This window comes from Pseudomonas rhizosphaerae (genome assembly GCF_000761155.1).
In the GTDB taxonomy this organism is placed as follows: Bacteria; Pseudomonadota; Gammaproteobacteria; order Pseudomonadales; family Pseudomonadaceae; genus Aquipseudomonas; species Aquipseudomonas rhizosphaerae.
Genome location: NZ_CP009533.1, coordinates 4,258,356 through 4,484,767 on the forward strand (window position 1 = coordinate 4,258,356; position 226,412 = coordinate 4,484,767).

Annotated in this window: 210 protein-coding genes and 6 tRNA genes (2 of these 216 cut by a window edge); 118 read left to right on the forward strand and 98 right to left on the reverse strand. The window is 62.2% G+C overall.

From position 1 onward, the window contains the following. From LT40_RS18850 to leuS, 4 genes are all read right to left on the reverse strand, one after another. Positions 1 to 874 carry the 5' portion of a lytic murein transglycosylase gene (locus LT40_RS18850; RefSeq protein WP_043192669.1) on the reverse strand. The gene continues 446 nt to the left of window position 1, outside the view, so only the first 874 of its 1,320 coding nucleotides appear in the window; the start codon lies at positions 872 to 874; its stop codon lies beyond the left edge, outside the window. 286 nt (positions 875 to 1,160) lie between these two features. Beyond that, the gene (gene holA, locus LT40_RS18855) at positions 1,161 to 2,198 is read right to left on the reverse strand and encodes a DNA polymerase III subunit delta (RefSeq protein WP_043192671.1); all 1,038 of its coding nucleotides are present in this window, start codon (positions 2,196 to 2,198) and stop codon (positions 1,161 to 1,163) included. A 74-nt stretch (positions 2,199 to 2,272) separates the two neighbouring features. Then, entirely contained in the window at positions 2,273 to 2,878 is a 606-nt protein-coding gene (locus LT40_RS18860) for an LPS-assembly lipoprotein LptE (protein WP_043192673.1), read from the reverse strand. Positions 2,879 to 2,950: 72 nt separating this feature from the next. After that, positions 2,951 to 5,557: a leucine--tRNA ligase gene (gene leuS, locus LT40_RS18865; protein ID WP_043192675.1), complete on the reverse strand. Its 2,607-nt coding sequence runs from the start codon at positions 5,555 to 5,557 to the stop codon at positions 2,951 to 2,953. 252 nt (positions 5,558 to 5,809) lie between these two features. Here leuS and LT40_RS18870 point away from each other — a divergent pair, with 252 nt between their 5' ends. After that, complete coding sequence (locus LT40_RS18870) at positions 5,810 to 6,136, forward strand: hypothetical protein (protein WP_052393477.1); 327 nt, start codon at positions 5,810 to 5,812, stop codon at positions 6,134 to 6,136. Between the two features lie 59 nt (positions 6,137 to 6,195). Beyond that, on the forward strand, positions 6,196 to 6,960 hold the full coding sequence (locus LT40_RS18875) for a YdcF family protein (RefSeq protein WP_043192677.1): 765 nt from the start codon (positions 6,196 to 6,198) through the stop codon (positions 6,958 to 6,960). Between the two features lie 90 nt (positions 6,961 to 7,050). On the opposite strand, the gene lnt is transcribed toward LT40_RS18875, so the two are convergent. The 5 genes from lnt to miaB form a co-directional block, all read right to left on the reverse strand. Then, a complete protein-coding gene (gene lnt, locus LT40_RS18880; protein WP_043192679.1) occupies positions 7,051 to 8,556 on the reverse strand; it encodes an apolipoprotein N-acyltransferase in 1,506 nt (501 codons plus the stop codon). A gap of 33 nt (positions 8,557 to 8,589) precedes the next feature. Continuing rightward, positions 8,590 to 9,429 (reverse strand): HlyC/CorC family transporter, encoded by an 840-nt coding sequence (locus LT40_RS18885; protein WP_043192681.1) that lies wholly within the window; start codon positions 9,427 to 9,429, stop codon positions 8,590 to 8,592. A gap of 6 nt (positions 9,430 to 9,435) precedes the next feature. Beyond that, positions 9,436 to 9,936, reverse strand: a complete 501-nt coding sequence (ybeY, locus tag LT40_RS18890; protein WP_043192683.1) for an rRNA maturation RNase YbeY — start codon at positions 9,934 to 9,936, stop codon at positions 9,436 to 9,438. Next, positions 9,929 to 10,936, reverse strand: a complete 1,008-nt coding sequence (locus LT40_RS18895; RefSeq protein ID WP_043192684.1) for a PhoH family protein — start codon at positions 10,934 to 10,936, stop codon at positions 9,929 to 9,931. The genes ybeY and LT40_RS18895 overlap by 8 nt, the downstream gene beginning before the upstream one ends. Positions 10,937 to 11,189: 253 nt before the next feature. Beyond that, complete coding sequence (miaB, locus tag LT40_RS18900) at positions 11,190 to 12,518, reverse strand: tRNA (N6-isopentenyl adenosine(37)-C2)-methylthiotransferase MiaB (protein WP_043192685.1); 1,329 nt, start codon at positions 12,516 to 12,518, stop codon at positions 11,190 to 11,192. 133 nt (positions 12,519 to 12,651) lie between these two features. Between miaB and LT40_RS18905 the strand changes: the two genes are divergently transcribed. Next, a complete protein-coding gene (locus tag LT40_RS18905; RefSeq protein ID WP_043192686.1) occupies positions 12,652 to 12,978 on the forward strand; it encodes a DUF1820 family protein in 327 nt (108 codons plus the stop codon). A gap of 24 nt (positions 12,979 to 13,002) precedes the next feature. On the opposite strand, the gene LT40_RS18910 is transcribed toward LT40_RS18905, so the two are convergent. From LT40_RS18910 to LT40_RS18925, 4 genes are all read right to left on the reverse strand, one after another. Beyond that, positions 13,003 to 13,557, reverse strand: a complete 555-nt coding sequence (locus LT40_RS18910) for a tetratricopeptide repeat protein (RefSeq protein ID WP_043192687.1) — start codon at positions 13,555 to 13,557, stop codon at positions 13,003 to 13,005. A gap of 315 nt (positions 13,558 to 13,872) precedes the next feature. Further along, positions 13,873 to 15,156 carry a glutamate-1-semialdehyde 2,1-aminomutase gene (gene hemL / locus LT40_RS18915; RefSeq protein ID WP_043192688.1) on the reverse strand — a complete coding sequence of 428 codons (1,284 nt, stop codon included), beginning with the start codon at positions 15,154 to 15,156 and terminating at the stop codon, positions 13,873 to 13,875. Positions 15,157 to 15,173: 17 nt separating this feature from the next. Next, entirely contained in the window at positions 15,174 to 15,800 is a 627-nt protein-coding gene (thiE, locus tag LT40_RS18920) for a thiamine phosphate synthase (protein ID WP_043192689.1), read from the reverse strand. 34 nt (positions 15,801 to 15,834) lie between these two features. Beyond that, positions 15,835 to 16,632: a hydroxymethylpyrimidine/phosphomethylpyrimidine kinase gene (locus LT40_RS18925; RefSeq protein ID WP_043192690.1), complete on the reverse strand. Its 798-nt coding sequence runs from the start codon at positions 16,630 to 16,632 to the stop codon at positions 15,835 to 15,837. 324 nt (positions 16,633 to 16,956) lie between these two features. Between LT40_RS18925 and LT40_RS18930 the strand changes: the two genes are divergently transcribed. The 3 genes from LT40_RS18930 (at position 16,957) to LT40_RS18940 (ending at position 21,618) form a co-directional block, all read left to right on the forward strand. Continuing rightward, positions 16,957 to 19,383: a hybrid sensor histidine kinase/response regulator gene (locus tag LT40_RS18930; RefSeq protein WP_043192691.1), complete on the forward strand. Its 2,427-nt coding sequence runs from the start codon at positions 16,957 to 16,959 to the stop codon at positions 19,381 to 19,383. 80 nt (positions 19,384 to 19,463) lie between these two features. Further along, complete coding sequence (gene amn, locus LT40_RS18935; RefSeq protein ID WP_043192692.1) at positions 19,464 to 20,933, forward strand: AMP nucleosidase; 1,470 nt, start codon at positions 19,464 to 19,466, stop codon at positions 20,931 to 20,933. A gap of 118 nt (positions 20,934 to 21,051) precedes the next feature. Further along, positions 21,052 to 21,618: a pseudouridine synthase gene (locus tag LT40_RS18940; RefSeq protein ID WP_162473373.1), complete on the forward strand. Its 567-nt coding sequence runs from the start codon at positions 21,052 to 21,054 to the stop codon at positions 21,616 to 21,618. Positions 21,619 to 21,742: 124 nt separating this feature from the next. On the opposite strand, the gene LT40_RS18945 is transcribed toward LT40_RS18940, so the two are convergent. Next, entirely contained in the window at positions 21,743 to 22,222 is a 480-nt protein-coding gene (locus LT40_RS18945) for an Lrp/AsnC family transcriptional regulator (RefSeq protein WP_043192694.1), read from the reverse strand. 474 nt (positions 22,223 to 22,696) lie between these two features. On the opposite strand from LT40_RS18945, the gene LT40_RS18950 reads away from it, so the two are divergent. Further along, entirely contained in the window at positions 22,697 to 23,707 is a 1,011-nt protein-coding gene (locus LT40_RS18950) for a DUF6515 family protein (protein WP_043192695.1), read from the forward strand. Positions 23,708 to 23,899: 192 nt separating this feature from the next. On the opposite strand, the gene LT40_RS18955 is transcribed toward LT40_RS18950, so the two are convergent. Together LT40_RS18955 and LT40_RS18960 are read right to left on the reverse strand one after the other, a co-directional pair. Then, the gene (locus LT40_RS18955; protein ID WP_043192696.1) at positions 23,900 to 24,769 is read right to left on the reverse strand and encodes a cation diffusion facilitator family transporter; all 870 of its coding nucleotides are present in this window, start codon (positions 24,767 to 24,769) and stop codon (positions 23,900 to 23,902) included. Between the two features lie 8 nt (positions 24,770 to 24,777). After that, complete coding sequence (locus LT40_RS18960; protein WP_043192697.1) at positions 24,778 to 25,197, reverse strand: hypothetical protein; 420 nt, start codon at positions 25,195 to 25,197, stop codon at positions 24,778 to 24,780. 283 nt (positions 25,198 to 25,480) lie between these two features. Between LT40_RS18960 and LT40_RS18965 the strand changes: the two genes are divergently transcribed. From LT40_RS18965 to LT40_RS19000, 8 genes are all read left to right on the forward strand, one after another. Next, positions 25,481 to 25,918 carry a YqaA family protein gene (locus LT40_RS18965; protein WP_043192698.1) on the forward strand — a complete coding sequence of 146 codons (438 nt, stop codon included), beginning with the start codon at positions 25,481 to 25,483 and terminating at the stop codon, positions 25,916 to 25,918. A 78-nt stretch (positions 25,919 to 25,996) separates the two neighbouring features. Beyond that, complete coding sequence (hrpB, locus tag LT40_RS18970; protein WP_043192699.1) at positions 25,997 to 28,519, forward strand: ATP-dependent helicase HrpB; 2,523 nt, start codon at positions 25,997 to 25,999, stop codon at positions 28,517 to 28,519. Positions 28,520 to 28,687: 168 nt separating this feature from the next. Then, positions 28,688 to 29,551 carry a LysR family transcriptional regulator gene (locus LT40_RS18975; RefSeq protein WP_043192700.1) on the forward strand — a complete coding sequence of 288 codons (864 nt, stop codon included), beginning with the start codon at positions 28,688 to 28,690 and terminating at the stop codon, positions 29,549 to 29,551. A gap of 144 nt (positions 29,552 to 29,695) precedes the next feature. Further along, positions 29,696 to 30,772 (forward strand): putative 2-aminoethylphosphonate ABC transporter ATP-binding protein, encoded by a 1,077-nt coding sequence (locus tag LT40_RS18980; RefSeq protein WP_043192701.1) that lies wholly within the window; start codon positions 29,696 to 29,698, stop codon positions 30,770 to 30,772. After that, entirely contained in the window at positions 30,772 to 32,496 is a 1,725-nt protein-coding gene (locus LT40_RS18985; protein ID WP_052393478.1) for a putative 2-aminoethylphosphonate ABC transporter permease subunit, read from the forward strand. The genes LT40_RS18980 and LT40_RS18985 overlap by 1 nt, the downstream gene beginning before the upstream one ends. Positions 32,497 to 32,511: 15 nt before the next feature. After that, a complete protein-coding gene (gene phnX / locus LT40_RS18990; RefSeq protein ID WP_043192702.1) occupies positions 32,512 to 33,339 on the forward strand; it encodes a phosphonoacetaldehyde hydrolase in 828 nt (275 codons plus the stop codon). A gap of 55 nt (positions 33,340 to 33,394) precedes the next feature. Beyond that, on the forward strand, positions 33,395 to 34,405 hold the full coding sequence (locus LT40_RS18995) for a putative 2-aminoethylphosphonate ABC transporter substrate-binding protein (RefSeq protein ID WP_043192703.1): 1,011 nt from the start codon (positions 33,395 to 33,397) through the stop codon (positions 34,403 to 34,405). 15 nt (positions 34,406 to 34,420) lie between these two features. Continuing rightward, positions 34,421 to 35,560: a TIGR03364 family FAD-dependent oxidoreductase gene (locus tag LT40_RS19000; protein ID WP_043192704.1), complete on the forward strand. Its 1,140-nt coding sequence runs from the start codon at positions 34,421 to 34,423 to the stop codon at positions 35,558 to 35,560. A 227-nt stretch (positions 35,561 to 35,787) separates the two neighbouring features. Here the strand turns inward: LT40_RS19000 and LT40_RS19005 are convergent, their stop codons facing one another. The 4 genes from LT40_RS19005 to LT40_RS19020 all read right to left on the reverse strand — a co-directional run bounded on the left by LT40_RS19005 (position 35,788) and on the right by LT40_RS19020 (position 40,376). Further along, the gene (locus LT40_RS19005; RefSeq protein ID WP_043192705.1) at positions 35,788 to 36,318 is read right to left on the reverse strand and encodes a GNAT family N-acetyltransferase; all 531 of its coding nucleotides are present in this window, start codon (positions 36,316 to 36,318) and stop codon (positions 35,788 to 35,790) included. A 301-nt stretch (positions 36,319 to 36,619) separates the two neighbouring features. Continuing rightward, positions 36,620 to 37,810 (reverse strand): OprD family porin, encoded by a 1,191-nt coding sequence (locus tag LT40_RS19010; RefSeq protein ID WP_237749335.1) that lies wholly within the window; start codon positions 37,808 to 37,810, stop codon positions 36,620 to 36,622. A 101-nt stretch (positions 37,811 to 37,911) separates the two neighbouring features. Beyond that, a complete protein-coding gene (locus tag LT40_RS19015) occupies positions 37,912 to 39,216 on the reverse strand; it encodes a CitMHS family transporter (RefSeq protein WP_043192708.1) in 1,305 nt (434 codons plus the stop codon). 77 nt (positions 39,217 to 39,293) lie between these two features. Further along, entirely contained in the window at positions 39,294 to 40,376 is a 1,083-nt protein-coding gene (locus LT40_RS19020; RefSeq protein ID WP_043192709.1) for a 4-oxalomesaconate tautomerase, read from the reverse strand. A 157-nt stretch (positions 40,377 to 40,533) separates the two neighbouring features. On the opposite strand from LT40_RS19020, the gene LT40_RS19025 reads away from it, so the two are divergent. Then, positions 40,534 to 41,424 (forward strand): LysR family transcriptional regulator, encoded by an 891-nt coding sequence (locus LT40_RS19025; RefSeq protein ID WP_043192710.1) that lies wholly within the window; start codon positions 40,534 to 40,536, stop codon positions 41,422 to 41,424. Positions 41,425 to 41,485: 61 nt separating this feature from the next. On the opposite strand, the gene LT40_RS19030 is transcribed toward LT40_RS19025, so the two are convergent. The 8 genes from LT40_RS19030 to rutR all read right to left on the reverse strand — a co-directional run bounded on the left by LT40_RS19030 (position 41,486) and on the right by rutR (position 49,838). Next, on the reverse strand, positions 41,486 to 42,262 hold the full coding sequence (locus LT40_RS19030) for a substrate-binding domain-containing protein (protein WP_043192711.1): 777 nt from the start codon (positions 42,260 to 42,262) through the stop codon (positions 41,486 to 41,488). A gap of 234 nt (positions 42,263 to 42,496) precedes the next feature. Next, positions 42,497 to 43,288: an outer membrane protein OmpK gene (locus LT40_RS19035; RefSeq protein ID WP_043192712.1), complete on the reverse strand. Its 792-nt coding sequence runs from the start codon at positions 43,286 to 43,288 to the stop codon at positions 42,497 to 42,499. Between the two features lie 179 nt (positions 43,289 to 43,467). Beyond that, entirely contained in the window at positions 43,468 to 44,226 is a 759-nt protein-coding gene (locus tag LT40_RS19040) for an SDR family NAD(P)-dependent oxidoreductase (protein ID WP_043192713.1), read from the reverse strand. A 43-nt stretch (positions 44,227 to 44,269) separates the two neighbouring features. Further along, positions 44,270 to 45,196: an ABC transporter permease gene (locus LT40_RS19045; protein ID WP_043192714.1), complete on the reverse strand. Its 927-nt coding sequence runs from the start codon at positions 45,194 to 45,196 to the stop codon at positions 44,270 to 44,272. Further along, positions 45,196 to 46,308 (reverse strand): ABC transporter permease, encoded by a 1,113-nt coding sequence (locus tag LT40_RS19050; RefSeq protein WP_043192715.1) that lies wholly within the window; start codon positions 46,306 to 46,308, stop codon positions 45,196 to 45,198. The genes LT40_RS19045 and LT40_RS19050 overlap by 1 nt, the downstream gene beginning before the upstream one ends. Continuing rightward, positions 46,301 to 47,815 (reverse strand): ABC transporter ATP-binding protein, encoded by a 1,515-nt coding sequence (locus tag LT40_RS19055; protein WP_043192717.1) that lies wholly within the window; start codon positions 47,813 to 47,815, stop codon positions 46,301 to 46,303. The genes LT40_RS19050 and LT40_RS19055 overlap by 8 nt, the downstream gene beginning before the upstream one ends. After that, on the reverse strand, positions 47,812 to 48,903 hold the full coding sequence (locus LT40_RS19060) for a BMP family ABC transporter substrate-binding protein (protein WP_043192719.1): 1,092 nt from the start codon (positions 48,901 to 48,903) through the stop codon (positions 47,812 to 47,814). Before LT40_RS19060 ends, LT40_RS19055 begins: the two co-directional genes overlap by 4 nt. Before the next feature lie 212 nt (positions 48,904 to 49,115). Beyond that, the gene (gene rutR, locus LT40_RS19065) at positions 49,116 to 49,838 is read right to left on the reverse strand and encodes an HTH-type transcriptional regulator RutR (RefSeq protein ID WP_043192721.1); all 723 of its coding nucleotides are present in this window, start codon (positions 49,836 to 49,838) and stop codon (positions 49,116 to 49,118) included. A 279-nt stretch (positions 49,839 to 50,117) separates the two neighbouring features. On the opposite strand from rutR, the gene rutA reads away from it, so the two are divergent. The 5 genes from rutA to rutF are packed head-to-tail and all read left to right on the forward strand — an operon-like array spanning position 50,118 to position 53,649. Then, complete coding sequence (gene rutA / locus LT40_RS19070; protein ID WP_043192722.1) at positions 50,118 to 51,200, forward strand: pyrimidine utilization protein A; 1,083 nt, start codon at positions 50,118 to 50,120, stop codon at positions 51,198 to 51,200. Then, on the forward strand, positions 51,200 to 51,940 hold the full coding sequence (gene rutB / locus LT40_RS19075) for a pyrimidine utilization protein B (RefSeq protein WP_043192723.1): 741 nt from the start codon (positions 51,200 to 51,202) through the stop codon (positions 51,938 to 51,940). Before rutA ends, rutB begins: the two co-directional genes overlap by 1 nt. 10 nt (positions 51,941 to 51,950) lie before the next feature. Continuing rightward, entirely contained in the window at positions 51,951 to 52,334 is a 384-nt protein-coding gene (rutC, locus tag LT40_RS19080; protein WP_043192724.1) for a pyrimidine utilization protein C, read from the forward strand. Positions 52,335 to 52,354: 20 nt separating this feature from the next. Continuing rightward, positions 52,355 to 53,137: a pyrimidine utilization protein D gene (gene rutD / locus LT40_RS19085; RefSeq protein WP_043192725.1), complete on the forward strand. Its 783-nt coding sequence runs from the start codon at positions 52,355 to 52,357 to the stop codon at positions 53,135 to 53,137. Beyond that, entirely contained in the window at positions 53,134 to 53,649 is a 516-nt protein-coding gene (gene rutF, locus LT40_RS19090) for an NADH-dependent FMN reductase RutF (RefSeq protein ID WP_043192726.1), read from the forward strand. The genes rutD and rutF overlap by 4 nt, the downstream gene beginning before the upstream one ends. 13 nt (positions 53,650 to 53,662) lie before the next feature. Here the strand turns inward: rutF and LT40_RS19095 are convergent, their stop codons facing one another. After that, positions 53,663 to 54,316 carry a YciC family protein gene (locus tag LT40_RS19095; RefSeq protein ID WP_043192728.1) on the reverse strand — a complete coding sequence of 218 codons (654 nt, stop codon included), beginning with the start codon at positions 54,314 to 54,316 and terminating at the stop codon, positions 53,663 to 53,665. 221 nt (positions 54,317 to 54,537) lie between these two features. Here LT40_RS19095 and LT40_RS19100 point away from each other — a divergent pair, with 221 nt between their 5' ends. The 5 genes from LT40_RS19100 (at position 54,538) to LT40_RS19120 (ending at position 59,095) form a co-directional block, all read left to right on the forward strand. Continuing rightward, a complete protein-coding gene (locus LT40_RS19100) occupies positions 54,538 to 55,254 on the forward strand; it encodes a DUF2076 domain-containing protein (RefSeq protein WP_043192731.1) in 717 nt (238 codons plus the stop codon). 373 nt (positions 55,255 to 55,627) lie between these two features. Next, a complete protein-coding gene (locus tag LT40_RS19105) occupies positions 55,628 to 56,107 on the forward strand; it encodes a LabA-like NYN domain-containing protein (RefSeq protein WP_043192734.1) in 480 nt (159 codons plus the stop codon). Positions 56,108 to 56,119: 12 nt separating this feature from the next. After that, positions 56,120 to 56,731: a 3'-5' exonuclease gene (locus tag LT40_RS19110; RefSeq protein ID WP_043192736.1), complete on the forward strand. Its 612-nt coding sequence runs from the start codon at positions 56,120 to 56,122 to the stop codon at positions 56,729 to 56,731. A gap of 90 nt (positions 56,732 to 56,821) precedes the next feature. Beyond that, the gene (gene yedA, locus LT40_RS19115; RefSeq protein WP_043192738.1) at positions 56,822 to 57,709 is read left to right on the forward strand and encodes a drug/metabolite exporter YedA; all 888 of its coding nucleotides are present in this window, start codon (positions 56,822 to 56,824) and stop codon (positions 57,707 to 57,709) included. A 51-nt stretch (positions 57,710 to 57,760) separates the two neighbouring features. Then, a complete protein-coding gene (locus LT40_RS19120; RefSeq protein WP_043192739.1) occupies positions 57,761 to 59,095 on the forward strand; it encodes an RNA helicase RhlE1 in 1,335 nt (444 codons plus the stop codon). A gap of 123 nt (positions 59,096 to 59,218) precedes the next feature. Here the strand turns inward: LT40_RS19120 and LT40_RS19125 are convergent, their stop codons facing one another. The 7 genes from LT40_RS19125 to LT40_RS19155 all read right to left on the reverse strand — a co-directional run bounded on the left by LT40_RS19125 (position 59,219) and on the right by LT40_RS19155 (position 68,050). After that, positions 59,219 to 60,445 carry a TIGR03862 family flavoprotein gene (locus tag LT40_RS19125; protein WP_043192741.1) on the reverse strand — a complete coding sequence of 409 codons (1,227 nt, stop codon included), beginning with the start codon at positions 60,443 to 60,445 and terminating at the stop codon, positions 59,219 to 59,221. Positions 60,446 to 60,783: 338 nt separating this feature from the next. Continuing rightward, positions 60,784 to 61,698 (reverse strand): LysO family transporter, encoded by a 915-nt coding sequence (locus LT40_RS19130; protein ID WP_043192743.1) that lies wholly within the window; start codon positions 61,696 to 61,698, stop codon positions 60,784 to 60,786. A 154-nt stretch (positions 61,699 to 61,852) separates the two neighbouring features. Beyond that, positions 61,853 to 63,592 (reverse strand): acetyl/propionyl/methylcrotonyl-CoA carboxylase subunit alpha, encoded by a 1,740-nt coding sequence (locus LT40_RS19135; protein WP_043192744.1) that lies wholly within the window; start codon positions 63,590 to 63,592, stop codon positions 61,853 to 61,855. Continuing rightward, on the reverse strand, positions 63,589 to 65,208 hold the full coding sequence (locus LT40_RS19140; protein WP_043192746.1) for a 5-oxoprolinase subunit B/C family protein: 1,620 nt from the start codon (positions 65,206 to 65,208) through the stop codon (positions 63,589 to 63,591). Before LT40_RS19140 ends, LT40_RS19135 begins: the two co-directional genes overlap by 4 nt. A gap of 9 nt (positions 65,209 to 65,217) precedes the next feature. Then, positions 65,218 to 66,024 (reverse strand): putative hydro-lyase, encoded by an 807-nt coding sequence (locus LT40_RS19145; RefSeq protein ID WP_043192748.1) that lies wholly within the window; start codon positions 66,022 to 66,024, stop codon positions 65,218 to 65,220. Further along, on the reverse strand, positions 66,021 to 66,791 hold the full coding sequence (locus tag LT40_RS19150; protein ID WP_043192749.1) for a LamB/YcsF family protein: 771 nt from the start codon (positions 66,789 to 66,791) through the stop codon (positions 66,021 to 66,023). The genes LT40_RS19145 and LT40_RS19150 overlap by 4 nt, the downstream gene beginning before the upstream one ends. Before the next feature lie 26 nt (positions 66,792 to 66,817). Then, entirely contained in the window at positions 66,818 to 68,050 is a 1,233-nt protein-coding gene (locus LT40_RS19155; RefSeq protein WP_043193840.1) for an NRAMP family divalent metal transporter, read from the reverse strand. A 269-nt stretch (positions 68,051 to 68,319) separates the two neighbouring features. Here LT40_RS19155 and LT40_RS19160 point away from each other — a divergent pair, with 269 nt between their 5' ends. The 4 genes from LT40_RS19160 (at position 68,320) to LT40_RS19175 (ending at position 71,297) form a co-directional block, all read left to right on the forward strand. After that, complete coding sequence (locus LT40_RS19160) at positions 68,320 to 68,985, forward strand: GntR family transcriptional regulator (RefSeq protein WP_043192750.1); 666 nt, start codon at positions 68,320 to 68,322, stop codon at positions 68,983 to 68,985. 170 nt (positions 68,986 to 69,155) lie between these two features. Beyond that, positions 69,156 to 69,716 (forward strand): GNAT family N-acetyltransferase, encoded by a 561-nt coding sequence (locus LT40_RS19165; protein ID WP_043192751.1) that lies wholly within the window; start codon positions 69,156 to 69,158, stop codon positions 69,714 to 69,716. Between the two features lie 127 nt (positions 69,717 to 69,843). Further along, on the forward strand, positions 69,844 to 70,713 hold the full coding sequence (gene tesB / locus LT40_RS19170; RefSeq protein WP_043192752.1) for an acyl-CoA thioesterase II: 870 nt from the start codon (positions 69,844 to 69,846) through the stop codon (positions 70,711 to 70,713). Beyond that, a complete protein-coding gene (locus LT40_RS19175) occupies positions 70,710 to 71,297 on the forward strand; it encodes an HAD family hydrolase (protein WP_043192753.1) in 588 nt (195 codons plus the stop codon). The genes tesB and LT40_RS19175 overlap by 4 nt, the downstream gene beginning before the upstream one ends. A gap of 58 nt (positions 71,298 to 71,355) precedes the next feature. Here the strand turns inward: LT40_RS19175 and ypfJ are convergent, their stop codons facing one another. Then, on the reverse strand, positions 71,356 to 72,243 hold the full coding sequence (gene ypfJ, locus LT40_RS19180; RefSeq protein ID WP_043192754.1) for a KPN_02809 family neutral zinc metallopeptidase: 888 nt from the start codon (positions 72,241 to 72,243) through the stop codon (positions 71,356 to 71,358). A 140-nt stretch (positions 72,244 to 72,383) separates the two neighbouring features. Between ypfJ and pcaH the strand changes: the two genes are divergently transcribed. After that, positions 72,384 to 73,103 (forward strand): protocatechuate 3,4-dioxygenase subunit beta, encoded by a 720-nt coding sequence (pcaH, locus tag LT40_RS19185; protein WP_043192756.1) that lies wholly within the window; start codon positions 72,384 to 72,386, stop codon positions 73,101 to 73,103. Between the two features lie 10 nt (positions 73,104 to 73,113). Beyond that, positions 73,114 to 73,719, forward strand: coding sequence for a protocatechuate 3,4-dioxygenase subunit alpha (gene pcaG / locus LT40_RS19190; protein ID WP_043192757.1), 606 nt, complete (start codon positions 73,114 to 73,116; stop codon positions 73,717 to 73,719). Positions 73,720 to 73,828: 109 nt separating this feature from the next. On the opposite strand, the gene LT40_RS19195 is transcribed toward pcaG, so the two are convergent. After that, positions 73,829 to 74,653, reverse strand: coding sequence for an aldo/keto reductase (locus LT40_RS19195; protein ID WP_043192758.1), 825 nt, complete (start codon positions 74,651 to 74,653; stop codon positions 73,829 to 73,831). A 24-nt stretch (positions 74,654 to 74,677) separates the two neighbouring features. Further along, positions 74,678 to 76,399: an FAD-dependent oxidoreductase gene (locus tag LT40_RS19200; protein WP_043192759.1), complete on the reverse strand. Its 1,722-nt coding sequence runs from the start codon at positions 76,397 to 76,399 to the stop codon at positions 74,678 to 74,680. Positions 76,400 to 76,539: 140 nt separating this feature from the next. Between LT40_RS19200 and LT40_RS19205 the strand changes: the two genes are divergently transcribed. From LT40_RS19205 to LT40_RS19215, 3 genes are all read left to right on the forward strand, one after another. Continuing rightward, the gene (locus tag LT40_RS19205; RefSeq protein ID WP_043192760.1) at positions 76,540 to 77,316 is read left to right on the forward strand and encodes an IclR family transcriptional regulator; all 777 of its coding nucleotides are present in this window, start codon (positions 76,540 to 76,542) and stop codon (positions 77,314 to 77,316) included. A 128-nt stretch (positions 77,317 to 77,444) separates the two neighbouring features. Beyond that, positions 77,445 to 78,497: a Gfo/Idh/MocA family protein gene (locus tag LT40_RS19210; protein WP_043192761.1), complete on the forward strand. Its 1,053-nt coding sequence runs from the start codon at positions 77,445 to 77,447 to the stop codon at positions 78,495 to 78,497. 63 nt (positions 78,498 to 78,560) lie between these two features. Then, positions 78,561 to 79,376: a sugar phosphate isomerase/epimerase family protein gene (locus LT40_RS19215; protein ID WP_043192762.1), complete on the forward strand. Its 816-nt coding sequence runs from the start codon at positions 78,561 to 78,563 to the stop codon at positions 79,374 to 79,376. Positions 79,377 to 79,513: 137 nt separating this feature from the next. On the opposite strand, the gene LT40_RS19220 is transcribed toward LT40_RS19215, so the two are convergent. Further along, positions 79,514 to 80,854 carry an MFS transporter gene (locus LT40_RS19220; protein ID WP_052393479.1) on the reverse strand — a complete coding sequence of 447 codons (1,341 nt, stop codon included), beginning with the start codon at positions 80,852 to 80,854 and terminating at the stop codon, positions 79,514 to 79,516. Between the two features lie 556 nt (positions 80,855 to 81,410). Here LT40_RS19220 and quiC point away from each other — a divergent pair. Together quiC and LT40_RS19230 are read left to right on the forward strand one after the other, a co-directional pair. Beyond that, positions 81,411 to 83,321, forward strand: a complete 1,911-nt coding sequence (gene quiC, locus LT40_RS19225; RefSeq protein WP_043192763.1) for a 3-dehydroshikimate dehydratase QuiC — start codon at positions 81,411 to 81,413, stop codon at positions 83,319 to 83,321. A 94-nt stretch (positions 83,322 to 83,415) separates the two neighbouring features. Continuing rightward, positions 83,416 to 84,087 (forward strand): TetR/AcrR family transcriptional regulator, encoded by a 672-nt coding sequence (locus LT40_RS19230; protein ID WP_043192764.1) that lies wholly within the window; start codon positions 83,416 to 83,418, stop codon positions 84,085 to 84,087. A gap of 246 nt (positions 84,088 to 84,333) precedes the next feature. On the opposite strand, the gene LT40_RS19235 is transcribed toward LT40_RS19230, so the two are convergent. The 3 genes from LT40_RS19235 to LT40_RS19245 form a co-directional block, all read right to left on the reverse strand. Further along, a complete protein-coding gene (locus LT40_RS19235; RefSeq protein ID WP_043192766.1) occupies positions 84,334 to 85,185 on the reverse strand; it encodes a shikimate dehydrogenase in 852 nt (283 codons plus the stop codon). Positions 85,186 to 85,279: 94 nt separating this feature from the next. Then, positions 85,280 to 86,365 (reverse strand): tRNA (uridine(54)-C5)-methyltransferase TrmA, encoded by a 1,086-nt coding sequence (trmA, locus tag LT40_RS19240; RefSeq protein WP_043192767.1) that lies wholly within the window; start codon positions 86,363 to 86,365, stop codon positions 85,280 to 85,282. Further along, on the reverse strand, positions 86,362 to 87,654 hold the full coding sequence (locus LT40_RS19245) for an NCS2 family permease (protein ID WP_043192768.1): 1,293 nt from the start codon (positions 87,652 to 87,654) through the stop codon (positions 86,362 to 86,364). Before LT40_RS19245 ends, trmA begins: the two co-directional genes overlap by 4 nt. A gap of 237 nt (positions 87,655 to 87,891) precedes the next feature. Here LT40_RS19245 and LT40_RS19250 point away from each other — a divergent pair, with 237 nt between their 5' ends. The 10 genes from LT40_RS19250 (at position 87,892) to LT40_RS21460 (ending at position 98,089) form a co-directional block, all read left to right on the forward strand. Then, positions 87,892 to 88,410 (forward strand): (2Fe-2S)-binding protein, encoded by a 519-nt coding sequence (locus tag LT40_RS19250; protein WP_043192769.1) that lies wholly within the window; start codon positions 87,892 to 87,894, stop codon positions 88,408 to 88,410. After that, positions 88,407 to 89,396: an FAD binding domain-containing protein gene (locus LT40_RS19255; protein WP_043192770.1), complete on the forward strand. Its 990-nt coding sequence runs from the start codon at positions 88,407 to 88,409 to the stop codon at positions 89,394 to 89,396. The genes LT40_RS19250 and LT40_RS19255 overlap by 4 nt, the downstream gene beginning before the upstream one ends. Further along, positions 89,393 to 91,582, forward strand: a complete 2,190-nt coding sequence (locus LT40_RS19260) for a xanthine dehydrogenase family protein molybdopterin-binding subunit (RefSeq protein ID WP_043192773.1) — start codon at positions 89,393 to 89,395, stop codon at positions 91,580 to 91,582. Before LT40_RS19255 ends, LT40_RS19260 begins: the two co-directional genes overlap by 4 nt. Positions 91,583 to 92,020: 438 nt before the next feature. Next, on the forward strand, positions 92,021 to 92,611 hold the full coding sequence (locus LT40_RS19265) for a hypothetical protein (RefSeq protein ID WP_043192775.1): 591 nt from the start codon (positions 92,021 to 92,023) through the stop codon (positions 92,609 to 92,611). 31 nt (positions 92,612 to 92,642) lie between these two features. Beyond that, positions 92,643 to 93,146 (forward strand): hypothetical protein, encoded by a 504-nt coding sequence (locus LT40_RS19270; protein ID WP_148308587.1) that lies wholly within the window; start codon positions 92,643 to 92,645, stop codon positions 93,144 to 93,146. Between the two features lie 60 nt (positions 93,147 to 93,206). Beyond that, positions 93,207 to 94,463, forward strand: coding sequence for a transporter (locus LT40_RS19275; protein ID WP_052393481.1), 1,257 nt, complete (start codon positions 93,207 to 93,209; stop codon positions 94,461 to 94,463). Beyond that, positions 94,463 to 95,095 carry a C39 family peptidase gene (locus LT40_RS19280; RefSeq protein WP_043192776.1) on the forward strand — a complete coding sequence of 211 codons (633 nt, stop codon included), beginning with the start codon at positions 94,463 to 94,465 and terminating at the stop codon, positions 95,093 to 95,095. Before LT40_RS19275 ends, LT40_RS19280 begins: the two co-directional genes overlap by 1 nt. Positions 95,096 to 95,428: 333 nt before the next feature. Further along, positions 95,429 to 96,865 carry a cytochrome ubiquinol oxidase subunit I gene (locus LT40_RS19285; RefSeq protein WP_043192777.1) on the forward strand — a complete coding sequence of 479 codons (1,437 nt, stop codon included), beginning with the start codon at positions 95,429 to 95,431 and terminating at the stop codon, positions 96,863 to 96,865. 2 nt (positions 96,866 to 96,867) lie between these two features. Then, positions 96,868 to 97,875, forward strand: coding sequence for a cytochrome d ubiquinol oxidase subunit II (gene cydB, locus LT40_RS19290; RefSeq protein ID WP_043192778.1), 1,008 nt, complete (start codon positions 96,868 to 96,870; stop codon positions 97,873 to 97,875). A gap of 52 nt (positions 97,876 to 97,927) precedes the next feature. After that, on the forward strand, positions 97,928 to 98,089 hold the full coding sequence (locus LT40_RS21460) for a DUF2474 domain-containing protein (RefSeq protein WP_084139847.1): 162 nt from the start codon (positions 97,928 to 97,930) through the stop codon (positions 98,087 to 98,089). Positions 98,090 to 98,178: 89 nt separating this feature from the next. On the opposite strand, the gene LT40_RS19295 is transcribed toward LT40_RS21460, so the two are convergent. Further along, complete coding sequence (locus LT40_RS19295) at positions 98,179 to 99,303, reverse strand: methyltransferase (RefSeq protein WP_043192779.1); 1,125 nt, start codon at positions 99,301 to 99,303, stop codon at positions 98,179 to 98,181. 235 nt (positions 99,304 to 99,538) lie between these two features. On the opposite strand from LT40_RS19295, the gene LT40_RS19300 reads away from it, so the two are divergent. Next, a complete protein-coding gene (locus tag LT40_RS19300) occupies positions 99,539 to 100,315 on the forward strand; it encodes a ferredoxin--NADP reductase (RefSeq protein WP_043192780.1) in 777 nt (258 codons plus the stop codon). Between the two features lie 414 nt (positions 100,316 to 100,729). Here the strand turns inward: LT40_RS19300 and mscL are convergent, their stop codons facing one another. Further along, the gene (mscL, locus tag LT40_RS19305; RefSeq protein ID WP_052393482.1) at positions 100,730 to 101,182 is read right to left on the reverse strand and encodes a large-conductance mechanosensitive channel protein MscL; all 453 of its coding nucleotides are present in this window, start codon (positions 101,180 to 101,182) and stop codon (positions 100,730 to 100,732) included. 211 nt (positions 101,183 to 101,393) lie between these two features. Here mscL and radA point away from each other — a divergent pair, with 211 nt between their 5' ends. The 3 genes from radA to LT40_RS19320 all read left to right on the forward strand — a co-directional run bounded on the left by radA (position 101,394) and on the right by LT40_RS19320 (position 104,947). After that, on the forward strand, positions 101,394 to 102,761 hold the full coding sequence (gene radA / locus LT40_RS19310) for a DNA repair protein RadA (protein WP_043192781.1): 1,368 nt from the start codon (positions 101,394 to 101,396) through the stop codon (positions 102,759 to 102,761). A 151-nt stretch (positions 102,762 to 102,912) separates the two neighbouring features. Continuing rightward, positions 102,913 to 104,148, forward strand: a complete 1,236-nt coding sequence (locus LT40_RS19315) for a M20/M25/M40 family metallo-hydrolase (RefSeq protein ID WP_043192782.1) — start codon at positions 102,913 to 102,915, stop codon at positions 104,146 to 104,148. Positions 104,149 to 104,254: 106 nt separating this feature from the next. Beyond that, positions 104,255 to 104,947: an HAD-IA family hydrolase gene (locus LT40_RS19320; protein WP_043192783.1), complete on the forward strand. Its 693-nt coding sequence runs from the start codon at positions 104,255 to 104,257 to the stop codon at positions 104,945 to 104,947. A gap of 177 nt (positions 104,948 to 105,124) precedes the next feature. Here LT40_RS19320 and LT40_RS19325 read toward each other — a convergent pair whose 3' ends face one another. After that, on the reverse strand, positions 105,125 to 105,493 hold the full coding sequence (locus tag LT40_RS19325; protein ID WP_043192784.1) for a PilZ domain-containing protein: 369 nt from the start codon (positions 105,491 to 105,493) through the stop codon (positions 105,125 to 105,127). A gap of 172 nt (positions 105,494 to 105,665) precedes the next feature. Between LT40_RS19325 and LT40_RS19330 the strand changes: the two genes are divergently transcribed. The 3 genes from LT40_RS19330 (at position 105,666) to yjiA (ending at position 109,054) form a co-directional block, all read left to right on the forward strand. Beyond that, positions 105,666 to 107,732 (forward strand): carbon starvation CstA family protein, encoded by a 2,067-nt coding sequence (locus LT40_RS19330; protein ID WP_043192785.1) that lies wholly within the window; start codon positions 105,666 to 105,668, stop codon positions 107,730 to 107,732. Positions 107,733 to 107,750: 18 nt separating this feature from the next. After that, positions 107,751 to 107,948 carry a YbdD/YjiX family protein gene (locus LT40_RS19335; RefSeq protein WP_043192786.1) on the forward strand — a complete coding sequence of 66 codons (198 nt, stop codon included), beginning with the start codon at positions 107,751 to 107,753 and terminating at the stop codon, positions 107,946 to 107,948. Positions 107,949 to 108,094: 146 nt separating this feature from the next. Beyond that, the gene (yjiA, locus tag LT40_RS19340) at positions 108,095 to 109,054 is read left to right on the forward strand and encodes a GTPase (protein ID WP_237749271.1); all 960 of its coding nucleotides are present in this window, start codon (positions 108,095 to 108,097) and stop codon (positions 109,052 to 109,054) included. Positions 109,055 to 109,342: 288 nt separating this feature from the next. On the opposite strand, the gene glyA is transcribed toward yjiA, so the two are convergent. Together glyA and LT40_RS19350 are read right to left on the reverse strand one after the other, a co-directional pair. Further along, positions 109,343 to 110,596: a serine hydroxymethyltransferase gene (glyA, locus tag LT40_RS19345; RefSeq protein ID WP_043192788.1), complete on the reverse strand. Its 1,254-nt coding sequence runs from the start codon at positions 110,594 to 110,596 to the stop codon at positions 109,343 to 109,345. Between the two features lie 228 nt (positions 110,597 to 110,824). Then, on the reverse strand, positions 110,825 to 114,274 hold the full coding sequence (locus LT40_RS19350; RefSeq protein ID WP_043192789.1) for a sensor domain-containing protein: 3,450 nt from the start codon (positions 114,272 to 114,274) through the stop codon (positions 110,825 to 110,827). A 390-nt stretch (positions 114,275 to 114,664) separates the two neighbouring features. On the opposite strand from LT40_RS19350, the gene ettA reads away from it, so the two are divergent. After that, entirely contained in the window at positions 114,665 to 116,329 is a 1,665-nt protein-coding gene (gene ettA, locus LT40_RS19355) for an energy-dependent translational throttle protein EttA (protein ID WP_043192790.1), read from the forward strand. Between the two features lie 63 nt (positions 116,330 to 116,392). On the opposite strand, the gene LT40_RS19360 is transcribed toward ettA, so the two are convergent. From LT40_RS19360 to LT40_RS19370, 3 genes are all read right to left on the reverse strand, one after another. Beyond that, positions 116,393 to 116,890, reverse strand: a complete 498-nt coding sequence (locus LT40_RS19360) for a GreA/GreB family elongation factor (protein ID WP_043192791.1) — start codon at positions 116,888 to 116,890, stop codon at positions 116,393 to 116,395. A 226-nt stretch (positions 116,891 to 117,116) separates the two neighbouring features. Continuing rightward, entirely contained in the window at positions 117,117 to 118,970 is a 1,854-nt protein-coding gene (locus LT40_RS19365) for an Lnb N-terminal periplasmic domain-containing protein (protein ID WP_043192792.1), read from the reverse strand. Positions 118,971 to 119,037: 67 nt separating this feature from the next. After that, on the reverse strand, positions 119,038 to 119,526 hold the full coding sequence (locus tag LT40_RS19370) for a DUF3015 domain-containing protein (protein WP_043192793.1): 489 nt from the start codon (positions 119,524 to 119,526) through the stop codon (positions 119,038 to 119,040). Between the two features lie 225 nt (positions 119,527 to 119,751). Between LT40_RS19370 and LT40_RS19375 the strand changes: the two genes are divergently transcribed. The 4 genes from LT40_RS19375 to LT40_RS19390 all read left to right on the forward strand — a co-directional run bounded on the left by LT40_RS19375 (position 119,752) and on the right by LT40_RS19390 (position 124,040). Continuing rightward, on the forward strand, positions 119,752 to 122,193 hold the full coding sequence (locus LT40_RS19375) for a Lon protease family protein (RefSeq protein ID WP_043192794.1): 2,442 nt from the start codon (positions 119,752 to 119,754) through the stop codon (positions 122,191 to 122,193). A 159-nt stretch (positions 122,194 to 122,352) separates the two neighbouring features. Beyond that, a complete protein-coding gene (locus LT40_RS19380; RefSeq protein ID WP_043192795.1) occupies positions 122,353 to 122,691 on the forward strand; it encodes a PA4575 family protein in 339 nt (112 codons plus the stop codon). 101 nt (positions 122,692 to 122,792) lie between these two features. Next, complete coding sequence (locus tag LT40_RS19385; RefSeq protein WP_043192796.1) at positions 122,793 to 123,281, forward strand: TIGR00645 family protein; 489 nt, start codon at positions 122,793 to 122,795, stop codon at positions 123,279 to 123,281. 141 nt (positions 123,282 to 123,422) lie between these two features. Further along, complete coding sequence (locus LT40_RS19390) at positions 123,423 to 124,040, forward strand: BamJ family beta-barrel-assembly machinery protein (RefSeq protein WP_043192797.1); 618 nt, start codon at positions 123,423 to 123,425, stop codon at positions 124,038 to 124,040. Between the two features lie 196 nt (positions 124,041 to 124,236). Here LT40_RS19390 and LT40_RS19395 read toward each other — a convergent pair whose 3' ends face one another. The 3 genes from LT40_RS19395 to LT40_RS19405 form a co-directional block, all read right to left on the reverse strand. Continuing rightward, entirely contained in the window at positions 124,237 to 124,479 is a 243-nt protein-coding gene (locus tag LT40_RS19395) for a PA4570 family protein (RefSeq protein WP_043192798.1), read from the reverse strand. Positions 124,480 to 124,622: 143 nt separating this feature from the next. Beyond that, a complete protein-coding gene (locus LT40_RS19400; protein WP_043192799.1) occupies positions 124,623 to 124,964 on the reverse strand; it encodes a zinc ribbon domain-containing protein YjdM in 342 nt (113 codons plus the stop codon). 149 nt (positions 124,965 to 125,113) lie between these two features. Beyond that, positions 125,114 to 126,082, reverse strand: coding sequence for a polyprenyl synthetase family protein (locus tag LT40_RS19405; RefSeq protein ID WP_043192801.1), 969 nt, complete (start codon positions 126,080 to 126,082; stop codon positions 125,114 to 125,116). A gap of 331 nt (positions 126,083 to 126,413) precedes the next feature. Here LT40_RS19405 and rplU point away from each other — a divergent pair, with 331 nt between their 5' ends. The 5 genes from rplU (at position 126,414) to LT40_RS19430 (ending at position 130,219) form a co-directional block, all read left to right on the forward strand. Beyond that, entirely contained in the window at positions 126,414 to 126,728 is a 315-nt protein-coding gene (gene rplU / locus LT40_RS19410) for a 50S ribosomal protein L21 (protein WP_003176051.1), read from the forward strand. A gap of 34 nt (positions 126,729 to 126,762) precedes the next feature. Further along, the gene (gene rpmA, locus LT40_RS19415; RefSeq protein WP_008371588.1) at positions 126,763 to 127,020 is read left to right on the forward strand and encodes a 50S ribosomal protein L27; all 258 of its coding nucleotides are present in this window, start codon (positions 126,763 to 126,765) and stop codon (positions 127,018 to 127,020) included. A 185-nt stretch (positions 127,021 to 127,205) separates the two neighbouring features. Beyond that, entirely contained in the window at positions 127,206 to 128,426 is a 1,221-nt protein-coding gene (gene cgtA / locus LT40_RS19420) for an Obg family GTPase CgtA (RefSeq protein ID WP_043192803.1), read from the forward strand. Between the two features lie 193 nt (positions 128,427 to 128,619). Then, positions 128,620 to 129,738, forward strand: coding sequence for a glutamate 5-kinase (proB, locus tag LT40_RS19425; RefSeq protein WP_043193848.1), 1,119 nt, complete (start codon positions 128,620 to 128,622; stop codon positions 129,736 to 129,738). Positions 129,739 to 129,757: 19 nt separating this feature from the next. Next, positions 129,758 to 130,219 carry a CreA family protein gene (locus LT40_RS19430; protein ID WP_043192804.1) on the forward strand — a complete coding sequence of 154 codons (462 nt, stop codon included), beginning with the start codon at positions 129,758 to 129,760 and terminating at the stop codon, positions 130,217 to 130,219. A 164-nt stretch (positions 130,220 to 130,383) separates the two neighbouring features. Here the strand turns inward: LT40_RS19430 and rpsT are convergent, their stop codons facing one another. After that, the gene (gene rpsT, locus LT40_RS19435) at positions 130,384 to 130,662 is read right to left on the reverse strand and encodes a 30S ribosomal protein S20 (protein WP_043192805.1); all 279 of its coding nucleotides are present in this window, start codon (positions 130,660 to 130,662) and stop codon (positions 130,384 to 130,386) included. Between the two features lie 252 nt (positions 130,663 to 130,914). Between rpsT and murJ the strand changes: the two genes are divergently transcribed. The 6 genes from murJ to ispH all read left to right on the forward strand — a co-directional run bounded on the left by murJ (position 130,915) and on the right by ispH (position 138,274). Continuing rightward, on the forward strand, positions 130,915 to 132,453 hold the full coding sequence (murJ, locus tag LT40_RS19440; protein WP_043193849.1) for a murein biosynthesis integral membrane protein MurJ: 1,539 nt from the start codon (positions 130,915 to 130,917) through the stop codon (positions 132,451 to 132,453). Positions 132,454 to 132,583: 130 nt separating this feature from the next. Beyond that, on the forward strand, positions 132,584 to 133,519 hold the full coding sequence (ribF, locus tag LT40_RS19445; RefSeq protein ID WP_043192806.1) for a bifunctional riboflavin kinase/FAD synthetase: 936 nt from the start codon (positions 132,584 to 132,586) through the stop codon (positions 133,517 to 133,519). Between the two features lie 15 nt (positions 133,520 to 133,534). Next, positions 133,535 to 136,366 (forward strand): isoleucine--tRNA ligase, encoded by a 2,832-nt coding sequence (ileS, locus tag LT40_RS19450; protein WP_043192807.1) that lies wholly within the window; start codon positions 133,535 to 133,537, stop codon positions 136,364 to 136,366. After that, a complete protein-coding gene (lspA, locus tag LT40_RS19455) occupies positions 136,359 to 136,880 on the forward strand; it encodes a signal peptidase II (protein WP_043192808.1) in 522 nt (173 codons plus the stop codon). Before ileS ends, lspA begins: the two co-directional genes overlap by 8 nt. After that, the gene (locus LT40_RS19460; protein ID WP_043192809.1) at positions 136,873 to 137,310 is read left to right on the forward strand and encodes an FKBP-type peptidyl-prolyl cis-trans isomerase; all 438 of its coding nucleotides are present in this window, start codon (positions 136,873 to 136,875) and stop codon (positions 137,308 to 137,310) included. Before lspA ends, LT40_RS19460 begins: the two co-directional genes overlap by 8 nt. Positions 137,311 to 137,326: 16 nt before the next feature. After that, positions 137,327 to 138,274: a 4-hydroxy-3-methylbut-2-enyl diphosphate reductase gene (ispH, locus tag LT40_RS19465; RefSeq protein ID WP_043192810.1), complete on the forward strand. Its 948-nt coding sequence runs from the start codon at positions 137,327 to 137,329 to the stop codon at positions 138,272 to 138,274. 1 nt (position 138,275) lies between these two features. On the opposite strand, the gene LT40_RS19470 is transcribed toward ispH, so the two are convergent. Further along, the gene (locus tag LT40_RS19470) at positions 138,276 to 138,794 is read right to left on the reverse strand and encodes a GspH/FimT family pseudopilin (RefSeq protein ID WP_043192812.1); all 519 of its coding nucleotides are present in this window, start codon (positions 138,792 to 138,794) and stop codon (positions 138,276 to 138,278) included. A gap of 123 nt (positions 138,795 to 138,917) precedes the next feature. On the opposite strand from LT40_RS19470, the gene LT40_RS19475 reads away from it, so the two are divergent. From LT40_RS19475 to thiO, 7 genes are read left to right on the forward strand one after another with little or no spacing between them, the layout of a single operon-like run. Then, positions 138,918 to 139,391 carry a GspH/FimT family pseudopilin gene (locus LT40_RS19475; protein ID WP_043192813.1) on the forward strand — a complete coding sequence of 158 codons (474 nt, stop codon included), beginning with the start codon at positions 138,918 to 138,920 and terminating at the stop codon, positions 139,389 to 139,391. Next, on the forward strand, positions 139,388 to 139,864 hold the full coding sequence (gene pilV, locus LT40_RS19480; protein WP_043192814.1) for a type IV pilus modification protein PilV: 477 nt from the start codon (positions 139,388 to 139,390) through the stop codon (positions 139,862 to 139,864). The genes LT40_RS19475 and pilV overlap by 4 nt, the downstream gene beginning before the upstream one ends. Beyond that, positions 139,861 to 140,595 (forward strand): PilW family protein, encoded by a 735-nt coding sequence (locus LT40_RS19485; protein ID WP_043192815.1) that lies wholly within the window; start codon positions 139,861 to 139,863, stop codon positions 140,593 to 140,595. The genes pilV and LT40_RS19485 overlap by 4 nt, the downstream gene beginning before the upstream one ends. Positions 140,596 to 140,650: 55 nt before the next feature. Beyond that, a complete protein-coding gene (locus LT40_RS19490; RefSeq protein WP_043192816.1) occupies positions 140,651 to 141,115 on the forward strand; it encodes a pilus assembly PilX family protein in 465 nt (154 codons plus the stop codon). Further along, positions 141,099 to 144,182 (forward strand): pilus assembly protein, encoded by a 3,084-nt coding sequence (locus LT40_RS19495; protein ID WP_043192817.1) that lies wholly within the window; start codon positions 141,099 to 141,101, stop codon positions 144,180 to 144,182. Before LT40_RS19490 ends, LT40_RS19495 begins: the two co-directional genes overlap by 17 nt. Before the next feature lie 8 nt (positions 144,183 to 144,190). Continuing rightward, complete coding sequence (locus LT40_RS19500) at positions 144,191 to 144,586, forward strand: type IV pilin protein (RefSeq protein ID WP_043192818.1); 396 nt, start codon at positions 144,191 to 144,193, stop codon at positions 144,584 to 144,586. Positions 144,587 to 144,606: 20 nt separating this feature from the next. Continuing rightward, a complete protein-coding gene (thiO, locus tag LT40_RS19505; RefSeq protein ID WP_043192819.1) occupies positions 144,607 to 145,707 on the forward strand; it encodes a glycine oxidase ThiO in 1,101 nt (366 codons plus the stop codon). Between the two features lie 316 nt (positions 145,708 to 146,023). Here the strand turns inward: thiO and LT40_RS19510 are convergent, their stop codons facing one another. The 4 genes from LT40_RS19510 to LT40_RS19525 form a co-directional block, all read right to left on the reverse strand. Continuing rightward, a complete protein-coding gene (locus LT40_RS19510; RefSeq protein WP_043192820.1) occupies positions 146,024 to 147,370 on the reverse strand; it encodes a sigma-54-dependent transcriptional regulator in 1,347 nt (448 codons plus the stop codon). Between the two features lie 2 nt (positions 147,371 to 147,372). Beyond that, positions 147,373 to 148,968, reverse strand: a complete 1,596-nt coding sequence (locus LT40_RS19515) for a sensor histidine kinase (RefSeq protein WP_043192821.1) — start codon at positions 148,966 to 148,968, stop codon at positions 147,373 to 147,375. Beyond that, the gene (locus LT40_RS19520) at positions 148,958 to 149,191 is read right to left on the reverse strand and encodes a PP0621 family protein (protein ID WP_043192822.1); all 234 of its coding nucleotides are present in this window, start codon (positions 149,189 to 149,191) and stop codon (positions 148,958 to 148,960) included. The genes LT40_RS19515 and LT40_RS19520 overlap by 11 nt, the downstream gene beginning before the upstream one ends. A gap of 373 nt (positions 149,192 to 149,564) precedes the next feature. After that, positions 149,565 to 150,587: an outer membrane protein assembly factor BamD gene (locus tag LT40_RS19525; RefSeq protein ID WP_043192824.1), complete on the reverse strand. Its 1,023-nt coding sequence runs from the start codon at positions 150,585 to 150,587 to the stop codon at positions 149,565 to 149,567. Between the two features lie 150 nt (positions 150,588 to 150,737). Between LT40_RS19525 and rluD the strand changes: the two genes are divergently transcribed. The 7 genes from rluD to LT40_RS19560 all read left to right on the forward strand — a co-directional run bounded on the left by rluD (position 150,738) and on the right by LT40_RS19560 (position 155,967). Next, positions 150,738 to 151,700 carry a 23S rRNA pseudouridine(1911/1915/1917) synthase RluD gene (gene rluD / locus LT40_RS19530; protein ID WP_043192826.1) on the forward strand — a complete coding sequence of 321 codons (963 nt, stop codon included), beginning with the start codon at positions 150,738 to 150,740 and terminating at the stop codon, positions 151,698 to 151,700. Continuing rightward, positions 151,697 to 152,434 (forward strand): peptidoglycan editing factor PgeF, encoded by a 738-nt coding sequence (gene pgeF, locus LT40_RS19535; protein ID WP_043192827.1) that lies wholly within the window; start codon positions 151,697 to 151,699, stop codon positions 152,432 to 152,434. Before rluD ends, pgeF begins: the two co-directional genes overlap by 4 nt. 145 nt (positions 152,435 to 152,579) lie before the next feature. After that, a complete protein-coding gene (gene clpB, locus LT40_RS19540) occupies positions 152,580 to 155,144 on the forward strand; it encodes an ATP-dependent chaperone ClpB (RefSeq protein WP_043192828.1) in 2,565 nt (854 codons plus the stop codon). Positions 155,145 to 155,548: 404 nt separating this feature from the next. Beyond that, positions 155,549 to 155,624, forward strand: a tRNA-Asn gene (locus LT40_RS19545). A 10-nt stretch (positions 155,625 to 155,634) separates the two neighbouring features. Beyond that, positions 155,635 to 155,711, forward strand: a tRNA-Pro gene (locus LT40_RS19550). Positions 155,712 to 155,716: 5 nt separating this feature from the next. Beyond that, positions 155,717 to 155,792, forward strand: a tRNA-Lys gene (locus tag LT40_RS19555). A gap of 98 nt (positions 155,793 to 155,890) precedes the next feature. Next, positions 155,891 to 155,967, forward strand: a tRNA-Pro gene (locus tag LT40_RS19560). A 298-nt stretch (positions 155,968 to 156,265) separates the two neighbouring features. On the opposite strand, the gene LT40_RS19565 is transcribed toward LT40_RS19560, so the two are convergent. Together LT40_RS19565 and LT40_RS19570 are read right to left on the reverse strand one after the other, a co-directional pair. Then, on the reverse strand, positions 156,266 to 157,567 hold the full coding sequence (locus LT40_RS19565; RefSeq protein ID WP_043192829.1) for an NAD(P)/FAD-dependent oxidoreductase: 1,302 nt from the start codon (positions 157,565 to 157,567) through the stop codon (positions 156,266 to 156,268). Between the two features lie 328 nt (positions 157,568 to 157,895). Then, on the reverse strand, positions 157,896 to 158,525 hold the full coding sequence (locus tag LT40_RS19570) for a DUF1780 domain-containing protein (RefSeq protein ID WP_043192830.1): 630 nt from the start codon (positions 158,523 to 158,525) through the stop codon (positions 157,896 to 157,898). A 100-nt stretch (positions 158,526 to 158,625) separates the two neighbouring features. On the opposite strand from LT40_RS19570, the gene LT40_RS19575 reads away from it, so the two are divergent. Beyond that, the gene (locus tag LT40_RS19575) at positions 158,626 to 159,051 is read left to right on the forward strand and encodes a DUF3830 family protein (protein WP_043192831.1); all 426 of its coding nucleotides are present in this window, start codon (positions 158,626 to 158,628) and stop codon (positions 159,049 to 159,051) included. 387 nt (positions 159,052 to 159,438) lie between these two features. Here LT40_RS19575 and yacG read toward each other — a convergent pair whose 3' ends face one another. From yacG to pilB, 5 genes are read right to left on the reverse strand one after another with little or no spacing between them, the layout of a single operon-like run. Next, positions 159,439 to 159,642 (reverse strand): DNA gyrase inhibitor YacG, encoded by a 204-nt coding sequence (gene yacG, locus LT40_RS21465; RefSeq protein ID WP_084139849.1) that lies wholly within the window; start codon positions 159,640 to 159,642, stop codon positions 159,439 to 159,441. Next, entirely contained in the window at positions 159,639 to 160,262 is a 624-nt protein-coding gene (coaE, locus tag LT40_RS19580; protein ID WP_043192832.1) for a dephospho-CoA kinase, read from the reverse strand. The genes yacG and coaE overlap by 4 nt, the downstream gene beginning before the upstream one ends. Continuing rightward, a complete protein-coding gene (locus tag LT40_RS19585; RefSeq protein WP_043192835.1) occupies positions 160,259 to 161,128 on the reverse strand; it encodes a prepilin peptidase in 870 nt (289 codons plus the stop codon). The genes coaE and LT40_RS19585 overlap by 4 nt, the downstream gene beginning before the upstream one ends. 1 nt (position 161,129) lies before the next feature. Continuing rightward, on the reverse strand, positions 161,130 to 162,344 hold the full coding sequence (locus LT40_RS19590; RefSeq protein WP_043192836.1) for a type II secretion system F family protein: 1,215 nt from the start codon (positions 162,342 to 162,344) through the stop codon (positions 161,130 to 161,132). A 3-nt stretch (positions 162,345 to 162,347) separates the two neighbouring features. Next, positions 162,348 to 164,048: a type IV-A pilus assembly ATPase PilB gene (pilB, locus tag LT40_RS19595; RefSeq protein ID WP_043192837.1), complete on the reverse strand. Its 1,701-nt coding sequence runs from the start codon at positions 164,046 to 164,048 to the stop codon at positions 162,348 to 162,350. A gap of 360 nt (positions 164,049 to 164,408) precedes the next feature. Here pilB and LT40_RS21935 point away from each other — a divergent pair, with 360 nt between their 5' ends. Together LT40_RS21935 and LT40_RS19605 are read left to right on the forward strand one after the other, a co-directional pair. After that, positions 164,409 to 164,807 (forward strand): pilin, encoded by a 399-nt coding sequence (locus tag LT40_RS21935; RefSeq protein ID WP_084139850.1) that lies wholly within the window; start codon positions 164,409 to 164,411, stop codon positions 164,805 to 164,807. A gap of 74 nt (positions 164,808 to 164,881) precedes the next feature. Further along, positions 164,882 to 164,957, forward strand: a tRNA-Thr gene (locus tag LT40_RS19605). Between the two features lie 76 nt (positions 164,958 to 165,033). Here LT40_RS19605 and LT40_RS19610 read toward each other — a convergent pair. Next, a complete protein-coding gene (locus tag LT40_RS19610) occupies positions 165,034 to 165,339 on the reverse strand; it encodes a DUF1484 family protein (protein WP_052393484.1) in 306 nt (101 codons plus the stop codon). Between the two features lie 426 nt (positions 165,340 to 165,765). On the opposite strand from LT40_RS19610, the gene LT40_RS19615 reads away from it, so the two are divergent. Then, positions 165,766 to 166,167, forward strand: a complete 402-nt coding sequence (locus tag LT40_RS19615; protein ID WP_043192838.1) for a VOC family protein — start codon at positions 165,766 to 165,768, stop codon at positions 166,165 to 166,167. Positions 166,168 to 166,210: 43 nt separating this feature from the next. Here the strand turns inward: LT40_RS19615 and LT40_RS19620 are convergent, their stop codons facing one another. After that, on the reverse strand, positions 166,211 to 166,975 hold the full coding sequence (locus LT40_RS19620; RefSeq protein WP_043192840.1) for a hypothetical protein: 765 nt from the start codon (positions 166,973 to 166,975) through the stop codon (positions 166,211 to 166,213). An 83-nt stretch (positions 166,976 to 167,058) separates the two neighbouring features. On the opposite strand from LT40_RS19620, the gene LT40_RS19625 reads away from it, so the two are divergent. Beyond that, entirely contained in the window at positions 167,059 to 167,304 is a 246-nt protein-coding gene (locus LT40_RS19625) for a hypothetical protein (RefSeq protein WP_043192842.1), read from the forward strand. Between the two features lie 55 nt (positions 167,305 to 167,359). On the opposite strand, the gene LT40_RS19630 is transcribed toward LT40_RS19625, so the two are convergent. Continuing rightward, the gene (locus tag LT40_RS19630) at positions 167,360 to 167,539 is read right to left on the reverse strand and encodes a hypothetical protein (protein WP_043192844.1); all 180 of its coding nucleotides are present in this window, start codon (positions 167,537 to 167,539) and stop codon (positions 167,360 to 167,362) included. Between the two features lie 124 nt (positions 167,540 to 167,663). Between LT40_RS19630 and LT40_RS19635 the strand changes: the two genes are divergently transcribed. The 5 genes from LT40_RS19635 to LT40_RS19655 all read left to right on the forward strand — a co-directional run bounded on the left by LT40_RS19635 (position 167,664) and on the right by LT40_RS19655 (position 171,006). After that, the gene (locus LT40_RS19635) at positions 167,664 to 167,882 is read left to right on the forward strand and encodes a hypothetical protein (protein WP_043192846.1); all 219 of its coding nucleotides are present in this window, start codon (positions 167,664 to 167,666) and stop codon (positions 167,880 to 167,882) included. A 260-nt stretch (positions 167,883 to 168,142) separates the two neighbouring features. Beyond that, the gene (locus LT40_RS19640) at positions 168,143 to 168,742 is read left to right on the forward strand and encodes a LemA family protein (RefSeq protein WP_043192848.1); all 600 of its coding nucleotides are present in this window, start codon (positions 168,143 to 168,145) and stop codon (positions 168,740 to 168,742) included. After that, a complete protein-coding gene (locus LT40_RS19645) occupies positions 168,739 to 169,506 on the forward strand; it encodes a TPM domain-containing protein (RefSeq protein ID WP_043192850.1) in 768 nt (255 codons plus the stop codon). Before LT40_RS19640 ends, LT40_RS19645 begins: the two co-directional genes overlap by 4 nt. Before the next feature lie 18 nt (positions 169,507 to 169,524). Beyond that, the gene (locus LT40_RS19650; RefSeq protein WP_043192853.1) at positions 169,525 to 170,142 is read left to right on the forward strand and encodes a TPM domain-containing protein; all 618 of its coding nucleotides are present in this window, start codon (positions 169,525 to 169,527) and stop codon (positions 170,140 to 170,142) included. A 90-nt stretch (positions 170,143 to 170,232) separates the two neighbouring features. Further along, entirely contained in the window at positions 170,233 to 171,006 is a 774-nt protein-coding gene (locus LT40_RS19655; RefSeq protein WP_043192855.1) for an EAL domain-containing protein, read from the forward strand. Positions 171,007 to 171,024: 18 nt separating this feature from the next. Here LT40_RS19655 and LT40_RS19660 read toward each other — a convergent pair whose 3' ends face one another. The 5 genes from LT40_RS19660 to nadC all read right to left on the reverse strand — a co-directional run bounded on the left by LT40_RS19660 (position 171,025) and on the right by nadC (position 173,799). After that, the gene (locus tag LT40_RS19660; RefSeq protein WP_043192857.1) at positions 171,025 to 171,381 is read right to left on the reverse strand and encodes a type II toxin-antitoxin system HicB family antitoxin; all 357 of its coding nucleotides are present in this window, start codon (positions 171,379 to 171,381) and stop codon (positions 171,025 to 171,027) included. Further along, the gene (locus tag LT40_RS19665) at positions 171,378 to 171,629 is read right to left on the reverse strand and encodes a type II toxin-antitoxin system HicA family toxin (RefSeq protein WP_043192859.1); all 252 of its coding nucleotides are present in this window, start codon (positions 171,627 to 171,629) and stop codon (positions 171,378 to 171,380) included. The genes LT40_RS19660 and LT40_RS19665 overlap by 4 nt, the downstream gene beginning before the upstream one ends. Positions 171,630 to 171,839: 210 nt before the next feature. Next, a complete protein-coding gene (locus tag LT40_RS19670) occupies positions 171,840 to 172,424 on the reverse strand; it encodes an SMI1/KNR4 family protein (RefSeq protein ID WP_043192861.1) in 585 nt (194 codons plus the stop codon). A 227-nt stretch (positions 172,425 to 172,651) separates the two neighbouring features. Beyond that, positions 172,652 to 172,906, reverse strand: a complete 255-nt coding sequence (locus LT40_RS19675) for a hypothetical protein (protein ID WP_043192863.1) — start codon at positions 172,904 to 172,906, stop codon at positions 172,652 to 172,654. 44 nt (positions 172,907 to 172,950) lie between these two features. Continuing rightward, positions 172,951 to 173,799, reverse strand: coding sequence for a carboxylating nicotinate-nucleotide diphosphorylase (gene nadC / locus LT40_RS19680; RefSeq protein ID WP_043192866.1), 849 nt, complete (start codon positions 173,797 to 173,799; stop codon positions 172,951 to 172,953). Positions 173,800 to 174,076: 277 nt separating this feature from the next. On the opposite strand from nadC, the gene LT40_RS19685 reads away from it, so the two are divergent. The 5 genes from LT40_RS19685 (at position 174,077) to LT40_RS21650 (ending at position 180,650) form a co-directional block, all read left to right on the forward strand. After that, a complete protein-coding gene (locus LT40_RS19685; protein WP_043193853.1) occupies positions 174,077 to 176,299 on the forward strand; it encodes a DUF1631 domain-containing protein in 2,223 nt (740 codons plus the stop codon). An 81-nt stretch (positions 176,300 to 176,380) separates the two neighbouring features. Beyond that, positions 176,381 to 176,944, forward strand: coding sequence for a 1,6-anhydro-N-acetylmuramyl-L-alanine amidase AmpD (ampD, locus tag LT40_RS19690; RefSeq protein WP_043192868.1), 564 nt, complete (start codon positions 176,381 to 176,383; stop codon positions 176,942 to 176,944). Then, positions 176,941 to 177,777 (forward strand): regulatory signaling modulator protein AmpE, encoded by an 837-nt coding sequence (gene ampE, locus LT40_RS19695; protein WP_043192870.1) that lies wholly within the window; start codon positions 176,941 to 176,943, stop codon positions 177,775 to 177,777. The genes ampD and ampE overlap by 4 nt, the downstream gene beginning before the upstream one ends. A 506-nt stretch (positions 177,778 to 178,283) precedes the next feature. Beyond that, positions 178,284 to 178,997, forward strand: a complete 714-nt coding sequence (locus tag LT40_RS21000; protein ID WP_052393485.1) for a hypothetical protein — start codon at positions 178,284 to 178,286, stop codon at positions 178,995 to 178,997. A 15-nt stretch (positions 178,998 to 179,012) separates the two neighbouring features. Further along, positions 179,013 to 180,650 carry a hypothetical protein gene (locus LT40_RS21650; protein ID WP_148308589.1) on the forward strand — a complete coding sequence of 546 codons (1,638 nt, stop codon included), beginning with the start codon at positions 179,013 to 179,015 and terminating at the stop codon, positions 180,648 to 180,650. 154 nt (positions 180,651 to 180,804) lie between these two features. On the opposite strand, the gene LT40_RS19715 is transcribed toward LT40_RS21650, so the two are convergent. Further along, positions 180,805 to 181,593: a TatD family hydrolase gene (locus LT40_RS19715; protein ID WP_043192876.1), complete on the reverse strand. Its 789-nt coding sequence runs from the start codon at positions 181,591 to 181,593 to the stop codon at positions 180,805 to 180,807. 2 nt (positions 181,594 to 181,595) lie between these two features. Further along, positions 181,596 to 182,591 (reverse strand): catabolite repressor/activator, encoded by a 996-nt coding sequence (gene cra / locus LT40_RS19720; RefSeq protein ID WP_043192878.1) that lies wholly within the window; start codon positions 182,589 to 182,591, stop codon positions 181,596 to 181,598. Between the two features lie 334 nt (positions 182,592 to 182,925). On the opposite strand from cra, the gene ptsP reads away from it, so the two are divergent. From ptsP to LT40_RS19735, 3 genes are read left to right on the forward strand one after another with little or no spacing between them, the layout of a single operon-like run. Continuing rightward, complete coding sequence (gene ptsP / locus LT40_RS19725; protein WP_043192881.1) at positions 182,926 to 185,799, forward strand: phosphoenolpyruvate--protein phosphotransferase; 2,874 nt, start codon at positions 182,926 to 182,928, stop codon at positions 185,797 to 185,799. Continuing rightward, positions 185,799 to 186,740 (forward strand): 1-phosphofructokinase, encoded by a 942-nt coding sequence (pfkB, locus tag LT40_RS19730; protein WP_043192883.1) that lies wholly within the window; start codon positions 185,799 to 185,801, stop codon positions 186,738 to 186,740. Before ptsP ends, pfkB begins: the two co-directional genes overlap by 1 nt. A gap of 11 nt (positions 186,741 to 186,751) precedes the next feature. Next, complete coding sequence (locus LT40_RS19735; RefSeq protein ID WP_043192885.1) at positions 186,752 to 188,482, forward strand: PTS fructose-like transporter subunit IIB; 1,731 nt, start codon at positions 186,752 to 186,754, stop codon at positions 188,480 to 188,482. Between the two features lie 289 nt (positions 188,483 to 188,771). On the opposite strand, the gene LT40_RS19740 is transcribed toward LT40_RS19735, so the two are convergent. After that, the gene (locus LT40_RS19740; protein WP_043192887.1) at positions 188,772 to 191,294 is read right to left on the reverse strand and encodes a PepSY domain-containing protein; all 2,523 of its coding nucleotides are present in this window, start codon (positions 191,292 to 191,294) and stop codon (positions 188,772 to 188,774) included. A gap of 159 nt (positions 191,295 to 191,453) precedes the next feature. Beyond that, positions 191,454 to 193,763, reverse strand: a complete 2,310-nt coding sequence (locus tag LT40_RS19745) for a TonB-dependent receptor (RefSeq protein ID WP_043192888.1) — start codon at positions 193,761 to 193,763, stop codon at positions 191,454 to 191,456. A gap of 207 nt (positions 193,764 to 193,970) precedes the next feature. Here LT40_RS19745 and LT40_RS19750 point away from each other — a divergent pair, with 207 nt between their 5' ends. After that, positions 193,971 to 194,651: a Fe2+-dependent dioxygenase gene (locus tag LT40_RS19750; protein WP_043192890.1), complete on the forward strand. Its 681-nt coding sequence runs from the start codon at positions 193,971 to 193,973 to the stop codon at positions 194,649 to 194,651. Next, the gene (locus tag LT40_RS19755) at positions 194,648 to 195,406 is read left to right on the forward strand and encodes a tetratricopeptide repeat protein (RefSeq protein WP_043192891.1); all 759 of its coding nucleotides are present in this window, start codon (positions 194,648 to 194,650) and stop codon (positions 195,404 to 195,406) included. Before LT40_RS19750 ends, LT40_RS19755 begins: the two co-directional genes overlap by 4 nt. 41 nt (positions 195,407 to 195,447) lie before the next feature. On the opposite strand, the gene LT40_RS19760 is transcribed toward LT40_RS19755, so the two are convergent. Next, entirely contained in the window at positions 195,448 to 196,611 is a 1,164-nt protein-coding gene (locus LT40_RS19760) for a type III PLP-dependent enzyme (RefSeq protein WP_043192892.1), read from the reverse strand. Between the two features lie 348 nt (positions 196,612 to 196,959). Then, positions 196,960 to 197,829, reverse strand: coding sequence for an isocitrate lyase/PEP mutase family protein (locus tag LT40_RS19765; RefSeq protein ID WP_043192893.1), 870 nt, complete (start codon positions 197,827 to 197,829; stop codon positions 196,960 to 196,962). A gap of 229 nt (positions 197,830 to 198,058) precedes the next feature. On the opposite strand from LT40_RS19765, the gene LT40_RS19770 reads away from it, so the two are divergent. Beyond that, positions 198,059 to 199,276, forward strand: coding sequence for an MFS transporter (locus LT40_RS19770; RefSeq protein WP_043192894.1), 1,218 nt, complete (start codon positions 198,059 to 198,061; stop codon positions 199,274 to 199,276). Here the strand turns inward: LT40_RS19770 and LT40_RS19775 are convergent. Beyond that, positions 199,273 to 201,345 (reverse strand): putative bifunctional diguanylate cyclase/phosphodiesterase, encoded by a 2,073-nt coding sequence (locus LT40_RS19775; protein WP_043192896.1) that lies wholly within the window; start codon positions 201,343 to 201,345, stop codon positions 199,273 to 199,275. The genes LT40_RS19770 and LT40_RS19775 overlap by 4 nt on opposite strands. A gap of 237 nt (positions 201,346 to 201,582) precedes the next feature. On the opposite strand from LT40_RS19775, the gene vapB reads away from it, so the two are divergent. Together vapB and vapC are read left to right on the forward strand one after the other, a co-directional pair. Then, positions 201,583 to 201,813 carry a type II toxin-antitoxin system VapB family antitoxin gene (gene vapB, locus LT40_RS19780; protein ID WP_043192898.1) on the forward strand — a complete coding sequence of 77 codons (231 nt, stop codon included), beginning with the start codon at positions 201,583 to 201,585 and terminating at the stop codon, positions 201,811 to 201,813. Next, positions 201,813 to 202,223 carry a type II toxin-antitoxin system tRNA(fMet)-specific endonuclease VapC gene (vapC, locus tag LT40_RS19785; protein WP_043192900.1) on the forward strand — a complete coding sequence of 137 codons (411 nt, stop codon included), beginning with the start codon at positions 201,813 to 201,815 and terminating at the stop codon, positions 202,221 to 202,223. Before vapB ends, vapC begins: the two co-directional genes overlap by 1 nt. Before the next feature lie 72 nt (positions 202,224 to 202,295). Here the strand turns inward: vapC and ychF are convergent, their stop codons facing one another. From ychF to LT40_RS19825, 8 genes are all read right to left on the reverse strand, one after another. Further along, entirely contained in the window at positions 202,296 to 203,396 is a 1,101-nt protein-coding gene (gene ychF, locus LT40_RS19790) for a redox-regulated ATPase YchF (RefSeq protein WP_043192902.1), read from the reverse strand. A gap of 21 nt (positions 203,397 to 203,417) precedes the next feature. Then, positions 203,418 to 204,002 carry an aminoacyl-tRNA hydrolase gene (gene pth, locus LT40_RS19795; RefSeq protein WP_043192904.1) on the reverse strand — a complete coding sequence of 195 codons (585 nt, stop codon included), beginning with the start codon at positions 204,000 to 204,002 and terminating at the stop codon, positions 203,418 to 203,420. A 73-nt stretch (positions 204,003 to 204,075) separates the two neighbouring features. Then, a complete protein-coding gene (locus tag LT40_RS19800; RefSeq protein ID WP_043192906.1) occupies positions 204,076 to 204,681 on the reverse strand; it encodes a 50S ribosomal protein L25/general stress protein Ctc in 606 nt (201 codons plus the stop codon). A gap of 138 nt (positions 204,682 to 204,819) precedes the next feature. Next, positions 204,820 to 205,761 (reverse strand): ribose-phosphate pyrophosphokinase, encoded by a 942-nt coding sequence (locus LT40_RS19805; protein WP_043192909.1) that lies wholly within the window; start codon positions 205,759 to 205,761, stop codon positions 204,820 to 204,822. 47 nt (positions 205,762 to 205,808) lie between these two features. Continuing rightward, positions 205,809 to 205,883, reverse strand: a tRNA-Gln gene (locus tag LT40_RS19810). 38 nt (positions 205,884 to 205,921) lie between these two features. After that, entirely contained in the window at positions 205,922 to 206,767 is an 846-nt protein-coding gene (gene ispE, locus LT40_RS19815; RefSeq protein WP_043193855.1) for a 4-(cytidine 5'-diphospho)-2-C-methyl-D-erythritol kinase, read from the reverse strand. A 16-nt stretch (positions 206,768 to 206,783) separates the two neighbouring features. After that, positions 206,784 to 207,419, reverse strand: a complete 636-nt coding sequence (gene lolB, locus LT40_RS19820; protein WP_043192910.1) for a lipoprotein insertase outer membrane protein LolB — start codon at positions 207,417 to 207,419, stop codon at positions 206,784 to 206,786. 3 nt (positions 207,420 to 207,422) lie between these two features. Continuing rightward, positions 207,423 to 209,150 (reverse strand): tetratricopeptide repeat protein, encoded by a 1,728-nt coding sequence (locus tag LT40_RS19825; RefSeq protein ID WP_043192912.1) that lies wholly within the window; start codon positions 209,148 to 209,150, stop codon positions 207,423 to 207,425. A gap of 164 nt (positions 209,151 to 209,314) precedes the next feature. Between LT40_RS19825 and hemA the strand changes: the two genes are divergently transcribed. From hemA to LT40_RS19855, 6 genes are all read left to right on the forward strand, one after another. Beyond that, on the forward strand, positions 209,315 to 210,592 hold the full coding sequence (gene hemA / locus LT40_RS19830) for a glutamyl-tRNA reductase (protein WP_043192914.1): 1,278 nt from the start codon (positions 209,315 to 209,317) through the stop codon (positions 210,590 to 210,592). Continuing rightward, positions 210,589 to 211,671: a peptide chain release factor 1 gene (prfA, locus tag LT40_RS19835; RefSeq protein ID WP_043192916.1), complete on the forward strand. Its 1,083-nt coding sequence runs from the start codon at positions 210,589 to 210,591 to the stop codon at positions 211,669 to 211,671. The genes hemA and prfA overlap by 4 nt, the downstream gene beginning before the upstream one ends. A 3-nt stretch (positions 211,672 to 211,674) precedes the next feature. Next, entirely contained in the window at positions 211,675 to 212,505 is an 831-nt protein-coding gene (gene prmC / locus LT40_RS19840; RefSeq protein ID WP_043192918.1) for a peptide chain release factor N(5)-glutamine methyltransferase, read from the forward strand. Beyond that, complete coding sequence (locus LT40_RS19845; RefSeq protein ID WP_043192920.1) at positions 212,499 to 213,254, forward strand: molybdopterin-synthase adenylyltransferase MoeB; 756 nt, start codon at positions 212,499 to 212,501, stop codon at positions 213,252 to 213,254. The genes prmC and LT40_RS19845 overlap by 7 nt, the downstream gene beginning before the upstream one ends. Then, a complete protein-coding gene (gene murI, locus LT40_RS19850; protein ID WP_043192921.1) occupies positions 213,247 to 214,038 on the forward strand; it encodes a glutamate racemase in 792 nt (263 codons plus the stop codon). The genes LT40_RS19845 and murI overlap by 8 nt, the downstream gene beginning before the upstream one ends. Before the next feature lie 115 nt (positions 214,039 to 214,153). Further along, a complete protein-coding gene (locus tag LT40_RS19855; protein WP_043192923.1) occupies positions 214,154 to 214,672 on the forward strand; it encodes an acyloxyacyl hydrolase in 519 nt (172 codons plus the stop codon). 73 nt (positions 214,673 to 214,745) lie between these two features. Here the strand turns inward: LT40_RS19855 and phrB are convergent, their stop codons facing one another. The 5 genes from phrB to LT40_RS19880 all read right to left on the reverse strand — a co-directional run bounded on the left by phrB (position 214,746) and on the right by LT40_RS19880 (position 219,445). Beyond that, positions 214,746 to 216,167, reverse strand: a complete 1,422-nt coding sequence (gene phrB / locus LT40_RS19860) for a deoxyribodipyrimidine photo-lyase (RefSeq protein ID WP_043192925.1) — start codon at positions 216,165 to 216,167, stop codon at positions 214,746 to 214,748. 20 nt (positions 216,168 to 216,187) lie between these two features. Beyond that, complete coding sequence (locus tag LT40_RS19865) at positions 216,188 to 217,099, reverse strand: MerR family transcriptional regulator (protein WP_043192928.1); 912 nt, start codon at positions 217,097 to 217,099, stop codon at positions 216,188 to 216,190. Next, complete coding sequence (locus LT40_RS19870; protein ID WP_043192930.1) at positions 217,089 to 218,051, reverse strand: YbgA family protein; 963 nt, start codon at positions 218,049 to 218,051, stop codon at positions 217,089 to 217,091. Before LT40_RS19870 ends, LT40_RS19865 begins: the two co-directional genes overlap by 11 nt. A 126-nt stretch (positions 218,052 to 218,177) precedes the next feature. Further along, positions 218,178 to 218,402 carry a TIGR02450 family Trp-rich protein gene (locus tag LT40_RS19875; protein WP_043192931.1) on the reverse strand — a complete coding sequence of 75 codons (225 nt, stop codon included), beginning with the start codon at positions 218,400 to 218,402 and terminating at the stop codon, positions 218,178 to 218,180. Continuing rightward, entirely contained in the window at positions 218,399 to 219,445 is a 1,047-nt protein-coding gene (locus LT40_RS19880) for an NAD(P)/FAD-dependent oxidoreductase (protein ID WP_084139851.1), read from the reverse strand. Before LT40_RS19880 ends, LT40_RS19875 begins: the two co-directional genes overlap by 4 nt. A gap of 204 nt (positions 219,446 to 219,649) precedes the next feature. Here LT40_RS19880 and LT40_RS19885 point away from each other — a divergent pair, with 204 nt between their 5' ends. Further along, positions 219,650 to 220,552, forward strand: coding sequence for a TIGR01777 family oxidoreductase (locus LT40_RS19885; protein ID WP_043192932.1), 903 nt, complete (start codon positions 219,650 to 219,652; stop codon positions 220,550 to 220,552). 34 nt (positions 220,553 to 220,586) lie between these two features. Beyond that, complete coding sequence (hemH, locus tag LT40_RS19890) at positions 220,587 to 221,612, forward strand: ferrochelatase (protein WP_043192933.1); 1,026 nt, start codon at positions 220,587 to 220,589, stop codon at positions 221,610 to 221,612. Between the two features lie 48 nt (positions 221,613 to 221,660). Here hemH and LT40_RS19895 read toward each other — a convergent pair whose 3' ends face one another. Beyond that, positions 221,661 to 222,923, reverse strand: a complete 1,263-nt coding sequence (locus LT40_RS19895) for a uracil-xanthine permease family protein (RefSeq protein WP_043192935.1) — start codon at positions 222,921 to 222,923, stop codon at positions 221,661 to 221,663. 3 nt (positions 222,924 to 222,926) lie between these two features. Further along, positions 222,927 to 223,565, reverse strand: a complete 639-nt coding sequence (upp, locus tag LT40_RS19900; RefSeq protein ID WP_043192936.1) for a uracil phosphoribosyltransferase — start codon at positions 223,563 to 223,565, stop codon at positions 222,927 to 222,929. A gap of 173 nt (positions 223,566 to 223,738) precedes the next feature. Here upp and LT40_RS19905 point away from each other — a divergent pair, with 173 nt between their 5' ends. The 3 genes from LT40_RS19905 (at position 223,739) to LT40_RS19915 (ending at position 225,289) form a co-directional block, all read left to right on the forward strand. Then, positions 223,739 to 224,296, forward strand: coding sequence for a hypoxanthine-guanine phosphoribosyltransferase (locus tag LT40_RS19905; protein ID WP_043192937.1), 558 nt, complete (start codon positions 223,739 to 223,741; stop codon positions 224,294 to 224,296). 158 nt (positions 224,297 to 224,454) lie between these two features. Next, on the forward strand, positions 224,455 to 224,934 hold the full coding sequence (locus LT40_RS19910) for a hypothetical protein (RefSeq protein WP_043192938.1): 480 nt from the start codon (positions 224,455 to 224,457) through the stop codon (positions 224,932 to 224,934). A gap of 67 nt (positions 224,935 to 225,001) precedes the next feature. Further along, positions 225,002 to 225,289 carry a PA4642 family protein gene (locus LT40_RS19915; RefSeq protein WP_043192939.1) on the forward strand — a complete coding sequence of 96 codons (288 nt, stop codon included), beginning with the start codon at positions 225,002 to 225,004 and terminating at the stop codon, positions 225,287 to 225,289. A 75-nt stretch (positions 225,290 to 225,364) separates the two neighbouring features. On the opposite strand, the gene mqo is transcribed toward LT40_RS19915, so the two are convergent. Continuing rightward, a protein-coding gene (gene mqo, locus LT40_RS19920; RefSeq protein ID WP_043192940.1) for a malate dehydrogenase (quinone) crosses the window boundary here: on the reverse strand, positions 225,365 to 226,412 show its 3' portion. It continues 464 nt past the right edge of the window; only the last 1,048 of its 1,512 coding nucleotides appear in the window; the start codon falls outside the window, past its right edge; the stop codon is at positions 225,365 to 225,367.

The following is a 226,412-nucleotide window of genomic DNA, read 5'->3' on the forward strand; positions in this document are numbered from 1 at the left end:
TGCGGCTGCTGCCGTCGGCCAGGGCGTAGTCGAAGCCGTCGGGCAGGCGCACTTCCATCCCCCAGGTCTGGCCGCTCTGCCAGCCCGAGCTCTGTAGATAGTGGGCAGTGGAGGCCAGGGCGTCGGCGGCGCTGTTCCAGATGTCGCGACGGCCATCGCCGTCGAAGTCCACGGCATGGGAATTGTAGGTGGTGGGGATGAACTGGGTCTGGCCCATGGCACCGGCCCAGGAGCCCAGCATGCGCTCAGGCTGGATGTCGCCGTTCTGCAGGATCTGCAACGCAGCCAGCAGTTGGCTTTGCGCGAACTCCGGGCGGCGGCCTTCGTAAGCCAGAGTCGCCAACGAGCGAATCACCGATTTGTCGCCCTGGATCTGGCCGAAGCTGCTTTCCATGCCCCACACGGCAACCAGCACCTGGCGCTCGACGCCGTAGCGCTGTTCGATGCTCGACAGCACGTCGGCATACTGCTCGAGCATGGCCTGGCCACGGCGCACGCGGGTCGGAGAGATAGCGCCGTCGAGGTATTCCCATACCGGGCGGCTGAATTCGGGTTGGCTGCGATCGGCCTTGATCACGCTCATGTCGGGCGTGACGCCCTCGAAGGCGCGGTCGAACAGTTGCGCGTCGACGCCACTGCGCAAAGCTTGCTGGCGAAAGCCCTGTTGCCATTCGGCGAATGTCTGGGTCGGCAGCACCGGCGTGTCGACGCTGCTCGGCGCAGGCGCCATGGGCACCGGCAGCGAAGGCTGGACGATCGGCGCGGGCAGGGTGTCGGCGACGGTAGGTTTTTCCGCGCAGGCAACCAGCAAGGCCAGGCAGATAGTCACGGCGAACTGGCGCATGGGCCAGCCAGAGGTACGACGAGAAGACATTCACAAGTCCAGGGCTTTCGGGGCAGAGGCAAACCTTAACATGCCAGCGGAACCTGTAGCATGGGTTTAGCCTTGTAAGCGCTTACCCTGACACACGCGATACCGCCTTTTCAGGCACACCTGGATCCTCTGTGGGAGCGGTCATCGGCCGCGAAAAAGGCATTGCGTTGTGTCTGGAGTACTGCGGTGCGGTTTTCGCGGCCGCAGACCGCTCCCACTGACATATGCAAGTTCAGTGTGTCGGCGGGTTGCTATGGAAACGGGTCTTGACCGGGCAGAGGCAACGTTATTCGGCAGGAAGGGCCAGGCGCTGGCCCGCCATCAACAACGACAGGCGCGACAACCCCACCCACACCGAACCCGGCGCCTGGCCCTTGATCTGCGCGTCGATGCGTTGTGCATCCTGCAGCAGTTGTGCCCAGCGCAGCGCCGAATGCCGTTGCAGGGCTTTGCTCATCAGCGGCTTGCGCTTGTCCCACACCGGCGGACGGGCCTGGCTGAAGGCCTTGTCCAGTGGCACACCCTGGCTGTATTGCTGCGACAGGCTGGCCAGCAGGCGCAGCTCACGGGCCAGCGCCCAAAGGATGACCGGAGGCTCGACACCTTCGCCGCGCAAGCCTTCGAGCATGCGCAGCGCATGTTCGGCCTGGCCATTGAGGATCGCATCGATCAGCCCGAACACGTCGAAGCGGGCACTGTCGGCCACCGCCGATTGCACCGTTTCCAGGGTGATCTGATTACCCTCGGCCAGCAGCTTGAGCTTCTCGATTTCCTGGGCTGCAGCCAGCAGATTACCTTCCACCCGCGCGGCGATCAGTTCGACCGCGTCCGGCGGTGCGGCCAGCCCGGCCTGGGCCAGGCGCTGACGGATCCATTGCGGCAACTGCTGCGCATCCACCGGCCAGATCTGCACGAACTGCGTGTGCGCGCCGTCGACCAGGGCCTTGCCCCATTTGGTTTTCTGCGCACTGCCGTCCAGCTTGGGCAGGCTGATCAACAGCAGGGTGTCTTCGGCCGGCCGCGAGCAATATTCGATCAACGCGGCGGCGCCCTTGTCGCCCGGCTTGCCCGACGGCAAGCGCAGTTCCAGCAGGCGTCGCTCGGCGAACAGCGACAGGCTGGCGCCTGCTTGCAGCAGGGTGCCCCAGTCGAAGTTGTTGTCGGCGCTAAACACCTGGCGCTCGTCGAAGCCCTGTTGACGCGCCGCCGCGCGAATGGCGTCGGCCGCTTCCTGACAAAGCAGCGGATCGTCGCCGCTGACCACGTAGACGGGCGCTAGCGGGCCTTGCAGGTGTTTGCCGAGCTGGGCGGGGCTGATCTTCATGGACGCATCGACAGGGTGGGAATCTTCACAGGCGCAATGACAGCGAAAAGGGCGCCTGAGCGCCCTTGTCTGCCTTACTGGTTGGGGATCTGGATCGGCGACTGCTGTGGCGTCGCATCCATCACACGCTGGGCTTCGGCAGCGGCGTCGGCCTCAGCCTTGGCACGGGCGTTGGCGTCCACTTGCAGCTTCTGCAACTGGGCAGGCGTGATCTGCTGCAGACGCAGCATCATGCGCTGAACCAGTTCGTTGCGCATTTCACGACGCACCTGGCTGGCTTCCTGGTCCGAGCCGGTCAGGTTGTTGCCGTCGTGCACGTAGACTTTCTGCACCTCGATCTTGTCGTTGAGCAGGGTCAGGTTGTTCTGCCCGCGAATCTCGTACTGCAGCGTGTTGCTCAGCTCGTACTCGGACGAACGCGCCGAACCGCTGTAGCTGGCCGTGCGCTGGTTACCACGCTCGTCCACCAGGTCCAGGGTGTACGGTGCGCCACTGGCCACGTTGACCCCGCTGCCCTGCAGCGCCTTGCGCAGTTGCACCACGGTCTGGCCGTAGGCGTCGCGAGCGGTCAGGTTGAGTTCCTTGATGGCCATCTCGTTGGTACCGGTACCGCGGAGCTGGAAACCACAGGCGCTCAGCAGGACAGCCAGGCCCATCACCAGCAGATTGCGTTTGATCATCTTGTTGCTCCCTAGAAACCTTGTTGGCTGTGGCGTGCTTGACGGGCGCCCGGCACAGCGGGCGCCGGTCGGTCAGCTGGCGACGATGTTGACCAGTTTACCCGGTACGACGATGACCTTGCGGATGGTCAGGCCGTCGGTGAAACGCAGCACGTTCTCGTTGACCCGTGCGGCGGCTTCGATCTCTTCGCGGCTGGCGCTGGCGGGCATGTCGATCTGCCCGCGCAGCTTGCCGTTGACCTGGATGACCAGCTGCAGGCTGTCCTGCACCAGGGCCGATTCGTCCAGCGTCGGCCAGGCGGCGTCGATCACCGCGTCGGCGTGACCCAGCTGCTGCCAGAGCTCGTGGCTGATGTGCGGCGTGATCGGCGCCAGCAGCAGAGTCACGGTTTCCAGGCCTTCGTGCAGCAAGGCACGATCCTGGGCCGTGGCCTGCGGGGCCTTCTCCAGCACGTTCATCAGCGTCATCACCTGGGCGATGGCGGTGTTGAACTTGTGATTCTGGCCCACGTCCTGACTGGCCTGCTTGATCGCCAGGTGAATCGCGCGGCGAACGGCTTTCTGCTCGTCGTCCAGGGTCGCGACATCGAGCGGGGCATGCGAACCCTGGCCAACATGTGCCTGCGCCAGGCGCCACACGCGCTTGAGGAAGCGATGCGAGCCTTCGACGCCGGAATCGGACCACTCAAGGCTCATGTCGGGCGGCGAGGCGAACATCATGAACAGGCGGCAGGTGTCGGCACCGTACTGGTCGATCATCGATTGCGGATCGACGCCGTTGTTCTTCGACTTGGCCATCTTCTCGGTCCCGCCGATTTCCACCGGCAGGCCGTCGCTGATGAGCTTGGCCGAGACAATCTTGGCCTTGGCATCGCGGACCAGCTCGACGTCGGCCGGGTTGTACCAGGTCTTGCTGCCATTGGCTTCGAGACGGTAATAGGTTTCAGCGATGACCATGCCCTGGGTGAGCAGATTCTTGAACGGCTCGTTGGAGCTGACCAGGCCTTCGTCGCGCATCAGCTTGTGGAAGAAGCGCGCGTACAGCAGGTGCAGAATCGCGTGCTCGATACCGCCGATGTACTGGTCCACGGGCAGCCAGTGGTTGGCAGCGGCCGGATCGACCATGCCGCCTTCATAGTGCGGCGAAGCGTAGCGGGCGAAGTACCAGGACGATTCCACGAAGGTGTCCATGGTGTCGGTTTCGCGCTTGGCCGGCGCGCCGCATGTCGGGCAGCTGCACTCGTAGAATTCGGGCATGCGCGCCAGTGGCGAACCGGCGCCATCGGGGACGACGTCTTCGGGGAGCACGACCGGCAGTTGGTCCTCCGGGACCGGTACGTCGCCGCAGGTATCGCAGTGCACGATCGGGATCGGGCAGCCCCAGTAGCGCTGGCGGCTGATACCCCAATCACGCAGGCGGAACTGGGTACGCGACTTGCCCAGGTCTTTCTTGATCAAGGCCACTTCGATGGCGTCGAACGCGCCTTCGAAGTCGAGCCCGTCGAATTCGCCGGAATTGATCAGCGGACCGTGCTCGTTATAGGCCGCGACCCAAGGCGCAGGCGTGAGGTCGCCGGCACTGGTGCGCACCACCGGCTTGATCGGCAGGTCGTACTTCAAGGCGAATTCGAAATCGCGCTCGTCGTGGGCCGGAACGGCCATGACCGCGCCGTCACCGTAGTGCATCAACACGTAGTTGGCGACCCAGACCGGCAGCTTCTCGCCGGTCAGCGGGTGCTCGACGAACAGCGCGGTCGGCATGCCGCGCTTTTCCTGGGTGGCGACGTCGGCCTCGGCCACGCTGCCGCTCTTGCACTCATCGATGAAGGCTTGCAGGGCAGTATCGGAACGTGCGGCCAGGGTCGCCAGCGGATGTTCTGCGGCGACGGCAACGTAGGTGGCGCCCATCAACGTGTCGGGACGGGTGGTGAACACCTTCAGCGTGCCGGCTTCGCCGATCGAAGCCTGGTGATACGGGAACTGCACCTCCATGCCCTTGGACTTGCCGATCCAGTTGCGCTGCATGGTCTTGACCTGTTCCGGCCAGCCTGGCAGTTCGTCGAGGCTCTCCAGCAGCTCGTCGGCGTAGGCAGTGATCTTGAAGTAGTACATCGGGATTTCGCGCTTCTCGATGAGCGCGCCCGAACGCCAGCCACGACCGTCGATGACCTGTTCGTTGGCCAGCACCGTCTGGTCGACCGGGTCCCAGTTCACCGTGCCGTTCTTGCGGTAGATCACGCCTTTGTCGAACAGACGAGTGAACAGCCACTGTTCCCAGCGATAGTAGTCGGGCTTGCAGGTGGTGACTTCGCGCGACCAGTCGATGGCCAGGCCCAGGCTCTTGAGCTGGGTCTTCATGTAGGCGATGTTTTCGTACGTCCACTTGGCCGGCGCGACGTTGTTCTTCATGGCCGCGTTTTCCGCCGGCATGCCGAAGGCGTCCCAACCCATGGGCTGCAGGACGTTCTTGCCCTGCATGCGCTGGTAGCGCGCGATCACATCGCCGATGGTGTAGTTGCGCACGTGCCCCATGTGCAGTTTGCCGCTGGGGTAGGGGAACATCGACAGGCAGTAGTACGTGTCCTTGCCTGGCTGTTCACTCACTTCAAAAGACTTCTTCGCGTCCCAGAACGACTGGGCGGCGGCTTCGATTTCGCGGGGCTGATAGAGTTCGTGCATGGCTACTTTGCGCTGAGAAATGGGTGACCTTATCCGGCAGCTGCTAAAGAGGCTGAGCCTGTTGGCAAGGTACGATGATATTAAACGCCGTAGCATACATGACCCCCGTCTATCGAGGGAAACCCAGATTGCAGCCGCCTTGGCTGCGGCAGGCACTTGACGCATTCCGTTGGTCGCTGCAACCGGCTGATTTTCCAGCCGGCGCTAAGCTCATGGAGGATAGAACGATTTTTTCTCGAGTGAGGTGAGCCAATGGTAGAGCCGCATATAAAGGGCATGCAGCCTGACGTTTACGAACGACTCATCGACCGTCTGGGACTGGCCCTGGATGTGGCCCGGACCGCAGTTCGACTGCGCGACGAAAAGCCGGCGGAACTGGAGTTGCGTGGTTTGAGCCGAGCGGAGTACGAGTTGATCGACGCCTACCTGAATGTGTGTGGCGAGCGTGCCTGCGTCGAGCCGCCAGCTCCGGCTGCTCCTGTGAGCAAAGCGTCGGCCAAGGTGTACTGGCTGCATGAGCGCGACCGACGCCGATCGCCGATCGGCAAGCGCGGTCATGGGTACCCTGCAAAGTCGTGACGGCAGTTGTTCGTCAGCGTAGCAACCCTTAGGCTTCGGGCATTTTCTGGAGATGCCCGATGTTTTCACGTTATGTCCTCAAACAACTTTTATTGCCTCCGGGTGTGTTTTTCGTCCTGTTGCTGGCGGCCTGGTGGCTGCGTCGTCGCTGGCCGCGTCTGGCGGGGGCGTGTTTCGTTGCCGGATTGGGCGGGTTGTGGCTGATGAGTCTGCCAGTGGTCGTGCAGAGCGCGGCCAACTGGCTGGAAAGTGAACCTGCGCTGCCGGTGCAGGCATGGAGCACCCTGGCACAGCACGCCGACGCCATCGTCATTCTGGGGGCCGGTCGCGAGCGGGGTGATCCGGCCTGGGACGGCGTCGACCAACCCACCGGTGTCGCGCTCGAACGGGTCCGCTATGCAGCGAGGCTGGCCAAAGCTTCGGGGTTGCCGGTGCTGACGTCCGGTGGCCTGCACTATGGCACGCCGCCTAGCGAAGCGTGGATCATGGCGCAGTCGCTGCGCGACGACTTCGGTACCTCGGCACGCTGGATGGAAGAGCGCAGTCGCACGACCTGGGAGAACGCCCAATTCAGCGCCCAGTTGCTCGCCGAACATGGCATCAAGCGAGTGGTGGTGGTGACTCAGGCCTGGCACATGCAGCGCTCGCGCTGGAGCTTCGAGCAGAGCGGACTGGAAGTGGTGCCGGCGCCGGTGGGGTTCCTGGGCATCGATAACGCGCGGCCGCTGGGAGGGTGGTTGCCTGAAAGCAAGGCCATCTGGCAGAACGGCCAGCTGCTCAATGAGGCGGTGGGATTGGTGGGGTACAAGATGTTTTATCGATGATCTTGAGGGCCTCTTCGCGGGCAGAGCCCGCTCCCACAGGGGGAATTGTGGGAGCGGGCTCTGCCCGCGAAGAGGCCGGTACAGGCACCATCAAACCCTTCTACGCAACAACGCCCACCCCAGCAACAACACGCACACCACCGTCATCGGCCACGACCGCAGTTGCAGATAAGGCGTCAAACCCCGCATGGGCGTCACCTCGCCATACATCACGGCTTCCTCGAATTGCGGCACCTGAGTGGTGATGTGGCCGAACGGATCGATCAACGCAGTCACGCCATTGTTGGTAGCGCGGATCATCCAGCGTCCGGCCTCCAGCGCGCGCATCTGCGCCATCTGCAAGTGTTGCAGCGGGCCTATCGAGGTGCCGAACCAAGTGTCGTTGCTGATCGTCAGCAGCAGGTCGCTGCGCGCGGCCATGCTTGCGGCCAGCTCTGGATACACCACTTCGTAGCAAATAAACGGTGCGATCTGGTAGCCCTTGGCCTGCAGCAGCGGCTGGTCGGCGGGGCCGCGGGCGAAGTCGGACATGGGCAGGTCGAAGAAGGCGATCAGGCCGCGCAGCAGATCCTGCAAGGGCACGTATTCACCGAAGGGCACCAGCTTCTGCTTGCGATACAAGCCTTCGCCGTCACCTACCACAGTGATGCCGTTGTAGAACCGGCGCTGACCGTCTTCCACCTGGCGAATGGGCACGCCGGTGATCAGCGCCGAATGGCGGTCGCTGGCAAATCGACCCATCACCGACAGGTAGCCTTGGGCCGAGTCCATCAGCACCGGCACTGCCGTTTCCGGCCAGACAATAAGGTCTACTGGCTTGGACACGAACGTCTTGTCGCGATACAGCTGCAACTGGTGATCGACCGCTTCGGGATTCCACTTGATGCTCTGGGCAATGTTGCCCTGCACCGCCGCTACCGAGAGCGGCTCGCCCGCTGGAGTCGTCCATGCGTGGCCCTTGAACGCCAGGCCCAAGACCCACGGCGCCAGCAACAACACCACAGCGCCCGCCAGCACGGGCTTGCGTTCGCGCAGGTGCGGCAGGTTGCACAGCAGTGCTGCGCTGAGTGCCAGAGCGAATGACACCAGCCACATGCCGCCCAGCGGGGCCAGGCCGGCGAGCGGGCCCTGCAGCTGGCTGTAGCCGCTGTACAGCCAAGGGAAACCGGTCAGGAACCAACCGCGGAAGGCTTCCTGGCCCAGCCACAGCGCGGCGAAGGCCAGGGCGTCGGCCAATGGCGCATCGTTACGCCTGAGCCAGCGCGCCCAGACCCAGGCGGGCAGGGCGAAGAACAACGCCACCGCCGCGACGAAGCCGAGCATCAGCAACGCCGCAAGCACGACCGACGCGCCGCCATAGGTGTGGATGCTGACGTAGATCCAGCTGGTGCCGGCGCCGAACAGGCCGAAACCGTAGCACCAGCCACGGCCCAGCGCCTGGCGCGGCTTCAGCTCGCGCAGGCCGAGGTAGAACAGCGCCAGCGAAAGCAGGGCCAGCGGCCAGAGATCGAAGGGGGCCAGGAACAGCGGGGTCAACCCGCCGGCCGCCATGGCCAGCAGGTTACCGGGCCAGCCGGGGCGGGTGATCCAGCGCATTATTTTCCTTAACGAGGAGTCTGGGCAGGTGCCTCAGCGGGCGATTGGCGTAAGGCGCAACAAGTGGATGCGGCGGCTGTCGGCATTGAGGATACGAAAGCGGTAGGCACCGATCTCGGTCGTCTCGTTGCGCTTGGGCAGGTGGCCGAACGCGCTCATCACCAGGCCGCCGACAGTGTCGAACTCATCGTCGGAGAACTGGCTTTCGAAGAACTCGTTGAAGTTCTCGATCGGGGTCAACGCCTTGATCAGGAAGTCGCCGCTGGGCAGCGGCTTGATGTAGCTGTCTTCCTCGACGTCGTGTTCGTCCTCGATGTCGCCGACGATCTGTTCCAGCACGTCTTCGATGGTCACCAGGCCCGCCACACCGCCGTATTCGTCGATCACGATGGCCATGTGGTTATGATTGGCGCGGAACTCGCGCAGCAACACGTTCAGACGCTTGGACTCCGGCACGAAAGTGGCCGGGCGCAGCAGGTCCTTGATGTTGAAGTTCGTGTGGTCGTTCTGCAGGATCAGCGGCAGCAGGTCCTTGGCCAGCAGCACGCCGATCACGTCGTCGTGATTCTCGCCAACCACCGGGTAGCGCGAATGCGCGGCGTCGATGACCGCCGGCAGGAATTCCTGCAGGGTCTGCGTGGACTTGATGCTGATCAGCTGCGAGCGCGGCACCATGATGTCGCGCACTTGCAGGTCGGCGACCTGGATGGCGCCTTCCACGATGGTCAAAGCTTCGCTGTCCAGGAGCTTGTTCTGGTGCGCTTCACGCAGCAGTTCCAGCAGTTCCTGGCGGTTCTTGGGCTCATGGGCAAAGGCTTGGGTCAGTTTGCCCAACCATGACTTCTGCCCGTTGCTCGATCGATCTTCGCTCATAGCCCTTTACTCGTGATCCTTGCCAATTGCTTTGGTGGGGGTGTCGTCGACGTCTTCGTCGGCGGCATAGGGGTCCGGATGACCCAATTCTGCTAGCAACTCTCGTTCCAGCGTTTCCATTTCCTCGGCCTCATCGTCGTCGATGTGGTCGTAGCCCAGCAGGTGCAGGCAGCCGTGCATCACCAGGTGCGCCCAATGGGCGTCCAGGGCCTTGCCCTGTTCGGCGGCTTCGCGCTCGACCACCGGCACGCAGATGACCAGATCGCCCAGCAGCGGGATGTCGAGCAGGTCGTCAGGCACGTCCGCAGGAAATGAAAGCACGTTGGTTGCGTAATCTTTGTGACGATAGGTGAGATTCAGCTCGCGGCCTTCGGTTTCATCGACCAGGCGGATGGTCATCTCCGAATCGGCGCTGCGCTGGCGCAACGCCAATTCGCACCAGCGGCGGAACTCGGCGTCGCTCGGGCCAGGCGCGGTGCTGGCCCGTTGCAGGTCAAGCTCAAGCATCGCGGCGTTTGTCCCCGGCCTCGTTGACGGTGGTGGGCTGGGCGTCGAAGCGCTCGTAGGCCTCGACGATGCGCTGCACCAGCGGGTGACGTACGACGTCCTTGGGCATGAAATGGGTGAAACTGATGCCAGGCACACCCTTGAGCACTTCGATGACCTGGTTCAGGCCCGACTTGGTGCCCTTGGGCAGGTCGACCTGGGTGATGTCGCCGGTGATCACCGCCGTCGAGCCGAAGCCGATGCGGGTCAGGAACATTTTCATCTGTTCCACGGTGGTGTTCTGGCTTTCATCGAGGATGATGAAGCTGTTGTTCAAGGTGCGTCCGCGCATGTAGGCCAGTGGCGCGATCTCGATGACCTGTTTTTCGATCAGCTTGGCGACGTGTTCAAAGCCGAGCATTTCGTACAGGGCGTCGTACAGCGGACGCAGGTACGGGTCGATTTTCTGTGCCAGGTCGCCGGGCAGGAAGCCAAGCTTTTCGCCCGCTTCCACGGCAGGGCGCACCAGAAGAATGCGCCGCACCTGCTCGCGCTCGAGCGCATCGACGGCAGCGGCCACGGCCAGGTACGTCTTGCCGGTACCGGCCGGGCCAATGCCGAAGTTGATGTCGTTGCTCAGGATTTCCTTGACGTAGCGCTGCTGGTTCAAGCCGCGGGGCTTGATCATGCCCTTGCGGGTACGCAGCGCGACCGGAACTTCACCGGAGGCCGGGTCGTCGAGTTCCTGCACGGCAGACTCCTGCAGAAACAGGTGGACGGTGTCAGGGGACAGCTCGGTGGCCTTGGTTTCCCGGTAGAGACGACGCAGCAGGTTTTCGGCTGAGCGAGTGTGCTGGGCGTCGCCGATCAGTTCGAACTGATTGCCACGGTTGCGGATTTCGATTTCCAGGCGCTGTTCGATCAAGCGCAGATGCTCGTCGAATTGCCCGCACAGGTTGGCGAAGCGGCGAGCCTCGAAAGGCTCGAGCAGGAAGCGGTGTGGTTCGATAGGTGCGTTCAAGGTCGTTTTCGGCCGCCCGACGGCAATTGAAATGAGCCCAAGGATAACCCCTGTCAGGGGCGGGGCGAAAGGGGGCGGCGGCGAATGGCGCTCGACGCCTCCTCGTAGGAGCGGTCATCGGCCGCGAAGGGCCTGTCGCGTCGAGCCTGACACACTGCGTTGATGCCTTCGCGGCCACGGACCGCTCCCACGGGGTAGTGTGTACTCCTGCGGGAGCGGTCATCGGCCGCGAAGGCCTTTTGTGGTGCGGCCGTCAGGCCAGCAGTTCGCCGCGCAGAGAGTGGGGGCGGGCTTCGGCGATGTGGATGTCGACGAACTGGCCGATCAGCCGCGCATCCGAGCAGGTGAAGTTGACGATGCGGTTGTTCTCGGTACGCCCCTGCAACTGGCCAGGGTCCTTTCGCGAATAATCGGTGACGAGAATGCGCTGGGTGGTCCCGACCATCTGCCGGCTGATCTCGAAACCCTGCTGGTTCAGCCGATGCTGCAACGCATCCAGACGCTGTTTCTTCACCGCCTCCGGGGTATCGTCGGCCAGGTCCGCCGCCGGTGTGCCGGGGCGCTGGCTATAGATGAAGGAATACGAGAAATCCATGCCCACGTCGGCGACCAGTTTCATGGTCTGCTCGAAGTCCTTCTCGGTCTCGCCGGGGAAACCGATGATGAAGTCCGAACTGATGCAGATGTCCGGCACTGCTGCCTTGAGCTTGCGCAATTTGGACTTGTATTCCAGCACCGTGTGCCCGCGCTTCATCGCGGCCAGCACGCGGTCCGAACCGGACTGCACCGGCAGGTGCAGGTGTTTCACCAATTGCGGCACTTCGGCGTGGGCCAGGATCAGGCTGTCGGAAAACTCCAGCGGGTGCGAGGTGGTGTAGCGGATGCGCTCGATCCCGTCGATCTGGGCGACCACGCGGATCAGCTCGGCCAGGTCGGCCAGGCGGCCATCGTGGGTCTGGCCACGGTAGCCATTGACGTTCTGGCCCAGCAGGGTGACTTCGCGCACGCCGTTGTCGGCCAGGTGCATGACTTCGGCCAGAACGTCGTCGAAAGGTCGGCTGACTTCTTCGCCACGGGTATAGGGCACCACGCAGAACGTGCAGTATTTGCTGCAGCCCTCCATCACCGACACGTAGGCGGTCGGCCCGTCGATGCGCGGTTCGGGCAGGTGGTCGAACTTCTCGATTTCGGGGAAGGAAATATCGACCTGCGGCAGGCGGGTGATCCGCGCCGCATCGATCATTTCGGGCAGGCGGTGCAGGGTCTGCGGGCCGAACACCACGTCGACGTAGGGCGCGCGGTCGCGGATGGCTTCACCTTCCTGGCTAGCCACGCAGCCGCCAACGGCGATGACCATCTCCGGCTTGGCCAGCTTCAGTTCGCGCCAGCGACCCAACTGCGAGTAGACGCGGTCCTGGGCACGCTCGCGAATCGAGCAGGTATTGAGCAGGATCACATCGGCGTCTTCGGCGCGGGCCGTGACTTCCAGGGCTTGATGTTCACCCAGCAGGTCGACCATGCGCGAGCTGTCATACTCGTTCATCTGGCAGCCGTGGGTTTCGATATAAAGCTTCTTGGCCATTAGGTGATCATCAAGTGGTTCAAAGAACCGCGCATTATAGTGCCCGTGGTCGGTGGTTCCTAGCCTTGCCTGTCGGGCGGCTATGCTATAGTTTTCGCCCTCTTTCAAGCTCACGACCTTATATCTGCCGACGATGACCAAACGCGAAGCTCCAATCTACAAAGTGATTTTCCTCAATCAGGGCCAGGTATTCGAGATGTACGCCAAGCAGATCTACCAGAGCGATCTGTGGGGTTTTCTGGAGGTCGAGGAATTCGTCTTTGGCGAGCGCACTACCGTGGTCGTCGACCCTAGCGAAGAAAAACTCAAGGCGCAGTTCGAAGGCGTGACGCGCAGCTTCGTGCCGATGCACTCGATCGTGCGGATCGATGAAGTGGAGCGCTTGGGTACACCGAAGATCAGCGAGGCACGCATGACCGGCAACGTCATGCCGTTCCCGATGCCGATGCCTGACAAGTAATCACCCGCCAGGCAGTTGTCGGGCTCAGGGCAGCGGTGCGAAAGGCGAGCGACTGCCGCCGTCGGCCGTTTGCAATTCGAGCAGGTACTTGCGGAAGATCTGCCCCAGCACCTGGGTGGCCACTTCGAGGTCTTCGCGGCGCATTTGCCTGGACACCTCGTCGGCGACGTCCAGCGCATCTTCGGCGCCGTTGACCGCCGCCATCTTCAGCACGATGTAGGCCTGGATATTGTTGGCCGCCACGCCTTCCCCCTTGAAGAACATGGTCCCCAAGTGGTACTGCGCCTCGGCGTGGCCTTGCAGGGAGGCCTGCTCGAAATAACTCAGGGCCTGATTGAGGTCGCGCTCGGTACGCGTGCCGTCGTAGTAGAACTGACCGAGCTCGAATTGCGCCTGCGCGTCGCCGTCCTTGGCCGCCTGCTGACAGGCAGCCAGCGCTGCGGGCAACGCCTGGGCAGAAGTATTGAGGGTGCAGCGACCCACCGCCGGGATCAACAACGAATTGCCGCCTGCGGTAGCCATTAGCGGCTGAAGAAGCAACAGGCAGCCCAATGCAAGGGCGCGGCCGGTGCGGTTCATGGGGATCGACTTACCTCTGCGGAATGCGGGCGGACCCGACGTGGAAACGTTGCCGGTGCTTCATTATGAAATAAGCGGGGGGGCGGTTACAAAGTCTTTACTCGTTTTTCTGCGATATCGTCCAGATGGTCAGACTTCAGAGGGACGAGCGGCCGTTGGCAGGCGCGATCATGTGAACGACTGGAAGGGGTGGCAAGGCTATCTGTGGGAGCGGTCAGTGGCCGCGAAAGCTCATGCGCGGCAAATCTGACACTGCGCGGTGAATTCTTCGCGGGCACTGACCGCTCCTACAGGATGGCTATTCCCGGTTTGGACTTACTTCAGCGCGGCGAACGCTTTCTCGGCGGCATCCAGGGTGATCTTCAGTTCCGCATCGCCGTGGGCGATGGAGGTGAAGCCCGCCTCGAACGCACTGGGCGCCAGGTACACGCCGCCGTCGAGCATCAGGTGGAAGAAGCGCTTGAAACGGTCGGCGTCGCTGCTCATGACGTCTTCGAAGGTGACGATGTCGTCGGCGCCGCTGAAGTACAGGCCGAACATGCCGCCCGCCTGGGTGGTCACGAACGGAATGCCGGCGGCATCGGCGCGCTGCTGCAGGCCGTCGAGCAAGCGAGTGGTGTAGTCGCTCAGCTCGTCATGAAAGCCGGGACGGCTGATCAGGTTCAGGGTGGTCAAGCCGGCAGCCATGGCCAGGGGATTGCCCGACAGGGTACCGGCCTGGTAGACCGGGCCCAGAGGGGCAATGTGCGACATGATCTCGCGCTTGCCGCCGAAGCAGCCGACGGGCATGCCGCCACCGATGATCTTGCCGAACGTGCTCAGGTCCGGCGTCACGCCGTAGTACGCCTGGGCGCCGCCGAGGGCCACGCGAAAACCGGTCATCACTTCGTCGAAAATCAGCACCACGCCGTACTGGTCGCACAGGCGACGCAGGCCTTCCAGAAAACCGGGCGCGGGCGGTACGCAGTTCATGTTGCCCGCCACCGGTTCGACAATGATGCAGGCCACTTCATCGGCCACCTCGGCCAGCATCTGCTCCACGGCGGCGATGTCGTTGAACGGCAGGGTCAGGGTGTGTTTGGCGAACGCTGCCGGCACGCCGGGCGAGCTGGGCACGCCGAGGGTGAGGGCGCCGGAACCGGCCTTGACCAGCAGGCTGTCGGAGTGGCCGTGGTAGCAGCCTTCGAACTTGATGATGCTGTCGCGCCCGGTAAAACCACGGGCCAGACGAATGGCGCTCATGGTCGCCTCGGTGCCCGAGCTGACCATGCGCACCATTTCCATGGACGGCACGATGGCGCAGACCAGGTCGGCCATCTGCGTTTCCATTTCGGTCGGCGCGCCGTACGACAGGCCATGCTCGAGCTGCTTGCGCACGGCATCGAGCACGTCGGGATGGCTATGGCCCAGGATCATCGGACCCCAGGAGCCGACGTAGTCGACATAGCGCTTGTCGTCTTCGTCGGTGACATAGGCGCCAGCGGCATGCTTGAAGAACAGCGGCGTGCCGCCCACGCTCTTGAAGGCACGCACGGGCGAGTTGACGCCGCCGGGGATGTGCTTCTGGGCATTGGCGAACAGCATTTCGGAACGGGACATAAATAAGCTCTCTTGCATCAGGCGGTTTCGAACAGCGCGTTCAGGGCGCGGGCGCGACGGGTGACTTCCTGGGCCGTGTCGGCGCCGAACAGTGCATGCACCACGGCCAGCAGGTCGGCACCCTGGGCCACCAACGGCGCAGCGTTGTCCAGGGTGATGCCGCCAATGACGGCGATCGGCAATTTCAATTCGGCCCGCGCCTGGCTCAACAGTTCAATGCTGGCAGGTGACGCGCCGGGCTTGGTCTGGGAGGCGAAGAAGCGCCCGAAGGCAACGTAGCTCGCGCCTTCGCGGGCGGCCTGGCGGGCCAGGTCGAGGCTGGCATGGCAGGTGCTGCCGATGATCGCCTTGCGCCCCAGCAGGGCACGGGCCGGGGTCAGCGGGCCATCGGTCTGGCCCAGGTGTACGCCGACGTTGAGCCGCGCGGCCAGTTCGGCGTCATCGTTGATGATCAGGTGCGCTTTGTAGGGCTCGCACAGCTGTCGCAGTTTTTCCGCCTCGCGCAGGCGGCGAGCTTCGTCGTTGCTCTTGTCGCGGTACTGCAGCAGGGTGATGCCGCCATCCAGCGCGGCTTGGACGTACTTGAGGAACTTGCCGGCCAACAGTTGGCTGTCGGTGATGGCGTAGACGCCACGTAGTTTCATCGCTCAGGCCTCGGGCAGGGGGCGGGGACTCGGCTCAAGAGCAGAAATCCAGAGGCAGGCGCCGCGGCACGAATTGCCCCTGGCCCAACTGCTCGGCGTCGCGCAGGGTCCGCCAGGTGTAGTCGAGCGCCGACTGCACCGCGCTTTCCAGGCCTTCACCCAGGGCCAGACGGCCAGCCAGGGCGCTGGCCAGGGTGCAGCCGGAGCCATGGTAGCTGCCGGGCAGACGCTGGCAGGTGAAGGTGCGCCGGCTGCCGTCGCGGCTGTACAGGCGATTGTGCACCTCGTGCTCGTCGCCGTGGCCGCCGGTGATCAACAGGTGTTTGCAGAACGGCAGCAGCTTTTCCGCACACTCGTCGGCGCTGCCGTCGGGCAGGTCGGCAAGGATGCGCGCCTCGGGCAGGTTCGGCGTGGCGATGGTGGCCAGCGGCAGCAGCCGTTCGCGCATCGCATAGCCGACCTCGTCCTTGCCCAGGCTGCCACCGCCGCCGGCGCGCAACACCGGGTCGCAGACCATCGGCAGATGAGGGTGGGCCGACAACAGCTCGACCACGGTCGCGACCATGTCCACCGAACCGAGCATGCCCAGCTTGACCGCCGCCACCGGCGAGTCGCTGAGCACGGCATTGGCCTGGGCCAGGATCCACTCGCGGTCGAGCACGCGGAAGTCGCTGACATTGACGGTGTTCTGCACGGTCAGTGCGGTCACCGTCGGTGCGGCATGGCAACCCTGCGCGAGCAAGGCTTCGATATCTGCCTGCAGGCCGGCGCCGCCACTGGGGTCGTGGCCGGAGAGACAGAGGACAACGGGGCGGGAGCTATAGATATTCATGGTGCGCGAGCTTATCACGGCGCACGGCGTTGTAGCAGCGTCGCAAGCGGCGCCGAGCCCTGCCGCAGGTACTGGACCGCAGCTAGCGGAAGGTGAATGGCATTCGCGCTTTCTACAGGGCCTCTGTATCATATTGCCATTACCCTTTGACCTGCTCCAAAGGCAGCGGCCCAGAGCCCGCTGGCGGAGCATTGCGGGCGGCCCGCGATGCACGCGGACGCCGTGCTCGAGTCATTCAATACCGAAAACAGGCCGTACCGACTGCGTCGAACCCAAGGGAATTGGGGCCTCCCGATGCGATCAGGTATGCCACGCCGGGGCTGTATGCGCTATTTGCTTATTCTGATGTTGGCCTTGCTGCCCATGCTGGCCGGTGCAGTCGACTTCGACGAGACCACGCGCAGCCTTGCGCTTGGGCGCACGATGCAGGTCTATGAAGATGTGTCCGGTCAGGCCACCATCGAGCAGATCACTACCGAGCTGGCCCCCGCTTTCCATCAGCACCACGACGAGGTGCTCAACGCTGGCTATTCGAAGTCGGTGTTCTGGCTGCGCATCGATCTGCGCTACGTGCCGCGCACCGACCGAGCGCGGCACAGCTGGCTGCTGGAGCTGGCGTATCCGCCGATGGATCACCTGGAACTGTACCTGGCCGATGCCGCCGGCCAGTATCGCCTGGCGCAGCGCACCGGTGACGCCTTGCCGTATGCCAGCCGCCAGATCAAACAGAACAACTACCTGTTCGACATACCCTTCCAGCCCGACGAAGCCAAGACCGTGTACCTGCGCCTGCACAGCCAGGGCTCGGTCCAGGCGCCGGTCAGCCTGTGGTCGGCCAATGCGTACCTGGAGGCGCAACCTTCGCGCCTGTACGTGCTCGGGCTGATCTACGGTGTGCTCCTGGGCATGCTGGTGTACAACCTGTTCATCTTCCTCAGCGTGCGTGACCGCAGCTACCTGTACTACATTTTCTATATCGCCTCCTTCGGTCTGTACCAGGTGTCGGTGAACGGTGCCGGGGTCGAGTATTTCTGGCCCGACAACCCGTGGTGGGCCAACGCCGCCACGCCGTTCTTCATCGGCGCCGCCGGTTTTTTCGGTTGCCAGTTCTCGCGCAGCTTCCTGCAGACCGCCAGCCACAGCCGCTGGATGGATCGGCTGCTGATCGGCCTGATGGCGTACGGCGGCGTGGTCATGGTCCTGTCGCTGTCGACCAGCTACGCCCTGGCGTTGCGCCTGGCGACGCTGCTGGCGCTGTGTTTCACCGTGGTGATCTTCACCGCCGGCATCCTCGCCTGGTGGCGCGGCATGCGGCTGGCGCGCTACTTCATCATTGCCTGGACCGCGTTCCTGCTGGGCGGCATCGTCAACACGCTGATGGTGCTGGGCCATCTGCCCAATGTGTTCATCACCATGTACGCCAGCCAGCTCGGTTCGGCGCTCGAGGTCGGCCTGCTTTCGCTGGCGCTGGCCGACCGCATCAACGTGCTGCGCGACAAGCAGGCGCAGACCTTGAAGCAAGCCGGGCTGAAGCTTGAGCAGGCGAACCTGGAACTGGCGGCCAGCAATCGGCTCAAGGACGAGTTCCTGGCCACCGTCACCCATGAGCTGCGCACCCCCATGAATGGCGTGATCGGCTCGCTGGAACTGATGCAGACCGTGCCCATGGGGCTGGAGCTGACGCAGTACCAACACACCGCGGCGGGCTCGGCGCGGAACATGATGCGCATGGTCGACGACATCCTGATCCTCACCGAGCTGCAAGCCGGACGGCTGTATCCGCGCAACGAGCCGTTCAGCCTGCAGGCGTTGCTCGACAGCCTGCAGATGCAGCTCAGCGGCCAGGCCCATGACAAGGGCCTGGCGTTCGCCGTGGAACGCGCCGCCGGGCTGCCCGACCGCCTGCAGGGCGACTCGAAGAAGCTCGCCCTGTGCCTGGGCTGCCTGATCGACAACGGCATCAAGTTCACCCGTGAAGGCAGCGTCAAGGTGCGGGTCAGTGGCGGCGAGTCCGTAGACGGTCGCCTGCAGATCACCTTCAAGGTCAGCGACAGCGGCATCGGTTTCAGTCATCGCGACGAAGAAACGCTCTATCAGCGCTTCTACCAGCTCGATGGCTCGATCACCCGCGAGTACGGTGGGCTGGGCATCGGTCTGGCGATCTGTCGGCAGCTGGCCGAACTGGTGGGGGGGCAGTTGCATCATCAGTCCGAACCCGGGCGCGGCAGCTGTTTCGAACTGAGCGTGCGCCTGGGGGTGGTCGAAGCCCATCCGGGCCAGGCCTCGAGCACTCGCGTTGGCACCTTCGGTACCCAGCGCGGCGCCCACGAGTGCACCCTGTTGCTGGTGGACGACAACAGCGTCGACCAGTTGCTCATCCGCGGCATGCTGCTCAAGCTTGGCTACCGTGTGCGCACGGCCGAGGACGGCCCAGGTGCGTTGGCCCTGCTGGCGCGCGAGCGCTTCGATGCGGTATTGATGGAATGCAGCCTGCCGACCCAGAGCGCCTTGCACACCACCGGCCTGCTGCGCAGCCTGCCGGGTTGCGAGGGTTTGCCGGTGCTGGCGATCACCGATCTCGGCCAGCCGGGCGTGCGCGAGCGTTGCCTGGCTGCCGGTGTGTCGGTCTGCCTGGCGCGCCCGGTGCGCTTCGAGGAGTTGCAGGCGGTGTTGCATGGCTGCATCCTCGCCCAGCCCCGGCATCTGTCGGCAGCGGTTGCGCACGCGACGTCCGGAGCGGCTCCGGCATAAGCTCAAGCGTGCCACGGGGGTGCCTTTCGTCGGCATTGCAGGCAAGATGCAAGCCTGCCAGATCAGCCAGGACATGCCCCATGAGTAATGCCCCAGATTTCGTAGTTGTGGAAACCGCCGAACAAGCCGTGGATCGCCTGGCGGAGCTGCACGAGCGGGCCACCCGCGCCCTGAGTCAGGCACTCAAGCGCTATCTCAAGGATCGCAGCGAGCCGGATGCGGCCGAGCGTGACCTGTTTCGCTACCCCGAGCTGCGCCTGACCTACGCCTACGGTGGCGAGCTGCCTGCCATTACCCGTGCCTACGCCAAGGTCAACCTGCCCGGCGTCTACTCGGTGACCGTGACCCAGCCCGCAGCCTTCCGCGGCTACCTGCTGGACCAGCTGCGGCCCTTGATGCGTGACTTCGCGGTGACCATCGAAGTCGGTGTCAGCGAGCAGAACATCCCTTACCCCTACGTCGTCGACCAAGGCGACGAGCTGGCGGGCAGTGGTGTGACCGCAGCAGCCCTGGCGCGGGTGTTCCCCAGCACCGACCTGTCCGCCGCCACCGACGGTATCGCCGACGGCCTGTACGATTGGGCGACCGCCGATCCGCTACCGCTGGCGCTGTTCGATGCCGCGCGGGTGGATTTCTCCCTGCGCCGCCTGATCCACTACACCGGCAGCGACTGGAAGCACGTGCAGCCGTGGATCCTGCTGACCAACTATCACCGCTACGTCGACCAGTTCGTCACCCACGGCCTGGAGCAGCTGCGCAACGACCCACGCTTCGTGCGCCTGGTGATGCCGGGCAACGTGGTCATCGAAAAGAGCATGGACAACGGCGAGGCCCAGGCGCTGGTGGCCAGCGTGGTATGGCACCGCTATCAGATGCCGGCCTACCACCTGATTGCCGAAGACGGCGACGGCGTGACCCTGGTGAACATCGGCGTCGGCCCGTCGAACGCCAAGAACATCACCGACCACCTGGCCGTGCTGCGCCCGCATTGCTGGTTGATGATCGGCCACTGCGGCGGTCTGCGGCAGTCGCAGACCATCGGCGACTACGTGCTGGCCCACGCTTACATGCGCCAGGACGGGATTCTCGATCGGGTCCTGCCGCCCAATATTCCTATTCCAGCCCTGGCCGAAGTGCAACTGGCCTTGCAGGAAGCGGCGGCGCAGGTCACCGGCGAGCGCGGCGACGACCTCAAGAAGCGCTTGCGCACCGGCACCGTACTGACCTACGACGACCGCAACTGGGAACTACGCTGGGCCCAGGAACGGCCGCTGATCAACCTGTCGCGCGCCGTGGCGGTGGACATGGAAAGCGGTACCATCGCCGCCCAGGGCTACCGCCTGCGGGTGCCCTACGGCACCTTGCTGTGCGTGTCGGATAAACCGCTGCACAGCGAGATCAAGCTGCCGGGCTCGGCCAACGCCTTCTATAACCGTGCGGTCAGCCAGCATCTGAACATCGGCATCACGGCCTTGAACCTGCTGCGCAACCAGCTCAATGCGCTGCACTCGCGCAAACTGCGCAGCTTCGACGAGCCGCCGTTCCGCTGACAGGTTTGCCGTGGCAGGCAAGGGCCTCTAGCATGGGCGCCCTTGCCAGCCCGAAAACGTTCTTGTCATGCCCTTGCCACCTCGCTTCAACAAACGTCCAGCCGCCGCCAGCCGTCGCGTGGCCAAGGCGCCGCCTGCCCAGCCGCGGCTGCTGCTGTTCAACAAACCGTTCGATGTGCTGACCCAGTTCAGCGACGGTGAGGGGCGGGCGACGCTGAAGGATTTCATCGACATCGCCGGGGTCTACCCGGCCGGCCGCCTGGATCGCGACAGCGAAGGGCTGCTGTTGCTGACCAATGACGGCCAACTGCAAGCGCGTATCGCCGATCCGAAGCACAAGCTGGCCAAGACCTATTGGGTACAGGTCGAGGGCGTGCCCGATGAAGAGCAGTTGCAGCGTTTGCGCAGCGGAGTCGAGCTCAACGACGGCATGACCTTGCCCGCCGAAGCGCGGTTGCTGGATGAGCCGGACCTGTGGCCGCGCGATCCGCCCGTGCGCTTTCGCAAGAGCGTGCCGACCCACTGGCTGGAATTAATGATCAAGGAAGGGCGCAACCGTCAGGTGCGGCGCATGACGGCGGCGGTGGGCTTGCCGACCTTGCGCCTGGTACGGGTGCGCATCGGCGACTGGAGCCTCGAAGGCCTGGGGCAGGGCGAGTGGCGCGAGGTGCCCGCCAGCCTGTAGCAGGCCCCGCCCCCTGTGGGAGCGGGCTCTGCCCGCGAAGATCTACCAGCCTGCCTCAAGCCCCGCCCCCTGTAGGAGCGGGTTCTGCCCGCGAAGATCCGTCAGTCTGCCTCCGGCCTCAAGCTCAGCTACGCAGATGAGTCAACGGCAGTTCAGTGCTGGCCATGACCTGGTTGAGCACGAAGCTGGAACGCACGCTGGTCACCCCCTCGATCCGCGTCAGGTGGCCCAGCAGCAGCTTTTGATAGTGGTCCATGTCCGGCACCACCACCTTGAGCTGGTAGTCGGCATCCATCCCGGTCACCAAACTGCACTCGAGCACCTGCGGCAATCCACGGATGGCGGCCTCGAAGGTTTCGAAACGTTCCGGCGTGTGCCGGTCCATGCCGATCAGCACGTAGGCGGTCAGGCTCAGTCCCAGCTTCTTGCGATCCAGTAGAGCAACCTGGCGGGAGATGTAGCCGTCGTCTTCGAGCTGCTTGACGCGCCGTGAGCAGGGCGACGGCGAGAGACCAATGCGTTCGGCCAGTTCCTGGTTGGAAATGCGCGCATCGCGCTGCAATTCCGCCAGGATGCTCAGGTCATAGCGATCAAGTTTGCTCATCAAATCTGCCTTCGTGTTTTGCGTTGCGGCAAATTATCCATCCGAAGGCAAAAATTGCGCAAGTGCTGTGTAATTCAGCAATGTTCGCAATCGGCTGCTGCACCTGGGGCGTTAAAGTTATTCACAGAATCACTGCCCGGACATGAGTCCACTGCGATCCGCTCAATCAGGCGGATTGCGGCCACCGCCCCCACCGGGGTCGCGCTGGCCCCCGGGCTGCACACTGCCCAGAAGGCGGCGTGAGGTGAGCCGACGTCACAAGCGTCGAGCAGGGACAGAGTTCGAGAGAGGAGGCCGACGGGTCTCCTTTTTTTTCGCCTGTGAAATGTATGGAGGCAGGGCCAGGGGCCGATCATGAACAGGCCACGGGTGCCGATAACCTTTGCAGGTGCCTGACAGGATCTTCACAGAACCGCGTTCGGGTTTTTCAGTCTGATGATGGACAGCTCCCCCCCTATTCTTGCGAGGAACCCCATGAAATCGCCCCTCTGGCGTCTGGCCGGTGTCGCTGCGCTCTGCCTGGCCGTGGGCGCACCAGCCTATGCGGAAGGTCCGCAGGACCAACTGCGCGGCAGCTCCAACGGTGGCCAGCGCGGGCCGGGCGGGGGCAATGCCGGGCCTGGTCAGCAGCCGGGCGGTGGCCAGTATCGGCCGCAGCCTGGTGGTAATCAGGGTCAATGGCAGGGGCGACCTGTGCAGGGTAATCAGGGGAACCAAGGTCAGTGGCAAGGTCGGCCAGGCGCTGGCAGCCAGAACCAGTGGCAAAGCAACCGGCCGGAGCAGGGTCGCCCCGAAGGTGGTCAGCAGGACAATCGGCCGCCGATCATCGGCAAGCCCGACGCAGTGCGCCAGACCCAGGCGCCGCTGCGAGGCAGTTATCCGGACCTGCGTCGCGACAACGATCGGCGCTGGGAGGGCGGTCGAGACCGCTGGCCCGGTGAGCACGGTGGCGGCTGGGGCCCCGGCCCGCAATACCGTCCGGGCCAGGTGATCGATCGCTTCCCCGGCCAGAATTATCGCGTGCCGTATCGGGGGCAGGATTATTACTATTCAGGCGGGTACTGGTATCGACCGCAGGGCCCGCGGTACGTGGTAATCGAGCCACCGCGCGGCGTTCGAGTGCGCGTGCTGCCCGATTACGCGCAGCGCATGTGGATCGGCAGTTCGGTGTTCTTCGTGGCGGCGGGAACGTACTACCAGTGGGTCGACAATACCCAGGAATACGTGGTAGTGAATCCGCCGGTGAATGCCAGCATTCCACAGCCGGCGCCGACCTTAACCAATTATGACGTCGCGGCCTACCCGGCTCAGGGCCAGAGTCCGCAGCAGATTGCCCAGGATCAATACGAGTGCAAACGCTGGGCCGTGGAACAAAGCCGCTTCGACCCTGCCAGCGCCACCTATGCGCCTTCGCCTGAAGTGGTCAGCGTGTATCGGCAGAGCCTTGCCAATTGCTTTGCGTCCCGTGGGTATACGGTGAATTGACCGACCGCCGACGCGGCTCGCAGCGCAGCCACAAGGCACCGCGTTCTGCCTGACACACCGCATCGACCGCCGACGCGGCTCGCGCCGCTGCTACAGGGGGGGGGCGCGTTGACGGGGCGCCGCAATCCCCTGTAGCAGCGGCGCAAGCCGCGTCCGGGGGCACTGCGGTCTTGCAGGCTACCCGCATTTCTTTCAAACGGGATCGGCGTGCACCAGGACTTCGGCGCGTGGGTACTGGCTTTCGATGGCGGCTTCTACGTCTTCGCAAATGCCATGGGCTTGCGACAGCGACAACTGCCCCGGCAACTCCAGGTGCAGCTGCACGAACCAATGGTTGCCCGACATGCGCGTGCGCAGATCATGGGCGCCCAGCACGCCTGGGACGTTGCAGGCCAACGCCAGCATCTGCTCGCTGACATCCAGCGGCAGCTCCTGGTCCATCAGGATCGCCGTGCTTTCACGGGCAATGTGTACCGCGCTCCACAGGATGTACAACGCAATGCCCAAGCCAAAGAAGGCATCCAGCTGCGGCCAGCCATAGCTGGCCAGGACCAGTGCCACCAGGATGCTGCCGTTGAGCAGCAGATCCGAACGGTAATGCAGCGAGTCCGCACGCACGGCCGTCGATCCAGTTTCGCGGATCACTTTGTATTGCAGAGCCAGCAGCGCCACGGTCAGCGCCAGCGAAAGGATCATCACCGCGATGCCCACCCCCGCAGCGCCCAGCGGCTGCGGATCTTGGGCCTGCTTCCATGCCTGGTAACCGATCAGCACGGCGCTCGACCCAATGAACAACGCCTGGGCCATCCCCGCCAAGGCCTCGGCCTTGCCGTGTCCATAGCGGTGATCGTCATCGGCCGGGCGCAGCGCATAATGCACCGCCAGCAGGTTGAGAAACGACGCCGCACCGTCGAGCACCGAATCGGTCAGCCCCGCCAGCAGGCTCACCGAACCACTGAGCCACCAGGCCACGGCCTTGGCCACGATGAGAATGCTGGCCACCGCCAGCGACGCCCGTGTCGCGAGGCGCAGCAGGCGTGCATGTTCCTTGCTGGTTGGCATCGCAATCCTTAAGCGGCGGGTTTCAAACCATACATGGCCAGCTGTTCGACACTGCCCTTGTGCTGGATCAGGCGTGGATCGTCGAGCGGCAGGCTGCGGCCCAGTTCGCTCTCAAGGATGGCCTGCAGTTTCAGGTTGTCCACCTTGCCATCGCGACCGACCGCAGGCTGCAGTTTTTCCGGCGAGACCTGAGCGGTCTTGCCGTCGTTGAGGTAGATCGCGCCCGTGGCGAAGTCGACACCGAAGGCGATCAAGCCGGGGATCACATAGAACAGGATACCGATGGCATCCAGCGCCGCCACGACCGGATCAATACGGCCTTCGATCTGCCCGCGCCGATCGGGCCAGAACAGGGTGCCGCAGGCAGTCAGTTGAGTCACCAGGGCAGCGGCGACGGCGCCGCCGATCAAACGTTGGGGAATACGCATGACAATCTCCGCAAAATAAGCCGCAACGATACAAGCAAATGATCTAGCCGAGTAGATGGGGCGTAGGTTCCGGCCATGGCAGCGTAGATCGATACCGGCTTCGAGCGTGGCTGAGCTTCCAGCAGTCCAAGATCTGCAAGGGCTACATTCAGCTGTTGTACTCGACACTCGTCGGTTAATACCTGGACACTGCCAGGCCAATGCTGGAGAGGCAATTACGCCTACCGCTCGACCCATCGGTCTTTACGGCTGGATCGGCCCGAACCTGTGAGGCAAGTCTTTGATGTTTGAACTCACCAGTTACCTGGGTCTTTTCTTGGCAGCGTTCGGTGCCGCCACGTTGCTGCCGATGCAGTCCGAGGCGGTTCTGGTTGGCATGTTGTTGTCCGATCGCTACGTCATTTCGACCCTGTTGGCGGTCGCCATAGTCGGTAACGTACTGGGCTCTGTACTGAACTGGGTGCTGGGCCGCTGCGTTGAGCGATTCCGCCACAAGCGCTGGTTCCCGGTGAGCGAGGCAAAGCTCGCAAAGGCCCAGCAGTCCTATCTGCGCTACGGGCACTGGTCGTTGTTGCTGAGCTGGGTGCCGATCATTGGCGATCCGCTGACCGTCGTTGCCGGCGTCATGCGCGAGCCTTTCTGGCGTTTCCTGCTGATCGTCACCCTGGCCAAAGGCATGCGTTATCTGGTGCTGGCCGCCGTGGCGCTGGGGTGGACATGACGGCTGCGCGTGGGGATCCGAGTACGCCCGTCGGCCTGCCGTAGCTTGTATAATTGCGGCACCACTGCCGGAGAGACCATGACCTCGTTGCCGATTGACGCCGCCTTGCCGGCTCTCCTCAAAGCTCTCCACGATCGCAATGAGGCCGTGCTGCAGGCGCCGCCCGGCGCCGGTAAAACCACACGCGTTCCGCTCGCGCTGCTGGATCAGCCGTGGCTGGCCGGGCAGACCATCGTCATGCTCGAACCCCGTCGACTGGCCGCTCGCGCAGCGGCAGAACGAATGGCAAAGGAAGTTGGGGAGGCGGTGGGCGAAACCGTCGGCTACCGAATTCGCCTTGAAAGCAAGATAGGCCCGCGAACCCAGATCGAAGTGGTGACTGAAGGTATCCTGGCTCGTCGGCTCCAAGATGACCCTGCACTGGATGGTGTGGGCGTGGTCATCTTCGATGAGTACCACCTTCGAAATCTTGACTCTGATCTTGCACTGGCTCTGTGCCTGAGTGCTCGCGAACTGCTGCGTGATGAGCCCCCGCTGAAGCTGCTCCTGATGTCCGCAACGCTGGAAGGCGCTCGCCTTTCAAAGGTGCTGAACGATGCGCCTGTGGTCACCAGTGAAGGGCGGATGTATCCGGTCTCGACGGTTTGGGGTAACCCATACCAGCCGGGCGAGCGAATCGATGCGCGAGTCACGGACACCTGCTTGGCCGCCATCAATGAACAGTCTGGAAGCGTTCTGGTTTTCCTTCCTGGGCAGGCAGAGATTCGGCGTGTGGCAGAAGACCTCAAGGAGCAGTTGAGCAGCCGTCCAGAGGTGATCGTATGCCCGCTGTACGGTGACCTCGACCTGAACGCTCAGCGTGCTGCTATTGACCCGGCACCCAAAGGCTCCCGGAAGATCGTACTGGCCACGAACATCGCCGAGACCAGCTTGACCATCGAAGGCGTCAGGGTCGTAGTGGACAGCGGTCTTGAGCGAGTACCGAAGTTCGATCCTCGCAGTGGAATGACCCGACTCGACACACAGCGTATCTCGAAGGCCAGCGCTACTCAGCGAGCAGGGCGGGCAGGGCGATTGGAACCAGGTATCTGCTATCGCCTATGGTCGGAATCGCAGCATGAGCAAATGGCCGGCTACAGCACACCTGAGATCCTGCAGGCGGATCTCGCAGCCTTGGCACTCCAGTTGGCCCGGTGGGGAATGAAGCCGGAAGAGATGACCTGGCTCGACCAACCGCCGTCAGCTCCTTTCGGCCAAGCCAGAGACCTGCTGAAACGCCTGGGTGCACTCGACAATGCTGGACAGCTCACAGCCCATGGATCAGCCATGAGCGTGCTCCCGGCACATCCTCGGATCGCTCACATGCTCATCAAAGGCAATGCTATGGGCTTGGATGACCTGGCGTGCAACATCGCGGCGCTGCTGGGTGAAAAGGACATCCTGCGTGGAGCAGGTGCCGACCTTCACACCAGGCTGAGTGCCTTGTCAGGCGAGCAACATGCACGTCGCAGCGGTGGCTCCCTCCAGCGGGTTAAGCAGTCTGCTCGGCAGTACCGATCCTTGCTGCGTGGGAAGCCCTCTAGCCCTGTCAGCGAGCCCGATCACCCAAGATGGGTAGGATGCCTCCTGGCGTTCGCCTATCCTGACCGAATCGGTCTGCAGAGGCGTGCGAGTGTATCCGAATACCGTCTCTCCAACGGTCGTGCTGCGGTGTTCTCAGAGCCCGATGCTCTCACCAAGCACGAGTGGTTGGTGGTGGCCGACCTGGGTAGCCGACAAGGGCAGCGCGAGGAGCGGATCTACCTGGCGAGTGACCTCGATCCGGCTTTGTTCGATGACGAGCTGGCTGACCTTGTGCGGTCTGTGGATGAGGTCGACTGGGACGAGAGGGAAGGAGTGCTCAAGGCAGAGCGGCAGTTGAAGGTTGGGCAACTCATCTTGTCGACGAAACCCTTGCCGAGTCTTGATGAGCAAACTCGTTCATTGGCGTTGGTCAACCTGGTGAGGCGCAAAGGAATTGAACTTCTGCCTTGGAACCCGGAGTTACGCCAATGGCAGGCGCGGGTCGATCTGCTGCGTCAGCTGGATATTCAAAATGGCCAGGCAGAAAGCAAGTGGCCTGATCTCAGCGATACGAACCTCCTGGATTCGCTTGAAGAATGGCTCGCGCCGTACTTGAGCAAAGTCACGAGACTCAGTCACTTCAGCCAGTTGGATTTGGGGTCGATAGTCAGAAACCTCCTGCTTTGGCCGCTTCCGCAGGAGCTGGAGGCTCAAGCGCCTCAGACGATCTTAGTGCCTTCCGGCTCGAATATCCGAATTGACTACTCGCAGCATCCACCCATCCTCGCTGTGCGGCTGCAGGAGCTGTTTGGCCTGGCAGAAACTCCACGCATAGCCCAGGGAAAACAGCCGCTGATTCTGCATCTTCTGTCGCCGGCCCGCAGGCCGGTACAGGTTACCCAGGATCTTGCGAACTTTTGGCGCAGCACCTACCTGGAAGTGAAGAAGGATCTTAAGGGCCGATACCCGAAGCACTATTGGCCCGAAGATCCATTGGTGGCAGAAGCGACTGCGAGAGCCAAGCCCAGGAAGCCTTGATGAGTGAGGCTGTTTTAGGCGTACCCTGCGGGAGCGGCTGTCGTGAATGGAGCGACTTCGTGTCTCGATCCGTGCGGGCTTCCATCCCTGCGTCTGGCGCGGGCGTTATCATGAAAAAAGACCCCTAAACGATCCCCTGCTGACTTAGGTCGAGGAACCTTTCAAATCATGCTGAGTGCAGAGCTCAAGGCTTTCTATACCGTTGCTCGCTTGGGTAGCGTGACTCAAGCCGCCAAGAAACTCGGTCTAAGCCAGCCCACTGTGACCACACAGATTCGCCAGCTCGAAAGCCGATATTCAGTTGAGTTGTTCTATCGGGGAGGACGTCGTTTGACTGTCAGCGATGACGGCGCGCGACTGCTGCCCAAAGTCAAAATACTGCTGCAGCAGGAAGCGGATATCGAGTTCCACTTGCGAAACTGCGGCGAGGCCCGAGGTGCCTTGAGGATCGGGGCCACAGCGCCTTACTACATCCTTGACCTGGTAAAATCGTTTCGCGAGCGGCTTCCACAGATTGAAGTGTCGGTAGAAATCGGTAACTCACAGGATGTTCTTGAAGCACTTGAGGAATACCGGGTAGATCTTGCGGCCTCGTCGCAGTTGGTAAGCGATCCCCGCCTGACACACTTGGTGCTCGGCACTGATCCGCTGGTGCTGGCCGTCCACAAGCAGCATCCATTAGCCCAGCATGACTGCGTGCCGCCCAGTGCGCTGGCCGGTCAATGTCTGCTAATGCGCGAATATGGCTCGACAACCAGAACGCTAACCGAGGAGTTTCTGAGCGCTCACCAGATCAGCCCCGGCATGCAGTTGGAAATCGGGAGCCGCGAATCCATTCGCGAAGCGGTGCTGCGCAATATCGGGGTCAGCATGATCGCTTGCCAAGAGGTACCGGTTAATCCGGATCTGCGGGTTATTGCCATCGAGGGTGCGCCGCAGATCGCAGAATATTTGTACTGCCTCAAGGATCGAAGGCAGGCACGCCTGCCCGCTGCCTTTCTCGAGGTTGCTCGCGACAGCATTGCCCGCTAAGCACATAACAAATATTCCAATGGCACTATCGCGAGCTTTGGGTTAATTGCCACATCGCCTTCGTAATCCATCCCTAGCATTACCTCATCGACACAGGCGCCGCGTTCCACGTGCGGCTCGTGCTCTTATTGATGAGGTGCATCCATGCTGCGTTCCACTCCAACCAAACAAGCCTCTCCGGGCGTGCGAGTACAAGTTGCTGGCATGCACAAAAGCTTTGGCGCGTTCAAGGCGCTGGATGACGTATCGCTGGAAATCTCGCCTGGCGAGCTAGTGTGCCTGCTTGGCCCGTCCGGGTGCGGGAAGACCACCCTGTTGCGTTGCATAGCAGGCCTGGAGCGGCAGAACCATGGGGCCATTTTCATGGGTTCCAGAGATGTCTCTATCCTCGCGCCTCAAGCCAGGGACTACGGCATCGTCTTCCAGTCGTATGCCTTGTTCCCCAACCTTAGCGTCGAGCAGAACATCGGCTACGGCTTGGCAGGCAGCGCGCGGGATATCGTGCGCCGAAGGGTTGCCGACATGCTTGATCTGGTGGGGCTCACCGGCAGCGAGAAAAAGTTTCCCGGCCAGCTTTCCGGCGGCCAACAGCAGCGCGTAGCCCTGGCGCGCGCGCTAGCACCGGCGCCCTCGTTACTGCTGCTGGACGAACCCATGTCAGCCCTCGACGCTCAAGTCCGGGAACATCTGTGCACCGAGTTACGCACCCTACAACAGCGGCTTGGCATAACCACTCTGATGGTCACGCACAATCAGGAAGAAGCCATGCTCATGGCGGATCGGATTGCAGTGATGAACGAGGGCCGAATTGAGCAATACGCCACCCCGCAATCGATCTATGAAAACCCCGAAACGCCTTTTGTCGCCAATTTCGTGGGTCAGGGCAACTGGCTAAGCTTTGAAGCAAATGGCAACAGTCACGCTCAGGTAGGCGCACTGCAGTTGCGCTTGGCAGATACCGTCCCGAATCGTGCAAGCGGGCGACTGTTCTGCCGTCCTGAGTCAATCTGTGTGAATCCCGTGCAGTCTGAGGAAAACCTCTTTGCGGCACAGATGCGGGAAGTAACCTTCCTCGGTAACCGGTGCCGAATGAGTTTTGAATTCGACAACCTGCCAGGGCAGCCACTCACCGCCGAAATCAGCGCACGTCATTTGCCTTCGCTCGGCACGGCCCATATTAAAGTGGCGTTGCCTCCCCACAGCCTTCAGGTCTTTACCTGATGCGCACGTCAAGCCTGTCGATAAGTGGCGTAAACCGGGTGCGAAACGTCTCCCGTGCCGAATGGGGCGACCGGTTGTTTGTGATCGGAGGCAAGGTGCTGCTTTTGATCTCCTTGGCGATCGCATTACTGCTGCCATTGCTGGCGATTTTCTGGCGGGGTTTCAGCGAAGATGCAGGGCAAGGTGGTGGACTGGCTGCTGCCCGCGACCTGCTGAGCAGCGACAATTTTCACTGGCTGCTCGGTAACAGCCTGCGCGTTTCCTTCAGCGTCGCATTCATCGTCGTGCCGCTCGCCTACCTGTTCGCCTATGCACTTCAACGAACCCTGATTCCTGCCAAGGGCTTGTGGCGTGGAATATCTCTGCTACCCCTTCTTGCCCCGTCGATGCTGCCTGCCATCGCACTGATCTATCTTTTTGGCAACCAGGGCCTGCTGCGTAGCCTTCTGACGGACAACATCTACGGGTTCTGGGGAATTGTTATCGGCGAGGTGATTTACACCTTTCCACATGCCCTGATGATTTTGCTTTCTGCGCTTTCCTTGACTGATGCACGTTTGTTCGACGCTGCGTCAAGCATGGGTGCCAGTCCTTGGCGTTCATTTCACAGCATCACCTGGCCAGCCACTCGACAGGCTGTATTCGCCGCGTTCTGCCTGGTATTTACCCTGACCATCACCGACTTCGGTGTGCCCGTGGTCGTCGGTGGGGATTATCAGGTATTGGCCATTGAGGCCTACAAAGCCGTGGTCGGTCAGCAACAGTTTGGCCGAGGCGCCCTGATCGGCATGGTTCTGTTGGTACCAGCGCTCTTGAGCTTCGGGGTCGACGCGTGGTTGCGACGGCGGCAAAGCGCCTCCATGAGTGGTCGCGCGCAGATCTTTCAGCCCGAGCCCTCAAAATGGCGAGATGGCTGTTACCTGTTGGTTGTCATGCTCATCTGCGCTTGCTTGCTGGCGGTGCTGGGGATGGCGGTATTCTCTTCCTTGGTTAAGTTCTGGCCCTACAACCTTTCGTTGTCGCTCAAACACTACCTGTTCAATGAAACGGCAGGCGGTGGATGGCTGGCGTACCGAAACAGCTTGGTGTTGGCGACCTGCAGCGCGGTGATAGGGAGCATTCTGATCTTCACCGGTGCCTACCTTATGGAGAAAACCCGTGGGCAAACCGGACTCAATCTGGCTTTACGGATGCTTACCTTCATACCCATGGCTGTGCCGGGGCTCGTTCTCGGCCTGGGCTACGTGTTTTTCTTCAACCTGCCTGAAAACCCGTTGCACAGTCTGTACGGAAGCATGGCGTTGCTGGTGATTTGCACAGTCGCTCATTACCTGACCACCGCACATATGACTGCTACCACTGCCCTGCGCCAGCTGGACAGTGAATTCGAAGCAGCAGCTCTTTCCCTCAAGGCCCCGCTGTATCGGCACTACCTGCGCGTCACATTGCCAATTTGCTTACCGGCATTGCTGGACATCATCCGCTATTTATTCGTCTCGGCGATGACCACCGTTTCAGCCGCCATCTTCCTTTACTCGCCAGACAGCATCCTCGCCGCAGTGGCCGTACTCAACATGGACGACGCGGGCAATGTGGGCGGCGCAGCCGCCATGTCGACGCTGATCCTGTTCACCTCGGCAGGCGTTTCACTTCTGCTCGCCTGGGTTTCTCGCGGGTTGCTGCGACGTTCACAAGCCTGGCGCCAGACCGCGCCGTCCCACTGATTTCAGGAGACCACCATGCACTATCAATTCCCTACCTGTTTGCAAGCTGCAATCCTTGACTGGGCTGGCACCGTCGTTGATTTCGGCTCCTTTGCGCCCACTAGAATCTTCGTTGAGGCGTTCGCCACTTTCGACATCGAGCTAAGCCTTGATGAAGCCCGAGGCCCTATGGGCATGGGTAAATGGGAGCATATTCGCACCCTGTGCGATCAGCCGGATATCGCGGCGCGCTACAAGCGACGATTTGGCCGACTGCCGACTGATGCCGACGTGACAGCCATCTACGAACAGTTCATGCCGCTGCAGATTGCCAACGTCGGCATGCACAGCGCACTCATTCCCGGCGCGCTGGATGCCATTGAGCAAATGCGTCAAGCCGGACTGAAAATCGGTACGACCTCGGGTTACCCCAAGCAGGTCATGGATCACGTAGTGGCTCTGGCAGCAGTGGCCGGCTACCAACCCGATCACGTAGTGGCGGCTGACGAGCTGCCCACCGGTCGACCTGGCCCTGCTCAAGCGCTAGCCAACGTGATTGCCTTGAGCATCAGTGACGTCGCCGCCTGTGTGAAAGTTGACGACACTTTGCCTGGCATTCTCGAAGGCCGCAGTGCCGGGATGTGGACGGTCGGCTTGCGCTTCTCCGGTAACTTCCTCGGCCTGGATTACCCAGCCTACCAAGCGCTGACGCTACCTCAGCTTGAAGAACACAGGCTGCGCATTGATGCCCTGTTTGCGCCGGCGCGCCCGCACTACCTGATCGACACCATTGCTGATCTCCCCGAGCTCATCCACCAGATTAACGACTGCATGGCCCGTGGCGATAACCCTGCCAGCCGGTGATTTAGGTTTTTTGCCTAACCGACAAAACCTTCTCGAAACTATTCAGGATCAGACCATGTTCAAGCCCCTTGCCCTCGCCGCCGTACTCGCAGGCTTCAGCCTCCACGCCAGCGCCGCTACTGAACTCACTGTGTATACCGCACTGGAAGCAGAGCAACTGCAGACCTATAAAAAAGCTTTTGAGAAGGCCAACCCGGATGTCGAAATAAAATGGGTACGGGATTCAACCGGGATCATCACCGCGAAACTGCTTGCTGAAAAAGCTCGCCCGCAAGCCGATGCGGTATGGGGTCTAGCAGCTTCGAGCCTGGCAATTCTCGATCAGCAGGGCATGCTTGAAGCGTATTCGCCAAAGGATTTGCCGAAGATCGGCGCCAAGTATCGTGACCCGGCTAACCCACCGGCTTGGGTCGGCATGGATGTCTGGGCCGCCACCATTTGCTTCAACACGATTGAAGCCGAAAAGCAGAATCTGCCACGTCCCACCAGTTGGCAAGATCTGACCAACCCGGTTTATCGCGGCAAAATCGTAATGCCAAACCCGGCCTCATCCGGCACAGGTTTTCTCGACGTCAGTGCCTGGCTGCAGACCTTTGGTGAGCCTCAAGGCTGGAAGTACATGGATGATCTGCACCAGAACATTGGTCAGTACGTTCACTCTGGTTCAAAGCCTTGCAAGATGGCCGCAGCGGGTGAGTTCCCAATCGGCATTTCATTCGAGTACCCGGCAGTACAGCTAAAACGTCAGGGCGCCCCGCTAGACATCGTCCTGCCAAAAGAAGGCTTGGGCTGGGAGATTGAAGCGACTGCAGTGATCAAAGGCACCTCTCACCCAGAAGCGGCCAAGCGTCTGGCTGACTTCTCGGCCAGCGCTGCCGGCATGGATCTGTACAAGGAAAACTTTGCAGTGCTGGCCCAGGAAGGCCTGGCAAAACCACCTACCGAACTGCCTGCCGACTACGAGCAGCGCCTGATCAAAAACGATTTCGCTTGGGCTTCGAAAGAACGCGACAACATTTTGGCTGAATGGCGCAAACGCTATGACGGCAAATCGGCCAAGCAGTAAAGGGAGCATCGAACCATGAATCAGTGCGAAAGCGATCTACTGGTTGTAGGTGCAGGCATCCTCGGACTCTCCCATGCCCATGCTGCCGCCAAGCGCGGGCTGAAAGTGCGTGTGTTCGAGCGCTCGGCCAGCCCGATTGGCGCGTCGGTGAGAAATTTCGGTCAAGCCCTTGTAACCGGTCAACCGCCCGGCGTGATGCTCGACCTGGCAAGAGCCAGCCGCAGTATCTGGGCCGACTGGAGCGCTCCGGCAGGCTTCGAACTCAAGCGCAACGGTTCACTACTGTTCGCCCGCACCGAAGCTGAAGAGAATCTGCTGGTAGCGTTCTGTGCAGGACGCGCGCAAGAGCACGATTACCGGGTGGAATTGTTGCGCGGGCAGCAACTGGGCGACCTGTATGGCGGCCAGTTCAGCCACCACCGGGCTGCCCTACACGGCTTTGATGACCAGCAGCTTTACTCGCGCGAAGCCATACCAAAACTGGTCAACTATCTGCAACGCGCGCTAGGCGTCGAGTTTCACTTCTCGACGCTGGTTAACGGTGTCGAACCAGGAAAACTCCAGAGCACTGCCGGTACATTTCGTGGCCAGCAGATTGTGGTTTGCTCCGGCCATGACTACCTGACTCTGCTGGATGAGCCAATGGCTGCGCTAAAACCTCAGGTATGCCGCTTACAGATGCTCCGCGCTCGACCTGAATCGAACTTGAATCTGCAGCACTCCGTGCTCACCGGCCTTAGCTGCGTTCACTACGGAGCGTTCTCGGATCTACCGGAAGCCGCCGCTATCCGCGAAGAGATTCAGCGCGACAATCCGCATCTGGAAGAACACGGTATCCACCTGCTGGTCAGCCCGACACCTTATGGCGAGCTGATCATCGGCGATTCGCATGATTACGGTACCGATGCTTCACCGTTCAATGCGGAACAGGTGGATCAATGGATGCTGGAGCTTGCCGAGAACACTCTGGGCTGCAAAATTCAGATAGTGGAACGTTGGCAAGGCGTATATGGGGCAAAGGGGCCGAACCCTTTTTCACGATTGGATATCGCACCTGGCTTGAGTGCAACGTTGATGCACAGTGGGGTCGGCATGAGCGTGGGGCCCGCATTGGGTGAGCGCGCAGTGGCAGCTATGTTCGGTGAGCCAAGCTGACCAGCAGCATTTTCGCGTAGACGGGAACTTATCCTGCCGCATGTACATAAGTAGACACGCCATAGCCAACCAGGTAAGTCACTGGTTGGTTCTTATCACCGATACTGGCTAGAGCCACCAGATGATTATTTAGACGTTGCCACCTGGAGACGCGAGGAAGGCGGTGGGTCCGTCGGCTGCAAAATGAGATCTTTCAAAACCAAGCTAACGAAGGAAATGCATGTTTCCTAACCCAACCCTTTCCCGAACAACTGGTTCTGGTGCGTCTCGTGTTGAAAAGTATACGAGGGAGACCCAAGGTGTTCATAACCCTGCCGTGGATAGAACGCGAGCGCACGATGGTTTCCAATCCAGACAGTGGCCCAGAGCAGGGATGCGCCGCCAAGGTGGGCACATGTCTCGGCCTCTTCGAGTAATCTGTATCCGACGCCTCGTCCTGTGAATTTCTCCTGTACATAAAGGCGTTGCAACTCGGCCGAACTCTCATGAGAGATCAGATCATGATCGGTGCTCATCGCCACCTGTGCGAACCCGACCAGGTGGTCGTTAACCTCGGCGACGATAATAAAGCTGTCCGATTCAGAGATGATTTTTGACATGTTATCTGGGGAGAAAGAGTCCAAGACTTCTTGTGCGATAGCGTTGCGAATCCCTTCTGTAGCGTAGGTGTCGAGAAACACCTGCATTCCAAGTGCCGCCAGACACAGACTGTCTTGAGCCGTCGCATGGCGAATAACTATCTGTTGCGCTTCAGGCATTCGAATGCCCTCTCTACTGTAGCGTTCGGTATGCGCGAGTGAATGGGGGTCAGGGCCGAGGCCTGGATTAGCGTTTCGCGCTGTCGGCAGGCCCAATTCCCAAGCGATCTTGTGCGTGAACTGCTCGGTTGCTGAGATACCTGGTCGGGGCCGTGTAAAGTCATGCCGTGGACTTTACCAAAGCAAGCCGAGTGGTACCGCTACGATGGAGGGAGCGTAATTAATAGCAAACATTACTGACCGGATGACCTACTGGTGGCTAAGCTGACCGCCCGCATCAAACCCCGCAAGTAAAGCCCACCTACCACACCGCAATGTCATACGTCAGATACAGCCGATTGCTGTCTCTTCCCCGTGCGGTGTCGGAGCGGTAGACGTAGTTGCGCAGTTTCACGCCCAGGCCTTTCAGGGTGCCCGTCGGTACCACGTAGGCGAGTTCGATGTCGCGCTCCCATTCGTTCACGCCGGCAGGTCCGGTTTTTCCGTCCGAGCCGCTGATGTAGCGGGTCATGAAGCTCAGGCCGGGCAACCCGAGGTTCTTGAAGTCGTAGCCGTAGCTGGCCAGCCAGGTCTTTTCATCTTCCTCGATGAACTTGCCGATGCCGACGTTGCTGAACGAGTAGACGGTAGCGCCGTTGATGTAGGGCAGGCCGCCGTCGCCGTTCAAGCGCTGGTAGCCGGCGGCGACCGTATGGCCTGCCACGGCGAAGCTCAGTTGGCCGCTGAACATGCCATTGTCGATCTTTCCGGAATAGTGGTTGCCCTCATCCCGGCTGAAGAAATAGCGCAGGTCGCTGGTCAGTACGCCGGCGCCCAGCGGCAGGGTGTGCAGCAGGCCGAAGAAGTCCTGGCTGTAGAAGTCGTCGAGCTGGCCACGGAAGTAGCTGAGCCGCAGCTGTTTGTTCACCGTGTAGTCGGCGCCTGCGTAGGTGAAGTCGCCACCTTCTCTGCCGGAATAGCCGTCGGGAATGATCGAGCGGCTGTCGGTGGAGTCGCGCAGCTTGAACTGATCGAGCTGGCCGGCGGTGAGCAGCCAGTCATCGAAGTCCTTGCTGACCAGCTGGGTGCCCTGGTAGGTCTGCGGGACCAGGCGCGCGTCGTTGTAGACCAGCACCGGTGTCTTGGGCAGCAGGGTGCCATGCTTGACCACGGTTTGCGCGAAGCGCGCCTTGGCTGTGAGGCCCAGGCTGGTCGACTCATCGGCTGCGCGACCGTCAGCGTGCACAGGCAGCAGCCCGGTACCGCTGCGGCCACGGCCAGAGTCGAGCTTCACGCCCAACAGGCCGAGGGCATCGAACCCCAGGCCGAACGTTCCTTGCGTGTAGCCGGATTGGAAGTCCAGCAGCACGCCCTGTGCCCACTCGGTGCGCTCGCTTTTGGCAGTGGCGGCAGCGCGCGTACTCAGGCCGTTTTCATCACGGAAGTTTTCGTTGAAGTACACGTTGCGAAGTTGCAGCTTCAGGGTGCTGTCATCGATAAAACCTTGGGCCATCGCCGAGCCGTGCAACAAAACGCTCAGGCACGGCAAGGCGAACCCGCCGATCAGGGGTGTACGCATGGATGAACTCTCTTCTTGTTATAGGTAGCGGGAGGTTATGCGAACAGGCTGATCGCACCGGTGAGCAGGGCCAGGGCGGTCACCACCAGGGAGGTCAGTACTGCCCATTTGACGGTCGCCTTCTGAAAGTCGCCGATGTCGCGGTCGACCATGCCGACCAGCAATAATGTCGACGCTACCAGCGGGCTCATCAAGTGCACGGGTTGACCGAGGATCGAGGCGCGGGCGATTTCCACGGGGGAGATGCCATAGGCTGCGGCGGCATTGGCCAGAATCGGCACCACCCCGAAGTAATAGGCGTCGTTGGACAGCACGAAGGTCAACGGCATGCTGGTCACCGCAACCACCAGGGGGAACAGGTGGCCCCAGGAAGGCGGAATCATGTCGACCAGCGACTGTGCCAAGGCGTCGACCATCTTCGTGCCGCTGAAGATGCCGGCGAACACGCCTGCTGCAAACACCAGCAGGACGACCGTCATGGCGTTGCCAGAGTGGGCGAGGATGCGCTCCTTCTGGATGTCGAGTTGTGGGTAGTTGATCATCAGCGCCAGCACGAAGCCGATCAGGAACAGCACTGCCGAGTGGGCCAGGCCCATGACCAGCGCCACCATCACGCCGATTACCAGCAGCAGGTTGACCCAGACCAGTTTCGGCCGCTTGTACGGTGTATCGCCCAGAATCGCCTCGATGTAGCACTCGCCACCACCACTCTGCAGGTGCACGCTGCCGATGCGCTTGCGCTCGGCCCTGCCCAGCAGGTACGCGGTGAACACTACCCAGGCGGCACCGCCGGCCATCGTCGGCAACAGCGGAATGAAATACTCGCTCGCATCGATGCCCAACACGGCAATGGCACGGGTGGCGGGGCCGCCCCAGGGCGACATGCCGCTCATGATGCCCAGCGCCAGCATGGCCACGGTGGCCAGGACCATCGGGTTCATGCCGATGCGCTTGTACAGCGGCAGCATGGCTGCGCAGGTGATCATGTAGGTGGTTGTGCCGTCGCCGTCCAGTGCCACGGTCAGCGACAACAGCGCGGTGCCGATGGCGATCTTCACCGGATCGCCGTTGACCTTCTTGAGGATCTTGCGGATCAAGGGGTCGAACAGGCCGGAGTCGATCATCAAACCGAAGAACAGGATGGCGAACAGCAGCAGTGCAGCGGACGGTGCGACCACTTTCAGGCCATCGAGGATCATCTTGCCGGTGGTTCCGCCGAATCCACCGATGATGGCGAACACGATCGGCACCACGGTCAGTGCGACGATGGGGGACAAGCGTTTGGACATGATCAGGTAGGTGAACACGACCACCATGGCTAAGCCTAACAGCGCCAGCATATGAGTTATCTCTTGTAGTTATTTGGGGAGTTGCGCTGATGCGAAAGCGGGTCACTCAGGGTAGAGCGGATGTGGCCTCAACCGGCCAATCGGTGTGTCGTTGGAACGTGGACAGTGCCTGAGAACAATCGGCGGGCCGTTCTCACGACCGAGGCTCGAACGGTACCGGCGTCGTGGCCGACGTAGGACAGGCTGACTTCGATGGCGCCGCTCGGGTGTTCGATCTTCACGGTGGTCAGGCGCTTCTGGTGGCGCTGGCCCAGCATCCGCTCCAGCACGGTCCCGTCGGTGACACAGGCGGTTGCCAATCCGATCGAGCCGGTAATGGCCAGTGCCTTGTGGCAATTATGCGGCATGAAGTAGCGCACTTGCAGCGTGCCGCCGGCCTGGGGCGGGGCTACCAGCACAGGCTTGGGAATGACCTTGTCGGTTACATCGCCCAGGCCCATCAACAGGCCGGCGCGCAAGCGCAGGGTTTCAAGCTTGCGGAGAAAGTCCTTGTCGGCGTCTAGCTCTGCCGGGGTTTCATTGCCGGTCTTGCCCATTTTCGATGCTTCGACAAGCATCATCGGCATGGCCATGTCGATGCAGGTCACGGGGACATCGCCCAGCCAGTCCACGGTGGCACCGGTGGGAAACAGCTTGCCAGTCTTGCTGCCCGCTGCGTCGAGAAAGGTCAGCCCTACGGGGGCGGCAGTGCCGGGTACGCCATCGATCGCGGTATCGCCTTCGTAGGTGACCTTGCCGTCGGGCGTGCACACATCGGCGCAGATGAACGTGCCGGTATTGAGGTTGCGAATGCGCACCTGAGTCACCCCCGACTGTGCCTGGACAAGGCCCTGATCGATGGCGAAAGGGCCGACTGCGCAGAGCATGTTGCCGCAATTGGGCGCGGTGTCCACGCGTCGTTGCGAAACCATTACCTGGACGAACAGGTAGTCCACGTCCGCGTCCGGGTGATCGGAGCGAGACACGATTGCCACCTTGCTGGTCTGCGGGCTGCCGCCGCCAATGCCATCGATCTCCAGCTCGTGCCCGGAGCCCATTGCGTCCAGCAGCATCTCATCGCGCTCGGCCGATCTTGCTGGTAAATCGGAGGCCAGAAACACCGGCCCTTTGGAGGTCCCGCCACGCATCAGTACGCAAGGAATCAGTTGCATAAGTCACGACTCTGGTAATCAATGGACGTCATTGATGTATTGGAGTGAAGATTTACACAGCTTGAATTGCTAGATCCAATGCAAAGATCGTAGCGATTATTCCATCAAACGAAATAAAGAAATGGCTGGAGCGTTCCGGCAGGGGAGAGCGAAATTCATGCAATATGAGCTGGTCGACATACGATCATTCGTGAAAATCGCCGAAGTTGGCAGCTTTCACGAAGCGGCGGATCAGCTGCACATTTCTCAGCCAGCGCTGACCCGGCGTATCAAGAAGCTCGAAGAAGGGCTGGGCACATCACTGCTCGACCGGACCACTCGCCGCGTCAGCTTGACCAGCGTCGGACGCGACTTCCTGCCCAAGGCACGGCGCCTGCTCGACGATTTCGAAGACTCCATTCTCAACATCAAGGAGTTGGCCGAGCGGCAGGTAGGGCAGGTGACGTTGGCGTGCATTCCCACGGCGGCGTTCTATTTCCTGCCGTCGGTCATTCGTATCTACAACCAGCAATACCCGCAGATTCGCATCAGGCTTCTGGACCTCAGTGCCAACGAGGGGCTGGAGGCCGTTCTGCGTGGCGAGGCGGATTTCGGTATCAACATGATGAGCGGCCAGCATCCGGACATCGAGTTCCATGCCTTGGTCAAGGAGCCGTTCGTGCTTGCCTGCCGACGCGATCATGAGCTGGCGAGTCGCAAGTCGGTGAAGTGGACCGAACTGGCGGGCCATCAGTTGATCGGGGTGGGCAGGCTGAGCGGCAATCGCATGCTGCTCGACAACGCCCTGGCAGGTTTGCCCTGGCGCTTGAAATGGTTCTACGAAGTGCAGCATCTGTCCACGTCGCTGGGCTTGGTGGAGGCTGGTCTGGGTATTTCAGTGATGCCCAGCCTGGCCATGCCGGCCGGGGAGCATCCCACCCTGGTAAGCGTGCCGCTGATCGAGCCAGTCGTGGACCGAACCCTGGGCCTGGTCACGCGACGGGGCAGTTCGCTGTCGCCCGCCGCCGAGAAGTTCGTCGCGATCTTGCTGGAGCAGTGGCCGCAATAGTCACCCGACCTGAGGCGCAGGCGCCGCAGGTCGAACGATCATTGGCCCGCTGCCAGAGCGCTTAGCGTGGAACGGAATCCAGCCCGGTGGCACGTACCGCTTCCTGTGCAGTGGGTGAGGCCAGGTACTGGAGCAGTTGCTTGGCTTCGGCGGGATGCTGGGCGTTTTTCGGAATGCCGGCGGCGTAGCGGGTCACCGATTGTACGTCTTCCGGGATCTTGCCAACGAAGGTGATGCCGGGAACCGGCAGCAGTTCGGCGACTTGCTGGAAGCCCAGCTGGTAGTCGCCCTTGGCAACCACGGAAGCCACGGGAATGCGCTCGATCATCTTGCTCTTGGGCGCGAGTTGATCCTCGATGCCCAGTTTCTTGTACAGCTGTTTCTCGATATAGACGCCACTGGCGCTGTCGGAGTAGGCCACCGACTTCGCCGCCAGCAGGGTCTGCTTGAGTTCGGCGTCGGTGCCGATGGCAGGTTTCGCCGCGCCCGCCTTGACCGCCAGGCCAATGCGCGAATCGGCCAGTTCCACCCGTGAGCTGGCGTCGACTTTGCCCTGCTTGATCAGCTCGTCCAGCGCGTAGCCCACCATGATCACCACGTCGGCGTGTTCGCCACGGTCCAGTCGATTGGGAATGGCTTCCTGGGCCTTGCCCATGGACGGTCCCAGAATGGTGTTCAGGGTGTTGCCAGTGTCTTTGGTGTAGCCGGGAGCCAGGCTTTTGTAGGCGGCAGTGAAGCCACCGGAAGTCATTACGGTCAGTTCTTGGGCTTGGGCGAGAGGACTTAGCGCACAGGCGGCGAGGGCCAGTGCGGGCAGGGTTTTGACGAACGGTTTCATGGTGTCTCCAGCGCTTTCGAGAGTGTTTGTAACTAGGTGTAACAGAACATTCTCGGGCAAACCGGGCGTCAGGGTAATTGTTGATTTCGCATGAATCGATGCATGAACGCGATCAATACGCTATTGAAGTTCGATATCCGCTTGGCAACGGCCGCCGTTCAGGCGCGGAAAATATCGGCGGCTTGGTCAATCCTGCCGTGCCCGGTCAACCACCTGCCGAGCACGGCAATGAAACTAGAACTGATACTTCACCAACAAACTCGCGGTGTCCTGGTCGGTGGTGAAAGAGCCGTCATCCTTGATGCCATATTTGTCGGACCAGTAATCGTATTCCACACCCACATACAGATGCTTGGCTTCATAGCCCAGGCTTTTGCCCAGGTCGTACTTGATCTGCGGGTTGAAGTGCAGGTTGGCGTGGTAGTCGGACTGGTTGTTGCCATGGCCGCTCTTGTTGTTCACCACCCAGTCGATGAAACCGTCGATCAGCAGGTTCGAATTGCCCAGCGGCAGGGTATAGGACCACGCCGGAGTGATCTGCCAGGCGCCGGAAGGCACGCGGTTGCCGTCGGGTTTGCGGTAGTAGAAATTCAGCTGGAAATAGTCGAAGCCCGGAATGGCCAGGTCGAAACCCGGACCTATCAGGTAGGCGTCGACGTCGTCATCGCCGAACTCGTAGGTGGTGGCGAGCAGTACGTCTTTCACAGGCCCGAAAGACAGGTCCTGGCCCAGCAACTTGCCGGCGCTGAAACGGGGGCTGAACTCGCCGTACAGGCTGTAATTGCCGTTACCGGACCGGGCGCCGTTGTACCAACTGTTATCGACGAAAGCGAACAGGTCGCCCCAGGTCCAGGCGCTGGCATGTTCGACGGTGATGGTTTGCTGTATGGCGGGGTCGACCTTGTAATTCTTGCCATACAGGTACGTCACACTTTCGCCATGCCACAACAGTGGTCCTTGCGCATGAGCGCTGCCAGCGCCCAGCAGACCCAACATGCACAGTGATGCTCCCCAAGCGTTTTTCATGTTTTACCCATCAATCAATGTGGTGTTTATGGCGCACCGGCATTGGTCCGACAGACGTCGTGGACCGGGCGTCGAAGTTGTGGGCAGACAGCCGAGTTTGCTTCCCGAACCCGTACGGCGTACGGGCCTGTTGCGTTGGCGTCTTGCTGGCCGAAACGGGCCATACGACGCTTCTTGTTTCAGTCGCGATCGATCGCGAACGGCCCCCAGGCCTGGCGCACGGGGACCATTTCCAGGCGGTTGATGTTGATGTGAGCAGGCAGGGTGGCGACGTGGAAAATCTGTTCGGCGATATCTTCCGCGGTCAGTGGCGTGGTGCCTTGATAGACTTCGCCGGCGGCCTTCTCGTCACCTTGGGTACGTACCAGGGTGAACTCGGTTTCGGCGATACCGGGCGCCACGTCGGTGACCCGGACGCCGGTGCTCAGCAGGTCGCAGCGCAGGTTGTAGGAAAACTGTTTGACGAAGGCCTTGCTCGCACCATAAACGTGGCTGCCGGGGTAGGGGCATTCACCGGCGATCGAGCCGATGTTGATGATGCTGGCCCCGGCACCGGTTGCCAGCAACGCTGGCAGCACCGCGTGGGTAACGTTGACCAGGCCGGTCACATTGGTGTCGATCATGGTGTGCCAGTCAGCGAGATTGGCCTGTTGCGCAGGCACGGGGGCCAAGGCCAGCCCGGCGTTGTTGATCAGCGCCGTCACGCGCTGAAAGGCTGGCGGTAAACCGGCGGCGACCGCCGCGACCGCTGCAGCATCGCGCACATCCAGTGCGGCGACATGCACCGGCACCTGCGCGCCAAGCTCATCCAGCAGGGCATGCAGGCGCTCCAGGCGCCGCCCGGTGAGAATCAGCGACCAGCCGGCCTTGGCAAAACGACGGGCCGTGGCCCGCCCGAAACCGGACGTTGCGCCGGTGATGAAAACAGTACCGCTCATGTGGAAACCTCGACAGCTCAAAAATCGATAGCTCAAAAATCGGTCAACGGCGCTCTTCGCGAACGTAGGGTTCGCCCAGTGCGCCGGGTTGGCTGGCGCCTGCGCGTTTGCTGGCAGCGACCCAGATCATTACCGCCAAGGTCACGGCATACGGGGTCATCAGCATGAAATATTGCGGCAGTTGCACGCCGGCGGCGGCCAGTTGCGGAATCAGTGCCTCGATGCCGCCGAACAGCAGGGCACCGGCGAAGGCGCGCCAGGGCGACCAGCGCGCGAAGATCACTAAAGCGATGGCGATCCAGCCACGGCCACCGGTCATGTCGGCGATCCACATCTTGGTGCTGAGCACGGCAATGAATCCGCCCGCCAGTCCCATCAGTGCGCTGCCGGCCAGGATCGCCGCCAGCCGATAGCGCAGCACTGGCAAGCCGGCGGCATCGGCGGCCTGGGGGTTCTCGCCCACGGCGCGCAGTTTCAGCCCGGTGCGGGTGCGGTTGAGAAACCACACCACCGCAAAGAAGATCACCACGGTGAGGAACACCATCGGGTTCTGCCTGAACAGGCCACCCACCACCGGCAACTCGTTCAGCGGCCACAGCTCGACGGCCGTAAGTCCGCTGACCGGGCGATTGGTCCAGCCCAGCAGGGTGCCCAGCAAGCCGGTCAGGCCCTGACAGAAAAACACCAGGGCCAGCCCGGCAATCACCTGATTGATGCGCAGCACCAGCACCATCAGCGCGAACAACAGTGAGACCACGCTGGCGGCCGCCATAGCCGCGAGCAGGGACAGCCCCGGCAGGCCCAGGGCCAGTTGCATGCCGATCCCGGCCAGGGCGCCCACCAGCATCATGCCTTCGGCGCCCAGCGCCAGCACGCCGGCACGCTCGATGATGATCAAACCCAGCGCGGCGAGGGCGAAGGGCACGGCGAATTCGGGAACGCTGCTCAGCCAGTAAGTCACCAGATCCATCACTGTTCTCCCGCCTGGATGCGCCGCAAACGGTGCCGTATGAAGAAGTCCGAAGAGGCCACGCAGATCACCAGGATGGCCTGGATCAACTGCACCATCGAAAAGGGGATCTGGTAGAACACCTGCAGGTTGCGCCCGGCGACGAACAGCATCGCCACCAGCAAGGCGACGATGGCGGCAGCGAACGGGTTGTTGCGCGCCAGAAACGCGATGAGAATTCCCGAGAAACCGTAGCCTTGGTAGAACGACTGGGTCAGCCGACCTTCCTGGCCTGCGCTGACGATGAAGCCCGCGACACCGGCCAGGGCGCCGGACAGCAGCACGGTGCCGAGGATCATCCGCCGTACCGGTACCCCGACGGCGCTGGCCACGCGCGGGTTGGCATCGACGAAGCGCAGGTACAGGCCGGCGCGCGATACGCTGATGAACCACACGGCCAGGACCATGATGACCACGGCGATGACGATCGCCACGGTGTAGCCGGCGAACAGGTCGGGCAGCCGTTCGAACGGGCGGAAGGCGGGCGAGTAGGGGAAGTTGTCCCGTGGGTCTTTCCAGCTGCCGTAGAGCAGGTGCAGCAGGAAGTTGGCGGCGATGTAGTTGAGCATCAAGGTCGAAATCACTTCGTTGACCTTCAGGCGCAATTTGAGCAGGACCGGTGCCAGGGTCCAGAGCATCGCGCAGACGATGGCCGAGGCCATCATCAACGGCAGGCGCAGGGCCTCGGGGCCGATCTGGAAGATCGAGATGGCCGCCGCGCCGATCCCGCCCCAGATCATCTGGCCTTCCAGGCCCAGGTTCCAGAAACGTGCGCGAAACGCCAGGCAGCCGGCCATGCCGACCAGAATCATCGGCGCCGCCTGGAACAGCACGGCCTTGAAGTTGCCGGCATCGAGCAGCGTCTGGCCGACGAACTCTTCCAACAGTTGGTCGGCCGGCACGCCCGCCGCCACCAGAATGGCCGTGCTCAGGGCCAAGCCGACGAGCACCGCCAGGCCGATCACCAGCGCCTGGCCGCCCCAGCCCATCTGCTGGCGCAGCTCCAGGGTGTAGCGTCGGCCGAGCAGCGGTTCGCGTGAGGTCTTGAGTAGGGGTTGGGAGAGTTCAGTCATGGCTCACCATCGCTTTGCCAATGGCCTGGCGGTCGGCCGGGCAGTCGAATTCGGCGACGATGCGGCCGCCATTCATCACGCCGATGCGATCGGCCAGGGCCAGCACTTCGTCCAGGTCTTCGCTGATCACCAGTACCGCCGCCCCGGCATCGCGCGCGGCGCGCAGGCGTGCGTGCACCGCCTGGGTGGCGCGCACATCCAGGCCGCGGCTGGGGCTGTGCACCAGGATCAGCCGTGGATTGCGGCTGAACTCTCGTGCGATCACCAGTTTCTGGGCATTGCCGCCGGACAGCAGCGCGGCTTTCTGCTGCAGCGAGCGCACACCCTGGACATCGAAGTCGGCCACCGCCTGGGCGGCGTCTTCCAGCAGCCGTTGGCCGCGCAGGCGCAGGAAAGAGCCGTAGCGGCCATCGTGCAGTTGGCCGATGGCGAAGTTCTCCGCCACCGACAGCGAGCCGGCCAGCGCCGCGCCGTACCGGTCGGCGGGGATGGCGGCGATGCGCAAGGTTCGACGTTGCGCGGCGCTGGCCTTGCGCAGGTCACCGAAGGACGCCAGGTGGATGCCGCCCTCGGTGGGTTGTTCGAGGCCCATCAGGGCATTGGCCAATTCGCCCTGGCCGTTGCCACCGACCCCGGCGATGCCATAGATCTGCCCGGCGTGGAGCGTCATGTCGACGCCCTTCAGCCCGCCGGTGCCGGCCACGCTGGTGAGGTTGCTGACCCGCAGCAACGCTTCGCCCGGCGCTGCCGGCAGGGTCGGGCTAAGCGCTGCCGATTCGCCGACGGTGAGGCGCACCAGCTCCTCGACGCTGACGCCCTGCGGGTCGAGGGTTTTGATCGTGCGGCCGCCGCGCATGACCGTGACCCGGTCAGCGTAGCGTTTCACATCGGCCATCTTGTGGGTGACCAGCACCACGGTGGCGCCCTGGCGGGCGAAGGACTGCACCGTGCTCAATAGGCGCTCGGCCTCCTGGTCGGTGAGCACCGCAGTGGGCTCGTCGAGAATCAGGATGCGCGCGCCAGCCAGCAGCACCTTGAGAATCTCCACGCGCTGCTGCTCGGCCACCGACAGGGTTTCCACCACCTGGCGCGGATCGAGGACGAAGCCCAGCTCTAGCGCCTTGCTGGCGATGGTTTGCTCAAGCGCTTTGAGCCGCTTGCGATAGCTGCCTTCACCCGGTTGCTCGGGCAGGCCGAGCAGGATGTTCTGCGCCACGGTGAAGGGGCGCACCAGCTTGAAGTGCTGGTGAACCATGCCGATGCGATACCGGCTGGCATCCTTGGGGCTGTGCAGCCGCACGCTGTTGTCGTCGATCAGCACGCTGCCGGTTTCCGGCGCATACAGGCCGGCGGCAATGTTCATCAGCGACGACTTGCCAGCACCGTTCTCGCCGAGCAGGGCATGCACCTCACCCCAGCGCGCGCTGAAGTCGGCATCGCTGAGCGCCTTGAAGCCGTCGAACGATTTGCTGATACCGGTGAGTTGGAGCGCGTTGGCCTGGCTCATTGCTGGGTCATCACGCCTTTGACGAACCAGTCCATTTTCCACAGCTCCGGATCGCTCATGACCTGGCCTGGAGCAAGCCGCTGCTGGCCATCACGGTCAGCCATGGGCCCGGTATAGAGCGTCTTGGTGCCGGCCAGCAGCTCGGCCCGCGCGGCGTCGATCTTGGCTCGGTTCTCGGGGCTGATCACGGCGTCCTGGGTCAGGCTGATGTCGGTGCCGCCCTGCTGCATCGACAGCAAGGCGCCATTGGCCTGGGGAACCCAGTTGCCGGCCATGATCTTCTTCACTTCAGGGGTGAGGAAACGGTCCCACACCCACATCGACGAGCACACGGTGGCCTTGGGCGCGAACTCGCTCAGGTCCCGGTGGTGACCGGTGCCATGAATGCCGCGCTCCTGGGCGACGATCTGCGGCGTAGGGCTGTCCACGTGCTGGCCAATCACGTCGACGCCGTTGTCGATCAGCGCCATGGTGGCAGCGCGTTCCTTGACCGGGTCGTTCCAGGCGCCGGTGTAGATGACCGTGACCGTGGCCGCAGGGTTGATTTGCTGCGCGCCCAGTTCGTACGCGTTGATGGTCCAGTTGACCTGGCCGAAGGGGTTGGCGGCCACGAAGCCCAGCTTGCCCGACTTCGACGTCGCGCCCGCCGCCATGCCGCACAGGTACTGGCTTTCGTAGGTACGGCCGTAGAAGGACTCGAGGTTCGCGGCGTTGGTGGTGCCCGAACCGTTGAGGAAGGCCACGTCGGGGTATTTCTTCGCCAACGCCAGGAAGGTGTCGGAATAGCCGAACGCCGTGCCGATGATGATGTTGGCGCCGCGAGCGATCAGGCGGTCGACCACCGGCGTGATGGCCGCGGCGTTTTCGGGAACGCTCTCGACGTACTGGATCTTCTGATCCAGGCTCTTTTCCAGCTTGATGCGGGCTTCGTCGAATGCCTGGGTCCAGCCACCGTCGTTGCGCGGGCTGATGTAGACCATGGCGATCTTGGCCGGGCCCTTGAGGGTCAATCCCTCGGCGTAGGCAGCAGTGCCTGTCCCACAGGCCGAAGCGGCAAGCAACATTCCCGGTAGCAGTGTCTTGATCATGAGGCGCCTTCCTGAAATATGAGCGTGGTGCAGCAGGACGCTGCCATGGCCAGGAAACCGCCCTTAGCCGCCCGGAGCTCGAAAGCAGCATCCGTGCCATATCAGGAAAACGCTTGGATAACAGAGTGTTGGGCAATATCAGGTGCTTAATTCAGATCAACTGGTCCGAACTAGAGCACTTGGTTTGTGCGCTCGGCACGATTAGAGGGCATTCACGCAGGTCTCGGCCGCACGCCATCGAGTATCAAACCGCGCAACCCCACCAGGACCTCTTCGAAAAACTGCGGATCGTGCAGGGTCTTGCCGGTCACGGCCTCGACCTGGGTGCGGAAGTCGGCGTAATGCTGGGTGGTTGCCCACAGCGAGAAAATGAAGTGGTGCGGGTTGACCGGCGCCAACTGGCCCGTCGCGATCCAGTGCTCGATCACGGCCACCTTGGTGTCGACGGTTTCGCGCAACGGTTGCTGCAATTCGCTGAGCATCAGCGGCGCACCCTGCATGATCTCCATGCAGAACAGACGCGACTCTGCCGCGTGATCGCGGGACAGTTCGAGCTTGGCCTTGATATAGGCGCCGATCGCTTCGACCGGGTTCTTGTCGGCGGTGAAGTACTGCAAGGGGCTCAGCCAGACTTCCAGCAACTGCCTGAGCACGCTCAGGTAGAGATCGTCCTTGCTGGAAAAGTAGTACAGCAGGTTGGTCTTGGAGACGTCGGCCCGAGTGGCCACCTGGTCGAGGCTGCTGCCGTGCAGGCCATAGCGGGAGAACACATCCAGCGCGGCGCCCAGTATCGCGGTGCGTTTGCTTTCCATCAGTTGCAACCGGCGCTTGAGTGCCGCAGCGCTCGGCTCTCGGGTCGCCTTGACCACAGGCTTGGGCTTGACGTTGCGTGCGCGCTTGGCACGGGGCTTGTCAGCGGGGGGCTGTTCTTTCACGCGACTGGGACCTGCAGCGGGAGGTAGGAGGCCATGATAACGGGCGAATGTCCGCTGACGATACAGGCACGGGGACGTTGTGCATCGTTTTGCACCACGACGCGGAAAATCGCACAAACCAAGTGCTCTACTTCGGACCAGTTGGTCCGACAAATCATGCATGTTGTTTGCAACCTGTTGAAAGTAAAGCGTTAACCAAACATGGCCTGATCCCTGCTAAGTGTCTTTCATGCGCAACCTGTCCGGTGCGTAACGATCATCACTCAGAAAGGGAACCACATGGATATCGGTGTTTTCACTCCTATTGGCAACAACGGCTGGCTGATTTCCGAAAACGCGCCGCAGTACTTGCCCACCTTCGAATTGAACAAGCAGATCGTGCAGAAGGCCGAGCACTACGGCTTCGACTTCGCGCTGTCGATGATCAAGTTGCGTGGCTTCGGCGGCAAGACGGAATTCTGGGAACACAACATGGAATCCTTCACGCTGATGGCCGGCCTTGCCGCCGTCACCAGCAAGATCCAGTTGTTCGCCACGGTCGCCACGCTGACCATTCCACCTGCCATCACCGCGCGCATGGCGGCGACCATCGACTCGATTTCCAACGGCCGCTTCGGGGTCAACCTGGTGACCGGCTGGCAGAAACCGGAGTACGAGCAGATGGGCCTGTGGCCCGGCGATGAATTCTTCGGCACCCGCTATCAGTACCTGGGCGAATACGCGCAGGTACTGCGCGACCTGTGGAGCACCGGGCGCAGCGATTTCAAGGGTGAACATTTCACCATGCAGGACTGCCGTGTCAGCCCGCGTCCGCAGGCCGACATGAAGCTCATCTGCGCCGGCCAGAGCGAGGCGGGCATGGCCTTCTCGGCGCAGTACGCCGACTACAACTTCTGCTTCGGCAAAGGCGTGAACACCCCGACCGCGTTCGCGCCCACGGCCCAGGCGCTGCTCGAAGCCAACAAGAAGACCGGGCGCCACGTGACCTCCTGCGTGCTGTTCATGATCATCGCCGCCGACACCGACGAAGCCGCCCGCGCGCGCTGGGAGCACATCAAGGCCGGCGCCGATCAGGAAGCCATCGCCTGGCTGGGCGAGAAGGGCTCGGCAGACAAGGGCGCAAGCTCCAACCTGCGGCAGATGGCAGACCCTACCTCGGCGGTCAACATCAACATGGGCACCCTGGTCGGTTCCTGGGCCAGCGTGGCGCGCATGCTCGACGAAGTCGCCAGCGTGCCGGGCACCCAGGGCGTGATGCTGACGTTCGATGATTTCGTGCAAGGCATCGAAGACTTCGGCCGCAAGATCCAGCCGCTGATGAGCAGCCGCCAGCACGTGATGCCCACTTTGGAGGCCGTATGATGAATTTGCCCGTGAACGTCGCCGGTGTGTCCCTGCCGCAGGACGCGCACCCCGCCCGTGAACTTCCCGCCCGCCCCGAAGCCCTGCGCATGAAGGCCAGCGAAACCGCGCTGGTGGTGGTCGACATGCAGAACGCGTACGCCACTTTGGGCGGCTACCTGGACCTGGCCGGCTTCGATGTATCGAGCACAGGCCCGGTGATCGCGGCCATCGAGAAAGCCCTCGTGGCAGCGCGCGCGGCAGGTATTTCGGTGATCTTCCTGCAGAACGGCTGGGATGCCGACTACGTCGAGGCGGGCGGGCCCGGCTCCCCCAACTGGCACAAGTCCAATGCCCTGAAAACCATGCGCAAGCGCCCCGAGTTGCAAGGCCAGCTGCTGGCCAAGGGCGGTTGGGACTATGCCCTGGTCGATCAGCTCAAGCCCCAGCCCGGCGATATCGTGGTCCCGAAAACCCGCTACAGCGCGTTCTTCAACTCCACGTTCGACAGCACCCTGCGCGCTCGCGGCATCCGCAACCTGGTGTTCACCGGCATCGCCACCAATGTCTGCGTGGAGTCGACCCTGCGCGACGGTTTCCATCTGGAGTATTTCGGCGTGGTGCTGGCGGACGCCACCCACCAGGCCGGGCCGGCGTTCGCGCAGCAGGCAGCGCTGTTCAACATCGAAACCTTCTTCGGCTGGGTCTCCAGCGTCGACGACTTCTGCACCACCTTCGCCCCTGTCGGGGCTGTTTCCTGAGGATGCACAGATGAGCAAACGATCGATTATCCCAGCCGGCACCGGCAAGCCCCTGGCCCCTTTCGTTCCGGGTTCCATGGCCGATGGCGTGCTGTACGTGTCGGGCACGTTGCCATTCGACAAGGACAACAATGTGGTGCACGTGGGCGACGCGACGGCGCAGACCCGCCATGTGCTGGAGATCATCAAGGGCGTGGTCGAAGCGGCCGGCGGCACCTTGGATGACGTGACCTTCAACATGATCATGATCCGTGACTGGGCCGACTACGCCCAGGTCAACGAGGTGTACGCCGAGTACTTCGCCGGCGAGAAGCCTGCGCGCTATTGCATCCAGTGCGGCTTGGTCAAACCTGACGCGCTGATCGAAATCGCCAGCATTGCGCACATCGGCTGACACTCACTGCGGAGGTTTGCATGTACCACGCCCTACACGGTCGGCTGGATGCCGACGCACCCACCCTGGTACTGAGTTCGGGGCTCGGCGGTTCGGCCGGGTTCTGGGCCGGCGACCTGGCGGCGCTCGGCGAGCATTTTCGCGTCGTGACCTACGATCATGCCGGCACCGGACGCAGCCCTGCGCAATTGCCCGAGGGCTACAGCATCGAGCATATGGCCGAAGAACTGCTGGGGCTACTCGACGAACTCGGGATCGAGCGCTGCCATTTCATGGGCCATGCCCTCGGTGGCCTGGTTGGATTGGCGCTGGCCGCGCTGCAGCCCCAGCGCTTGAGCAGCCTGGTGCTGATCAATGCCTGGAGCAGCCCCAATCCACACAGTGCGCGCTGTTTTGCCGTGCGCAAGAACCTGTTGCGTAACAGTGGCGCCGAGGCCTACGTGCAGGCGCAGGCGTTGTTCCTGTACCCGGCCGACTGGATTGCCAGCAACGGTGCGCGCCTGGCCGCAGACGAGGCCCATGCGCTGGCGCATTTCCCCAGCCATGACAATCTGCTGCGGCGGATCAACGCGCTGGAAACCTTCGACATCGAATCGCGCCTGGCGGGCATCGACACGCCTGCGCTGGTGATCGCCAACCGTGACGACATGCTGGTGCCCTGGCAGCGTTCCCGGCACTTGGCCGAGCACTTGCCCAACGCCAAATTGGTGGTGCTCGAATACGGCGGACACGCCTCGAGCGTCAGCGACCCACAACCCTTTCATCACGCTGTGCTGGACTACTTTCAAGGACTCTCACTATGAACGTGCCCCATTCGATTCCCGTCGAGCGTCAAGCCTTCCGCGATGCCATGGCAGGGCTAGCCGCTGCGGTGAACGTGATCACCACCGACGGCCCCCACGGGCGGGCGGGATTCACCGCCACGGCGGTGTGCAGCGTGACCGATCAGCCACCGACGCTGCTGGTGTGCATCAATCGCGGGGCTTCGGTGTACGAGTCTTTCACAGGCAACGGCATGGTGTGCGTGAACACCCTGGGCAATGGCCAGCAAGCCCTGTCCAACGCCTTCGGCGGCAAGACTGCTCAAGAGGAGCGCTTTGCAACGGGTCACTGGAGCCAGGGGGTGACCGGCGCGCCGATTCTGGAGGGTGCCAAGCTGTCCTTCGATTGCCGGATCACCAGCAGCACCAGCGTCGGCACCCACGACATTCTCATCTGCGAGGTGCTGGACATTCGCCAGCAGAACGAAGCCGATGTGCTGGTCTATTTCGCTCGCCGCTACCACGAACTGGCGGGTACTCAAGCCAGCGTGTGAGTGGCGCGGTCAGTCAGTCAGGCTTGCTCATCAGCATGAACAGGCGGAACAGCACGACGGTGGGCAGCAACTGCAGAAAGCTGTTGACGCTGTCGACCAGCAGCCGCACCGGCGTGGGCTGGGCGTCGCTCCAGGCCATGGCACTGAGGCCGTCGAGCAGCCACAGTGGGATCATGATCGACAGCAGGGTGAACAGGATGGGCCAGAACTTGCCCTTGGTCATGTCGAAGCTTTCGCGCATGGCCTGCAGCGGGGTGAGGTTGCGCAGTACCAGCAGGTATTCGGCGAACGACAGCTTGATCATCAGGTACAGCCCCGGCAACACGAACAACCACATGCCGAACATGATCAGCAGGGTGCTGATGGCCGCCATGAGGGCGAAGCGCGGCCACAGGTGCAGGGCCTGGCTGAGCAGGTGCCGGCCCTGGGGTTCATAGCCATCGGTGCGGGCATCGAGGAACAGGATCAGCGCCGCGGTGTACAACGGATAGAACAGCAGGCCCACGGCGACGTCGTACATGACCGTGACGTCGGCGCTGCTGGCCTGGGTCACCAGTTCGCGTACCAGGGTCTCGCAGACCACCAGTGGCAGGCACAGGCGAATGATCGCCCACAGGTTGATGCGGAAGAAATAGAACGAGTCGCGCAATACGATCAGCGGGTTCATGGGGCCGGGTCACAGGTCAAAAAGCAGGTCGACACTTTAGCCGATGGTGGCGCTTTTCAACACCCGCTCGGCGCGTCGTGGAATGTGGCGGCGGGCACGGGTGAACAAATTTTAATCGCGGCCGGTCATTGAAAGACGGGGCACCAGCCCCATCATTGATGCAGAACCGACGCGTTGTGCGCCGGCATCCCCATTCTTGTGGGCAATCGAACGAGGTCGCCATGAACACTGATGAACAAAGCCTGATCGACGGTCTGTTCACCCGCCTCCAGCAGGCCGAAAAAGAGGGCAGTGCGCGCGATGTGCAGGCCGACGAGCGCATCAAAGGGCATGTCTCCGCCCAGCCCGCCGCGCCCTATTACATGGCCCAGGCGATCCTGGTCCAGGAAGCGGCGATCAAGCGCTTGAGCGAGCAGAACCAGCAGTTGCAGACCGAGTTGCAACAGGCGCGCAGTCAACCTGCTCCAGCGCAGCAGGGCGGTGGTGGTTTTCTGTCGAGCATTTTCGGCGGCGGCAACCGCGACGCGCAGCAACCGGCGCGGGCGCTGCAGCCACAGGGCAACGGCTGGCGCGAACCGGCCCGCCAGGCGCCGGCGTACCAGCCGCCACCACAGCAGAACTATGCTGCCCCGGGTGCTCAGGCGCCAGCAGGTGGCGGCTTCATGCGGGGCGCGTTGCAGACGGCTGCCGGTGTTGCCGGCGGTGTGATGCTGGCGCAGGGCATCAGCAGCCTGTTTCACCACGACAACCCGCAGGAGATCGTCGAGGTGATCAAGGAAGAACCGGCCCAGGCCAGCGACAGCGGTGGCTGGAACGACAGCGGTGACGCCCAGCAGGTGAGCAATGACAGCTGGAACGACCAGGGCGGGTTGGCGGATGCCGGTTATGACAGCAGCGGCGACAGTGGCTTCTTTTCCGACGATGATGATTTTGTGTAAGGCCTGAGGGCCATTCGCGGGCAGAGGGCTCGCCGTCCTGCCTTTACATTGTGCGGTGGAGCTTATGGCCTCTTCGCGGGCAGAGCCCGCTCCCACAAAGGCTGGCATAACTCTGTGGGAGCGGGTCTCTGCCCGCGAAGAAGCCGGCACTGACACCCCTCCTTACAGGACACCACAAATTGTGGGAGCGGGGCGGGCGGCGAGCCCTCTGCCCGCGAAGAGGCCGGCATAGTCACCCCCCTCACACATGGCACAACCCTGTGGGAGCGGGTCTCTGCCCGCGAAGAGGCCGGCACTGACAACCCATCCTCGCCCCAACACTGGCATACTGGCTCTCCAGAAGCTCAGGCGCCCAGCGCGACGAGGAAGTGCGGTGAAGAAGATCGCGGTGTTCGCCGATGTACAGAACCTTTACTACACCGTGCGCCAGGCCTACGGCTGTCATTTCAACTATGCCGCACTGTGGGCCGACATCGGCCAGCGCGGGCAGATCGTCGAGGCCTATGCCTACGCCATCGACCGTGGCGACAGCAAGCAGCAGCAGTTCCAGCAGATCCTGCGCAACCTCGGCTTCACGGTCAAACTCAAGCCCTACATCCAGCGCAGCGACGGCTCGGCCAAGGGCGACTGGGATGTGGGCATCACCATCGATATCATGGACGCCGCCGATCACGTCGACGAGATCGTGCTCGCCTCGGGCGATGGCGACTTCGACCTGCTGCTCGACCGCATCATCGGCAAGCATGGCGTCGAGGCCGTGGCCTATGGAGTGCCCGGCCTGACCGCCAACTCACTGATCCGCGCCGCCACCCGCTACGTGCCCATCGAAGGTGCGTTGCTGCTGAAGAATTGAGGTTTCACCGCTTTGGAACGCATTGCTGTCATCGACTTCGAAACCACCGGCATCTCGCCGAACATGGGTTGCCGCGCCACGGAAATCGCCGTGGTCATGCTTGAGCGCGGCGAAATCGTCGGGCGCTATCAGAGCCTGATGAACGCCGGCCTGCCCGTGCCTGGCTTCGTTGCCAGCCTGACCGGCATCACCACGGCCATGGTGCGCAAGGCGCCGCCGGCGGCCGAGGTCATGGCCGAAGTGGCCGAGTTCGTTGGCAGCACGCCGTTGCTGGCGCACAACGCCTCTTTCGACCAGAAGTTCTGGGATCACGAGCTGAGCCTGCTGCGCCGCGAGCGGGTGCAGAGCTTTGCCTGCTCGATGCTGATGGCCCGGCGCCTGTTCCCCGGCGCACCGAATCACAAGCTGGGCACCTTGACCCAGTGGGCGAAACTGCCGCACACCGGCCAGGCTCACCGGGCCATGGCCGATGCCGAGATGGCCGCCAACCTGACCCAGCACCTGGCGCTGGAGCTGCGCGAACGGCACGGGCTGGCCGAGGTGTCCCACGGGTTGTTCTGCAAGTTGCAGAAAGTGCCAATGGCGAAGATGCGCGAGGCGTTGCAGAAGCATCGGTTGGGGTAGAGCGGGAGGGCCTCTTCGCGAGCAGAGGGCTCGCCGCTTGCCCCGGTTACACCAGGAAAGAATAAAAACACACCATGGACGACCTTTGAAATGCCTGCCCAATCCCGTTTCCCCTTGTTGCTCATCGGCGCCTTTCTGGCCCTGTACTTCGTCTGGGGTTCGACCTACCTGTTCATTCGTATCGGTGTCGAGTCGTGGCCGCCGTTGCTGATGGCCGGGGTGCGCTTTCTCATCGCTGGGACGATTCTCTATGCCTTCCTGCGCCTGCGTGGCGCGCCCAACCCGACCTGGCCGCAGTGGCGCGCGGCCGGGTGCGTGGGGATCCTGTTGCTCAGTTGCGGCAACGGCGGCGTGACGGTCGCCGAACATGCGGGCGTATCGTCTGGCGTCGCGGCGCTGGCTGTGGCCACCGTGCCGTTGTTCACCCTGTTCTTCGGTCTGTTCCGCGGCCAGCGCAACACCCGCCTGGAGTGGGCCGGCATCGTTCTGGGGTTGGTCGGTATCGGCCTGCTCAACCTGGGCTCAAACCTGCAGGCGAGCCCGTTGGGCGCAGCGCTGCTGATCTTCGCCGCGGCCGCCTGGGCCTTCGGCTCGGTCTGGAGCCGCAGCCTGCCCTTGCCCCAGGGCGCCATGGCTGCGGCGGCGGAAATGCTCATCGGCGGCGCGGTGCTGCTGCTGGGCAGCCTGATCTCGGGCGAGCGCATGCAGCAATGGCCCACGCCTGCGGGCTGGGGCGCGCTGGCCTACCTTGTGTGCTTCGGCTCGATCCTGGCCTTCAGTGCCTACATGTACCTGCTCAAGCATGTGCGCCCGGCGGCGGCCACCAGCTATGCCTACGTCAACCCGGCGGTAGCCGTACTGCTGGGCATCCTGTTCGCCGGCGAGCACATCGGCGTCGAGGAATGCGTGGCCATGGCGGTGATCATCGGCGCGGTGGTGTTGATCGGCGTGCCGCAATGGCGCAAGGCGAAAGCCTAGCCAACAAGGTAAACTGCCGGCCATTGCGAAACATCTTCTGACGGTAGACCCATGACATTCGCCACCCTTGGCCTGATCGAACCCCTGCAACGCGCCCTTGAAACGCTTGGCTACCAGACGCCGACCCCGGTGCAGGCGCAGGCCATTCCCGCAGTGCTGGCGGGTCGCGACCTGATGGCCGCCGCCCAGACCGGCACTGGCAAGACCGCCGGTTTTGCCTTGCCGTTGCTGCAGTTGCTGGCCATGGAAGGGCCCAAGGTGGCAAGCAACTCGGTGCGTGCCCTGGTGCTGTGCCCCACGCGCGAGCTGGCCGAGCAGGTTCACGCCAATATCGTCGAGTACGGCGAGCACCTGCCGTTGAGCACCTATGCGGTGTACGGCGGCGTGAGCATCAATCCGCAGATGATGAAACTGCGCAAGGGCGTCGATCTGCTGGTCGCCACACCGGGGCGCCTGCTCGATCTGTACCGACAGAACGCGGTCAAGTTCTCCCAGTTGCAGACCCTGGTGCTGGACGAGGCCGACCGCATGCTCGACCTGGGCTTTTCCGAGGAGCTGCGGGATATCTACGCGGCCCTACCGAAGAAGCGCCAGACCTTGCTGTTCTCGGCGACCTTTTCCGATTCCATCCGCCTGCTTGCCGGGCAGATGCTCAACGACCCGCTGAGCATCGAAGTCAGCCCGCGCAACGTCGCCGCCAGCTCGGTGCAGCAGTGGATCGTCCCGGTGGACAAGAAGCGCAAGGCGGAGCTGTTCTGCCATCTGCTGAAGAAGCAGCGCTGGAAGCAGGTGCTGGTGTTCGCCAAGACTCGTAACGGCGTGGACGCGCTGGTCGAGAAGCTGCAGGGTCTGGGCATCAACGCCGACGGCATCCACGGCGACAAGCCCCAGGCCACGCGCCAGCGTGCGCTGGATCGCTTCAAGGCTTCAGAGGTGCAGATCCTGGTGGCCACCGATGTCGCCGCGCGCGGGCTGGACATCGACGATTTGCCCCTGGTGGTCAACTTCGACCTGCCGATCGTGGCCGAAGACTACATTCATCGCATCGGCCGTACCGGCCGGGCGGGGGCCACGGGGGAAGCGATCTCGCTGGTCTGCGCCGACGAAGTGCAGTTGCTGTCGGCCATTGAGACACTGACCCGGCAGACGTTGAAGCGCGTCGACGAACCGGACTTCGTGCCTGACCACCGAGTGCCGGACACCGATGCCAGCGGTCAGGTGGTGAAGAAGCCGAAAAAACCGAAGAAGCCCAAGGTCAGCGGTAGCAAGAAGAACCTGGGTAAGTGGGTCGACAGCGGTGATTCACCGGTGGATGCGACTCCTGTGGTCAAGCCGGTGCGCAAGGTGCCGGTGTTCAATACAGGGCCGCGCAAGCGTAAGCCTTGAGTATGTGGGGGGCTTGAGGGCCTCTTCGCGGGCAGAGGGCTCGCCGCCCGCCCCGATCCCACAGGGTTGCGCCGGACTATGTGGGAGCGGGCTCTGCCCGCGAAGAGGCCCCTGAGGCAAACACTATTCCCGCGCCAACCACTCCAGAACGCCATGCGCCGCCCGCCGCCCGCTGGCGAAACAGGCCGTCAGCAGATAGCCCCCGGTTGGCGCTTCCCAGTCCAGCATTTCACCCGCACAGAACGTACCCGGCACATCTTTAAGCATCAGTTGCCGATCCAGCCCCTGCAAGTCCACCCCGCCCGCTGTACTGATCGCTTCATCCAGCGGCCTGGCACGAACTAGTGTCAACGGCAACGCCTTGATCGCCAGGGTCAGTGCATCGAGGTCGGCGAAGGTCGGCGCATCGGTCAGTTCACGCAGCAGACCGGCTTTCACGCCTTCCAGGCCCAGTTGCCCCTGCAGGTGCCGGGCCATGGACTTGGATCCCCGTGGTTTGTGCAACGCCGCACGGACTTTATCCACAGGCCGATCCGGCAGCAGGTCGAGATACACGGTCGCTTTTCCCGTGCGGTTGATCGCCTCGCGAATCCCGGCTGACAGTGCATACACCAGGCTGCCTTCCACACCGGTTTCAGTCAGCACGAACTCGCCAGTGCGCAACGGCTCGCCAGCCAGCCCGAGGGCGACGTTCTTCAGCGGTGCACCGGCGAATTTCTCCTGCAACACCGCGCTCCAGCCCGGGACCTCGAAGCCGCAGTTGGAGGGTTGCAGCGGCTTGATCGGTACACCGCGCCCTTGCAGCCACGGCACCCAGGCGCCGTCGGAACCCAGCCGCGCCCAACTGGCACCACCCAACGCCAGCACTGTGGCAGCGGGCTGCACAGCCCATTCGCCTTCCGGACCGCTGATGCGCAAGCTGCCATCATCGTTCCATCCCAGCCAGCGGTGCCGGGTGTGGATAACTACACCGGCCTCACGCAGGCGCTTGAGCCAGGCACGCAGCAGCGGTGCAGCCTTCATGTCGGTGGGAAACACCCGCCCGGAGGTGCCGACGAAAGTCTGGATGCCCAGCCCGTGAATCCATTCGCGCAGCCGTGGGCCATCGAATGGAGCCAGCCATTCCCCCACTGCTTGCGCGCGTTCGGCGTAGCGAGCGACGAAGGCGGGCTGGGGCTCGGAATGGGTGATGTTCATGCCACCGACGCCAGCGAGCAGGAATTTGCGGCCCACCGAGGGCATGCCGTCGTAGACGTCGACAGCCACGCCGGCCAGGCTCAGCACTTCGGCGGCCATCAGGCCCGCCGGGCCGCCGCCGATCACGGCAACGCGAGTGGAAGAAGAGTGCATGGAAACGGATCGACAGAGAAAGAGGGCGAATTCTACACGGCCCGTTCCGGTCCTGTATTCACGCGTGCCACTGATCAAAATTTGATCGACGCTCTGAAAGCCTTGCTGCATGCCGCCTGTAGCCTGTTTTGCGCAGGTTATCCACATGCGGCTGCACAGGGGATGTGAGTAACTCGCGTAATGTGTGCAAAAACGGCCTGCAAAGCTGATCAAAAAATGATCGCATCGCGCAAACCCCCGGCTACGCGGGCCGTCAGCCGCTTATGCGCAGATTATCCACAGGCGGTTGCACAGCCAATGTGTGTAACTTATCCACTGGCTGCCGCGATGTGCATAACTCACACGGTCAGGAAAAACACCATCAGCAAAGGTCCGATCACGGTCAACAGAAACCCGCTGACCAGCGCCACGGGCAGCAATTCGGGCGGGCACTTCTGCTTGACGATCGGCAAAGTCGAATCCAGCGACGTGGCGCCGCCCGCGGCGATGCATTGCAAGGGTCGCCGGGCACCCAGGCTGTACAGCAAACCGATGGCGAGGATCTCGCGAAACAGGTCGGTCAACAGGGCCATGGCGCCGAACGCTTCACCGGCATGATGGCCCACCATCACTCCGGACAGGGTGAACCAGCCGAAGCCACTGGACAGCGCCAGGGAGATAGCCAACGGCTGGCCGGTGGCCCAAGCCGCCAGCAGGCCGCCGAGCAGCGAACCGATCACCACCATGGCGGGAATCTTCAAGGTGCGCAGCGAGTACCACGACGGGTCGGGCCTGACCCCGTAGAGGTCCAGCCCGACCAGCACGATCAGTACATAGAGGAAGTAGCTGGTCGAAGGCCAGCCAAACCCCGAGCCGTCGGCCGCGCCCCACAGGTGATACATGCCAACGCCCAGGGCCAGGGCCAGCAGGGCGATCAGGCATTCCTTGAGCGGCGGGATGATGCCTGCCAGCCCTTGGCGGTCCGACGTCGGGCGTACCACGGTGGCATTGGCACCCCACGACAGCAGCAACCACGGCACGGCGGTCGTGAGCAGGGCGAAGACCAGTGCGGTGAGCGCCGATTCACGCGCCGAGTTCAGGGCGCCCAGGACGTTGCCGAATTCGTAGCCGATGGAGAACAGCAGCAGCCAGATGAACGGGGTGATCAGCTTCACCAGGCGCCGGCGCAGTTCGGGGCTGATGAAGATTGCCAGCACCCAGCCGCCGGCCAGTGCCAGCAGGATGGGCAGGAGTGAAGCTACTATCGAGAGCATTGTCGCAAGCCTTGTCGAAAATCCATGGAGTGCCTGTGTGCCGAAGGCCGGCATTATTCCAGATGCGCGACCCGTCTGGCTGGGCTTTTTCCATGTCGCGGCACCCGGGCCAGGACCCGGTGCCGCCTGCTGCCGTCGGACCGGCAGCCATCGCTCAGTCGTCGGTCTGGATACGCCCGATCAGGGCGCCTGCCTCGAAGTAGTCACCGGCTTGCTGGCCAATCTGCACGCGACCTGCACAGGGCGCCAGCACCGAGGTTTCCATCTTCATCGCTTCCACCACGGCCACCACCTGCCCGCTGGAAACGTCGGCACCGTCTTCCACTACCCAGGTGTGCAGGTTACCCGCCACTGGAGTAAGCAGCGCCTGGGCGTCCACCTCTGCCGCAGCCGAAGCTTGTGCCTGGGCAGCGGGTGCCGCGTCCAGGCTCATGCCACGCAGCAATGCAGCAGGTAGACCAAGCGCGTGGCGCTTGCCGTCGATCTCGACGAAGGTGCGCAGGATGTCCGCGTCGGCCACCGGTTCAGCCCGCGGCGCCAGGGTGATGGATTCGGCGAAGTCGGTTTCGATCCAGCGCGTGTGCACGGCGAAGCGCTCGGGGGCGGTGAAATCCGCGTGATCCATCACGGCGCGATGAAACGGCAGCACCGAGGCGATGCCTTTGATGTGAAACTCGGCCAAGGCGCGTCGGGCGCGGGCAATGGCCTGCTCACGGGTGGCGCCGGTGACGATGAGCTTGGCCATCATCGAGTCGAAGTGGCTGGGCACGCTCGACCCGCTGACCACACCGCTGTCCAGGCGCACGCCGGGGCCGAATGGCGGAAGGAACTCACCGATCTGGCCGGGTGTGGGCAGGAAGCCCTTGCCCGGGTCTTCGGCGTTGATGCGGAATTCGAAGCTGTGGCCTCGCGGCACGGGCGTTTCGGTGAACGACAGCGGCAAGCCGTCGGCGATCCGCAGTTGCTCGATCACCAGGTCCACGCCAGTGGTTTCTTCGGTGACCGGGTGTTCGACCTGCAGGCGCGTGTTCACCTCCAGGAACGACAGGGTGCCATCCTGGCTGAGCAGGAACTCGACCGTACCGGCACCGACGTACCCGGCCTTGGCGCAGATGTCGCGGGCTGCCTGGTGGATACGCTCGCGCTGCTGTTCACTGATGAACGGCGCGGGCGCCTCTTCCACCAGCTTCTGGTTGCGGCGTTGTAGGGAGCAGTCGCGCGTGCCCACGACCACGACCTGGCCGTGCTGGTCGGCCAGGATCTGCGCTTCGATGTGCCGCGGGCGGTCGAGAAACTGTTCGACGTAGCATTCACCGCGGCCGAAGGCGGCCTCGGCCTCGCGTACCGCCGAGGCGAACAGCTCCGTCACTTCGTCCAGACGCCAGGCGACTTTCATGCCGCGTCCGCCACCGCCGAACGCGGCCTTGATGGCGATCGGCAGGCCGTGCTGCTCGGCGAAGGCCAGCACCTCCTCGGCGCTTTCCACCGGCCCCGGCGTACCGGCCACCAGAGGTGCACCCACGGCCTGGGCGATCTTGCGGGCTTCGACCTTGTCGCCCAACACGTCGATGGTCTCGGGGTTGGGGCCGACCCAGATCAGCCCGGCCTCGATGACCGCGCGGGCGAAATCGGCCCGCTCCGAGAGGAAGCCATAGCCGGGGTGCACGGCATCGGCGCCGCTGCGCTTGGCCACGGCCAGCAACTTCTCGATGTTCAGGTAGGTTTCGGCAGGTCGCTGGCCGTCGAGCCCATAGGCTTCGTCGGCGTGGCGCACGTGCAAGGCGTCGATGTCGGCATCGGCATACACCGCCACGCACTGCACGCCGTGGTCGCGGCAGGCACGGGCGATGCGCACGGCGATCTCGCCGCGGTTGGCAATCAGGAGCTTTTTCATGGAAGTCTTTCCACATCGGCAGGTGAAGAGGGGGCTGGCACGGTGGCGTCTATTTCTTCGAAGGGGGCCACCGGGTTGAAGCGAATCCAGGCGTTGACCGGTATCTGTCCTGCCAGATCGAGATGATAGTTGGCGACCACGGCAATCACCGGGTAGCCGCCGGTCAGCGGGTGGTCGGCGAGGAATAGCACGGGCTGGCCGCTGGCGGGCACCTGGATCGCGCCCACGGCGGTGCCTTCGCTGGGCAGTTCCTGGTGATTGCTACGCTCCAGCGGCGTTTCACCGGCCAGGCGAATGCCGACGCGGTTGGACTGTGCGGTGACCTGCCACGGCTGGCTGCTCAGGCGCTCGATGGCGTCGGCGCTGAACCAGTCGCTGCGCGGGCCCATCAACACATCCAGGGTGACGGTGTCGGCGGTTTTCGGCAGAACGAACGCAGGGGCTTCACTGAGCGATACGCTGGTGCCGCCCGTTGGCGGCGTGAACCCCAAGTGGTCGCCGGTGGCCAGGGCGGGCGGGCCGACCTGGGCCAGGGTGTCGGTCGACAGGCTGCCGAGCACCGGCGCCACGTCGAACCCCCCGCGGATCGCCAGGTAGCTGCGCAGCCCGGCGCTGGGCGCGCCCAGGGTGATGGTGTCGCCCGGCGCCAGCTCGATGGGCCGATAGTTGTCCACAGGCCATTGCAGGCCACTGGCGCTGGTGAGGGTGACCGGGGTCTGTGCGCCGGTGACGGCGATCACCGCGTGGCCATGGCAGGTGAAGCGCAGGCCGCCGAGCACGGTTTCCACGCAGGCCATGTCCGAGCGGTTGCCGACTGCGCGGTTGGCGGCGCGCAGGGCGCCCAGGTCCAGCGCGCCGGAGCGGGACACGCCCTGGCCGGTCTGGCCGATGCGCCCAGTGTCCTGCAGTACGCTGTGCAGGCCGGGGCTGAGAATCTTCAGGTACGCACCGCTCGGCGGCAAGGCCGCGGCGGGCACAGCCGGTGCGGGCAGGCCGCTTGCAGGCAGAGGCCCGGCATCGACGAAACGCACCTTGTAACCGGGCCGCAACAGCGCCGGTTCGGCGCGCTCCAGGTCCCACATCTGCAAAGGCGTAACGCCGATGATCTGCCAGCCACCGGGGCTGGCCTTGGGGTAGATGCCACTGAATTCACCTGCCAGCGCCACGGCACCCGCAGGGATGCGCGTGCGCGGTGTCTTCCGGCGCGGCACCTGGAATCCGGCACCGCCGGTCAGGTAGCCGAAGCCAGGGGCGAAGCCACAAAAGGCGACGCTGTAGTCGTGGGCGGTGTGGCGGCCTATCACTTCCTCACGGCTGATCTGCAACAGCGCGGCCACCTCGTCGAGGTCCTCGCCGTTGTAGTGCACCGGGATCTCCACCCGCCGCTGCTCGACGGCACGGCGCTGGCTGGCATCGCGCCGGGCCAGTTGATCGACCAGCGCCTGGCGAGTGATGGCGCTGGGACGGAACTGGATCAGCAGCGTCCGCGCGGCCGGAATGATTTCTTCCACGCCGGCGATCGGTTCGGCGCTCAAGGCATCGAACAGAGCCAGGGTCTGCTCGAGGTCGTCGAGCTCGACCAGCAGGGTGTCCAGGTTGACCGGTAGAAAACGCACGGCAATCTCCTAGACGTGGTACGTGCTGTCTGGCACGTCAGTGATGAACATATGGCCCGGCGAATGGGTGATGGCGAACGGCACTCCCGAGGCCATGACCGCTGCCTGGGGCGTGACACCACAGGCCCAGAACACCGGTACTTCGCCCGGTTCGATGCGCACGGCGTCGCCGAAGTCGGGACGGGCCAGATCGGCGATGCCCAGCAGCGCCGGATCGCCCACGTGCACCGGCGCGCCATGCACCGAGGGATAGCGGGCGGTGATGGTGCAGGCTTCCGCCACCCGGTCGGCGCGGATAGGGCGCATGGACACCACCATGTCACCGCGCAGCCGCCCGGCAGGGCGGCAGGCACGGTTGCTCAGGTACATCGGCACGTTGCTGCCATCGGCGATGTGCCGGACTTCGATGCCCGCTTCCTGCAGCGCGGTTTCGAAGGTGAAGCTGCAACCGATGAGAAAGGTCACCATGTCGTCGTGCTCGGCCCAGGCGTGGCGGGCGTCGCTGACTTCTTCGACCAATTGGCCGTTGCGCCAGACACGGTACAGGGGCAGGTCGGTGCGCAGGTCTGCGCCCTCGGCCAGTACGGTGTGCGGGCTGCCGGCATCGGTGACGTCGAGAATGGGGCAGGCTTTTGGATTGCGCTGGGCGTACAGCAGAAAATCATAGGCCCAGTCGCGGGGCAGGGCGATCAGGTTGGCCTGGGTCATGCCTGGGGCGATGCCGGCGGAAGGCGCCACCCGCCCGCCGCGGTAGTCGGCGCGGGCTGCCCGAGCGGCTTCGATGGCGCTCTTCGCCGCGCGTTCGAGTGCGCTCATGGTCGGCCTCCGGCAAACGGCTGCAGTTGCATGTTCGCCTGCTCCAGCACGCGCCGCAGTTCGCGGGCCATGGCCACGGCGGCCGGGCTGTCGCCGTGCACGCAAATGGAGTCGGCCTGGATGCGGGTGATGCTGCCGTCGATGGCCTCAAGGGTGCCTTCCTCGACCAGGCGCAGCATGCGTTGGCCGATCAGTTGCGGATCGTGCAGCACGGCACCGGGCTCGCGACGCGACACCAAGGTGCCTTCAGGCGTGTAGGCGCGATCGGCGAAGGCTTCGGCGACGCACGTCAGGCCTTCTTCACGGGCCAGTTCGATCAGGCTCGAACCGGCCAGGGCCACCAGTACCAGGCCAGGGTCGACCACGCGGATCGCGGCGATCACGGCCAGCGCCTGGCGGCGATCGTGGGCGATGGTGTTGTACAGGGCGCCATGGGGCTTGACGTAGCTGACGCAGGTGCCCGCGGCCTGGGCCAGACCCTGCAGCGCGCCGATCTGGTAGATAACGTCGGCGGTCAGCTCGTCGCTGGCCACGTCCATGTTGCGCCGACCGAAACCGACCTTGTCCGGGTAGGACACATGGGCGCCGATGCTGACCTGCCTGGCCGCAGCCGCCTTGAGGGTGCGCAGGATGCCGGCCGGATCGCCCGCATGGAAGCCGCAGGCGACATTGGCGCTGGTCACGATGTCGAGCATGGCGTCATCGTCGCCCATGCTCCAGGCGCCGAAGCTTTCACCCAGGTCGCTGTTGATATCTATCGTTGGCATTGCAAGAGCTCCTTTGGCGCGGGGCCTCAAACGATCTTCAGGAAGGCGAAGATCGGCCCGATGGATTTGATTGCCATGTACCAGGTCAGCAAGCAGGTCAGCGCACCCAGCACTAGCAACCAGCGCGGGTAATGGTAGCCGCCCATGAGGTCGGACCGGCGCCAGCCCACATAGATGAAGATGCTCAAACCGATGGGCAGGATCAAACCATTGAAGCCGCCCGCGAACAGCAGCAGCGCAGCAGGGGCGGTGCCCATCAGCACGTAAATGAGCAGCGACACCGCGATGAATACGGTGGTGGCATGGTTGCGCGCTCGCTCGGTGATGTCAGGCGAGAACACTGTGATGAAGGAAATGGACGTATAGGCGGCACCGATCACGCTGGTGATCGCGGCGGCCCAGAGAATCAGACCGAAGATGCGCAGGCCAAACTGTCCGGCGGTTGCCTGGAAGGCCTGCGCCGCAGGGTTGGCACCCTGGCCCGAGGTGTCGATGGCCACGCCGCTGGCGACCACGCCAAGGATGGCGAGAAACAAGATGTAGCGCATCAGGCCGGTGACCATGATGCCGCTCAAGGCTGCCTTGTTCACGGCCTGGAGGTTTTCAATCCCGGTGGTGCCACGGTCCAGAAGGCGGTGCGCCCCGGCATAGGTGATGTAGCCACCCACCGTGCCACCGACGATGGTGGTGATGATGGCGAAATCCACTGTGTCGGGCAGTACGGTCTGGTACAGCGCCTGGCCCAGTGGAGGGTTGGAGGCGAAGGCAACGAACAGGGTCATGCCAATCATCACCAGGCCCAGCACGACGATCATCCGGTCGACCGCCAGGCCAGCACGGCGCGACATGAAGATGCCGATGGCCAGCAGTGCACTCAGGGCACCGCCCCATTTGGGGTCCAGCCCCATCAGCGCATTCAGGCCCAGCCCGGCGCCGGCAATGTTGCCGACGTTGAACACCACGCCGCCGAAAATCACCAGTACCGCCAGCAGGTAGCCGCTGCCGGGGATCGCTTTGTTGGCCACATCCGCCGCGCGCATGCGCGTCAGTGTGACGATCCGCCAGATATTGAGCTGGACCACGAAGTCGATGAGGATCGAAGCCAGGATGCCGAACGCGAACGCCGCGCCCATCTTGGCCGTGAAGGTTGCGGTCTGGGTGATGAAGCCTGGGCCGATGGCCGAGGTGGCCATCATGAAGATCGCGGCAATCAGGGAAGAGCGACGCGCCTTAGTGAAATCCTTGGCGGTCTGTGTCACGGCTGTGTGTGTCACGGCATCGTTCCTGCGATGGGGGATGCAGGTGGTAGAGCAATCAACATGCCAACGCCGGGATAACAGGCCGAGAGTGTTGATCTGCATGGCTTGGATTGTTCAACAATAAATACAGATATGACCCACAATGTGCACCACTTTGTAACGTTTCTGGGTCCCGCTGTTACTTAATGATGCACCGAGGCCGCGTGGGTCTTGCCTGAGACCGGCCTGTGATGGAACATCGCCGGGACTCTTTTCCACCAGGACCGAACATGAACGACACCTCGCTGTGCCCCCCTCGTTCGCTGGGTGAATCCATCACCCAGGAGATTCGCAGAATGCTGGTGGAAGGCGAGTTGGTCCCCGGCCAGCGCTTGTCAGAGGCCGCGCTGGCGGAAACCCTGCAGATCTCGCGCAACACCTTGCGCGAGGCCTTCAGGGGCCTGACCCGTGAAGGTTTGCTCAAGCACGAGCCGAACCGCGGGGTGACCGTGGCGGTGCCGGACATGGCCTCGATCATCGACATCTACCGGGTCCGTCGCTTCATCGAGTGCCAGGCCCTTGCCCAGGGCTATCCGTTGCACCCCGGCACCCTGCGCATGCGCGAAGCGGTCGCCATGGGCCAGCAAGCCAGCGAGGCGAAGGACTGGAAAGCCGTGGGCACGGCCAACATGATGTTCCACAAGGCGGTGGTGGAGTTGGCCGACAGCCCCCGGTTGGAGGCGTTCTACGCGCAGATCTCGGCCGAGTTGCGACTGGCGTTCGGCCTGCTCGATGACCCGCGGTTTCTGCACATGCCCTACCTGGACATGAACGGCTCCATCCTGCACTGCCTGGAAGAGGGGCGTGCCGAGGAGGCCACGCAGTTGCTTGAAGCGTACCTGGTGCGCTCGGAACGCACCGTGCTCGCGGCATACGAGCGCAGCACCCGGCGATAGCCTCAAGGTCGATGATCGCGTCATGGCGATTCCGCTCGCGATGGCTGGATACGCCGTTGGTCTTGCCGTGAAAACTCCCTTGTCACCCCGCGTTCGAAATGATCGGGAAGGCGCTTGCGAGGTGGCAATCGAACCGGGGCAAGCGGGTATCGACAAGGAATCAATCAGCAATGAGTGGCATCCTCCAACTTGAAAGTGCGCGACTGATCCTGCGTCAGTGGCGTGACAGCGATTTGCCCGCGTTCGCCGACCTGTGCGCCGATCCGCGGGTCATGCGTTACTTTCCCGAAACCCTGGGGCGCTTGCAGAGCGCCGAAGTGATCGGTCGCGCACGCGGTCATTTCGCCGAACTGGGCTACGGCCTGTGGGCGCTGGAGCGCAAGGACAGCGGGCAGTTCATTGGCTTCACCGGTTTGGGGCAGGTGGGGTTCGATGCGCCTTTCGCCCCGGCCACCGAGATCGGCTGGCGCCTGGCCTACGAGCACTGGGGCCTGGGTTTCGCCAGCGAAGCGGCCTGGACCTGCCTGGCGTGTGCCTTCGACAGGCTGGGGCTGGAGGAGATCGTGGCGTTCACTGCGGTGGCGAACGTGTCGTCGGAAAAGGTGATGCAATCCATCGGCATGCTGCGCGACCTCGACGGCGACTTCGACCACCCCAACCTGCCAGGGCACGAGTTGCAGCGGCACATGCTGTACCGCATCACCAAGGACCAGTGGCAGCATAACCGGTAGGAGCGGCCAGTGGCCGCGAAGGGCGCGTTGCCTTTTCGCGGCCGATGACCGCTCCTACAGGTGTCCGCTATCATTGCGCCCATTTGGTCCTGCCTATGTGGGTACTGCCTGTGCCGAGGAATTTTGAATGAGCCATGTGTTGGACGATCTGGTCGAGCTGCTGAGCCTGGAACCCATTGAAGAAAACCTGTTCCGCGGTCGCAGCCAGGATCTGGGCTTTCGGCAGCTGTTCGGCGGCCAGGTGCTCGGCCAGTCGTTGTCGGCCGCCAGCCAGACGGTCGAGCCCGATCGCCACGTGCATTCGTTGCATGGCTACTTCCTGCGCCCCGGCGATGCGCAATTACCCGTGGTGTACATGGTCGACAGGGTGCGTGACGGGGGCAGCTTCAGCACCCGCCGGGTTACGGCGGTGCAGAAGGGCCAGCCCATCTTCACCGGCACCACCTCGTTCCAGTATGACGAAGAGGGCTTCGCCCACCAGAGCGCGATGCCCGACGTGGTCGGTCCGGAAAACCTGCCCACCGAGCTTGAGCTGATGCAGCAGGTCGCCCATCTGATCCCTGCGCACATGCGCGACAAACTGCTGTGCGCCAAGCCCATCGAGATGCGTCCGGTGGCCGAGCGTGACCCGTACAACCCGTCACCGACCGACCCGATCAAGTACATCTGGTTTCGCGCCGACGGTGCCTTGGCGCAGACCCCGGCCTTGCACAAATACGTCATGGCCTACGCCTCCGACTTCAACCTGCTGACCACCTCGCTGTTGCCCCATGGCAAATCGGTGTGGCACCCCGACATGCAGATCGCCAGCCTCGACCACTCGCTGTGGTTCCACGGCAACCTGGTGGCTGACGACTGGCTGCTATATGCGCTGGACAGCCCCTGGGCGGGCAATGCGCGGGGCTTTGCCCGCGGCAGCGTGTACAACCGCGCCGGCCAGTTGGTGGCATCCTCGGCCCAGGAAGGTCTGATCCGTCATCGGCAGGACTGGTCATGAGCCTGGCCCATGTTCGTCACTGGGTGTTCGATCTGGACGGCACCCTGACCGTAGCCGTGCACGACTTCGCCGCCATCCGCCGCCATCTGGAGATTCCGCCCGAGGCCGACATCCTCAGCCACCTGGCTGCCTTGCCGGCCCACGAGTCGAAAGCCAAGCACGCCTGGTTGCTCGAACACGAGCGTGCCCTAGCCGTGGCCTCGACGGCGGCGCCTGGAGCGGTGGAGCTGGTGCGTGAACTGGCCGGTCGTGGTCATCGCCTGGGAATTCTCACCCGCAATGCGCGAGAGCTGGCACACATCAGCCTGCAAGCAATCGGCATTGCCGACTGTTTCCAGCCGAACGACGTGCTGGGCCGCGACGAAGCCGCGCACAAGCCCGACCCGGCCGGTCTGCTGCACTTGGCCGGTGCCTGGCACGTGCGCCATCCGGACATGGTCATGGTGGGCGATCATCAAATGGATTTGCAGGCAGGCCGAGCGGCCGGTACCGCCACGGTGCTGGTGAACCAGCCGGAGAACCTCTGGCCGGAGCTGGCGGACTGGCACGCGCCGGATTGCACGGACCTGCGCAAACTGATCTGAATCGCTCGCCACCCGCGTTGGCGGGTGGCGGTCGGCAATACGTTCAGAGGCTCTGAAATCAGAGGCTCTTGGCGCCGAACGTATCGCACTGGTCGATCTGGCCCTGGGCAAACCCTGCCTTGAACCAGCGCACGCGCTGCGCCGAGGTGCCGTGGGTGAACGAATCCGGCACCACACGGCCCTGACCCTGCTGTTGCAGGCGGTCGTCACCGATGGCGTTGGCCGCGTTCAGGGCTTCTTCAATGTCCCCCGGCTCCAGCCAGTTCAGGCGCTTCTGCCCGTTGAACGCCCAAACCCCGGCGAAGCAGTCGGCCTGCAGTTCCTGACGCACCAGCAAGCCATTGGCGCCTTCCATGCGCTGGCCACTCTGGCGCGCTTTCTGGACCTGGTCCGACACGCCCAACAGGGTCTGTACGTGGTGGCCTACTTCGTGAGCGATCACATAGGCCTGGGCGAAATCACCTGCGGCGCCGAAACGCTGCGACATTTCACGGAAGAACGCCATGTCCAGGTACACCTGCTGGTCGGCCGGGCAGTAGAACGGTCCGCTGGCCGCCGTGGCGTGGCCGCAGGCCGACTGCACCTGGCCGCTGAACAGCACCAGTTTCGGCTCCTTGTAGGTCTGCCCGCCTTGCTGGAAGATCTGCTTCCAGGTGTCCTCGGTGTCGCCCAGTACCGTGCTGACGAATTCGGCCTGCTCGTCATTGGCCGGTGGCGCCTTGCGTTGGCTGGTGTCCACCGGCGCCGCCTGCTGGCCCTGGCCGGTCAGTTCGCCCAGGATCTGCATGGGGTCCTGGCCGGTCAGCAGGCCGAAGCCAACGATCAGCACCACCGCGGTCAGGCTCAGGCCCTTGCCGCCCATGCGCATCCCGCCGCCGCCACTGCCGCCACCGTCACCGCGGGCATCCACGACATTATCGCTGCGTCGGCCTTTCTTCCATAACATGGCAAATCCTCGTTCGTTTCATGCATAACCATTCGGGTATGCCTGTGACCGTGTTTTTCAATATTCGTTGTGGGGCATTTCCTTGAGACTAGTACGAAGCCTGAAAAGGTTTTCCATAAATCGAATAACAGGAGAACGGCATGTCTTCCCAGGACAGCAGTCGCTTCATCATCCGTGATCGCAATTGGCACCCCAAGGCCCTGACGCCGGACTACAAGACCTCGACCATGCGCTCGCCGCGCCAGGCGCTGGTGAGCATCCCGCAGTCGGCCAGTGAAAGCACCGGCCCCAACTTCGCCCACCTCAAGTTCGGCGAGTTCGACAACGACCTGCTGCTCAACTACAACCATGGCGGCTTGCCGATCGGCGAGCGGATCATCCTGGCCGGCCGCGTCTGCGACCAGTTCGGCAAGCCCATTCCCAATACCTTGGTGGAAATGTGGCAGGCCAACGCCGGTGGCCGTTACCGGCACAAGAACGACCGCTACCTGGCGCCCCTGGACCCCAACTTCGGCGGCGTCGGCCGTACCCTGACCGACAGTGAGGGTTACTACAGTTTCCGCACCATCAAGCCCGGTCCGTACCCATGGCGCAACGGGCCGAACGACTGGCGCCCGGCCCACGTGCACTTCTCCATCAGTGGCCCGTCGATTGCCACCAAGTTAATCACCCAGCTGTATTTCGAAGGCGACCCGTTGATCCCAATGTGCCCCATCGTCAAGTCGATCAACGACCCCGAGGCGGTGCAGAGCCTGATCGCCAGGCTGGACATGGCCAACGCCAATCCGATGGATTGCCTGGCCTACCGTTTCGACATCGTGCTGCGCGGCCAGCGCAAGACTCACTTCGAAAACCGCTGAGGGAACCGACATGCCTATCGAACTGCTCAAAGAAACCCCGTCACAGACGGCCGGCCCCTATGTTCACATCGGCCTGGCGTTGGCCGCTGCGGGCATCGAGCCGCGCGAGCATGAAATCTGGAATGAAATGGCCAAGCCCGAAGCGCCGGGTGAGCACATCCTGCTGCTGGGCAACGTCTACGACGGCAATGGCCACCTGGTGCGCGACTCGTTTCTGGAACTGTGGCAGGCCGACGACCAGGGCCACTACCACATCGATTTCGACCAGGACAAACCCTTCAACAGCTTCGGCCGTACCGCCACCACCTTCGACGCCGGTGAATGGACCGTGCAGACGATCAAGCCCGGCGTGGTGAACAACGCCGCCGGTGTGCCGATGGCGCCGCACATCAACATCAGCCTGTTCGCCCGAGGGGTGAACATTCACCTGCACACGCGGCTGTATTTCAGCGACGAAGCCGAAGCCAATGCCAAGGACCCGGTGCTGAACCTGATCGAACAGCCGGCGCGGCGCGAGACGCTGGTGGCGACTCGCTGCGAGGTGGATGGCAAGGTGGCGTATCGCTTCGATATGCGCATTCAGGGGGAAGGGGAGACGGTGTTTTTCGATTTCTGATTGGAAGACCGCGGTGCTCCCTTCGCGGCCACCGACCGCTCCTACACATTGACATCATGTAGGAGCGGTCGGTGGCCGCGAAGGCTGCACCACGGTCTATAGCCCTACCTCAATCCCACTCAGGCGCAAAATCCGGGCTGACCAACCGCTGATCCTTGGGCAACGTCGCAATGATCCGGCGATCTTCATCGTCCAACTGCACCTTCAGCGCATCCAGGTTGCTCTGCTGGTTGGCCTTGCTGGCCGCCTTCGGGATCGCGGCGACATTGTCCTGATCCAGCAACCACTTCAACGCCACCTGGGTCGGCAGTACGCCGTGCTTTTTGGCAATCGCCTGCAGCTCGGGAATCTGCGACACCTTGTTGCGGACCAGCGGGCTGTAGGCAGTCAGCGCCATGTCGTGCTGGCGAGCGTAGTCGAGCAGGGCGCTCTGGCCCAGAGTGACGTGGTATTCCACCTGGATGGCCGCCAACGGCGCATTCAGATCCTCGACCACATGGCGCAGCAGCGGCAGGGGAAAGTTGGCCACGCCGATGTTCAGCGCACGGCCGTCCTGCTTGAACGACACCAAAGTGTCGATGGCTGCTTTCACGTCCCAGCCCTCCTGGCCGGGCCAGTGAATCAGGAACAGGTCGATATAGTCGCTTTGCAGCGCATTCAAGGTGTTCTGGAACGATTCGCGCATGGCGTCGGGCGCCAGCTTGTCCCACCAGACCTTGCTGGTGACATGAATGTCGCCGCGCGGCACGCCGGATTCGGTCAAGCCGCGGCCCACGGCGGCTTCGTTGTTGTAGCCGGCAGCGGTATCGATGTGCCGATAGCCCAGTTCCAGGGCCTGGATCACGGCCGAGGTGCATTCCCCGTCGAGCATAGGCCAGGTGCCCAGGCCCAGTTTCGGCATCTTCAGCTGCTGGGCGTTGGTGATGAGTTGCATGTCGATCTCCTTCTCTGCTGGCGGTTATTCGTCGTGTGTCGCTCCGGCCATGTGGCGCGCGGCAATGTAGCCGAAGGTAGCGGCAGGGCCCAGGTTGATGCCCCCGGCCGGGTAATGGCCACCCATGATGCTGGCCATGTCGCTGCCGGCGGCGTACAGCCCGGCAATCGGCAGGCCCTGGCGATCGAGCACCTGTGCGTGCTCATTGGTCTTGAGCCCGGCGAAGGTGCCGAAGCTGCCTGCTTCAACCTTGACCGCATAGAAGGGCCCCTGTTCGATCGGCGCCACGCACGGATTGGGTTGGTGCAAGGCATCACCCTGCTTGCGGTTGTAGACGCTGCCGCCGCGGCCGAATGCCGGGTCCTGCCCCAGCCGCGCGTGCCGATTGAAGTCGTCCACCGCGCGGCGCAGGCCTTGCGGGTCGATGCCGCAGGCGCCGGCCAGCGCTTCCAGGGTGTTGCCGACTTTCAGGTAGCCGCTGTCCAGATGCGGTTTGATCGGCAGGGGAAAGGGCCGCGAGATGCCCAGTCCGTAGCGGCGCTGGAAGCGATGACTGCAGATCAGCCAGGAGGCGACTTCGCTGCCGGGCGAATGCTTGACCATCGCCTTGACGTAATCGTAGTAGCCGTCCGCTTCGTTGACGAAGCGCTTGCCGTTGGCCAGCACGCCGATGATGCCGGGCTTGGCGCGTTCGATGATGTGCGGGAAATGGCCGACGCTGCCATCGGGGTAGGGCACGCGCGAGACCGGGCACCAGGCCGCGGCCGAGGCCAGCTCGGTGGCCACTTCACCGCCGACGGCTTCCCCCAGGCGCAGGCCGTCGCCTTCGACGCCCTGCGGTGGCAGGGCCAGATGCTCATGGCCGGTGGGCGTTCGTGGGAAGAGTGCCCGGCGCCGTTCGATATCGTTGGCAAAACCGCCCGTGGCCAGCATCACGGCCTTGCGGGCATTGATCACGACCTCGCCCTTGGCCGTCTCGACCACGGCACCGCAGACCTGCGAACCTTGCATCGACAGCCGTCGAACTGGTGTCGACTCCCACAGCCGTACGCCCAGGTCGTCGGCCGACTTGGCCAGCCGCGCCACCAGTGCCACACCGTTACGCAGTTGCATGGCGCGTCCGTGCCAGGCCAGGTCGAACAGATGCCGGCCCACTCGCTGGCTGACGTGCAGCAGCGAACGCCATGACCGGGTCAGCGTAAGGAAGGCGTTCAGGTCGGCCCCTGCCATGATCGGCATGCCCAGAAAGGAGGTTTCGCGCATCGTTGTGCGCAGGCGCTTGAGCAGCTCTTTGTCCAGTTGGCGTGCGTCGTAGGGCGCAGCGATGACCGAACGGCCACCGCTACCGGCGCCCGGCGTATCGCCATGGATGTCGGCGATGCCATTGCCATCGGCAAATTGCAGACTAGTGTGTTCCTCGAAGAACGCGACCATCTGCGGGGCGGCTTCAAGGAAGGCGTCGACCCGCGCCGGATCGAAGTGCACTCCCAGTTCATGTTGCAGGTAGGTGCGCGGCAGGGCTGGATCCTCGTCGATGCCGGCGCGCCGTGCCAGCGGATTGCGCGGTACCCACATCCAGCCACCCGACCAGGCGGTTGCGCCGCCGAAGGTGCTGTCCTTTTCCACCACGATCACGCGCAGCCCGTGGTAGGCGGCGGTGACGGCAGTGGCCAGGCCCGCTGCTCCCGAGCCGATCACCAGCACGTCGCACTCCACCGGGGTCGTCACGCAGTCGGGCGCAGGCATGGGATGAATCTCCAAGAAGCAGGTGGGTTAGACTATAATTTTATAGAACCTGGTTCCATATTCTATGGATTGCCGACCGGATCGCCAAGTGTAGAATCGGCGAAATTTTTTCATTCGTTCCAACTTCACGAGACCCCATCATGGCCGGCAGTCAGATCGAACGGGCGCTCAGCCTGCTTGAGAGCCTTACCAACGAGCCTCGCGGCCAAGCCCTGCAAACCCTTGCCGAGCAGTTGGGCATGCCCAAGAGTGCAGCCCATCGCATGCTGTCCGAACTGGGCCGGCTGGGGTATGTGCGGCAGAACGCCGAGACCTTGCGCTATCACTTGTCGACCAAGCTGGTCGCGCTGGGCTTTCAGTACCTGTCGGGCTGCGGCGCCGACATCGTTCAGCCGATCCTCGACCGGCTGGCCCAGGACACCGGCGAGCTGGTGCGCCTCGGCGTGATCGAAGGCGACCGGCAAACCTGGATCGCCAAATCCCAGGGCGCCCGTTCCGGCTTACGCTACGACCCGGAAATGGGTCGCGATGCGCCCCTGTTCTACACCGCCTCCGGGCATGCCTGGCTGGCCACCCTCAGCGATGCCAAGGCACTGGCCCTGGTGGAGCAGCAAGGCATTGCCCGCCGTGACGACTTCGGACCGAACGCGCCGCGCTCCAACGCCGATCTGCTCGAACGCCTGCGGGTAGCGCGCGACGCCGGTTATGCCTGGGTGGTCGAAAGTTCGGCGCTGGGCACGTCGGCCCTGGCCGCCGTGATCCGCCATCCGCGCGACGCTCATGTGGTGGGTGTACTGAGCGTCGCCGGGCCCAGCGCGCGCTTGTCCGAAGCGCGCATGCATGAGTTGGCCACGGGTTTGTTGGCTGCTGCGCAGGAGTTGTCTCAGGTCAGCGTGGCGTCGGAGCTGTTCAGCTGAGTGTAGAAACAAAGGGAGTGCCATCGCGATCCGTAACGTCGCCTGCACGATTGCGTTCTTGTTAACTTGAAATATTCCGGAACTTGGTTCTAAATATTTGGAGAAAACAAAAACCAAGGATATCCATCGTGACTTCCCCCCTGCGAATCGCCCTGATCGGTGCTGGCAACATGGGCCGCCAGCATTACCAGCATCTGCAACAGATGGACGGCGCCCAGCTCTGCGCCATCGCCGACCCAGGCCCTCAGGCAGCCGCCTTCGCCGCTGAATGCGCGGTGCCGCATTTCACCGATCATCGGCAGATGCTGGCGCAGGTGGCGCCCCAGGCTGTCATCGTCGCCAACCCCAATGCTCAGCATGTGCGCACGGCTCTGGACTGTCTGGCGGCCGGTGTCCCCGTGTTGCTGGAAAAGCCGGTGGGGGTCGATCTGGACGAAGTGGCCGAGCTGGTGGCTGCCAGCTCGGCCAGCGGTGTGCCGGTCCTGGTCGGTCATCACCGGCGGCACAATCCGATGATCAGCCGCGCCCGACACGTCGTGCAAAGCGGTGTGCTGGGTCGGCTGACCACGGTGACGGCGCTGTGGCAGTTGCAGAAGCCCGACAGTTACTTCGACATCGCCTGGCGTCGCGAGCCGGGGGCAGGGATGCTGTTGACCAATCTGATTCATGACCTGGATCTGCTGCGCTACCTGTGCGGCGAAGTCCACCAGGTGCAGGCGTTCGGCAGCAATGGCATTCGCGGCTTCGGCAACGAAGACAGTGTGGCGGTGTTGCTGCAGTTCGAAAACGGTGCCCTGGGCACCTTGACCGGTTCCGATGGGGTCGCCGCGCCCTGGAGCTGGGAGCTCGGCTCGGGCGAGAACCCGGTCTATCCACGCCAGGCCGATCAGCCGTGCTACCTGCTGGCAGGCACGGCCGGTGCGCTGAGCGTGCCGCAACTGACGCGCTGGCATTACGCCGAGCCGGGCGCGGGCTGGCATGAGCCCCTGCTGCAGGTGCAGGAAACCTTCGCCCCCGCCGAAGCGTTGCGCGTGCAGCTTGAGCATTTCATCGAGGTCGCGCGCGGGCGGGTCGAACCGCTGGTGAGCGTGGTGGATGCTGCGCGAACCCTGGCGTTGGTCGACGCCATCGGGGACGCGATGCGCACCGGGCGTGCCTGTGCACCCCGCGCGTTGGGCTAGGGCGGTTCGTTGGCTGAAATCCTCTCATCTTGCCCGACAGTTTCAAGCCCCAAGGAACCGCCCATGACCCACCGTATCCTGTCTCTGGCCGCCTTGACCGTGCTTGAGCTTTCGCCTCCCGAGATGGTCGAGGTCGCTGCTTGCGCCGGCTACAGCCACGTTGGCCTGCGCACCGAACCGGCCACGGCCGAGGAACATCACTATCCGTTGCTGCGCGACAAGGCGCTGCAACGCCAGACCGCTGCACGTTTGCGTGATACCGGCATCAAGGTGCTGGACATCGAAATCCTGCGGCTCAAGCCACTGACCCGTGTGGCGGATTTCGAAGCTCATCTGGCGTTGGGCGCCGAGTTCGGTGCCAGCGAATTGCTGGTGGCGGGTAACGATCCAGACGTGCAGCGAGCCAGCGACAACCTCGCCCAGCTGTGTGATCTGGCGCGGCCCTATGGCATCCATCCGCACCTGGAATTCATGCCCTGGACGGACTGCCCGGACCTGGCCAGCGCAAGGGTGATGCTCGACAAGGCCGGTCGCGACAATGCCTGCATCCTGGTCGATGCCTTTCATTTCGACCGCTCCAACTCGCGACTTGAAGACCTGCAGATGCTGCCACCGCAACGCATGCGCTATGCCCAGCTGTGCGACGTGGCCGGTCCGCGTCCCGATGACATGGCCGAGATACTGCGTCAGGCACGCCAGGAGCGCCGTTTTCCGGGAGACGGTGATTGCGACTTGGTTGGCTTGTTGCGCGCGCTGCCCGAGGATGTGCCGCTGAGCCTGGAGATACCCACGGCGCGGCTGTTGGAGCAGGGGGTGAGCGCTTATGAGAGGGCCCGGATGGCCCTCGAGAAAGCCCAGGCTTTACTGGCTGAGATCTAGGGTGATGCCACTGGCCTCTTCGCGGGCAGAGGGCTCGCCGCCCGCCCCGCTCCCACAGATTGCCCTAATGTCACTTGAGGCACCTGTGGGAGCGGGCTCTGCCCGCGAATAGCCCCACCACGAACCCCGCGCCTGGCTCAAACCTCCTGCGGCACCTTGCGCGGTGCCATCAGGTACAACCACACCAAGGCAATGAAATACATCGCCGGAATGATCGTGAACAACACTGTGTAGTTGTTGTTCGTCACGGTCAGGATGTACCCGACCACCTGGGTCATGAACATCCCGCCCACCGCCGCGCACATGCCGCCGAAGCCGAACACCGTGCTCATCATGTGCTTGGGTGTGTAGTCCATCACCACGCTCCAGATGTTCGCCGTCCACGCCTGGTGCGCGGCAATGGCCAGCGAGATCGCCGCCACCGCCACCCACAGGTTGGCCGCACCCGCGGCGAACACCACGCTGATGATCGCCAACGCAAACACCAGCATCGACAGCAGCCGCGCCTTGACCGGCTGCATGCCGCGGCCGATCAGGAACGAGGACAGCACGCCACCGCCCACGCTGCCGACGTCGGCACTCAGGTAGATGATGATCAGCGGAATACCCATCTGGGTGACGTTGATGCCCAACTGGTATTGCTGGTTGAGGAACGGTGGCAGCCAGTACAGGTAGAACCAGAACACCGGCGCGGTCATCATGAAAGCCCCGGCAAACGCCCAGGTGCCGCGCATGGTCAGGATCTTCCAGAACGGTACGCCCGGTTGCTCGGGGGCTTCCTGATCCTGGATGTATTCAAGTTCGCTGGCCTTGACCCGTGGATGCTGGTCCGGATCGAAGTACTTGATGCCCCAGAACACCGCCCAGGCCAGCCCGAGCAGGGCGATGGTGAGAAACGCCGCCTGCCAGCCCCAGACACTGAGAATCAACGGCAGCATCATCGGCGTCAGCAGTGCGCCGACGTTGGTCCCGGCATTGAAGATGCCGGTGGCCACTGCGCGCTCCTTGGCCGGGAACCACAGCCGGGTGGTCTTCACGCACGCCGGGTAGTTGGCCGCCTCGGTCAGGCCGAGGATGAACCGGCAGACCATGAAGCCCACCGCCGAGGTCGCCAGGCCGTGGGCACCGGTGGCCAGGCTCCAGAGCAGCACCGCACAGAAGAACACCCGCTTGACGCCGATCTTGTCGATCAAGCGGCCTTGCAGCAGGAAGCCGATGGCATAGCCGACCTGGAACCAGAAGTTGATGTTGGCGTAGTCCATCGCCGTCCAGCTCATTTCCTTGGCCAGAATCGGCTGCATGACGCCCAGTGCGGCGCGATCGATGTAGTTCAAGGTGGTCGCGAAGAACACCAGGGCGAGCATGCCCCAGCGAGTCTTGCCGACGGCGGCGCCGGCCTTGACCATGTCCCTGAAGCCGACTTTGATCTCAGGCGCTTGTTGGGCGCGGGGCAGGGCGGAGCTGTGGGGGTGTGTCATCGTTGGGACCATCCGTACAGGCGCGGTGGTTTCGACCACCGCCGAACTTCGACTGAGCGTGAGGCAGTCTGATACAGGGCATGCACGGTATCAGAGACATTGCCGTCAGGGAGCACTCGGTGGCGTCAAACGCGTGCGTATTGACTGGCTTCGACGCTGCTGGGAAAGGTCACAGGTACGGGATAGGAGCGAAAAGGGACGGGCATGAGTGATTACCTGAGTTCTTGAAATTCTTATGGGGTGGTGGCCGCCACGGCGGGCGGTCTGCGCCGGGCCGATTGCAATATGCGTCTCGACCAGCTTCACTGTCGGGACCGATGGTGCGCACACCGCCTGGGCTAATCAATCGATGCACACGGTAAGTGGTCGATAATCGCACGCAAAACTAACCAGTTGGTACGTGCTCGGGTAGAGTGGCAAACTGATACAACCCCCTTTTTTCATCACGGTTCTGCCTGCCCTCAGGCGCTGGGCGGAACCGCAGAAAAGGCGCGTAGTCGAGGCCTCGGCGCAAGCCCTCGTAGCGCCTTTTCGTAGAGCCTTATTGGAGCGTGCCATGCAGCGTTCGATCGCCACCGTATCCCTGAGCGGTACCCTGCCGGAAAAACTCGAAGCCATTGCCGCCGCCGGCTTCGATGGCGTGGAAATCTTCGAGAATGACCTGCTGTATTACGACGGCAGCCCACGCGAAGTGCGCCAGATGTGCGCCGACCTGGGCATCGCCATCACCCTGTTCCAACCGTTCCGCGACTTCGAAGGCGGCAACCGCTCGCGCATGGCGCGCAACTTCGACCGCGCCGAGCACAAGTTCGACCTGATGCAGGAACTGGGCACCGACCTGGTGCTGGTGTGCAGCAACACCGCGGCCGATTCGCTGGGCGAGCAGCAGATCCTCGTCGACGACTTGCGTGAGCTGGCCCAGCGGGCCGACAAGCGCGGCCTGCGCATCGGCTACGAAGCACTGGCCTGGGGCCGCCACGTCAACACCTATCAGCAGGTCTGGGACATCGTCCGGCAGGCCGACCACAAGGCTCTGGGTGTGTTGCTCGACAGCTTCCATACCTTGTCGCTCAAGGGCGATCCGAGCGCCATCGCCGACATTCCCGGCGACAAGATCTTCTTCGTGCAAATGGCCGATGCGCCGATCCTGGCCATGGACGTGCTGGAATGGAGCCGGCATTTCCGCTGCTTCCCAGGCCAGGGTGAGTTCGACCTGCCGGGCTTTCTCGCGCCCATCATCAAGACCGGCTACACCGGCCCGTTGTCGCTGGAAATCTTCAACGACGGCTTCCGTGCCGCACCCCCTCGAGCCAATGCCGCCGATGGCCTGCGTTCGCTGCTGTACCTCGAGGAAAAGACCCGCAAGCTGCTGGAACAGGAAGCCACACCGGTGGCCAACCTGGACATTCTGTTCGCACCGCCCACCGCCGATGAGTACCAGGGCATCGAGTTTCTCGAATTTGCCGTCGACGAAGCCTTGGGTGCCAAGCTCAGCCACTGGCTGCAGCAACTGGGCTTCGCCAAGGCCGGCCAGCATCGTTCCAAGAACGTCAGCCTGCTGCGTCAGGGCGATATCAACCTGATCCTCAATGCCGAACCCTATTCGTTCGCCCACAACTTCTTCGAATCCCACGGCCCGTCGCTGTGTGCCACCGCGTTGCGGGTTAAGGACAGCGCCAAGTCCCTGGAGCGCGCCGTGGCCTACAAGGCCCAGCCGTTCCGCGGCCTGGTCGGGCCCAACGAGCGGCAGCTGGCGGCCGTGCGGGCGCTGGATGGCAGCCTGATCTACCTGGTGGACGAGGCCAGCGACGGGCCGACCATCTACGAAAGCGACTTCAGCCTTAGCCCATCGCCAGCGACGCCGGGCATGCTCAAGTCCATCGACCACATGGCCATGGCCATTCCGCCGGACACCCTGGACAGCTGGGTGCTGTTCTACAAGACCGTGCTCGATTTCAAGGCCGACGATGAGGTGGTGCTGCCCGACCCCTATGGCCTGGTGAAAAGCCGTGCGGTGCGCAGCCAGTGCAGCTCGATCCGCCTGCCGCTGAACATCTCGGAAAACCGCAACACGGCGATTTCCCATGCCCTGTCGACCTATCGAGGCTCGGGCGTGCACCACATCGCCTTCGATTGCGACGACATCTTCGCGGCTGTCAGCAAGGCCAAGGACGCCGGCGTGGCACTGCTGGACATCCCGCTCAACTACTACGACGACCTGGGGGCACGTTTCGATTTCGACGACGAATTCCTCAGCGAACTGGCCTATTACAACGTGCTGTACGACCGCGACGCCAATGGCGGCGAGCTGTTCCACGTCTACACCGAGCCGTTCGAGGAGCGCTTCTTCTTCGAGGTGCTGCAGCGTCGTGGTGGTTATGCCGGGTATGGCGCGGCCAACGTTGCGGTGCGTCTGTCGGCCATGGCCAAGGCGCGTGCCGGTGGCATCCGTCACGCCAAGCTCTGATCGGGCGCCCGCTGCGCTGGTGCGCGGCGGGCTTTGCTTGCCTGAGCGGCGCGCCGCATAATGGCCGCTGACCAACGACGGCCGTGAGCCCAGAATGACTACAATTCCAGAGGCCGACGCGCACGCTGCCGACGTTCCTCGCAAGCCCCGCAAGAACAACCCCGAGAAAACCCGCGAGAACATCCTGCAGGCGGCCATCACCGAGTTCGTCGAGCAGGGCCTGGCGGGCGCACGCGTCGATGCCATCGCCGAGCGCACGCACACCTCCAAACGCATGATCTATTACTATTTCAGCAGCAAGGAGCAGCTTTACCTTGAGGTGCTGGAAAAGCTCTATGGGGATATTCGCGGCACCGAAGCCAAGTTGCATCTGGACGAGCTGACGCCCGTGGAAGGTATTCGCCGGTTGGTGGAGTTCAGCTTCGATCACCATGACCGCAACGAGGATTTCGTGCGCATCGTGTGCAACGAAAACATGCACAAGGGCGAGTACGTCAAGAAGTCCACGAGCATTCGCGAGTTGAACAAGACCGTGCTGCTGGCATTGGCCGACCTGTTGCGGCGCGGCACCGAACAGGGCGTGTTCCGTCCGGGGCTGGATGCCATGGACGTGCATTTGATGATCAGCTCGTTCTGTTTCTACCGGGTGTCCAACAAGCACACCTTCGGTCAGCTATTCCAAGTCGATTTCAACGAAGCCACGTTGAAGCTGCACCACCGCGAAATGCTCTGCGAATCACTCCTGCGCTTCATCCAGGCCCCGTAGCAGCCATAGACGCCGCACCCACCGCCGACGCGGCTTGCGCCACCCCCTGTAGCAGCGGCGCAAGCCGCGTCCGGCCACACCGCGTTGCACCTGACACACCGCACCCACCGCCGACGCGGCTTGCGCCACCCCCCTGTAGCAGCGGCGCAAGCCGCGTCCGGCCGCACTGCGTTGTGCCTGACATAACGCATCGATCGCCGACGCGGCTTGCGCCGCTGCTACAGGGGCCGTGATTCGGGTCTTGGCTTACCCGTTCATTTCGGCGAAATGCGCCATCATGCGTTCGGCGTCGGCTTGTCGGCCGCTGAACAGCTCGAAGGCCTTGACGGCCTGGAACACTGCCATGGTGCCGCCGTCCAGCGTGCGGCAACCCAAGGCGCGGGCTTCGCGCAGCAGTTCGGTCTCAAGCGGAAAATAGACGATCTCGGCCACCCACAGCGCCGGGCGCAGGGCCGCCTTGGGCACCGGCATGCCTGGCAGCTTGGCCATGCCCATCGGTGTGGTGTTGACCAGGCCATCGGCCTCGGCCAAGGCCGTCAGCAGGTCGCTGCCTGCCTGCGCCGGCTGTCCCGGAAAATGCTGGTTGAGGTTGTCCGCCAAAGCCTGTGCCCGGGCCGGCTCCACATCGAAGATGCTCAATTGCTGCACGCCTTCGAGCAGCAACGCATGAGCCACCGCCGCACCGGCACCGCCGGCACCCATTTGCACCACCCGGTCACGCTTGGCCTCACGCATGCCGCGGCGGAAACCCTCGGCGAACCCCAGGCAATCAGTGTTGTGGCCGACCCGTTTGCCATCCTTGAGCACGACGGTGTTCACGGCGCCGATTCCAGAGGCCTCCGGCGACAGCTCATCGAGCAGGGGAATGATCGCCTGCTTGGCCGGAAAGGTGATGTTGAGGCCGGTGAAGCTCATGCGTTGAGCTGCAGTGAGCAGCTCTTCGAGGGCACCGTTGTCGAGCTTCAGTGCATCCAGGTCGATCAACCGGTAGACATACCCCAAGCCCTGCGCCGCGCCTTCGCGCTCGTGCATGGCCGGGGTGCGGGACTGCTGGATACCGGCGCCGATCAGGCCCGCCAGGACGTTATTGCTGCTCATCGGGTGACTCCATTGTTATTGTTTGTGCAATGGAGATAAATTGTACGAACTAGTTACTTACGTCAAATGGTTTCGACGAGCCGCTTGATGCGCCTCAACGGCGCACCAGCAGAACCCCTGATTCCATGTGGTGGGTGTACGGAAACTGGTCGAACAACGCGCACTTGGCCACCCGATGGGTATCGTGCAATTGCTCGATATTGGCTGCCAGTGTCTCCGGATTGCAGGAGATGTACAGGATGTTGTCGAAGCGTCGGGTCAGCTCGCAGGTGTCCACGTCCATGCCGGCCCGTGGCGGATCGACGAACACGCTGCCGAAGTCATAGGCCTTGAGATCGATACCCTGCAGACGACGGAACGGACGCACCTCGTTGAGCGCTTCGGTCAGCTCTTCGGCCGACAGGCGCACCAGGGTCACGTTGTCGACGCCGTTGTCATCGAGGTTGTGCAAGGCAGCGGCGACCGACGTCTTGCTGATTTCCGTGGCCAGCACCTTGCGCACCTGCGTGGCCAGCGGCAGGGTGAAATTGCCGTTGCCGCAGTACAGCTCCAGCAGATCGTCGTCGCGCGGGCCCAGGGCCTCGTATGCCCAGTTGAGCATCTTCTGGTTGACCGTGCCGTTGGGCTGGGTGAACGCGCCTTCGGGCTGGCGATAGCGGAACGTACGACCAGCCACCTCGAGCGCCTCGACCGCATAGTCGCGGCCGATGACCACGCGCTTGCCCTTGGAGCGACCGATGATGCTCACGCTCAGGTCGCTCGCCAGCTGCTCGGCAGCGCGCTGCCAGTGCTCGTCCAGCGGGCGGTGGTAGCACAGGGTGACCATGGCATCGCCGTCCAGGGTGGTCAGGAATTCCACCTGGAACAGCTTGTTGCTCAGCGCCGCATCGGCCTGCCAGGCGGCTTTGAGGCGCGGCATCAGTTCATTGATGCGCTGGCTTGCGATGGGAAAGCTGTCGATCAGGATCGGCACATGCTTCTCGCCCGGCGCGAACATGGCGTAATGACGCTGGCCATCCTCGCGCCACAGGCGAAATTCCGCACGCAGCCGGTAGTGCTCGCGAGGCGAATCGAACACAGCCGGTTCCGGCGCATCGAACGGCGCCAGCAACGCGCGCAGGCGCGCTACCTTTTCATCCAACTGCTGGGTGTAGGAGGAGGGGTCGAGAACAGCACTCATGGATACCAGCCCAGTTTCACAACGAACAGAATGGAAAGAATCACCAGCGCCGAGTTCAGGTCGCGGGTACGGCCCGCCAGCAGTTTGATCACGGTCCAGGCGATGAAGCCGAAGGCGATGCCGTTGGCGATCGAATAGGTCAGCGGCATGGCCAGGGCGGTGACCACCACTGGGGCGGCTTCGGTGATGTCGTCCCACTCGATTTCAGCCAGGCCCGACGCCATCAATACCGCCACGAAGAACAACGCCGGTGCCGTGGCATAGGCCGGCACGCTGCCTGCCAGCGGGGCGAAGAACAGTGCCAGCAGAAACAGCACCGCGACCACGATGGCGGTCAGGCCGGTACGGCCCCCGGCGCTGACGCCCGCTGCCGACTCGATGTAGCTGGTGGTGGTGGAAGTACCCAGCAGCGAACCGGCCATGGCCGCCGTGCTGTCAGCGATCAGCGCCCGCCCCATCTTCGGCATGTGGCCGTCTTTGCCCATCAGGCCAGCGCGCTTGGCCACGCCGATCAAGGTCCCGGAGTTGTCGAACAGATCGACGAACAGGAAGGCGAAGATCACGCTGAGCAGGCCGATGTCCAAGGCCCCGGCGATGTCCAGTTGCATGAAGGTCGGCGCCAGCGAAGGCGGCATCGACACCAATCCGTTGAACGGGCTGAAGCCCAGCAGGATCGACGCGGTGGTCACTACAAGAATGCCGATCAGCACCGCGCCGCGCACCTTGCGTGCCTCCAGGGCGACGATCAGGAAAAAGCCAAGGATGGCGAGCACCGCACCGGGCTTGGTCAGGTCGCCCATGCCCACCACAGTGGCCGGGTTGCCCACCACAATCCCGGCGCCTTGCAGCGCGATCAGCGCCAGGAACAGACCGATGCCCGCAGCGATGGCCGAACGCAGCGGCAAGGGGATGCTGTTGACGATCCATTCGCGGATCCGAAAGATCGACAGCAGGAAAAAGCACACCGCCGAGATGAACACCGCGCCCAGCGCCACCTGCCAGGTGTGGCCCATGTGCAAGACCACGGTGTAGGTGAAGAAGGCGTTCAGGCCCATGCCCGGTGCCAGGGCGATCGGGTAGTTGGCGATCAGGCCCATGACCGTCGAGCCGATGGCCGCGGCCAGGCAGGTGGCGACGAACACCGCGCCCTTGTCCATGCCGGTTTCGCCCAGGATGCTGGGGTTGACGAACAGGATGTAGGCCATCGCCAGAAAGGTCGTGACCCCGGCGAGTATTTCCGTGCGCACGTTGGTGTTGTGCGCCTTGAGTTGAAACAGCCTTTCCAGCATGCCCGCTCCCTGTGGCGCGTTTTGCGCCGTTGCCGTTGTTGTCGAGTGTTGTCGTGTCGACCCTGATAGCAAAGCACATCCGGGCGGTAAAAAAAGCCGCGCATCATACCAGCACGGTCGTGGGGAAACACTCATCAGCTCGTCTGAACGAATGACCGGCGCTTCAAGTCGTACCTGCAAACGACGCGACATGAAAAATGCCGCGCATGAAAGCTGAACCACCGTGAGGTCGACCCGATGAGCACCCTTTCTTCCAGCGCTGGCGCGCAGCCGTACGCCAGCCACAGCATCTCCCTGCAACTCAATGGCCAGTCGCGCCAGCTCGATGTGTTGCCCTGGACCACCCTGCTGGACCTGCTGCGCGAACAGCTCGACCTGGTCGGCAGCAAAAAAGGCTGCGACCACGGTCAGTGCGGCGCCTGCACCGTGCTGCTCAATGGCAAGCGGGTCAACGCCTGCCTGACCCTGGCCGTGATGTGCGACGGCGCCGAGTTGACCACCATCGAAGGCCTGGCGCAGGGTGATCAACTGCACCCAGTGCAAGCCGCGTTCATCAAGCACGATGCCTTCCAGTGCGGTTACTGCACCCCAGGGCAGATCTGCTCGGCCGTTGGCCTGATCAACGAAGGCCGCGCCGAATCCAGCGCCGACATCAAGGAATTGATGAGCGGCAACCTGTGCCGTTGCGGCGCCTACAGCAACATCCGCGCGGCCATCGAAGAAGTGGTGGAAGTGCAGGGGGGTGAACGCTCATGAATCCGTTTACCTATGCCAAGCCAGCAGCCGTCGATGAAGCCGTGCGCCTGGCTGGTCCACGCTCGCGCTTCATCGCCGGTGGCACCAACCTGCTCGACCTGATGAAAGAAAACGTCATGCAGCCCGAGCAGCTCATCGACATCACCGGGCTGCCCCTGCGCGAAGTCGAGGAAACCGCCGACGGCGGCGTGCGCATTGGCGCCTTGGTCAGCAATGCCGACCTGGCCTGGCACCCGCTGATCGAGCAGCGTTACCCATTGCTCAGCCAGGCGATCCTGGCCGGTGCTTCGCCACAGCTGCGCAACATGGCCAGCACGGGCGGCAACCTCCTGCAACGCACGCGCTGCTACTACTTCTACGATTCGAAAATGCCCTGCAACAAGCGTGAGCCTGGCACCGGCTGCCCAGCCAAGGATGGCCTGAATCGCATCCATGCCATCCTGGGCGCCAGCGAGCAATGCGTGGCCACCCATCCTTCGGACATGTGCGTGGCCCTGGCAGCTTTGGCTGCCGTGGTCCATGTGCAGGGTCCGAACGGCGCGCGCACCATCGAGTTTGCCGACTTCCATCGCCTGCCTGCGGATGCGCCCGAGCGCGACAACCAACTGGCCGATGACGAGCTGATCACGGCGGTAGAACTGCCCGCCGCTGGCTTCACGGCCCACAGCCAGTACCTGAAGATCCGCGACCGCGCTTCCTATGCCTTTGCCTTGGTGTCAGTTGCCGCAGCACTGGAGCTAGACGGCGAGACCATCCGCGACGCTCGCCTGGCACTGGGCGGTGTCGCCCACAAGCCGTGGCGCGATGAGGCGGTGGAGCGCCTGCTGATCGGCCAGCCCGCCACCGCCGAAACCTTTGGCAAAGCTGCCGATGCCCTGTTGCAGGACGCTCGCGGCCTGCAGCACAACACCTTCAAGATCAAGCTGGCCCGCCGCGCGATAGTCCGTGCCCTGAGCGATGCCGCCAAAGGGGAGATGCAGCGATGAGCACACTTGGCAAACCCATGGACCGCGTCGACGGTCTGCTCAAGGTGACCGGTCAGGCGCGCTACGCTGGCGAGTTCCCCGAAGATGGCCTGCTGTTCGGCAGCGTCGTCTCCAGCACCATCGCCAACGGCCGCGTGCTGTCCATCGATGCGTCCAAGGCCTTGGCCCTGCCGGGCGTGGTGGCGGTGATCGACCACACCAACCGGCCGAAGCTGGCCAGCTACGATGAAAAATACGAAGACGACGATGCCGCCGACGGCTCGCCGTTTCGCCCGCTGTACAACGACAACGTGCTCTACAGCGGCCAGCCGCTGGCGCTGGTCGTCGCGGACAATCTGGAACTGGCACGCCATGCCGGCTCCCTGGTGCACATCGAGTACGCCCAGGAAGCTCACCAGACCGACCTGCACGCCCAATTGTCCGGCGCCAAGTCGGCACCGGCCGAATTGCCTGAGCCGCGCGGCGATTTCGCTGGCCAGTTCGGCGCGGCAGCAATCAAGGTCGACGCCACCTACGACACCCCGGTCGAGCACCACAACCCGATGGAGCCCCACGCCAGCACCGCGCTCTATCAAGCCGATGGCAGCTTGGTCATCCACGACAAGACCCAGAGCACGCAGAACTGCCAGACCTATCTGTCCAACGTGTTCGGCCTGGACAAGGACAAGATCCGCGTCATGGCCGCTTTCGTCGGCGGTGCCTTCGGTTCCGGCCTGCGTCCCCAGTACCAATTGCCACTGGCCGTGATGGCCGCCCTGCACCTCAAGCGCTCGGTGCGCGTGACCCTGACCCGCCAGCAGATGTTCACCTTCGGCTACCGTCCACGCACCGTGCAGCAGCTGCAACTGGCCTGCAGTGCCGACGGCAAGCTGCAGGCGGTAGGGCATACCGCAACCGGCCAGACCTCGCGCTTCGAGGACTTCACCGAGCACGTCGTGGAATGGAGCGGCATGCTCTACCACTGCGACAACGTCAAGTTGACCTATAACCTGGTGCCCCTGGACGTGTTCACCCCGCTCGACATGCGTGCTCCGGGAGCCGCCCTGGGCTTGATCGGCCTGGAATGCGCGATGGACGAACTGGCCGTGGCGGCCAAGATCGACCCCGTGCAGCTGCGCTTGGTCAATTTCTCCGACACCAACCAGAACGAAGGCAAGCCGTACTCCAGCAAGGAGCTCAAGGCCTGCTACCAGCAGGGCGCCGAGCGTTTCGGCTGGAACCAGCGCACGGTCGAGCCGCGCAGCATGCGCCGCGACAACCAGTTGGTCGGCATGGGCATGGCCGGTGGCGTGTGGGAAGCCATGCAGATGCCGGCCAGCGCCAAGGCCAAAATCGACAAGCAAGGCAAGCTGGTGGTCAGCAGCGCAACCACCGACATCGGCACCGGTACCTACACGGTCATGACCCAGATCGCCGCTGCGGCAGCGGGCGTTGCTGCACAGGACGTGGAATTCAAGCTGGGCGACTCGTCGCTGCCCACCGCGCCACTGCAAGGTGGCTCGTTCACCGTGTCGTCGGTCGGGACCGCCGTGCAGCAGGCCTGCGAGGCCCTCAAGGCCAAGCTGATCCACGCCGCCAGCCAGGTGCAGCCGGCCTTCGCCGAGGCAGATCCTGCGCAGGTGTTCGTCGAGAACGGCGAGCTACGCTGTCCAGGTCATCACCTGTCGTTGCAGAACCTGACCGACATCGATGGCTCGGACACCTTCGAGGCACAAGTCGATGCCGAGCCGGACAAGAAGCGTGAAGGCTACGCCACGGCCACGCATTCGGCGGTGTTCGTCGAAGTGGAAGTGGACGAAGACCTCGGCACCATCCGCGTGACCCGCGTGGTCAGCGCCGTAGCCGCCGGGCGTGTAGTGAACCCAAAGATGGCCCGCAGCCAGATTCTCGGCGGCGTGGTCTGGGGCCTGGGCATGGCCCTGCAGGAAGAAACCCAGACCGACCACAACCTGGGCCGCTTCATGAACCACAGCCTGGCCGAGTACCACATTCCGGTGAATGCCGACATCAACGACATCGACGTGATTTTCGTCGACGAACCTGACGACATCGTCAACGCCCTGGGCTCCAAGGGCGTCGGCGAGATCGGCATCGTCGGCGTCGCCGCCGCGGTGGCGAACGCCATCTATCACGCCACCGGCAAGCGTGTTCGTGAGTTTCCCATTACTTTGGACAAGGTGATGTAAGACTTACGGGTCCGAGCGCAGGCATGGAGATGGTGCATGCCTGCGGCTTCTATCAGGACGCTTTCAGGACGTCTGGGCAATGGACGTCAATGCCTACCAGGCTGAATCGCCCTTGAACTGCTGCAAATGGTAAGGCTATACATCCCTTATATCTTTCTTTCTTATTGACTCGTCTGCTCGCCATAAGTTGTGCAGGTGATATCAATGTGCATACTGTTATTGTCGCAGTCGTTATCAAAATGTTCCTACAGAACTTTCCGAATAATCCCAAGAACTTATCCTGTGCTGTAACAGTTTCTAATCAATGGGTTGGAAGCCTTGCTTGACTGTGAGATGGCCAATCCGGCTAAAGTACCGCTGCGCCACGATCAAATACGCGATGCCAATGCCGTATTTTTCCAACGTCCGCAATGAATATCAATTGTCAGGAGGCATTCGGTGAATGTATCGAAGATCGACTCTATTCAAATTGCAAAACCGCCAGCTCAAGGGTCGAAGTCGGCGCCTGAAGATACGGGTAACTTTCGTCAGACATTGATGGAAGTGTCGAATACCGCACTCCTCAGGCACGACAGCGTCACCCTTTCTCCAGCGGCCACGGGCATGGCCGAAAGACAAAGAGAAATCGAGCGGGTGCGGGCGCAGGGGCAAGAGTTGGGTGAATGTGGAATAAGCCGCGCTGAGTTGGCAACGAGTCAAGTGCCCAAATGGATGATGGGTTTTGCCAACGTCATTGTCGAGGTCGTGGGTTCGCAAACTTTCGAGACCCGTCTCACACCCAATGCGACAGACGACCAGATGAAAGAGTTCAGTGAGCGCCTGCAGGTCAAAAAACAAGCAGTCCTGGAAGCTCATGGTTTATGGGGGCTCGATGCGCTGGACCAGTATGTGCTCATGAATACAACGCCTAAGTTGGAAGCTCTCTTGCATCAAGACATGAACGACGTCATACGTGCGGATTCACGTTTGATGGAGCTTATCAGTGAAATAGGCTTTTACATGACCGATGTTGAATCATCAGAAGTCTGATTTCCCAGGCTTTTATCAAGGAGTACAAAAGATGTCCATGCAATGGAAAGCTATTTCAGTGGGTGCGGTATTGCTAGCGTGTTCGGGTGGCAATCATGCTGCAGTTCCCTTACTTGAAGCAGTGCGCAGTGCGGGCATGCATGTGCCTGCACTCGACGACGGGCAGATGGCGCAAATAAAAGGTGCCGCCCGCATCGGTGGTCAGGCCCGGCCAAGCGTTACTCAGAGGATCAAGACCCATCAGGTCACTTGGAAGAAGCGCGGCAGTCAATCTGATTATCGTGCCTATCAATATCAGGGATTCAGTTATTCACCGCATGAAAACAAATGGTATCGGGATGGGGGCACGCAGGAGCTGGTTGCTGGCGATGTATGGCTCGCCGATTCCACCAGCCGTATGAACGCCTGGAATCGTGCCTATGCCCGCGAAATCGAGCATCACTATCAGGCCTTTGAACGCGACACCAATGCACCGAAAAACTATGGCTTCCGTGCCAGTCAATGGTCGCGGCCGGTCTCCACGTTCCGCTGGTGACCCGAAAGCGCAGCCCGGCTTGGGGCTGCGCTCACTCTGCTACCCATCGCAAGGACGCCCATGGCTATCTTGTTTCCGCTCTCGCGTCTGTTCGCGAGTGCCAGCATCCTGTTGTCTATCACTACTGGTACGTTAGCCGATACGGTGCACCTGAAGAATGGTGACAGCCTGTCTGGCAGGTTAATCAGCTACGAAGGGGATGTCTGCGTTTTCAGCACTCCCTACGCGATGGGCTTGACCATCCGAACCGCCGATATTGGGTCAATGCAAACCGATCACCCTTATGAAGTGCAGTTCAAGAACGGCGATCGAGCCTCAGGACACTTGGTGAGTGAAAGCGCCCGGGTCACGCGACTTTCATCCGAAATTTTCGGTGAGGTCGAATTGAAGCTGGCCGACATCGCTGTACTGCAGCGAAACTTAATTGAACAGCGTGAACCAGCAGTAGCGCGTGACCACATCGAATACGGAGAGCGTGCCGACCCGCCGCCGCTGGATTTTCTGGTGGGCTCCACGGTTTTGCTCGGGCCAGGCGAGTATGAACTCGACATGGGCTTGGTATACAAGCAAAGCCGCCGGCAACACAATCTGTTCGACGTTGGTTATTTTCAGAAATCTTCCTACAGCGCACGTGTGCTGCAGTTCGAACCCACGCTCCGTGCAGGGCTTTTTGACCGGCTCGAAGCGCATCTGACAGTGCCGTTCTCTTATACGAGCGTCGAAGATGTCTCTTCAAATGAGTATGTGAGCACTTCCAGCGCGTGGGACCTGGCGGACATAGGCATGGGAATTCAGTACCAGTGGCTCGACGAAACCGCCGCCTATCCGGCGCTTTCGTTTACGTTCGACATCGGTGCTCCCACCGGCCGCAAACGCTACAACGATGCAGCCAACCGATGGAAGGATCCGTTGAACAACGGCTCCGGGCACTGGAGCGTAGCGCCCGGCATTGCCTGGGTGCGCCGCACCGATCCGGCCATTCTGTTTGGCGGGCTCAGTTATCAACACTTTTTCGAGAACACCATCGATGGCTACACCGTAAAGCCAGGCTGGGCGTTGCGGAGTTACCTGGGCGCAGGCTTTGCACTCAATGAGAAGCTGTCCATAGGCGCTCGATTCTCTTATAGCTATACCGCCAATCTGAGAGCAGGTAGACGAACCATCAAAGGCACTGACATTGATCCGGCAGATCTTGCCTTCAATGTGTCCTATAGGCTGCACGAGGACTGGGTAATTTCTCCTCAAGTTATGCTGGGCCTCAATGACGACGCGGGACCGGCTTCCATGTCATTGAACCTCAAGCGCAAGTTCAATTGATGCGTTATTCCGAGTTGGGTCTGGTCTCCGTCCTTGGATTGGCCACTGTGGCGAATGCTTCGCCGTTTCAGGCACCCCGGCCACTTTCCGAATTGCGCATGGAACGCATAGAGCGCCAGACGCTGGATTATTCATGCGGGGCCGCGGCATTGACCATTCTGCTCAACCTGTATTTTGGCGAAACGCTGCACGAGCAGGATGTACTCGCTGACATGGTTGGCAGGCTGTCTCGGGAGCAGGCAGTGGAGCGAGCCACTCAGGGATTTTCTCTGCTTGACCTCAAAACCACTGCTCAGCGTTTGGGTTACCAGGCCGAAGGTGTGATATTGCCCCGCCAGGCATTGGCTTCGCTGAAAGGTCCGGTGATCATTCTGCTCAGGCAACGCTCACTCAATCATTTTGTGGTGCTCAAAGGCATAGGCCGGGGCAGTGCATTGCTGGCAGACCCTGCGCGAGGGCACATTCGTATGCCGCTGTTTGAACTGTATGAGCAGTGGCAGGGCGAAACACTGGTGCTGGGCCGTGACCACTTCGGCTTGCCATTGGAGCATGGATTAAAGGTGCCGGCGCGTAGCCTGATTGCTCCTGAGCGGGAGACCGTGCGGACGCTTCAGCGCAGTCCTGTGCAGTGACGGGTACGACGGGGGAGCATCCTTATCTATCTGCGAACTGCGAAGCATCAACAGAACAGATACCGCGATAAATCCCCATACCAGACAAAAGTAAACCGGGTGCGACATCCGGTCGTGCGGCACTAAACCACACGGGTCAAACGCGCAAACAGGTCTACTCTTTGAGGGTATCTTGATCCATGTCAACGCCTCGCCCGGCGCGGCATGGCGGCCACACGGCCACAATCCCTGCGACGTGGAAACCATCCGAACCAAGTCAGACCGCGCTTCCCTCGCAGGGGCCGCAGGCATGGGCTGCTCGCCCGCGCCGGTTCACCTGATAGAGGAAGCCCCATGTTCGGCTTAGAGGCAATCGATCTCGCCCGAATGCAGTTTGCGTTTACGGTCTCGTTCCACATTCTGTTTCCCGCCATCACCATCGGTCTGGCCAGCTACCTGGCCGTGCTCGAAGGCATGTGGCTGAAAACCCGTGACGACACCTACCGCGACCTGTATCACTTCTGGTCGAAGATATTCGCCGTCAACTTCGGCATGGGCGTGGTCTCCGGCCTGGTCATGGCCTACCAGTTCGGCACCAACTGGAGCCGGTTCTCCGACTTCGCCGGCGCCGTCACCGGGCCGTTGCTGACCTATGAAGTGCTGACCGCATTCTTCCTGGAGGCGGGCTTCCTGGGTGTCATGCTGTTCGGCTGGAACCGTGTGGGCCGTGGCCTGCACTTCTTCTCGACGTTGATGGTGGCGATCGGCACGCTGATCTCCACGTTCTGGATCCTGGCCTCCAACAGCTGGATGCAAACGCCCCAGGGCCACGCGATCGTCGACGGCCGGGTGATTCCGGTCGACTGGTTCGCGGTGATCTTCAACCCCTCGTTCCCGTTCCGCCTGGCGCACATGTCCATTGCCGCCTTCGTTGCGACGGCGTTCTTCGTCGGTGCCTCGGCCGCCTGGCACTTGTTGCGCGGGCGCAATACGCCGGCCATCCGCCGGATGTTCTCCATGGCCATGTGGATGGCGCTGATCGTCGCCCCGGTGCAGGCCTTCGTCGGCGATATGCACGGCTTGAACACCCTCGAGCACCAGCCCGCCAAGATCGCCGCGATCGAAGGCCACTGGGAAAACAAGGGTGACGAAGCCACGCCGCTGATCCTCTTCGGCTGGCCCGACATGGAAGCGGAGAAAACCCGTTTCGCGGTCGAGATTCCTTACTTGGGCAGCTTGATCCTGACCCACAGCCTGGACAAGCAGGTGCCGGCGCTCAAATCCTTTCCCAAGGAAGATCGGCCCAATTCGACCATCGTCTTCTGGTCGTTCCGTGTCATGGCCGGCCTGGGCATGCTGATGATCTTCGTCGGTCTGTGGAGCGTCTGGCTGCGCAAGAAAGACGCGCTGTTCACCTGCCGTCCGTTCCTGTACTTGACCCTGTGGATGGGGCCATCGGGGCTGATCGCGTTGCTGGCCGGCTGGTTCACCACCGAGATCGGCCGTCAGCCGTGGGTGGTCTATGGCCTGATGCGCACCGCCGATGCCTCCTCCAACCACAGCGTCACGCAGATGAGCATCACCCTGGTGATGTTCGTCGTGGTGTACTTCTCGCTGTTCGGCGTGGGCCTGGGCTACATGATGCGCCTGGTGCGCAAGGGTCCCAAGGCACACGAAGAAACCATCAACACCGGCGGTCCTGGTACCCAGCGCACCCCTGCACGTCCTCTGTCCGCTGCCCATGAAGGCACGGAAGAAGGCCAAACCGACACCTTGAGCAAGGGGCACTAAGCATGGGTATCGATCTTCCCTTCATCTGGGCCGTGATCATCGTCTTCGGCATCATGATGTACGTGATCATGGACGGCTTCGACCTGGGCATCGGCATCCTGTTTCCCTTCATGAAAGATGAAGGCGACCGCGATGTCATGATGAATACCGTGGCACCGGTCTGGGACGGCAACGAAACCTGGCTGGTGCTGGGCGGTGCGGCGCTGTTCGGCGCGTTCCCGCTGGCCTATTCGGTAGTGTTGTCGGCGCTCTACCTGCCGCTGATCCTGATGCTGATGGGCCTGATCTTCCGTGGCGTGGCGTTCGAGTTCCGCTTCAAGGCGACCGCGGCCAAGCGCCACGTGTGGGACAAGGCGTTCATCGGCGGCTCGCTGACAGCAACGTTCTTCCAGGGCGTGGCCCTGGGCGCGTACATCGACGGCATTCCCGTGGTCGGCCGCAACTACGCCGGTGGCGGCCTCGACTGGCTGACCCCGTTCAGCCTGTTCTGCGGCCTGGCGCTGATCGTGGCCTACGCCTTGCTCGGCTGCACCTGGCTGATCATGAAGACCGAAGGCAGCCTGCAGCAGGCCATGCACAAGCTGGCGCCGCCACTGACCTACGGGCTGTTGATCGTGACCGGTATCGTCAGCATCTGGACACCCCTGGCCCATGGCGATATCGCCACGCGCTGGTTCAGCATGCCGAACCTGTTCTACTTCCTGCCGGTGCCGATCCTGGTGCTGGCTACGGTTATCGGCCTGCTGCGCTCGGTCAAACGCAACGCGCACTACACGCCGTTCCTGCTGACCCTGCTGCTGGTGTTCCTGGGCTACAGCGGCCTGGGTATCAGCTTGTGGCCGAACATCATCCCGCCGTCGATCTCGATCTGGGAAGCGTCGTCGCCGCCACAGAGCCAGGGCTTCATCCTGGTGGGCACGCTGTTCATCATCCCGATCATCCTGGTGTACACCTTCTGGAGCTACTACGTGTTCCGCGGCAAGGTGACCCACGAAGACGGCTACCACTAGTCCAACCGCCGCTGCCCAGGCTGCAAGGCCTGGGTCGAGCAGGAGTAGAAGCATGAGCGAGAAACCGATCGTTACGCACAGCGAAGAGAAAAAGCCCTTGTGGAAACGCTTGGGCTGGCTGGTGGTGATCTATGCCGGCAGCGTCGTCGCGCTGGGCGTGTTTGCCATGTTGATCCGCCTGTTCATGACGGCGGCCGGGATGAAATCCCACTGAATCCCATCAGTGCTGCTCTGGCAGTGCTCTTTTTACAGCCCTCCTTGCGGAGGGCTTTTTTTTGGCCCTGAAAAACGCGTGCCGGGCGCTTATTTGCGCGCGCGCAACACCACGAACTTGGGCGTGGCAGCCACCTGTTCGACGCCGCGGAACAGCCTGGCCAGCTTGCTGTGATAACCCAGGTGGCGATTGCCGACGATGTACAGGTCGCCGCCGGTGACCAGCGCCTCGCGCGTCTGCTGGAACATGCGCCAGGCGAGGAAGTCACCCACCACCTGCTGCTGGTGAAACGGCGGATTGCACAGCACCACGTCCAGCGACTGCGGCGCCTGGCCGGCAAGGCCATCGCCAGCACGTACCTCGACCTGACGCGCGCCCAGGGCCGCCTGCCAGTTCTCCTGCGCCGATTGCACGGCCATGAACGACTCGTCCACCAGCGTGTAGCTGGCCTGCGGATTGGCCAGGGCGCTGACGATGGCCAGCACGCCGTTGCCGCAGCCCAGATCCGCAACCCGGGCCGCGCCAAGGTTGCGCGGCAGGTGCGGAAGGAACGCGCGGGTGCCGATGTCCAGCCCTTCGCGGCAGAACACGTTGGCGTGGTTGAGCAGCATCAGCCTGGGCTCGTCCAACTGATAGCGAGTCGGGTAGGGCGATATCGGCGCGGGCTTGCCTTCAGCAGTGGCGATCAACAGCCGCGCTTTCTTGACCGCCAGTGACGGTCGCATCGTGCCGATGTATTTTTCCAGCAAGTCACCTGCAGCGTGGGGCAAGTGCTTGACCATGCCGGCAGCGACCACTTCGGCGCCGGGCGCCAGGTGGCCGTGCAGGCGGATCAGCTGTTCTTCGAGCAGGGCCAGGGTCTTGGGTACACGCACCAGCACGCGGTCGAACGGACCCTGCACCGGCGCACTGGCGGGGACGAACTCAATGCTGTCGAATGGCAGGCCATTGCGCGTCAGGTTCTTCTCAAGCCCTAATGCGCCGAGGAATGAGTCGCCGCTACTGATCAGGTGCACCGAGCCTTGCAGACTGATGGCGAGCGCGCCGAAGCTGTCGTTGAGAATCAGCACCCGCGCCTGGGCAGGCAGGGGATGCTCGGCCATGTAGGCCAGCAGATACTCGTCTGCAGCATCGAACGCCTGCAACGGCTCGTTGGGTTGATCGGGCTGGCGGATCAGATCGAGTTCAGCGAAGGGCGAAGTCAGTACGGGCATGGCGGAAGGCACGAAAGCGGCAATAAAGGCGCGATTCTACCCGATCGCATGCAGTTCCTGTGGGAGCGGTCATCGGCCGCGAAAGCCTTACCTCACTCTACCTGATCCATCGCATCAGCCTTTCGCGGCCACAGACCGCTCCTACAGGTACGCTCCCCGGTGGCCACACAAACCAGCGGTGTTTATCTGCAGCAGTTTGCGAGAAAATACCGGCACTTGAACCCCGGAGCGCCCCATGACTGCCAGCGCAGAAAAATTCACTCGCCAGACCATTCTCGAGGTCCAGCCGCTGACCCCCAGCCTGTTCACCCTGCGCACAACCCGCGATGCCGGTTTCCGCTTCGTCGCTGGCCAGTTTGCCCGGCTGGGTGTCACCAAGGCCGACGGCAGTGTGGTGTGGCGTGCCTATTCGATGGCGTCTTCACCTCACGACGAATTTCTCGAATTCTTCTCCATTGTCGTTCCAGGCGGCGAGTTCACCAGTGAACTGAGCCGCTTGCGCGCGGGTGATGAGTTGTTGGTGGAAAAGCTGGCGACTGGTTATCTGACCCTGGATCGCTTCGTCGACGGTCGCGACCTGTGGATGCTGGCGACCGGCACCGGCGTGGCGCCCTTCGTGTCGATCCTCCAGGATTTTCCCGTGTGGGAGAAGTTCGAACACATCAAGCTGGTGTACAGCGCGCGCGAGGGCCAGGAACTGGCGTATCGGGAATTGATCGCCGGCCTTGAACAGCGTGATTACCTGGCCGAGTTTGCTGGCAAATTGCAGTTCATCCCGATCGTAACTCGGGAGAGAGTGCCTGGCACACTGCACGGTCGCATTACCGACCTGATTCAAAACGGCGATCTGGAGAAGACCGCCGCACTGGAGCTGACGCCCGAGCATTCACGGGTGATGATCTGCGGCAACCCGCAGATGATCGACGACACTCGACAACTGCTCAAGGGCCGTGACATGAACCTGAGCCTGAGCCGCCGCCCTGGCCAGGTCGCCGTCGAGAACTACTGGTAGCAGCCATCCCGTGGGAGCGGTCTGTGGCTGCGAAAGCCTCACCGAGGTCTACCTGACTCACCGCATCAACCCTTCGCGGCCACAGACCGCTCCCACAGGATCGATGCGGTCTCCAGCATCAATGCAGCCCCACAGGATCGATGCGGTCTCCAGCATCAATGCAGCCCCACAGGATCGATGCGGTCTCCAGCATCAATGCAGCCCCACAGGATCGATGCGGTCTCCAGCATCAATGCAGCCCCACAGGATCGATGCGGTTTCCAGCATCAATGCAATCCCACAGGATGGATGCGGTCTCCAGCATCAATGCAGGCCCACAGGATCGATGCGATCCCCATCTTCCATGCACCACCACAGGATGGATGCGGTCATTCTGTGGGAGCGGTCATCGGCCGCGAAAGCCTCACCGCGGTATCAGATCTGCGGCCCAGGCGTCGGTGCAGTGGTCACCACGGTGCCCTTGCCATTCTGCTCTTTCAACAGGTCACGAATTTCGCCCAACAGCAACTCTTCCTTGGAAGGCGCAGCAGGCGCCGCAGGCTTCTTCTCTTCCTGGTGACGCAGGCGGTTGATGGCCTTCACCCCCATGAAAATGGCAAACGCCACGATGATGAAGTCGATCACCGTCTGGATGAACTTGCCATAGGCCAACACCACCGCCGGCGCATCACCGACCGCCGCACGCAGCGTGATGGCCAGGTCGCTGAAGTCCACGCCACCGATCAGCAGCCCAAGTGGCGGCATGATCACATCGCCGACGAAAGATGAAACGATCTTGCCGAAAGCTGCACCGATGATGATACCAACGGCCATGTCGACTACATTGCCCTTGACCGCAAAGGCCTTGAATTCACTTAGCACGCTCATGAGGTTATTCCTTATTACAGATGAGGTTGGTCAACGCAGTCCAAGTCAGCGTATTGCTTCATTTTCCACGCCTGCTGCAAGGGACACAGCTGCGCCCGAGAAGTTTTGTCAAAGTACAGACTAGCCGTTTTTCCGCGCTGCAAGGGCTTGATTTACCCACTATTACAGCGCGCTCGATTATCATGAACGCACTTTTCGAACAGGAATTTTCATGGCCAAGGCTAAGCGCATGTACGGCTGCACCGAGTGCGGTGCGACGTTCCCCAAATGGGCCGGCCAATGCGGCGAATGCGGCGCCTGGAACACCCTGGTGGAAACGGTCATCGAAAGCGGCGCCGCCGCGCCGCCCAGCGGCCGCACCGGCTGGGCCGGGCAGCAGGCCCAGCTCAAGACACTGGCCGAAGTCAGCATCGAGGAGATCCCGCGCTTCTCGACCGCTTCCGCCGAACTGGACCGCGTGCTCGGCGGCGGCTTGGTCGATGGCTCGGTGGTGCTGATCGGCGGCGATCCGGGCATCGGCAAGTCGACCATCCTCCTGCAGACGCTGTGCAACATCGCCACGCGCATGCCCGCGCTGTACGTCACCGGCGAAGAGTCGCAGCAACAGGTCGCCATGCGTGCGCGGCGCCTGGGTCTGCCGCAGGACAAGCTCAAGGTGATGACCGAGACCTGCATCGAAACCATCATCGCCACCGCCAAGGTCGAGCACCCCAAGGTCATGGTGATCGACTCGATCCAGACCATCTTCACCGAAAACCTGCAGTCGGCGCCCGGCGGCGTGTCCCAAGTGCGTGAAAGCGCGGCGCTGCTGGTGCGCTACGCCAAGCAGAGCGGTACGGCCATCTTCTTGGTCGGCCACGTGACCAAGGAAGGCGCCCTGGCCGGTCCGCGCGTGCTCGAGCACATGGTCGACACCGTGCTGTACTTCGAAGGTGAATCCGATGGTCGTCTGCGCCTGCTGCGGGCCGTGAAGAATCGTTTCGGCGCGATCAACGAACTGGGCGTGTTCGGCATGACCGACAAGGGCTTGAAAGAAGTTTCCAACCCTTCGGCGATCTTTCTGACCCGAGCCCAGGAAGAAGTCCCCGGCAGCGTGGTCATGGCCACCTGGGAAGGCACCCGGCCGATGCTGGTGGAAGTGCAGGCGCTGGTCGACGACAGCCACCTTTCCAACCCCCGCCGGGTCACCCTGGGCCTGGACCAGAACCGCCTGGCCATGCTGCTGGCGGTGCTGCATCGGCACGGCGGCATCCCCACCCACGACCAGGACGTGTTCCTGAACGTGGTGGGCGGGGTGAAAGTGCTGGAAACCGCCTCCGACCTGGCGTTGCTCGCAGCGATCATGTCCAGCCTGCGCAATCGCCCGTTGCCTCACGACCTGCTGGTGTTCGGCGAAGTGGGTCTGTCCGGCGAGGTGCGCCCGGTTCCCAGTGGCCAGGAGCGGCTCAAGGAAGCGGCCAAGCACGGCTTCAAACGCGCCATCGTGCCCAAGGCCAACGCGCCGAAAGAGGCTCCGCCAGGGTTGCAGGTCATTGCCGTGACACGTCTGGAACAGGCGCTGGATGCCTTGTTCGAGTAGCGCGAACGCCGCAGTAGGCTAAGGTTGTTGGATGTCAGGACTTGCCCTATCGGAGCAGACGCTCCCACCGTTTCATTGTGGGAGCGGGTCTCTGCCCGCGAAGAGGCCAATCCTGCCTACAAAAACCGCACCTGCCCGAGGCTCTCGACCCATGCTCGTTCGCCCTTCCCGCATCACCGCAATCGCTGCAGCCTGCCTGTTCTCCCTTTCGACCCATGCCGCCGAGCTACCCGCCGCCGACCTCTACAAACAAGCCCAGGCCGAACAACCCAGCTACCTGGAGACGGTCAAGGAATTGGTTTCGGTCGACACCGGTACCGGCCAGGAAAAAGGCCTGGCGACGATCAGCGCGTTGCTCGTCAAGCGTCTCAAGGAGCTGGGCGCCACGGTCCAGACCACCCCGGCCACGCCGTCGGTAGGCGACAACATCGTCGGCACCTTCAAGGGCACCGGCAGCAAGAATTTCCTGCTCATGGTCCACTACGACACCGTGTTCGGCCCCGGCACTGCGGCCAAGCGCCCGTTCCGCACCGACCAGGAGCGGGCCTACGGCCCAGGTGTGGCCGATGCCAAGGGCGGGGTGGCGATGATCCTGCACGCGCTGAAACTGCTCAAGGCCCAGGGCTTTGATGGTTACGGCACGCTGACCGTACTGTTCAACCCGGACGAGGAAATGGGCTCGGCCGGCTCGAAAAAAGTCATCGCCGAACTGGCCGCTCAACACGACTACGTTTTTTCCTACGAACCGCCGAACAAGGACGCGGTGACCACCGCCACCAACGGCATCAACGGGTTGGTGCTGGAGGTCAAGGGGCGCTCGTCTCACGCCGGCTCCGCGCCGGAAGAGGGTCGCAATGCGCTTACCGAGCTGGCTCATCAGCTGGTCCAGCTCAAGGACCTGGGTGATCCCGACAAGGGCACCACCGTGAACTGGACCATGGCCAAGGCGGGCGAGAAACGCAACATCATCCCCGCCATCGCAACGGCCGAAGCCGACATGCGCTATTCGGACATCGAAGAGACCGACCGCGTGCTTGCCCAAGGTCAGCGCCTGATCCGCAAGCAACTGATCGACGAAACCCAGGTCAGCCTGCGCCTGGAGAAAGGCCGACCGCCCCTGGCCAAGAACAGTGGTTCCGAGCAGTTGGCCGGAGTGGCGCAGAAGGCCTACGCTGCGATCGACAAGTCCATCGAACCGATCGCCATGCGCTTCGGTACCGATGCCGGCTACGCCTACGTGCCCGGCAGCGACAAGCCTGCGGTGCTGGAAACCATGGGCGTGGTGGGCGCGGGGTTGCACGCCGATGACGAGTACATCGAACTCAATAGCATCGCGCCGCGGTTGTACCTGACGTTGTCGATGATTCGGAGTTTGTCGGCGCCGTGAGCCACTGCAGCGCTGGCGCTTGATAAAAGCGTCGGCGCTGCGACTTGCTCAACCCCCGACCGCACCCGTACTCTGAGGTCTTCTCAACGACAACGGAGCACGCCCCATGAACACTGCAGTGCCGGGCATGGGCCCCGTCAAGGCCGTCATCTTCGATATGGATGGCTTGCTGCTGAACACCGAGGGCATCTACACCGAAGTCACGCAGATGATTGCCGAGCGGTACGGCAAGGTCTTCGACTGGAGCATCAAGCAGAACACCATCGGCCTGGGTGCCAACGACCTGTCGACCTACATCGTCGAAACCCTGGGCCTGCCCCTGACGCCCGCCGAATTCATGGAAGCGCGCGCGCCGCTGATGGCCGAGCGCTTTCCCCATGCCCAGGCCATGGCCGGCGCCGAGGCACTGGTGCGGCATCTGAAGGCGCACAACATTCCGATCGCCGTGGGCACCAGTTCGTCCCGCGGGCATTTCGCGATGAAAACCACGTTGCATGAAGAGTGGTTCGCGCTGTTCGACACCATCGTCACCGCCGACGACCCGGAAGTGGGCGCGGCCAAGCCGGCGCCGGATATCTTCCTGGTCGCGGCCAAGCGCCTGGGCGTGGAGCCCAAGGACTGCCTGGTGTTCGAGGACTCACCCTTCGGCGTCACCGCCGCCAAGGCCGCCGGCATGTTCGCCGTCGCCGTCCCCGATGCCGCCATGGCCCCGGAGCGCTACCACCACGCCGATGATCGGTTGCAGAGCCTACTGGGCTTCGACCCCGCCCAATGGGGCCTGCCGGCTCACCTGGTGTAGTCCCGTTCCCACAGGGCGGAATTCACCTGTGACCGTACCTGTGGGAGCGGTCATCGGCCGCGAAAGCCGCACCGCGATCTGCCTGATACACCGCATTACTCCCTCGCGGCCACAGACCGCTCCCACATATGCACGACCAATGCGCGGCTGTAGAGCAGTGCGGTCCGGAAAGCTCTCTCAAACCTCCAACAACGCCCCTAACTCCCGCTCCAGCTCCTCGGGGTCGCCCAGGTTGAGCTCTATCAACCGCCGCAGGTGGCTGATCGAATCCAGGCCGATATGGGTGCACACGAAACCCAGCTGCCCATGGTCGTCATGGGCCAGCTTGACCTCCATCACCACATCTTCCTGCGGCCCCAGCTTCACATCCACATTGAACGGCTTGCCAGCATCGCCCAGCCAGGGCGACGGCTTTTCGATCAGCAGTCCCTTCAGCGACAGGTCGAGCAGCTTCACCTGCCAGCGCTCGGTGCCCTGGCGCAATTCGGTCTTGGCGTCGAAAGCGATGCGCTTGAAACGTCGGCGTTCGGTAGGGGTTTGCGTCATGGTCGGGTCCTCGAGTTTTGCTGGACTATAGCGCAGTGGCTCGGAGCCAGCAGCAAACCTCTGCGAACCTTGCGCTATGCGCCGCTCTAGACCAACGTGGGGATGGCCATCGGACAAAAAATCGCTAGACTCGGTAAGGCTGACACTCATCCACTGAGCTGGAAACAATAATATGAAAAACAATAGCAGTGCGTTCCGCCACGTTCCGTGGCTGATCGTGGCGATCATTGGTGCCTGTGCCCTGGGCGTCGTTGCACTTCGTCGCGGTGAAGCAATCAACGCGTTATGGATCGTCGTCGCGGCCGTGGCCATCTACCTGGTCGCCTACCGCTACTACAGCCTGTTCATCGCCAACCACGTCATGCAGCTCGACCCGCGCCGCGCCACGCCCGCGGTGCTCAACAACGACGGTCTGGACTACGTCCCGACCAACAAGCACATCCTCTTCGGTCACCACTTTGCCGCCATCGCCGGTGCAGGCCCTCTGGTCGGCCCGGTACTCGCCGCGCAGATGGGCTATCTGCCCGGCACGCTGTGGCTGATCGCCGGCGTGGTGCTGGCCGGCGCCGTGCAGGACTTCATGGTGCTGTTCCTCTCCACCCGCCGCAACGGCCGCTCGCTGGGCGACATGGTGCGCGAGGAAATGGGCCGCATTCCCGGCACCATTGCCCTGTTCGGTTGCTTCCTGATCATGATCATCATCCTCGCCGTGCTGGCGCTGATCGTGGTCAAGGCGCTCGCCGAAAGTCCGTGGGGCATCTTCACGGTCATGGCCACCATTCCCATCGCGATGTTCATGGGCGTGTACATGCGCTACATCCGCCCGGGCCGCATTGGTGAAATCTCCATCATCGGCGTGGCCTTGCTGCTGCTGTCGATCTACCTGGGTGGGCAGGTTGCCGCCGATCCGGTCTGGGCCAAGGCCTTCACCTTCACCGGTGTGCAGATCGTCTGGATGCTGATCGGCTATGGCTTCGTTGCCGCCGTGCTGCCCGTGTGGCTGATTCTGGCCCCGCGCGACTACCTGTCCACCTTCCTCAAGATCGGCACCATCATCGCCCTGGCCATCGGTATCCTGGTGACCATGCCGGAACTGAAGATGCCTGCGCTGACCCAGTTCACCGACGGCACTGGCCCGGTATGGAAGGGCGGTCTGTTCCCGTTCCTGTTCATCACCATCGCCTGCGGCGCGGTGTCGGGTTTCCACGCACTGATCTCCTCGGGCACCACGCCCAAGCTGCTGGACAACGAAACCAATGCCCGCTACATCGGCTACGGCGGCATGTTGATGGAGTCGTTCGTGGCCATCATGGCCATGGTTGCCGCTTCGGTCATCGAGCCGGGTGTGTACTTCGCCATGAACAGCCCGGCCGCAGTGGTCGGTACCGACGTGGTCGCAGTGGCCACGGCCGTCAGCAGCTGGGGCTTCGCCATCACGCCGGAAGCGCTGCAGGCGGTGGCCCATGACATCGGCGAGACCACCATCCTGGCGCGCGCCGGTGGTGCCCCGACGCTGGCCGTGGGTATCGCGCAGATCCTGCACTCGGTGCTGCCGGGTGAAAACACCATGGCCTTCTGGTACCACTTCGCGATCCTGTTCGAAGCGCTGTTCATTCTGACCGCCGTGGATGCCGGCACCCGTGCCGGCCGTTTCATGCTCCAGGACCTGCTCGGCTCGTTCGTTCCGGCGCTCAAGCGCACCGAGTCCTGGACTGCCAACGTCATTGCCACCGCCGGTTGTGTGGCACTGTGGGGCTGGTTGCTGTACCAGGGCGTGATCGATCCGCTGGGTGGTATCAATACCCTGTGGCCGCTGTTCGGCATCTCCAACCAGATGCTGGCCGGTATCGCCCTGATGCTCGCCACCGTCGTGCTGATCAAGATGAAGCGCCAGCGCTACATCTGGGTCACCATGCTGCCGGCCGTGTGGCTGCTGATCTGCACCACTACCGCAGGGTTCATCAAGCTGTTCGACGCCAACCCGGCGGTTGGCTTCCTCGCGCTGGCCAACAAGTACAGCAATGCCCTGGCCCAGGGTCAGGTCATCGCGCCGGCCAAGAGCGTAGAGCAGATGCAGCACGTGATCTTCAACGCCTACACCAACGCAACCCTGACCGTACTGTTCCTGCTGGTGGTCTTCAGCATCCTGTTCTTCGCCCTGAAGGTCGGCGTCGCCGCCTGGGGCAAGAAGGAACGTACCGACAAGGAAGCACCGTTCCAGCCGTTCCCCAATGCGTGATGACCGAGGACTGCCGCCATGTTCAACGACCTGAGCAAGTTGGGAAAATATCTGGGACAGGCGGCACGTCTGATGGTGGGCATGCCGGACTACGACAATTACGTCGAGCACATGCAGACCAAGCACCCGGACAAGCCGATGATGGACTACGAGGCGTTCTTCCGCGAACGCCAGGAGGCCAGGTACGGCGGCAAGGGTGGGCCCAAGTGCTGTTGAGGCAGGCCATCTCGTAGAGATGTGTCTTGAGTGATGGCCCTTTCGCGGCCACTGGCCGCTCCTACATGTGATCGAATATCCCTGTAGGAGCGGCCAGTGGCCGCGAAGAGGCCATTTGCATTTAAATGATTGTGGAGCCAACAACCTTGCCCGAAGCCGCCCCCCCCATTCCCGTCACCATCCTCAGCGGCTTTCTCGGCGCCGGCAAGACCACCTTGCTGCGCCACATGCTCAAAGCCGAACACGGCCTGAAGATCGCCGTGATCGAGAACGAATTCAGCGACGCCGACATCGACACCCAGTTGCTGGGCGACGAACCCGTGCAAATCATGACCCTGGCCAATGGCTGCGTGTGCTGCACCATCCACACCGACCTGACCAAGGCGCTGTACCTGCTGCTCGAACGCCTGGACAATGGCCAGATCGCCTTCGATCGTCTGGTCATCGAATGCACCGGCCTGGCCGACCCCGCGCCGGTCGCCCAGACCTTTTTCATCGACGAAGAGCTGCGCGAGCGCTACATCCTGGATGGCATCCTCACCCTGGTGGACGCCGCCAATGCCGGCATTCACCTGGCCCAGACCATTGCCCAGGCTCAAGTAGGCTTTGCCGACCGGCTGTTGCTCAGCAAGACCGATCTGGTCGAGCCCTCGGTGGTTGAAGAGCTCAGCGAGCGCCTGACCCGCATCAACCGCCGTGCGCCGATCCGTGTGGTCGAACACGGTCGCATCGATCTGGCGGAGCTGCTCGATGTGCGTGGCTTCAATCTCAATGCCGGCCTGGCGTTGCGCCCGGTCAACCAGGGGCCCAGCGTGGACCGCATCGCCAGCCTGGTGCTGCGCACCGACAAGCCGTTGGACATCGATCGGCTGAGCAGCTTCATGAACGAACTGCTGGAAGAGCACGGCAAGCAGTTGCTGCGCTACAAGGGCGTATTGAACATAGCAGGGGAAGAACGACGCCTGGTGTTCCAGGGCGTATTGAAGCTCTACGGCTTCGACTGGGACACCGAATGGGCCCCGGGGGAGGTACGCGAAAGCGTGATGGTGTTCATTGCCGATGATCTACCCGAAGCCAAGATCCGCACCGGGTTCGACCAGCTCTGAATCCCACGTACCCGACACACCGCGGCGACGCCGGACGCGGCTCGCGCCGCTGCTACAGAGGGCGACGCTGGACGCGGCTACAAAATGATGCGATCCCTGTAGCAGCGGCGCAAGCCGCGTCGGCGGTCCCGCGCAGTATCTGACACAACGCGGTGCAACCAAACGCAAGCTTAACGCACCCCCTGTAGCAGCGGCGCAAGCCGCGTCGGCGATCCCCGCGAAATATCTGACACAACGCGGTGAAGCCCGACGCGGCTTGCACCGCTGCTACAAGAACGCCGTCGGCTTTTACGCCGAATAAACCGGCAGCTTGGCGCAGATGGCCTGGACCTTCTGGCGCACGGCATCGATCACTGCTTCATTGTTCAGATCAGCCAGAATGTCGCAGATCCAGCCGGCCAGTTCCTGGCACTCGGCTTCCTTGAAACCACGAGTGGTCACAGCAGGCGTACCAAAGCGCAGGCCGGAGGTCACGAACGGCGAGCGAGGATCGTTGGGCACCGAGTTCTTGTTGACGGTGATGAATGCCTTGCCCAGCGCCGCGTCTGCGTCCTTGCCGGAAATGTCCTGCTTGATCAGCGACAGCAGGAACAGATGGTTCTCGGTACCACCGGAAACCACGTCGAAACCACGGTCGATGAACACCTTGGCCATGGCCTGGGCGTTCTTCACGACCTGCTGCTGGTAGGTCTTGAATTCAGGCTGCAGCGCTTCCTTGAAGCACACGGCCTTGGCGGCAATGACGTGCTCCAGCGGGCCACCCTGGGCACCTGGGAACACCGCCGAGTTGAGCTTCTTCTCGATCTCGGCATTGGCACGCGCCAGAATCAGGCCGCCACGAGGGCCGCGCAGGGTCTTGTGGGTGGTGGTGGTGACCACGTCGGCGAACGGCACCGGGTTGGGGTACACGCCGGCGGCAACCAGGCCGGCCACGTGGGCCATGTCAACGAACAGGTAGGCACCGACCTTGTCGGCGATTTCACGGAAGCGCGGGAAGTCGAGGATCTGCGAGTAGGCGGAGAAACCGGCCACGATCATCTTCGGCTTGTGCTCCAGAGCCAGGCGCTCGACTTCGTCGTAGTCGATCAGGCCCTGGGCATCGATGCCGTACTGGACGGCGTTGTACAGCTTGCCCGACGAAGAAACGCTGGCGCCGTGGGTCAGGTGACCGCCGTGGGCCAGGCTCATGCCCAGGATGGTATCGCCCGCCTGCAGCAGGGCCAGGTAGACCGCGCTGTTGGCTTGCGAACCGGCGTGCGGCTGGACGTTGGCGTAGTCGGCGCCGAACAGCTCCTTGGCGCGGTCGATGGCCAGCTGCTCGATCACGTCGACGAACTCGCAGCCGCCGTAGTAGCGCTTGCCCGGATAGCCTTCGGCGTACTTGTTGGTCAGCACCGAGCCCTGGGCTTCCATCACAGCGGGACTGGTGTAGTTTTCCGAGGCAATCAGCTCGATGTGATCTTCCTGGCGCTGGGCTTCTTGCTCCATGGCGGCAAAGAGATCGGCATCGTACTTGGCGAGTGTCTGGCTACGGCTGAACATGGCGGTCCTCAAGGATCGGGATGTTGGGAAAGGCGAGCATTCTACCCCATCGGCTTTTGTCTGGCATATGAAAGGCAGTCATTGCCTGGACAAGCGGGCTTCATGTCCGCTCCCACCTGGGCATAGCGGGGGAGCGGTCAGTGGCCGCGAAAAGGGCGCCGCGGTTTTTTTGATACACCGCATGTACCCTTCGCGGCCACAGACCGCTCCCACCGGGCCCGGATGGGATCACTGAAACAGAAACAGTGCGTCGTTGCTGAATTGCGCTTCGAAACGATGGGCCTGCATCGGTCGGCCGAACAGGTAGCCCTGGACCTCGTCGCAACCATGCTCGCGAAGAAACTCCAGCTGCTCGTGGGTCTCCACGCCTTCGGCGATCACCGACAGGTTCAGGCTGTGCGCCATGGCAATGATCGCCCGGGCGATCTGCGCATCCTGTTCGCCCGAAGGCAGGCCGTCGACGAAGGTGCGGTCGATCTTCAGCACATCGATGGGGAACTGCTTGAGGTAGTTGAGCGACGAATACCCGGTACCGAAATCGTCGATGGCGATGCTCAGGCCCAGGTTTTTCAAGGTGTCGAGAATAACCAGGGCCTCGTTGACTTCGCGCATCAGAATGCTTTCGGTCAACTCCAGCTCCAGGCAAGCCGGCGGCAGGCCGATGCTTTCCAACGTTCGGGCGATGCGCTTGCCCAGCTGGCCATCGGCGAACTGCCGCGCGGAAATGTTCACCGACACCTTGGGCACCCGCACCTTGGCCACATGCCAGGCCTTGAGCTGCCGGCAAGCCTCGGCCAGCACCCAGTCGCCGACATCCACCACCAGCCCCAGCTCCTCGAGCACCGGAATGAATTCGCCCGGCGGCACCAGGCCACGCCGCGGGTGGTTCCAGCGCAACAAGGCTTCGGCACCGGTCAGGCGTTTGCCGTCGCCGCTGAACTGCGGCTGGTAGTACAGCACGAACTCTTCCTGCTCCAGGGCGTGGCGCAAGTCGCTTTCCAGCTCCAGACGCTCCAGCGCGGTGGCATTCATGTCCGCCTGGTAGAACTGGAAGTTGTTCTTGCCGCGCTCCTTGGCGTGGTACATCGCGGTGTCGGCGTTCTTCATCAGCTGGCTCAGCTCGCCGCCATCCTGCGGGCTCAAGGCAATGCCCACGCTGGCCGTGACGAAGAACTCGCGGCCTTCCAGCACGAAGGGTTTCACCAGGCTGCCGAGAATCTGCTCTGCCACATGAATGGCCTGGTTCAAGGCCAGCTCGCGGGTCGCGCGTGGTTGCAGCAGCAGGGTGAACTCGTCGCCACCCATGCGCGCCACCGTGTCGTCGTCGTCGACGCAGCCCAGCAGGCGCGTGGCCATGTCCTTGAGCATGCGGTCACCGGCAGCGTGGCCGAGGGAATCGTTGATCGGCTTGAAGCGGTCGAGGTCGAGGAACATCAGCACCACCCAAGACTGCTGGCGCTCGGCCTGCTGCAGGGCGTTGTACAGGCGATCCTGGAACAGCGTGCGGTTGGGCAGGTGGGTCAACGCATCGTAGTAGGCCAGGCGATGAATGCGCTGCTCGCTGGCCTTGCGCTCGCTGATGTCGCTGAAGAAGCACACGTAGCTGGCCAAGTCGCCTTCGTCGTCGAGCACCGCCGTGATGCCGACCCACGCCGGGTAGTGCTCGCCGTTGCGCCGCTTGAGCCAGACTTCGCCTTCCCAGGTACCGCGCAGTTGCAGTTGCTTGAGCACGTAGCGCAGGTGGGCTTCCTGCTGGTCGTCCACGGTCAGCATGTTCGGCAGCTGGTCGAGCACCTGGGCCACGGCATAACCGCTGACGCGGCTGAAGGCTTCGTTGGCCTGCACGATGTAGCCGGCCGGGTCGGTGATGAGGATCGCTGATGTCGAGTGCTCGAATACCGTGGCCGCCATGCGCAGGTCCTTTTCGGCCCGACGCTGCTGGCTGACGTCGCGTCCCACGCCCAGGATGCCTTCGAACATACCCTGGGCGTCCCAGATCAACACCAGGCGCAGCTCGATGGGGATCTTGCGACCATCGTGGCGCAGGCAGTCGAACATGAAGACCTGCGTCTTCAGGTCGCTGCGCAGGGCAGCCAGCTCGGCCGGCGCGTGCAGGGCCTGATGCACCTGGGCCAACAGCGCATTGATACCCGTCATCTGTGCGGGATTGGCCAGCATGCTCTGCCAGCCGTTCTGCAGCACCCAGTCCGCATCGAAACCCAGCACGGTCTGCACCGAGGGGCTGACGTAGTTCAGCTCCAGGCGATTGTTGGTCGAAAAGATCACGTCACTGATGCTCTCGGCAAGCATGCGATGGCGTTTTTCGCTCTGGCGCAGCGATTCGCTCGCCGTCCGATGGCTGGTGACGTCGGTAATACTGAGAATGACCGCATGGTAGTCCTCGGCGCGTTCGGGAAAGCGGACCGTTACCCACAGGTACTGATCCTGGCCTTGCTGGTTGTCCAGACGGATTTCCAGATCCAGCTGCTGTTGGCGCTCGAGCAGGGCGGCGATCAACTGATAGCCGATGCCCGCGTCCTGGTCCGTACAGCTTTCGATCAGCTTGCGCCACGCCTGTTCGCTGGTGTGCACCTGCAACACTCGCAAGGCAACGTGGTTAACCTCGGTAACGCGCAGCGCCTGCAGCAGGTCCTGATGCAGCGCCGGATTGTCCTGCAGCCACTGCGCCAGATCGGTGTGCGCGCTTAACCCAAAGCGCTCGAACAACGCCAGCACGCCCGACAGGTCGAGCACACACAGCGCCACCCCGGCGCCTTCGAAGATGTCCTGATAGCGGCGACGCTCTTCGTTGAGTTCACGCTGGCGGCGGCGCATGCTCAACAGCGCCAGCAATGGCACCAGCGACACCAGCAGGCCCAGCAGGCATTTGCCTATCAAAGGTGGCAGCAGTGCCAAACGCGCCTGCCTTGCATCGAACAGGCTGCGCAGTTGCCAGTCGCTGTGGCTCAGTTGGGTGACCAGCACGCTCTGGTCGAGCTCGGTGGCGCTCAGTTCGGAGACGCCGAGCGGGGCAGGGCCGGCGCGGCCGATGACGTGCTTGTCCGCGTGGTTTTCCAATACCCAACTGGGGTTCTGCTCGCGCTCGACCTGATGGATGAGCCGGCCGATGACGATCGGGTTCATGCGCAGCAGCCAGTAGCCATTGGTGTTTTCGCCAGGCTGGCGGATCAACAGGTAGACCAGGTCGGCGGCCGGGCTGTTGGTGTAGTAGTGGCTGTCACCATCCAGGCGGCTTACCAGCGTGGTGATGAACGCCTCGTCGTCCACTTGCGCCAGGGTATCGGCGATGACTCGTGCATCGCCGCTGAGCCAGGCCAGGCTTTGCAGTTCGGGCACCGAGCGCTGCACGCGGCCCAGGGTTTCGGCGCGTTCCCGGGCGCTGGGGAAGGGCTGGGTGGTGAGCAACTGGTTGAGCACGATCTGCGCGTTGAGCGCCATGTTCAGATTGACGTGATCGGCCAGGTCCGCGCTGTAGTCGATGCTGTGCTGACGCTGGTCGGCCTGGGTGCGCTGGAACTGGTCGAACAACTGCCAGAACAGCAGCATCAGCAGCATCAGGACCAGAAACGCCAGCGCGCCCTTCAACGAGCCGTGTAGCGGAGTACCTGACCCTTGGACAGGCGGGCGCAAGGAGGACGGCTGATTGAGATTGGACAAGCTGAACATCCTGCGATATGACAGTCGGGGGCAGGCATAGGCGTGTGCCCGAACATGGGCACATGAATCATGCGTGTTACACCTCGCACTATAAGCTGTAGCCCCCGAGGCCGGCTAGGCTTCTGTCGCGGCGGGGTGGTGCCAGGCGCACCCCATGGACCACCGACGCGGCTCGCGCCGCTGCTACAACGCCCAAACTATCCCTGTAGCAGCGGCGCAAGCCGCGTCCGCAGGCACTGCGGTATTACGCCATAATCCGTGGCCGCCGAGTGCTATTGCTGAGGTGCGCACCGGTTTGCCCTGACTCCCGCATTCCGGTAGCTTTGAACACCTTGCGGGGGCCCAAGCTTCCATCCTCTATCTCGCACCTTCTTTATCCAGGTTCATTCCATGGCTCAATACGTCTACACCATGCATCGGCTGAGCAAAGTCGTTCCGCCGAAGCGGGAAATCCTCAAGAACATCTCGTTGTCCTTTTTCCCCGGCGCCAAGATCGGCGTGCTCGGCCTGAACGGCTCGGGCAAATCTACCCTGCTCAAGATCATGGCCGGTGTCGACAAGGAATTCGACGGCGAAGCACGCCCCATGCCCGAGCTCAACGTCGGTTACCTGCCCCAGGAACCGCAACTGGACCCGACCAAGACCGTGCGCGAAGTGGTCGAGGAAGCGGTCAGCGTGATCAAGGACGCCCAGGCCCGCCTGGACGAAGTCTACGCCGCCTACGCCGAGCCCGATGCCGACTTCGACAAGCTGGCCGCCGAACAGGCCAAGCTGGAGTCCATTCTGCAAGCCAGCGACGGCCACAACCTGGAACGTCAGCTGGAAGTCGCCGCCGACGCCCTGCGCCTGCCGGCCTGGGACGCCAAGATCGAGCACCTGTCCGGTGGTGAGAAACGCCGCGTGGCCCTCTGCCGCCTGCTGCTCTCGGCCCCCGACATGCTGCTGCTCGACGAACCAACCAACCACCTGGACGCCGACTCGGTGGCCTGGCTGGAGCACTTCCTGCACGACTTCCCCGGCACTGTGGTCGCGATTACCCACGACCGTTACTTCCTCGACAACGTCGCCGGCTGGATCCTCGAACTCGACCGCGGCGCCGGCATTCCCTACGAGGGTAACTATTCGGGTTGGCTCGAAGCCAAATCCGACCGCCTGGCCCAGGAATCCAAGCAGCAGTCGGCCCATGAAAAGGCCATGAAGGAAGAGTTGGAATGGGTGCGCAAGGGCGCCAAGGCCCGCCAGTCGAAATCCAAGGCCCGCCTGCAGCGTTTCGAAGAAATGCAGTCCCAGGAATTCCAGAAGCGGTCGGAAACCAACGAGATCTACATCCCGGCCGGTCCGCGCCTGGGTGACAAGGTCATCGAATTCAAGAACGTCACCAAGGGCTACGGCGACCGCGTGCTGATCGACAATCTGTCGTTCGCCATGCCCAAGGGCGCGATCGTCGGCGTCATCGGTGGTAACGGTGCGGGTAAATCGACCCTGTTCCGCATGCTCATGGGCAAGGAACAGCCGGATTCGGGCTCCATCGAAATCGGTGAGACCGTACAACTGGCCTGTGTCGACCAGAGCCGTGACGACCTGGACGGCAGCAAGTCGGTGTTCCAGCAGATCTCCGACGGCTCCGACCAGATCCGCATCGGCAACTACGAGATCCCTTCACGCACCTACGTGGGCCGCTTCAACTTCAAGGGCGGCGATCAACAGAAGTTCGTCAAGGACCTCTCGGGCGGTGAACGTGGCCGCCTGCACCTGGCGTTGACCTTGAAGGAGGGTGGCAACGTCCTGCTGCTCGACGAACCGTCCAACGACCTCGACGTGGAAACCTTGCGTTCCCTGGAAGAAGCCCTGCTGGACTTCCCAGGCGCGGCCATCGTGATCTCTCACGATCGCTGGTTCCTGGACCGCGTGGCCACGCACATCCTGGCCTACGAGGATGACTCCCAGGCGGTGTTCTTCGAAGGCAACTACACCGAGTACGAAGCCGATCGCAAGAAGCGCCTGGGTGAAGCGGCTGCCCAACCGCACCGGGTTCGTCACAAGAAGCTGGCGTAAACGAAAATGGGGCCCCGCAAAGGGCCCCATTTTTTTGTCCGGCAAATGTAGGCGATCGGTGGCTCAGGGGCCTGTCTGAATGCCCATGATTTCCACGGTCAGATCGCCTGCGGGGCGCCGCCATACTCGCTCTTCACCGACTTCCGCACCCAACAGCGCGCGCCCCAGGGGCGAAGCCCAGTTGATCAGTCCAACGCCTGCGTCGGCTTGGTCTTCACCCACCAGGCATACGCGCTGCTCATCACCTTGCTCATCGGCAAAGGTCACCCAACTGCCGATCTGCACCTTTGCCGTGGACGTGATGGGTGCGACTACCTGCGCATGCTGCAAGCGATGCTGGTAGTAACGCATGTCCCGTTCCAGATCGGCCATGCGCTGGCGGTCGGCGCGCTCACCCATGGCCGATTGCTCGGCCTGCAATATTTGTACTTCGGTAACCCGCGCCTGCAGTTGGGCCAGCCCGCTGGCGGTCACGTAATTGGGCTGGGTGCTGATCAGGCGTTCTACGGGTTGAGTCGCCTGGGCGGCGGCGTGGTCTTCATTGACGAATGCCCTGCTCATGATAGTCCTCCCTTATGGGCGGTGTCGGTCGCCCCGAATGCAGGAGTGCCGCGAATCCAATGACAGCATGTGACTTGAACCCATGTCGCAAGCCAGCATGACTCCTACAGTTACCACTGCTTGTAGAAGTTAGGCCGCAATATCCAGTCATAGTTGCATTCGACGCCGTCGTACCCAGGACCGCTGGGCAGAAGTACCTACGAGATAAATAGCCTGGTGCATCTGACTAGTAGTGGTACCACTTGACCTCGAGCATGACCTCGTTGCGCGGCGAGCTCATATGGCTGAAGTCACGCTGGGCACTCAAGCGCAGCCCCAGGTTGCGGGAAACCTCCCACTGCTGGTTCAGACTCAGGCTGCGACGCACCTCGCCGTTGGTAAAATAGTCACCCTTGCCTTCGAGGCTGAAATTACCCAGCGCGTTCTTCCACAGCACACCGCTGTTGAACCCCGCTGCCGGCGCCACGAACTGCGCGAAGTCATTGTTATGCTCCACCCGCACAGTGCCCAGGGCAAAGCCCAGCATGTGCTCGCTCAGCTGCCAGGTGCCGCCTGCGCCGCCGTTGACATGGGACACCAGGTTTTCGTCGCCATGCTTGCCCAGCACTCGTTCCAGACCGCCCGTGACCTGCCAGGACAGCGGCTGCAACAGCTCGTTGCGCGGTGTCAGCGAGCGGATGGTGGCCAGATCCAATTGCTGCACCTGCCATTTGTTGCCTTCGTACTGACGCACTTTCAGGCCGAGAATCTCGATCTGTGCGCCCAGCGGGAATCCTTCGGCGTTGTCGTTGAGATCGTGATACGCCATGCGCAGACCGTACTCGGCAAACGCGGTATCGCCACGGGTGCCAACGCCCGCGCTCCAGGTACGCGACTGGTGGCCGTCTTCGGGCAAGCCGGGGCGGTCGATGGCCAGCGGCGGTGGCGGATTGCGATTGATCGCACGCAGCAGTTGGAAGCTGCGCTGGGTCCGCGCCGGGTCGCGCTCCTGGCCGGTGGCGCGGTAGCGCTCCAGCCGAAACGCGGCATCCTGGATCAATGCCTGGCGGTCCCTGCCCAAGGCCTGGAAGCCTTCGCTGTCGATCTGCGCCGTGTCGGCGGCGATCTTCTGCACCCACTGCTGCTCGTTGCTGTCGAGCGGTTTGGCGCGCTCGAGCAGCTCCCGCTCGCGGGAAGCGCGGTAATCGATCTTCTCGACCAGGCCGGCCGCCTTCACTGCCTTGACCGTGTCGGTAGGAATGGCCGTCAGCGGAAACTGCGAAGTGAGGTCGAGCCCGGGACGGGCCACCTGAAGCAGTTCGAGCAGGCGATAGGAGCAGTTTTCGTCGAAGAAGAAATAATCGAACTGCACCTGCTTGAGTTCCCACACGTGCTCGACCATGCGTCCGGTCTCTTCAGGCGTGAGGTTGAGCCGGTACTCCCACAGGTCACGGTTTTCCAGGCTGCGGTACTCGGAAAGCTTTTCCTGATAGGGCACCAGGGCGAACAAGCCCGGATAACCTCCGGCGAGACCTTTCCAGGCATAGAGAATGCTGTTGTCGCCACCTTCGACATAGGCGCCGAAGTTGATCGCATAGCTGAGCAATGCGGTGTTGTTGCTCTGCACATCGGCCTGATCGATGCGCAGCAAGGTGTGCCCGAACATCGATGATGGGCTGTTCAGGTACGCGGCCGGGAAGATCAACACGGCGCTGTGGGGCGCAACGTCGGAGATCCACTTGCTGAATTCGGCACAGTCCACGTTCGGCAAGTCGGTCAACCCAAGCTGCTCGCGCAACCAGCGGGTACGCGCAGGAAATACGCACTGCGCATGCTTGTCGCCGCTGGCCGCAGGCGCGTAGATGGCCTGCAGCGTGGCCTGCAGTTCGGCATCGGGATGGTGCGCGCCATCCTCGGCCAGAAAGAATTTGCGGTCATCGACATAGCTGCGCCAGCCGCCGAGCTTGCCGCGCTCGTAATGGCCGACGGAAATCCAGTAGGGCTCGTTCGCTAGCTGTTGCAGACGCTGGGCGTCGATGTGTGGAGCGGCGTGCAGCGGGGCGCACACACAGAGCGCCAGGAAGGCAAGGCGTTTGAGCATGGTCGGCAACTAGTTCGGCGAAATCGGAAGGGGGATGCCCGCTCCGAAAGGAGCGGGCGGGTCGAGCTTAAGCCTGGGTGGCGTATTTGGCCAGACGTGGATCGTTTTTCAGGACAGCGATGGTGTTGCTGTGTACGTCTTCAGCGGTGCTGTCAGCGCTGCTGAAGATCTGCTGGAAGTGCTCGTGGGTGACCGACTGGAAGTAGGCACGGTCTTCAGGAGCGACGCCCAGTACCACGGCATAGGTGGTCAGTGCTTCGCCTTGGCCCTTGGCCATGTCTTCGGACAGCTCGTCCATCATGCCATTCATGGCAATCCAGGATTTACCGCCGTAGGTCAGTGCCGCGTTGGTCGAGCAGCCGTTGGTGCCCGAGGTCATGCCGAAGGTGGCGTTACCCGAAGTGCCGTTGGTGGTGGAAGCCAGGAAGTGCGCAGGCGTGCCGCGCTGGCCTTCGAACAACATGTTGCCCCAACCGCAATCCGGACCGCCGGGCGCTTGCGCCATGGCGTTGATCGAGACGGCGGCGAACAGAGTACCCAGCAGAATCCGTTTCATAGCGTTGTTCTCTTTTTGATGTGCTTACTGAGGGTCTAATGCCTGGAGAACCAGGACGGGTCGGTTATTGGGCCGACCGCGTAACTTGGAGTTTAGGCAAGCGTTGCAGTTCCGCACGAAATGAGTAACTTGCAGCCTGCGCGACAAGGCCCCGCTGCAGCTTGCGCCGTCGCCACAGAAGCGCCCAGAATGACCGCATCTGTCCCGCCGAAGTAAGGATGCCCGATGCCCGATTCCGTAGCTGCCAGCCTGCGTCTTGCACCCGAAGCACTGACCCGCCCGTTCTCCGCTGAACAGTTCAACTTCACTACCACCAACGACCTGGAGCCCTTTCGTGGCGTCCTGGGCCAGGAGCGCGCCGTCGAGGCCTTGCAGTTCGGCGTCGCCATGCCTCGCCCCGGCTACAACGTATTCGTCATGGGCGAGCCCGGCACCGGCCGCTTCTCGTTCGTCAAACGCTACCTCAAGGCCGAAGGCAAGCGCCTGCAGACCCCGGCCGACTGGGTCTACGTCAACAACTTCGACGAGCCGCGCGAACCCCGCGCCCTCGAACTGCCGCCCGGCAGCGCCGGCGCCTTCATCGGCGACATCGGTGCACTCATCGACAACCTGCTGGCGACCTTTCCGGCGGTGTTCGAGCACCCGTCCTACCAGCAACGCAAGAGCGCCATCGACCGTGCGTTCAATCAGCGCTATGACCGCGCCCTGGATGTGATCGAAAAGCTGTCGCTGGAAAAGGACATCGCGCTGTACCGCGACAGCAGCAACATCGCCTTTACCCCGATGCTCGACGGCAAGGCCCTGGACGAAGCCGAATTCGCCCAGTTGCCCGAGGCCGATCGCGAGCGTTTCCACACCGACATATCGAACCTGGAAGAGCGCCTCAATGAGGAGCTGGCGAGCCTGCCGCAATGGAAGCGCGAATCGAGCAACCAGTTGCGTCAGCTCAACGAAGAGACCATTACCCTGGCCTTGCAGCCACTGTTGGCGCCGTTGTCGGAAAAGTATGCCGAGAACGCTGCGGTCTGCGGCTACCTGCAGGCCATCCAGGTCAACCTGCTCAAGACCGTGGTCGAGCAACTGGTCGACGACAGCAAGGCCGACGCCCAGGCGCGCAAGTTGCTGGAAGAGCAGTACAGCCCCAGCTTGGTAGTGGGTCATCACCAGAGCGGCGGCGCGCCGGTGGTGTTCGAACCGCACCCCACCTACGACAACCTGTTCGGCCGCATCGAATACAGCACCGATCAGGGCGCGCTCTACACCACCTACAAGCAGCTGCGCCCTGGCGCGCTGCACCGTGCCAACGGTGGCTTCCTGATCCTGGAAGCCGAGAAGATGCTCGGCGAGCCCTTCGTCTGGGATGCGCTCAAGCGCGCCTTGCAATCACGAAAGCTGAAGATGGAGTCGCCACTGGGCGAGTTCGGCCGCCTGGCCACCGTCACCCTGACACCGCAGATGATTCCGTTGCAGGTCAAGGTCATCATCATCGGCGCTCGCCAGCTTTACTACGCGCTGCAGGACCACGATCCCGACTTCCAGGAGATGTTTCGCGTGCTGGTCGACTTCGACGAAGACATCCCCATGGTCGACGAGAGCCTGGAGCAGTTCGCCCAGTTGCTCAAGACGCGCACCTCGGAGGAGGGCATGGCGCCACTGACCGGTGATGCCGTAGCGCGTCTGGCCACCTACAGCGCTCGCCTGGCGGAAAACCAGGGGCGTCTGTCGGCGCGCATCGGCGATCTGTTCCAACTGGTCAGCGAGGCGGACTTCATCCGTCACCTGGCCAACGAAGAACGCACCGACGCCGGCCACATCGAGCGTGCGCTCAAGGCCAAGGCCACGCGTACCGGTAGGGTCTCGGCGCGCATCCTAGACGACATGCTGGCCGGCATCATCCTGATCGACACCACCGGGGCTGCGGTGGGCAAGTGCAACGGGCTGACGGTACTGGAGGTGGGCGATTCGGCGTTCGGTGTACCGGCGCGTATTTCGGCCACGGTGTACCCGGGCGGCAGTGGCATCGTCGACATCGAACGCGAGGTCAACCTGGGCCAGCCGATCCACTCCAAGGGCGTGATGATTCTCACCGGCTACCTGGGCAGTCGCTACGCGCAGGAGTTTCCCCTGGCCATTTCGGCGAGCATCGCATTGGAGCAATCCTACGGATATGTGGATGGCGACAGCGCCTCCCTCGGCGAAGCCTGCACCCTGATTTCGGCATTGTCGAAGATGCCGCTCAAGCAGTGTTTCGCGATCACTGGCTCGATCAACCAGTTTGGCGAAGTGCAGGCCGTGGGCGGGGTCAACGAGAAGATCGAAGGCTTCTTCCGTCTGTGCGAGGCCCGTGGCCTGACCGGCGAGCAGGGCGCGATCATTCCCCAGGCCAACGTGGCCACCTTGATGCTCGACGAAAAGGTCTTGCAGGCGGTGCGCGACGGCAAATTCCACGTCTACGCCGTGCGCCAGGCCGACGAGGCGCTGAGCTTGCTGGCAGGCGAGCCTGCCGGCGAGCCTGACGAGAACGGCGAGTTTCCCGAGGGCAGCATCAACGCCCGTGTAGTGGAACGCTTGCGGGTGATCGCTGAAATGATCAGCGAAGAAGACTTCAAGGAAGCCGAGAAAGAGCACGCCCTGGAAGAGCTCGTCGAAGTTCGGCCGACGGTGTAGATGCTGGAGGGGTCGCTCGTTGCAGGCCAGTCGATGGGTGTATGAGCCACCCGTCAGCTGGCCTGTGGCCACCTGAGAATACCTTCTATGCTCGAATCATGGCCCTCACGCGTCGTTCCGAACACGAGGGCCGGTGGTGTCTGTCCGAGGAGGGTGGCCATGGCCCGCAGCCTGAGCCTCAACCGTCAATGTCTGGGCCTGATGACCCGGATCGAATGCAGCGTCCGCCCGCTGGCGGGAGACAACGGCCTGTGGACCTTGCTGTTCGCTGCCGGGATGGCAGGTGAGCAACCCTCCGCGCTCAAGGCCCAGGGACCTTTTCATGGCCCGCTGGCCGCCGAAACGGTGCTCGACGCCATTGTCGAAAGCCTGACCCTGCACGGCTACACCCTCAGCGATGATCCACAGGCCTGGGCACTGCATCTGCAACGCCAGTTGCGCGCTATCAACGGTCAGCGCGGCACGCGCAGCGTTCGTTGCCAGTTTCCGGAACATTGACCTGTCTGTATTGCGAACGACTGCGACACACCGTCGCACGTCGTGCTTTGTCATGGGCGTGGCTATAATCGGCTCCAATTTCCACCACCCTGTGAGCCTCAATGGAACGCTTCATCGAAAAAACCATGTACGCCTCGCGCTGGCTGCTGGCGCCCATCTACGTCGGCCTGTCGTTGGGACTGCTGGCACTGGCCCTGAAATTCTTCCAGGAAATCTTCCACGTCCTGCCCAACATCTTCGCCATGGCCGAATCGGAAGTGATTCTGGTCCTGCTTTCGCTCATCGACATGGCACTGGTGGGTGGCCTGCTGGTGATGGTGATGATTTCCGGCTACGAAAACTTCGTTTCGCAGCTGGACATCGAAGAGGGCGTCGAGAAGCTCAGCTGGCTGGGCAAGATGGATTCGTCTTCGCTGAAGATGAAGGTTGCGGCCTCGATCGTGGCGATTTCCTCCATCCACCTGCTGCGCGTGTTCATGGATGCCAAGAACATCGAACCGCAGTACCTGATGTGGTACGTGATCATCCACATGACCTTCGTCATTTCGGCTTTCGCCATGGGCTATCTGGACAAGCTGACCAAGCACTGACCACACCTGTGGCATGCGTTGGCACAGCGTGCCCGGCTGAAGTGCGGGCACGCAGTGTGCTAGTCTGCTCGCCCTTTTATCCGGGCGCGCCCTTCATCCCCGCATGAAGATCCTGGCGCGGCCCCGCAGCGGAGCAGTGTGATGTCCGAAGTACAATTGTCGACCGACGAAACCCGCGTGAGCTATGGCATTGGCCGCCAGTTGGGCGGCCAGCTGCGCGACAACCCGCCACCGGGCGTGAGCCTGGAAGCCATCCTGGTCGGCCTGACCGACGCGTTCCGTGGCCATGAAAGCCGTGTGAGCGAAGAAGAGCTGAATGCCAGCTTCAAGGTCATCCGCGAGATCATGCAGGCCGAGCAGCAGGCCAAGGCAGAAGCGGCGGCCGGTGAAGGCAAAGCGTACCTGGCGGAAAACGCCAAGCGCGGCGAAATCACCACCACCGCCAGCGGCCTGCAGTACGAAGTGCTGAGCACCGGCGAAGGCAGCAAGCCGTCCGGCGACAGCACCGTGCGCGTTCACTACCACGGCACCCTGACGGATGGCACCGTGTTCGACAGCTCCTACAACCGTGGCGAGCCGGCTGAATTCCCGGTCAACGGTGTGATCGCCGGCTGGACCGAAGCCCTGCAACTGATGCCTGCCGGCAGCAAGTGGCGCGTGCACGTTCCAAGCGAGCTGGCCTACGGTGCCCAGGGCGTCGGCAGCATCCCGCCACACAGCGTGCTGGTGTTCGACGTGGAACTGCTCGAAGTCCTGTAACGCGTCGGGTGTGCTTCAGCCACACCGCACGACCGCCGACGCGGCTCGCGCCGCTGCTACACAGATACGCGCTCCTGTAGCAGCGGCGCAAGCCGCGTCCGGCCCCACCGCGACCCCCCCTTGCTCCACACGACCCCTGTAGCAGCGGCGCAAGCCGCGTCGGCGGTACATGCGGTCCCTCAGACACCCCGCCCCCTCAATGCAATTCCCCCATCGGCCGCAATGCCCGCGCATAGCAGAATAGAAACAGATTACGCACCAACTCCTTGAGCACCACCGGCTCGCTGGAGCTCAACCCGTGCAGATCCAGATCCCCCTGATCACGCAGTTCGTCCAACGCGTCTTCGCCAAGCACGGCACAGACTTCGCCCGTATCGCGATGCAGAATGCGCAGGTAAGGATGTGGACGGTCCAGCCAGGCATCGATCAGATAGGTCATGGCAATTCTCCTTGAAAGGGTTTCAATGAGAATAATTCTTATTCAAATAATAGCAAGAGACTATTTGCCATCGGCGGGCATTGCGCCCCCGAAAGCCATGCCGGCCGCCTGGCGGCGGCCCGGACCATTGGTCGGCCAGCGCCTCAGACCTTGCGGACGAACTCGGACTTGAGCTTCATGGCGCCGATGCCGTCGATCTTGCAGTCGATATCGTGATCACCGTCGCACAGGCGAATGTTCTTCACCTTGGTACCCACCTTGACCACCAGCGAAGAGCCCTTGACCTTGAGGTCCTTGATCACGGTAACGGTGTCGCCGTCGGCCAGTGCATTGCCCACCGAATCCTTGATCACCAAGGCATCGCCGTCGGCAGTGTCTTCGCCAGTGGCCGACCATTCATGGCTGCACTCGGGACAGATCAGCTGGGTGCCGTCTTCGTAGGTGTATTCGGATTGGCATTTGGGGCAGGGTGGCAGCGTGCTCACGAGATTCCTCGGGGGTAGGGAATAAAGGCACGCAGTATATAGGGTTTTTGCAGGCGAAGCCCTTGTAGGAAAGGGCTACCGCAGAGAGGAGTAACTGTGAGAGCGGGGCGGGCGGCGAGCCCTCTGCCCGCGAAGGCCTCACCAACGAATCAATGCGTACGCGCCACCGCAAACTCGCTGAGCTCGACCAACGCATTCCGATACTGGCTGGCTGGCAGCACTTCCAGTTGGGCAATGGCCTTGGCCACGTAATCGCGGGCCAATTGCGCGGTGTAATCGAGCGCGCCGCAGTCCTCGACCGCCACACGGATGCGTTCCAGATCCTCGATCCCGCCTTTCTGGATCGCCTGACGCACCAGCGCCGCCTGCTCGGCATTGCCTTCACGCATGGTGTAGATCAACGGCAAGGTCGGCTTGCCCTCGGCCAGATCGTCACCCACGTTCTTGCCCAGGGTCTCGGCGTCGCCGCGGTAGTCGAGCAGATCATCGACCAGCTGGAACGCAACGCCCAGGTGATCGCCAAACGTGCGCAGCGCTTCACACTGCTCGGCACTGGCGCCGGTGAGCGCCGCGGCACTGTGCGCCGAGGCTTCGAAGAGCATCGCGGTCTTGCCGCGGATCACTTCCATGTAGATTTCTTCGGTGGTGCTGGCGTCCCGTACCTTGGACAGCTGCAACACCTCGCCCTCGGCAATGATGCGCGTGGCGTGGGAGAGAATCTTCATCACCGACATCGAGCCCAGCTCGACCATCATTTCGAACGAGCGCGAATAGAGGAAGTCGCCGACCAGCACGCTCGGGGCATTGCCCCACTTGGCGTTTGCGGTAGAGCGGCCACGGCGCATGCCGGACATGTCGACCACGTCGTCGTGCAGCAGGGTCGAGGTGTGCAGCAGCTCGATGGTAGCTGCCAACAGCCGCAGGTCATCGCTCTGATGGCCCAGGGCCTTGCCGGCGAGCAGCACCAGCAACGGGCGCAGGCGCTTGCCCCCGGAGGAGGTGATGTAGTCGCTGATCGTCGATACCAGCGGCACGCGCGAGGTCAGCTGCTTCTTGATGATCTCGTCGACGGCGCTGAAATCGTCCGCCACCGCGCGGTGGAAAGCTTGGGGTTGCATCAGCGAGAGTCGCTCCAGAAGGGTTGCGCGGCATGCTAGGACGCGGGTCGGAGCGTGTCAAGGCGCGTCCATGGCCCGGCGCCCCCGTGTGCCGGGCGGGGGAGGGTCGGTTGCAGTCTGCGAGGGTCATTATGCCAGGCGCGTCCAACCCGCAAGGCGACTGGCGGCCTCTTGTCAGCGCATCGCGGCTTGCGTACAATCGCGCACCCTGAACTTCCTGGGCAGCACCTGCCTTACGCAATTGCATTTGGGGCGTTCCAACCCATGCAGCCATGCCAGCCGACACTCTACTTATAAAGAGCTGGGTGAGCAGGATTATCGGAGAAATACCATGTCGTACGCAGTAATCGTTACCGGTGGCAAGCAATACAAGGTCGCCCCAGGTGAATACCTGAAGATCGAAAAACTGGAAATCGCCACCGGCGAATCCGTTACCTTTGATCGCGTTCTGTTGGTCGCCAATGGCGACGACGTGAACATCGGCGCTCCAGTGGTTGCCGGCGCTACCGTTGTGGCTGAAGTGATTTCCCAAGGTCGTCACGATAAGGTCCGCATCATCAAGTTCCGTCGTCGTAAGCACCACATGAAGCGCATGGGCCACCGCCAGTGGTACACCGAGATCAAAATCACCGGTATTCAGGCTTAATTTCAGCCTAATTCCTCACTAGGAGAATTGACTCATGGCACACAAAAAAGCTGGTGGTAGTACCCGTAACGGTCGCGACTCAGAAGCCAAACGCCTTGGCGTGAAGATGTATGGCGGCCAGGCTATCATCCCAGGCAACATCATCGTGCGTCAGCGCGGCACCCAATTCCACGCTGGCTACGGCGTTGGCATGGGCAAGGATCACACCCTGTTCGCGAAAGTCGCAGGCGTGATCAAGTTCGAAGTAAAGGGCGCCTTCGGTCGTCGTTACGTGAGCGTTGTCGCAGCCTAATCGCGACGTCGCTGGAGAAGCCCTGTCTTGCGACGGGGCTTTTTCGTTTTTGGAGTGAGTCTCTTGCAAAGGTTTGCATGGGCTGTCGGTGCGAGAGTCGTTGACGGGTTTGCCGCGCTCATTTTTGCAAGAGCCTTACGTTTCAGGTTCATTAGCTCGCCCTTGCGGCGAGAGGCGTATTTTTCATGAAGTTTGTAGATGAAGTGTCCATCCGCGTAAAGGCGGGTGATGGTGGCAATGGCTGCATGAGCTTTCGCCGCGAAAAATTCATTGAGAATGGCGGCCCCAACGGCGGCGACGGTGGTGATGGCGGCTCGATCTACATGATCGCCGACGAAAACCTCAACACCCTGGTCGACTACCGTTACACCCGTCACTTCGATGCCGAGCGCGGCGCCAACGGCGGCAGCACCGACTGCACCGGCAAGAAGGGCGAAGACATGGAGTTGCGCGTACCGGTAGGCACCACGGTGATCGACGCTTCCACCCAGGAAGTCATCGGTGACCTGGTCAAGGCCGGCCAGCGCCTGCTGGTCGCCCATGGCGGCTGGCACGGTCTGGGCAACACTCGCTTCAAGTCCAGTACCAACCGCGCGCCACGCCAGACCAGTCCGGGCAAGCCCGGCGAGCAGCGTGACCTCAAGCTGGAAATGAAAGTGCTGGCCGACGTCGGTCTGCTGGGTCTGCCCAATGCGGGCAAGAGCACGTTCATTCGCTCGGTGTCCGCCGCCAAGCCCAAGGTGGCGGACTACCCGTTCACCACCCTGGTGCCGAACCTGGGCGTGGTCAGTGTCGACCGTTGGAAGAGCTTCGTGGTGGCCGACATTCCCGGTCTGATCGAAGGGGCTTCCCACGGCGCCGGCCTGGGTATTCGCTTCCTCAAGCACCTGGCGCGTACTCGCGTGCTGCTGCACCTGGTCGACATGGCGCCGCTGGATGAAACCAGTGCTGCCGACGCCGCCGAGGTGATCGTCAACGAGCTGGTCAAGTTCAGCCCGTCACTGGCCGAGCGCGAGCGCTGGCTGGTGCTCAACAAGTGCGACCAGATCCTGGAAGAAGAGCACGAAGAACGGGTCAAGGAAATCGTCGATCGCCTGGAGTGGGAAGGTCCGGTCTATGTGATCTCGGCCATCGCCAAGGAAGGGACCGAGCGCCTGAGCCGCGACATCATGCGTTACCTGGAAGACCGCGCCGATCGTCTGGCGCGCGACCCGGCCTATGCCGATGAGCTGGCCGAGCTCGATCAGCGCATCGAAGATGAGGCCCGCGCGCAACTGCAGGCCCTGGACGACCAGCGCGCACTGCGTCGCAGCGGCGTGAAGAGCGTCCACGACATCGGCGACGATGACGACTGGGAAGAAGAAGATGCCGAAGACGGCCCGGAAATCATCTACGTCCGCGACTAGTGCGTATGGGTGCAGGTCCCGCTCCTGTAGGAGCGGTCCGCGGCCGCGAAGGGCGCACCGCGGTGTGCCTGGCACTCCACGGTGTCTTCTTCGCGGCCGATGACCGCTCCCACAGTGATCTCCAGTGTTAAACTAAGCGCCGCTCACCATGAGCGGCGTTTTTGTTTTTCTACCGGGCAAAGGTTGGCAGATGATGCGGAGCAAGGTGACGGGTGCGCAGCGCTGGGTCGTGAAGATCGGCAGTGCGCTGCTGACCGCGGACGGCAAGGGTCTGGATCGCGCGGCGATGGGCGTATGGGTCGAGCAGATGGTTGCCCTGCACAACGCCGGGGTCGAGTTGGTGCTGGTGTCTTCCGGCGCGGTGGCGGCCGGCATGAGCCGTCTTGGCTGGGCCAAGCGCCCCAGTGGCATGCACGAATTGCAGGCAGCCGCCGCCATCGGCCAGATGGGGCTGGTGCAAGCCTGGGAATCGAGCTTCGCCGAGCACGGCCGGCACACCGCCCAGATCCTGCTGACCCACGACGACCTGTCCGATCGCAAGCGCTACCTCAATGCGCGCAGCACCTTGCGTACCCTGGTCGAGCTGGGCGTGGTGCCGGTCATCAACGAGAACGACACCGTGGTCACCGACGAAATCCGCTTCGGTGACAACGACACCCTGGCTGCTTTGGTGGCTAACCTGGTGGAAGCGGACTTGCTGGTCATTCTCACCGACCGCGACGGCATGTTCGATGCCGACCCGCGCACCAATCCCGATGCCCAGCTGATCTTCGAGGCGCGCGCCGACGACCCGTCGCTCGACGCCGTGGCCGGCGGTACCGGTGGCGCGCTAGGACGGGGTGGCATGCAGACCAAGCTGCGCGCCGCACGCCTGGCGGCTCGCTCCGGCGCGCACACGGTGATCGTCGGTGGCCGTATCGAGCGCGTGCTCGACCGGCTCAAGGCCGGCGAGCGCCTGGGTACCCTGTTGTCTCCCGAGCGAGAAATGCTCGCTGCGCGCAAGCAGTGGCTGGCTGGGCACTTGCAGACCCGCGGCACCCTGGTGCTGGACGAAGGTGCCGTGCAAGCCCTGACGGGTGGCCACAAGAGTCTGCTGCCAGTGGGCGTGAAAGTGGTGCAAGGCAGTTTCAGGCGTGGCGAGATGGTGGTGTGCGTGGCGCCCGATGGTCGCGAAGTCGCCCGCGGCCTGGCCAACTACAGTGCCCTGGAAGCACAGAAAATCATCGGTCAGTCGTCGGACGTCATCGAGCGCTTGCTGGGCTATATGGCCGAGCCCGAGCTGGTGCATCGCGACAACCTGATCCTCGTTTGATCCCTACAGGAATGCTTCGATGAAAGTGCTCAAAGCCCTTGCGGCTGCCATGTTGTGCCTGCCGATGCTGGCGAGTGCCGAGGAAATCGGCCAGGTGTCCACCGTGTTCAAGGTCGTCGGCCCGAACGACCGGATTGTGGTCGAGGCTTTCGACGATCCCAAGGTGCCGGGTGTGACCTGCTACCTATCGCGCGCCAAGACGGGCGGGGTCAAGGGTGGTCTGGGCCTGGCCGAAGATCGCGCCGAGGCTTCCATTGCCTGTCGCCAGGTCGGGCCGATCCAGCTGCCGGATAATTTGAAGGAGGGCGAGGAGGTGTTCAAGGAGCGCACGTCGCTGGTGTTCAAGACCATGCAGGTCGTGCGTTTCCATGACAAGAAGCGCAACGCGCTCGTGTACCTGGTCTACAGCGATCGCATGATCGAAGGCAGCCCGCAGAACGCCGTGACCGCCATCCCCATTCGCCCCTGGACGACCGAATAATTGCGGTGTGCCTTTCGCGGCCGATGACCGCTCCTACGGATGAAAATACAAGCCACCGTAGGAGCGGTCATCGGCCGCGAAAGGGGCCACATCGATATCGCCTCATTCACACAGGCACAAAAAAGCCGACCCTGGGGTCGGCTTTTTCTACATCGTACAGCTGATCAGGCAGCAGCAGCCTGGTTCAGTGCTTTGATGTGGCCGTTCAGACGACCCTTGTGACGAGCAGCCTTGTTCTTGTGGATGATGCCTTTATCGGCCATACGGTCGATAACTGGCACGGCCAGAACGTAAGCAGCTTGTGCTTTTTCTGCGTCTTTTGCGTCGATGGCTTTGACTACATTCTTGATGTAGGTGCGAACCATGGAACGCAGGCTGGCGTTGTGGCTGCGACGCTTCTCAGCCTGTTTTGCACGTTTTTTGGCGGAAGGTGAGTTGGCCACCGTCGAGCTCCTCGAAAGACTTTTTGAAATAGCAAACAAATAAGGCCGCGAATCATGCCCATCAACGAGTTGGTTGTCAAGGGTACGTGAAACGATCCGCTAAGTGGTCGGTCGGTGTCGAAGTGATTCACTTCTGGCCCGTGACCTGTACACTCGCGAGGTTTTGGCTCTGCCTGCTGATGCGGCGCGGAGTATCGCACACCTGGGCCGGATATGGGCCTGCTCTTCGTCAACGGGCATGAAAAACTTTCGATGAATCTACTCAAATCCCTGGCCGCGGTCAGCTCCATCACCATGGTTTCGCGGGTGCTGGGCTTCGTCCGCGACACCATCATTGCGCGCATCTTCGGCGCCGGCATGGTCACCGATGCCTTTTTCATCGCCTTCAAGCTGCCCAACCTGCTGCGTCGAATCTTCGCCGAAGGCGCGTTCTCACAGGCCTTCGTGCCCATTCTTGCCGAGTACAAGAGCCAGCAGGGCGAGGAGGCCACGCGCACCTTCGTCGCCTACGTCGCCGGTCTGCTGACCCTGGCCCTGGCGCTGGTCACGGTGGCGGGCATCCTGGCTGCGCCCTGGGTCATCTGGGCGACCGCGCCGGGCTTTGCCGATACTCCGGAAAAATTCCAGCTCACCACCGATCTGCTGCGGGTTACCTTTCCTTATATATTGCTGATCTCGCTGTCGTCCTTCGTCGGCGCCATTCTCAACACCTACAACCGCTTCTCGGTGCCGGCCTTCACGCCCACGTTGCTGAACGTGTCGATGATCCTCTTCGCTCTGTTTCTCACGCCGTATTTCGACCCACCGGTGATGGCACTCGGCTGGGCCGTGCTGGCAGGGGGGCTGGCGCAGCTGCTGTATCAACTGCCGCACCTGAAAAAACTCGGTTTGCTGGTCCTGCCGCGCGTGAGCCTGCGCGATACCGGCGCCGTGCGCGTGATGAAGCAGATGCTGCCGGCGATTCTGGGTGTGTCGGTCAGCCAGATTTCGTTGATCATCAACACCATCTTCGCCTCCTTCCTGGTGGCAGGCTCGGTTTCCTGGATGTACTACGCCGACCGCCTGATGGAGCTGCCTTCGGGCGTGCTGGGCGTGGCCCTGGGCACCATCCTGCTGCCCACCCTGGCCAAGACCTACGCCAACAAGGACCGCCACGAATATTCGCGCATCCTCGACTGGGGGTTGCGTCTGTGCTTCGTGCTGGTGCTGCCCTGCGCAGTGGCTTTGGCGCTGCTCGCCGAGCCCCTGACCGTGGCCTTGTTTCAGTACGGCAAATTCAGCGCCCTGGATGCGGCCATGACCCAGCGTGCGCTGATCGCCTATTCCATCGGTTTGCTGGGCATCATCCTGATCAAGGTGCTGGCGCCCGGTTTCTATGCCCAGCAGAACATCCGTACGCCGGTGAAGATTGCGATTTTCACGCTGGTGGCCACCCAGGTCTTCAACCTGCTGCTCATCAGCCACCTGCAGCACGCCGGTCTGGCGCTGGCGATCAGCCTGGGTGCCTGCCTGAACGCGGGATTGCTGTATTGGAAGCTGCGCCAGCAGGACCTGTTCCAGCCGCAACCCGGCTGGACCGCCTTTCTGTGCAAATTGGGCGTGGCCGTGCTGGCCATGGCTGGCGTCTTGCTGGTGATGCTGCAGTACATGCCGGCATGGGCCGACGGGCAGATGCTCGAACGCTTCCTGCGCCTGGGGCTGCTGGTGTTGACAGGCGTGCTAGTGTATTTCGGGATGTTGTTGGCCATGGGCTTCCGCCTCAAGGACTTCGCCCGCCGCGGGCTGGCATGACCCACGGGCACGCCGGCCGTCCGTGGCTGCCAGCGGTTTTGCACGATAGCGAACATCCATGCACGCTGTTGCCTGTCGTCGGCGCGTGGGTATGGGTATAATCGACCACTTTATGAGCAAGAAGCGCGTTATGCAGCTGGTTCGAGGCCTTCACAATCTGCGGCCCCAGCATCGGGGCTGCGCCGTCACCATTGGTAATTTCGACGGTGTCCATCGCGGCCACCAGGCTATCCTGGCGCGGCTGCGCGAGCGTGCCCGGGAGTTGGGCGTGCCCAGCTGCGTGGTGATCTTCGAACCGCAGCCGCGCGAATATTTCAGCCCGCAGACCGCACCGGCGCGTCTGGCCCGGCTGCGCGACAAGGTGCAGCTGCTGGCCGACGAGCAGGTCGACCTGGTGCTGTGCCTGGCCTTCAACAAGCGCCTGAGCCAGCTCAGCGCCTCGGAGTTCGTCGATACCATCCTGATCGACGGTCTGGATGTGAAGCACCTCGAAGTCGGTGACGACTTCCGCTTTGGCTGCGACCGGGCCGGGGATTTCGATTTCCTGACCCAGGCCGGCAGCCTCCAGGGCTTTACCGTCGAAGCGGCGCAGACCGTCGAGATGAACGGCCTGCGCGTCAGCAGCACCCAGGTCCGCAAGGCCCTGGCCGCAGCCGATTTTGAACGTGCCGAGCAACTGCTCGGCCGGCCCTTCTCTATCGAGGGGAGGGTCCTGCATGGGCAGAAGCTGGCACGCCAACTGGGCTGGCCCACTGCCAATGTGCAACTCAAGCGCCGTCGCGTGCCACTCACCGGGGTGTACCTGGTGAGTGTCGACATCGACGGCAAGACCTGGCCGGGAGTCGCCAACATAGGCGTGCGGCCAACCGTTGCAGGTGATGGCAGTGCCCACCTGGAAGTGCATTTGCTGGACTTTGCCGGTGACCTCTATGGCCGGCATTTAACGGTGGCGTTCCACCACAAGCTGCGTGATGAGCAGCGTTTCGCCTCGCTTGAGGCGCTGAAGTCGGCGATCGATGCGGATGTCGCCGCCGCGCGTGCCCACTGGGCCAAGCCAACCGCTTAAATTGAAGAGCCTGAAATGACCGACTACAAAGCCACGCTAAACCTTCCGGACACCGCCTTCCCAATGAAGGCCGGCCTGCCCCAGCGCGAGCCGCAAACTCTGCAGCGCTGGGACAGCATTGGCCTGTACCAGAAGCTTCGCGAGATTGGCAAGGACCGTCCCAAGTTCGTCCTGCACGACGGCCCGCCCTATGCCAACGGCAATATTCACATCGGTCATGCGGTCAACAAGATCCTCAAGGACATGATCATCCGTTCCAAGACCCTGGCCGGCTTCGATGCGCCGTACGTGCCGGGCTGGGACTGCCATGGCCTGCCGATCGAGCACAAGGTCGAGGTGACCCACGGCAAGAACCTGGGCGGCGACAAGACCCGCGAACTGTGCCGCGCCTACGCCAGCGAGCAGATCGAAGGGCAGAAGTCCGAGTTCATCCGCCTGGGTGTGCTGGGCGACTGGTCCAACCCGTACAAGACCATGAGCTTCCCCAACGAGGCCGGCGAGATCCGTGCCCTGGCGGAAATGGTCCGCAATGGGTTCGTGTTCAAGGGGCTGAAGCCAGTGAACTGGTGCTTCGATTGCGGTTCGGCCCTGGCCGAGGCCGAGGTCGAGTACGCCGACAAGAAGTCGCCGACCATCGACGTCGCCTTCCCGATCGCCGATCAGCAAGCGCTGGCCGATGCCTTCGGTCTGTCAGGCCTGGAGAAACCGGCCAGCATCGTGATCTGGACCACCACCCCGTGGACCATCCCGGCCAACCAGGCGCTCAACGTGCACCCCGAGTTCACCTACGCGCTGGTCGACGTCGGTGATCGCCTGCTGGTGCTCGCCGAAGAACTGGTGGAAAGCAGCCTGGCCCGTTACAACCTGCAAGGCTCGGTCGTCGCCACCACCGTGGGCGCCAAGCTGGAGCTGATCAACTTCCGTCATCCGTTCTACGATCGTCTGTCGCCGGTGTACCTGGCTGACTACGTCGAACTGGGTGCCGGCACGGGCGTGGTTCACAGCGCCCCGGCCTATGGTGTCGACGACTTCGTCACAAGCAAGCAATACGGCCTGACCAACGACGACATCATCAGCCCGGTGCAGAGCAACGGCGTGTACGTCGAGTCGCTGCCGTTCTTCGGTGGCCAGTTCATCTTCAAGGCCAACCAGAACATCGTCGACAAGCTGGCCGAAGTCGGTGCGCTGATGCACACCGAAGTGGTCAGCCACAGCTACATGCATTGCTGGCGTCACAAGACCCCGCTGATCTACCGCGCCACCGCGCAGTGGTTCGTGGGCATGGACAAGCCGCCGGTCGAAGGCGACACCCTGCGCGAACGCGCGGTGAAAGCCATCGAAGAGACCAAGTTCGTTCCGGCCTGGGGCCAGGCACGCCTGCACTCGATGATCGCCAACCGTCCCGACTGGTGCATCTCGCGCCAGCGCAACTGGGGCGTGCCGATCCCGTTCTTCCTCGACAAGGCCACCGGTGAGCTGCACCCGCGCACCGTCGAGCTGATGGAAGAAGTGGCCAAGCGCGTCGAAGTCGAAGGCATCGAAGCCTGGTTCAAGATGGACGCCGCCGAGCTGCTGGGCGACGAGGCCGCCAACTACGACAAGATCAGCGACACGCTGGACGTCTGGTTCGACTCGGGCACCACTCACTGGCACGTGCTGCGCGGCTCGCACCCCATGGGCCATGAAAGCGGCCCGCGCGCCGACCTGTACCTGGAAGGTTCCGACCAGCACCGTGGCTGGTTCCATTCCTCGCTGCTGACCGGCTGCGCCATCGATAATCACGCGCCGTACCGCGAACTGCTGACCCACGGTTTCACCGTGGACGAGAACGGCCGCAAGATGTCCAAGTCGCTGGGTAACGTCATCGCCCCGCAGAAGGTCAACGACACCCTGGGCGCCGACATCATGCGCCTGTGGGTTTCGGCCACCGACTATTCGGGCGAAATGGCCGTGTCGGACACCATCCTGCAACGCAGTGCCGATGCCTACCGCCGCATCCGCAACACCGCGCGCTTCCTGCTCTCCAACCTCAGCGGCTTCAACCCGGCCACTGACCTGCTGCCAGCCGATCAGATGATCGCCCTGGATCGCTGGGCCGTGGACCGTGCACTGCTGCTGCAGCGCGAACTGGAAGAGCATTACGGCGAGTACCGTTTCTGGAACGTCTACTCCAAGGTGCACAACTTCTGCGTGCAGGAGCTGGGCGGTTTCTACCTCGACATCATCAAGGACCGTCAGTACACCACCGGCGCCAACAGCGTCGCCCGGCGTTCCTGCCAGACCGCGCTGTACCACATCAGCGAAGCGCTGGTGCGCTGGATCGCGCCGATCCTGGCGTTCACCGCCGACGAGCTGTGGCAGTACCTGCCCGGCGAGCGCAACGAGTCGGTGATGCTCAACACCTGGTATCAGGGCCTGAGCGAATTGCCCGAAGGCGTCGAGCTGGACCGCGCCTACTGGGAACGGGTGATGGCGGTGAAGACGGCGGTCAACAAGGAAATGGAAAACCAGCGCGCGGCCAAGGCCATCGGCGGCAACCTGCAGGCCGAAGTGACCCTGTACAGCGAAGACGCCCTGAACACCGACTTGGCCAAGCTGGGCAACGAGCTGCGCTTCGTGCTTATCACCTCGGGCGCGACCCTGGCGCCGTTCGCCCAGGCCCCGGCCGATGCAGTGGTCACCGAAGTGGCTGGCTTGAAGCTTAAGGTAGTCAAGTCGGGCGGCGTCAAATGCGCCCGTTGCTGGCATTTCCGTGACGACGTGGGTGTGAACCCCGAGCATCCGGAAATCTGCGGTCGCTGCGTCGACAACATCAGCGGTGCAGGCGAGGTGCGTCACTATGCCTGATTCGTCGGCGTCTTTCGGTCGCTACGGTCACTTGAAGTGGCTCTGGCTCAGCGTGTTGGTCATGGTGCTGGACCAGGCCACCAAGTTCTACTTCGACGGCACCCTGCAGATGTATGAGCAGATCGTGGTCATCCCCGACCTGCTCAGTTGGACCCTGGCCTACAACACGGGCGCCGCTTTCAGCTTCCTGGCGGACAGTGGCGGCTGGCAGCGCTGGCTGTTCACCCTGATCGCCGTGGTGGTCAGCGTGGTGCTGGTGGTCTGGCTCAAACGCCTGGGCCGCGACGACACTTGGCTGGCGATTGCCCTGGCCCTGGTGCTGGGCGGGGCGGTCGGCAACCTGTTCGACCGCGTCGTGCTGGGCCATGTGGTCGACTTCATTCTGGTCCATTGGCAGGATCGCTGGCGGTTCCCGGCGTTCAATCTGGCCGACAGCGCCATCACCGTCGGTGCGATCATGCTGGCGTTGGATATGTTCAAGAGCAAGAAAAGCGGAGAAACGGTGCATGACTGAACAGCGGATCAGGGAAAACACCGAAGTGACCCTGCACTTCGCCTTGCACCTGGAAAACGGTGATACCGTCGACAGCACGTTCGACAAGTCGCCGGCCACGTTCAAGGTGGGCGACGGTAACCTGTTGCCGGGCTTCGAGGCCGCCTTGTTCGGCTTCAAGGCCGGCGACCGACGTACCGTCAAGGTGCTGCCGGAAAACGCTTTCGGCCAGCCCAACCCGCAGAACGTGCAAGTCATGCCGGCCTCGCAGTTCGAGGGCATGGAGCTGTCCGAAGGCTTGCTGGTGATTTTCAACGACGCCGCCAATACCGAACTGCCGGGCGTGGTAAAGGCATTCGACGACCGTGAAGTGACGGTAGACTTCAACCACCCCCTGGCAGGCAAGACCCTGACCTTCGAGGTGGAAATTCTTTCGGTCACGGCCCTTTAAGGGCACCGAGGCAAGCATGCAAATCAAACTCGCCAATCCCCGCGGCTTCTGCGCGGGTGTGGACCGAGCGATCGAGATCGTCAACCGCGCGCTGGAAGTTTTCGGCGCGCCGATCTACGTCCGCCACGAAGTGGTACACAACAAATTCGTGGTCGAAGACCTGCGCAACCGCGGCGCCATCTTCGTCGACGAGCTCGACCAGGTGCCCGACGACGTCATCGTCATCTTCAGTGCCCATGGCGTTTCCCAGGCCGTGCGCCAGGAAGCCGCCGGGCGTGGCTTGAAGGTGTTCGACGCGACCTGCCCGTTGGTCACCAAGGTGCACATCGAAGTGGCCCGCTACAGCCGCGACGGCCGTGAGTGCATTCTCATCGGTCACGCCGGGCACCCGGAAGTGGAAGGCACCATGGGGCAATACGACGCGAGCAACGGCGGCGCCATCTACCTGGTCGAAGACGAGGAAGACGTGGCCAAGCTGAACGTGGTCAACCCTGAAAACCTCGCCTTCGTAACCCAGACGACGCTGTCGATGGACGACACCAGTCGGGTCATCGACGCATTGCGCGCGCGCTTCCCCGCCATCGGTGGGCCGCGCAAGGACGACATCTGTTACGCCACGCAAAACCGTCAGGACGCGGTCAAGATACTGGCCGACGAGTGCGACGTGGTGCTGGTGGTGGGCAGCCCGAACAGCTCCAACTCCAACCGCCTGCGCGAGCTGGCCGAACGGATGAGCACGCCGGCCTACCTGATCGACGGTGCCGAAGACCTGCAGCAAAGCTGGTTCGACGGCGTACAGCGCATCGGCATCACCGCCGGCGCCTCGGCACCCGAAGTGCTGGTGCGCGGCGTCATCGAGCAACTGCATGCCTGGGGCGCGACCGGCGCCGACGAGCTGATTGGCCGGCCGGAGAACATCACGTTCTCGATGCCCAAGGAGTTGCGGGTGAAGGCGATCAGCTAGCTTATCGGGTGCACAGGTTGGCACTGTCGGGATCGGGTTTGTCCGTGATTCTGACTCTGCCGGCCCAACTGATCACCACCCGCCAGCGTAGCTTGGCCCGCTTCGGGTCGCATACAAACCATGATCCGATATTCGATTGGCGTCCCACCCCGACAGGTGCACCGAAGCTGTCGAAGCGCACCTCTTTGCGCACCCATCGGTTGCCAATGATAGGCGTCTTGCCATCTAGCCCATGGCTATGCAGGACATCCCCCCTGGCTGTGCGCAGTCCGCGGATGTCCAGCATGGTAAACCAACCCCATCCCCAGCCTTGATAGGATGCGCGCACAACGACCGGTGTGTGCCTGAGGATGGCCTCTGCCCTGGCTTGGCGCAATGTGGAGGCCAACTCCTGAGCCACCACTTTACGCCGTTGTTCCTGCAGCATCCCATGCAAAGCGGGCGTGGCGATCGCCGCCAGTACCCCAACCACTGCAAGCACCGCCACCAGCTCCACCAATGTCACTCCTTTGCTGTTCATGCCGACCCTCCCTGGGTTTGCCTGCGATAGGCGCTGATCCCTCTAGAACAACCGTATATCCTGTGCCCGCACTGAACCGCGCGAGCGCTGGTTTATAGTCAGTGCTCTTGGGGGAGGCGTCCAATGCGGCATGGTTACAAGGGGTTTACGCTGGTCGAGCTGATGGTCACCATTGCGGTGCTGGCCATACTGGTGACCGTGGGCATCCCTTCATTCATCAGCTTGATGAACAACACCAAGGCCGACACCGAATCGACGGATTTGTATCGTGCGTTGAACTATGCGCGCCTCGAAGCGATAAACCGGGGCGCGAGCATACGTGTCACGCCGTCCATCGCGAACGACTGGACCAGCCGTCTCGATATTCAGGTGGTCAATGCAGGTGCGGTAACCAACCCGGTATTGCGGGTAATCGCACCCATGGCGACAGCAGCTGCAGTACTACCCAAGAACATTGCCAACATCGAGTACAACAATTTGGGCGCGTTGGCCAATCCAGTCACGGCAGTGGCGTTTTCCTACACCCGAGGCACCTACACCAAGGCGATAGGCGTTTGCGCCAACGGGCGAGTGATACTGGGGGGCACCTGTCCATGAGCATGCGCACCGGGCAAACCGGGGTCAGCCTGATCGAAGTCCTGGTGTCGTTGCTGATCATGGGGATCGGTCTGCTGGGGGCCGCAGCCTTGCAGCTCAATGCCCTCAAGTTCACCGACAGCTCGGCCCTCACCAGCCAGGCCAGCTTCATTGCCTACGACATGATGGACCGTATCCGAGCCAACCCCGACGGCAACTACGTGCTAGCCAACCTCGATGCTGCGCCAACGGGCAACATGAGCGATACACGCGCACAGGACCTCGCCGACTTCGCCGCCAATGCCAAGGCCATCGGCGGTGTCAGCGCCGGCAGCAGCATCGCTGTGAACAACCGTGTGGTCACCATCACCGTGCAATGGAGCGACGCGCGCGCGACCAACACAGCGAACGTTTCCAATGTGCAGAGCAGCGGCGATGGCCTGCAGACGTTCACGCTGACCAGCCGTGTGGCCATCGACAAGGGGATCAAATGAGACGCTCATCCCGAGGCATCGGCCTCATAGAGCTGATGGTCGCCATGACGTTGGGGCTGGTGATCGTGTTGGGTGTCACCCAGATTTTTCTTGCGGCGAAGAACACCTACCAAAGCCAGAATGCCGCAGCGGGCATTCAGGAGGATGGACGCTTTCTGATGAGCAAGATGGCCCAGGAAATCCGCATGACAGGGTTCTTTGGATGCCAGGCGAATCCGCTCGACAGCACACCTACCAAAAACTTCACTGTTGCCTACGCTGCACCGATCACCATCACCCGTGGCACCAACAACAGCGTGATCCTCACGCTGATCACTGCCGACGTGGGCAACAACGGCGCTAATCCCGACTGGAACATTCTTACCGATTGCCGCAGTTTTTCGACGGCCTACGTACCGGCAGGCCTGCCTACTGTAGTTGCTGGCCAGCAAGTTATCCCGATACGTCGGATTGTCTATACCTTTGCCAACAATCAGGTGCTGGCGGGTAATTCGGCCACCAACCAAAGCCCGTTGATCAGCAACGTGCTGGCGTTCGACGTGACTTTCGGCATGGCCTCATCGGTAGCCAATCTCAATGCCAGCACCTATGTGGCGACCCCGACCAACTTCGACCTCATTCGCAGCGTGCGCATCAGTTTGCAGGTGGCGGATCAAGCGGCTGCGCCAAACTCGCGCGCCCAGACCCGAACGTTCAATACAGTAATTGCGCTGAGGAATCGGCTGCTGTGACGAGGCGCCCATGATGTTTCGACCCACTGATCCTCACCCAGGCAGGCAACGTGGCATGACGCTGGTGGTCTGCCTGATCTTTTTGCTGTTGCTGACCTTGATAGGCGTCTCGTCTATGCAGAATGCCACCTTGCAGGAAAAGATGGCGGGCAGTGTGGTCCTGCGCAATGGTTCGTTCCAGATAGCCGAGGCGATGCTGCGACTTGGCGAAAACACCGTGAAGCCTGCCGCGTATACGCTGGCCTTCTGTCAAGATGCTGCCACCTGTGCGCCACCTACTACGGCCGGTACTATTGGTACAGGCAGTTACAATGCGGCCAATGGCGTGGTATGGATTCAGTCCGGGCAAGGCTATTACGCGATTCAAAAAGTGGGCGCTAGCAATAATCCGGCGATCATCGCCAGTGGCCTGCCGATCAATACCCAGAAAACATACTACGAGCTGTATCGCATTACCGGGGTGGGCATCCAGGGTACTTCGCGAACCGTGTTGGAGAGTATTTATGCCAAGCAGAAGTAGTAGGCACGGCGTGTTCAAGCTCGTGCTGGGCCTGCTGGCTGGTCTGTATGTTAGCGCGCCGTTATATGCATTCACGCCCTCGGACTCGCCTCTGCTGAGCTCAGGGTCAGTTGCGCCCAACGTCATGTTGATGGTGGACGATTCCGGCAGTATGGATAACCTCATTCGTGCCACCGGGTTCGACCAGTCTGTCACCCGTACCCAGATCTACATCTGCGGTGCGAGCAACTCATGCAACCAGTACTTTAACGTCGACATGGATAACGAGAACCTGTTCTACAGCTCGTTTCGCCAAGGGGCCTGTGCCTTCAACTATTCCGGTTTTCTGCGCCCCAACGGCGTCAAGTACTGTCTTCGCCTACCTGACCCGGTCGGCAACGGCAATACTCGCTATTCAGCCCGGTACATTTCGTATTTGATCGACCAGTTGCCCAGCGGTACAACAACCAGAAACTATACGGATAACTCCATTCCCCAGGACTACCGCATCAACGTAGCGCGCGCAGCCGCTACAGCGATCGTCGATGCTAACCGCTCATTGCGCATTGGCCTGGCTACCTTCAATCCGCCGCGCACGGGTGATTCCGGCCCCGGCGGTTTTATTTCGCGCAACGTTGCCGATATCAGCGCCAGCACGTCGGCAGGCCCTGCCAACTATCGGGCGCTGCAAAGTGCGATCGACGATCTGGGTGCCATTGCCAACACTCCACTGGCAGAGACCTATTACGAGATCACGCGCTACTTCAGGGGCATGTCGCCTTATTACAACAGTACGCCCAGTACCTACACGAGCCCCATCCAGTACCGTTGCCAGAAGAACTATGGCGTGGTCATTACCGACGGTCTGCCTACCTACGATCGCACCTTTCCCACCAATGACCCTTTAGGTGGCGCGCGCCTCCCGAACTGGGACGGCAACAGTGCCAATGACGGGGACAATCTCAACGGTGACGGCGAGGGCGATACCCTGTATCTGGATGACATCGCCAAATTTGCCTATGACATCGACATGCGCTCGAGCGGTACGGATGCTGCTGGGAAAAGTTGGGATGCGGCAGATTTTCCCAAGCAGAACATGTCTACCTATACGGTAGGTTTTGCGGCCAATAACCAGATGCTAAGAGATGCCGCCGAGCTTTATGGCCAAGGCAAGTATTACCAGGCGACCGATGCTGCAGGGCTTAGTGCCGCGCTGACCGCTGCGCTCAATGACATTGCTTCCAAGGCAGGTTCTGGCGGCGGTGCTACCGTCAATTCGGTCAATCTCACGGCGTCTTCGCAGTACTACCAGACCTTCTACGATCCTACCGACTGGCGGGGCACGGTACGTGCGTATAGCTTAGATAGCGCAGGTTCGCCAACGTCTACCTTGCTGTGGTCAACCGATACAAAGGTTACATCTGCAGGCAGTACCGTTTTCCAATCCTTCAATACCGCTACGGCGCAGCCCGTAGCGTTGTCACTTGGCAATTTCTCCTTGGGGCAGCAGCTTACGCTCGCCACAGGGTTGCCTAGCGGAGTATCCAACAATGATCTGGTGGAGTGGACTAAAGGGACCAACAAGACAGGCTTGAAGGTTCGCTCGGTGTTGCTGGGCGATATCATCAATTCACCTTTGGTATACGCTTCGCCCACGGCCATTTCTGCCACGGACACCACGGGTGATTTCAGCTACACCCAATACCTGAACACCAAGGCGTCCACCATGACGGCGAGCCTCGTGGTCGGCAGCAACGATGGTATGACGAGCGTGCTCAACACCGATGGGAGTCGCCGATACGCCTATTTGCCCTCAAGCACGCTGTCCAATCTGCGTTACGTGGCCGACCCGGCTTACATCAACGGTACAGGCCACAAGTTTCTCAACGATGGCCAGTTGACGGTTGCCGACGCGCAGATCGGCACTTCATGGCGGACGCTTGCCTTGGGAGGGGTCGGCGCCGGTGGGCGGACTTACTACGCGCTGCAGTTGTTTCAAGCTGGCAGCAATACGGTTCGAGCGCTTTGGGAAATTTCGAATACTACGGCAGGCTATGGCAACATCGGCTATGCCTACGGCAAGCCCGAAGTTGCCCGTTTGAGTAATGGCAAATGGGCTGCCTTCATCTCCAATGGTTATGGCAGTACTTCTGGGCGGGCTTCGTTGTTTGTCGTTGATGTGTCCAATGGTCAGCTGATCAGTGAGATCCAAACGCCTGTGGTCGTTTCAGGCGAAACCGATAACGGTTTGTCCTCTGTGGCGCTGGAGGTCAATAGCCAAGGAGTCGTGCAGTATGCGTATGGTGGCGACCTCAAGGGCCGCATGTGGAAGTTCGACTTCACCAACACCACAAACGGTACCGTCGGCTTTTCCGGCTCGCCATTGTTCACGGCTTCCGGCGGGGCAAGTCAGCCGATCACCGCGCAACCTACCATCGGTAGTTACACTCAGGGCCGCCAGATCATTTTCTTCGGTACCGGAAAGCTAAACGAAGTAGCCGACAAGACCACGACGACTACTCAGGCCTTCTATGCAATCGTCGACGCCAATGGTTCGACCGCCAACTACACCGAGTCTTCATTGCAACGCCAGACCATCACCAATATTACTGGCAACAAAGTCTATACCAGCCAGAACACGGTGGATTACAACACGCGCAAAGGGTGGTACATGCCGCTGACTTATGGCACCACGGCCACCGGCGAGCGGGTGCTGTATCCCGCGTTGCTGTTCGATGGGCGCGTGTACTTCACCACGGCGATTCTCGACACGACAGATCCTTGCTCCAGCGCGGGCTCCAGCAAGCTGATGGAAGTGGATGCCGAGTCTGGTCAGCGGATCACCAATTTCAATATCTTCGGAGGGCTTGAGTCCACTTCCGGCTTGGTGATCGGCGGTGGTCTGGTCAACGTAGCGTCTTTTGTGAGCTATCAGGATGCTGCCGGCAACGATATGGTTGCGTTCCAGCTACCGAACACAGGGGACGCTGGAGCGCCAAGTGGAGGTGGAAGTGGCGACGGGAAAAACGCAGTCACCGATCCCGGCAGCAACATCAACCGCCGTATCATGTGGCAACAACGACAATGAGTGTTCCTATGCGCAGGCAACAGGGCTTTACCCTTATCGAGTTGATGATCGTGGTCGCCATCGTCGGCATCCTCGCCGCCATTGCCTACCCCAGCTACACCGAGTACGTTAAACGCACGCACCGGGTCGAGATTGGCCAGGTGCTGGCCGAAGGTGCGCAGAATTTTGAAAGAGGGTTCACCCGAACTGGCAGTTACGCCAACGTCCCGGACGTGGCGGGTAATGCCTGGTACAACATCGTGACGGTAAAAGATGCCACCACGTTCAGCCTGACGGCGGCGCCGAAGCCCGGCACCATGATGGTCGGTGACAAGTGCGGCAGTTTCGTCATCAATCAAACCGGCACGCGCACCAATACCGGCATGGCCGCCGGCAACACTTCCGCCACCTGCTGGGGCCGTTGAGCCTTCTTTGGAATCGTTTCATGTCTGACCATGTTCTGGTTGTCGGCGGCGGCGTCATTGGCCTGCTGACGGCCTACAACCTCGCTGCCCATGTGGATCGCGTCACCTTGATCGATCGCAGTGCGGTGGGGCAGGAGTCGTCCTGGGCGGGCGGTGGCATCGTTTCACCGCTGTATCCCTGGCGCTACAGCCCTGCGGTCACTGCCTTGGCGCACTGGTCGCAAGATTTCTATCCGCAGTTGGGGCAGCGTCTGGCTGTCGAGACGGGCATCGACCCGGAGGTGCACACGACCGGGCTGTACTGGCTGGACCTGGAAGACGAGGCCGAGGCGCTGGCGTGGGCGCGGCGCAATCAGCGGCCGCTGGCGGCTGTGGATATCTGCGCTACCTATCAAGCCGTGCCACCGCTGGGGCCGGGGTTCGAGCGGGCTATTCACATGGCCGATGTCGCCAACGTGCGTAACCCGCGGCTGGTCAAGGCGTTGAAAGCGGCGCTGAATGCGCTGCCCAACGTGAGCGTGCGCGAGCACTGTGAGGTGCAGGGTTTTCTGCTCGACGGCAAGCGCGTGGTGGGTGTGCAAACGCCGCAAGGCGAGCTGCGGGCCGATGAGGTGGTGCTGACCGCAGGGGCATGGAGCGGTGAGTTGTTGCAGACCTTGGGCATTGGCTTGCCGGTGGAACCGGTGAAGGGCCAGATGATCCTGTACAAATGCGCTGCCGACTTTCTGCCGAGCATGGTGCTGGCCAAGGGGCGCTATGCGATTCCCCGTCGCGACGGGCACGTATTGATTGGCAGCACCCTGGAGCATGCGGGTTTCGACAAGACTCCAACCCCGGAAGCGCTGGAAAGCCTGATGGCTTCGGCGGTGGATCTGCTACCGGCCCTGGCCGATACCACGCCGGTGCGGCAATGGGCCGGATTGCGTCCGGGCTCGCCGGACGGGGTGCCGTTCATTGGTGCGCTGCCGCAGCATCCTGGCCTGTGGCTGAACTGCGGACATTATCGCAACGGGCTGGTGCTGGCGCCGGCTTCTTGTCGTCTGTTGGTGGATCTGATGGTGGGCCGTGATGCCGTGATCGATCCAGCGCCTTACGCACCCCAGCACCGCCTCGCCCCGTAGCAGCGGCGCGAGCCGCGTCCGGCCCCACCGCGTTCATTCAGGCACACCGTGCATACCGCAGACGCGGCTCGCGCCGCTGCTACAGGGATTGCGTGCATCGTCGACGTGGTCATCCGGGCATACCGCGTGCATCGTCAACGTGGTCATTCGGGCACACCGCGTACACCGCCGACGTGGTCATTCGGGCATACCGCGTGCACCGTTGCCGTGGTTATTCGGGCGCACTCCGTGCGCTATCGACGCGTTCATTCGTGCGCACCGTAAACCCTGTAGCAGCGGCGCGAGCCGCGTCCGGTGTCGACGCGGTGGCAGGGAATCAATCCAGGCCCAGCTTCTTGAGGCGGTAGCGCATCGAACGGAACGACATATTCAACCGCTGCGCCGCTGCCGTGCGGTTCCAGCGGGTTTCTTCCAGGGCTTGCAGGATGAGCTTGCGCTCCACGCTTTCCAGGTAATCTTCCAGGTTGTCGATCCGGGCCAGGCTGGGCTCACCGGTGTCCACGCTGGCCGCCGTTTCGCTCAGGCGCAGGTCGCTCGCTTCGATGCGGTCGTCCTCACACAAGGTGTAGGCCCGTTCGAGCATGTTCTCCAGTTCACGCACGTTGCCGGGAAAGCGGTAGCCCTTGAGGGTTTCCAGAGCGGCTGGGGTCAATTGCGCCGGTGGCAGGCCGCTGCCTTGCGCCAGGCGCGTCAGCATGCTGCTGGCCAGCAGCGGAATGTCTTCACGCCGCTCGCGCAGGCAAGGCACCCGCAGCTCGATCACATTCAAACGGTAGTAAAGGTCCTGGCGAAAACGCTGGGCCGCCACTTCGGCCGCCAGGTCCTTGTGGGTCGCGCAAAGAATGCGCACATCGACCACGTTCTCGGTCTGCCCGCCCACTGCCCGCACAGCTTTTTCCTGTATGGCGCGCAGCAACTTCACCTGCATGGTCAGCGGCAGGTCGGCCACCTCGTCGAGAAACAGCGTGCCACCATGGGCGGCCTGAAACAGTCCCGGCTTGTCTTCGGTGGCACCGGTAAAGCTGCCCTTGCGATGGCCGAAGAATTCGCTCTCCATCAGCTCGGCCGGGATGGCCCCGCAGTTCACTGGAATGAACGGTCGATCGGCCCGCGGGCCTTGCTCGTGAATCAGCCGGGCGACCAGTTCCTTGCCGCTGCCCGACTCACCGCTGATGTACACCGGGGCCTGGCTGCGGGCCAGACGGCCGATCTGTTTGCGCAGAGCCAGCATGGGCGGCGAATCCCCGAGCAGGCGCTGGTCGATGCTCGGTTCCTTGCCGGCAGGGGCGGGCGCCGGCATGCGCAGCGCGGTGCCCACCAACTCACGCAGGCGCGGCAGGTCGACCGGTTTGGTGAGGAAATCGAAGGCGCCAGCCTTGAGTGCATTGATGGCGGTATCCAGGCTGCCGAAGGCAGTGATCATGGCCACCGGCAGTTGCGGATAGCGCTGCTGGATGAACTGCACCAGCTCAAGGCCCGTACCGTCTGGCAGGCGCATGTCGGTCAGGCACAGGTCGAACGATTCGCGGCCCAGCCATTCACGGGCCTCGGTGACATCGCGCGCGCTGCGGGTTTCCAGCTTCATGCGGCCGAGGGTGATTTCCAGCAGTTCGCGAATGTCCGGCTCGTCATCCACGATCAGAATTTTTTGCCTGGCGCTCATAGTCATCCCTGTTTGCGCGGGTGGGCGAAGGTAATACGCATGCAACTCCCCCCTTTTTCACGTGCCCTGTAGTCTAGGTGGGCCTGATTGCTTTCGCACAGCTCGCGGGAAATATACAGGCCCAGCCCGGTGCCGTTGCTTTCGGTGGTGAAGAAAGGCTCGAACATGTGCTGTAACTGATCGGCGGCAAAGCCAGGGCCGTCGTCCAGCACCTCGAGGATCGGCAGGCCGTTGGTTGGCTCCACGAAAAGATTCAACCACACCTGTGCCTGCCCCTGCTGCTGGGCGCTGTAGCGTAGGCCATTTTCGACCAGATTGTTCAGCACCTGGGCCAATTGGTTGGCATCCATGCGAGTTTCCAGGGTGCCGTCGCTGACGTACATGTGCAGTTGCTGGCCGGGGCGCGCGGTGGCGCGAAAATCGCTGACGAACTTTTCCAGCCAGACCTTGAGGTCCAGTGGGTGCGGAGCACTTGGGCGACGGCGCGAGAGTTGCAGCACGTTCTCGATGATCAGGTTCATGCGTTTGCATTGATCCTGAATGATCTGCGTCAAACGCCGGTCGGCCACGGGCAGGTCTTCGGACTCCTGCAGCAACTGCCCGGCGTGACTGATGGCGCCCAGCGGGTTGCGGATCTCATGAGCGATGCTGGCCGTAAGGCGGCCGAGTGCAGCCAGTTTGAGTTGCTGTGCTTGCTGCGCGATCTGCGACAGGTCTTCGAGAAACACCAGGGTCTGCTGCTGCTCGTTGCCACGGCGCAGGGCAATGAAACTGGCCTGGATCGACGGGCCGGTCGGCGAAAGCTTCAGGCTTTTGACGCGCAGCGCCGGATTGGTCTGCCACTGCAGCAGGCGTTCGATCAGGTCGGTTGAATGGTCGGCGATCAGTTCGCCGTTGAGCGTCATGCGCCCGAACAGGGCCAGCGCGCCTTGGTTGGCCAGTTGCACACGCAGCTCGGTGTCCAGCACCAGGATACCGGTGCGCATGCGCTGCAGAATCAGCGAGTTCAAGGCTTCCAGGCTGGTGACGTCACTGGCGCGCTGTTCGGCCAGGTTCTCGCTGGTGCGCAGCAGCCGGCTCAAGCCCTGGACCACGAACCACACGGCGAAGCACAGCACGCCCAAGGTGCTCGCTTGCAGGTAATCGTTGGCGGCGGCCGGGCGGGAGATGCTCAGGTAGAACGTCAGGTAGATGATGCCAATGGTGGCGAGCGCGGCGATCAACAGGCCGAGGCGGCCGCGCAGCAACAGGTTGCCCATGGCCACCGAGGCGATCATCAGGTTGCCGATGCCGCTGGGCGTACCGCCACCGGCATAGAACAAGCCTGCGAGCATGATCACGTCGGCGGTGGCCAAGCTGAAAACGGGCAGCACCCGGCGCGGGTTGCCCATCAGCACCACGACCAGGATGTTGAGGATCAAGTAGAGCCAGCTGCCGGCGCGAAACAGCTCGCCATCGGCGACTTCCAGCAGGCGGTTGTCCATGTTGCTGGAAATCAGCAGGACCAGCGACAGGCCGATGGTCAAGCGGTAGAGGTGGTACAGGCGCAGCATCCGCTGCGCCTGGGCGCCGCCGAGAAACTGCGCTTCAGCGGGCACCGTTGCCGGGCCCTTGCTCCAGATGAGGCTGGCTGCAATACCAGTGGCTGTCGCGGCGCAACGCGCTGTCCTCTGGCAGGTGCACGCCGCACTGGGCGCAACGAACCATGGTCAGCGAGGCTGGCTTGTTGTCCTCGCGACGCGCGCGCGCCGGAGTCTTGAACTTGCGCCACAGCCAAATGGCTGCGAACACGATGGCAATCCAGAAAATCAGGCGAATCATGGGAGGGTCAGCTTTGCCAGGGAAGATGGCGCAGTGTAGGAGCGAGCCCGATGCGGAGCAAGCGGCGGGAGAGGGTAGGCCATACCAACGCCCCACCTTGTGGGAGCGGGTCTCTGCCCGCGAAAGGGGCCCTGCGGTGTATCAGGCAGACCGCAGTGAGCCCTTCGCGGGCAGAGACCCGCTCCCACAGGCATGCATCTGCCCCACAGGCATATATCTGTTCCCACAGGCATGCATCTGCCCCACAGGCATATATCTGCTCCCACAGGCATACACATACAAATGCCCTCCGCCAGAAGGACAGTGCCTGCGGTTATTCCAATAAAAAAGGGGCCATCTGAATGAGGCCCCTTTCTTCGCTATTACTCAGCCTTCAGTCGAACAAACCAAAGGTAGCGTAGCTGAACCACGAGCGGCTCTTGCCTTCTTCGGCGTTCGGCTGCTGCTGGTCGGCGGTGCCGCCGTCTTCGGGTGGCAGCAGTTCCTTCGGAATGGCGTCGCGCGCTTCCTGGTACTGGCGTTGCACGTCCTGGTTGGCGCGGGTCTCGCCGGGCGGCAGGGGGTCGGTGTTGGAGCCGATCCAGCCCAGGGTGGCCTTGGAGATCCACGAGCGGTTGTCCTGTTCGTCCTGCTGGGGCACGAACTTGCCGTCTTCCAGGCTCGGGTGATCCGGGTAGTTAGTCTTCAAGGTGTCCAGGCTGGTGGCCGCCAGGTCGTCCAGGTGCAGACGCATGTAGGCTTCGGTCATCACCGCCAGGCCGTCGCCGACGGACGGCGTTTCCTGGAAGTTTTCCACTACGTAGCGGCCACGGTTGGCGGCGGCGACATAGGCCTGACGGGTCAGGTAATAGTCGGCCACGTGGATCTCGTAGGACGCCAGCAGATTGCGCAGGTAGATCATGCGCTGCTTGGCATCGGGCGCGTAGCGGCTGTTGGGGAAACGGCTGGTGAGCTGGGCGAACTCGTTGTAGGAGTCGCGGGCAGCGCCGGGGTCACGCTTGGTCATGTCCAGCGGCAGGAAGCGCGCCACCAGGCCACGGTCCTGGTCGAACGAGGTCAGGCCCTTGAGGTAATAGGCGTAGTCGACGTTCGGGTGCTGCGGATGCAGGCGGATGAAACGCTCGGCGGCCGACTTTGCCGCTTCGGGCTCGGAGTTCTTGTAGTTGGCGTAGATCAGCTCGAGCTGCGCCTGGTCGGCATAGCGGCCGAACGGATAACGCGACTCCAGCGCCTTGAGCTTGGCCGTGGCACTGGTGTAGCTCTTGTTGTCCAGGTCGGCCTGCGCCTGCTGGTACAGCTCGACTTCGCTAAGGTTTTCATCGACCACTTCTTTGGTCGAAGAACAGGCCGCGGTGAGTCCGAGGATGGCGATCAGCAGCAGGTGTTTCACTTGCATGGCGGCTAGCGTCCCTATAAACGGCCGCTGTCTCGGGCGTGGCCGTCCTGTTATGATGAGCACCCCGTGGAACCCCCGGGGCAAAAGACGCCGTATTTAACCACAAGCGTGCAGCCGAAACCAAAGGCTGTGCCGCCGCCTAGTCCGAGCATGTCCGAGATCATACAACTTCGCGCAGAGGTACCGTCCGATTTGGGCGGACAACGCCTCGACCAAGTCGCCGCCCAATTATTCGCTGAGCACTCGCGCTCGCGCCTTTCCGCCTGGATAAAGGAGGGCCGCCTGACCGTGGACGGGGGCGTTCTGCGCCCGCGCGATACCGTGCATGGCGGTGCCCTGCTCGAGCTCAATGCCGAGCAGGAAGCCCAGGGTGAATGGGTGGCCCAGGACATCGAGCTGGACATCGTCTATGAAGACGACCAGATCCTTGTCATCAACAAGCCGGCCGGCTTGGTGGTCCATCCGGCCGCCGGCCACGCCGACGGCACGCTGCTCAATGCCCTGCTGCACCATGTGCCGGACATCATCAACGTGCCGCGCGCCGGCATCGTCCACCGCCTGGACAAGGACACCACCGGTCTGATGGTGGTGGCCAAGACCATCCAGGCGCAGACCCAGCTGGTGTCGCAGCTGCAGAGCCGTTCGGTCAGCCGCATCTATGAATGCATCGTCATCGGCGTGGTCACCGCCGGTGGCAAGATCAACGCGCCGATCGGTCGGCACGGCCAGCAGCGCCAGCGCATGGCGGTGATGGAAGGTGGCAAGCAGGCGGTCAGCCATTACCGCGTGCTCGAACGCTTCCGCTCCCACACCCACGTGCGGGTCAAGCTGGAAACCGGGCGTACCCACCAGATTCGTGTGCACATGTCGCACATCAACTTCCCGTTGGTGGGCGATCAGGCCTACGGCGGTCGCTTCCGCATTCCGCCTGCAGCCAGCGCGACCATGGTCGATGCACTGAAAACCTTTCCGCGCCAGGCCCTGCATGCGCGCTTCCTCGAGCTCGATCATCCGACGACCGGCGAGCGCATGGGCTGGGAATCGTCACTGCCCGACGACTTCGTCTGGCTGCTGTCGCTGCTCAAGCAGGACCGCGAGGCCTTCATCGGGTGACCACTTTCACGCAGGGCCTGCTGTTTCCCGATTGGCCGGCTCCGGCATCGGTCAGGGCCTGCGTGACTACCTGCGAAGGCGGCGTCAGTGCGGCGCCCTATGCGAGCCTGAACCTGGGCGCGCACGTGGGCGACGATCCCCAATCCGTGGTCCAGAACCGCCTGCGCCTGACCGCCCACTTCGGCATCCTGCCCGCCTGGTTGAACCAGGTGCATGGCGTGCACGTGGTCGATGCCGATCCCACTCGAGTGCTCGAGGCGGATGCGAGCTGGACCACCACCCCCGGAATCGCCTGCACGGCGATGACTGCCGACTGTTTGCCCGCGCTGTTCTGCAACCGGGCGGGTACCCAGGTGGCCGCCGCCCACGCCGGTTGGCGCGGGTTGGCTGCCGGAGTGCTGGAAGCGACGGTGAACAGCTTCAGCGAGCCGCCCGAGCAGGTCATGGTCTGGCTGGGGCCGGCCATTGGCCCGCGCCGGTTCGAAGTCGGTGCCGAGGTGCGTGAGACCTTCATGGCCATCCATCCGCAAGCTGCCGATGCGTTCGCACCGGGTGCCGCACCTGGCAAGTTCCTGGCCGACATCTATGCGCTGGCGCGGATTCGCCTGGCGGCGGTCGGGGTGACGGCGGTGTATGGCGGGGGATTGTGCACCGTGGAAGACGAGCGCTTCTTTTCCTATCGCCGCGCATCGGTCACCGGGCGATTCGCTTCACTGGTGTGGCTGGAGCCGTAGCTTGGCAGCCGGCGCTGCTCATCCAGACCCACAACCCCCGTCCTTGAATCTTCCCTAACACCCCCCATCTAACTGTCATCCCCGGCAGGTTTTCTTCATCAGGTGTGTCCATCGCTCCGGCCTGCCCCTTTCAGGAAGGTGACTCATGCGTATAGACCGTTTGACCAGCAAGCTTCAACTCGCGTTATCCGACGCACAATCCCTGGCCGTTGGCATGGACCATCCCGCCATCGAGCCTGCGCATCTGATGCAGGCGCAACTCGACCAGCAGGGCGGCTCGATCCGTCCGCTGCTGATGCAGGTCGGTTTCGACGTCAACAGCCTGCGCAAGGCGTTGAGCAAAGAGCTCGACCAACTGCCGAAAATCCAGAACCCCACTGGCGACGTCAACATGTCTCAGGACTTGGCGCGCCTGCTCAACCAGGCCGACCGGCTGGCGCAGCAGAAGGGCGATCAATTCATCTCCAGCGAGCTGGCACTGCTGGCCGCCATGGACGACAACAGCAAGCTCGGCAAACTGCTGTTAGGGCAGGGCGTCAGCAAGAAGGCTCTGGAAAACGCCATCAGCAACCTGCGCGGCGGCGAGGCGGTCAACGACCCCAACGCCGAAGAGTCGCGCAAGTCGTTGGAAAAATACACCGTCGACCTGACCAAGCGCGCCGAAGAAGGCAAGCTCGACCCGGTGATCGGCCGTGACGACGAGATCCGTCGGACCATCCAGGTGCTGCAGCGTCGCACCAAGAACAACCCGGTGCTGATCGGCGAACCTGGCGTGGGCAAGACCGCCATCGCCGAAGGCCTGGCCCAGCGTATCATCAATGGCGAAGTGCCCGATGGCCTGCGCGGCAAGCGCTTGCTGAGCCTGGACATGGGCGCGCTGATTGCCGGCGCCAAGTTTCGTGGCGAGTTCGAAGAGCGCTTGAAGTCGTTGCTCAACGAACTGTCCAAGCAGGAAGGGCAGATCATCCTGTTCATCGACGAGCTGCACACCATGGTCGGCGCCGGCAAGGGCGAGGGCTCCATGGACGCCGGCAACATGCTCAAGCCGGCCCTGGCGCGCGGCGAACTGCACTGCGTAGGCGCCACCACGCTCAACGAGTACCGCCAGTACATCGAGAAGGACGCGGCGCTGGAGCGGCGTTTCCAGAAGGTGCTGGTCGATGAGCCGAGCGAGGAGGACACCATCGCCATCCTGCGTGGCCTGAAAGAGCGCTACGAGGTTCACCACAAGGTGGCGATCACCGATGGCGCGATCATCGCGGCAGCCAAGCTGAGCCATCGCTACATCACCGACCGCCAGTTGCCCGACAAGGCCATCGACCTGATCGACGAGGCGGCCAGCCGTATCCGCATGGAAATCGACTCCAAGCCGGAAGTGCTGGACCGCCTGGAGCGTCGCCTGATCCAGCTCAAGGTCGAGTCCCAGGCCCTGAAGAAAGAAGACGACGAAGCCGCGATCAAGCGTTTGGAAAAACTGACCGAGGAAATCGCCCGGCTGGAACGCGAGTACGCCGACCTGGAGGAGATCTGGACGTCGGAAAAAGCCGAAGTGCAGGGCTCGGCGCAGATCCAGCAGAAGATCGAGCAGTCCCGTCAGGAGCTGGAAACCGCACGTCGGCGTGGCGACCTGAGCCGCATGGCCGAATTGCAGTACGGGGTGATCCCGGACCTGGAGCGCAGCCTGCAGATGGTCGATCAGCATGGCAAGAGCGACAACCAGTTGCTGCGCAGCAAGGTGACCGAGGAAGAAATTGCCGAAGTAGTGTCCAAATGGACCGGGATTCCCGTGTCGAAAATGCTCGAAGGCGAGCGCGACAAGCTGCTGAAGATGGAAAGCCTGTTGCATCAACGCGTGATCGGCCAGGAAGAGGCGGTGGTGGCCGTGTCGAACGCGGTACGTCGTTCGCGTGCCGGGCTGTCCGACCCAAACCGTCCGAGCGGCTCGTTCATGTTCCTCGGCCCCACCGGGGTCGGCAAGACCGAGCTGTGCAAGGCGCTGGCCGAGTTCCTCTTCGACACCGAGGAGGCCATGGTGCGCATCGACATGTCCGAGTTCATGGAGAAGCATTCGGTGGCCCGCCTGATTGGCGCGCCACCCGGGTACGTGGGCTATGAAGAAGGCGGCTATCTGACCGAAGCGGTACGTCGCAAGCCGTACTCGGTGTTGCTCTTGGACGAAGTGGAGAAGGCGCACCCGGACGTGTTCAACATTCTCTTGCAGGTGCTCGAGGATGGACGTCTGACCGACAGTCATGGCCGCACCGTGGACTTCCGCAACACTGTGATCGTCATGACCTCGAACCTGGGGTCGGCGCGGATCCAGGAACTGGTCGGCGATCGCGAGGCGCAACGTGCGGCGGTCATGGATGCGGTGACCAGTCATTTCCGTCCGGAGTTCGTCAACCGGATCGACGAAGTGGTGATCTTCGAACCGCTGGCACGCGACCAGATTGCCGGTATCACGCAGATCCAGCTGGCCCGCCTGCGCAGCCGCCTGGCCGAGCGCGACCTGAGCCTGGAGCTGAGCGACGAGGCGCTGGATAAGCTGATCGCTGTGGGTTACGACCCGGTGTATGGCGCGCGGCCGCTCAAGCGCGCGATCCAGCGCTGGATCGAGAACCCGCTGGCGCAGTTGATCCTCTCGGGCAAGTTCCTGCCGGGGACCTCGGTGCAGGCGTCGGTGGTGGATGATGAGATTGTGTTTGCTTGATTGATGGAGGGGCAGTGAGGGCCTCTTCGCGGGCAGAGCCCGCTCCCACAGGTATGCAACGTTCCTGTGGGAGCGGGCTCTGCCCGCGAAGAGGCCCGACATGACACACCCCATTGATTTACCGTTGCATTTTCGTTTCAAGGCTTGTAAAGTGCGCCCCGCTGTCGGTCATCCCGCAGAACCAGACGCTTCACCCGGTTCTAAAAAAAAGTTGCAAATCAGTGTCTTGAAAGCAATTTAAAGGGTTGACAGGGGTTTTGAAGATTGTAGAATAGCGCGCCTCAGAGACATGAACGCAGCGATGCGAACGGGTCGAAGAGTTCAAGGCGGTAGTGATGCAGGCTTGAAGCTGCAGCAGTTGTAGATGTACTGAAATTGGCTTTAGATGTTCTGAAATTGATAGTTCCGTGATAGCTCAGTCGGTAGAGCAAATGACTGTTAATCATTGGGTCCCAGGTTCGAGTCCTGGTCACGGAGCCAAATTTCATATCGGGGTATAGCGCAGTCCGGTAGCGCGCCTGCTTTGGGAGCAGGATGTCAGGAGTTCGAATCCCCTTACCCCGACCATATTTGGGTCGTTAGCTCAGTTGGTAGAGCAGTTGGCTTTTAACCAATTGGTCGTAGGTTCGAATCCCACACGACCCACCATTTTTGATTCCGGTACGCTGGATCGAATCTTAAAAAGCCCCACCGATTAACACCGGTGGGCAGCAGAAAAGGCGCCTTCCGGGGTGCCTTTTTTGTACCGGGGTATAGCGCAGTCCGGTAGCGCGCCTGCTTTGGGAGCAGGATGTCAGGAGTTCGAATCCCCTTACCCCGACCATATTCGAAGAAAGGCGCCTATCATAGGCGCCTTTTTTTTTGCCCCCAATTCAATACACCCCTCCTGTAGCAGCGGCGCAAGCCGCGTCCGACCCCACCGCGTTTTATCAAACACACCGCATCGCCAATGACGCGGCTCGCACGCCCCTGTAGCAGCGGCGCAAGCCGCGTCCGGCCCCACCGCGTTTTATCAAACACACCGCATCGCCAATGACGCGGCTCGCACGCCCCTGTAGCAGCGGCGCAAGCCGCGTCCGGCATCACCGCGTCACGTCACACGTAACGCGGCCGATCCTCCATCAATGCAGCTTCAATCGCGGCTCGGTGCCACGGCCAATACGGCTGCCCAGCATCAACATACCGGTGCGGAACAGGCCATACAGCGCCGCCTGGTGCATCCGGTACAGCGACACGTAGAACATCCGCGCGAGCCAACCTTCCAGCATCACGCTGCCGGTCAGGTTGCCCATCAGATTACCCACCGCCGAAAAGTGCGAGAGCGAAATCAGCGAGCCGTAATCCTTGTAGGTGTACTCCGGCAGGGCCTTGCCCTCGATGCGCAGCTTCAGCGACTTGGCCAGCAACGAAGCCTGCTGGTGGGCCGCCTGAGCGCGCGGCGGTACGTTGCGATCGGTACCCGGCTGCGGGCACGCCGCGCAGTCACCGAACGCGAAAATATCGTCGTCGCGAGTAGTCTGCAGGGTCGGACGCACCACCAACTGGTTAATACGGTTGGTTTCCAGACCATCGATCTCCTGCAGGAAACCCGGAGCCCGAATTCCCGCCGCCCAGACCTTAAGGCTAGCTGGGATCACCTGGCCACTGCTAGTCAGCAGGCTTTCAGCGGTCACTTCGCTTACTGCGGCATTGGTCAGCACCGTCACCCCGAGTTTTTCCAGAGTCTGGTGCACCGGCTGGCCGATGCGCTCCGGCAACGCCGGCAGTACCCGCGGACCGGCTTCGATCAAGGTGATGCGCATGTTCTCGGGTGCGATGCGGCCCAGGCCGTAAGCCGCCAGTTCCTTGGCCGCATTGTGCAGCTCGGCCGCCAGCTCGACGCCGGTAGCACCGGCACCAACGATAGCCACGCTGATCTGCGCGCGGCTTTCATCGTGGCCGGCGTGCGCACGCAGGTAGTGGTTGAGCAACTGCTGATGGAAGCGCTCGGCCTGCTTGCGCGTGTCCAGGAACAGGCAGTGCTCGGCTGCACCCTGGGTGCCGAAGTCGTTGGTGGTGCTGCCTACGGCGATCACCAGCGTGTCGTAGCCAATGCTGCGCGCCGGTACCAGCTCAAGTCCTGTTTCCGGATCCAGGGTGGCGCTCAGCTGGATCTGCTTGGCCGCCCGGTCCAGGCCGCTCATGCGACCCAGCTGGAACTCGAAATGATTCCACTTGGCCTGGGCCACATAGTTGAGTTCATCTTCGGACGAGTTCAGCGAGCCGGCAGCCACTTCATGCAGCAGCGGTTTCCAGATATGGGTCAGGTTGGCGTCCACCAACGTGATGCTGGCCGTGCCGCGCTTGCCCAAGGTCTTGCCCAGGCTGGTGGCCAGTTCCAGGCCGCCGGCGCCGCCGCCGACGATAACGATGCGATGTGTCATGGAAAGCTCTCATAAGGTCAAGGAATTCGGTAGGTCTGCAAGGGGGGCGAGCGCAAGGCAGCTCATAGCTCCACACCTTGAGGTAGAGGGTTCGACAGGCCCGGCTGTGGCGTCATCCAGGCAAGGAGCGGGCGCTCGACTCGCTGCTGAAGGACGCACAGATGACCGCCGACCCATGGGGCGCGGTTCACGTGGCTGGGCATGGAACCTTGAAGAGGTAGACGTTTCAGACGCTGGCAAGGCTACAGGGTTCCTGACAGGCGGTGCGGACGATAGCGCTTTGTATCATTCGCGCCATGGATACGCCATGGCCGACAGGTCGGCACGCTCACAAACTGATACCCACATCGAAAACGATGCTGCGGCCCAAGTTGTTGCGCAGAAAATCCGGTGCATCCGGATGCGCGAACAACACCCGCGCGAAGGTCGGGCCAACCAACGATAGCGAGCGCCAGCCCTGACGTAAAAATTCAGTCGGTGGCGGAAAGTGGCTGTTCAAGTCCAGGGTTTCGCGCTTGAGGCTGGCGAAGGCGATGATGTCCAGCTCGCCCAGGTCCAGGCCGCGCTCGCGATAGTTGTGGGCTTTCTTGCGCAAGGTGGGTGCTAACCGCTGCAGCAACTCGGGCGCCCGGATGCGCTTGGGGCGTGCCTCGCGGCGTACCAGTTGGCTGAGCGAGAAGGCGCTGCGGCGGCGTTGCAACTCTTCGCGCCATTCATCATTGAGCCGGCGACCTTCATCGAGCACGAAAAACACCTCGAAACTGGCTTCACGAAACAGCACGTCCGGGGGCTCCTGGCCAGCAGGGGTGAACTCGTCGTCGCGGTAGGTGATGTTCAGGCCCTGCAAAAGACGCTCGCACACCCAACGCTCGCGCTCCCATTTGCGCGCATTGGAAAGAAAGGCGTTGGCCTGCTCGGCCTGGCTGGTGAGCAAACGCAGGTAGTCGGAGTCATCCATGGCCCTAGCTTAGCCCGCCTGTGCGACGAAAAGAATAATGGCCAGCGCTTCAAAATCGCCCGGCAATGGGTAAGGATGGGATTTTTCCAGGAGCTGCACCATGCCCAGCATCAAGATCACCTCCGGCGGCTATGAATTCTTGGCCGAAACCCATCCTGACGCACCGCAGACGGTGGAAGCGTTTCTCAAGCTGTTGCCTTATCGACAGAAGATCATCCACGTGCGCTGGAGCGGCGAGGCATGCTGGGTGCCGTTGGGCGAGTTTCAGTTGCTGCGCGACGATGCGCCGGTCGGGTTCGAAAACCACACCAGCCACCCATCGGTAGGGGACGTGCTGTTTTATCCGGGGCCGTACAGCGAGACGGAAATCCTGCTGGCCTACGGGTCGTGCTGCTTCGCCAGCAAGATGGGGCAATTGGCGGGCAATCACTTCCTCACCGTCGTGCAGGGCAAGGAAAACCTACGCGCCCTGGGCGTGAAAACCCTGTGGGAGGGCGCGCAGGAAGTGTTGTTCGAATTGGCATGACCGCAACTGCGCGGTAGGGCCTGACGCGGCTCGCGCCGCTGCTACAGAGTCCGCTTGCGCGGTGCGCCCGGACGCGGCTTGCGCCGCTGCTACAGGCTCCGCCTGCGTGGTGTGCCCGGACGCGGCTCGCGCCGCTGCTACAGAGTCCGCTTGCGCGGTGCGCCCGGACGCGGCTTGCGCCGCTGCTACAGACTTCACCTGCGCGGGTGTGGCCGGACGCGGCTTGCGCCGCTGCTACAAGCTCCGCCTGCGTGGTGCGCCTGGATGCGGCTCGCGCCGCTGCTACAGACCCCGCCTCTGTAGCAGCGGCGCGAGCCGCGTCGGCGGTAAACGCGATGTCCCAGACTGCACCAAACACAAACCGCGATCCGCGTTCAACAAACCGCCTCAATGCCCGCGCGGTGGCAAATCCTCACTGAACAACTCATCCTCGGCATCCGGACTCACCGGAATCTTGTGCTCCTCGGCAGCCCACGCCCCCAAATCAATCAGCTTGCAACGGTCAGAACAAAACGGCCTGTTCGCATTCGCTGCCGTCCATTCCACCGGCGCCCCGCAAGTTGGGCAATCAACGGTCAAGGGTTGGCTCATTCTCGGCCTCCACGCAAAGTCAGATAAAAAGTATGCAGCCGCTCGACTTCCGAGTGCAGCCAGGCCAGGTCGCGGTCGTTGACCAGCACATCGTCCGCCAGCGCCAGCCGCTGCTCGCGGCTCGCCTGAGCCTTCAGAATCGCCTGAACCTGCTCAGGCGTGGTGTGATCGCGCAGCAAGGTCCGTACGACCCGCACCGCTTCCGGGGCATCCACCACCAGCAGGCGCTGAGTGATACGGTACTGCCCGGACTCGACCATCAGCGGCGACACGAATACCGCATAGGGCGAAGTCGCCGATGCCAGCGAGCGGGCGATTTCCTCGGCGATCAGCGGATGCAGCAACGCCTCGACCCAACGACGTTCCTGCGCATCCTCGAAGATAACCTTGCGCAGCGCCCCGCGATCCAGGCTGCCATCGGCCTGCAACAGCGCCGCGCCATAGCGCTCGGCCAGCGCCGCCAACGCCGGACGCCCCGGCTCCACCACCCAGCGCGAGGCCTGGTCGGCGTCCACCACGTGCACGCCCAACTCGGCAAAGCGCTGCGCTGCGGCGCTCTTGCCGCTGGCAATGCCACCGGTCAGGCCCAGCACCCAAGGTTTATCCACAGCTGTTGTCATCGGAACCCGGCAAACTGCATGTATGAAGTGGTTATTTGATCACCCCACAGCAATGCAATCCACCCCGCGATGGCCAGATAAGGCCCGAACGGGATCGGGGTACTGGTTTGCGCGTTGCGCATCCGCAACATCAACACCCCCAGCACCGCCCCCACCAGCGACGACAACAGAATGGTCAGCGGCAGAATCTGCCAGCCACCCCAGGCCCCCAGCATGGCCAGCAACTTGAAATCGCCGTAGCCCATGCCTTCCTTGCCGGTGATCAACTTGAACACCCAATACACCAGCCATAAGCTGAGATACCCAGCCACCGCGCCCCACAGCGCGTCATACAGGTTGGTGAACAACCCCTGGCCATTGACGATCAACCCCAGCCACAACAGCGGCAGCACCAGCACATCCGGCAGCAACTGATGATCGGCATCAATCAGACTCATCGCCAGCAGCCCCCAGGTCAGCACCAGAAACGCCGCCGCCTCCCAGCCCAGGCCGAAGTGATACACCACGAACGCACTGAGAATGCCCGTGGCCAACTCGACCAGCGGATAACGCAAGCTGATCTTCGCCCGGCAATTGGCACACTTGCCCCCCAGCATCAGGTAACTCACCACTGGAATGTTCTCCCACGCGCGGATCTTGTGCGCGCAGTGCGGGCATTCAGAGTGGGGGAGCAGCAAGTTGTAGGTAGCGCCCTTGGGCTCGGACGGCAAGCCGAGCATCTCCCGGGACTGCGTGGTCCAGTCGCGGTCGAGCATGATGGGAAGGCGGTGGATGAGGACGTTGAGGAAGCTGCCGATGATGAGGCCCAGGAGGAGGGCACAGGCCATCAGGGCCAGCGGGCTGGCCAGGAATTCAATTAGGAGCATGTTAGACGACGGAGCCGAGTTGGAAGATGGGAAGGTACATCGCAATAACCAGGCCACCGACCACTACGCCCAGTACGGCCATGATCATGGGTTCCATGAGGCTGGTAAGGCTGTCGACCATGTTGTCGACCTCGGCTTCGTAAATGGTCGCTACGCGGTCGAGCATGTCGTCCAACGCGCCAGATTCTTCGCCGATGGCGGTCATTTGAATGGCGAGGGTGGGGAAGACGCCCGTCGAGCGCATGGAAAAGTTGAGCTGCATGCCGGTGGAAACGTCGGCTTTGATGCGGTTTACGGCGTTTTTAAAGACGACGTTGCCGGTAGCGCCTGACACCGAATCCAACGCATCCACCAGTGGCACGCCGGCCGCGAATGTGGTGGAAAGCGTGCGTGCGTAACGAGCCACGGCCGACTTGTACAGAATAGCGCCTACGATCGGCACTTTGAGCAACCCGCGATCTACAGTGTCACGCAGTTTGGGACTGCGTTTCATGGCATGCTTGAAACCGAAAAACAAACCAACGAACCCTGCCAGCAGCAGTAGGTACCATTCCTGAACCATGTCGGACATACCCATCACCATCAAAGTAAACGCTGGAAGTTCTGCCCCGAAGCCTTCGAAGATTGATTTGAACTGCGGCACTACCTTGATCAACAGGATTCCGGAAACAATGATGGCAACAACTACTACAGCGATGGGGTAGGTCATCGCTTTCTTGATCTTGGCTTTGAGCTGCTCGGTCTTTTCTTTGTAAGTAGCCACGCGATCCAGCAAGGTTTCCAAGGCACCAGCCTGCTCACCGGCATCCACGAGGTTGCAGTAGAGATCGTCGAAGTATTCCGGCTTCTTGCGCAGTGACGAGGCGAAGCTGTTACCTGCGGCAACTTCCTGCTTGATCTCGTCCACGAGCTTACGCATATTAGGGTTATCGACACCTTCGGAAATGATGTCGAACGACTGCAATAATGGCACACCAGCACGCATCATGGTCGACATCTGCCGAGTGAACAGAGCAATGTCGGCAGGCTTGATCCGTTTGCCTTTTCGGAATAGCGAGGTGCCCTTCTTCTTGACCTTGCCTGGGCTTATCCCCTGCTTGCGCAACTGCGCCTTGATCAACGCTGGATTATGGCCGCTCAGCTCCCCCGACATCTTGGTGCCTTTGCGGTCTATCCCTTCCCAGGCATAAACGTTGACCTTTGGTTTGACCGCCATTGCTTAATCCTTGGTGACTCGGTTGACTTCGGCAAGGCTGGTGACCCCTTGCATAACCTTGACCAGACCTGACGCTCGCAAATCGCTGAAACCTTCCTTACGCATCTGTGCTGCGATCTCGATAGCGTTGCTGGCTTCCATGATCATGCGCTGCAATTCTTTGGTGACTTTCACCACTTCATAGATGCCCTGCCGACCGCGATAGCCGCCGTTGCACTGCTCGCATCCCACGGGTTCGTAGATCTTGAAGGTCCCTATCAGCTCCGGGGCGAAACCTTCCTCGATCTGTGCGTCGCGCGGAATGTCCGCTTCCTTGCGGCAATGCGGACACAATTTTCTCGCAAGCCGCTGCGCAATGATCAGGCTGACGGATGTTGCAATATTGAAGCCAGCCACGCCCATGTTCTGCAAACGAGTGAGCGTTTCTGCTGCGCTGTTAGTGTGAAGGGTAGAAAGCACGAGGTGACCGGTCTGTGCGGCCTTGATCGCGATCTCGGCCGTTTCCAGGTCACGGATCTCACCGACCATGATCACGTCGGGATCCTGACGCAGGAACGAACGTAGCGCTTGGGCGAAGTCCAATCCTTGCTTGTTATTGACGTTGACCTGGTTGATACCCTCCATGTTGATTTCCACGGGGTCCTCGGCCGTCGAGATGTTGATGTCCACAGTGTTAAGAATGTTGATCCCGGTGTAAAGCGACACAGTTTTACCCGAACCTGTCGGGCCGGTAACCAGAATCATCCCCTGCGGTTGCTTCAACGCCTGAAGGTAAAGCTCTTTTTGATGAGGCTCATAACCCAGCGCATCGATACCCATCTGCGCACTCGACGGGTCGAGAATACGCATCACGATCTTCTCGCCCCACAGTGTCGGGAGCGTGTTTACCCGGAAGTCGATGGCCTTGCTCTTCGAGATGCGCATCTTGATCCGGCCGTCCTGTGGTTTGCGACGTTCGGAGATGTCGAGGCTGGCCATGACTTTGAGACGTGCCGCAATGCGGCCTGCCAGATTGATCGGCGGACGCGCGATTTCGCGGAGCATGCCGTCAGTCCGGAACCGGACGCGATAGGCTTTCTCATAGGGTTCGAAGTGCAGGTCAGACGAACCGCCGCGGATGGCATCGAGCAACATCTTGTTGACGAAGCGCACGACGGGAGCGTCGTCGGCGTCCTGGCCGCCGATGGAGTCGTTTTTATTATCGTCAACGGTTTCAACATCCAGACCGTCCAGGTCGACATCACTGAGCTCTTCAAGGCCCGTGGTACCGCTCTCGAAAAACTTCTCGATGGCGTCGGTCAGTTTGTCGTCTTCAACGAGAATGGCTTCGGCTGTCAGGCCAGTGTTGAACTGGATGTCAGTGATGGCCTGATGGTTGGTTGGATCCGAAATGCCTACGAACAGTTTATTGCCACGTCGCCAAAGTGGCAGGGCATGATGCTGGCGAACCAGCTTCTCACTCACCAACCCTCGAGGCTGAGCTTCACGATCAACTGCCGCCAGATCCAGAAAGGACACACCGAACTGATCGGCCGCAATTTCTGCAATGTCGCGGCTTTTAGCTAGCTTGTTGTGTACCAGGTAGTGAACAAGAGGGACGCGGCTACGCTGAGCCTGCTGATAGGCCTGCTGTGCAGCCTTGTCGGTCAGGAGTTCAGCGACGACCAATTGCTTGGCCAAGCCGGTGAGGACGATATCGTTCATGGGGGCACCGAGTACGGACAATCCGTGGTTTATAGCGTAGTCGAGCGATGGTGCCAAATTTGGTGTAATGGCCTTACTTGTCAAGTGGTGAGTAGACGGTGTAATCGCGGGGTAATGCTCTTCTATGTAAACCCCTACGGCCTATAGGTTTCAAAAACAGATTGATCTAGGAAAGGAGAGTGACAAAAATTGTCAGAATGGGCCTTTTGGTGGTTCAAATGATTGTCGCATTACATCTTCCCATTAGTAGTTTGTGGGCTGTGGAGTTGGCACGGTTGATGCTTGATATGTTTCAATGCAATACGACAAGTCATGATGATCGTTTTTGCACCATCTAATTTCGCTCTGTGAGGACGGACCATGGCCAAGCTTCAAAAAGGTTTCACTTTGATTGAGTTGATGATTGTGGTTGCAATCATCGGTATTCTTGCTGCTGTCGCATTGCCAGCGTACAAGAATTATACAGCTCGAGCAGAAATCGCCAACGCTTCTGCAACGGGCGACGGACAAAAGAGCAAGGTTGCTATCAACCACAGTGCAGGAAAGACTGGTACTGCCCTTTGCGATGATGTGAGCTCAAACTCTGTAACATGCGCTTCTGGTGTCTTAACTATCAACTACAAGACTACCACGACCGTAGTAATGACGCCGACTTTGACCGATGCGGATATTACTTGGGTCTGTAAGGTGACTGTTACTCCTGTTACCGATTATGTTAATCGGGCTTGCAACAATCTGAGCGGTGCTGCGTTGCAGTAATTACCGTTGCAATCATGCACTAGCAAGTGTGTAAGATACTGCTAGTGCGTGACTGCATTTATCTTTAAAGAAACGCCGGTGTAGCTCAGTCGGTAGAGCAGCGCACTCGTAACGCGAAGGTCGTAGGTTCGATTCCTATCTCCGGCACCATCCAATCCCCGCCTAGCCACCCAAAGCAGCATCGGCAACCTCCCACCCCCGCGCACTACGACCCATCCCCCCCGCGCTAGATCACACCCCCCATTCGCTCCAAAGCCCCATCAAGCTTCCCCTGAATCGGCTCCATCAAGCAGTAAAGGTGATTGCACGAAATCTTCTCTGCCTCGGCATCGAACAGCAGCTGCAGCACGACCTCCAGTGCCCCGTTCACCTCGCTCAAGGTACTGACCGATTCCTGCAACACGGCAACGCCCTCGGCAAGCGCCAAAAGCCTTCCATTCATATCTTCGAAAGCATCGGCAGAAGTGTCTGCACTGAGCCAGCACTGCAGATCCGTTTGTATGTGGGCGAGTCGATTCGAGGGCTTGTTCATCGTTTACCCCTGCCATGAAATGGCGCGCAGGCATCGGAGCGTGAACAGGCCACACGCAGAAAATAAGCTTTCATAAGACGTTCCTTTATCTGGTTAGCGCAGCCACGCTCGCGACCAAACGAGTGGGTGGCAGCTGTACGAAGGTTGGTCGACCGGCGATAAAGGAATCCGGCACACCCGAGGGTGTCCTGCGCACAGCCGCCATGACACGAGGCTGCGTGCGCAAAAAAAGCGCCTGCAATCGTGATGGGGCGCTGTAGCGCCTTTATCTACTCGGGCGACCAAACCCGGTCGCTGATTTTGCAGCGACGGTGCGAATGTACGCTCGATGGGAATCTAAAATCAAGGCAGGATGGATTGGGTTAGCACGGCCAGCCATGCAACTTGGCCCTGTCCCTTCACACTACGTCGGCCCAGGAGCCCCCCATGTTCAGCCACATCCAAATCGGCGCCCGCGACCTGCCAAAAATGGTCGCCTTCTACGACCACGTATTCCAAGCCTTGGGCCTTATCCGCATCCCCGAGGAAAACGACGGTGGGCCGGCTGGCGTCGGTTGGCAGCGGCCAGGCCAGCCATGGCCGCAGATCTACGTCCAACTCCCGTTCAACGGCCTTCCAGCCACATCGGGCAACGGCATGCAGGTGAGCTTCGCAGCGAAGTCGCTGCAGCAGGTGCGGGAGGCGTGGCAGGCGGCGATGGATAACGGCGGCGCGGATGAAGGGGCGCCGGGCTTGCGGCCGCAGTATGCGCAGGACTATTTCGGGGCGTATTGCCGGGATCCCGAGGGCAATAAGTTGTGCTTCGTCCACACGGCGGACATGGCGTAACGCAGCGTGCGTCGGCGGCTTGCCTGCGGGGCATCGACAGTCGTTATGCGCGCATTCTGGTCAGCCGCGCCACAAAGGCAGTTATCACCACCGCCAACACCACGCCTGTCGCCACGGCGGGCAGTATGCCCAGTTGCTGCACCATGCCCTGCAAGCTCAGGTAGAAGCCGATTACGCCGACGGCGCCAATCGCGTTGCCTCGTACGATTACCGCGAGCTCCTGGCGCCCGCCTTGCACATGGGCAAAAACCGCGAGGGGCCATGCGATGATGGGAATGGGCGCAAGGTAGCCACTGACGACGGGGCCTAGCCACTGCGCGCCTGCGGTGATCAGCAGTAGCAGCAGGGTGGCGGTGAGCATCCGCATGGGAATGATCCATTTGGGCAGCGGCACGGGTTTTCCCGGGTGTTTTTCAGTGTTTGCAGTGGCCGCGATCAGCGCGGCAATCAGGCACAGCGTTATCGCGATGGACGCCAACGGCGATCCCAGCCAGTTCATCAGCAGGGCGGTAGCGACGTAGAAACCTAGTGCTGCGAGGCAGCCGAGCAAAGCGGAAAGGCGACGGGTCACGGCCAGGTAGAACAAGTAGGTCGCTTGAATCGCCGCCAAGCCCGCCAAAGCACCGGGCACCGCCAGCGCCACGAACCCAGGGCCTTGCTCAAGGCTCAGAAACAGCATGACGACGGAAGAGGTCACCGGCAGCCCTGATAGCAGCCCACCGATGTGGGTGCCCCAGCGCCGGGCTGCCAGGGAAATGGAGAGCATGAGCAGTGGGGTGATGAGCAGCTTGAGGTAGAAGACGGTCATGGGAAAAAATCATTGTTTTTGGTTCGCATGTTTTACATGATCCGGCAATTGCCCGCCTCTCATCATGGGCAAGGAAGCCAACCGTGAAATACTTCTTCATCATTCTGGCCAGTTACGCTTCGGTCTACCTGTGCGTGTCGCCATTGCTCGACGCGCGGGTGCAGGACGTGATCGAAGGTCTGGAAATGCGTCGCCGGGCGGCGGACATCGAGGCGTATGTCGAGCATGTGATCGCTGCGTTGAATCGCAGCAAACTGGAATACGCTCTGTTTGGCGGAACGCTGATGGCGGGATTGATCAGCGCTGGCGTCTGGTTGCTGAGCAATTGAGTCCGGACAGCGAGCAGGGCGTGCGAACCGGTCAGGTTCTGCACGCCCTAGGCGATTATTCGCTGCGCTTGTCCTGCTCGCTGAATTCCACCGCCAGCGCAGCGGCTTCCACGTCATTGACGCGTATGTGCAATTCGCCGTCGGCGTCCTGCACCTGAAACACGGGGTCGATGCCTTGCGCGCGGTATTGCTCGGGGACGTCATCGCCTTCGAGCTTCTTCACTGAAATGGCCATGGCTTTTCCTCCCAAAGAGACTGTGACCCATACCTGTGGGTAACGTGCGGTCAAAAGTTATGCACAGGAACTTACCTCGCCTGCAAAGCCTCGAATCACTAACTATCATCAGAGGCTTCCTACCATGACCACACGCGATGAAATTCAGCCAAAAGCTCCTACCCTCGACGCGAGCGGCAAGCCGGTGAACGTGGTTGAGCGGGATATCGAAAACGAAACTCCGGCGACCGAAGGCGTCGACAAGGTCATCACGCCGACCTCCATCAAGGAGAAGGAACAGGACGCCGAGACGTTGCAGCGCAAGACCGCCGAGATCGAACGCAAGATCGCAGACGGTCGTTGATGTCGTGAAAAAGGAGAAAAGTGCAGCTAACCGTCCGTTCACATCCGTTTCACACGGCATTTACATTCACGGGCGTAATGTTGACCTTGCTCCTTCTTCAAGCCCGCTTTCCTCCCCGTCGGCGGGCTTTTCTTTGCCTGCGATTTGGCGTTTCGTCTCTCTAGGCCTGCTAACCTCACCTATTCAAGCGTCGACCCACACCTGGTTGCGGCGCGTTGCTGCGCATGATTGCGCGGCTTTTCAAGGAGCTTGACCCCACCATGACCATTTCCCTGCGCACACGGTTGTTGACCGTGCTGATGTTCACCACGCTGCTTAGTGGCTGCGGCGTCAACAACATTCCGCAATATGACGAACAGGTGAAATCGGCCTGGGCTCAGGTGGAGAACCAGTACCAGCGCCGTACCGACCTTATCCCCAACCTGGTGGAAACGGTGAAGGGCTACGCCAAGCAGGAGCAGGACACCCTGACCCGGGTGATCGAAGCCCGTGCCAAGGCCACGTCGATCCAGGTCGATGCCAACACCCTTGACGATCCGGCGAAGCTGCAGCAGTTCGATCAGGCTCAGCAGCAACTCAGTGGTGCCTTGAGCCGTTTGATGGTGACGGTCGAGCGTTATCCGGACCTGAAGTCGAACCAGAACTTCCTGGCGCTGCAATCGCAGCTCGAAGGCACCGAAAACCGCATCGCGGTAGCACGTCGTGATTTCATCGCGTCGGTCGAGAAGTACAACACCGAGATCCGTACCTTCCCCGGCAAGCTGTGGCAGATGACCATGTACCGTGACCAGAAGGTTCGCGAGAACTTCAAGGCCACGGCACCCAATGCCGAGCAAGCGCCGAGCGTGAAGTTCCAATGAAGCCATGGCGGTGCCTGCCGCTGCTGATGCTGCTGTGGGTCGCCACTGCCGGGGCGTTGGAGTTTCCGACACTCAGCGGCCGGGTGGTGGACCAGGCGGGCCTGCTCGATGGGCAGACCCGCACCCAGCTCAGCCAGATGCTAGAAGCCCACGAGCAGGCGACCTCCGAGCAGGTCGTGGTGGTGACCGTGCCGGATCTGCAAGGTACGGACATCGCCGACTACGGCTATCAGCTCGGACGCGCGTGGGGCATCGGCGAGAAGGGCAAAGATAACGGTGCCCTGCTGATCGTGGCCAAGGCCGAACGCAAGGTGCGCATCGAAGTCGGCTATGGCCTGGAAGGGCAGCTGACCGATGCGCAGTCTTCGATCATCATCAATAACGTGATCGTGCCGTCGTTCCGCCAGGGTGATTTCGCTGGTGGCATACGCGCCGGTGCGGCTGCCATGCTGCAGGTGCTGGGCGGTGATCCATTGGCCGAGCCTCAGCGCAGCAGCGCGCAGGCGCAAGGCCACGACCAGCAACGGCTGCCGTGGCCGGCGTTCCTGATTCTGATCATTATCGTCATCGTGATGATTCGCGGTGGCGGCGGAGGCGGGCGCGGTGGTCGAGGCGGCGGCGGTGGTTCGGTACTCACAGGTGCAGTGCTGGGCAGCGTGCTCGGTGGTGGCCGTGGCGGCGGTGGTTTCGGCGGCGGCGGTGGTGGCGGTTTTGGTGGCGGTGGCGGCGGCTTCGGCGGCGGAGGTGCATCGGGTGGCTGGTAAATCGAGCAGGTACGCAGCATGACATTACTGGACGAAAGCGCGCAGAAGCGCGTGGCCACGGCGATTGCCGAGGCCGAACTGCACACCGACGCCGAACTGGTCACGGTGCTCGCACCGCAATCCGACGATTACACCTACATCCCGTTGCTATGGGCGGGGCTGGCGGCGTTGCTGCTGCCGGGGTTGATCAACTACTACCCTGGCTGGCTGAACGCCCATCAGTTGCTATTGGCGCAGTGGGCCACGTTCATCGTGTTGGGGCTGCTGTTTCGCATTCCGGCGCTGACCACTGCGCTGGTACCGCGGCGGGTGCGGCATTGGCGAGCGGCGAACATGGCTCGTCGGCAGTTCCTGGAGCGCAAGTTGCACCATACCCAGGGTGCGACGGGGATACTGATCTTCGTTTCGGAAGCCGAGCGGTACGTGGAAATCCTGGTGGACGAGGGCATTTCCAGCCGTGTTGGCGATGACACCTGGCATGCGATCGTCGAAGCGTTCACCGCGCGCGTCAAGCGGGGTGAAACGATGGAGGGCTTTGTGGGTTGTATCCAGGCGTGCGGTGAGGTATTACGTGAGCACGTACCCCTAACCCATCCTCGCAACGAGTTGCCGGATCGGTTGGTCGTGCTGGGCTGACCGCTCAGCCCTGCCAATGGACCTAACGAGGTTACAAGCTGTCAAAGTGGCATTACGCTATCATTCGCATTTTGCCCACGGAGCCTCGCCATGAGCTCGATCATTTTCCCTCAACCGTTCAAGGCGGTTGGTTGCTCCGATTGTCGAAACCTGGATGCCCTGGGTTTCGACTTCACCATGGCCTTTCAGCCGATTCTCAACGTGCGCAGTGGGCAGCCCTGGGCCTATGAAGCCTTGGTGCGTGGTATCAACGGTGAGTCTGCTTTCAGCATCCTGAGTCAGGTCAACGATGGCAATCGCTACCGCTTCGACCAGTCTTGCCGCGTCAAGGCCATCGAGCTGGCCACGCGCTGGGGTCTATTGGATTTGCCCGATTGCCTGCTCAGCATCAACTTCCTGCCCAAGGCCGTTTATCGCGCTGAAACGTGCATCCGCGCCACGCTCGAGGCCGCCCGCGAGTTCGGCTTTCCGCTGAATCGGCTGATGTTCGAAGTGACCGAGGGCGAGCGTGTGGATGACCCGTTGCACCTGCAGTCGATTTTCACCGAATACGAGAAACAGGGCTTCATCACGGCGATCGATGATTTCGGTTCGGGGTATTCCGGCCTGAACCTGCTGGCGACCTTCCAGCCCAAGGTGCTGAAGATCGACATGGCGCTCACCCGCGATCTGGATCACGACGCCGTGCGGCAAGCCATCGTGGCCGGCATCGTGCTGGTGGCCGGAAAGCTGAACATCACCGTCGTGGCCGAGGGCGTGGAAACCGTCGGCGAAAGCACGGCGCTGCAAGGGCTGGGGATCGACCTGCAGCAAGGCTACCTGTTCGCCCGTCCGGCCATTGGCGAGCTGCCGCTCAAGCCGTGAGCGATAGGGTAGTGGTCGTCAGCCAGCGCGAGTCGATGAGGCGTCATGAAGATAATGGGCAAGTGCCTGTTTGGTCAGGTCGTTGAGCGTAATGCGCTGCCGGTTAGCAGCGATGCTGGCCGCTAGGTGCAATTCATGGCCTATTCGAACATTGAACGATCCTTTGCAAGAGACTTCCGGCGTCACCTTCAGGTTGACGCAGGTTTCCAGATAGTCGTCCACGGCTGTGTGAAACGCTGCGATCAGTTGTGAGACTGTTTGTCCTTCATAACTGATCAGCGCCCGCACGAACTGCGCTTTGCCATATAGACAGTCGTCTTCAGCACTCGCCTCGATCGATCCGAAATAGCCGCGGTATTGAAGCAATGGGTTCATGGGATCAGGCCTGCGTTTTTCAATTGGGCAATGATCTGCCGCCGGATGTAGGGTTTGATTTCGTTACCCGGATGAGGGCGATGTAGACTGATCAGGGCCTTCGGATCACCATTATAGAATTTGACACGGCTACCACTGCCTTGAATTGGATGGTAGCCAAACCCCTGTAGTACTTTCACCAGTTCATTCCATGTGAAATCGCCATCCTGCGAGATCAGTTTGGCAATGAGCTTTCCCTGCCTGGACATACCTCTCCCTACGTGCGACTAAATTTAGTTGCTCATCGATTGCGCGTCAATATTTGCTGCCTGGCTAGGTTTAGATCAGGAATGAAGATGTGGGCGAGGGGAAATGATACGAAGAATGTGCAGGAGTGCACGAGGGGAGCATAGGTGGGTGATCAGACCGTCTTGCCAACAGACGGGCTCACCCAGCAGGTGGCCCCGTCTGCTGCCGCATTAATCTTCGAGAATGAACGCGAACTTGTCGTCGATCAGCATCTTCAGGTAGGCGTCGAAGCTGTCGGCGATGACCACGTATTCGTCGGGGTCGTGGACGAAGCGGATCACTTGGCCCTTGGTGCCCTTGCTCGTGGGGTTGAAGTCGATGAAGAGCGTGGAGGTACCGCCGTTGTTCATGCAGTGCGAGAAGCACAGGCGCTGACCCAGGCTGACCTCGGCATCGATACGCTTGTCGACCATTTCCGGGTTTTCCAGAAAGAAGTCGTCGTAGATGTCGGCGATGCTTTTGTCGTTGGCGGCGTGGTCTTCGAGGATCTGCTCGACCGAGCGCAGGTAATAGGGATATTCGGCGATGTCGGAGCCCAGGATGAGGACCGAGACTTCACCTTTCTCGTATTTCTGCCAGTGCGTGCCGTTCACCTTGGCGAGCAACTGCAGCAGGCTGTCCGGGCAGTCCGGGTAGACTTCTTTGAGAGCGTCCAGTTGGGTGGGCGAGGCGCCGGTGGCGAACGCGAGTTCGGTTTGGCTGGCGGCGGGCAGGGCGGCTTTGAGGCCTGAGTGAAACTGTTCGACGATGCTCAAGGCTGCTTCCTTACGCGGGTTTTGTCTGAGCACCATTGGGCGATTCGTGGGGGGAGTCAAGGGAATTTACTGTTTGGGGGATTTGTGGGGGGGGGCTTGGGATGTGTGGGGGGGCGACTGGCCTCTTCGCGGGCAGAGCCCCGCTCCCACAGGACCTGCTCCCACAGGACCTGCTCCCACAGGGCCTGCTTTCATAGGAGCTGCTTTCACAGAGGCCAGCGGGGGGCTCAGCGCCAGCGTACGGTGTAGTGCGCGGGCACGTCGCTCATCTGCGGCTGGAAATGGGTGTTGGAAATCACGTGGGTCTGCACCTGTCCGGCATCGTCGTGCAGTTCGATCTGGTCGCCTGCGCCGGCGTTGAGGGTCACTTCGTAGATCAAAGCCTTGTTGGGCTCAAGGGAAGATTCGAAAGGGCCGAAACGGGTGCCGTCGATGCGAACGATGTAGACCTGGTGGGCGCCTTGGGTGGATGTGCTGGTCACTGCGAAAACTCCATACCTTTGCTGGTCGATATCTATGGGGGCTGTCACAGGCTCAGGCGCATGGACAGGTCTACTGCTTTTACATCCTTGGTCAGGGTGCCGATCGAGATGTAGTCCACACCCGTTTCGGCAATGCTGACCAAGGTCGAATCGTTGATGCCGCCACTGGCTTCGAGCTTGGCCTGGCCGGCATTGATGCTGACCGCTTCGCGCATGTCGGCCAGGCTCAGCTCGTCGAGCATGACGATGTCGGCTCCAGCGGCCAATGCCTCACGCAGCTCGTCCAGACTTTCGACCTCGATTTCAACGGGCTTGCCCGGCGCGATGCGTTGCGCGGCCGCCACGGCCTGGGCCACGCCGCCACACGCGGCGATGTGGTTTTCCTTGATCAGGAAAGCATCGTACAGGCCGATGCGATGGTTATGGCAACCGCCACAGGTCACTGCGTACTTTTGCGCCAAGCGCAGGCCCGGCACGGTTTTGCGAGTGTCCAGCAATTTGACCTGGGTATGGGCAACACGCTCGGCGAAAAACTGCGCGCGAGTGGCGACAGCCGACAGCAACTGGAGAAAGTTGAGCGCGCTACGCTCCCCGGTCAGCAGCGAGCGTGCCGGGCCTTCAAGGTGGAACAACGGCTGGTTGGCCTGGGCCTGCTGCCCATCCATCACTTGCCAATGCACCGCCACACGCGGGTCGAGTTGGCGAAACACGGCATCGACCCACGCGGTGCCGGCAATGGTGCAGGTGTCGCGGGTGATGATGGTGGCCTTGGCCAGGCGCTCGGCCGGGATCAGTTGCGCGGTGATATCGCCGCTGCCCACATCCTCGAGCAGCGCGCGGCGCACGTTGGCTTCGATTTCAGCGGTCAGATCGGCAAGACGAAGATTGGGCATGACGCGCTCCATCGGCAAAGTGGCCGGATTATAGGATACTGCACGGCTTGGAGCGAAGCCCTGTACCACGTGCCTTCAAACAGCGTAAAAAGCCGTGCATTTGGTCGGCTGCCGTGAGCTTTCGTCGCCATTTAAGGTCAATCTCTTACTTAGCCCCGTGTTCGCTGAACTGCTTGCCACCTTGGTAGTCAGAGATCACTGTCGGTGAGGTCAGGTAGATGACGTCACGTAGTTGGCAGGGATGTCGACGCTCTTTTTGGTGGGTGGGGGGTTCTTGATGGCGAACGATGGGAAAGTGGTTTCACTGAACAAGGCGGCCGTCGATCATGCGAGCCAGCCTGCCAGTGTGCGCCTGCCTGTCGTCTTGCTGCAGGTGCGTGACAAAGCCGCGCTGCAGCTCAAGCAGGCCCTTCAGGTGTTGTTCGACAACGCCGACGATACACTCTTCGAGATGGCTGATCGGGCGTTGAACAACGTCGATCAGAACACCTTCTTCGAAGCCATGCGCGACTTGCGCCTCAAGCGCAAAAGCATCGAACGTGGCTTTCTCGAGAAATTCTACGAGAGCTTCGTGCGCGTGGGCCAGTACGACACGGTCGAGGCCAGTGCGCCTCCGCCGCTGAGCTATGACAAGCTGGCCCTGGTGCCCAACGACGAGCTGGAACGTACCGTGGCGCTGGACGCCATGGTTGCCAAGGTATTGAGCCGCGACAGTTTTGCCTTGGGCCAACTGACCACCCGCTTGAATGTACTGCTGACGCGCCGGTTGGACGATTCCACCAATCCGCTTGGGCCGGTCATGCTGTGCGACTATTTTCTTCAGGCCGGGCGCAGCCTGGGCGTGGAAATCAAGGTCAAGCTGATCATTCTCAAGCTGTTCGAGAAGTATGTCCTGACCGACACCGACCAGCTGTACGCCGAAGCTAATCAATTGCTGATTGCCGCGGGCATTCTGCCTGAGCTCAAGGCTGCGCCTGCACGCCGCGCCGCCGACCGCTCCAGCGACCGCCCGCGGCCTTCGGTTGCCGAACCCGAGATTCGTACCGACGCACCAAGCAAGCCTGCTCAGCGTGACGAAAGCGTGCAGGAGGTGTTCGGTGCCCTGCAGGATCTGCTTCACGACCTGCGCGGCAGCATGGCGCCGAAAATGGAGCCGCCGAGCGAGGCCATGCCGATCTCGACCAGCGATCTGTTGCGCCTGCTTTCCCACCTGCAGCAGTACGTACCTCAGCAGACCCCGCAGAACGATTACGACTTGCGCCAGCAGCTTGAGCAATTGCTCACGCGTGTCAGCGTCAAGAGCGGCAAGTTTCGCGTGGTGGGGGTGGTGGACGAAGACGTCATCAACCTGATCGCCATGCTGTTCGAATTCATCCTCGACGATCGCAACCTGCCCGATTCACTCAAGGCCTTGATCGCGCGCCTGCAGATTCCCATGCTCAAGGTGGCGGTGCTGGACAAGAGCTTCTTCAGCCGTGGTGCACACCCGGCACGGCGGCTGCTCAACGAGATTGCCTCGGCAGCGATGGGCTGGGGCAGCCGCGACGACTACCAGCGCGATGCCCTGTACCTGCGGATCGACCAGATCGTCCAGCGTCTGCTCAACGATTTCGTCGACGACACTTCGCTGTTCTCCGAGCTGCTGATCGATTTCCTTGCCTTCAGCAACGACGAGCGTCGCCGCAGCGAGTTGCTCGAACAGCGTACCCGGGATGCCGAAGAGGGTCGCGCCCGCGCGGACCTGGCACGGCACCTGGTGGAAAAGGAATTGAACAGCCGCCTGTTGGGTCGCACGTTGCCCCAGGTGGTGGTCAATGTGCTGCAAGACGCCTGGAGCCGTGTGCTGCTGTTGGTGTGCTTGAAGCACGGGGCCAATTCGGCCGAGTGGCAGGCGGCGTTGTCGACCGTCGACGATCTGATCTGGAGCGTCGAGCCCCATGACGACCCGGACATGCGCATGCGCTTGCTTGAGCTGGTGCCGGGGTTGCTCAAGTCCCTGCGCGACGGCCTTACCAGCACTGCGTTCGATCCTTTCGCCACCAGCGAATTCTTCAGCCAGCTGGAAGTGCTGCATGTGCAGGCATTCCAGCGCGAACTGGCAACGGTCGAGGGGACTTCGGCCGGTGATGACTCCCTGGTGCAGGTGGTGGAAGAGATCGTGCTCACGGCGCCTGGCGAAACCACCGACGGCGAAGCGCAGGTGCGTCTGGCCGACGATGATCCGGGCTTGCTGCAGGTCGACAAGCTGCGCGTCGGCAGCTGGGTGGAGTTGCAGGAAAACGACGAATTCAAGTTGCGCTGCAAGCTGACGGCGATCATCGAGACGTCGGGCAAGTACGTGTTCGTCAACCGCACCGGCATGAAGGTCCTGGAAAAGACCCGCATGGGCTTGGCCATCGAGTTCCGCCGCGGTACCGTGCGCGTGCTCGACGATACCTTGTTGTTCGACCGTGCACTGGACTCGGTGGTCACCAACCTGCGCAAGCTCAAGGCACACTGACCGACCCTGGCCACGCGCAGGCTGGCTTCCTGCGCGTGAGGGTTCATACTGGGGCTCCTTGATTCGCCAGAAGGCCTCCAGATGCGCTTGAACGGTCTTACGGGATGGTGCGAAAGCGTTCGACATTGCCCCTCACCCAACTTCAACGAGCGCCCCGACGGCGAAGTCTCGCTGTTGGTCATCCACAACATCAGCCTGCCGCCAGCACAGTTCGCTACAGGCAAGGTTCAGGCCTTCTTCCAGAACTGTCTGGACTGCACTGAGCATCCCTATTTCGAAGGGATTTCCCACCTGCGGGTGTCTGCGCACTTTCTGATCGAGCGTGACGGTGCGGTGACCCAATTCGTCTCTTGTCTGGACCGTGCCTGGCATGCGGGCGTGTCGTCGTTCCACGGCCGCGAAAACTGTAATGATTTTTCGGTAGGCATCGAACTGGAGGGCACTGATGATCAGCCCTTCGCCGATGCCCAGTACCCGGCGCTCGTAACCCTGACCCGGTTGTTGCTGGAACGCTTTCCGGCATTGAGTGTGGATCGGATCTGCGGCCACAGCGACATCGCGCCGGGCCGCAAGACCGACCCTGGGCCTTGTTTCGATTGGGCACGATACCGTGCCGCATTGCTGAATGAAGAGGGTGCACGATGATTTTTCTGGTGCTGCTGCTGGTCCTGCTCGTGGAGAAGTTCTCCGGGCTGCGCCAGCGCGTGCAACGTGATGGTTTCTTTCTGGGTGAATTGCATCGACTCGAGGCGCGACCGGGCCTGGCGCGTGAGCCTTGGCTGGTGCTGGGCATCGGCGTAGCGCTGCCAGCGCTGCTGCTGGCCTTGCTGCTGTATGTCTTGCAGCCCGTGGCGTATGGCTTGCTGGCACTGCCGGTGCATTTGCTGGTGCTCGTCTACAGCCTGGGGCGTGGCGATATCACCGTGGGCCTGGGGCCGTTTCGCGACGCCTGGCGCCGTGAAGATACCCAGGCGGCGGTGCACGTGGCCGAACGCGACATGGGTGTCAGTGCCGATGACGGTGGCAGCCTGTTGCAACGGGTCCAGGGGCACTTACTGTGGGAGGCGTTCCAAAGCTTTTTCGCGGTGATCTTCTGGTACGCCGTTTTAGGTCCGGTGGCGGCGCTGGTCTATAGGCTGGTGGCACTGGTGGCCGAGCACTCTCGGCATCCAGCGGTAGCGCTGCGGGCACAGCGCCTGCGCCATGGCCTGGACTGGCTGCCGGTGCGTTTGCTGGCGGCCAGCTTCGCCTTGGTCGGCAACTTCGTGGCGGTGAGCCGGGTGATGCTGCACGAGGTGCTGAGTTGGGAGATCAGCGCGGCCACGCTGATTGAGCGCGTCGGGCGCGTGGCCGGCGATGTGCCTGCCCCGGTGGCAGGGCCAGCAGGGGTGGAAACATTGGACAGCCTTTGGCAGATGGTCGTCAGGGCTGGGGTGTTGTGGTACGCGGTGTTGGCGGTGGTTTCGGTTTTGGCGTGATGTTGCAGGTTCATCGTGTTAAACCCCGACGCGGCTTGCGCCGCTGCTACAGGGCATCGCGGCACGCCCTTTAATGTGACAACCCGCCCGCGCTCCGGCGGTTACCGCTGTCAACGCAGCTAAACCCTGTAGCAGCGGCGCGAGCCGCGTCCGGGGTCACTGCGCATCCGGCAAACTAAAAGCAATGAAAGACCCTTCCTACGAACCATAGAGTAAACGGCCGGCATCGCGCTTGGTAAATGATTCCTATTCTCTTTATTAAGGTCTTCGACTCAAGGAGGAATCATGCCCATTGGCACTCTGCTATCTACTGCCACCGGACGCGCCTGTTTGCTCATGCTTGCTCGTCTTTGCACGGTCGCCGTATCAGCACGGCAACAAATGCACGATGTTGCAAGCGAGGCCAGGCACGGCCGTCACTGCAGCGTTGAAACTGAAAAGAGAACGGTTCCAAGTCGCCGGCTTAGTCATTTGTCGGCTGTGTTGCAAAGAGGCCTACTGGGATAATGATCAAATATACATTAGCCGTGGGTTTCGCTATTTTTATAGTGCTCTTTCTGTTCTATTCGCCTTTTACTCGGTATTCATTTTTGGGCAGTCCGCCTGAACAAAGATCATCGTGCGGAAAGTTTGACGGGGAGGTGTTCGATTTCCCTGCGCCTTATGTGTTTTTGTCTCCCGAGTATGAGGGGTTCAGTATATGGGAGCAGGGTTACAAGAGGAACAAAAGGGGGTGCGATGCCAACTTTGCAGTAGTGGCCCTGAAAGTGCAGTGGCCGAGTTTGTTACCTGCTGAAAAAATGTGGGTTGGTGCAAATCGGCCGCCGGGTCAAATGGGGCTGACTTTAGAAAAAAGAGGACCTGTTAGCAAGCACGATACCGGCTTTAGGCTGGAATATCTAATAATGAGAACTGGCATTGATCTGATTCGAGACAGCACCTTCGATGAAAAACTGGGGCTTTACAAGTTAATCGGTGTTGAGCAGCCGATGAGGGGTACTAAAAAAGATATATACTGGAGGGAGAAAAATGGTTATACAGATGTTCTGGTAGTTTGCGGCTACTACCCGGACGGACGTCATTTTGACTGCGATCAAAGGTGGTTGACCAATCAAGGTCGGATTTTGGTTATTGCCAATTACACAACGCCTTATCTAGTAGAGTGGCAAACTATTATGCATCAAGCAAAATTGATGTTTTTAAACTTTAAAAGGAATTAAATTTTGACTAGGTTGATGACGTCGCAACAATTGGATCAGAGTGCTAGATTTGTGCATTGGGGTGAGTATGACGTGATGTATACGCTCGTCGCGGCTTCTGGGCATCGCTACGCGGAACTCGCGCTAGGTGTGTTGAGTAGTGAAGGTTCGATAGCCGGCGCGGCGGCGACCAGTTTTCTACAGTCTACTGTGGAAGCAACCGGTAGGGGATTTACCGAGGAGGATCGTGTGCGTGTATATCAGCACATGGCTCGGGGGTATGTTGATAAGCTGAGTCTGCAGATTGCGGAAGCGGGGTCCGTACACAGAGAGATAAATTATCGTGAGGCTTGGGATCTTCATACAGAAGCTTTTGAGGGGCTCGGATATGGTCGAGATGCTTGGACGTTGAATGCTGTGTTTGAAGTGATTGGCAACGACAATGAAAGACAGCTGTACTGGGATTCCGTTCTCAATGCTGCTGGTAATCCTGTGAATGAGCTGTTGCTTGCCAGAAGCACCTATTCGATGATGTTTCATGCACGGATGTTTGGTAATGAGGCACAAGCGGCGCATGCATCCAGATGGCTGAATCGCATCGAAACACTCGATAATGCAATTTCGGTGGGGAATGCTGCTGTCAATGTTTCAAGTAAAGAACTGAATAGCTTTTTCGATGGGGTCTATTCCACTATCAGTTCCACTGTGCAGCCCGCGCAATGGCACCCCGATCCAACATCTCCCGCCATGTCTCCACCTTCTGCGCCATTACCACCCATGCCTATACCTACGTCTACACCGATCAGCGCGCCCCATGGCCGTAAAGGTCGTCGCAGGCCACGGCCCGGATTTGGCAATGTCGGCCACCCCGGCGACGGCTTCGGCGGTGGGGTTCGCTGGAGTAACACACGTCCGATTCTTACTATCGACCCGTTGGTAATGGACCTGAACGGGGATGGTGTGGGGCTTACCAGTCTGCACGCCAATGCTGTCGCTTTTGACATGAACAACGATAGCAATTCAAATGATAGGACGAGCTGGGTAGGGCCGGCAGATGGATTGCTGGTAATGGATATCAATGAAAATGATCAAATTGATAGCATTGCAGAGTTGGTGTCAGAGCATTTAGGCGCCCCAGGGCCTCTAGACATTGGGTCCGAGCAAAGCATTTTTGGTAGCGGATTTGCCGCACTGACATCATTCGATTTGAATGAGGATAACGTTATTGATGGGCGGGATGCCGTCTGGCAGCGATTGCAGGTATGGGTAGACAGCAATATGGACGGGCTCAGTTGGATCGATGAGAATGCCAACGGTCTGCGAGACGAAGGTGAAGTGAGTGAGCTCCATTCTTTATCGGATTTGGATATTACGCAAATCAGCCTTGCCAAGGTGGATCTAGGGGTATTGGATGAAGGTGGTAACAAGCTGCTTTCAGCTGGAAGCTTTGTCATGGGCGGCGAAGCGCAAGAGATTCTAGAAGTCGGTTTTCAAGTTCTTCTCGCAAAGGACCGTGAAGTGGAGCTCTCCACCAAGACTCTCGCGAAATTAGAAGCCCAAGTAGCCAGACTGACAGACGCTATGGCCGTCGCAGGTGATGTATCTCCATCGGGTAACTACGCAGCGTTCGGCGTAACCGAGCCTTTGGAGCTAAGCCTTGCAGTTGGTTCCTGATGGATAATACAGGCATAGCCTAGGCGTATTTATGATAGACGAGTTGTCACTATGGATGCCGTCCAGTTGCTTGCCGACGCGGCTTGCGCCGCTGCTACAGGGGCAATGGTGATTCTCACGGCTTTTGTAGCAGCGGCGCGAGCCGCGTCCGGGGTCAACGCGCATCCGGCCAACCGAACAAGGCATTGGCGTTCTGCGTGCTGGCCGCAGCCAGGGTCGTGGCATCGGTGCCCATGATGCCGGCCAGGGCTTCTGCGATGTCCGGTAAATGCTCCGGGCTGTTGCGTACGCCCGGATGCATCGCCGGCGCCATGTCGGGCGAATCGGTTTCCAGAACGATGGCGTCCAGCGGCAAGCGCGGCAGCACCTTGTGCATGCGTAACGCCTGCGGCCAGGTCGGTGCGCCGCCCAGGCCCAGCTTGAAGCCCAGTTTCAGATACTCCCGCGCCTCCTCCCAACTCCCGGCAAACGCATGAATCACACCGGCCCGCGGCAGCTTGAAGCGCTTCAGGGTCGCAATCACGGCGGCATGGCTGTGGCGCACATGCAGTAATACCGGCAGTTGCACATCCACGGCCAGTTGCAACTGCGCCTCGAACAATGCCTGTTGCCGGTCGCGATCCAGATCCTTGAGGTAGTAATCCAGACCGAACTCGCCAATGGCGCAGAGCTTGGGGTGTCCGTGCAGCCGCTCCAGCCACTCGCGCAGCTCGCTCACATGGTCGGGCTGATGTTCTTCGAGAAACACCGGGTGCAAGCCCAGTGCCGCGTACACCCGTTCATCCGCCAGGGCCAGGTCCCATACCCGTTGCCAGTTGGCCTGGTGCACGCCCAGGACCACCACCCGCTCCACGCCTCGCGCCGCAGCGCTGTCCAGCACGCGCGGGCGATCGGCATCGAAGTCGGGAAAATCCAGGTGGGTGTGGGTGTCGATCAAGCGCACGATCAGGCCTCGTGAATCCTCTGTTTGAAGGTACGGGCCAGCGCGTTGACGCCGGGCTCGTAGTGCTTTTGTTCCACCGCCGCCAGTGCCAGTTCCAAGGCCTTGCTGGCGATCATGTTGTGTTGCTGAGCCATGGCGTTGACCGGCAACGGCAGGAAGTCCAGCAGCTGGGTATCGCCAAAAGTACCCAGATGCAGCGCCTGGGAATCCACGGGCCGCTCCTGCAGCACATCGAACACGCCTTGCAGCAGTACGTAGGAGGTGGTCACCAGCGCGTCGGGCAGGTGGCCGAGTTTTTCGAGCAAGGCCAGCATGGAATGCTGGCCGCCTTCGCGACTGAAGTATTCGCTGTGTTCGACCAGCACCGCGCCGTCGAAATCGGCCAGCGCGGTATTGAAACCTTCGGTACGCGCTTGGCTGATGCTCAATTCCGGACGCGCGCCGATCAGGGCGATGTGCCGAGGCTTGGGCAACAACAGGCTCTGGGTCAGCTGCAGGCTGGCGTTGCGGTCGTCGCTGATTACCGAGCAGAACTGCGCCGGGTCCATCATTCGGTCGATGGCGATCACTGGAGTGCCCTTGGCCTGCAACTCGCGGTAGCTGTCGTCGCTGGCCGGTAGGCAGCTGGCGACGAACAGCGCGTCGCAGCGACGGGCGCGAAACAGTTGCAGCAACTGCCGTTCGCTGGCAGCGTCGTCATCGGAGCTGGCAATCAGCAGTTGGTAGCCGTGAGCGCGGGCACCTTGTTCGAGCAGTTTGGCGATACGCGCGTAACTGGGGTTTTCCAGGTCCGGCAGGATGAAGCCCAAGGTGCGCGTGTGCCGACTGCGCAGGCCGGCCGCCTGGGGATTAGGCGTAAAGCCGTGCTCCAGGACGATGGCCTCGACGCGCGCCACCGTCGCCTTGCTGATGCGCTGTTGAGCGGCTTTGCCATTGATGACGTAACTGGCAGTGGTCACCGAAACGCCAGCCAGGCGAGCAATATCACTGAGTTTCAACCGTTGATTCCTTGTTGTCGGCGCGCCCGTGCCAGAGCATTCAAGACGCGCTTATTCATCGTTCATGGGTTGCGTCACGCCCGTTTCAGGCAACGTAACCGACAGGTTGGACTTCAATCATCGAAGATTATCGAGTAACGTGCGCTACATTCTAGATTAAACGTTTCAGCCTGCGTGTTTCCTGCCGTAAAACATCTCTTGTCGAGGTCTCACTTTTACCCTCGGCAACGCAGGCCGGACCCATCGAGAGTACGGAGCACGCCGATCGATGCTCTATGCTCACACTTCACAACAATACCTCAGCGCGCTGCCGCCGCTGTAAAGGAGAGAGGCAATGCTGGAGCTCACTATAGAGCAGATATCCATGGGCCAGAGCGCCGTGGATAAAGCCGCCGCCCTGCAATTGCTCGCCGACAAGCTGGTTGCCGATGGCCTGGTGGCCGAAGGTTACTTGGCCGGCCTGCAAGCGCGTGAAGCTCAAGGCTCGACCTTTCTTGGCCAAGGCATCGCCATCCCCCACGGTACGCCCGACACCCGCGACCTGGTGTTCACCACCGGTGTGCGTCTGCTGCAATTCCCCGAAGGCGTGGATTGGGGCGACGGGCAGATGGTTTACCTGGCCATCGGCATTGCTGCCAAATCCGACGAGCACCTGCGCCTGCTGCAATTGCTGACCCGCGCGCTGGGTGAAACCGATCTGGGTGAAGCACTGCGCCGTGCCAATGACGCGCCAGCGCTGCTGAAGCTGCTGCAGGGGGCGCCGCAGGAACTGGCGCTGGATGCGCAGATGATCAGCCTGGGTGTGATGGCCGAAGATTTCGAAGAGCTGGTCTGGCGCGGTGCCCGTCTGTTGCGCCAGGCCGACTGTGTCAGCAATGGTTTCGCGGCGTTGCTGCAGCAAGTCGAAGCGCTGCCGCTGGGCGACGGCCTATGGTGGCTGCACAGCGAGCAGACCGTCAAACGTCCGGGCCTGGCTTTCGTCACCCCCGACAAGCCTTTGCGCTACCTGGGCCAGCCGTTGACCGGGCTGTTCTGCCTGGCCAGTTTGGGTGAGGCCCACCAGGCACTGCTCGAGCGCCTGTGCGCCTTGCTCATCGAAGGCCGCGGCAACGAGCTGGGCGGCGCCACCAGTACGCGGGCGGTACTTGAAGCCCTCGGTGGCGAGTTGCCCGCCGACTGGCCGAGCGCGCGCATCGTGCTGGCCAACGCCCACGGCTTGCACGCTCGCCCGGCGAAGATCCTCGCGCAACTGGCCAAAAGTTTCGAAGGCGAAGTCCGCTTGCGGGTGGTCGAGTCCGGCGGTCTGGCCGTTTCCGCCAAGAGCCTGAGCAAGCTGCTCAGCCTGGGTGCGCAGCGCGGTCAGACCCTGGAGTTGGTGGCCGAACCCACCATTGCAGACGACGCCCTGCCGGCGCTGCTCAAAGCCATTGAAGAAGGCCTGGGCGAAGAAGTGGAGCCACTGCCAGCGGTCACCGAAGCGGCGCCGCAACAGGCACCGGCCGCCAAGGCACCCAAGGCCAAGCCACAGGCACCGCTTACCGGTGCCCAGGTACAGGGTGTTGCCGCAGCCCCCGGTATTGCCATGGGGCCAGCACACATCCAGGTGTTGCACGATTTCGAGTTTCCCCAGCGCGGTGAGTCCGTAGCGCTCGAGCGTGAGCGCTTGCAGGCTGCTCTGGGCCAGGTCCGCCAAGACATCGAAGGGCTGATCCAGCGCGCCCAGGCGCAAGCCATCCGCGAGATCTTCGTCACTCACCAGGAAATGCTCGACGACCCGGCGCTGACCGATGAAGTCGCCGCGCGTCTGCAGCAGGGCGAAAGCGCTGCGGCCGCCTGGAACACGGTGATCGAAGCGGCCGCGGTGCAGCAGGAAGCGCTGCAGGATGCCCTGCTGGCCGAGCGCGCCGCCGATCTGCGCGACATCGGTCGCCGGGTGCTGGCGCAGCTGTGTGGCGTACCGACGCTGGAAGAGCCCAAGGAAGCCTACATCCTGGTGATGGACGAGGTGGGCCCTTCCGACGTGGCGCGCCTGGACCCGGCTCGCGTGGCCGGTATTCTCACCGCCCGCGGTGGCGCTACGGCGCACAGCGCCATCGTCGCGCGTGCCCTCGGCATTCCCGCCGTGGTTGGCGCAGGCGAAGGCGTGTTGCAGATCGCTGCCGGTACGGCGCTGTTGATCGATGGCCAGCGTGGCTTGTTGACCGTGGCCCCTGCGCCCGAGGTGCTGGAACAGGCGCTGGCCGACCGTGATCGTCGCGAGCAGCGCCTGCAGGCTGCCGCCGAGCGGCGCATGGAAAGCGCTGTGACCCTGGACGGGCACGCTGTGGAAGTGTTCGCCAACATCGGCGAAAGCGCCGGTGTCGCCAAAGCGGTGGAGCAGGGCGCCGAAGGCGTAGGCCTGTTGCGCACCGAACTGATTTTCATGGCCCATTCGCAAGCGCCGAACGAGGCGGTGCAGGAAGCCGAGTACCGCCGTGTGCTCGATGGTCTGCAAGGTCGGCCGCTGGTAGTGCGCACCCTCGATGTGGGCGGCGACAAGCCGTTGCCGTATTGGCCGATCGATAAGGAAGAGAACCCGTTCCTGGGTGTGCGCGGCATTCGCCTGACCCTGCAACGCCCCGACGTGATGGAGGGCCAGCTGCGTGCACTGCTGCGCGCCGCCGACAACCGTCCGTTGCGCATCATGTTCCCCATGGTCGGCAGCGTTGAAGAGTGGCGCCAGGCCAAGGACATGACCGAGCGCGTACGTCGTGAAATCCCGGTCAAGGACCTGCAACTGGGCATCATGATCGAGGTGCCGTCGGCCGCCTTGCTGGCGCCGGTGCTGGCCCGCGAGGTGGATTTCTTCAGCATCGGTACCAACGACCTGACCCAGTACACCCTGGCTATCGACCGTGGCCACCCGACCCTGTCGGCCCAGGCCGATGGCCTGCACCCGGCCGTGCTGCAACTGATCGACATCACCGTGCGTGCGGCGCATGACTACGGCAAGTGGGTCGGCGTGTGCGGCGAGCTGGCCGCCGATCCGCTGGCCGTGCCATTGCTGGTGGGCCTGGGCGTGGATGAATTGAGTGTCTCGGCGCGCAGCATCGCCGAGGTCAAGGCGGGGGTGCGCGAGCTCACGCTCAGCCACGCGCAACAATTGGCCCGGCATGCGCTCGGGCTGGGCACCGCCGCGCAGGTGCGTGCCCTGGTGGAGAAATCTTGATGGCACGCATCCTGACCCTGACGCTCAACCCGGCGTTGGACCTGACCGTGGAAATCGACGGCCTGGAGCTGGGCGAAGTCAATCGCAGCCATGCGCTGCACCGTCACGCCGCCGGCAAGGGCCTCAACGTCGCCCAGGTGCTGGCCGACCTCGGCCACCAGGTGACCGTGAGCGGATTCCTGGGCGAGGCCAATGCGCAGCCGTTCGAAGAACTGTTCGCCCGGCGTGGCTTTACCGATGCGTTCATTCGCGTGCCGGGCGAGACCCGCAGCAACATCAAGCTAGCCGAGCGCAGTGGCCGTGTCACCGACGTCAACGGTCCGGGCCCGGTGGTCGATGACCAGGCCCAGGCGGCCCTGCTGGCACGCCTGGAGGATATCGCGCCAGGCCACGATGCCGTCGTGGTCGCCGGTAGCCTGCCGCGCGGGGTGAGCCCGCAGTGGTTTCAGGCGCTGCTCGAACAGCTCGCGCAACTGGGTCTGAAAGTGGCGCTCGACACCAGCGGTGCCGCCCTGCGTGCAGGCCTGCTGACCGGCCCTTGGCTGGTCAAGCCCAATACCCACGAGCTGGGCGAAGTGCTCGGCAGCTCGGTGGAAACGCCGGCCGAGCAAGCCGTCGCAGCGCGGCGCCTGCTGGCCGACGGGGTCGCCAACGTGGTGATCTCCCAGGGCGAGCGCGGCGTCAACTGGTTCACCGACGACCTGGCCTTGCAGGCGTTGCCGCCAACGGTCGATGTGGCCAGTACCGTAGGTGCCGGGGACTCGCTGCTGGCCGGGCTGGTACACGGCCTGCTTAGCCAAAAGACGCCGGAACACAGCCTGCGCACGGCCACCGCGATCGCCGCCATGGCGGTGACGCAGATCGGCTTCGGAATCAGTGATGTCGCGCACCTGGCGCGGCTTGAAAGCGGCGTCAGCGTACGTCCGCTGACAGAACAATAAGAGGGTTGAAGATGAAACTAGCTATTGTCACCGCTTGCCCCAGCGGGCGGGTGTCGAGCGTCTTGAGCGCACGTCTGCTCGATGCTGCGGCCCGTCGCCAGGGCTGGAGCACCAGCGTTGAAGTGTTCGATTCGCAGCACCCTGAACTGCGCCTGAGCGCGGCCGACATCGAAGCCGCCGATTGGGTGCTGGTGGTCAACACCGGCGCGATGGACCTGAGCCGTTTCGTCGGCAAGCGTTTGTTCCAGAGCACCCCGGCCCATGCCCTGCAGGACGTCGACGGCTTTCTGCTCCAGGCGGCCGAGCAGGCCACGCCCTATGCCGCCGCGCCAGCACCGACTGCCGCTGCATCGCGCGCGCCGCGTTTGGTGGCGGTGACTGCCTGCCCTACGGGAGTGGCACACACGTTCATGGCGGCCGAGGCGTTGCAGCAAGGTGCCAAGCAGCTGGGTTACGAGCTGCAGGTCGAGACCCAGGGTTCGGTGGGTGCGCGCAATCCGTTGAGCGTGCAGGCCATCGACGAGGCCGACGTGGTGCTGTTGGCCGCCGACATCGAAGTGGCCACCGAGCGTTTCGCCGGCAAGAAGATCTATCGCTGCGGCACCGGCATTGCCTTGAAGCAGGCCCAGGCGACGCTGAACAAGGCCTTGGCCGAAGGTGAGGTGGAATCCACCGGCAGTGCTGCCGGTGCGCCCAAGAAGCAGGAGAAGACCGGGGTCTACAAGCACCTGCTGACCGGTGTGTCGTTCATGCTGCCGATGGTGGTGGCGGGCGGCCTGTTGATCGCGCTGTCGTTCGTGTTCGGTATCGAAGCGTTCAAGGAGCCTGGCACCTTGCCGGCGGCCCTGATGCAGATCGGTGGTGAAGCGGCCTTCAAGCTGATGGTGCCGCTGCTGGCGGGTTACATCGCCTATTCCATTGCCGACCGTCCGGGACTTGCGCCGGGCATGATCGGTGGCTTGCTGGCGAGCACGCTGGGTGCCGGCTTCATCGGTGGTATCGCGGCGGGTTTCATCGCCGGTTACGCGGCCAAGGCGATCAACCGCTATGCGCGTTTACCGGCCAGTCTGGAAGCGCTGAAGCCGATCCTGATCATTCCTTTGCTAGCCAGCCTGTTCACCGGCCTGGTGATGATTTACGTCGTGGGCAAGCCAGTGGCTGGAATGCTGGCAGGTCTGACGACTTTCCTCGACAGCATGGGCACCACCAACGCTCTGCTGCTGGGTGTACTGCTGGGCGCGATGATGTGCGTCGACTTGGGCGGGCCGATCAACAAGGCGGCGTATGCGTTTTCGGTGGGGCTGCTGGCCTCGCAGAGCTATGCGCCGATGGCTGCGACCATGGCGGCGGGCATGGTGCCGCCGATCGGTCTGGGGCTGGCGACCTTCTTCGCCCGGCGCAAATTTGCCCAGACCGAGCGTGAGGCGGGCAAGGCGGCGTTGGTGCTGGGGTTGTGCTTTATTTCCGAGGGGGCCATTCCGTTCGCTGCCAAGGATCCGCTGCGGGTGATCCCGGCGAGCATCGTCGGTGGGGCCTTGACCGGTGCATTGTCGATGTACTTCGGCTGCAAGCTGATGGCGCCCCACGGCGGACTGTTCGTGCTGTTGATTCCCAACGCGATCAACCATGCCCTGCTGTACCTGTTCGCCATCGTTGCCGGTGCCCTGTTGACCGCGGTCGTGTATGCCGTGATCAAAAAGCCGGAGACCCAGGAAATCGCCGTAGAACCGGCCAAAGCCTGATCCCGTAGCAGCGGCGCAAGCCGCGTCCGGCCTCACCGCGGTGAGCCAGATACACCGCGTGTGCCGCCGACGCTGCGATCCCCTGTAGCAGCGGCGCAAGCCGCGTCCGGCCTCACCGCGGTGAACCAGATACACCGCGTGTGCCGGCGACGCTACGATCCCCTGTAGCAGCGGCGCAGGCCGCGTCCGGCCTCCCCGCGGTGAACCAGATACACCGCGTGTGCCGCCGGACGCGGCTCGCGCCGCTGCTACAGAAAGGGCGGAGCGCCATCGGGACCACCGCGGTGGGTCAATAGACGTCGCGGCGGTAGCGGCCGGTTTCGATGAGGTCGTCCAGCCGCTCGCGGCCTAGCACCTGGGTCAGCACCTGGTCCACGCCGCTGGCCATTCCCTGCAGGCTTCCGCACACGTAGATCACCGCGCCGTCTTCCACCCATTCCAGCAACTCGTCAGCCGCCTCGCGGAGCCGATCCTGCACATACACCTTGTGCGCCTGATCACGCGAAAACGCCAAGTCCAAGCGCATAAGGTCACCACTGGCCAACCACCCCAGTAACTCCTCCCGGCAGTGAAAGTCATGGGCCCGGTTGCGCTCGCCGAACAATAACCAGTTTCGCTGTTGTCCCTGTTCGATTCGCGCTTTGAGCAAGCTGCGCAAGCCTGCCAGACCGGTGCCGTTGCCGATCAGAATCACCGACACTGGCTCCTGCGGCAGATGAAACCCCGCATTGCGTCGCAAGCGCAGGCTGACCGCGCCATGCAGTTCAGCGTGCTCGGTCAACCATCCCGAGCCCAGCCCCAGACTGCCGTCGCCGTGGCGTTCCTGGCGCACGATCAGTTCCAGCCGGCCATCGCTGGGCACCGAAGCAATGGAGTACTCGCGCACGCTGATGGGTATCAAGGCATCCACCAGCGCCTGCGCATGCAGGCCGACCAGGTGCCCTCGGCTGGCGGGCAACTGACGGCTGGCCAACGCCTGTCTAAGCGGCTCTTGCAAGCCATCGACCAAAACCGTGGTCGCGGCTTGCAGGCCCAACCCCGACAGGCACTGCTCGATGGCCACGTGTCCGTTGCGCGGCAAGACGTCCACCAGATCGCCCGCCTGCCACTGGGCTTGGCCACTGTCATGCCAGGCAATCCGGTAGACCGCAGCACCTTGGCTGGCAGGGTTCAACAGCTCGCGCTCGATCAAGGTCCAGGGGCTGAATACCGGGGCCTGCCACACGGCCTGGGCCACGCCGCCGGTGTGCAGGCTCAATTGCTGCTGCCACTGCTGCAAGGCTGCCGGGTCGGCATTGTCGACCTCGACCGAAGCGAACAGCGGCTGCGCACCCTGGGCATCGAGCCACTGCTGCAAACGCTGGGCAAAGCCGCAGAACTGCGGATACTGACGGTCGCCCAGCGCCAGCAATCCATAGCGCAAGCCGGGCAGGGCGCACACACTGCCCAGCACCTTGCGCTCGAAGCCGCGTGCGGTATCGGGCGCTTCGCCGTCGCCGAACGTGCTGACCACGAACAACGCCTTGTCGGCCTGCTGTAGCTGCGCTTCGTCCACCTGGGCCAGGGCGCGGACCTGGACACTGTGCCCGGCGGCCTGCAATTGCCCGGCGGTCTGCCACGCCAATTGCTCGGCAAAACCACTCTGGCTGGCGAAACCGATCAACCACCCGCCAGATGAATCGTCCTGCTGCAAGACGCCGCGCGCCAGCCGCACCTGGCGCTTCTTGCGGCGCCGATCCAGATACAGCAGCCAGCCGGTGATCAGGAACAACGGCATGGTCAAACTGGCCAGCATCATCAGGATGCGACCCACCAGCCCGAAATAGCTGCCCACATGCAGTGCGTAGATACTGGTCAGCAGTTGCGCCTTCAGCGACTTGTCTTCGTAACGCTGGATGTCTTTGACCTGCCCGGTGGCGGGGTCAAGGCTGAGCAAGCCGAAGGCGCGGTCGTGCGGCGAATCCTTGCGCAGGTAGAAGACCGTCGCCGGCAGCCCGACATTGCCGGGAATGCGCACATTGATCAGGCTCAGCTCGGGCCCGACCGCAGTGCGTATGCTGGCCCACAGTGCGTCGTAATCCACCACCGGCGCCACATCTGCCGACGAGGCCATACGCCGCTCGATGCGCGGAGCGGCGGGGTTATCGGAAAGCAGCCGGTTCACAGCGTTGCCGAACCATTGATACGACCAGGTCAGGCCGGTCAGCGCCGCCAGCAGATAGAACAGCAGGCACCAGGTACCGAACACCGCGTGCAGGTCCCAGTTGAAGGCGCGACCTTTCTTGGCCCAGTCCAGGGTCAGCCAGGTGCGCCAGTTCAACGCCCTGCGCGGCCAGCGCAGGTACAGGCCGGAAAGGCAGAAAAACACCAGCATCAGGGTGCAGGCCCCAGTGATCTGCCGCCCGGTGCCACCCATGGCCAGGAAGCGGTGCAGGTCCAGCATCAGGTCGAAGAAACCCTCGCCGAATACCTCGCCCTGCAATTCCCCGGTGTATGGATCAAAATACGCCGATGGCCCTCGTCGCTGTCCGGCAGGCGGGGCGAAGGACACCCGTGCCGCGCTGCCGTCGACCAGGTCCACACGCAAGGCAGCCACCTTGCTGCCCTGACGCTGCTCCAGAATCTCGACCAGCTGCGCCGCGGGCAGCATGCCCGTGTCGCGGATCTGCACCGTCAAGGTCTGCGGGTTGAGCGCGCGCAGGATTTCGTCCTCGAACGAGTAGCTGGCGCCGGTGATGCCCATCAGGGCCAGCACCAGGCCACCGGTGATGCCGAAAAACCAGTGCAGCTGGAAGAGGACGTTCTTGAACACGAATCACCTTGAGCGGGCCAATCGAAAGGAAGGCGGCCGGCATTATGCAGCAATAGGTGAGAATCGGTCTCACCCACGAGGCCATGCCTTGGCCCTGTCGACACATAAAAAGCCCCGCATCGTCGAAACGAGCGGGGCGCGGTAACCGATGTGCTGTTATCAGAAGTGGAAGTTGGTGCTCAACAGTGCCGTGCGTCCCGCCGCCTGGTTGGCGAAGTGGGTGCTGAAAGCCTTGTCGTAATAGGTCTTGTCGGCCAGGTTCTGCACGTTCAACTGCACGTCGAAGTGCTTGTTGATCTTGTAGCTGGCCATGGCATCCAGGCGCACATAGCTGTTGACCAAGGTGGTGTTGGCGAGGTTGCCGAACACGTCGTCGACGTAGAAGGCGCCGCCACCGATGGTCAGCTTGGGCGTCAGCTGATAGGTGGTCCACAGGCTGGCGCTGTTGTTCGGCGTATTGGGCATCTGATTGCCATTGTTGGCGGCGCCCAGCGGCCCGTTGTCCACCACCCGCGCCTCGAGGTAGCTGTAGCCGGCGAACACCTGCCACTGCTCGGTGAGCTTGCCCGAGGCCGACAGCTCCAGGCCGTCGACGCGAGTCTTGCCGGCGTTCTCGTAGCTGTAGGTGTTGGTCTGTACCCGAGTGTTGTCCTTCTCGGTACGAAACAGCGCGGCGGTCAGCGACAGGCGCTGGTCGAGCAGGTCCCACTTGGTACCGATTTCGTAGTTGGTGGTTTCCTCCGGCTCCAGGTCACTGCTCAGCAGGTTGCCCGTGCGGTCGGGCGCACCCCCCAACGGGTTGCCTTCCATGCCTTCACCGACCAGCGCACCAGGCGGCGTGGCGGACGTGGCATAGGACACATAGACGCTGCCGTTTTCGGCCGGCTTCCACACCAGACCCAGCTGGCCGGTGACGAACTCGCTGGTGTCCTCGCTCTTGGCCGTGGTGGCACCGGCGGCGGTGTAGGTGCGGTAGTCGGTTTCGAAATGGTCGTAGCGCAGGCCGGCGTTGACTTGCCACTGCGGGCTCAGCTCCAGCGTGTCGAACACGTAGATCGCCCGCGTCTTGCTCGACGTGTCGGTGCCGGCGTAGTTGCGGGCAATGGCGCCGTTCCACGGATCGTCCGGGTTGGGGTTGGCCAGCGAGGTGCAGTTGTAGCCACTGGAAGCGATACTGCCGAGGCTGCAGTTGCTGCTGGCACCGGCGGTCCGTGGCGTGGTGTCGGTATTGACGGTGTAGCTGCTGCGGTCGCTGTCCTCGCGGCTGAACTCGATACCGGTCGAGAAGCTGTTCTTGAATCCACCCACATAGAAATCGCCGAACAGGTCGGTCTGGTTGGTGGTGGTCGCGGTATTGCCGACGCGGCTGTTGGCACGGCGCCAGACACTGCCGTTATTGACGTTGCGCTGGCTGTCGTCGGGCTGGGTGAGGATGTAGTCCTGCATGGTATTGCCGTGGCGCAGGGTGTTCTTCACGGTCAAGGCGTCGGTGAGGTCGTGCTCGATGGCGAAGGTACTAATGTCGCTGCGAGTCTTGCGGAAATCACGGTCGCTCAGGCCATAGAAGTTGCTGCTGCGGCCGCCGTCCTGGGGCTTGTCCGGATTGGCCGAGGTACGCCCCGCGTTGCCCGCGGCCGGAATGCTGTAGGGAATCCCCGAATCGGGCAGGTCATCGCTTTCCAGGTGGTAGTAATCGAGGAAGACCCGCGTATCGGTGCCAAGGCCGAAGGCCAGGGAAGGCGCAATGCCCCAACGGTCGTAGTCGACCTGGTCGCGTCCGGCCACGTTGCTCTGGTGGCTCATGAGGTTGAGGCGTCCGGCAGCGCTGTCGCTGAACTGGTAGTTGCCGTCCAGCGTATAGCGCTGGGTCTGGTCCGAGCCCCAGGTGAAGCCACCGTCCAGCGAGTCGCCCAGATGCGCTTTCTTGCTCACCAGGTTGATGGTGCCGCCCGCAGCGCCACGGCCGCCGATGGCCGAGTTGGGGCCCTTGCTGACCTCGATGGATTCCACCGCGAAGATTTCGCGGCTCTGCGCGCCGGCATCCCGCACGCCATCCAGATAAGTATCGCCCTGGGCATCGAAGCCGCGGATGAACGGCCGGTCACCCTGTGGGTTACCGCCTTCACCGGCGCCAAAGGTGATGCCGGGCACGGTGCGCAAAGCGTCCTGCAGATTGAGCGCGCCGGTGTCCTTGATCACCTGTTGCGGTACCACCGTCACCGAGCGCGGGGTATCGACCAAGGGCGCGGTGTACTTGGTGGAGGAGGCACGTTCGGCCTGATAGGACGTCGGCTCCTGAGCTTCGCCGGTGATGCTGGTGGCTCCCAGCGATACCGAAGCGGCCTTGGCTTCGTCGGCGGCAGCGGCGTGTGCCGTTTGCACGGCGCACGTGGCGCCTAGGGCCATGCCGATGGCAGAGGCGAGCAGCCGTGGCGATGAGCCCGGAATGATTGGATGTTGGCGGTTCATGATGGAAAACCTTCCCCAAGGTTATGAGGCGGCGGATCATAATGTAAATGAATATTTGTATCAATTGCGAAATGTTGCTATCCGAGAAGGGGTTACATTCCGTACAATTTCGAAGGCGATTCGTGGGCATTCTTCCCTGCGCATGCGTGTACATCGGCAATGGGAATCAATACCATTGCTGCCTTTTCTGGCTTGCGGTAACTGTCCATGCTCCTACACATTCCCGGCTTGTTCGCGCGTGACGAGGTGCTGCGCATTCGCCAGGCCCTGGAGCAGGCCGATTGGGCCGACGGCCGCATCACGGCGGGCCATCAGTCGGCCAAGGCCAAGCACAACCTGCAGCTGCCCGAAGGCCATCCGCTGGCGCTGGAAATAGGCGCAGCCTTGCTCGAGCGGCTGTGGGCCAACCCGCTGTTCATGTCGGCGGCGTTGCCCAACAAGGTGTTTCCACCGCTGCTCAACTGCTACACGGCGGGCGGAAGTTTCGATTTCCACATCGACAACGCCGTGCGCCAGGCCAAGGGCAGTGTCGAGCGCGTCCGTACCGACCTGTCTTCGACTCTGTTCTTCAGCGACCCCGAGGACTACGACGGCGGTGAACTGGTCATCCAGGACACCTTCGGCACGCGCGAGGTCAAGCTGCCTGCGGGCGACCTGCTGCTGTACCCGGCCACCAGCCTGCACAAGGTACGGGCCGTCAGCCGCGGCGCGCGTTTCGCGTCCTTCTTCTGGACGCAAAGCCTGGTCCGTGAAGACAGCCAGCGTGCGCTGCTGTTCGAGATGGACGGGGCGATCCAGCAGTTGAGCCGTGACGTTCCCGATCACCCCTCGCTGATTCAACTCACCGGCACCTATCACAACCTGCTGCGGCGCTGGGTGGACGTATGAGTGCCGACTGGCGCCTGCGTCGCCTGGAAGTTCTGGACAACGAGCAACTGCAGGCGATGCTCGCCGCCGACCCGCGCAAGGCGGCGCAGGCGTTGGTGATCGCCGCAGGGCAGGGGGTCGTCGATGCCCAGGCCCTGCTCGGGCAGATTCTGCTCGACGGCCGCGGCATCGAGCGCGATGCCGCGCTCGCATTGAAGTGGTTTGCCATTGCGGCCAGCCGAGGCCACGCCATGGCGCACAACATGCTCGGCCGCTGCCATGAACACGGCTGGGGCTGCGAAGCCAGCGCCGAACGGGCGGCCGGGCACTATCTCCACGCCGCCCGTGCCGGGCTCGACTGGGGTTTGTACAACCTGGCCAACCTGTGGGGCACCGGACGTGGTCTTGCGCTCGACCACGCGCGGGCCTTCGCCTGTTACCTGCAGGCGGCCACCATGGGCCATGCCAAGTCCATGAACCTGGTAGGGCGCTATCTGGAGCAGGGGCTGGTGATGGCTGCCGATCTGCCTGCGCCAAAGGTCTGGTACAAGCGTTCGGCGCAGGCCGGGGATTTTCGCGGGCAGTTCAGCCATGCCGCGATGCTGGCCGAGGAGGGCGATATCGACACGGCAGTGATGTGGCTGCAGCGAGCACTGGAAGGGGGCAATACGAATTTTCTACGCAGCAGCGTGGCGGTGCTGGAGCAGGCCAGGCAGCCAGCCATCAAGGCGATGGCGACGCTTTATGCGCAGCGCTTGCAAGCGCTGGAAGGGTAGACCTGCAGGCAGCGCCAAGGCTGCCTGCAGGTATACGCTACTTAGATGTAGAACGACTTCAAAGGCGGGAAGCCGTTGAATTCCACCGCACTGTAGCTGGTGGTGTAGGCACCGGTGGACAGCCAGTACAGGCGGTCACCGATGGCCAGGTTCAACGGCAGGCCGTATTTGTAGTGCTCGTACATGATGTCGGCGCTGTCGCAGGTCGGGCCGGCGATCACCACTTCTTCCATCTCGCCTTTCTTCTCGGTCCAGATCGGGAACTTGATGGACTCGTCCATGGTTTCGATCAGGCCGCTGAACTTGCCCACGTCGGTGTACACCCAGCGCTCGACCGCGGTACGCGACTTGCGGGCTACCAGCACCACTTCACTGACCAGGATGCCGGCGTTGGCGATCAACGAACGGCCTGGTTCAAGGATGATTTCCGGCAGCTCGTCACCGAAGTCTTCCTTGAGAAAACGGATGATTTCCTCGGCATAGGTTTCCAGGCTGTTGGTACGGGTGATGTAGTTGGCCGGGAAGCCGCCGCCCATGTTGATCAGCTTGAGGACAATGCCGTCTTCTTCCTTGAGGCGTTCGAAGATCACCTTGACCTTGGCGATCGCCGCGTCCCAGACGCTGATGTCGCGCTGCTGCGAGCCGACGTGGAAGGAGATGCCGTAGGGCACCAGGCCCAGGTCGCGTGCCAGGATCAGCAGGTCCATGGCCATGTCGGTCTGGCAGCCGAACTTGCGCGACAATGGCCAGTCGGCCGTGGTCGAGCCTTCGGTGAGGATCCGCACGTAGACCTTCGAACCCGGTGCGGCCTTGGCGATGTTGCGCAGGTCGGCTTCGGAGTCCGTGGCGTACAGGCGCACACCCTTGTCGTAGAAGTAGCGGATGTCCTTGGATTTCTTGATGGTGTTGCCGTAGCTGATGCGCTCCGGACCCACGCCCTGGTTCATGACCTTGTCCAGCTCGTAGATCGAGGCGATGTCGAAGCTCGAACCCTTGTCGCGCAGCAGGTCGATGATCTCCACGGCCGGGTTGGCCTTGACCGCGTAATACACCTTGGCAAATTCGAACCCGGCGCGCAGGTCATCGTAGGCCTTGCTGATCATGGCGGTATCGATGAGTACGAAGGGGGTTTCTTGCTTGTCGGCGAACGCCTTCATCTTGTTGAAGGTATCGCGTGCGAAGTAGTCTTCGACGTTGATCGACATGCTAGGGACTCCTGGTGGCAAACGTCGTGAATATAAATGGGCTCAAATGACCATCCTCCGTATCCCCACTTTGGTTCGCCTACTTCCCAAGGCATGTCGGGCGAAAGCAAAAAGGCCACGGAAAGCTGCTTTCCGATGGCCTGTTGTCTCGTCGTCAGTACTTGAGCCGGATGGATCGTTTCCAGCATGGACGGTCGGCGCGAACTTTAGGGCGTGGAAGGCTTGAGAGCAACTAAAAATGTCGCGTTTTCGTACGTTGCCGACGGGGCCGGCAGTGGAACCCTTCAGCGATTCCCTTTTAACCGACCCACATGACCGCATGATGTTCCCGCCTGGCTGCCCCGCCGGTCATTCCTTGACGTTCATGAACTCCTTGGCCCAACCCACGTAACTCTCTGGATGGGTGTAGGTGTGAGTGAGCTCGGTGGCGCTCAGGTCGGTGCTCTTGCTGAACTGCTGGCGCTGTTCGCGCAGTGAATCGTAGGTGGCCTTGATGGCTGCAAAATAGGCACCATGGCCCGCCACCACGACCCGCACGCCCAGTGCGGCCAGGCGTTCGTCGTCGTGCAGTGCCGGGTTGCCGTAGGTCACCAGCATCAGTGGCACGCTGAGGTTTTCGGCAATCTGTTCCAGGTGCTCGAAATCCTTCACGCCGACCATGCAGATACCGTCGGCACCGGCCGCCTGATAGGCCTGGGTACGGCTGATGACTTCCTGAGTGGACAGCACACCGGCGTGGGTGCGGGCGATGATGGTCAGCTCGGGGTCGACCCGCGCCTCCAGCGCTGCGCGGATCTTGCCAACGCCCTCGGCCACCGAGATGAGGTCGGTGGAGCGGCGGCCGAACTGCGCCGGCAGCAGGGTATCTTCGATGGTCAGCGCACCGATGCCGGCGCGTTCCAGCTCGACCACCGTGCGCATCACGTTCAGCGCGTTGCCATAGCCGTGGTCGGCATCGGCAATCACCGGCAGCTGTGCCACACGACCGATGCGCGTGGCCTGTTCGGCGAACTCGGAAAGGGTGATCAGCGCAAAGTCGGGGGCAGCCAGCACCTGTAGCGAGGCCACCGAGCCCCCAAGGATACCGACCTCGAAGCCCAGGTCGGCGGCAATGCGGGCGGACATCGGATCGAACACGGAAGCGGTGTGATAGCACTGTTTTGAAGCAAGCAGCTCACGGAACTGGCGACGCAGGGCCGTGTGAGAAACTTTGGGCATGATCGCTCCTGATTCTGGCGAAACCCCAGTTGCCTATTGCGCAGGGTTTCTGGAACTTTATCGATTCTTCATGGGTTTTTAGTGACTGGCGCCAGTTTATCACCGCGCGGTCGAAGTTGTATTCGTTGACGCCATTGCGCCGTGCCAGTTTCACCCGTGTCGGCAACTGGCGACGGCGCACGCAAAATGGCAGAGTGTCCGGCCATGCCTGCCTGCCAACGGAATCCCCATGGCCACCACTCCAACAACAAGCACCCTCGATAACGCGCCCGGCGCTGCGCAGACCAGCCCGCTGGTGATGCGCATCCTTGGCGCCTGTGCGCTCGCCCACCTGGTCAACGACCTGATCCAGGCCGTGCTGCCGTCGATCTACCCCATGCTCAAGGCCAGCTACGGCCTGACCTTCACCCAGGTCGGCCTGATCACCTTGACCTTCCAGGTCACCGCGTCACTGCTGCAACCCTGGATCGGCTTCTATACCGACCGCCATCCCAAGCCGCTGCTGTTGCCGGCCGGCATGGTCTGCACGCTGATCGGCATCATGCTGTTGTCCACGGTCGGCAGCTTTCCGATGATTCTCCTGGCATCGGCCCTGATCGGCATCGGCTCCTCGACCTTCCACCCGGAAACCTCGCGGGTGGCGCGGTTGGCTTCCGGGGGACGCTTCGGTCTGGCGCAGTCCACCTTCCAGGTGGGCGGCAACACTGGATCAGCGTTTGGCCCGCTGCTGGCGGCCGCCATCGTCATTCCGTACGGCCAGGGGCACGTGGCCTGGTTCGGCCTGGTCGCAGTATTCGCCGTGGCGCTGCTGTACGCCATCAGCCGCTGGTACCGTGGCCATCTCAACCAGTTCAAGGCGCGCGCCGGTCAGCGTGCCAGCCACGGGCTGTCCAAGGGACGGGTCAAGGCCGCGCTGGTGGTCCTGGCGCTGCTGGTGTTCTCCAAGTACTTCTACATGGCCAGCTTCACCAGTTACTTCACCTTCTACCTGATCGAGAAGTTCGACCTGTCGGTGGCCAGTTCGCAACTGCACCTGTTCCTGTTCCTTGGCGCGGTGGCGGCCGGTACCTTTTTCGGTGGGCCCATCGGCGACAAGATCGGCCGCAAGGCGGTGATCTGGTTCTCGATCCTGGGGTCGGCGCCGTTCACCTTGATGCTGCCCTACGTCGACCTGTTCTGGACCAGCGTGTTGAGCGTGGTCATCGGCTTCATCCTGGCTTCTGCCTTCTCCGCCATCGTGGTGTACGCGCAGGAACTGGTGCCGGGCAACGTGGGCATGATCGCGGGCGTGTTCTTCGGCCTGATGTTCGGTTTCGGCGGTATCGGCGCAGCGCTGCTGGGGCATCTGGCAGACATCCACGGCATCGAGTACGTGTACTGGCTGTGCTCGTTCCTGCCGCTGTTCGGCATTCTGACGATCCTGCTGCCCAGCACCAAGAAGGTCTAGCGGGCGCGGTGTTCGGCCGGCTGGGGGCGGCCGAACAGGTAGCCCTGGAAATGCGAGCAACCCTCGGCCTTGAGCCGCATGAATTGTTCGTCGCTCTCCACGCCCTCGGCCGTGACCTGCATCTGCAGGCTGCGGCCCATACCGGTGATAGCTCTGATAATGGCAATCGCTTCGTTGCTGTCGCTCATGTCATGCACGAATGACTTGTCGATCTTGATCTTGTCGAAGGCAAACGCGCGCAGGTAGCTCAGGGACGAGTAGCCGGTGCCGAAATCATCCAGGGCGATACGCACGCCCAAGGCTTTCAAGCGCTGCAAAATGCCGATGTTGGCCTGGTTGTTGTCCAGCAGCACCGATTCGGTGATCTCCAGTTCCAGCCGCGCAGCGTCCAGGCCCGAATCGGCCAATGCCGCCTGCACCAGCTCCACCAGCCCGTTGTTGCGGAACTGCACCGGTGACAGGTTGACCGCGACGGTCAACTCGCCCGGCCAGCGCTGTGCTTCGTGGCAGGCTTCACGCAGCGCCAGTGCGCCGAGTTCATGGATCAGCCCGGTCTCCTCGGCAATGGCGATGAAGTCCAGCGGCATGATCATGCCGTGCTGCGGGTGCTGCCAGCGGATCAGGGCTTCATAGCCGATGATCCGCGTATCGCACTTGTCGATGATGGGCTGGTAATGCAGGTGCAGCTGCTTGTCGACGATGGCCTGGCGCAGATCGTTCTCCACCGTACGGCGCTTCTGCGCCACGGCGTCCATGCGCGGGTGAAAGAATTCGTAGCGATGGCGACCGTTGCGCTTGGCCTCGTACAAGGCCATGTCGGCACAGCGCAGCAGCTCTTCGGGGGTGTTCTGATCCTTGGACGCCAGTGCAATCCCGACGCTCAAACCCACACAGAGGCTGTGGCCCTCGATCAAAAAGGCCGGCTCGATGGTGTCGATCAGGCGCTGGGCTGAGAACTGCGCGTCCTCACCGTTCTTGAGCTCGGGCAGGATCACCGCAAACTCGTCGCCGCCCAGGCGCGCCAGGGTGTCGTTGGCCCGCAGCACATCGCGCAGACGCCTGGCGATGGCGCGCAACAAGCGATCGCCGAACTCGTGGCCCAAGGCATCGTTGACGTTCTTGAAGTTGTCCAGGTCCAGGCACAGGGTGGCCGTCATGCGATCGCGGCCGGCGTCTTCACGCAGCGCCTCTTCAAGACGCTGGCGAAACAGCGCGCGATTGGGCAGCCCGGTCAGGCTATCGTGATGGGCCATATGGCGAATGCGCGCCTGTGCGGCGTTTTCGTCGGTGATGTCTTCGACGATCAGCAATACATAGCTGCTGCCCAGCGCCTTGCCGCTTATGGTCACGGTCTTGCTGCGCAAGGTCCGCAGGCCACGCGGCGTGTGTTGCTGGCTCTCGGCATGGTGCAGACCCTCGGTACGCACGCACTGGTCGGTCAGCCGGCGCAAATAGCTACTCAAGGCGGGAGCGAGGCATTGCTCCAATTGCCGACCGATCATGTGTTCGCGAGCATTGCCGAACAACCGCTCGGCCTGCAGGTTGACCAGGAGGATCTGCCGCGAGACGGCGTCCTGCACGATCACGCTGGACGGGATGTTGGCGATCACCGAATCGAGAAACATCGACAACGAGGCCATCTCGGCGCTGTGACTTTCCGCCAGACGCTTGGCCTCAAGCAGGCTCAGGTCATGCGCACGCTTCTCGCTGATATCGCGCGTCACCTTGGCAAAACCCAGCAGATGGCCCCTGTCGTCACGAATGGACTCGATCACCACATGGGTCCAGAACAGCGTGCCGTCCTTGCGTACCCGCTGCCCCTCGCACTCGAAGCGGCCAACCTGTCGCGCGGTCTCCAGGCTCTGCGCCGGCAGCCCTCGGGCACGGTCCTCCGGGGTGTAGAAACAGGAAAAATGCTGCCCGACGATCTCGTCCGCCCGATAACCCTTGGCCCGCTGCGCCCCTGCATTCCAGTTCGAAACGATGCCCTGCGGCGACAGCATGTAGATCGCATAATCCACCACGCCCTGTACGAGCAGCCTGTACATCACATCGGAGTTTTCGTTCATGGGGGAGGTCTGCTGGCGGGAGTTACGGGGCAGTGAGGGGCTGCTTGCGGTCATCCAGGCTCGTCACGTTCGCTTGGGTCTGGTCCACAGGTTGTCGGCTCGCCATGCGCTATCTTTAGCGAGGGATGGGAAGGGCGCTTCACGAGCGTAATCCGGCGAGTTGCAATGTATATCCTCCGGGTATATACATCATCTTTGCGATCAATCACGATGCCTGAATCGAAGCGAGGTGTACTCATGGAGCAGGGCTCTGTTTTTCTGAGCAATAAAAGCCAAGCCGTTCGTCTGCCCAAGGCGCTGGCATTGCCCGATGGCGTCAAGCGTGTCGACGTTGTTGCCATAGGTCGGACGCGAATCCTGACCCCAGCTGGCGAGTCATGGGACAGCTGGTTCGAGGGTGAAGCTGTGACCAGCGACTTCATGCTTGACCGAGAGCAGCCAGCCATCCAAGAGCGCGACGGGCTCTGATGTTGAAGTTCATGCTCGACACCAATATCTGCATCTTCACCATCAAGAACCGTCCGGAACATGTTCGCGCTGCCTTCAAGCGTAGTCACGGGCTGATGTGCATCAGCAGTGTAACGCTGATGGAGTTGATCTACGGGGCTGAAAAATCCCTGCACGTTCAGCGCAATCTCGAAGTCGTGGAAAGCTTCGCCGCGCGCCTGGAAGTGCTCGATTACGATTCGTTCGCGGCCGCTCATACCGGGCAATTGCGAGCCGAGTTGGCTCGCTTGGGCATGCCGATCGGAGCTTACGATCAGATGATCGCCGGGCATGCCCGCTCCAAAGGCCTGATCCTGGTGAGTAACAACACCAGGGAGTTCATGCGGGTGCCTGGGCTTCGAATCGAAGATTGGGCAACACCGGCAGCCTGAACGCAAAAAGCCCCGCATCGCAGGGAGATGACGGGGCTTTGGGTGCAGCGGCCAACGGTGTTGCGGGTTTGCTCAGACGTTGAAGCGGAAGTGCATCACGTCACCGTCCTTGACGATGTATTCCTTGCCTTCCAGGCGCCATTTGCCGGCTTCCTTGGTACCGGCTTCGCCGTTGTACTGGATGAAGTCGTTGTAGGCGATGACTTCGGCGCGGATGAAGCCTTTTTCGAAGTCGGTGTGGATCACGCCGGCAGCCTGGGGGGCGGTGGCGCCGATCTTCACGGTCCAGGCGCGAACTTCTTCGACGCCGGCAGTGAAGTAGGTCTGCAGGTTGAGCAGGTCGTAGCCGGCGCGGATCACGCGGTTCAGGCCGGGTTCTTCCAGGCCCAGGGCCTCGAGGAACATGTCCTTCTCTTCGCCGTCGTCGAGCTCGGCGATTTCGGCTTCGATCTTGTTGCACACCGGCACCACGATCGCGCCTTCTTCTTCGGCAATCACCCGCACCACGTCCAGCAGCGGGTTGTTCTCGAAGCCGTCTTCGGCGACGTTGGCGATGTACATCACCGGTTTGGTGGTCAGCAGGTGGAAGCCGCGAATGACGGCTTTCTCGTCGTTGCCCATGTTCTTCATCAGGCTACGGGCCGGCTTGCCCAGGGTGAAGTGGGCAATCAACTGCTCCAGCAGGCCCTTCTGCACCACGGCGTCCTTGTCACCACCCTTGGCGTTGCGCGCAACCTTCTGCAACTGCTTCTCGCAGCTGTCGAGGTCGGCAAAGATCAGCTCCAGGTCGATGATCTCGATGTCGCGCTTGGGGTCGACGCTGTTGGAAACGTGGATCACGTTCTCGTCTTCGAAGCAGCGCACCACGTGGGCGATGGCGTCGGTCTCGCGGATGTTGGCCAGGAACTTGTTGCCCAGGCCTTCACCTTTCGAAGCGCCAGCCACCAGGCCTGCGATGTCGACGAACTCCATGGTGGTCGGCAGCACGCGCTTGGGATTGACGATGGCGGCCAGGGCTTCCAGGCGCGCATCGGGCATTGGCACGATGCCACTGTTGGGCTCGATGGTGCAGAACGGGAAGTTCTCGGCCGCAATCCCGGATTTGGTCAAGGCGTTGAACAGAGTGGACTTGCCGACGTTGGGCAGGCCGACGATGCCGCAGTTGAATCCCATGGTGAATCCCTCTTCGAAGAGTCAGGCCTTTTGGCTGTGCAGGTTTTTCATCGCGCGATTCCACTCGCCGGCGAAGATATCCGGCAGCACACCGAGGGCAAAATCGATACTGGCATCCAGTTTTTCCTGTTCGGCGCGCGGGGCGCGGCCAAGCACGAAATTGGACACCAACTTGCTGTCACCCGGGTGGCCGATGCCAAGCCGCAGGCGGTGAAAGCCGTTGTCATTGCCGAGCTGCGCGATGATGTCGCGCAGGCCGTTGTGCCCGCCGTGCCCGCCGCCCAGTTTAAGCTTGGCGACGCCGGGGGGCAGGTCGAGTTCGTCGTGGGCCACCAGGATCGCTTGCGGCGGTATGCGAAAGAAATTCGCCATCGCTGCGACGGATTGACCGCTGCGGTTCATGTAGGTGGTGGGGATCAACAGGCGAACGTCATGGCCCTGATGGCTGAAACGCGCCGTCAGGCCGAAATATTTGCGATCGGCAACCAGGTTCACACGGTGTGCCTGGGCGATGCGCTCAACGAAAAGAGCCCCTGCGTTATGCCGGGTCTGTTCGTATTCGGGGCCGGGGTTACCCAGGCCAACGATCAGTTGTATGGCGGTCACGGCAGGGGCTCTTCCTTGTCGAGTCGTGGACGACACCCGAGGGCGTCATCCACAGCTCGGCGTGCGAGTGAAATTACTCGGCAGCGCCTTCTTCGGTTTCTTCGTCGGCAACGATACGCGGAGCGTGGACGTTGGCAACTGCCAGGTCGGTACCATGAGCCAGTGCCACGAATTCGACGCCTTGCGGAGCCTTCAGGTCGGACAGGTGGATGATGGTGCCGATTTCAGCGTCAGCCATGTCGACTTCGATGAACTCAGGCAGGTCTTTCGGCAGGCAGGTCACTTCCAGCTCGGTCTCGGTGTGCGAGATCTCGCCGCCTTTCTTGACTGCTGGTTCCTGGTTCATGAAGTGCAGAGGCACGATGGCGGTCAGTTTCTGGCCGGCGATCACGCGTACGAAGTCAGCGTGCAGGACGTGACCCTTGGCTGGGTGACGCTGCAGTGCCTTGATCAGGACGTTCTGCTTGGTGCCGCCAACGTTCAGTTCGATCACGTGGCTGAAGGCAGCCTCGTTTTCGAGCAGTTTGGCAACTTCCTTGGCCAGCATGCTGATGGACTCAGGGGCTTTGTCGCCACCGTAGACAACAGCTGGAACCAGGCTGGCGAGACGACGCAGGCGGCGGCTCGCACCTTTCCCCAGGTCGGAACGCGCTTCGGCATTCAAAGTAAAATCGTTCATGTGTTTCTCCAAAATAACCACGTTCGCCCAGCGTTTGCGACCAGCGCCAAGGCGATACGGGCAAAAAAGCCCCGGCCCGACAAGAGTGTCGGGCCGGGGCGCTTTTCGTCAGAGCAATGTTTGCGAAGGGCAGGGCCCTCAGCGGAACATCGCGCTGATCGATTCTTCGTTGCTGATGCGACGCATCGCCTCGGCAACAACCGGAGCGATATCCAGTTGACGGATACGCCCACAGGCTTGTGCGGCTGCGGACAGCGGGATGGTGTTGGTCACCACCAGCTCGTCCAGCACGGATTTCTCGATGTTCTCGATCGCACGACCCGACAGAACCGGGTGGGTGCAATAGGCGAACACCTTCGCCGCGCCATGTTCTTTCAAGGCCTTGGCCGCGTGGCACAGGGTGCCGGCGGTATCGACCATGTCGTCGACCAGGATACAGGTGCGACCTTCGACATCACCGATGATGTGCATCACTTCGGAGTGGTTGGCCTTTTCGCGGCGCTTGTCGATGATACCCAGGTCAACACCCAGCGACTTGGCTACGGCCCGTGCACGCACGACGCCACCAATGTCGGGGGAAACGATCATCAGGTTCTCGAAGCGCTGGTCTTCGATATCGTCCACCAGAACCGGGGAACCGTAGATGTTATCTACCGGGATATCGAAGAAACCTTGAATCTGGTCGGCGTGAAGATCGACGGTGAGGACACGGTCGATACCCACCACGGTCAGCATGTCGGCTACGACCTTGGCGCTGATTGCCACACGGGCAGAGCGCGGACGGCGGTCTTGCCGAGCGTAGCCGAAGTAGGGGATCACGGCGGTGATTCGCGAAGCCGAGGAGCGGCGGAAGGCATCAGCCATCAGCACTAGTTCCATCAGGTTATCGTTGGTCGGCGCACATGTAGGCTGGATAATGAAGACGTCTTTACCGCGGACGTTTTCATTGATCTCGGTACTGATTTCACCATCGGAAAACTTGCTGACGGAGACATCACCGAGAGGGATATGCAGCTGACGCACTACGCGTCGAGCCAGATCGGGGTTTGAATTCCCCGCAAAGACCATCATCTTGGACACGCGCAGTACCTGCCGGCTGAGGGTATACCTGGATGAGTATAGGAATATGGCAGGGGCGGCTGGATTCGAACCAACGCATGGCAGGATCAAAACCTGCTGCCTTACCGCTTGGCGACGCCCCTGTAGCTTGAAACTCCGAGTGCCCAGCACTCGTTTCCTGTTACAGACTTTGCAGCTTGCGATGCAACATCGAAACGTTGCTTCCCTTGGCCACGAACCCTGAAAGGGTGTCTGCAAGAAGGTGCGAAACTCTATCAGCTTCCGCTTTGCTTGGGAAGGCCCCAAACACACAACTTCCAGTGCCTGTTAGCCGAGCTTCAGTGAATTTGTTGAGCAAATTCAGTGCGTTACGTACATCTGGGTAACGACGCTCTACTACTGGCTGGCAGTCATTACGACTGTTTCCCTCAAGAACGGGGCGCACTTTAATGGGCGCCGAGTCACGTGTCAACAACGGATCCGAAAAAATTTCCGCTGTACTTACAGAGACTTGCGGCACGAGCACGAGGAACCAGGGTTCGGGCAGTTCGACCGGGGTCAGTTTCTCGCCCACGCCCTCGGCAAACGCGGCGTGGCCGCGAACGAATACCGGCACGTCTGCACCCAGGCACAGGCCCAGTTGCGCGAGCTGATCTTCGCTGCAGCCGGTCTGCCACAGGTGGTTCAGGCCCAGCAGGGTGGTAGCGGCGTCGGAGCTGCCACCGCCGATGCCGCCGCCCATGGGCAGCACCTTGCGCAGCCAGATGTCGGCGCCCAGGGTCGTGCCGGTCAGTGCCTGCAACTGCCGCGCGGCCTTGACGATGAGGTTGCTGTCGTGGGGCACGTCGGCAATCTCGGTATGCAGCTGCACCACACCGTCGGTGCGCAAGGCAAAGTCCAGCTCGTCGCCATGGTCCAGAAACTGGAACAGCGTCTGCAACTCGTGATAGCCGTCCGGGCGACGCCCCAGAATGTGCAGCATCAGGTTGAGCTTGGCGGGGGCGGGCAGGGTGAGCGTAGGGTTCATGGTGCCTTCGTTCACGTTACTGCCCCAACCGGCGTGGCTGCCAATCCTTGACCACTAGGGTCACGTCCAGGTCCTGGCCATGCAGCTTGATGCGCTCGGGCAGCCAGTAGCCGTTCTGTTCGGCATAGCTCAGGTATTCGACGCTCCAGCCATCCTGCGTCAGGCCTGCGAGGCGGCTGTTGCCGTCCAGGGTCAACTGGCTCTTGCTGTCGGGCGCAGGCAGGCCACGTACCCACCACGACAGGTGCGACACCGGCAGCTTCCAGCCCAGTTGCTGTTCCAGCAACTCTTCGGGGGTGGTCGCCTGGTAGCGGCCCTGGTTGGCCACCTCCAGGCTGACATCGCCCGGACGTCCGGTCAGGCGCGCCGCGCCACGCCCCAATGGGCCGGACAGACGAATGTCGTAGTAGTCCTGGCGCTGCAGCCAGTACAGGGTGCCGGAACCCGAGTCCTTGGGTGCGCGAATGCCGATCTTGCCGTTGATCTCCCAGCCGTCGAGCTGGGTCAGCTGTTGCTTGTGGGCTTGCCACTGCTGGGGGTTGCCCTGGCCCTGCAGGGCTTCGTGGGAACCCATGCCGGCGCAGCCGGTGAGCACGGCAATGAAGGAAGCAACCAGCAGGTGACGCATGTAGGAGGTAGGACGCAAAGGCATGGATTAAAGATTCTCTGATCCGGTCAGGCGCAGGATGGTGCTGCGCAGAATAGGGCTGTCGGGTTGTTCTTGCAGGGCCGCGCCCCAGACTTTGCGGGCTTCGCGCTGCTTGCCGTTGGCCCACAGCACTTCGCCCAGGTGGGCCGCCACTTCGTGGTCTGGAAAACGTTCCAGGGCGCTGCGCAGATAGCGCTCGGCGTCGTCGAGGTTGCCCAGGCGATAATTGACCCAGCCCAGGCTGTCCAGCACGGCCGGATCTTCCGGGTTGATCCGGTGGGCCCGCTCAATCAGCACGCGGGCTTCCTCGAAGCGGTTGGTGCGGTCGGACAATGTGTAGCCCAGGGCATTGAGCGCCATGGCGTTGTCCGGCTCGCGCGCCAGGATGGCCCGCAGATCCTTTTCCATCTGCACCAGGTCGTTGCGCTTTTCAGCCAGCATCGAGCGGGTGTACAGCAGGTTCAGATCATCCGGATTCTGCTTGATGGCGTTCTGCAGTACCAACCAGGCGGATTGGGTCTTGTCGTTGTTGGCCAGGGTTTCGGCTTCGATCAGGTAGAGCTGGATCGCGTAGTCGGGCTGGGCATCGCGAGCCTCGGCCAGGCGTCGCGATGCTTCGTCGGCGCGGCCATTGGCGATCAGGATATCGGCCTGGCGCAGCTGTGCGGGCAGGTAGTCGGTGCCGATGCCGACTTGTGCATATTCATCGAGGGCCGCCTGCGGGTCGCCACGTTCTTCGGCGATGCGGCCCAGGTTCAAGTGGGCGGAATCGACATGACTGCCACGCTCCACCAGCTGTTGCAGGTAGTTGTAGGCTTCATCCCACGCCTTGCCTTCCAGGCAGACCAGTGCCAGCGAGTAGCGCAGTTCGTCGTCGTCGGGGTATTGCTGAACCAGGATGGCGAACTGCACCTTGGCGTCGTCCATGCGGTTCTGCTCGACCAGCATGCGCGCGTAGGTCAGGCGCAATCGCTTGTCGTCGGGGATCTTCTTGAGGTTCTTTTCGAGCAGCGGCATGGCTTCGCTGCCACGGTCCAGCGCGGCCAGCAGGCGTGCGCGCAGCAGGATCGGAGCGATCTCGCCTTCCTGCGGCGGGTTGTCTTCGAGCAGGGCGAGGGCGCCTTCGGTGTTGCCGTCCTGTTGCAGCAGCAGGGCCTTGCCGAAGATCAGCTGGCCATTGCCGGGATACTTGCCGAGCAAGCGCTCGAAACTCTGCAGCAGGCCACGTCGGGTGTTTTCATCGGTGTCGGCGGCCGACAGCGCGAGAAAGTCGAAGTGGGTGTCGCCCTGACCCTGCAGGACCTTCTCCATGTACACCAGCGACTCGTCGTACCTGCCGTTGCGCGCCAGCTGGATGGCGGCAGCGCGTTGGGCATCGAGATCGGCGGGTGCATTGCGGGCCCACAGCAGCGCGGTTTCCAGCGCCGGTTGATCGGCGCCCAGGTACTCGGCGATGCGGAAGGCGCGCTCGGAAATGCCAGCATCTTGGGTCTTGCGGGCCTGGGTGACGTAGTTGCCCAGCGCCAGATCGAAACGATCACGCTGCCCGGCCAGCTCCGCACTGAGCAGGCTGAACACGGTTTCCTCGCTGAACGAGCCGTAGACCTTGGGCGCCTCGTCCGGCGCGGGCGCCGGCTGCGCCACGGGAGCCGGAACCGCCTGCTCTCTGGACGGCCAGGACTGGCAGCCCTGCAGCAAGGCGAAGGCGAGGAGCAACGTGGAGGTTCTATTCATAGAGGGGATTTTGGCGGCTTACCTGCGGTCGGATCATCATGACACAAGCCACAGGTCAAACCCATAACTCGAGGTTGCCTATTAGGACAATAGATAGCGGTGGTTGTTCTGGGCCGGACGAAGTAGGACAATTACCGGCTTCTCGACATCATCAGCGACCTTGAATGGCCTTTCTCGCCCTCGGCATCAACCATAAGACTGCTTCGGTCGACGTGCGCGAGCGCGTGGCGTTTACCCCGGAGCAGCTGGTAGAGGCCCTGCAGCAGCTTTGCCGGCTGACCGACAGCCGCGAGGCCGCGATCCTCTCGACCTGCAATCGCAGCGAGCTGTACATCGAGCAGGACCACCTGACCGCCGATGCCGTGCTGCGCTGGCTTGCCGATTACCACCGTTTGAACGTCGAAGAGCTGCGCGCGAGCGCTTATGTGCACGAAGAAGATGCGGCTGTTCGTCACATGATGCGCGTCGCGTCGGGGCTCGATTCGCTGGTGCTGGGCGAGCCGCAGATCCTGGGGCAGATGAAATCCGCCTACGCCGTGGCGCGCGAGGCTGGCACCATCGGGCCACTGCTCGGGCGTCTGTTCCAGGCCACCTTCAGCGCCGCCAAGCAAGTACGCACCGACACCGCGATCGGCGAAAACCCGGTTTCGGTGGCCTTTGCCGCCGTCAGCCTGGCCAAGCAGATCTTCAGCGACCTGGCTCGCAGCCAGGCATTGCTGATCGGCGCGGGCGAAACCATTACCCTGGTCGCACGCCATCTGCACGAACAGGGGGTCAAGCGCATCGTGGTGGCCAACCGGACACTGGAACGCGCGAGCACCCTGGCCGCGCAGTTCGGCGCCCATGCAGTGCTGCTTTCCGACATTCCCCAGGAGCTGGTCAACAGCGACATCGTGATCAGTTCCACCGCCAGCCAGTTGCCGATCCTGGGCAAGGGTGCGGTCGAAAGCGCGCTCAAGCTGCGCAAGCACAAGCCCATCTTCATGGTCGATATTGCCGTGCCACGGGACATCGAACCCGAGGTTGGCGAACTGGACGACGTCTACCTCTATACCGTCGATGACCTGCACGAAGTGGTTGCCGAGAACCTGAAAAGCCGCCAGGGTGCCGCCCAGGCCGCCGAAGAACTGGTGAGCGTGGGCGCCGACGACTTCATGCTGCGCCTGCGCGAGCTGGCAGCCGTGGATGTGCTCAAGGCCTACCGCCAGCAAGGCGAGCGCCTGCGCGACGAGGAGTTGCAGAAGGCCATGCGCCTGCTGGCCAACGGCGGCAATGCCGAAGAAGTGCTCGCGCAACTGGCCCGGGGCCTGACCAACAAGTTGCTGCACGCGCCCAGTGTGCACATGAAAAAGCTCTCTGCCGAAGGCCGCATCGATGCGCTGGCCATGGCCCAGGAACTCTTTGCCCTCAACGAGGGCTCAACGGATAAACCGCCGCAATGAAAGCGTCCCTGCTCAATAAACTGGACACGATCCAGGACCGATTCGAGGAATTGACCGCCTTGCTGGGCGACGCCGAAGTCATTTCCGAGCAAACCCGTTTCCGTGCCTACTCCAAGGAATACGCCGAAGTCGAACCTGTGGTGCTGGGTTACCAGCAATGGACCAAGGTGATGGCTGACCTGGAGGGCGCACAGGCGCTGCTCAAGGACAACGACCCGGACATGCGCGAGATGGCGGCCGAGGAGGTGCGTGAAGCTCGCGAACAGCTGGTGCAGTTGGAAGGCGCGCTGCAGCGCATGCTCCTGCCCAAGGACCCCAACGACGGCCGCAACGTGTTCCTCGAAATCCGCGCCGGTACCGGTGGCGATGAAGCGGCGATCTTCTCCGGCGACCTGTTTCGCATGTATTCGCGCTACGCCGAACGCCGCGGCTGGCGCCTGGAAATTCTTTCGGAAAACGAAGGCGAGCACGGCGGCTACAAGGAAGTCATTGCCCGTGTCGAGGGCGACAGCGTCTACGGCAAGCTCAAGTTCGAGTCCGGGGCGCACCGGGTCCAGCGCGTGCCGGAGACCGAGTCCCAGGGCCGTATCCATACCTCGGCCTGCACGGTCGCGGTGTTGCCCGAGCCGGACGAGCAAGTCGCCATCGAGATCAATCCGGCCGACCTGCGCGTGGACACTTACCGTTCCTCCGGCGCCGGCGGCCAGCACGTCAACAAGACCGATTCGGCGATCCGCATCACCCACTTGCCGACCGGCATCGTGGTGGAGTGCCAGGAAGAACGTTCGCAGCACAAGAACCGCGCCCGCGCCATGAGCTGGTTGTCGGCCAAGCTCAACGACATGCAGAGCAGCGCCGCGGCTAATGCCATCGCCAGCGAGCGCAAGCTGCTGGTGGGTTCGGGCGACCGTTCCGAGCGCATCCGCACCTACAACTTTCCCCAGGGCCGGGTGACCGACCATCGCGTCAACCTGACCCTGTACTGTCTGGATGAAGTTTTGGCCGGTGGGGTCGATGCAGTGATAGAGCCGCTTCTGGCTGAATACCAGGCCGATCAGTTGGCCGCGTTGGGTGAATAGAACATGACCATCATTGCCAGTCTGCTGCGCGCCGTGGAACTGCCCGAGTCACCCACCGCACGCCTCGATATCGAGCTGTTGCTGGCCGCCGCGCTGGGCAAGTCGCGCAGCTACCTGCACACCTGGCCCGAGCGCATCGTGCCCAGCGAAGCGGCCACTGCCTTTGCCGCATTCATCCGCCGTCGCCAGGCCGGCGAGCCGGTGGCCTATATCCTCGGCCAGCAAGGTTTCTGGAAGCTCGACCTTGAAGTGGCCGCGCACACCTTGATCCCGCGTCCCGAGACCGAGCTGCTGGTGGAGGCTGCGGTGCAGTTGCTGCCGACACACTCGGCGCGGGTACTCGACCTGGGTACGGGCAGCGGCGCGATCGCCCTGGCCCTGGCCCATGAATGCAGTGCCTGGCAAGTCACCGCGGTCGACCGCGTTGCCGAAGCCGTGGCTCTGGCCGAACGCAACCGGGTGCGCCTGAACCTGGGCAACGCCCGGGTGCTGGAGAGTCACTGGTTCAGCGCCCTGCAAGGCGAGCGCTTCGACCTGATCGTGAGCAACCCGCCGTACATCGCCAGTGCCGACCCTCACCTGAGTGCCGGTGACGTGCGTTTCGAACCGGCCAGCGCGCTGGTGGCAGGCGAGGACGGCCTCGACGACCTGCGCCTGATCATTGGTCAGGCCCCGGCGTACTTGCAGGCGGGCGGCTGGCTGTTGCTCGAGCATGGCTACGACCAGGCGCCGGCGGTCCGTGAACTGCTCGCACAACACGATTTCGAGCAGATCGAAAGCCGTATCGACCTCGGCGGTCACGAGCGCATCACGCTCGGGCGGCTGCTGTGCTGACCGACCAGGAGCTTCTGCGCTACAGCCGCCAGGTGCTGCTGTCGCAGGTCGACATCGAAGGCCAGCTACGGCTCAAGAACAGTCGGGCACTGATCGTCGGCCTGGGTGGGTTGGGTTCGCCAGTGGCGATGTACCTGGCCGCTGCGGGTGTCGGCGAGCTGCACCTGGCGGACTTCGATACGGTCGATGTGACCAACCTGCAACGCCAGGTCCTGCACGACAGCGCCTCGATCGGGGAGACCAAAGTCGACTCGGCCATTGCCCGCTTGAGTGCGATCAATCCCGAGATCGATCTGGTCGCCCATCGCAGTGCGCTGGATGAGGACTCGTTGAGTGCGGCAGTTGCCGCCGTCGACCTGGTGCTCGACTGCTCCGACAACTTCGCTACGCGCCAGGCGGTGAATGCCGCCTGCTTTGCCGCTGGAAAGCCGCTGGTCAGTGGCGCTGCGATTCGTCTGGAAGGGCAGCTCTCGGTGTTCGACCCGCGGCGTCCGGAAAGCCCCTGCTACCACTGTCTGTACGGAGAGGGCAGCGATGCCGAGTTGACCTGCAGCGAGGCCGGTGTGGTCGGCCCGTTGGTGGGGTTGGTCGGCAGCCTGCAGGCACTCGAAGCATTGAAACTGCTGGCGCAGTTTGGCGACGCGCTGGTGGGGCGACTGTTGTTGATCGATGCATTGGGCACGCATTTCCGTGAAATGCGGGTCAAGCGCGATCCCAAGTGTCCGGTCTGCAGCGCGCGACATGTCTGAAGCGCCGGTAGGCGTGTTCGATTCCGGCGTCGGCGGCTTGTCGGTACTGGGTGAGATCGAACGCCTGCTGCCCCGCGAATCCCTGCTGTACGTGGCCGACACCGGCCACATGCCCTATGGTGAAAAGTCTCCGGAATTCATTCGCGAGCGTTGCGCCAAGGTGGCGCAGTTCTTCCGTGGGCAGGGCGCCAAGACCTTGGTACTGGCCTGTAACACGGCCACGGTCGCGGCCGTCGCGGATCTGCGCGAACGGTACCCTGACTGGCCGATCGTCGGCATGGAGCCTGCGGTGAAGCCCGCTGCGGCGGCCACACGCAGCGGCATCGTCGGTGTGCTGGCAACCACTGGCACCTTGCGCAGCGCCAAATTCGTGGCATTGCTCGATCGCTTCGCCAACGAGGTGCAGGTCATCACGCAGCCTTGCCCCGGCCTGGTCGAGCTGATCGAAACCGGCGACCTGCGCAGTCCGGCGCTGCGTCTGCTGCTGCAAGGCTATGTGCAGCCGTTGCTCGACGCTGGCTGCGATACCTTGATTCTAGGCTGCACGCATTACCCTTTCTTGAAGCCGCTGCTGACCGAAATGGTCCCGGCCGACGTGGTGCTGGTGGATACCGGCGCCGCCGTGGCGCGTCAGCTGCAGCGATTGTTGAGCGCCGGTAATCTGCTGAACGAGGGCGCTGCGAAACCTGCACGGTTCTGGACCAGCGGATCCGTAGATACTTTCCGAAATGTCCTACCGAAGCTGAGGAATTTCTCAGACAACGTGCACCTATTCACGTTGTAAAAAAAATGTGAAAGAATCGATGTGTAACGCTGAACTTACGTGCCAACTTCGATTCCATAGCTTGTTCATTTTTTTGACAAAAATTCTTACAACCGCATTTGGTGGGATGTTTCTCATGATGAGACTGTTCAGTTTGGCTGCGATTGCAGCCTTGATGTTGGGGCAATCGGTGACCGCGAACGCGGCTGACCTGTCGTTTTCCGCGGGTGAAACGGGCGAGTCGTCCCAGGTCTATCGCATCGGCCTGCAATCCAATTGGGACAAGAGCTGGTTCCAGACCGACGTCGGTCGCCTGACCGGTTACTGGGACGCCGGCTATACCTACTGGGATGGCAAGGACTTCAAGGACAACCACAGCCTGTCGTTCGCTCCGGTATTTGTCTACGAATTCGGCGGCGGCTCGATCAAGCCCTACATCGAGGCCGGCATCGGCGTTGCGGCTTTCGCTCACACCCAGATCGAAGGCAACAAGCTGGGCTCCTCGTTCAACTTCGAAGACCGCATCGGCGCAGGCGTGCGCTTCGGTGGCGGCCATGAGCTGGGCGTGAGAGCGATTCACTACTCCAACGCCGGCATCAAAGAGCCGAACGATGGTATCGAAGCCTACACCCTGAACTACCGCATGCCGTTGTAACCGTTCCCCCGGCCGTCATCGGCCGTCGCGCGGGCAGAGCCTTCTGCCCGCGATCGTATTCTCGACACCCTTCCTATTTGGCTTTGCGTGGCAGATTCTTGAATGCTGCCAAGGCGCGCGCGCGTCCCTCTTTCAGGTCCACGATGGGGCGGGGATAGCCGCTTTGCTTGAGTGCGTCGGCGGTCGGTGCATGGACCTGCTTGCGATCCAATCCTTCCAGCTCGGGCAGCCACTGCTTGAGAAACACGCCTTGCTCGTCGAACCGCTGCGACTGGCTGACTGGATTGAAGATACGGAAGTACGGCACTGAGTCGGTGCCCGTGGATGCGCTCCATTGCCAACCGCCATTGTTGGAGCACAGGTCGCCGTCGATCAGGTGCTGCATGAAGAACCGCTCGCCTTCGCGCCAGTCGATCAGCAGGTTTTTGCTCAGGAACATCGCGGTGATCATGCGCAGACGGTTGTGCATCCAGCCGGTGGACACCAGTTGGCGCATCGCCGCATCGACGATGGGAATGCCGGTACGGCCTTCCTTCCATGCTTGCAGCTCGCTGGGCGCATTGCGCCAGGGCAGGGCTTCGTATTCCTCGCGAAACGGCCGGTGCATCGACACGCGCGGGTAGCCGACCATGATGTGCCGGTAGAACTCGCGCCAGATGATCTCGCCGATCCACGTCACGGCGCCAACGTTGCCGCTCTCGAATTCTCCACGGTTGGCATTGAGCGCGGCATGCAGGCACTGGCGCGGCGAAACCACGCCCGACGTCAGGTAGGCCGAAATCTGGCTGGTCCCCGGGTGCGCCGGTAGGTCACGCTCGACCTTGTAGTCTTCGATCGGCTGGTCGGTGAAGGTGTCCAGGCGCTTGTGTGCTTCCTTCTCGCCAGCCGGCCACAACTTGCGCAGCGCCTCGTCGGGTGTGGTGAAACCCTTGACCTGATCGGGTACCTTGTCGGCGGCGACGTGCACCGGCTTTTGCGCACGGGGTTTTTTCGCCAGGGCCGGAACGGACTGATGCAGGCGCTCGTAGCAGACCTTGCGGAACTGGCTGAACACCTGAAAGTAGGTGCCGCCCTTGGTCAGTACGCTGCCGGGCGTGAACAGCGCTTGGTCCAGATAGCGATGCAGAGGGATATCCGCCTTTTTTAGCGCTGCCTCCACTGCTTCGTCGCGGCGGTTTTCATTGACGCCGAACTCGTCGTTGCAATGCACGGCCTCGATCTTGTGTTCGGCGCACAGCGCGGCGATCACCTTGGGTGCCTTGTCCCAGGTGTCCGCTTCACGCAGCAGCAGTGGGATGTGCAAGGCCTTGAGGCTGGCACTGAGTTCCTTGAGATTGCGCAGCCAGAAATCGACCTTGTTCGGCGAGTCGTCGTGCGCAAGCCATTGCTTGGGGCTCAGCAAGAACACGGCCAGGGTCGGGCCCTGCTCGCAGGCAGCTGCCAGGGCGGGGTTGTCGTGCACTCGCAGGTCGCTGCGCAGCCAGATCAATTGCATGGGGGCCTCATCGTTCGGATTCAGGGTTGCCGGTCGGCCAATACGCCGGACGCCTGCAGCAATTGCTGGGCGTGCAACGGATCGGTCGCCAGGTGCAGGTCGGCAATGGGAGAGGAGGCGTCGCCTGCGGCGGCGCGGTGGATGAGCACAGCCGAGCCCACCAGCCACTTGGGGCAGGCGCAGCCCACCAGCAGCCGGCCCAGGGTTGCCAGGTTGAGCGCCTTGTCGGCGTAGACCAGCAGGGCACGCGCTTGCAGCTTGTCGCACGCCAGGGCCAATTCGCCGGCTGGGAGTGGCGCGTCGAACACCTGGACCGGGCAATCGCTACTGCTGATCAGCCATGCGCCCAGCCACAGGTAAGGATCCGGGGTAACATCGGCCTGATTGACCAGCACCACGGGCGCGCCGCTCAGCTGGCGGTTGTTGTGATAGATCCGCGCACCCAGCTTGCTGCGCAGCCAGCCATGGAAAAACACCCGTTGCATCTGCGCGCCGAATTGGCCTGCCCAACGCTGCTCGAGGTCGTTCAGCAGCGGCAGCAGCAACTGCTCGCACAGGGTCGCTGGGGGATACAGGGCCATTGCCTGGTTGAACAGATCATCCAGCGGGCGTTCGGCCATGTCTGCAATGGCCTGGGCCAGCGTCTGACGCAGTTGCTGCCAGTCGTTCTGGACCTCGGGCTGCGCATCGCGGGGAGCATCGAGCAACTGTTTGACCTGGCTGACGGCCACGCCGCGGTTGAGCCAGGTCAATACATGATGGATGCGTGCAATCTGCGCGGCGTCGTACAGGCGATGACCCTTGGCCGTGCGGTGCGGCACGATCAGGCCATAACGCCGCTCCCAGGCGCGCAGGGTGACGGGGTGCACACCGGTTTGCCGGGTGACTTCGCGGATCGGCAGCCAGTCGGTGCCGTTGGTCTCAGATGGCATTGCGCAGGCTCAGGTTTTCAGGATGAGGCTGCAAGTAGGTCTGCTGAGCGATGTAAGGGTCCGGATGAATGCGGAACAGGTGCTTGAGCAGCGTCATCGGCACTACCAGTGGAACGATGCCTTCGCGGTATTGATTGATCAGCTGTTGCAGTTCCTGCTTGTCCTGCGCATCGATGTCACGCTTGAGGTAGCCGCTGATGTGCTGCAGCACATTGCTGTGGGTGCCGCGTGTGGCGCAGCGTTTGAGTGCCTGCATCAGTTCGCTGAAATAACGCGGACCGACCTGCTCGGCATCGCCACGGCCCATGCTACCCAGCAATTTGCCCAGCACCTTGTACTGCAGCGGGTGGTTGGCCATTAGCTGGTATTTGAAGCGCGAATGAAATTCCATCAAGGCGCGCGGCGTCAGGCCGCCGGCCAGCAGCGCCTGCCACTGGGCATAGGCGCCCACGCGCACCAGGAAATTTTCCCGCAGTACCGGGTCGCACAGGCGACCTTCTTCTTCCACCGGCAGGTCCGGATGGCGTGCGCAGAATGCCTGTGCATAAATGCCTCGGCCGCCTTCGCGCTGGGGAGCACCGTTGTCGCGGTAGATCTTCACGCGCTCCAGGCCGCAGGAGGGCGACTTCTGCATGAAGATGTAGCCACAGAGGTCGGTCAGCTCACCCGCCATCTGTTCGCCGTAAGCGGCCAGCGGTGCGGTGACGTTGATGTCGGGATGCACAGTGCCCACTGCCTGGGTGTGATCCTTGTCGCCAACCAGGCGAATCGGTTCGCGCGGCGTACCCAGGCCAATGGCGACTTCGGGGCAGACCGGGACGAACTCGAAATGCTCGACCAGAATCCGGCTGCACCAGCGCGACTCCTTGTGCCCGGCGTTGTAGCGCACCGGCGCACCGAGCAGGCAGGCGCTGATGCCGATCTTGGGTTTGCTGACACTGGGCTCTTGCATGACGGACCTCTTCTGAAACCTGTACATACTGACAACGCTGTACAGCATAGTTTCATCATAAGTCTGGATTTGTACAATGCAAATTCTTTGCACAGCTATTTGGCAAACCCCAGGTCGTGCGGTTGATCACTGCCAGCCCATCTTCCAGGTCTGCATGTCCTGCAGGGCTTGCCAAGGCAGGCGTTCGACGCGGTGCGTGAGGACCGCCTGCAACTCGACCTCCAGCACCACACCTTCGTCATCGCAGAAGACTTCGCTGACCAGGAAATGCTTTTCCCGGTTGAGCGGACGCACGGCGGTCCATTTCGACAGCAACAGCTTGCGCGGATTGAGCCGGTGCCGGTCGTTCATTGCAAGTGCTCGAGCAAGCGCCGTGCCGCTTCCTGGCCGCTGAGCCATGCGCCTTCGACGCGGCCGGACAGGCACCAGTCGCCGCACACGTACAAGCCCAGGTCGGGATCGGCCAGCGCGCCCCACTCATGGGGCTGGGCGGGGCGTGCGTAAAGCCAGCGATGGGCCAGGCTGAAGCTTGGCGCAGGCATTGGGCAACTCACCAGTTCGGCGAAGGCGCCATGCAACTGTTCGATCACCGCCTCGCGGGACAGGTCGATGTGCTGCTTGCTCCACGCGCTGGTGGCGTGCAGCACCCAGGTGTCGGGGCTGTCGTCGCGGCCTGGCTTGCTGCCACTTCGCGCCAGCCAGTCCAGTGGGCTGTCCTGCACGAAACAGCCCTGCATCGGGGTGTCCAGCGGCGTGTCGAAGCTCAATGCGACCGACCATGTCGGGTCCATCTTGACCCCGGCTACCTGGGTGGCGAGCTTGGGCGCGCTGGCCAGTAGCGCAGTGGCCTGGGGGGCCGGCACGGCGAGCACGACATGGCTGAACGGTCCGTGGCTGGTGCCTTCGGCATCCAGCAGTTCCCAGAATTCCTCGCCCTTGAACACTTCGGCGATCCGGCAGGAAAAAACTGCAGGCAGGTCGAGCGCCATGGCTTTGGCAATCGCACTCATGCGTGGCGCACCGACCCAGCGGACCTGCTCGTCGGGAGATGGACTGAGACGACCCTGCTTGGCGTTGTACAGCGAAGGCGACCACGGCTGTACGCAACCCTCGGCCTGCCACTGCTGCACTTGCGCCACGAAGCGTCGGTCGCGGGCAGTGAAGTACTGAGCACCCAGATCGATGGAGCCTACGTCGCTGCGCTTGCTGGACATGCGGCCACCGACACCGCGCGCCTTGTCGAAAAGATGCACGGCCTGGCCGGCCTTGCGCAGCGCCTGGGCGGCCGAGAGCCCCGCTATACCGGTGCCGATGATTGCGATGGGGGCAGTCGCAGCAGGTGAACTCGCAGCAGATAAACTTCCAGCAGATGAACTCGCAGCTAATAAACTCATAGTGCCCTCGTAACAGCTTCGTAAGCGCTATGCACACGTGTGTTCTGAAAACAAACCTGTACAAAAGTCTTAATAAGTATAAGTTAACGGGATCCTTTTCGCTCAGGTGTCCTATGGTTCATGAGAGAGCCATGACAGTGGAAAGTGCCTCTCTCCTGTAAATAGACTAGCGCTGCAGACGCAACGCCACATTGGAGAAACCTTATGCACATATTGCTGACCGGCGGCACCGGACTCATCGGCCGCAAGCTTTGCCAGCACTGGGTAGGGCAGGGGCATCGGCTGACGGTGCTCAGTCGCCAACCAGGCCAGGTCAAACAGCTGTGCGGGGCCAGTGTGCGCGGTGTCGCGCAGCTCGAGGAAGTCGGCGACGAAACCGTGGACGCCGTGGTCAATCTGGCCGGCGCGCCGATTGCCGATCGACCCTGGACGGCACGCCGCCGGGCGCTGTTGTGGAGCAGCCGGATCACCCTCACCGAGGGTTTGCTGGCTTGGCTGGAAAGCCGCACGCAACGGCCTGAAGTGTTGATTTCGGGCTCGGCGGTCGGCTGGTATGGCGACGGTGGCGAGCGTGAACTGAGCGAGACTTCGCAACCGGTCAAGGAGGACTTCGCCAGCCACCTGTGCATCGCCTGGGAAGAAACCGCCCTGCGCGCCGAAGCGCTGGGTATCCGCGTGGTGCTGGTGCGCACTGGGCTGGTGCTGGCCAGCCAGGGTGGCTTTCTCAAGCGCCTGACGCTGCCCTTCAAACTGGGGCTGGGAGGGCCGATCGGCAGTGGCCGGCAGTGGATGCCGTGGGTTCACATCGACGATCAAATCGCCCTGATTGATTTTCTCTTGCACCAGACCCAGTGCCGCGGTCCCTATAATGCCTGCGCGCCAGAGCCGGTGCGCAACCGCGAGTTCGCTCGGCAATTAGGGCACGCGCTGCATCGACCCGCTTTCCTGCCGCTGCCGTCGCTGCTGCTCAAAGCGGGGCTGGGCGAGCTGTCGGGTCTGTTGCTCGGCGGCCAGCGTGCACGCCCGGTGGCTTTGCAGGCTGCAGGTTTCAACTTTCGCTACCGCGAACTGTCTGCTGCCCTGACCGAACTGTCTCGGCGGCTTTGAGCTCTAACCACAGAATCTGGAAATAGGACGCTGCATGACCGATCACGCCCTGCTGCTGGTCAACCTGGGGTCGCCCGCATCGACCCAGGTCGCCGATGTACGTAGCTATCTCAACCAGTTCCTGATGGACCCCTATGTCATCGACGTGCCGTGGCCGGTGCGGCGTCTTATCGTTTCGCTGATCCTGATCAAGCGCCCGGAGCAATCGGCACATGCCTATGCCTCGATCTGGTGGGACGAGGGCTCGCCACTGGTGGTGCTGACCCGACGTTTGCAGGCGATCATGACCGAGCAGTGGCGCCATGGCCCGGTGGAAGTCGCCATGCGCTATGGCGAACCTTCGCTGGACACGGCGCTGTCGCGCCTGGCTGGGCAGGGGGTGCAAAAAGTCACTCTGGCACCGCTCTATCCACAGTTCGCCCAGAGCACCGTGACCACGGTGATCGAGCAGGCCCGCAAGGTGGTGCGCGAGCGCAAGCTGTCCATGCAGTTCAGCGTGCTGCAACCGTTCTATGACCAGCCTGAGTACCTGGACGCACTGGTAGCCAGCGCCAAGCCCTACCTGGCGCAACCCCATGACCATCTGTTGATGAGTTTTCACGGCTTGCCCGAGCGGCACCTGACCAAGATCGACCCTACCGGCAGCCACTGCCTGCGCACCGCCGACTGCTGCCAGAATGCCCCGCCCGAAGTGCTTGCCGTCTGCTATCGCGCCCAGTGCCTGCGTACGGCCAGTGCCTTCGCCGAGCGCATGGGGCTGGCCGAGGGCAGTTGGTCGGTGTCGTTTCAGTCGCGCCTGGGCCGGGCCAAGTGGATCGAGCCGTACACCGAGGCACGCCTCGATGAACTGGCCAAGCAAGGGGTGAAAAAGCTGTTGGTCATGTGCCCTGCGTTCGTTGCCGATTGCATCGAGACGCTGGAGGAGATCGGCGACCGCGGTCGCGAGCAGTTCTGCGAGGCGGGCGGCGAGGAACTGGTGCTGGTGCCGTGCCTGAACGATCACCCGCAATGGGGTGAAGCGTTGAACACCCTGTGCGAGCGGGCGCCGTTGATGCTGTAACGGTGGATCGGAAAGCAGGGAGCGCCGCTGCGACGCTCCCTGCGGACATCAGGCTTGTGCGTCCTTTTTCCAGTCGCCGTGCCCTGGCAACAGCAGGTTCAAGGCAATCGCCACCACGGCGCACAGGGCAATGCCTTTGAGGCCGAAGTCGTCAGGCCCGGTCCCAGTGCCGACCAGCACGCCGCCGATACCGAACACCAATGTCACCGAGACGATCACCAGGTTGCGCGCCTCGGCCATGTCGACCTTGTGGCGAATCATGGTATTCAGGCCCACGGCGGCGATGGAGCCGAACAGCAGGCACAGGATACCGCCCATCACTGGCACCGGAATGCTCTGCAACAGCGCGCCGAACTTGCCCACGAAGGCCAGGCTGATCGCAAAGATCGAGGCCCAGGTCATGATCTTGGGGTTGTAGTTCTTGGTCAACATGACCGCGCCGGTGACTTCCGCGTAGGTGGTGTTGGGCGGTCCGCCGAACAGGCCAGCGGCGGTCGTGGCGATGCCGTCGCCGAGCAGGGTACGGTGCAGGCCGGGTTTCTTCAGGTAGTCACGTCCGGTCACGCTGCCCACGGCGATCACCCCACCGATATGCTCGATGGCCGGCGCCAGGGCCACCGGAACGATGAACAGGATGGCCTGCCAGTTGAACGCCGGCGCGGTGAAGTGCGGCAGCGCTAGCCAGGAAGCCGCAGCGATCTTGGCCGTGTCGACCACGCCGAACGCGAACGACATGCCGAAGCCGACCAGCACCCCGGCGATGATCGGTACCAGGCGAAAGATGCCCTTGCCGAACACCGCGACCACGATGGTGGTCAGCAACGCTGGCATCGAGATCCACATGGCCGTGGCGTAGGGAATCAGCTCGCTGCCATCGCCGTTCTTGCCCATCGCCATGTTGGCGGCAATCGGCGCCATCGCCAGGCCGATGGAGATGACCACCGGGCCGATCACCACCGGCGGCAGCAGGCGGTCGATGAAGCCGGTACCCTTGATCTTCACCGCCAGCCCGAGAAAGGTGTAGACGAATCCGGCGGCCATGATCCCGCCCATCGTTTCTGCCAGGCCGAACTGGCCCTTGGCAAGAATGATCGGCGTGATGAAGGCAAAGCTCGATGCCAGGAATACCGGCACCTGACGACCCGTCACCAGTTGGAACAGCAGCGTGCCCAGGCCCGCGGTGAACAGCGCCACGTTGGGGTCCAGGCCGGTGATCAGCGGCATCAGCACCAGCGCGCCGAACGCTACGAAGAGCATCTGCGCGCCAGAGAGCACCTGCCGCCAGAGCGGGTCGTTGAACTCGTCCTGCATGGGTCAGGCGTCCTTCTGCTTGGTGCCGAAGATCTTGTCGCCGGCGTCGCCCAGCCCGGGGATGATATAGCCGTGTTCGTTCAGACGTTCATCGATCGAGGCGGTGTAGATCTGCACGTCGGGATGCGCCTTCTCCACGGCGGCGATGCCCTCGGGCGCAGCCACCAGCACCATGGCGCGGATTTCCTTGCAGCCGGCCTTCTTCAGCAGGTCGATCGTGGCAACCATGGAGCTGCCGGTGGCCAGCATCGGGTCGATGATCATCGCCAGGCGCTCGTCGATCTCGGGTACCAGCTTTTCCAGGTAGGTGTGCGCTTCGAGGGTGTCTTCGTTACGCGCAACGCCCACGGCGCTGACCTTGGCGCCTGGAATCAGGCTGAGCACGCCGTCGAGCATGCCGATGCCAGCGCGCAGGATGGGCACCACGGTGATTTTCTTGCCGGCGATCTTCTCGACCTGCACCGGGCCGGCCCAGCCGGGGATCTCGTAGTTTTCCAGGGGCAGATCCTTGGTAGCCTCGTAGGTGAGCAGGGCTCCGACTTCCTGGGCAAGCTCGCGGAAGTTCTTGGTGCTGATGTCGGCACGGCGCATGAGGCCGAGCTTGTGGCGGATCAGCGGGTGGCGGATCTCACGGATAGGCATGGGGGAAAGGCTCCGAACGGGCAAAAAAACGGCGGTAGATTAATCTATTGTATCGAGGTGTCCTATAGACATGCTGCACGTTAGTACATGAAACCTTGGATTGTGCTTGATTCGTGCCGGGTGTGTGCGTACCTTTGCCCGCTTTTCTTCCACCGCCCCCCTTGGAGAGCGTCATGTCCGCTGATCTCGAGCACATCCGTCAAGTCATGCGAGAGGCCGACTGCCTGTATACAGAAGCCCAGGTCGAGGCCGCCATCGCCAAGGTCGGCGCGCAGATCAACGCTGAACTGGCCGAACGCAATCCGGTGGTGTTCTGCGTGATGAACGGCGGGCTGATCTTCTCTGGCAAACTGCTGACCCACCTGAATTTCCCGCTGGAGGCGTCGTACCTGCACGCTACGCGCTATCGCAATGAAACGCGCGGTGGCGACCTGTTCTGGAAGGCCAAGCCGGAAATCTCCTTCATCGACCGCGACGTGCTGATCATCGATGACATTCTCGACGAAGGCCATACGCTCAGCGCCATCATCGACTTCTGCAAGCATGCCGGTGCGCGTGCCGTGCACACGGCGGTGCTGATCGACAAGGACCACGACCGCAAGGCCAGCCCGGACCTCAAGGCCGATTTCGTGGGCTTGCCGTGCATCGACCGCTACATCTTTGGCTACGGTATGGATTACAAGGGTTACTGGCGTAATGCCGCTGGCATCTTTGCCGTCAAAGGCATGTAAAGCTGCGGCACCTCATGCACCGCCGACGCGGCTCGCGCCGCTGCTACAGAAACACCGCGATCCCCTGTAGCAGCGGCGCAAGCCGCGTCCCGCCGCGCCACGGATTCGAACCCCACGCAACATGCTAAAGTCTGCGGCTCTTTCCCAAGGAGCCGCCCATGCGCCTGATCGTTGCTGCCATTGCCTTGCTGACGTGCCTGACGCTGGTCGCCGCGCCGGCGCCTGGCCCCCTGCACGAACAATTCCTGCCGCCGGATGAACAGGCCCTGCGCGTGGGTGATCCGCAACAGCAACTGCTGCAGGTGACCAGCTACTCCGTGGTGATGGGCAACCAGCGGCTTTCCAACCAGCAGCCCATACCGGTGACCGCGCCCATGCTGTTGCGTTTGAAGGGCAAGGCCCTGAGCAAGGATGCGAAGCTGGCCGAAGTGTTGATCACCTTCGACGGTGAAAGCAAAAGCCTGAAGCGTCCAGCCTTCGATGCGGCCAGCGGCACCCTGGCCCTGACCTATCCGCTGAGCCAGTACCGGATCCTGCTCGACCTGCTGCGCAACGATACCGTCTACGTACAATTCCTCAGCTATTCCAATGGGCATGTCTGGGCCGATCTGCACACCGGCAGCGTACGTGCGCGTTGAGCCAGTGGCCATGCCGAAGGTAGACTGCCTGCCCCGTGAATGACCGTGATAGCCAGTGGAGTCGGTAATGCGTAAAGACAAGAAGCAATTGATTGGCGACGAGATCGGCGATGAGCAGATCAAGCTGTTCCTGAATTTCGAACCGGTCGATGCCACCTCGCCGTCGCTGCACAAGTTGATCAAGGCGTACCGTGGTTTGCGTGTCGATGACTTTGCACGCTTTCTGGTGTTCTTCAAGGAGGCGGGCTACGCGTTCGACGGCAAGGACGAACACGGCAACGATTTCATCGCGTTGATTCGTGACCAGCGCAACGCCCCTGAATACATCGACCTGATCCAGCAGGCCCAAGCCTGACGCACGATCCCGTGTAGCAGCAGCGCAAGCCGCGTCGGCGCCCAACGCGGTGTGCCGGCAGGCACACCGCGGCACTCAGGCGTAATACTGCACGCCGTCAGCTTTCTCGGTGAGCTCGAGCGCCACGTCGCTGTCATGGCTGACACGACGATAAACCTCGGCATCCACCGCCAGCACTTTTTCGCGTGCCGGGAAGATCTCCGCCAGCTTGGTCGCCCAGGCCGGTGAGCGGGTCTGCTCGGGGAAGCAGCGTTCCAGCAGGTCGAGCATGATCGACACGGTCACCGAGGCGCCAGGAGATGCACCCAGCAACGCCGCCAGCGAGCCATCGGCCGCCGACACCAGCTCGGTACCGAATTGCAGCACCCCACCTTTCTTCGCATCTTTCTTGATGATCTGCACGCGCTGGCCAGCCACTTCCAGGCGCCAATCCTCGGCCCGGGCCTCGGGGTAGAAGCGCCGCAACGAATCCAGACGCTGCTCCATGGACTGGCGCACCTCGCTCATCAGGTACTTGGTCAGGTCCATGTTGTCCCGTGCCACGGCCAGCATCGGGCCGATGTTGGCCGCGCGCACCGACAGCGGCAGGTCGAGGAACGAGCCATGCTTGAGGAACTTGGTGGTGAAGCCGGCATACGGCCCGAACAGCAGCGACTTGTTGCCATCCACCACGCGGGTGTCCAGGTGCGGCACGGACATGGGCGGCGAGCCCACCGCGGCCTGGCTGTAGACCTTGGCCTGGTGCCGCTTGACCACCTCGGGATTGTCGCAGCGCAGCCACTGGCCGCTCACCGGGAAACCGCCGAAGCCCTTGCCTTCCTCGATACCGGACATCTGCAGCAGCGGCAATGCAGCGCCGCCTGCGCCCAGGAACACGAACTTGGCATCGATCTCGCGGGTGGTGCCGCTGTTGACGTCCTTGACGGTAACCGTCCAGCCGCTGCCCTTGCGCTCAAGGCCGGTGACTTTCTTGCAATACTTGACCTGCGCGCCAGGTGCGCTGGAAAGATGGGCCAGCAGCTTGTTGGTCAGGGCGCCGAAATTGACGTCGGTGCCGCCCATTACACGGGTGGCGCTGATGTGCTGGTCGGCGGGCCGCCCGGGCATCATCAGTGGCATCCAC

Excerpts from the sequence above, each read along its gene's own strand:
- holA (WP_043192671.1), bottom strand. The coding sequence starts at position 2,198 with ATGAAGATCAGCCCCGCCCAGCTCGGCAAACACCTGCAAGGCCCGCTA.
- LT40_RS18860 (WP_043192673.1), bottom strand. The coding sequence starts at position 2,878 with ATGATCAAACGCAATCTGCTGGTGATGGGCCTGGCTGTCCTGCTGAGC.
- leuS (WP_043192675.1), bottom strand. The coding sequence starts at position 5,557 with ATGCACGAACTCTATCAGCCCCGCGAAATCGAAGCCGCCGCCCAGTCG.
- LT40_RS18870 (WP_052393477.1), top strand. The coding sequence starts at position 5,810 with ATGGTAGAGCCGCATATAAAGGGCATGCAGCCTGACGTTTACGAACGA.
- LT40_RS18875 (WP_043192677.1), top strand. The coding sequence starts at position 6,196 with ATGTTTTCACGTTATGTCCTCAAACAACTTTTATTGCCTCCGGGTGTG.
- lnt (WP_043192679.1), bottom strand. The coding sequence starts at position 8,556 with ATGCGCTGGATCACCCGCCCCGGCTGGCCCGGTAACCTGCTGGCCATG.
- LT40_RS18885 (WP_043192681.1), bottom strand. The coding sequence starts at position 9,429 with ATGAGCGAAGATCGATCGAGCAACGGGCAGAAGTCATGGTTGGGCAAA.
- ybeY (WP_043192683.1), bottom strand. The coding sequence starts at position 9,936 with ATGCTTGAGCTTGACCTGCAACGGGCCAGCACCGCGCCTGGCCCGAGC.
- miaB (WP_043192685.1), bottom strand. The coding sequence starts at position 12,518 with ATGGCCAAGAAGCTTTATATCGAAACCCACGGCTGCCAGATGAACGAG.
- LT40_RS18905 (WP_043192686.1), top strand. The coding sequence starts at position 12,652 with ATGACCAAACGCGAAGCTCCAATCTACAAAGTGATTTTCCTCAATCAG.
- LT40_RS18910 (WP_043192687.1), bottom strand. The coding sequence starts at position 13,557 with ATGAACCGCACCGGCCGCGCCCTTGCATTGGGCTGCCTGTTGCTTCTT.
- hemL (WP_043192688.1), bottom strand. The coding sequence starts at position 15,156 with ATGTCCCGTTCCGAAATGCTGTTCGCCAATGCCCAGAAGCACATCCCC.
- thiE (WP_043192689.1), bottom strand. The coding sequence starts at position 15,800 with ATGAAACTACGTGGCGTCTACGCCATCACCGACAGCCAACTGTTGGCC.
- LT40_RS18925 (WP_043192690.1), bottom strand. The coding sequence starts at position 16,632 with ATGAATATCTATAGCTCCCGCCCCGTTGTCCTCTGTCTCTCCGGCCAC.
- LT40_RS18930 (WP_043192691.1), top strand. The coding sequence starts at position 16,957 with ATGCGCTATTTGCTTATTCTGATGTTGGCCTTGCTGCCCATGCTGGCC.
- amn (WP_043192692.1), top strand. The coding sequence starts at position 19,464 with ATGAGTAATGCCCCAGATTTCGTAGTTGTGGAAACCGCCGAACAAGCC.
- LT40_RS18945 (WP_043192694.1), bottom strand. The coding sequence starts at position 22,222 with ATGAGCAAACTTGATCGCTATGACCTGAGCATCCTGGCGGAATTGCAG.
- LT40_RS18950 (WP_043192695.1), top strand. The coding sequence starts at position 22,697 with ATGAAATCGCCCCTCTGGCGTCTGGCCGGTGTCGCTGCGCTCTGCCTG.
- LT40_RS18955 (WP_043192696.1), bottom strand. The coding sequence starts at position 24,769 with ATGCCAACCAGCAAGGAACATGCACGCCTGCTGCGCCTCGCGACACGG.
- LT40_RS18960 (WP_043192697.1), bottom strand. The coding sequence starts at position 25,197 with ATGCGTATTCCCCAACGTTTGATCGGCGGCGCCGTCGCCGCTGCCCTG.
- LT40_RS18965 (WP_043192698.1), top strand. The coding sequence starts at position 25,481 with ATGTTTGAACTCACCAGTTACCTGGGTCTTTTCTTGGCAGCGTTCGGT.
- hrpB (WP_043192699.1), top strand. The coding sequence starts at position 25,997 with ATGACCTCGTTGCCGATTGACGCCGCCTTGCCGGCTCTCCTCAAAGCT.
- LT40_RS18975 (WP_043192700.1), top strand. The coding sequence starts at position 28,688 with ATGCTGAGTGCAGAGCTCAAGGCTTTCTATACCGTTGCTCGCTTGGGT.
- LT40_RS18980 (WP_043192701.1), top strand. The coding sequence starts at position 29,696 with ATGCTGCGTTCCACTCCAACCAAACAAGCCTCTCCGGGCGTGCGAGTA.
- LT40_RS18985 (WP_052393478.1), top strand. The coding sequence starts at position 30,772 with ATGCGCACGTCAAGCCTGTCGATAAGTGGCGTAAACCGGGTGCGAAAC.
- phnX (WP_043192702.1), top strand. The coding sequence starts at position 32,512 with ATGCACTATCAATTCCCTACCTGTTTGCAAGCTGCAATCCTTGACTGG.
- LT40_RS18995 (WP_043192703.1), top strand. The coding sequence starts at position 33,395 with ATGTTCAAGCCCCTTGCCCTCGCCGCCGTACTCGCAGGCTTCAGCCTC.
- LT40_RS19000 (WP_043192704.1), top strand. The coding sequence starts at position 34,421 with ATGAATCAGTGCGAAAGCGATCTACTGGTTGTAGGTGCAGGCATCCTC.
- LT40_RS19005 (WP_043192705.1), bottom strand. The coding sequence starts at position 36,318 with ATGCCTGAAGCGCAACAGATAGTTATTCGCCATGCGACGGCTCAAGAC.
- LT40_RS19010 (WP_237749335.1), bottom strand. The coding sequence starts at position 37,810 with ATGGCCCAAGGTTTTATCGATGACAGCACCCTGAAGCTGCAACTTCGC.
- LT40_RS19015 (WP_043192708.1), bottom strand. The coding sequence starts at position 39,216 with ATGCTGGCGCTGTTAGGCTTAGCCATGGTGGTCGTGTTCACCTACCTG.
- LT40_RS19020 (WP_043192709.1), bottom strand. The coding sequence starts at position 40,376 with ATGCAACTGATTCCTTGCGTACTGATGCGTGGCGGGACCTCCAAAGGG.
- LT40_RS19025 (WP_043192710.1), top strand. The coding sequence starts at position 40,534 with ATGCAATATGAGCTGGTCGACATACGATCATTCGTGAAAATCGCCGAA.
- LT40_RS19030 (WP_043192711.1), bottom strand. The coding sequence starts at position 42,262 with ATGAAACCGTTCGTCAAAACCCTGCCCGCACTGGCCCTCGCCGCCTGT.
- LT40_RS19035 (WP_043192712.1), bottom strand. The coding sequence starts at position 43,288 with ATGAAAAACGCTTGGGGAGCATCACTGTGCATGTTGGGTCTGCTGGGC.
- LT40_RS19040 (WP_043192713.1), bottom strand. The coding sequence starts at position 44,226 with ATGAGCGGTACTGTTTTCATCACCGGCGCAACGTCCGGTTTCGGGCGG.
- LT40_RS19045 (WP_043192714.1), bottom strand. The coding sequence starts at position 45,196 with ATGGATCTGGTGACTTACTGGCTGAGCAGCGTTCCCGAATTCGCCGTG.
- LT40_RS19050 (WP_043192715.1), bottom strand. The coding sequence starts at position 46,308 with ATGACTGAACTCTCCCAACCCCTACTCAAGACCTCACGCGAACCGCTG.
- LT40_RS19055 (WP_043192717.1), bottom strand. The coding sequence starts at position 47,815 with ATGAGCCAGGCCAACGCGCTCCAACTCACCGGTATCAGCAAATCGTTC.
- LT40_RS19060 (WP_043192719.1), bottom strand. The coding sequence starts at position 48,903 with ATGATCAAGACACTGCTACCGGGAATGTTGCTTGCCGCTTCGGCCTGT.
- rutA (WP_043192722.1), top strand. The coding sequence starts at position 50,118 with ATGGATATCGGTGTTTTCACTCCTATTGGCAACAACGGCTGGCTGATT.
- rutB (WP_043192723.1), top strand. The coding sequence starts at position 51,200 with ATGAATTTGCCCGTGAACGTCGCCGGTGTGTCCCTGCCGCAGGACGCG.
- rutC (WP_043192724.1), top strand. The coding sequence starts at position 51,951 with ATGAGCAAACGATCGATTATCCCAGCCGGCACCGGCAAGCCCCTGGCC.
- rutD (WP_043192725.1), top strand. The coding sequence starts at position 52,355 with ATGTACCACGCCCTACACGGTCGGCTGGATGCCGACGCACCCACCCTG.
- rutF (WP_043192726.1), top strand. The coding sequence starts at position 53,134 with ATGAACGTGCCCCATTCGATTCCCGTCGAGCGTCAAGCCTTCCGCGAT.
- LT40_RS19095 (WP_043192728.1), bottom strand. The coding sequence starts at position 54,316 with ATGAACCCGCTGATCGTATTGCGCGACTCGTTCTATTTCTTCCGCATC.
- LT40_RS19100 (WP_043192731.1), top strand. The coding sequence starts at position 54,538 with ATGAACACTGATGAACAAAGCCTGATCGACGGTCTGTTCACCCGCCTC.
- yedA (WP_043192738.1), top strand. The coding sequence starts at position 56,822 with ATGCCTGCCCAATCCCGTTTCCCCTTGTTGCTCATCGGCGCCTTTCTG.
- LT40_RS19120 (WP_043192739.1), top strand. The coding sequence starts at position 57,761 with ATGACATTCGCCACCCTTGGCCTGATCGAACCCCTGCAACGCGCCCTT.
- LT40_RS19125 (WP_043192741.1), bottom strand. The coding sequence starts at position 60,445 with ATGCACTCTTCTTCCACTCGCGTTGCCGTGATCGGCGGCGGCCCGGCG.
- LT40_RS19130 (WP_043192743.1), bottom strand. The coding sequence starts at position 61,698 with ATGCTCTCGATAGTAGCTTCACTCCTGCCCATCCTGCTGGCACTGGCC.
- LT40_RS19135 (WP_043192744.1), bottom strand. The coding sequence starts at position 63,592 with ATGAAAAAGCTCCTGATTGCCAACCGCGGCGAGATCGCCGTGCGCATC.
- LT40_RS19145 (WP_043192748.1), bottom strand. The coding sequence starts at position 66,024 with ATGAGCGCACTCGAACGCGCGGCGAAGAGCGCCATCGAAGCCGCTCGG.
- LT40_RS19150 (WP_043192749.1), bottom strand. The coding sequence starts at position 66,791 with ATGCCAACGATAGATATCAACAGCGACCTGGGTGAAAGCTTCGGCGCC.
- LT40_RS19160 (WP_043192750.1), top strand. The coding sequence starts at position 68,320 with ATGAACGACACCTCGCTGTGCCCCCCTCGTTCGCTGGGTGAATCCATC.
- LT40_RS19165 (WP_043192751.1), top strand. The coding sequence starts at position 69,156 with ATGAGTGGCATCCTCCAACTTGAAAGTGCGCGACTGATCCTGCGTCAG.
- tesB (WP_043192752.1), top strand. The coding sequence starts at position 69,844 with ATGAGCCATGTGTTGGACGATCTGGTCGAGCTGCTGAGCCTGGAACCC.
- LT40_RS19175 (WP_043192753.1), top strand. The coding sequence starts at position 70,710 with ATGAGCCTGGCCCATGTTCGTCACTGGGTGTTCGATCTGGACGGCACC.
- ypfJ (WP_043192754.1), bottom strand. The coding sequence starts at position 72,243 with ATGTTATGGAAGAAAGGCCGACGCAGCGATAATGTCGTGGATGCCCGC.
- pcaH (WP_043192756.1), top strand. The coding sequence starts at position 72,384 with ATGTCTTCCCAGGACAGCAGTCGCTTCATCATCCGTGATCGCAATTGG.
- pcaG (WP_043192757.1), top strand. The coding sequence starts at position 73,114 with ATGCCTATCGAACTGCTCAAAGAAACCCCGTCACAGACGGCCGGCCCC.
- LT40_RS19195 (WP_043192758.1), bottom strand. The coding sequence starts at position 74,653 with ATGCAACTCATCACCAACGCCCAGCAGCTGAAGATGCCGAAACTGGGC.
- LT40_RS19200 (WP_043192759.1), bottom strand. The coding sequence starts at position 76,399 with ATGCCTGCGCCCGACTGCGTGACGACCCCGGTGGAGTGCGACGTGCTG.
- LT40_RS19205 (WP_043192760.1), top strand. The coding sequence starts at position 76,540 with ATGGCCGGCAGTCAGATCGAACGGGCGCTCAGCCTGCTTGAGAGCCTT.
- LT40_RS19215 (WP_043192762.1), top strand. The coding sequence starts at position 78,561 with ATGACCCACCGTATCCTGTCTCTGGCCGCCTTGACCGTGCTTGAGCTT.
- LT40_RS19220 (WP_052393479.1), bottom strand. The coding sequence starts at position 80,854 with ATGACACACCCCCACAGCTCCGCCCTGCCCCGCGCCCAACAAGCGCCT.
- quiC (WP_043192763.1), top strand. The coding sequence starts at position 81,411 with ATGCAGCGTTCGATCGCCACCGTATCCCTGAGCGGTACCCTGCCGGAA.
- LT40_RS19230 (WP_043192764.1), top strand. The coding sequence starts at position 83,416 with ATGACTACAATTCCAGAGGCCGACGCGCACGCTGCCGACGTTCCTCGC.
- LT40_RS19235 (WP_043192766.1), bottom strand. The coding sequence starts at position 85,185 with ATGAGCAGCAATAACGTCCTGGCGGGCCTGATCGGCGCCGGTATCCAG.
- trmA (WP_043192767.1), bottom strand. The coding sequence starts at position 86,365 with ATGAGTGCTGTTCTCGACCCCTCCTCCTACACCCAGCAGTTGGATGAA.
- LT40_RS19245 (WP_043192768.1), bottom strand. The coding sequence starts at position 87,654 with ATGCTGGAAAGGCTGTTTCAACTCAAGGCGCACAACACCAACGTGCGC.
- LT40_RS19250 (WP_043192769.1), top strand. The coding sequence starts at position 87,892 with ATGAGCACCCTTTCTTCCAGCGCTGGCGCGCAGCCGTACGCCAGCCAC.
- LT40_RS19255 (WP_043192770.1), top strand. The coding sequence starts at position 88,407 with ATGAATCCGTTTACCTATGCCAAGCCAGCAGCCGTCGATGAAGCCGTG.
- LT40_RS19260 (WP_043192773.1), top strand. The coding sequence starts at position 89,393 with ATGAGCACACTTGGCAAACCCATGGACCGCGTCGACGGTCTGCTCAAG.
- LT40_RS19270 (WP_148308587.1), top strand. The coding sequence starts at position 92,643 with ATGTCCATGCAATGGAAAGCTATTTCAGTGGGTGCGGTATTGCTAGCG.
- LT40_RS19275 (WP_052393481.1), top strand. The coding sequence starts at position 93,207 with ATGGCTATCTTGTTTCCGCTCTCGCGTCTGTTCGCGAGTGCCAGCATC.
- LT40_RS19280 (WP_043192776.1), top strand. The coding sequence starts at position 94,463 with ATGCGTTATTCCGAGTTGGGTCTGGTCTCCGTCCTTGGATTGGCCACT.
- LT40_RS19285 (WP_043192777.1), top strand. The coding sequence starts at position 95,429 with ATGTTCGGCTTAGAGGCAATCGATCTCGCCCGAATGCAGTTTGCGTTT.
- cydB (WP_043192778.1), top strand. The coding sequence starts at position 96,868 with ATGGGTATCGATCTTCCCTTCATCTGGGCCGTGATCATCGTCTTCGGC.
- LT40_RS21460 (WP_084139847.1), top strand. The coding sequence starts at position 97,928 with ATGAGCGAGAAACCGATCGTTACGCACAGCGAAGAGAAAAAGCCCTTG.
- LT40_RS19295 (WP_043192779.1), bottom strand. The coding sequence starts at position 99,303 with ATGCCCGTACTGACTTCGCCCTTCGCTGAACTCGATCTGATCCGCCAG.
- LT40_RS19300 (WP_043192780.1), top strand. The coding sequence starts at position 99,539 with ATGACTGCCAGCGCAGAAAAATTCACTCGCCAGACCATTCTCGAGGTC.
- mscL (WP_052393482.1), bottom strand. The coding sequence starts at position 101,182 with ATGAGCGTGCTAAGTGAATTCAAGGCCTTTGCGGTCAAGGGCAATGTA.
- radA (WP_043192781.1), top strand. The coding sequence starts at position 101,394 with ATGGCCAAGGCTAAGCGCATGTACGGCTGCACCGAGTGCGGTGCGACG.
- LT40_RS19315 (WP_043192782.1), top strand. The coding sequence starts at position 102,913 with ATGCTCGTTCGCCCTTCCCGCATCACCGCAATCGCTGCAGCCTGCCTG.
- LT40_RS19320 (WP_043192783.1), top strand. The coding sequence starts at position 104,255 with ATGAACACTGCAGTGCCGGGCATGGGCCCCGTCAAGGCCGTCATCTTC.
- LT40_RS19325 (WP_043192784.1), bottom strand. The coding sequence starts at position 105,493 with ATGACGCAAACCCCTACCGAACGCCGACGTTTCAAGCGCATCGCTTTC.
- LT40_RS19330 (WP_043192785.1), top strand. The coding sequence starts at position 105,666 with ATGAAAAACAATAGCAGTGCGTTCCGCCACGTTCCGTGGCTGATCGTG.
- LT40_RS19335 (WP_043192786.1), top strand. The coding sequence starts at position 107,751 with ATGTTCAACGACCTGAGCAAGTTGGGAAAATATCTGGGACAGGCGGCA.
- glyA (WP_043192788.1), bottom strand. The coding sequence starts at position 110,596 with ATGTTCAGCCGTAGCCAGACACTCGCCAAGTACGATGCCGATCTCTTT.
- ettA (WP_043192790.1), top strand. The coding sequence starts at position 114,665 with ATGGCTCAATACGTCTACACCATGCATCGGCTGAGCAAAGTCGTTCCG.
- LT40_RS19360 (WP_043192791.1), bottom strand. The coding sequence starts at position 116,890 with ATGAGCAGGGCATTCGTCAATGAAGACCACGCCGCCGCCCAGGCGACT.
- LT40_RS19365 (WP_043192792.1), bottom strand. The coding sequence starts at position 118,970 with ATGCTCAAACGCCTTGCCTTCCTGGCGCTCTGTGTGTGCGCCCCGCTG.
- LT40_RS19370 (WP_043192793.1), bottom strand. The coding sequence starts at position 119,526 with ATGAAACGGATTCTGCTGGGTACTCTGTTCGCCGCCGTCTCGATCAAC.
- LT40_RS19375 (WP_043192794.1), top strand. The coding sequence starts at position 119,752 with ATGCCCGATTCCGTAGCTGCCAGCCTGCGTCTTGCACCCGAAGCACTG.
- LT40_RS19380 (WP_043192795.1), top strand. The coding sequence starts at position 122,353 with ATGGCCCGCAGCCTGAGCCTCAACCGTCAATGTCTGGGCCTGATGACC.
- LT40_RS19385 (WP_043192796.1), top strand. The coding sequence starts at position 122,793 with ATGGAACGCTTCATCGAAAAAACCATGTACGCCTCGCGCTGGCTGCTG.
- LT40_RS19390 (WP_043192797.1), top strand. The coding sequence starts at position 123,423 with ATGTCCGAAGTACAATTGTCGACCGACGAAACCCGCGTGAGCTATGGC.
- LT40_RS19395 (WP_043192798.1), bottom strand. The coding sequence starts at position 124,479 with ATGACCTATCTGATCGATGCCTGGCTGGACCGTCCACATCCTTACCTG.
- LT40_RS19405 (WP_043192801.1), bottom strand. The coding sequence starts at position 126,082 with ATGCAACCCCAAGCTTTCCACCGCGCGGTGGCGGACGATTTCAGCGCC.
- rplU (WP_003176051.1), top strand. The coding sequence starts at position 126,414 with ATGTCGTACGCAGTAATCGTTACCGGTGGCAAGCAATACAAGGTCGCC.
- rpmA (WP_008371588.1), top strand. The coding sequence starts at position 126,763 with ATGGCACACAAAAAAGCTGGTGGTAGTACCCGTAACGGTCGCGACTCA.
- cgtA (WP_043192803.1), top strand. The coding sequence starts at position 127,206 with ATGAAGTTTGTAGATGAAGTGTCCATCCGCGTAAAGGCGGGTGATGGT.
- proB (WP_043193848.1), top strand. The coding sequence starts at position 128,620 with ATGCGGAGCAAGGTGACGGGTGCGCAGCGCTGGGTCGTGAAGATCGGC.
- LT40_RS19430 (WP_043192804.1), top strand. The coding sequence starts at position 129,758 with ATGAAAGTGCTCAAAGCCCTTGCGGCTGCCATGTTGTGCCTGCCGATG.
- murJ (WP_043193849.1), top strand. The coding sequence starts at position 130,915 with ATGAATCTACTCAAATCCCTGGCCGCGGTCAGCTCCATCACCATGGTT.
- ribF (WP_043192806.1), top strand. The coding sequence starts at position 132,584 with ATGCAGCTGGTTCGAGGCCTTCACAATCTGCGGCCCCAGCATCGGGGC.
- ileS (WP_043192807.1), top strand. The coding sequence starts at position 133,535 with ATGACCGACTACAAAGCCACGCTAAACCTTCCGGACACCGCCTTCCCA.
- lspA (WP_043192808.1), top strand. The coding sequence starts at position 136,359 with ATGCCTGATTCGTCGGCGTCTTTCGGTCGCTACGGTCACTTGAAGTGG.
- LT40_RS19460 (WP_043192809.1), top strand. The coding sequence starts at position 136,873 with ATGACTGAACAGCGGATCAGGGAAAACACCGAAGTGACCCTGCACTTC.
- ispH (WP_043192810.1), top strand. The coding sequence starts at position 137,327 with ATGCAAATCAAACTCGCCAATCCCCGCGGCTTCTGCGCGGGTGTGGAC.
- LT40_RS19470 (WP_043192812.1), bottom strand. The coding sequence starts at position 138,794 with ATGAACAGCAAAGGAGTGACATTGGTGGAGCTGGTGGCGGTGCTTGCA.
- LT40_RS19475 (WP_043192813.1), top strand. The coding sequence starts at position 138,918 with ATGCGGCATGGTTACAAGGGGTTTACGCTGGTCGAGCTGATGGTCACC.
- pilV (WP_043192814.1), top strand. The coding sequence starts at position 139,388 with ATGAGCATGCGCACCGGGCAAACCGGGGTCAGCCTGATCGAAGTCCTG.
- LT40_RS19485 (WP_043192815.1), top strand. The coding sequence starts at position 139,861 with ATGAGACGCTCATCCCGAGGCATCGGCCTCATAGAGCTGATGGTCGCC.
- LT40_RS19490 (WP_043192816.1), top strand. The coding sequence starts at position 140,651 with ATGACGCTGGTGGTCTGCCTGATCTTTTTGCTGTTGCTGACCTTGATA.
- LT40_RS19495 (WP_043192817.1), top strand. The coding sequence starts at position 141,099 with ATGCCAAGCAGAAGTAGTAGGCACGGCGTGTTCAAGCTCGTGCTGGGC.
- LT40_RS19500 (WP_043192818.1), top strand. The coding sequence starts at position 144,191 with ATGCGCAGGCAACAGGGCTTTACCCTTATCGAGTTGATGATCGTGGTC.
- thiO (WP_043192819.1), top strand. The coding sequence starts at position 144,607 with ATGTCTGACCATGTTCTGGTTGTCGGCGGCGGCGTCATTGGCCTGCTG.
- LT40_RS19510 (WP_043192820.1), bottom strand. The coding sequence starts at position 147,370 with ATGAGCGCCAGGCAAAAAATTCTGATCGTGGATGACGAGCCGGACATT.
- LT40_RS19520 (WP_043192822.1), bottom strand. The coding sequence starts at position 149,191 with ATGATTCGCCTGATTTTCTGGATTGCCATCGTGTTCGCAGCCATTTGG.
- LT40_RS19525 (WP_043192824.1), bottom strand. The coding sequence starts at position 150,587 with ATGCAAGTGAAACACCTGCTGCTGATCGCCATCCTCGGACTCACCGCG.
- rluD (WP_043192826.1), top strand. The coding sequence starts at position 150,738 with ATGTCCGAGATCATACAACTTCGCGCAGAGGTACCGTCCGATTTGGGC.
- clpB (WP_043192828.1), top strand. The coding sequence starts at position 152,580 with ATGCGTATAGACCGTTTGACCAGCAAGCTTCAACTCGCGTTATCCGAC.
- LT40_RS19565 (WP_043192829.1), bottom strand. The coding sequence starts at position 157,567 with ATGACACATCGCATCGTTATCGTCGGCGGCGGCGCCGGCGGCCTGGAA.
- LT40_RS19570 (WP_043192830.1), bottom strand. The coding sequence starts at position 158,525 with ATGGATGACTCCGACTACCTGCGTTTGCTCACCAGCCAGGCCGAGCAG.
- LT40_RS19575 (WP_043192831.1), top strand. The coding sequence starts at position 158,626 with ATGCCCAGCATCAAGATCACCTCCGGCGGCTATGAATTCTTGGCCGAA.
- yacG (WP_084139849.1), bottom strand. The coding sequence starts at position 159,642 with ATGAGCCAACCCTTGACCGTTGATTGCCCAACTTGCGGGGCGCCGGTG.
- coaE (WP_043192832.1), bottom strand. The coding sequence starts at position 160,262 with ATGACAACAGCTGTGGATAAACCTTGGGTGCTGGGCCTGACCGGTGGC.
- LT40_RS19585 (WP_043192835.1), bottom strand. The coding sequence starts at position 161,128 with ATGCTCCTAATTGAATTCCTGGCCAGCCCGCTGGCCCTGATGGCCTGT.
- LT40_RS19590 (WP_043192836.1), bottom strand. The coding sequence starts at position 162,344 with ATGGCGGTCAAACCAAAGGTCAACGTTTATGCCTGGGAAGGGATAGAC.
- pilB (WP_043192837.1), bottom strand. The coding sequence starts at position 164,048 with ATGAACGATATCGTCCTCACCGGCTTGGCCAAGCAATTGGTCGTCGCT.
- LT40_RS21935 (WP_084139850.1), top strand. The coding sequence starts at position 164,409 with ATGGCCAAGCTTCAAAAAGGTTTCACTTTGATTGAGTTGATGATTGTG.
- LT40_RS19610 (WP_052393484.1), bottom strand. The coding sequence starts at position 165,339 with ATGAACAAGCCCTCGAATCGACTCGCCCACATACAAACGGATCTGCAG.
- LT40_RS19615 (WP_043192838.1), top strand. The coding sequence starts at position 165,766 with ATGTTCAGCCACATCCAAATCGGCGCCCGCGACCTGCCAAAAATGGTC.
- LT40_RS19620 (WP_043192840.1), bottom strand. The coding sequence starts at position 166,975 with ATGACCGTCTTCTACCTCAAGCTGCTCATCACCCCACTGCTCATGCTC.
- LT40_RS19630 (WP_043192844.1), bottom strand. The coding sequence starts at position 167,539 with ATGGCCATTTCAGTGAAGAAGCTCGAAGGCGATGACGTCCCCGAGCAA.
- LT40_RS19635 (WP_043192846.1), top strand. The coding sequence starts at position 167,664 with ATGACCACACGCGATGAAATTCAGCCAAAAGCTCCTACCCTCGACGCG.
- LT40_RS19640 (WP_043192848.1), top strand. The coding sequence starts at position 168,143 with ATGACCATTTCCCTGCGCACACGGTTGTTGACCGTGCTGATGTTCACC.
- LT40_RS19645 (WP_043192850.1), top strand. The coding sequence starts at position 168,739 with ATGAAGCCATGGCGGTGCCTGCCGCTGCTGATGCTGCTGTGGGTCGCC.
- LT40_RS19650 (WP_043192853.1), top strand. The coding sequence starts at position 169,525 with ATGACATTACTGGACGAAAGCGCGCAGAAGCGCGTGGCCACGGCGATT.
- LT40_RS19655 (WP_043192855.1), top strand. The coding sequence starts at position 170,233 with ATGAGCTCGATCATTTTCCCTCAACCGTTCAAGGCGGTTGGTTGCTCC.
- LT40_RS19660 (WP_043192857.1), bottom strand. The coding sequence starts at position 171,381 with ATGAACCCATTGCTTCAATACCGCGGCTATTTCGGATCGATCGAGGCG.
- LT40_RS19665 (WP_043192859.1), bottom strand. The coding sequence starts at position 171,629 with ATGTCCAGGCAGGGAAAGCTCATTGCCAAACTGATCTCGCAGGATGGC.
- nadC (WP_043192866.1), bottom strand. The coding sequence starts at position 173,799 with ATGCCCAATCTTCGTCTTGCCGATCTGACCGCTGAAATCGAAGCCAAC.
- LT40_RS19685 (WP_043193853.1), top strand. The coding sequence starts at position 174,077 with ATGGCGAACGATGGGAAAGTGGTTTCACTGAACAAGGCGGCCGTCGAT.
- ampD (WP_043192868.1), top strand. The coding sequence starts at position 176,381 with ATGCGCTTGAACGGTCTTACGGGATGGTGCGAAAGCGTTCGACATTGC.
- ampE (WP_043192870.1), top strand. The coding sequence starts at position 176,941 with ATGATTTTTCTGGTGCTGCTGCTGGTCCTGCTCGTGGAGAAGTTCTCC.
- LT40_RS21000 (WP_052393485.1), top strand. The coding sequence starts at position 178,284 with ATGATCAAATATACATTAGCCGTGGGTTTCGCTATTTTTATAGTGCTC.
- LT40_RS21650 (WP_148308589.1), top strand. The coding sequence starts at position 179,013 with ATGACGTCGCAACAATTGGATCAGAGTGCTAGATTTGTGCATTGGGGT.
- ptsP (WP_043192881.1), top strand. The coding sequence starts at position 182,926 with ATGCTGGAGCTCACTATAGAGCAGATATCCATGGGCCAGAGCGCCGTG.
- pfkB (WP_043192883.1), top strand. The coding sequence starts at position 185,799 with ATGGCACGCATCCTGACCCTGACGCTCAACCCGGCGTTGGACCTGACC.
- LT40_RS19735 (WP_043192885.1), top strand. The coding sequence starts at position 186,752 with ATGAAACTAGCTATTGTCACCGCTTGCCCCAGCGGGCGGGTGTCGAGC.
- LT40_RS19745 (WP_043192888.1), bottom strand. The coding sequence starts at position 193,763 with ATGAACCGCCAACATCCAATCATTCCGGGCTCATCGCCACGGCTGCTC.
- LT40_RS19750 (WP_043192890.1), top strand. The coding sequence starts at position 193,971 with ATGCTCCTACACATTCCCGGCTTGTTCGCGCGTGACGAGGTGCTGCGC.
- LT40_RS19755 (WP_043192891.1), top strand. The coding sequence starts at position 194,648 with ATGAGTGCCGACTGGCGCCTGCGTCGCCTGGAAGTTCTGGACAACGAG.
- LT40_RS19760 (WP_043192892.1), bottom strand. The coding sequence starts at position 196,611 with ATGTCGATCAACGTCGAAGACTACTTCGCACGCGATACCTTCAACAAG.
- LT40_RS19765 (WP_043192893.1), bottom strand. The coding sequence starts at position 197,829 with ATGCCCAAAGTTTCTCACACGGCCCTGCGTCGCCAGTTCCGTGAGCTG.
- LT40_RS19770 (WP_043192894.1), top strand. The coding sequence starts at position 198,059 with ATGGCCACCACTCCAACAACAAGCACCCTCGATAACGCGCCCGGCGCT.
- LT40_RS19775 (WP_043192896.1), bottom strand. The coding sequence starts at position 201,345 with ATGAACGAAAACTCCGATGTGATGTACAGGCTGCTCGTACAGGGCGTG.
- vapB (WP_043192898.1), top strand. The coding sequence starts at position 201,583 with ATGGAGCAGGGCTCTGTTTTTCTGAGCAATAAAAGCCAAGCCGTTCGT.
- vapC (WP_043192900.1), top strand. The coding sequence starts at position 201,813 with ATGTTGAAGTTCATGCTCGACACCAATATCTGCATCTTCACCATCAAG.
- ychF (WP_043192902.1), bottom strand. The coding sequence starts at position 203,396 with ATGGGATTCAACTGCGGCATCGTCGGCCTGCCCAACGTCGGCAAGTCC.
- LT40_RS19800 (WP_043192906.1), bottom strand. The coding sequence starts at position 204,681 with ATGAACGATTTTACTTTGAATGCCGAAGCGCGTTCCGACCTGGGGAAA.
- ispE (WP_043193855.1), bottom strand. The coding sequence starts at position 206,767 with ATGAACCCTACGCTCACCCTGCCCGCCCCCGCCAAGCTCAACCTGATG.
- lolB (WP_043192910.1), bottom strand. The coding sequence starts at position 207,419 with ATGCCTTTGCGTCCTACCTCCTACATGCGTCACCTGCTGGTTGCTTCC.
- LT40_RS19825 (WP_043192912.1), bottom strand. The coding sequence starts at position 209,150 with ATGAATAGAACCTCCACGTTGCTCCTCGCCTTCGCCTTGCTGCAGGGC.
- hemA (WP_043192914.1), top strand. The coding sequence starts at position 209,315 with ATGGCCTTTCTCGCCCTCGGCATCAACCATAAGACTGCTTCGGTCGAC.
- prfA (WP_043192916.1), top strand. The coding sequence starts at position 210,589 with ATGAAAGCGTCCCTGCTCAATAAACTGGACACGATCCAGGACCGATTC.
- prmC (WP_043192918.1), top strand. The coding sequence starts at position 211,675 with ATGACCATCATTGCCAGTCTGCTGCGCGCCGTGGAACTGCCCGAGTCA.
- murI (WP_043192921.1), top strand. The coding sequence starts at position 213,247 with ATGTCTGAAGCGCCGGTAGGCGTGTTCGATTCCGGCGTCGGCGGCTTG.
- LT40_RS19855 (WP_043192923.1), top strand. The coding sequence starts at position 214,154 with ATGATGAGACTGTTCAGTTTGGCTGCGATTGCAGCCTTGATGTTGGGG.
- phrB (WP_043192925.1), bottom strand. The coding sequence starts at position 216,167 with ATGCAATTGATCTGGCTGCGCAGCGACCTGCGAGTGCACGACAACCCC.
- LT40_RS19865 (WP_043192928.1), bottom strand. The coding sequence starts at position 217,099 with ATGCCATCTGAGACCAACGGCACCGACTGGCTGCCGATCCGCGAAGTC.
- LT40_RS19870 (WP_043192930.1), bottom strand. The coding sequence starts at position 218,051 with ATGCAAGAGCCCAGTGTCAGCAAACCCAAGATCGGCATCAGCGCCTGC.
- LT40_RS19875 (WP_043192931.1), bottom strand. The coding sequence starts at position 218,402 with ATGAACGACCGGCACCGGCTCAATCCGCGCAAGCTGTTGCTGTCGAAA.
- LT40_RS19880 (WP_084139851.1), bottom strand. The coding sequence starts at position 219,445 with ATGAGTTTATTAGCTGCGAGTTCATCTGCTGGAAGTTTATCTGCTGCG.
- LT40_RS19885 (WP_043192932.1), top strand. The coding sequence starts at position 219,650 with ATGCACATATTGCTGACCGGCGGCACCGGACTCATCGGCCGCAAGCTT.
- hemH (WP_043192933.1), top strand. The coding sequence starts at position 220,587 with ATGACCGATCACGCCCTGCTGCTGGTCAACCTGGGGTCGCCCGCATCG.
- LT40_RS19895 (WP_043192935.1), bottom strand. The coding sequence starts at position 222,923 with ATGCAGGACGAGTTCAACGACCCGCTCTGGCGGCAGGTGCTCTCTGGC.
- upp (WP_043192936.1), bottom strand. The coding sequence starts at position 223,565 with ATGCCTATCCGTGAGATCCGCCACCCGCTGATCCGCCACAAGCTCGGC.
- LT40_RS19905 (WP_043192937.1), top strand. The coding sequence starts at position 223,739 with ATGTCCGCTGATCTCGAGCACATCCGTCAAGTCATGCGAGAGGCCGAC.
- LT40_RS19910 (WP_043192938.1), top strand. The coding sequence starts at position 224,455 with ATGCGCCTGATCGTTGCTGCCATTGCCTTGCTGACGTGCCTGACGCTG.
- LT40_RS19915 (WP_043192939.1), top strand. The coding sequence starts at position 225,002 with ATGCGTAAAGACAAGAAGCAATTGATTGGCGACGAGATCGGCGATGAG.